The 225415-nt window shown below is 64.5% G+C and carries 213 protein-coding genes, 2 tRNA genes and 5 pseudogenes (1 of these 220 cut by a window edge); 99 read left to right on the plus strand and 121 right to left on the minus strand.

The window, feature by feature from the left end:
- A protein-coding gene (locus EJ073_RS10275) for an FAD-dependent oxidoreductase (protein WP_126055624.1) crosses the window boundary here: on the minus strand, positions 1-590 show its 5' end (the start). Its footprint begins 805 nt before the window's first position; only the first 590 of its 1395 coding nucleotides appear in the window; the start codon lies at positions 588-590; its stop codon lies beyond the left edge, outside the window.
- A 48-nt stretch (positions 591-638) separates the two neighbouring features.
- A complete protein-coding gene (locus EJ073_RS10280; protein WP_126055625.1) occupies positions 639-959 on the minus strand; it encodes a metalloregulator ArsR/SmtB family transcription factor in 321 nt (106 codons plus the stop codon).
- Between the two features lie 180 nt (positions 960-1139).
- Between EJ073_RS10280 and EJ073_RS10285 the strand changes: the two genes are divergently transcribed.
- Positions 1140-1700 carry a DUF2306 domain-containing protein gene (locus tag EJ073_RS10285; protein ID WP_189347699.1) on the plus strand — a complete coding sequence of 187 codons (561 nt, stop codon included), beginning with the start codon at positions 1140-1142 and terminating at the stop codon, positions 1698-1700.
- A gap of 25 nt (positions 1701-1725) precedes the next feature.
- Here the strand turns inward: EJ073_RS10285 and arsC are convergent, their stop codons facing one another.
- The 5 genes from arsC to EJ073_RS10310 form a co-directional block, all read right to left on the minus strand.
- Positions 1726-2148, minus strand: a complete 423-nt coding sequence (gene arsC / locus EJ073_RS10290) for an arsenate reductase (glutaredoxin) (RefSeq protein WP_126055626.1) — start codon at positions 2146-2148, stop codon at positions 1726-1728.
- Positions 2145-2828 (minus strand): MIP/aquaporin family protein, encoded by a 684-nt coding sequence (locus EJ073_RS10295; protein ID WP_126055627.1) that lies wholly within the window; start codon positions 2826-2828, stop codon positions 2145-2147. The genes arsC and EJ073_RS10295 overlap by 4 nt, the downstream gene beginning before the upstream one ends.
- Before the next feature lie 25 nt (positions 2829-2853).
- Complete coding sequence (locus tag EJ073_RS10300; RefSeq protein ID WP_126055628.1) at positions 2854-3186, minus strand: metalloregulator ArsR/SmtB family transcription factor; 333 nt, start codon at positions 3184-3186, stop codon at positions 2854-2856.
- A 10-nt stretch (positions 3187-3196) separates the two neighbouring features.
- The gene (locus EJ073_RS10305; RefSeq protein WP_126055629.1) at positions 3197-3877 is read right to left on the minus strand and encodes an NAD(P)H-dependent oxidoreductase; all 681 of its coding nucleotides are present in this window, start codon (positions 3875-3877) and stop codon (positions 3197-3199) included.
- Positions 3878-3981: 104 nt separating this feature from the next.
- Complete coding sequence (locus tag EJ073_RS10310; protein WP_126055630.1) at positions 3982-4350, minus strand: antibiotic biosynthesis monooxygenase family protein; 369 nt, start codon at positions 4348-4350, stop codon at positions 3982-3984.
- 95 nt (positions 4351-4445) lie between these two features.
- On the opposite strand from EJ073_RS10310, the gene EJ073_RS10315 reads away from it, so the two are divergent.
- Positions 4446-4922, plus strand: a complete 477-nt coding sequence (locus EJ073_RS10315) for a MarR family winged helix-turn-helix transcriptional regulator (RefSeq protein WP_126055631.1) — start codon at positions 4446-4448, stop codon at positions 4920-4922.
- Positions 4923-5123: 201 nt separating this feature from the next.
- Positions 5124-6278, plus strand: a complete 1155-nt coding sequence (locus EJ073_RS10320; protein ID WP_126055632.1) for a hypothetical protein — start codon at positions 5124-5126, stop codon at positions 6276-6278.
- A gap of 45 nt (positions 6279-6323) precedes the next feature.
- On the opposite strand, the gene EJ073_RS10325 is transcribed toward EJ073_RS10320, so the two are convergent.
- The 8 genes from EJ073_RS10325 to EJ073_RS10360 all read right to left on the minus strand — a co-directional run bounded on the left by EJ073_RS10325 (position 6324) and on the right by EJ073_RS10360 (position 14803).
- Positions 6324-7340: a Rieske 2Fe-2S domain-containing protein gene (locus EJ073_RS10325; RefSeq protein ID WP_245455530.1), complete on the minus strand. Its 1017-nt coding sequence runs from the start codon at positions 7338-7340 to the stop codon at positions 6324-6326.
- A complete protein-coding gene (locus EJ073_RS10330; RefSeq protein ID WP_245455531.1) occupies positions 7337-8482 on the minus strand; it encodes a GNAT family N-acetyltransferase in 1146 nt (381 codons plus the stop codon). The genes EJ073_RS10325 and EJ073_RS10330 overlap by 4 nt, the downstream gene beginning before the upstream one ends.
- Positions 8479-9735: a F390 synthetase-related protein gene (locus EJ073_RS10335; RefSeq protein ID WP_126055634.1), complete on the minus strand. Its 1257-nt coding sequence runs from the start codon at positions 9733-9735 to the stop codon at positions 8479-8481. Before EJ073_RS10335 ends, EJ073_RS10330 begins: the two co-directional genes overlap by 4 nt.
- The gene (locus tag EJ073_RS10340; RefSeq protein WP_126055635.1) at positions 9732-10568 is read right to left on the minus strand and encodes an MBL fold metallo-hydrolase; all 837 of its coding nucleotides are present in this window, start codon (positions 10566-10568) and stop codon (positions 9732-9734) included. Before EJ073_RS10340 ends, EJ073_RS10335 begins: the two co-directional genes overlap by 4 nt.
- Positions 10565-11548: an NAD(P)-dependent oxidoreductase gene (locus EJ073_RS10345; RefSeq protein WP_126055636.1), complete on the minus strand. Its 984-nt coding sequence runs from the start codon at positions 11546-11548 to the stop codon at positions 10565-10567. Before EJ073_RS10345 ends, EJ073_RS10340 begins: the two co-directional genes overlap by 4 nt.
- A 2-nt stretch (positions 11549-11550) precedes the next feature.
- Positions 11551-12540, minus strand: a complete 990-nt coding sequence (locus tag EJ073_RS10350; protein ID WP_126055637.1) for a 3-oxoacyl-[acyl-carrier-protein] synthase III C-terminal domain-containing protein — start codon at positions 12538-12540, stop codon at positions 11551-11553.
- 309 nt (positions 12541-12849) lie between these two features.
- Positions 12850-13299: a DNA polymerase III subunit chi gene (locus EJ073_RS10355; RefSeq protein ID WP_126055638.1), complete on the minus strand. Its 450-nt coding sequence runs from the start codon at positions 13297-13299 to the stop codon at positions 12850-12852.
- 19 nt (positions 13300-13318) lie between these two features.
- Positions 13319-14803, minus strand: coding sequence for a leucyl aminopeptidase (locus EJ073_RS10360; protein ID WP_126055639.1), 1485 nt, complete (start codon positions 14801-14803; stop codon positions 13319-13321).
- Between the two features lie 348 nt (positions 14804-15151).
- On the opposite strand from EJ073_RS10360, the gene lptF reads away from it, so the two are divergent.
- From lptF to rsmA, 6 genes are all read left to right on the plus strand, one after another.
- Positions 15152-16348 carry an LPS export ABC transporter permease LptF gene (gene lptF / locus EJ073_RS10365; protein WP_126055640.1) on the plus strand — a complete coding sequence of 399 codons (1197 nt, stop codon included), beginning with the start codon at positions 15152-15154 and terminating at the stop codon, positions 16346-16348.
- Between the two features lie 2 nt (positions 16349-16350).
- A complete protein-coding gene (gene lptG, locus EJ073_RS10370; RefSeq protein WP_126055641.1) occupies positions 16351-17433 on the plus strand; it encodes an LPS export ABC transporter permease LptG in 1083 nt (360 codons plus the stop codon).
- Entirely contained in the window at positions 17433-19859 is a 2427-nt protein-coding gene (locus EJ073_RS10375; RefSeq protein ID WP_189347282.1) for an LPS-assembly protein LptD, read from the plus strand. Before lptG ends, EJ073_RS10375 begins: the two co-directional genes overlap by 1 nt.
- 185 nt (positions 19860-20044) lie before the next feature.
- Entirely contained in the window at positions 20045-20968 is a 924-nt protein-coding gene (locus tag EJ073_RS10380; RefSeq protein WP_126055643.1) for a peptidylprolyl isomerase, read from the plus strand.
- Between the two features lie 89 nt (positions 20969-21057).
- Positions 21058-22086, plus strand: coding sequence for a 4-hydroxythreonine-4-phosphate dehydrogenase PdxA (pdxA, locus tag EJ073_RS10385; RefSeq protein WP_126055644.1), 1029 nt, complete (start codon positions 21058-21060; stop codon positions 22084-22086).
- A gap of 25 nt (positions 22087-22111) precedes the next feature.
- A complete protein-coding gene (gene rsmA, locus EJ073_RS10390; protein WP_126055645.1) occupies positions 22112-22942 on the plus strand; it encodes a 16S rRNA (adenine(1518)-N(6)/adenine(1519)-N(6))-dimethyltransferase RsmA in 831 nt (276 codons plus the stop codon).
- 39 nt (positions 22943-22981) lie between these two features.
- Here the strand turns inward: rsmA and EJ073_RS10395 are convergent, their stop codons facing one another.
- The 10 genes from EJ073_RS10395 to fabD all read right to left on the minus strand — a co-directional run bounded on the left by EJ073_RS10395 (position 22982) and on the right by fabD (position 35003).
- On the minus strand, positions 22982-23356 hold the full coding sequence (locus tag EJ073_RS10395) for a response regulator (protein WP_126055646.1): 375 nt from the start codon (positions 23354-23356) through the stop codon (positions 22982-22984).
- Complete coding sequence (locus tag EJ073_RS10400; protein ID WP_126055647.1) at positions 23353-26961, minus strand: CheR family methyltransferase; 3609 nt, start codon at positions 26959-26961, stop codon at positions 23353-23355. Before EJ073_RS10400 ends, EJ073_RS10395 begins: the two co-directional genes overlap by 4 nt.
- Positions 26915-28015, minus strand: a complete 1101-nt coding sequence (locus tag EJ073_RS10405) for a chemotaxis protein CheB (RefSeq protein WP_126055648.1) — start codon at positions 28013-28015, stop codon at positions 26915-26917. The genes EJ073_RS10400 and EJ073_RS10405 overlap by 47 nt, the downstream gene beginning before the upstream one ends.
- A gap of 252 nt (positions 28016-28267) precedes the next feature.
- A complete protein-coding gene (gmk, locus tag EJ073_RS10410) occupies positions 28268-28942 on the minus strand; it encodes a guanylate kinase (protein WP_245455532.1) in 675 nt (224 codons plus the stop codon).
- Positions 28943-28947: 5 nt separating this feature from the next.
- The gene (locus EJ073_RS10415) at positions 28948-29838 is read right to left on the minus strand and encodes a YicC/YloC family endoribonuclease (protein WP_126055649.1); all 891 of its coding nucleotides are present in this window, start codon (positions 29836-29838) and stop codon (positions 28948-28950) included.
- Positions 29839-30083: 245 nt separating this feature from the next.
- Positions 30084-31319 (minus strand): endolytic transglycosylase MltG, encoded by a 1236-nt coding sequence (gene mltG / locus EJ073_RS10420; protein WP_126055650.1) that lies wholly within the window; start codon positions 31317-31319, stop codon positions 30084-30086.
- A 201-nt stretch (positions 31320-31520) separates the two neighbouring features.
- Positions 31521-32783, minus strand: a complete 1263-nt coding sequence (gene fabF / locus EJ073_RS10425; RefSeq protein ID WP_126055651.1) for a beta-ketoacyl-ACP synthase II — start codon at positions 32781-32783, stop codon at positions 31521-31523.
- A gap of 34 nt (positions 32784-32817) precedes the next feature.
- Positions 32818-33054, minus strand: coding sequence for an acyl carrier protein (locus tag EJ073_RS10430; protein WP_006203723.1), 237 nt, complete (start codon positions 33052-33054; stop codon positions 32818-32820).
- A gap of 212 nt (positions 33055-33266) precedes the next feature.
- Positions 33267-34004 (minus strand): 3-oxoacyl-[acyl-carrier-protein] reductase, encoded by a 738-nt coding sequence (gene fabG / locus EJ073_RS10435; protein ID WP_126055652.1) that lies wholly within the window; start codon positions 34002-34004, stop codon positions 33267-33269.
- A gap of 57 nt (positions 34005-34061) precedes the next feature.
- Positions 34062-35003, minus strand: coding sequence for an ACP S-malonyltransferase (fabD, locus tag EJ073_RS10440; RefSeq protein WP_126055653.1), 942 nt, complete (start codon positions 35001-35003; stop codon positions 34062-34064).
- 269 nt (positions 35004-35272) lie between these two features.
- On the opposite strand from fabD, the gene EJ073_RS10445 reads away from it, so the two are divergent.
- The 14 genes and pseudogenes from EJ073_RS10445 (at position 35273) to EJ073_RS10510 (ending at position 49683) form a co-directional block, all read left to right on the plus strand.
- Positions 35273-37198: an LTA synthase family protein gene (locus tag EJ073_RS10445; protein WP_126055654.1), complete on the plus strand. Its 1926-nt coding sequence runs from the start codon at positions 35273-35275 to the stop codon at positions 37196-37198.
- A 302-nt stretch (positions 37199-37500) separates the two neighbouring features.
- Positions 37501-37992, plus strand: coding sequence for a 30S ribosomal protein S6 (gene rpsF / locus EJ073_RS10450; protein ID WP_126055655.1), 492 nt, complete (start codon positions 37501-37503; stop codon positions 37990-37992).
- Entirely contained in the window at positions 37992-38240 is a 249-nt protein-coding gene (gene rpsR / locus EJ073_RS10455) for a 30S ribosomal protein S18 (protein ID WP_006203718.1), read from the plus strand. The genes rpsF and rpsR overlap by 1 nt, the downstream gene beginning before the upstream one ends.
- 215 nt (positions 38241-38455) lie before the next feature.
- The gene (rplI, locus tag EJ073_RS10460; RefSeq protein ID WP_126055656.1) at positions 38456-39040 is read left to right on the plus strand and encodes a 50S ribosomal protein L9; all 585 of its coding nucleotides are present in this window, start codon (positions 38456-38458) and stop codon (positions 39038-39040) included.
- A gap of 276 nt (positions 39041-39316) precedes the next feature.
- On the plus strand, positions 39317-40606 hold the full coding sequence (locus tag EJ073_RS10465; RefSeq protein ID WP_126055657.1) for a cyclopropane-fatty-acyl-phospholipid synthase family protein: 1290 nt from the start codon (positions 39317-39319) through the stop codon (positions 40604-40606).
- A 91-nt stretch (positions 40607-40697) separates the two neighbouring features.
- Positions 40698-41018 (plus strand): YnfA family protein, encoded by a 321-nt coding sequence (locus EJ073_RS10470; RefSeq protein ID WP_126055658.1) that lies wholly within the window; start codon positions 40698-40700, stop codon positions 41016-41018.
- Positions 41019-41135: 117 nt separating this feature from the next.
- Positions 41136-42104 carry a small ribosomal subunit Rsm22 family protein gene (locus EJ073_RS10475; RefSeq protein WP_126055659.1) on the plus strand — a complete coding sequence of 323 codons (969 nt, stop codon included), beginning with the start codon at positions 41136-41138 and terminating at the stop codon, positions 42102-42104.
- Positions 42105-42323: 219 nt separating this feature from the next.
- On the plus strand, positions 42324-43814 hold the full coding sequence (locus tag EJ073_RS10480) for a replicative DNA helicase (protein WP_126055660.1): 1491 nt from the start codon (positions 42324-42326) through the stop codon (positions 43812-43814).
- 205 nt (positions 43815-44019) lie between these two features.
- Positions 44020-45437, plus strand: a pseudogene (gene radA, locus EJ073_RS10485) (DNA repair protein RadA).
- A 43-nt stretch (positions 45438-45480) separates the two neighbouring features.
- Positions 45481-46161: a CvpA family protein gene (locus EJ073_RS10490; RefSeq protein WP_126055661.1), complete on the plus strand. Its 681-nt coding sequence runs from the start codon at positions 45481-45483 to the stop codon at positions 46159-46161.
- A gap of 148 nt (positions 46162-46309) precedes the next feature.
- Positions 46310-47779 carry an amidophosphoribosyltransferase gene (gene purF / locus EJ073_RS10495; RefSeq protein WP_126055662.1) on the plus strand — a complete coding sequence of 490 codons (1470 nt, stop codon included), beginning with the start codon at positions 46310-46312 and terminating at the stop codon, positions 47777-47779.
- Between the two features lie 27 nt (positions 47780-47806).
- Positions 47807-48562 carry an SDR family NAD(P)-dependent oxidoreductase gene (locus tag EJ073_RS10500; protein ID WP_126055663.1) on the plus strand — a complete coding sequence of 252 codons (756 nt, stop codon included), beginning with the start codon at positions 47807-47809 and terminating at the stop codon, positions 48560-48562.
- A gap of 123 nt (positions 48563-48685) precedes the next feature.
- Positions 48686-49326, plus strand: a pseudogene (locus EJ073_RS10505) (hypothetical protein).
- 135 nt (positions 49327-49461) lie between these two features.
- Entirely contained in the window at positions 49462-49683 is a 222-nt protein-coding gene (locus EJ073_RS10510; RefSeq protein WP_126055664.1) for a hypothetical protein, read from the plus strand.
- A 2-nt stretch (positions 49684-49685) separates the two neighbouring features.
- On the opposite strand, the gene EJ073_RS10515 is transcribed toward EJ073_RS10510, so the two are convergent.
- Positions 49686-50192, minus strand: coding sequence for an OsmC family protein (locus EJ073_RS10515; protein WP_126055665.1), 507 nt, complete (start codon positions 50190-50192; stop codon positions 49686-49688).
- A 255-nt stretch (positions 50193-50447) separates the two neighbouring features.
- Between EJ073_RS10515 and EJ073_RS10520 the strand changes: the two genes are divergently transcribed.
- Entirely contained in the window at positions 50448-51953 is a 1506-nt protein-coding gene (locus tag EJ073_RS10520; protein ID WP_126055666.1) for a peptidase S10, read from the plus strand.
- Positions 51954-52037: 84 nt separating this feature from the next.
- On the opposite strand, the gene EJ073_RS10525 is transcribed toward EJ073_RS10520, so the two are convergent.
- Positions 52038-52463 carry a nuclear transport factor 2 family protein gene (locus EJ073_RS10525; RefSeq protein WP_126055667.1) on the minus strand — a complete coding sequence of 142 codons (426 nt, stop codon included), beginning with the start codon at positions 52461-52463 and terminating at the stop codon, positions 52038-52040.
- A gap of 352 nt (positions 52464-52815) precedes the next feature.
- Between EJ073_RS10525 and EJ073_RS32075 the strand changes: the two genes are divergently transcribed.
- Positions 52816-53073 (plus strand): hypothetical protein, encoded by a 258-nt coding sequence (locus EJ073_RS32075; protein ID WP_245455533.1) that lies wholly within the window; start codon positions 52816-52818, stop codon positions 53071-53073.
- Positions 53048-53968, plus strand: coding sequence for a DMT family transporter (locus tag EJ073_RS10535; protein WP_245455534.1), 921 nt, complete (start codon positions 53048-53050; stop codon positions 53966-53968). The genes EJ073_RS32075 and EJ073_RS10535 overlap by 26 nt, the downstream gene beginning before the upstream one ends.
- Before the next feature lie 139 nt (positions 53969-54107).
- Here the strand turns inward: EJ073_RS10535 and EJ073_RS10540 are convergent, their stop codons facing one another.
- Positions 54108-54971 (minus strand): LysR substrate-binding domain-containing protein, encoded by an 864-nt coding sequence (locus EJ073_RS10540; RefSeq protein ID WP_126055668.1) that lies wholly within the window; start codon positions 54969-54971, stop codon positions 54108-54110.
- Positions 54972-55085: 114 nt separating this feature from the next.
- Here EJ073_RS10540 and EJ073_RS10545 point away from each other — a divergent pair, with 114 nt between their 5' ends.
- On the plus strand, positions 55086-55493 hold the full coding sequence (locus EJ073_RS10545) for a 4-oxalocrotonate tautomerase family protein (protein ID WP_126055669.1): 408 nt from the start codon (positions 55086-55088) through the stop codon (positions 55491-55493).
- Between the two features lie 308 nt (positions 55494-55801).
- The gene (locus tag EJ073_RS10550; RefSeq protein ID WP_126055670.1) at positions 55802-58024 is read left to right on the plus strand and encodes an AMP-binding protein; all 2223 of its coding nucleotides are present in this window, start codon (positions 55802-55804) and stop codon (positions 58022-58024) included.
- A gap of 4 nt (positions 58025-58028) precedes the next feature.
- Here EJ073_RS10550 and EJ073_RS10555 read toward each other — a convergent pair whose 3' ends face one another.
- Both EJ073_RS10555 and EJ073_RS10560 read right to left on the minus strand, forming a co-directional pair.
- The gene (locus tag EJ073_RS10555; RefSeq protein WP_126055671.1) at positions 58029-58847 is read right to left on the minus strand and encodes a phosphatidylcholine/phosphatidylserine synthase; all 819 of its coding nucleotides are present in this window, start codon (positions 58845-58847) and stop codon (positions 58029-58031) included.
- 3 nt (positions 58848-58850) lie between these two features.
- Positions 58851-59549: a phosphatidylserine decarboxylase gene (locus EJ073_RS10560; protein ID WP_126055672.1), complete on the minus strand. Its 699-nt coding sequence runs from the start codon at positions 59547-59549 to the stop codon at positions 58851-58853.
- A 187-nt stretch (positions 59550-59736) separates the two neighbouring features.
- On the opposite strand from EJ073_RS10560, the gene EJ073_RS10565 reads away from it, so the two are divergent.
- On the plus strand, positions 59737-60630 hold the full coding sequence (locus tag EJ073_RS10565; RefSeq protein ID WP_126055673.1) for an SMP-30/gluconolactonase/LRE family protein: 894 nt from the start codon (positions 59737-59739) through the stop codon (positions 60628-60630).
- Here EJ073_RS10565 and EJ073_RS10570 read toward each other — a convergent pair.
- The 4 genes from EJ073_RS10570 to EJ073_RS10585 form a co-directional block, all read right to left on the minus strand.
- The gene (locus EJ073_RS10570; protein ID WP_126055674.1) at positions 60609-60950 is read right to left on the minus strand and encodes an antibiotic biosynthesis monooxygenase; all 342 of its coding nucleotides are present in this window, start codon (positions 60948-60950) and stop codon (positions 60609-60611) included. The two genes, EJ073_RS10565 and EJ073_RS10570, sit on opposite strands and share 22 nt — an antisense overlap.
- Before the next feature lie 229 nt (positions 60951-61179).
- Positions 61180-63060 carry an ABC transporter ATP-binding protein/permease gene (locus EJ073_RS10575; RefSeq protein ID WP_126055675.1) on the minus strand — a complete coding sequence of 627 codons (1881 nt, stop codon included), beginning with the start codon at positions 63058-63060 and terminating at the stop codon, positions 61180-61182.
- A gap of 18 nt (positions 63061-63078) precedes the next feature.
- On the minus strand, positions 63079-63423 hold the full coding sequence (locus tag EJ073_RS10580) for a metalloregulator ArsR/SmtB family transcription factor (protein ID WP_126055676.1): 345 nt from the start codon (positions 63421-63423) through the stop codon (positions 63079-63081).
- A gap of 167 nt (positions 63424-63590) precedes the next feature.
- Positions 63591-65129 carry a LysM peptidoglycan-binding domain-containing protein gene (locus EJ073_RS10585; RefSeq protein ID WP_126055677.1) on the minus strand — a complete coding sequence of 513 codons (1539 nt, stop codon included), beginning with the start codon at positions 65127-65129 and terminating at the stop codon, positions 63591-63593.
- A 131-nt stretch (positions 65130-65260) separates the two neighbouring features.
- Here EJ073_RS10585 and EJ073_RS10590 point away from each other — a divergent pair, with 131 nt between their 5' ends.
- Positions 65261-65872 (plus strand): TIGR00730 family Rossman fold protein, encoded by a 612-nt coding sequence (locus EJ073_RS10590; protein WP_126055678.1) that lies wholly within the window; start codon positions 65261-65263, stop codon positions 65870-65872.
- Positions 65873-65959: 87 nt separating this feature from the next.
- On the opposite strand, the gene EJ073_RS10595 is transcribed toward EJ073_RS10590, so the two are convergent.
- Together EJ073_RS10595 and EJ073_RS10600 are read right to left on the minus strand one after the other, a co-directional pair.
- A complete protein-coding gene (locus EJ073_RS10595) occupies positions 65960-66820 on the minus strand; it encodes a hypothetical protein (RefSeq protein ID WP_126055679.1) in 861 nt (286 codons plus the stop codon).
- 74 nt (positions 66821-66894) lie between these two features.
- Positions 66895-67107: a hypothetical protein gene (locus tag EJ073_RS10600; RefSeq protein ID WP_126055680.1), complete on the minus strand. Its 213-nt coding sequence runs from the start codon at positions 67105-67107 to the stop codon at positions 66895-66897.
- Between the two features lie 351 nt (positions 67108-67458).
- On the opposite strand from EJ073_RS10600, the gene EJ073_RS10605 reads away from it, so the two are divergent.
- Both EJ073_RS10605 and EJ073_RS32735 read left to right on the plus strand, forming a co-directional pair.
- Positions 67459-68457, plus strand: a complete 999-nt coding sequence (locus EJ073_RS10605; RefSeq protein ID WP_126055681.1) for a transporter — start codon at positions 67459-67461, stop codon at positions 68455-68457.
- Between the two features lie 108 nt (positions 68458-68565).
- Entirely contained in the window at positions 68566-69198 is a 633-nt protein-coding gene (locus tag EJ073_RS32735) for a CatB-related O-acetyltransferase (protein ID WP_126055682.1), read from the plus strand.
- On the opposite strand, the gene EJ073_RS10615 is transcribed toward EJ073_RS32735, so the two are convergent.
- The 10 genes from EJ073_RS10615 to cysS form a co-directional block, all read right to left on the minus strand.
- A complete protein-coding gene (locus EJ073_RS10615; RefSeq protein ID WP_126055683.1) occupies positions 69170-69856 on the minus strand; it encodes a glutathione S-transferase family protein in 687 nt (228 codons plus the stop codon). The genes EJ073_RS32735 and EJ073_RS10615 overlap by 29 nt on opposite strands.
- Positions 69857-69922: 66 nt before the next feature.
- Positions 69923-70843 (minus strand): EamA family transporter RarD, encoded by a 921-nt coding sequence (gene rarD, locus EJ073_RS10620; RefSeq protein WP_126055684.1) that lies wholly within the window; start codon positions 70841-70843, stop codon positions 69923-69925.
- Positions 70844-70964: 121 nt separating this feature from the next.
- Positions 70965-71492, minus strand: coding sequence for a hypothetical protein (locus tag EJ073_RS10625; RefSeq protein ID WP_126055685.1), 528 nt, complete (start codon positions 71490-71492; stop codon positions 70965-70967).
- Between the two features lie 4 nt (positions 71493-71496).
- On the minus strand, positions 71497-73113 hold the full coding sequence (cimA, locus tag EJ073_RS10630; protein ID WP_126055686.1) for a citramalate synthase: 1617 nt from the start codon (positions 73111-73113) through the stop codon (positions 71497-71499).
- 185 nt (positions 73114-73298) lie between these two features.
- Complete coding sequence (gene pip / locus EJ073_RS10640) at positions 73299-74258, minus strand: prolyl aminopeptidase (protein ID WP_126055687.1); 960 nt, start codon at positions 74256-74258, stop codon at positions 73299-73301.
- 5 nt (positions 74259-74263) lie between these two features.
- Complete coding sequence (locus EJ073_RS10645) at positions 74264-74740, minus strand: GFA family protein (protein WP_126055688.1); 477 nt, start codon at positions 74738-74740, stop codon at positions 74264-74266.
- Entirely contained in the window at positions 74737-75228 is a 492-nt protein-coding gene (locus tag EJ073_RS10650) for a GFA family protein (RefSeq protein ID WP_126055689.1), read from the minus strand. Before EJ073_RS10650 ends, EJ073_RS10645 begins: the two co-directional genes overlap by 4 nt.
- 6 nt (positions 75229-75234) lie before the next feature.
- Positions 75235-75621 (minus strand): VOC family protein, encoded by a 387-nt coding sequence (locus tag EJ073_RS10655; protein WP_126055690.1) that lies wholly within the window; start codon positions 75619-75621, stop codon positions 75235-75237.
- On the minus strand, positions 75618-76025 hold the full coding sequence (locus EJ073_RS10660; RefSeq protein WP_126055691.1) for a DUF559 domain-containing protein: 408 nt from the start codon (positions 76023-76025) through the stop codon (positions 75618-75620). Before EJ073_RS10660 ends, EJ073_RS10655 begins: the two co-directional genes overlap by 4 nt.
- Before the next feature lie 176 nt (positions 76026-76201).
- Positions 76202-77635 carry a cysteine--tRNA ligase gene (gene cysS, locus EJ073_RS10665; protein ID WP_126055692.1) on the minus strand — a complete coding sequence of 478 codons (1434 nt, stop codon included), beginning with the start codon at positions 77633-77635 and terminating at the stop codon, positions 76202-76204.
- A 391-nt stretch (positions 77636-78026) separates the two neighbouring features.
- Here cysS and EJ073_RS10670 point away from each other — a divergent pair, with 391 nt between their 5' ends.
- Positions 78027-78182, plus strand: coding sequence for a hypothetical protein (locus tag EJ073_RS10670; protein ID WP_126055693.1), 156 nt, complete (start codon positions 78027-78029; stop codon positions 78180-78182).
- 79 nt (positions 78183-78261) lie between these two features.
- Here EJ073_RS10670 and EJ073_RS10675 read toward each other — a convergent pair whose 3' ends face one another.
- Positions 78262-79026 (minus strand): SOS response-associated peptidase, encoded by a 765-nt coding sequence (locus EJ073_RS10675; RefSeq protein WP_126055694.1) that lies wholly within the window; start codon positions 79024-79026, stop codon positions 78262-78264.
- Between the two features lie 115 nt (positions 79027-79141).
- Here EJ073_RS10675 and EJ073_RS10680 point away from each other — a divergent pair, with 115 nt between their 5' ends.
- The 4 genes from EJ073_RS10680 (at position 79142) to EJ073_RS10695 (ending at position 81528) form a co-directional block, all read left to right on the plus strand.
- On the plus strand, positions 79142-79570 hold the full coding sequence (locus tag EJ073_RS10680; RefSeq protein ID WP_126055695.1) for an NUDIX hydrolase: 429 nt from the start codon (positions 79142-79144) through the stop codon (positions 79568-79570).
- A 73-nt stretch (positions 79571-79643) separates the two neighbouring features.
- Entirely contained in the window at positions 79644-80021 is a 378-nt protein-coding gene (locus EJ073_RS10685; protein ID WP_126055696.1) for a TIGR02301 family protein, read from the plus strand.
- Positions 80022-80369: 348 nt separating this feature from the next.
- Entirely contained in the window at positions 80370-80627 is a 258-nt protein-coding gene (locus EJ073_RS10690) for a hypothetical protein (protein WP_126059159.1), read from the plus strand.
- A 103-nt stretch (positions 80628-80730) separates the two neighbouring features.
- The gene (locus EJ073_RS10695; RefSeq protein WP_189347552.1) at positions 80731-81528 is read left to right on the plus strand and encodes a hypothetical protein; all 798 of its coding nucleotides are present in this window, start codon (positions 80731-80733) and stop codon (positions 81526-81528) included.
- Positions 81529-81540: 12 nt separating this feature from the next.
- On the opposite strand, the gene EJ073_RS10700 is transcribed toward EJ073_RS10695, so the two are convergent.
- A complete protein-coding gene (locus tag EJ073_RS10700) occupies positions 81541-82113 on the minus strand; it encodes a hypothetical protein (RefSeq protein WP_126055697.1) in 573 nt (190 codons plus the stop codon).
- Between the two features lie 90 nt (positions 82114-82203).
- Positions 82204-83535 (minus strand): dihydroorotase, encoded by a 1332-nt coding sequence (locus EJ073_RS10705; RefSeq protein ID WP_126055698.1) that lies wholly within the window; start codon positions 83533-83535, stop codon positions 82204-82206.
- 83 nt (positions 83536-83618) lie between these two features.
- Between EJ073_RS10705 and EJ073_RS10710 the strand changes: the two genes are divergently transcribed.
- From EJ073_RS10710 to EJ073_RS10735, 6 genes are all read left to right on the plus strand, one after another.
- The gene (locus EJ073_RS10710) at positions 83619-84479 is read left to right on the plus strand and encodes a folate-binding protein YgfZ (protein ID WP_126055699.1); all 861 of its coding nucleotides are present in this window, start codon (positions 83619-83621) and stop codon (positions 84477-84479) included.
- The gene (locus tag EJ073_RS10715) at positions 84479-85117 is read left to right on the plus strand and encodes an HD family hydrolase (protein ID WP_126055700.1); all 639 of its coding nucleotides are present in this window, start codon (positions 84479-84481) and stop codon (positions 85115-85117) included. The genes EJ073_RS10710 and EJ073_RS10715 overlap by 1 nt, the downstream gene beginning before the upstream one ends.
- A 125-nt stretch (positions 85118-85242) precedes the next feature.
- Complete coding sequence (locus tag EJ073_RS10720; RefSeq protein WP_126055701.1) at positions 85243-86073, plus strand: oxidoreductase; 831 nt, start codon at positions 85243-85245, stop codon at positions 86071-86073.
- A 10-nt stretch (positions 86074-86083) separates the two neighbouring features.
- The gene (locus EJ073_RS10725) at positions 86084-87127 is read left to right on the plus strand and encodes an AraC family transcriptional regulator (RefSeq protein WP_126055702.1); all 1044 of its coding nucleotides are present in this window, start codon (positions 86084-86086) and stop codon (positions 87125-87127) included.
- Positions 87128-87264: 137 nt separating this feature from the next.
- Positions 87265-87873 carry a methyltransferase domain-containing protein gene (locus EJ073_RS10730; RefSeq protein ID WP_126059161.1) on the plus strand — a complete coding sequence of 203 codons (609 nt, stop codon included), beginning with the start codon at positions 87265-87267 and terminating at the stop codon, positions 87871-87873.
- Positions 87874-88027: 154 nt separating this feature from the next.
- Positions 88028-90166 (plus strand): EAL domain-containing protein, encoded by a 2139-nt coding sequence (locus tag EJ073_RS10735; RefSeq protein ID WP_126055703.1) that lies wholly within the window; start codon positions 88028-88030, stop codon positions 90164-90166.
- 10 nt (positions 90167-90176) lie between these two features.
- Here EJ073_RS10735 and EJ073_RS10740 read toward each other — a convergent pair whose 3' ends face one another.
- Entirely contained in the window at positions 90177-91067 is an 891-nt protein-coding gene (locus EJ073_RS10740; protein WP_126059162.1) for a fatty acid desaturase family protein, read from the minus strand.
- A 111-nt stretch (positions 91068-91178) separates the two neighbouring features.
- On the opposite strand from EJ073_RS10740, the gene EJ073_RS10745 reads away from it, so the two are divergent.
- Positions 91179-92117 (plus strand): LysR substrate-binding domain-containing protein, encoded by a 939-nt coding sequence (locus EJ073_RS10745; protein WP_126055704.1) that lies wholly within the window; start codon positions 91179-91181, stop codon positions 92115-92117.
- 5 nt (positions 92118-92122) lie between these two features.
- On the opposite strand, the gene EJ073_RS10750 is transcribed toward EJ073_RS10745, so the two are convergent.
- From EJ073_RS10750 to EJ073_RS10780, 7 genes are all read right to left on the minus strand, one after another.
- Positions 92123-92761 carry a hypothetical protein gene (locus EJ073_RS10750; protein ID WP_126055705.1) on the minus strand — a complete coding sequence of 213 codons (639 nt, stop codon included), beginning with the start codon at positions 92759-92761 and terminating at the stop codon, positions 92123-92125.
- Between the two features lie 99 nt (positions 92762-92860).
- The gene (locus tag EJ073_RS10755) at positions 92861-93199 is read right to left on the minus strand and encodes a DUF3303 family protein (protein WP_245455535.1); all 339 of its coding nucleotides are present in this window, start codon (positions 93197-93199) and stop codon (positions 92861-92863) included.
- Between the two features lie 57 nt (positions 93200-93256).
- A complete protein-coding gene (locus tag EJ073_RS10760) occupies positions 93257-94720 on the minus strand; it encodes a RimK family protein (protein WP_126055706.1) in 1464 nt (487 codons plus the stop codon).
- Between the two features lie 5 nt (positions 94721-94725).
- On the minus strand, positions 94726-95823 hold the full coding sequence (locus EJ073_RS10765; RefSeq protein WP_126055707.1) for a peptidase C39 family protein: 1098 nt from the start codon (positions 95821-95823) through the stop codon (positions 94726-94728).
- 207 nt (positions 95824-96030) lie between these two features.
- On the minus strand, positions 96031-96822 hold the full coding sequence (locus EJ073_RS10770) for an anti-sigma factor (RefSeq protein ID WP_126055708.1): 792 nt from the start codon (positions 96820-96822) through the stop codon (positions 96031-96033).
- Positions 96819-97337 carry a sigma-70 family RNA polymerase sigma factor gene (locus EJ073_RS10775; protein WP_126055709.1) on the minus strand — a complete coding sequence of 173 codons (519 nt, stop codon included), beginning with the start codon at positions 97335-97337 and terminating at the stop codon, positions 96819-96821. Before EJ073_RS10775 ends, EJ073_RS10770 begins: the two co-directional genes overlap by 4 nt.
- A 141-nt stretch (positions 97338-97478) precedes the next feature.
- Entirely contained in the window at positions 97479-100244 is a 2766-nt protein-coding gene (locus EJ073_RS10780) for a DUF2339 domain-containing protein (RefSeq protein ID WP_126055710.1), read from the minus strand.
- A 254-nt stretch (positions 100245-100498) separates the two neighbouring features.
- Here EJ073_RS10780 and EJ073_RS10785 point away from each other — a divergent pair, with 254 nt between their 5' ends.
- Positions 100499-100963, plus strand: a complete 465-nt coding sequence (locus EJ073_RS10785; RefSeq protein ID WP_126055711.1) for an NUDIX domain-containing protein — start codon at positions 100499-100501, stop codon at positions 100961-100963.
- A gap of 9 nt (positions 100964-100972) precedes the next feature.
- On the opposite strand, the gene recO is transcribed toward EJ073_RS10785, so the two are convergent.
- Positions 100973-101722 carry a DNA repair protein RecO gene (gene recO, locus EJ073_RS10790; protein ID WP_126059164.1) on the minus strand — a complete coding sequence of 250 codons (750 nt, stop codon included), beginning with the start codon at positions 101720-101722 and terminating at the stop codon, positions 100973-100975.
- 231 nt (positions 101723-101953) lie between these two features.
- Here recO and EJ073_RS10795 point away from each other — a divergent pair, with 231 nt between their 5' ends.
- Positions 101954-102754: a type II CAAX endopeptidase family protein gene (locus tag EJ073_RS10795; RefSeq protein ID WP_126055712.1), complete on the plus strand. Its 801-nt coding sequence runs from the start codon at positions 101954-101956 to the stop codon at positions 102752-102754.
- A gap of 52 nt (positions 102755-102806) precedes the next feature.
- Here the strand turns inward: EJ073_RS10795 and era are convergent, their stop codons facing one another.
- The 8 genes from era to rpoZ all read right to left on the minus strand — a co-directional run bounded on the left by era (position 102807) and on the right by rpoZ (position 110037).
- The gene (gene era, locus EJ073_RS10800) at positions 102807-103733 is read right to left on the minus strand and encodes a GTPase Era (RefSeq protein WP_126055713.1); all 927 of its coding nucleotides are present in this window, start codon (positions 103731-103733) and stop codon (positions 102807-102809) included.
- Positions 103730-104458: a ribonuclease III gene (gene rnc, locus EJ073_RS10805; protein WP_126055714.1), complete on the minus strand. Its 729-nt coding sequence runs from the start codon at positions 104456-104458 to the stop codon at positions 103730-103732. Before rnc ends, era begins: the two co-directional genes overlap by 4 nt.
- 3 nt (positions 104459-104461) lie before the next feature.
- Complete coding sequence (lepB, locus tag EJ073_RS10810) at positions 104462-105211, minus strand: signal peptidase I (RefSeq protein WP_126055715.1); 750 nt, start codon at positions 105209-105211, stop codon at positions 104462-104464.
- 76 nt (positions 105212-105287) lie between these two features.
- Positions 105288-105701 (minus strand): holo-ACP synthase, encoded by a 414-nt coding sequence (acpS, locus tag EJ073_RS10815; RefSeq protein WP_126055716.1) that lies wholly within the window; start codon positions 105699-105701, stop codon positions 105288-105290.
- Positions 105698-106291, minus strand: a complete 594-nt coding sequence (locus EJ073_RS10820; RefSeq protein ID WP_126055717.1) for a DUF2062 domain-containing protein — start codon at positions 106289-106291, stop codon at positions 105698-105700. The genes acpS and EJ073_RS10820 overlap by 4 nt, the downstream gene beginning before the upstream one ends.
- Positions 106292-106599: 308 nt before the next feature.
- The gene (gene pyrE, locus EJ073_RS10825) at positions 106600-107178 is read right to left on the minus strand and encodes an orotate phosphoribosyltransferase (protein ID WP_126055718.1); all 579 of its coding nucleotides are present in this window, start codon (positions 107176-107178) and stop codon (positions 106600-106602) included.
- Positions 107179-107283: 105 nt separating this feature from the next.
- Entirely contained in the window at positions 107284-109512 is a 2229-nt protein-coding gene (locus EJ073_RS10830; protein ID WP_126055719.1) for a bifunctional (p)ppGpp synthetase/guanosine-3',5'-bis(diphosphate) 3'-pyrophosphohydrolase, read from the minus strand.
- A 123-nt stretch (positions 109513-109635) separates the two neighbouring features.
- A complete protein-coding gene (gene rpoZ / locus EJ073_RS10835; protein WP_126055720.1) occupies positions 109636-110037 on the minus strand; it encodes a DNA-directed RNA polymerase subunit omega in 402 nt (133 codons plus the stop codon).
- A gap of 304 nt (positions 110038-110341) precedes the next feature.
- Here rpoZ and EJ073_RS10840 point away from each other — a divergent pair, with 304 nt between their 5' ends.
- Positions 110342-110923 (plus strand): NYN domain-containing protein, encoded by a 582-nt coding sequence (locus EJ073_RS10840; RefSeq protein WP_126055721.1) that lies wholly within the window; start codon positions 110342-110344, stop codon positions 110921-110923.
- Positions 110920-111591: a uracil-DNA glycosylase gene (locus EJ073_RS10845; RefSeq protein WP_189347311.1), complete on the plus strand. Its 672-nt coding sequence runs from the start codon at positions 110920-110922 to the stop codon at positions 111589-111591. Before EJ073_RS10840 ends, EJ073_RS10845 begins: the two co-directional genes overlap by 4 nt.
- Here EJ073_RS10845 and EJ073_RS10850 read toward each other — a convergent pair.
- The 3 genes from EJ073_RS10850 to dapA form a co-directional block, all read right to left on the minus strand.
- Positions 111560-112306, minus strand: a complete 747-nt coding sequence (locus EJ073_RS10850; protein WP_126055722.1) for a GH25 family lysozyme — start codon at positions 112304-112306, stop codon at positions 111560-111562. The genes EJ073_RS10845 and EJ073_RS10850 overlap by 32 nt on opposite strands.
- Before the next feature lie 81 nt (positions 112307-112387).
- Positions 112388-112867, minus strand: a complete 480-nt coding sequence (smpB, locus tag EJ073_RS10855) for an SsrA-binding protein SmpB (protein WP_126055723.1) — start codon at positions 112865-112867, stop codon at positions 112388-112390.
- Between the two features lie 109 nt (positions 112868-112976).
- The gene (gene dapA / locus EJ073_RS10860; RefSeq protein WP_126055724.1) at positions 112977-113858 is read right to left on the minus strand and encodes a 4-hydroxy-tetrahydrodipicolinate synthase; all 882 of its coding nucleotides are present in this window, start codon (positions 113856-113858) and stop codon (positions 112977-112979) included.
- A 303-nt stretch (positions 113859-114161) separates the two neighbouring features.
- Here dapA and EJ073_RS10865 point away from each other — a divergent pair, with 303 nt between their 5' ends.
- Both EJ073_RS10865 and EJ073_RS10870 read left to right on the plus strand, forming a co-directional pair.
- Positions 114162-116204 (plus strand): lytic transglycosylase domain-containing protein, encoded by a 2043-nt coding sequence (locus EJ073_RS10865; protein WP_126059166.1) that lies wholly within the window; start codon positions 114162-114164, stop codon positions 116202-116204.
- Positions 116205-116319: 115 nt separating this feature from the next.
- Positions 116320-117210, plus strand: coding sequence for an alpha/beta hydrolase (locus EJ073_RS10870; protein WP_126055725.1), 891 nt, complete (start codon positions 116320-116322; stop codon positions 117208-117210).
- 155 nt (positions 117211-117365) lie between these two features.
- On the opposite strand, the gene EJ073_RS10875 is transcribed toward EJ073_RS10870, so the two are convergent.
- The 3 genes from EJ073_RS10875 to EJ073_RS10885 all read right to left on the minus strand — a co-directional run bounded on the left by EJ073_RS10875 (position 117366) and on the right by EJ073_RS10885 (position 120188).
- Positions 117366-118439 (minus strand): site-specific integrase, encoded by a 1074-nt coding sequence (locus EJ073_RS10875; protein ID WP_126055726.1) that lies wholly within the window; start codon positions 118437-118439, stop codon positions 117366-117368.
- Between the two features lie 243 nt (positions 118440-118682).
- Positions 118683-119852: a porin gene (locus EJ073_RS10880; protein ID WP_126055727.1), complete on the minus strand. Its 1170-nt coding sequence runs from the start codon at positions 119850-119852 to the stop codon at positions 118683-118685.
- 245 nt (positions 119853-120097) lie between these two features.
- A tRNA-Ser gene (locus EJ073_RS10885) sits at positions 120098-120188 on the minus strand.
- A gap of 472 nt (positions 120189-120660) precedes the next feature.
- Between EJ073_RS10885 and EJ073_RS10890 the strand changes: the two genes are divergently transcribed.
- Positions 120661-121839, plus strand: coding sequence for a porin (locus EJ073_RS10890; RefSeq protein ID WP_126055728.1), 1179 nt, complete (start codon positions 120661-120663; stop codon positions 121837-121839).
- 211 nt (positions 121840-122050) lie between these two features.
- Here the strand turns inward: EJ073_RS10890 and EJ073_RS31530 are convergent.
- Together EJ073_RS31530 and EJ073_RS10900 are read right to left on the minus strand one after the other, a co-directional pair.
- A pseudogene (locus tag EJ073_RS31530) lies at positions 122051-122311 on the minus strand (GIY-YIG nuclease family protein); the annotation flags it as partial.
- A 38-nt stretch (positions 122312-122349) separates the two neighbouring features.
- On the minus strand, positions 122350-124029 hold the full coding sequence (locus EJ073_RS10900; RefSeq protein ID WP_126055729.1) for a sulfotransferase: 1680 nt from the start codon (positions 124027-124029) through the stop codon (positions 122350-122352).
- 404 nt (positions 124030-124433) lie between these two features.
- Between EJ073_RS10900 and EJ073_RS10905 the strand changes: the two genes are divergently transcribed.
- Complete coding sequence (locus EJ073_RS10905) at positions 124434-125231, plus strand: hypothetical protein (protein WP_126055730.1); 798 nt, start codon at positions 124434-124436, stop codon at positions 125229-125231.
- 206 nt (positions 125232-125437) lie between these two features.
- Here EJ073_RS10905 and EJ073_RS10910 read toward each other — a convergent pair whose 3' ends face one another.
- On the minus strand, positions 125438-126391 hold the full coding sequence (locus EJ073_RS10910) for a formylglycine-generating enzyme family protein (protein ID WP_245455536.1): 954 nt from the start codon (positions 126389-126391) through the stop codon (positions 125438-125440).
- 39 nt (positions 126392-126430) lie between these two features.
- The gene (locus EJ073_RS10915; protein ID WP_126055731.1) at positions 126431-127930 is read right to left on the minus strand and encodes an arylsulfatase; all 1500 of its coding nucleotides are present in this window, start codon (positions 127928-127930) and stop codon (positions 126431-126433) included.
- A gap of 431 nt (positions 127931-128361) precedes the next feature.
- On the opposite strand from EJ073_RS10915, the gene EJ073_RS10920 reads away from it, so the two are divergent.
- The 6 genes from EJ073_RS10920 to EJ073_RS10945 all read left to right on the plus strand — a co-directional run bounded on the left by EJ073_RS10920 (position 128362) and on the right by EJ073_RS10945 (position 133345).
- A complete protein-coding gene (locus tag EJ073_RS10920) occupies positions 128362-129252 on the plus strand; it encodes a helix-turn-helix domain-containing protein (RefSeq protein WP_126055732.1) in 891 nt (296 codons plus the stop codon).
- Between the two features lie 309 nt (positions 129253-129561).
- Positions 129562-129834, plus strand: coding sequence for a hypothetical protein (locus tag EJ073_RS10925; protein ID WP_245455710.1), 273 nt, complete (start codon positions 129562-129564; stop codon positions 129832-129834).
- 95 nt (positions 129835-129929) lie between these two features.
- The gene (locus tag EJ073_RS10930) at positions 129930-131042 is read left to right on the plus strand and encodes a pyridoxal phosphate-dependent aminotransferase (RefSeq protein WP_126055734.1); all 1113 of its coding nucleotides are present in this window, start codon (positions 129930-129932) and stop codon (positions 131040-131042) included.
- Between the two features lie 119 nt (positions 131043-131161).
- Positions 131162-131446, plus strand: coding sequence for an acylphosphatase (locus EJ073_RS10935; protein ID WP_126055735.1), 285 nt, complete (start codon positions 131162-131164; stop codon positions 131444-131446).
- Between the two features lie 53 nt (positions 131447-131499).
- Positions 131500-132129 (plus strand): TetR/AcrR family transcriptional regulator, encoded by a 630-nt coding sequence (locus EJ073_RS10940; RefSeq protein ID WP_126055736.1) that lies wholly within the window; start codon positions 131500-131502, stop codon positions 132127-132129.
- Between the two features lie 52 nt (positions 132130-132181).
- Entirely contained in the window at positions 132182-133345 is a 1164-nt protein-coding gene (locus EJ073_RS10945; RefSeq protein ID WP_126055737.1) for an isovaleryl-CoA dehydrogenase, read from the plus strand.
- A gap of 17 nt (positions 133346-133362) precedes the next feature.
- Here EJ073_RS10945 and EJ073_RS10950 read toward each other — a convergent pair whose 3' ends face one another.
- Entirely contained in the window at positions 133363-133755 is a 393-nt protein-coding gene (locus EJ073_RS10950; RefSeq protein WP_126055738.1) for a hypothetical protein, read from the minus strand.
- Between the two features lie 247 nt (positions 133756-134002).
- Here EJ073_RS10950 and EJ073_RS10955 point away from each other — a divergent pair, with 247 nt between their 5' ends.
- From EJ073_RS10955 to EJ073_RS10970, 4 genes are all read left to right on the plus strand, one after another.
- Positions 134003-135610, plus strand: coding sequence for a carboxyl transferase domain-containing protein (locus EJ073_RS10955; protein ID WP_126055739.1), 1608 nt, complete (start codon positions 134003-134005; stop codon positions 135608-135610).
- Between the two features lies 1 nt (position 135611).
- Positions 135612-136151: an O-acetyl-ADP-ribose deacetylase gene (locus EJ073_RS10960; protein ID WP_126055740.1), complete on the plus strand. Its 540-nt coding sequence runs from the start codon at positions 135612-135614 to the stop codon at positions 136149-136151.
- A gap of 111 nt (positions 136152-136262) precedes the next feature.
- Positions 136263-136640, plus strand: a complete 378-nt coding sequence (locus EJ073_RS10965) for a hypothetical protein (RefSeq protein WP_126059168.1) — start codon at positions 136263-136265, stop codon at positions 136638-136640.
- A 49-nt stretch (positions 136641-136689) separates the two neighbouring features.
- Complete coding sequence (locus EJ073_RS10970) at positions 136690-138666, plus strand: acetyl/propionyl/methylcrotonyl-CoA carboxylase subunit alpha (protein WP_126055741.1); 1977 nt, start codon at positions 136690-136692, stop codon at positions 138664-138666.
- A 46-nt stretch (positions 138667-138712) separates the two neighbouring features.
- Here EJ073_RS10970 and EJ073_RS10975 read toward each other — a convergent pair whose 3' ends face one another.
- Both EJ073_RS10975 and EJ073_RS10980 read right to left on the minus strand, forming a co-directional pair.
- Positions 138713-139834: an ABC transporter substrate-binding protein gene (locus EJ073_RS10975; RefSeq protein ID WP_126055742.1), complete on the minus strand. Its 1122-nt coding sequence runs from the start codon at positions 139832-139834 to the stop codon at positions 138713-138715.
- Positions 139835-140151: 317 nt separating this feature from the next.
- Positions 140152-140418: a sel1 repeat family protein gene (locus EJ073_RS10980; protein WP_126055743.1), complete on the minus strand. Its 267-nt coding sequence runs from the start codon at positions 140416-140418 to the stop codon at positions 140152-140154.
- 432 nt (positions 140419-140850) lie between these two features.
- Between EJ073_RS10980 and EJ073_RS10985 the strand changes: the two genes are divergently transcribed.
- The 5 genes from EJ073_RS10985 (at position 140851) to EJ073_RS11000 (ending at position 144541) form a co-directional block, all read left to right on the plus strand.
- Positions 140851-141192 carry a DUF2147 domain-containing protein gene (locus EJ073_RS10985; protein ID WP_126055744.1) on the plus strand — a complete coding sequence of 114 codons (342 nt, stop codon included), beginning with the start codon at positions 140851-140853 and terminating at the stop codon, positions 141190-141192.
- Positions 141193-141372: 180 nt separating this feature from the next.
- Positions 141373-141525: a hypothetical protein gene (locus EJ073_RS31535; protein WP_189347422.1), complete on the plus strand. Its 153-nt coding sequence runs from the start codon at positions 141373-141375 to the stop codon at positions 141523-141525.
- Positions 141526-141557: 32 nt separating this feature from the next.
- A complete protein-coding gene (locus EJ073_RS10990) occupies positions 141558-141752 on the plus strand; it encodes a hypothetical protein (RefSeq protein ID WP_126055745.1) in 195 nt (64 codons plus the stop codon).
- 180 nt (positions 141753-141932) lie between these two features.
- Positions 141933-143393: an AMP nucleosidase gene (locus EJ073_RS10995; protein ID WP_245455537.1), complete on the plus strand. Its 1461-nt coding sequence runs from the start codon at positions 141933-141935 to the stop codon at positions 143391-143393.
- A gap of 137 nt (positions 143394-143530) precedes the next feature.
- Entirely contained in the window at positions 143531-144541 is a 1011-nt protein-coding gene (locus EJ073_RS11000) for an endonuclease/exonuclease/phosphatase family protein (RefSeq protein WP_126055747.1), read from the plus strand.
- 19 nt (positions 144542-144560) lie between these two features.
- Here the strand turns inward: EJ073_RS11000 and EJ073_RS11005 are convergent, their stop codons facing one another.
- Both EJ073_RS11005 and EJ073_RS11010 read right to left on the minus strand, forming a co-directional pair.
- Positions 144561-145160, minus strand: a complete 600-nt coding sequence (locus tag EJ073_RS11005) for a DUF922 domain-containing protein (RefSeq protein WP_126055748.1) — start codon at positions 145158-145160, stop codon at positions 144561-144563.
- A gap of 140 nt (positions 145161-145300) precedes the next feature.
- The gene (locus EJ073_RS11010) at positions 145301-146980 is read right to left on the minus strand and encodes an electron transfer flavoprotein-ubiquinone oxidoreductase (protein WP_126055749.1); all 1680 of its coding nucleotides are present in this window, start codon (positions 146978-146980) and stop codon (positions 145301-145303) included.
- Positions 146981-147177: 197 nt separating this feature from the next.
- Between EJ073_RS11010 and EJ073_RS11015 the strand changes: the two genes are divergently transcribed.
- The 3 genes from EJ073_RS11015 (at position 147178) to EJ073_RS11025 (ending at position 149684) form a co-directional block, all read left to right on the plus strand.
- Positions 147178-147819, plus strand: coding sequence for a hypothetical protein (locus tag EJ073_RS11015; RefSeq protein ID WP_126055750.1), 642 nt, complete (start codon positions 147178-147180; stop codon positions 147817-147819).
- 49 nt (positions 147820-147868) lie between these two features.
- On the plus strand, positions 147869-148786 hold the full coding sequence (locus tag EJ073_RS11020; RefSeq protein WP_126055751.1) for a uracil-DNA glycosylase: 918 nt from the start codon (positions 147869-147871) through the stop codon (positions 148784-148786).
- 85 nt (positions 148787-148871) lie between these two features.
- Positions 148872-149684 (plus strand): helix-turn-helix transcriptional regulator, encoded by an 813-nt coding sequence (locus EJ073_RS11025; protein ID WP_126055752.1) that lies wholly within the window; start codon positions 148872-148874, stop codon positions 149682-149684.
- On the opposite strand, the gene EJ073_RS11030 is transcribed toward EJ073_RS11025, so the two are convergent.
- A complete protein-coding gene (locus tag EJ073_RS11030; protein ID WP_126055753.1) occupies positions 149685-150662 on the minus strand; it encodes a DMT family transporter in 978 nt (325 codons plus the stop codon).
- Positions 150659-150838: a hypothetical protein gene (locus EJ073_RS11035; protein ID WP_126055754.1), complete on the minus strand. Its 180-nt coding sequence runs from the start codon at positions 150836-150838 to the stop codon at positions 150659-150661. The genes EJ073_RS11030 and EJ073_RS11035 overlap by 4 nt, the downstream gene beginning before the upstream one ends.
- A gap of 154 nt (positions 150839-150992) precedes the next feature.
- Between EJ073_RS11035 and pepN the strand changes: the two genes are divergently transcribed.
- On the plus strand, positions 150993-153638 hold the full coding sequence (pepN, locus tag EJ073_RS11040) for an aminopeptidase N (protein ID WP_126055755.1): 2646 nt from the start codon (positions 150993-150995) through the stop codon (positions 153636-153638).
- A 168-nt stretch (positions 153639-153806) separates the two neighbouring features.
- Positions 153807-156127, plus strand: a pseudogene (locus EJ073_RS11045) (ATP-binding protein).
- A 105-nt stretch (positions 156128-156232) separates the two neighbouring features.
- Here the strand turns inward: EJ073_RS11045 and EJ073_RS11050 are convergent.
- From EJ073_RS11050 to EJ073_RS11110, 13 genes and pseudogenes are all read right to left on the minus strand, one after another.
- The gene (locus EJ073_RS11050) at positions 156233-156703 is read right to left on the minus strand and encodes a hypothetical protein (RefSeq protein WP_126055756.1); all 471 of its coding nucleotides are present in this window, start codon (positions 156701-156703) and stop codon (positions 156233-156235) included.
- Positions 156704-156849: 146 nt separating this feature from the next.
- A pseudogene (locus EJ073_RS11055) lies at positions 156850-159815 on the minus strand (bifunctional [glutamine synthetase] adenylyltransferase/[glutamine synthetase]-adenylyl-L-tyrosine phosphorylase).
- Positions 159815-161290, minus strand: a complete 1476-nt coding sequence (locus EJ073_RS11060) for a HAMP domain-containing sensor histidine kinase (RefSeq protein ID WP_126055757.1) — start codon at positions 161288-161290, stop codon at positions 159815-159817. Before EJ073_RS11060 ends, EJ073_RS11055 begins: the two are co-directional and overlap by 1 nt.
- 8 nt (positions 161291-161298) lie before the next feature.
- Positions 161299-161973, minus strand: coding sequence for a response regulator transcription factor (locus EJ073_RS11065; protein ID WP_126055758.1), 675 nt, complete (start codon positions 161971-161973; stop codon positions 161299-161301).
- Positions 161974-162179: 206 nt separating this feature from the next.
- Entirely contained in the window at positions 162180-163730 is a 1551-nt protein-coding gene (locus tag EJ073_RS11070) for a Do family serine endopeptidase (protein WP_126055759.1), read from the minus strand.
- A gap of 120 nt (positions 163731-163850) precedes the next feature.
- On the minus strand, positions 163851-164309 hold the full coding sequence (locus EJ073_RS11075) for a cytochrome c-type biogenesis protein (RefSeq protein ID WP_126055760.1): 459 nt from the start codon (positions 164307-164309) through the stop codon (positions 163851-163853).
- Positions 164306-166297, minus strand: a complete 1992-nt coding sequence (locus EJ073_RS11080; RefSeq protein WP_126055761.1) for a heme lyase CcmF/NrfE family subunit — start codon at positions 166295-166297, stop codon at positions 164306-164308. The genes EJ073_RS11075 and EJ073_RS11080 overlap by 4 nt, the downstream gene beginning before the upstream one ends.
- Positions 166297-166740, minus strand: a complete 444-nt coding sequence (ccmE, locus tag EJ073_RS11085) for a cytochrome c maturation protein CcmE (protein ID WP_126055762.1) — start codon at positions 166738-166740, stop codon at positions 166297-166299. The genes EJ073_RS11080 and ccmE overlap by 1 nt, the downstream gene beginning before the upstream one ends.
- Before the next feature lie 3 nt (positions 166741-166743).
- On the minus strand, positions 166744-167880 hold the full coding sequence (gene ccmI, locus EJ073_RS11090; RefSeq protein WP_126055763.1) for a c-type cytochrome biogenesis protein CcmI: 1137 nt from the start codon (positions 167878-167880) through the stop codon (positions 166744-166746).
- A 122-nt stretch (positions 167881-168002) separates the two neighbouring features.
- Positions 168003-168440, minus strand: a complete 438-nt coding sequence (locus EJ073_RS11095; RefSeq protein WP_126055764.1) for an RT0821/Lpp0805 family surface protein — start codon at positions 168438-168440, stop codon at positions 168003-168005.
- A 175-nt stretch (positions 168441-168615) separates the two neighbouring features.
- Positions 168616-170052 (minus strand): ATP-binding protein, encoded by a 1437-nt coding sequence (locus EJ073_RS11100; RefSeq protein ID WP_126055765.1) that lies wholly within the window; start codon positions 170050-170052, stop codon positions 168616-168618.
- A complete protein-coding gene (locus EJ073_RS11105; RefSeq protein WP_126055766.1) occupies positions 170036-170701 on the minus strand; it encodes a response regulator transcription factor in 666 nt (221 codons plus the stop codon). The genes EJ073_RS11100 and EJ073_RS11105 overlap by 17 nt, the downstream gene beginning before the upstream one ends.
- A 70-nt stretch (positions 170702-170771) precedes the next feature.
- A complete protein-coding gene (locus tag EJ073_RS11110; protein ID WP_126055767.1) occupies positions 170772-171071 on the minus strand; it encodes a hypothetical protein in 300 nt (99 codons plus the stop codon).
- A gap of 237 nt (positions 171072-171308) precedes the next feature.
- Between EJ073_RS11110 and EJ073_RS11115 the strand changes: the two genes are divergently transcribed.
- A complete protein-coding gene (locus EJ073_RS11115; RefSeq protein ID WP_126055768.1) occupies positions 171309-171695 on the plus strand; it encodes an ester cyclase in 387 nt (128 codons plus the stop codon).
- A gap of 9 nt (positions 171696-171704) precedes the next feature.
- Here the strand turns inward: EJ073_RS11115 and EJ073_RS11120 are convergent, their stop codons facing one another.
- From EJ073_RS11120 to EJ073_RS11130, 3 genes are all read right to left on the minus strand, one after another.
- Complete coding sequence (locus EJ073_RS11120; protein WP_126055769.1) at positions 171705-172112, minus strand: DUF3168 domain-containing protein; 408 nt, start codon at positions 172110-172112, stop codon at positions 171705-171707.
- 222 nt (positions 172113-172334) lie between these two features.
- Entirely contained in the window at positions 172335-173888 is a 1554-nt protein-coding gene (locus EJ073_RS11125; protein WP_126055770.1) for a trimethylamine methyltransferase family protein, read from the minus strand.
- A 118-nt stretch (positions 173889-174006) separates the two neighbouring features.
- The gene (locus tag EJ073_RS11130; RefSeq protein ID WP_245455538.1) at positions 174007-174249 is read right to left on the minus strand and encodes a glycine cleavage T C-terminal barrel domain-containing protein; all 243 of its coding nucleotides are present in this window, start codon (positions 174247-174249) and stop codon (positions 174007-174009) included.
- Between the two features lie 149 nt (positions 174250-174398).
- Between EJ073_RS11130 and EJ073_RS11135 the strand changes: the two genes are divergently transcribed.
- From EJ073_RS11135 to EJ073_RS11150, 4 genes are all read left to right on the plus strand, one after another.
- Positions 174399-175037 carry a TetR/AcrR family transcriptional regulator gene (locus EJ073_RS11135; RefSeq protein ID WP_126055771.1) on the plus strand — a complete coding sequence of 213 codons (639 nt, stop codon included), beginning with the start codon at positions 174399-174401 and terminating at the stop codon, positions 175035-175037.
- Between the two features lie 162 nt (positions 175038-175199).
- Positions 175200-177356 carry a penicillin-binding protein 1A gene (locus tag EJ073_RS11140; protein ID WP_126055772.1) on the plus strand — a complete coding sequence of 719 codons (2157 nt, stop codon included), beginning with the start codon at positions 175200-175202 and terminating at the stop codon, positions 177354-177356.
- A gap of 98 nt (positions 177357-177454) precedes the next feature.
- The gene (locus EJ073_RS11145) at positions 177455-178039 is read left to right on the plus strand and encodes a DUF1214 domain-containing protein (RefSeq protein ID WP_126055773.1); all 585 of its coding nucleotides are present in this window, start codon (positions 177455-177457) and stop codon (positions 178037-178039) included.
- Positions 178032-178580 carry a DUF1254 domain-containing protein gene (locus tag EJ073_RS11150; RefSeq protein WP_126055774.1) on the plus strand — a complete coding sequence of 183 codons (549 nt, stop codon included), beginning with the start codon at positions 178032-178034 and terminating at the stop codon, positions 178578-178580. Before EJ073_RS11145 ends, EJ073_RS11150 begins: the two co-directional genes overlap by 8 nt.
- 128 nt (positions 178581-178708) lie before the next feature.
- Here EJ073_RS11150 and EJ073_RS11155 read toward each other — a convergent pair whose 3' ends face one another.
- Positions 178709-178891, minus strand: a complete 183-nt coding sequence (locus tag EJ073_RS11155; RefSeq protein WP_245455539.1) for a hypothetical protein — start codon at positions 178889-178891, stop codon at positions 178709-178711.
- 188 nt (positions 178892-179079) lie between these two features.
- Here EJ073_RS11155 and EJ073_RS11160 point away from each other — a divergent pair, with 188 nt between their 5' ends.
- Positions 179080-180135 carry a DUF2336 domain-containing protein gene (locus EJ073_RS11160; RefSeq protein WP_126055776.1) on the plus strand — a complete coding sequence of 352 codons (1056 nt, stop codon included), beginning with the start codon at positions 179080-179082 and terminating at the stop codon, positions 180133-180135.
- Here EJ073_RS11160 and EJ073_RS11165 read toward each other — a convergent pair.
- The 3 genes from EJ073_RS11165 to EJ073_RS11175 form a co-directional block, all read right to left on the minus strand.
- Positions 180130-180480: a DUF1491 family protein gene (locus EJ073_RS11165; RefSeq protein ID WP_126055777.1), complete on the minus strand. Its 351-nt coding sequence runs from the start codon at positions 180478-180480 to the stop codon at positions 180130-180132. The genes EJ073_RS11160 and EJ073_RS11165 overlap by 6 nt on opposite strands.
- 72 nt (positions 180481-180552) lie before the next feature.
- Positions 180553-181335, minus strand: a complete 783-nt coding sequence (locus tag EJ073_RS11170; protein ID WP_126055778.1) for a peptidoglycan-binding protein — start codon at positions 181333-181335, stop codon at positions 180553-180555.
- Entirely contained in the window at positions 181310-183049 is a 1740-nt protein-coding gene (locus tag EJ073_RS11175) for a HAMP domain-containing sensor histidine kinase (RefSeq protein WP_126055779.1), read from the minus strand. Before EJ073_RS11175 ends, EJ073_RS11170 begins: the two co-directional genes overlap by 26 nt.
- A gap of 533 nt (positions 183050-183582) precedes the next feature.
- Here EJ073_RS11175 and EJ073_RS11180 point away from each other — a divergent pair.
- Together EJ073_RS11180 and EJ073_RS11185 are read left to right on the plus strand one after the other, a co-directional pair.
- Positions 183583-183960 (plus strand): DUF5330 domain-containing protein, encoded by a 378-nt coding sequence (locus EJ073_RS11180; protein WP_126055780.1) that lies wholly within the window; start codon positions 183583-183585, stop codon positions 183958-183960.
- Between the two features lie 110 nt (positions 183961-184070).
- On the plus strand, positions 184071-184499 hold the full coding sequence (locus EJ073_RS11185) for a SufE family protein (RefSeq protein WP_126059169.1): 429 nt from the start codon (positions 184071-184073) through the stop codon (positions 184497-184499).
- A 120-nt stretch (positions 184500-184619) separates the two neighbouring features.
- Here the strand turns inward: EJ073_RS11185 and EJ073_RS11190 are convergent, their stop codons facing one another.
- Together EJ073_RS11190 and EJ073_RS11195 are read right to left on the minus strand one after the other, a co-directional pair.
- Entirely contained in the window at positions 184620-185045 is a 426-nt protein-coding gene (locus EJ073_RS11190; protein WP_126055781.1) for a MucR family transcriptional regulator, read from the minus strand.
- 417 nt (positions 185046-185462) lie between these two features.
- Positions 185463-185831 carry an SH3 domain-containing protein gene (locus EJ073_RS11195; RefSeq protein ID WP_126055782.1) on the minus strand — a complete coding sequence of 123 codons (369 nt, stop codon included), beginning with the start codon at positions 185829-185831 and terminating at the stop codon, positions 185463-185465.
- Positions 185832-185948: 117 nt separating this feature from the next.
- Between EJ073_RS11195 and EJ073_RS11200 the strand changes: the two genes are divergently transcribed.
- A complete protein-coding gene (locus tag EJ073_RS11200; protein ID WP_126055783.1) occupies positions 185949-188075 on the plus strand; it encodes a S9 family peptidase in 2127 nt (708 codons plus the stop codon).
- Between the two features lie 64 nt (positions 188076-188139).
- Positions 188140-188766: a LysE family translocator gene (locus EJ073_RS11205; RefSeq protein ID WP_126055784.1), complete on the plus strand. Its 627-nt coding sequence runs from the start codon at positions 188140-188142 to the stop codon at positions 188764-188766.
- 18 nt (positions 188767-188784) lie between these two features.
- Here the strand turns inward: EJ073_RS11205 and EJ073_RS11210 are convergent, their stop codons facing one another.
- Complete coding sequence (locus EJ073_RS11210) at positions 188785-189006, minus strand: hypothetical protein (protein WP_126055785.1); 222 nt, start codon at positions 189004-189006, stop codon at positions 188785-188787.
- A gap of 9 nt (positions 189007-189015) precedes the next feature.
- Here EJ073_RS11210 and EJ073_RS11215 point away from each other — a divergent pair, with 9 nt between their 5' ends.
- Entirely contained in the window at positions 189016-189411 is a 396-nt protein-coding gene (locus EJ073_RS11215) for an SET domain-containing protein-lysine N-methyltransferase (protein ID WP_126055786.1), read from the plus strand.
- A gap of 95 nt (positions 189412-189506) precedes the next feature.
- On the opposite strand, the gene EJ073_RS11220 is transcribed toward EJ073_RS11215, so the two are convergent.
- The 5 genes from EJ073_RS11220 to EJ073_RS11240 form a co-directional block, all read right to left on the minus strand.
- A complete protein-coding gene (locus EJ073_RS11220; RefSeq protein ID WP_126055787.1) occupies positions 189507-192104 on the minus strand; it encodes an AMP-binding protein in 2598 nt (865 codons plus the stop codon).
- 80 nt (positions 192105-192184) lie between these two features.
- Complete coding sequence (locus EJ073_RS11225; protein ID WP_126055788.1) at positions 192185-193135, minus strand: cytochrome c; 951 nt, start codon at positions 193133-193135, stop codon at positions 192185-192187.
- Positions 193136-193144: 9 nt separating this feature from the next.
- The gene (locus EJ073_RS11230) at positions 193145-193582 is read right to left on the minus strand and encodes a cytochrome c (RefSeq protein WP_126055789.1); all 438 of its coding nucleotides are present in this window, start codon (positions 193580-193582) and stop codon (positions 193145-193147) included.
- A gap of 147 nt (positions 193583-193729) precedes the next feature.
- Positions 193730-194332 (minus strand): superoxide dismutase, encoded by a 603-nt coding sequence (locus tag EJ073_RS11235; protein WP_126055790.1) that lies wholly within the window; start codon positions 194330-194332, stop codon positions 193730-193732.
- Between the two features lie 173 nt (positions 194333-194505).
- Positions 194506-195384: a branched-chain amino acid aminotransferase gene (locus tag EJ073_RS11240; RefSeq protein ID WP_126055791.1), complete on the minus strand. Its 879-nt coding sequence runs from the start codon at positions 195382-195384 to the stop codon at positions 194506-194508.
- 207 nt (positions 195385-195591) lie between these two features.
- On the opposite strand from EJ073_RS11240, the gene EJ073_RS11245 reads away from it, so the two are divergent.
- The gene (locus EJ073_RS11245) at positions 195592-196254 is read left to right on the plus strand and encodes a haloacid dehalogenase type II (protein ID WP_126059170.1); all 663 of its coding nucleotides are present in this window, start codon (positions 195592-195594) and stop codon (positions 196252-196254) included.
- A gap of 171 nt (positions 196255-196425) precedes the next feature.
- On the plus strand, positions 196426-197247 hold the full coding sequence (locus EJ073_RS11250) for a L,D-transpeptidase (protein WP_126055792.1): 822 nt from the start codon (positions 196426-196428) through the stop codon (positions 197245-197247).
- Between the two features lie 12 nt (positions 197248-197259).
- On the opposite strand, the gene EJ073_RS11255 is transcribed toward EJ073_RS11250, so the two are convergent.
- Complete coding sequence (locus tag EJ073_RS11255; protein ID WP_210211286.1) at positions 197260-198678, minus strand: PLP-dependent aminotransferase family protein; 1419 nt, start codon at positions 198676-198678, stop codon at positions 197260-197262.
- 85 nt (positions 198679-198763) lie between these two features.
- Between EJ073_RS11255 and EJ073_RS11260 the strand changes: the two genes are divergently transcribed.
- The gene (locus tag EJ073_RS11260) at positions 198764-199387 is read left to right on the plus strand and encodes an FMN-binding negative transcriptional regulator (protein WP_126055794.1); all 624 of its coding nucleotides are present in this window, start codon (positions 198764-198766) and stop codon (positions 199385-199387) included.
- A 205-nt stretch (positions 199388-199592) separates the two neighbouring features.
- Here the strand turns inward: EJ073_RS11260 and EJ073_RS11270 are convergent, their stop codons facing one another.
- A complete protein-coding gene (locus EJ073_RS11270) occupies positions 199593-201260 on the minus strand; it encodes a helicase HerA-like C-terminal domain-containing protein (RefSeq protein WP_245455540.1) in 1668 nt (555 codons plus the stop codon).
- A 392-nt stretch (positions 201261-201652) separates the two neighbouring features.
- Here EJ073_RS11270 and EJ073_RS11275 point away from each other — a divergent pair, with 392 nt between their 5' ends.
- From EJ073_RS11275 to EJ073_RS11290, 4 genes are all read left to right on the plus strand, one after another.
- Entirely contained in the window at positions 201653-203095 is a 1443-nt protein-coding gene (locus EJ073_RS11275; protein WP_126055795.1) for a methylmalonyl-CoA mutase subunit beta, read from the plus strand.
- Positions 203092-205215, plus strand: a complete 2124-nt coding sequence (gene scpA, locus EJ073_RS11280) for a methylmalonyl-CoA mutase (RefSeq protein WP_126055796.1) — start codon at positions 203092-203094, stop codon at positions 205213-205215. The genes EJ073_RS11275 and scpA overlap by 4 nt, the downstream gene beginning before the upstream one ends.
- 71 nt (positions 205216-205286) lie before the next feature.
- Positions 205287-205508, plus strand: a complete 222-nt coding sequence (locus tag EJ073_RS11285; protein WP_126055797.1) for an AbrB/MazE/SpoVT family DNA-binding domain-containing protein — start codon at positions 205287-205289, stop codon at positions 205506-205508.
- Positions 205505-205894 (plus strand): type II toxin-antitoxin system death-on-curing family toxin, encoded by a 390-nt coding sequence (locus EJ073_RS11290; protein WP_126055798.1) that lies wholly within the window; start codon positions 205505-205507, stop codon positions 205892-205894. The genes EJ073_RS11285 and EJ073_RS11290 overlap by 4 nt, the downstream gene beginning before the upstream one ends.
- Here EJ073_RS11290 and greA read toward each other — a convergent pair.
- On the minus strand, positions 205891-206373 hold the full coding sequence (greA, locus tag EJ073_RS11295) for a transcription elongation factor GreA (RefSeq protein ID WP_126055799.1): 483 nt from the start codon (positions 206371-206373) through the stop codon (positions 205891-205893). The genes EJ073_RS11290 and greA overlap by 4 nt on opposite strands.
- A gap of 103 nt (positions 206374-206476) precedes the next feature.
- On the opposite strand from greA, the gene EJ073_RS11300 reads away from it, so the two are divergent.
- Positions 206477-207853, plus strand: coding sequence for a TIGR03808 family TAT-translocated repetitive protein (locus EJ073_RS11300; RefSeq protein ID WP_126055800.1), 1377 nt, complete (start codon positions 206477-206479; stop codon positions 207851-207853).
- Positions 207854-207855: 2 nt separating this feature from the next.
- On the opposite strand, the gene EJ073_RS11305 is transcribed toward EJ073_RS11300, so the two are convergent.
- Both EJ073_RS11305 and EJ073_RS11310 read right to left on the minus strand, forming a co-directional pair.
- Entirely contained in the window at positions 207856-208860 is a 1005-nt protein-coding gene (locus EJ073_RS11305; protein WP_126055801.1) for an asparaginase, read from the minus strand.
- A 54-nt stretch (positions 208861-208914) separates the two neighbouring features.
- Positions 208915-210081 carry an acetyl-CoA acetyltransferase gene (locus tag EJ073_RS11310; RefSeq protein WP_126055802.1) on the minus strand — a complete coding sequence of 389 codons (1167 nt, stop codon included), beginning with the start codon at positions 210079-210081 and terminating at the stop codon, positions 208915-208917.
- Between the two features lie 242 nt (positions 210082-210323).
- Here EJ073_RS11310 and betI point away from each other — a divergent pair, with 242 nt between their 5' ends.
- From betI to betB, 5 genes are read left to right on the plus strand one after another with little or no spacing between them, the layout of a single operon-like run.
- Positions 210324-210914: a transcriptional regulator BetI gene (gene betI / locus EJ073_RS11315; RefSeq protein WP_126055803.1), complete on the plus strand. Its 591-nt coding sequence runs from the start codon at positions 210324-210326 to the stop codon at positions 210912-210914.
- Complete coding sequence (gene betC, locus EJ073_RS11320; RefSeq protein ID WP_126055804.1) at positions 210911-212440, plus strand: choline-sulfatase; 1530 nt, start codon at positions 210911-210913, stop codon at positions 212438-212440. The genes betI and betC overlap by 4 nt, the downstream gene beginning before the upstream one ends.
- Positions 212437-213438 carry a threonine/serine dehydratase gene (locus EJ073_RS11325; RefSeq protein ID WP_126055805.1) on the plus strand — a complete coding sequence of 334 codons (1002 nt, stop codon included), beginning with the start codon at positions 212437-212439 and terminating at the stop codon, positions 213436-213438. The genes betC and EJ073_RS11325 overlap by 4 nt, the downstream gene beginning before the upstream one ends.
- Positions 213431-215083, plus strand: a complete 1653-nt coding sequence (gene betA / locus EJ073_RS11330; protein WP_126055806.1) for a choline dehydrogenase — start codon at positions 213431-213433, stop codon at positions 215081-215083. Before EJ073_RS11325 ends, betA begins: the two co-directional genes overlap by 8 nt.
- Before the next feature lie 52 nt (positions 215084-215135).
- Positions 215136-216599, plus strand: a complete 1464-nt coding sequence (gene betB, locus EJ073_RS11335) for a betaine-aldehyde dehydrogenase (protein WP_126055807.1) — start codon at positions 215136-215138, stop codon at positions 216597-216599.
- Between the two features lie 180 nt (positions 216600-216779).
- Here the strand turns inward: betB and EJ073_RS11340 are convergent, their stop codons facing one another.
- Both EJ073_RS11340 and EJ073_RS11345 read right to left on the minus strand, forming a co-directional pair.
- Entirely contained in the window at positions 216780-219020 is a 2241-nt protein-coding gene (locus EJ073_RS11340) for an AGE family epimerase/isomerase (protein WP_126055808.1), read from the minus strand.
- A 45-nt stretch (positions 219021-219065) separates the two neighbouring features.
- Entirely contained in the window at positions 219066-219965 is a 900-nt protein-coding gene (locus tag EJ073_RS11345) for a LysR family transcriptional regulator (protein ID WP_126055809.1), read from the minus strand.
- Between the two features lie 96 nt (positions 219966-220061).
- Here EJ073_RS11345 and EJ073_RS11350 point away from each other — a divergent pair, with 96 nt between their 5' ends.
- The 3 genes from EJ073_RS11350 to EJ073_RS11360 all read left to right on the plus strand — a co-directional run bounded on the left by EJ073_RS11350 (position 220062) and on the right by EJ073_RS11360 (position 221658).
- On the plus strand, positions 220062-220943 hold the full coding sequence (locus EJ073_RS11350) for an NmrA/HSCARG family protein (RefSeq protein ID WP_126055810.1): 882 nt from the start codon (positions 220062-220064) through the stop codon (positions 220941-220943).
- 190 nt (positions 220944-221133) lie between these two features.
- Positions 221134-221210, plus strand: a tRNA-Pro gene (locus tag EJ073_RS11355).
- Between the two features lie 217 nt (positions 221211-221427).
- Positions 221428-221658, plus strand: coding sequence for a hypothetical protein (locus EJ073_RS11360; RefSeq protein ID WP_190233850.1), 231 nt, complete (start codon positions 221428-221430; stop codon positions 221656-221658).
- A 27-nt stretch (positions 221659-221685) separates the two neighbouring features.
- Here the strand turns inward: EJ073_RS11360 and EJ073_RS11365 are convergent, their stop codons facing one another.
- Genes EJ073_RS11365 through EJ073_RS11375 form a run of 3 tightly spaced genes read right to left on the minus strand, consistent with a single transcriptional unit; the run spans position 221686 to position 225344 of the window.
- Positions 221686-223305 (minus strand): ABC transporter ATP-binding protein, encoded by a 1620-nt coding sequence (locus EJ073_RS11365; protein ID WP_126055811.1) that lies wholly within the window; start codon positions 223303-223305, stop codon positions 221686-221688.
- 1 nt (position 223306) lies between these two features.
- Complete coding sequence (locus EJ073_RS11370; RefSeq protein ID WP_126055812.1) at positions 223307-224428, minus strand: ABC transporter permease subunit; 1122 nt, start codon at positions 224426-224428, stop codon at positions 223307-223309.
- Positions 224421-225344 (minus strand): ABC transporter permease subunit, encoded by a 924-nt coding sequence (locus EJ073_RS11375; protein WP_126055813.1) that lies wholly within the window; start codon positions 225342-225344, stop codon positions 224421-224423. Before EJ073_RS11375 ends, EJ073_RS11370 begins: the two co-directional genes overlap by 8 nt.
- Positions 225345-225415: the final 71 nt, after the last annotated feature.

Genomic DNA, 225415 nt, shown 5'->3' on the forward strand with positions numbered 1-225415 from the left:
CCGTAAAGGGCCCGGTCCCGGCCGAGAATGTCGGGAATGCCGTAAGCGATGCGGTCGGCGAATTCCGCCTCTCCCTCCGCCGCGATGCCGCCGGCGCCGAGCGGATTGGGCGTGCGCCAAGTGCCGGAGGCATCGATCACGGCACGGGCGCGGTCGCGCCTGATGCCGCCGGCGGTTTCGACCACCAGCATGAAGGGACGCGCCTCGCGTCCGCCGCCGCGCACTTTGTCGGCGCCCCAGCGGGAGATGCCGGTGACGCGGGCGCCGGTCTCGATCACCGGCGACAGTTCCGGCAATCTCGCCAGCGGCTCGAGGTAGAGCGCGACAAGATCATCGGCCGTGGGAAAGGTCTCCGGATCGGGCATCTTCCAGCCCGTCGCTTCCAGCAGTTCCCTCGCCGCCCGATCGACGCAGTAGCGCCAGGGCGTGAACACCCGCACATGGCCCCAATCCCTGAGATTGGAGGCTACAGCGGTACCGGCCTCGTAGAGCTTCACCGGCACGCCCTGTTCCAACAAATGAACGGCCGCCGCCAAGCCGACAGGGCCGCCGCCGATAACGGCGACCGGGAGATCGTTCTGCTCGCTCATGCTCCCACCTTCCATAATTCCGGGATTATCGAAATATCGGGCAAAAAATCATGCCGCCACCTCTCCCGTGGCGGGGTTGCAGGCGGCGTCGGCGCAGCATTCGTCGGCGAGGAAGCCGATCAGATCGCGCATGATCGGATAGTTGGCGCGGCAGATCAGCGTCGTCGCCTGCCGCTCCTGACTCACCAGCCCGGTCAGGATCAGCCGGTGCAGATGATGCGACAGCGTCGAGGCGGCGATGCCGAGGCTTTCCTGCAGATAGCCGACCGGCCGGCCGGCCTCTCCGGCCCTGACCAGGATGCGATAGAGATTGAGCCGCGTCGGATTGCCGAGCGCTTCCAACTGCTTTGCTGCTTGTTCGAGTTTCATGGAAATATGGCTATGCCAGGTTGGGCGGCGCCGTCAAGGGAATTTCGAACATTATGGAAATATGCAGGTAGCAATCCGCCCAACGCCAACGCGGCTGGCCTGCAGATGATATAGGCTATCATCAATCAAGACGGAGGCATGGTCGCCGATCCTGCGCATGGGCTTCGGCGGCGAGTGAACATGGAAAGCGAAGGCACAACCATCGTCCTGGGCATCCCAATTCCGTCCATCGATCCGGTGTTTCTGGGCGTTGTAGGTGTCCATATTCTGTTTGGGCTTGCCGCCTTGACCACCGGCGCTGCCGCGATGTTCGCCCAAAAGGGGCGCGGCCGGCACTCGAACTTCGGCAGCATTTACTTTTGGTGCCTGTTCGGCGTGTTCGTGACTATGAGCGCCTTGTCGCTCCTGCGCTGGGCGGAAAACTACCATCTGTTCGCGCTGGGATGCATTTCTTTCGCATCTGCCTATTTCGGGCGCACGGCCGCCCGACGACACTGGCGCCAATGGCCCAGGCTGCATCTCACCGGCATGGGGATGTCCTACGTCGTAATGCTTACCGCATTTTACCTCGATAACGGCAAGAACCTGCCCTTATGGAGGGAGCTTCCAACTATTGCATTTTGGGTTCTGCCCAGCGCGATCGGAATGCCGATAATCCTCCATGCCTTGTTTCAGCACCCGGTCGTCCTGGACTTCGATCGCTCGCGAGCGGCAAGCACCAGATCCGCAAACCCAGACTGAGAGGCGAGCGCCTTTCGGTGCTACGTCAGACGACCCGCTTGCCGTCGGCGCCGATCACCACCTCGCCGTCCTCCTTGGTGAACGGGCCGATGTCGGGATTGGACAGGATGTCGAGCACCGCTTCCGACGGCCGCGCCAGTATCGTGCCTTTCGGCGTCACCACGATCGGCCGATTGATCAGGATCGGATGCGCCAGCATGAAATCGAGGATCTCGTCGTCGCTCCATTTGGGATTGCCGAGATTGAGCTCGGCATAGGGCGTGCCCTTCTCGCGCAGCAGCTGGCGCGGCGTCATCGCCATGGCGGCGATCAGCTCGACGAGCTTTTCGCGCGACGGCGGCGTCTGCAGATATTCGATCACCTCGGGCTCCTCGCCCGACTGCCGGATGATCGCCAGCGTGTTGCGCGAGGTGCCGCAGGCAGGGTTGTGATAGATGGTGATGGTCATTCGGCGGCTCTCATCTCAGGTTTCGGTTCAGCAAGCAGCCAGCCGGCCAGCGCCAGCGCAAGCAGCGCGCCTAGCAATTCGGCAACGATGAAGGCGGGGACGTCGAGCGGCCGGATGCCGGAAAAGGTGTTGGAGAAGGCGCGCGCGACGGCCACCGCCGGATTGGAAAAGGAGGTCGAGGCGGTGAACCAGTAGGCTGCGGTGATGTAGAGCCCGACCAGCCAGGGGATGGCATCGCCGCGAAAACGCAGGCCGGCGAGAATGGTGAAGACCAGCCCGAAACTCGCGACCAGTTCGGCGATCCACTGCCCCGCCCCGCTCCGCACCGTCGTCGACAGTTCGACGAGAGGCAGGCCGAACATGGCATGCGCGACGACCGTGCCGGCGAGGCCGCCGAGCAACTGGGCGACGACATAGCAAAGTGCGGCATGCCAGCCGATCTCGCGCCTCAGCCCGAACACCAGCGTCACGGCCGGATTGAAATGGGCGCCGGAGATCGGGCCGAGGACTGTGATCAGCACCACCAGGATAGCGCCGGTCGGCAGCGTGTTGCCGAGCAGGGAAAGCGCGACGTCGTCGGTGAGACGATCGGCCATGATGCCCGAGCCGACGACAGCGGCGACCAGCATGGCGGTGCCGAGCGCCTCGGCGGCGAGACGGCGGGGAAGATCGACAATCATGAGCGGATCCGCATATGTTGCATTGCTAGCATTTGCAGGTCACGGCCCGGAGGACCGGCTGGCAGAGTTCCGGCGCGCCGTTGCAGCAATCCTCCATGAGATAGGCAAGCAGGTCGCGAAAGCCGGTCATGTCGGCGACGTAGCGGATCACGCGCCCTTCTCGCGCCGCGCGGACCAGTCCGGCATGGTCGAGCACCTTCAAATGCGCCGACATGGTGTTCTGGACGATTTCGAGCCGCGCGGCGATTTCGCCCGCCGGCAGGCCGCCCGCCCCGGTCTTCACCAGAAGGCGGAAAACCTCCAGGCGCGTGTTCTGACCAAGCGCCGCCAAGGCGCGAAGGGCCGCTTCCCTGTCCATCCATATATCCTTAAATCCGGATTTGAGGATGCTTAGTAACGCAACATGACAGACAGATGACAGCGGGCGTGACGAGGATCGGTCGGGTGCACCAATGGAACTCAGAACGTATCGAAGCGACGCTCCACGTCGCGCGCGAACATTTCGCGCTTTTCGTCCGATATGCTGTGAACGGAGTATCGCGACAGGTACAGATGCCGCACGCCCGGCCGCACATGGTCTTCAGTCCGCGCAGCAGCACCTTCTTTCCGGGGTTCTGCATATAGAGTTGGGTGTACCACCACGGCGACCCGCATGTGGTGACCACGCCCATGCGGCGGATATTGAGCAGCGCCGGCTTGATCAGGCCGTCATCCGGCGGCACCTCGTAAGCGATGCCTGGGCGCCACACCCGATCGAAATAGCCTTTCAGTATGGCGGGCATGCCCGACCACCAGGTCGGAAAGCAGAAGACGCATGCCTCTGCCCATAACAGCGCATCGACATAGACCTGCAGATCCTTCGGCACCTGGGAGGGATCGTAATGGCCACGCCATTCCTCGGGCAGCATCGCCGGGTTGAACTTCATCTCGTAGAGGTCAAAGTCGATGACCTCGTCGCCTCTTGCCTTGAGCGTCTTGACGACGCGCTGGTGAAGCGATGCCAAATAGCTGTCGGCCGCCGGATGCGCGTAGACTACATTGACCTTCATTGGATGACGCCCTCAAGCCTTCCACCCGAAGCTATTAGTCGAAGCTAATAGGCTTGCCTAGCTGCCGGAGCGCCCCGCATGCGGCGCCCTCCTGCCCGCTTCGACTAGGCCACGCAGATGCCGGGCACCGAGACCTTCTGGAACAGATGCGGCGAAGCCACAGCCGAGGACGGATAGGCCGAGATCTTCGCCCTGAACTGCGGATGGGAGAAAGCGGCGCGGAAGGCGGCGGTCGATTCCCACACGGCATAGTTCAGGTAGGTCGGGCTTTCGCCGATCGCGCGGTGAAGCTGGGTCGAGATGAAACCCGGCTGCTGCTTCATGAAGACAGCGTCGTCCTGCCAGACGTCGAGGAAGGTTTGCTCGTCGGCCTTGTCGAGCGTGAACACGTTCACCAGCACGACGGGGGCGGCGTCGATCGCGACCTGGCGGTCGATCGGGAAAGCAGGGTCGAGGGGGCGCATACGGGTCATGGGAGGCTCCTTCAATTGGTGTTATGATGTCAATCTGTTATGATGCATACATATACATTTGACAACATGATGTCAATATAGATATAAGGTGACAAATGCCCGATACAAAGCGAACACCGACCGGCAAGGCTTTGAGCGATCTCATTCTCGACCTGTTCAGGCTGAACAGCCGCATCAGCGCTGCCGGCGACAGGCTGGTCGCCGATCTCGGCCTGACCAGCGCCCGCTGGCAGGTGCTGGGAGCCATCGTCGCCGCCGAGCGTCCGCAGCCGGTGGCGTGGCTGGCGCGCGATCTCGGCGCCAACCGCCAGAACGTGCAGCGCATCGTCAACGACCTCGAGGGCGAAGGACTGGTCGCCTTCAGGATCAACCCGCATCACCGGCGGGCGCAGCTTGTCGTGCTGACCGACGACGGGCGCGAAGCCTACGACGCGGCCATGCGCCTGCAGGCCCCCTGGATCAACACCCTCGCCGACGGGCTTGCCGTCGAGGACATCAACACCATGCACGGCGTGATCACGGCACTACGCAAAAAACTGGAAGGCAACGATGACGCTGAAGAGCAGGGCTGACCGCTGCGGAACGGTGGCTGTCCCATCCCTTGCTGAGCGCCGCCCTCATCCTGGCGCTGCTCGCTTCCCAGCATCGCCAGCTTTGGACGGCCCGAACCGGCGCACAGTACACCGCGCGGCTGCGTTGCCAAGCGCGGCGATTTCGCGCAACGGTTCCGACAACCGCAATGACCGCAGTAGCCTCACCGATGCCAGTATCCCGTGCCCGATAGCTCAATACTCGTCACCGGAGCGCGCGCGCCGGTGGCGCTGCATCTGACGCGGCTGCTGTATGGCGCCGGACACCGGGTGATCCTCGCCGACACACCTGCCCGCCCGATTGCTGCCGCCAGCGTGGCCTGCGCACGCTACTACCGCCTGCCGCGACCGCGCTTCGAGCCGGCGGCCTACGCCGAGGCGGTCGAGGCGCTGGTGCGCGCCGAAGGGATCGGCCTGGTCATCCCGACCTGCGAGGAGGTTTTCCATCAGGCGCTCGCCTGGCGCGACCGCGCGATCCCGGCGCGCCTGTTCGCGCCCGGCATCGAGTTGCTCGCCGAAGTCCACAACAAACATGCCTTCATCCGGCTGGCCGAACGGCTCGGCCTGGCGGTGCCGGAAACGGTGCTGCTGCAATCGCGCGACGATCTGGGGGCCATGCGCGGCCGCGCGCGCGAATTGGTGTTCAAACCGGTGTGGTCGCGCTTTGCCAGCCAGGTGCTTTTGCGCCCCTCGCCCGGCGCACTCGATGCCGTCAATCCCTCGCCCGCCGCGCCCTGGGTGGCGCAGCGCTTCGTGCCCGGCGAGGAGATCAGCGCCTATGCGGTGGCGCGCGGCGGCAGGCTAAAGGCATTCTCGCTCTACCGATCGCTCTATCGCGCCGGCAAGGGTGCCGGCGTCTTGTTCGAGCCAGCCGAGGACGCGGCCGCGCGGCGGCTGGTCGAGCGCATCGTCGCCGCCACGTCATGGACCGGACAGATCTCCTTCGACCTGATGCGGCAGGCAGACGGAACGGTTCTGCCGCTGGAATGCAACCCGCGCGCCGTCAGCGGGCTGCATTTCTTCCGCGATCCGGCGCGCTTTGCGAACGCGGTGCTGGGAGACGGGCCCGAGGTCAGACCCGATGTCACCGCGCCCCAGACCGCGCGGCTCGCCATGTGGATCTACGGGCTGCCGGCGGCCTTGCGCTGCGGTGGCCTCGGCCGCTTCCGCAAGGCGATGCGTGAGGTCGAGGAACTGCTCGACTGGCCTGATGATCCGGCGCCGGTGAAGGCGCAATGGGCGGCGCTGGGCGAGATCGCAGGCGTTGCGCTTCGAGAGCGCATCAGCCTGCAGGCGGCATCGACGCGCGACATCGAATGGAACGGGCCGGACGAGTGACGTCGGCAGGAGGGCGAAGGAATGCGACGGTCCTTCCGCCTGCCGTCACAGCTCGATCTGATGCACTCTTGGCTCGCTTGCCGCCGGCGGCAGGTTCCCGGCCATAATCGCGGCGATGTCGTGGCGCAGGAAATCCAGCGGACCGATCACCGGCAGCGCCGGCGGGGCGAAACGGGCGTTGTCGCTCGCCGATTTCAGCACGCGGCGATCCTGCTGCAGGGCGACGTTGAACAGCGGCTTGAAGGCAAATGCCTTTATCCTGCCGAGCAAGCCCTGGCGCGGGCCGGTCAACCAGCCGACGCCCTCGACGGTGCGCTCGTCGGCCTGGCGCAGATGGAAGGTGGTGGCGAGGGCCAGCCCATCCTTGCTCCAATATTCCAGTTCGGCGATGCCGGGATGGCGGAAGCGGCCGATTGTTCTCGCGCGCTCACCCTCCAGCAGCCGGCTGATCAGCCCCTGCTGCCGATCCTCGCCGGTGTAGCAGGCCTCGACCCAGCCCTCGCCGCCGGTCACCTCGACGCGCACGAGATGGCGTCGCGAGCTCAGGCCGCGCAGCAGGCCCTTGTGGGTGAAGTGGGTATGGGTGGCATCGAGGATGTTTTCGGCCGCGTCGATCACCGTCGACTGCGTCGAGCTGCGCACCCGCCGCACGACGAGGTCCCGACCCTGCATGCAGTGGAGATAGGGCTCGCCCTGCGGCGTTCCCGACGAGACGAAGACGACGCCGTCGCGCTCGATGACGCCGTAGCGACGCACGCGGTAATGCGGCATCTCGCCGACATGACCGGGAATGGCGGTGCAGCGGCCTTCGCCGTCATAGCGCCAACCGTGATAGGGGCATTCGATTTCGCCGCCGACGACCTTGCCGGTCGAGAGCTCGACCAGCCGGTGCGGGCAGCGGTCGAACAGCGCGGCGATGCCCTGGGCCGAGCGGAACAGGACGACAGGTTGGCCGTCGATCAGGATGCGCCTGGGCTTGCGCCTGATGTCGGCCGACAGCGCCACGGCCTGCCAATGATCTTTCCGATCGTGATCTTCGCTGTGCCTCTGGCGCACGCTCACAGCTCGAACCTCCTGAGCAAGGGAATGCCGACCAGCGCCAGCACGGTTTCCATGACGCGGATCGCCGCACGCCGGCGGCGCGAAAGGTGCCCGGCGTAGACGGCGTTGTATTCGATAGTCGCCACCGCGCCGCGCAGGCGCTTGAAGCCCGCCGCCCCGGCGCTCATGTTGAAGAATAGGCCGTGCGCGGTCGCATGCTGCTGAGCCATCGCCATCACCATGCGATAAAGCCCCTCCTGTATCGGCAGGCCGGTATCGTAGCCGACGATGGGCTGGGTCAGCGTGCGGCCGTTCTCGAACAGGCCGGTGACGGCGACGAGGTCTCCACCCGGCCGGCGCAGGCCGGCAAGGCTGATGATGCCGCGCCGGTGCATCTCGGCGATGTAGCGGGCGGTGTAGTGCGGATTGAGCGGCGTGTACTTTTCCAGATAGAGCATGGTGTAGAGCTCTTCCGCGCGCGCATAGTCGGCTTCGCTGAAATCGGCATCGCCGACGCGCTCGAAGGGCGTGGTGGCGAGCCGCTTGCGGTCGCGCTTCATGTTGATGGTCATGGCCGGTGCCGCGCCGCGGTCGGCGAAGATGTAGATCTGGCGGGCCGCCAGCATGCGGAAACCTTCGGCCTTCAGCGCCGCGATGGTGGCGGGATCGGCGATCTCGTTCAGCGAGCGGATGACGATGGCGCGATCCGGGAAACGCGCCACAAGGTCGGCGCGCAGCTCGGCCACCGCCGTTCGGTCGAGCAGCGGCACCGGATTGGTCGAATAAAGCCAGTTGTTGAGCTGAACCTGACGGTCGAGACCACTCGTCCGCACCAGCGGCGCGCAGGCGCCGATCAACGCCGTGAGCGAGCGCCGCAGCAACGGATGCGCGATGAAATTGCGCGTCTCGTCGATGGCATATTCGAGATAGGCGCTGGATGGGCAGCAGATGTAGCAGTTCGGCGGTTCGCCGGCGTCGTTCAGCGTCAGCGGGAAGGTGCGGCCGGCGACCGCCGCGCTTTCGACCGATGTCGTCAGGTTGGCGACGAGGTCGCGCACCGGGACGTCGTTGAAGAGCCGCACGAAAGCCTCGACCTGGGCTGGATCGTTCTCGACCCGGTCGGCTTGCTGGGGCGCGCCAGCCACGACTGCCGCCCGGTTCACGGCGCCGCTCCCAGCCGGCACTCGACACGGCGCAATTTGCGGCCGGTCTCCAGCGGCAGCGGCACGCGCACCAGATTGACCATCGCCGTTGCCCTGCGCGCCGCCAGCAGTGCGCCCACCGCCTGATGCGCGGCACTGGCCGCCTCATCGGCCAAATCCGGCGTGAGCCGCAACTCGATGGCATCGGGCGCCGTCTGGACCAGCCGGAAATCGTCGATGCGACGGTCGGCCTTGAGCACCGCATTGCGCAGTATGTCGGGCGTGAGCAGGATTTGGCCCTCGGCCGAACCCACCCGGAAGGCATCGTCCATGCGGCCGACGACCTCGTCGACGCAGCGCAGCGGCGAACCGCAGCGGCAGGGTCCTTCGGAGAGCCGCAACAGGTCGTTCATCCGGTATCGCGCCATGATTTGCGTACGACGACGGAAGGCGGTGACCAGTGGCGTGACCAGCCCGTCGCCCGCCGGCTCGAACTCGAAGAACACCGAATCCTCAGCGAGATGCAGGCCGCCCTGCCGGCAGGTCACCGCGAACAGCCCTTCGGTCGCCATGTAGATCTGCTCGAGCGGCAGCCGGAAGGATTTTTCGATAACCGGCCGGTCGACCGGATCGAGCGTCTCGGCGGCCGAGAAGACGCGCCTCGGCGCGAGCCGGAAGCCGGCGACGGCGAAATGGCGGAGCATCTTCGGCGGCGCGATGATCACCGTCGGGTCGAAGTCTTTGAGGTCCACGCGCCAGCTTTCCGGCCCAAGCGTCAGGTCGAAGAAGCCGAGCTTGATCAGCCGGGATTTGCGGGCGCTGTCGTAAAGCCCGGTGTTCTGCGGCAGGATCACGGCGACGCGCATGCCGCGCCAGATGAGGTCGGGTGCCGCCTTGGCGAGGATGGCGCCCAGCCAGCGGTATTTTTCCGCCTCGGAAATGACGAACAGGCCGCGATTGCCCGAGGTGCCCGTGCTCGCACCCACCGTGAGCGCGCCGATGCGTCCGTCGCCGGCCAGAGCCGACCAGGCCGCGCTTGCCGTGACGCCGTGGATGTTGAAGGCCTCGAAACTGTCCATCAGCATCGCCTTGTCGGTGACGGGCAGGTCGGCGAGGCGCGCCCGCGCATGGCGATAGAAGGGCGCGCGCGCCAGGTCGCGCTCGAGGAAGCTACGCAAGGCGGCTGCCTGCCAGCGCTCGAAATCCGGCCGGCTCTTGCGCGAGACCCAGCGCGTCAGGGCGAAGGAGCCGATCGCTTCCGCCAGCCCGTTCATCCGACCCCCGCCAGTTCGTCCGCAGTCAGATCATATTGCGTCATCTCCGGGTCGTGGCAGAGCATCACCTGCCCGCCCGCCGCCTGGAAGCGGCGCAACGTCTCGCAGGTCGGACCGATGGCGGCAACGTCCTCTGCGATGAGGCTGGAGGGAAAGCCTGGGGACAGTTTCGGATCAAGGGCGGCGAGCAGCCATTGCGCGTCGACCCCATAGAGCAGTGGCCGCTCCAGTCCGGCGAACAAAAGGCCGAACTGGCCGTCTGCATGGCCCGGAAGATCGACCGCCACCACGCTGCCGTCGCCGAACAGATCAGCGCCGCCGGGGACGCCGCCCCGGGCCTCGATCCGCCACTTGGTCGACAGGCCATCGAGCCTTGCCTCGAAATCGGCGGGGAAGAGTTCCGTGAAGACGCCATGGCGCAGGTTCTGCCTCGGCGTGCGCGCCTTGACGCGCGCCCAGGCGGCATCGCTGGCGATGAAGCGGGCATGGGGAAACAGCGGCAGGCCGGAAATGTGGTCGGCATGGAAATGGGTGACGACAACCGTGCGCACGTCGCCGGGCGCAAGGCCGAAGCGCTCGAGCACCGGCTGCACCTGTTCGGCCGCGTTGAGCTCGGGCCTAAGCACAGCGCCGTAGAGGCGCAGCATGCGGCCGCGCCCCTGCCCCGTGGTGGCCTCTGGGGTGTAGCCGGTGTCGACCAGCACCGGCCCGGCCTGCGGATGAATGAACAGCCCGTAGCGGACGCGCAGCCTGACGCTATGCCAGCCGCCGCCGCGCAGGATCAGCCGCTCGGCGGCGCTGACCCAGGCGCTGTTGGCGAAGACGATCTTCATGCCAGCCCTCCGCCGGCGAAGGTGCGGTCGAGCCCCTGCTCGAACCCGACCTTCGGCGTCCAGCCGAGCAGGCGACGGGCCTTGGCGAGGTCGAGGCTCTGCGCATAGGCGAACAGGCCAAGCCCGTAGCGCGTCACCGGCGGTTCTGGGGGCCCGGGCAGAGCGAGCGCCATCGCCTCCATGGCGCTGGCGACAAGCATGGCCGGCCACAGCGGCACCCGCCGCCAGCGCGCCGTGATGCCGGCGCAGGCGCAGGCCTCGTCGGCGATGCGGCGCACCGGCAACACCTCGCCGCCGGAGATGTTGAAGACATGGCCCTCAGCCTCCCGGGGTGCTGCGAGCGCCACCATCACCGCATCGACGACGTCGTCGACATGAGTGAGGTCGATGCGCGCCCGGCCGTCGCGGAAGATCGGCAGCGGGCGGTTCTTCGCGGCCTTGATGAGGCGCGGCAAGAGCGCGCGGTCGCCGGCGCCGTAGATGCCGCGCGGCCTGAGCACCACAGGGTGGATGGCGGGCGCCGCCAGCACCAGCCGCTCGGCCTCGCGCTTGGTGCGGGCATAGTGGTTGACCGGGTCCGGCAAGGCCGCGTCCTCGGCAAGATCGAGCTGGTCGCGGAAGGCGAAGCACACGGACGGGCTGGAGATGTGGACGAAGCGGCTGATGCCTTGCCGGGTCGCGAAATCGAGGATGTTTCGCATCGCCGCGACATTGGCTGCCTCGAAATCCGCCAGCCGGCCGAATGGCGCGGAGAGCGCCGCGCAGTGGATGATCCGCTCGACCCTGCGGAGCCGCAGATCGAGCGCCCTGTCGAGCGGCAGCGACAGGTCGTGGCGGATGATCCGGTGGCCGGCGGTTTCCAGCGCCGCACAGCGCGCCGCATCGCGGCCGAGGCCAAGCGCCAGCGTGCCGGACGCGGCCAGCCTTGCCAGCACATGGGAGCCCAGAAAACCGCTGGCGCCGGTGACGAGCACGGCCATCGTCAGGCCTCCAGCGCCATGCCGCCGAAGGACACGCCGGCCGAAGTGCCGAGGAACAGCAGCCTGGCGCCCGGCGCGATCCGGCAGTCACGCCGCGCGACGTCCAGCGCGAAGGGAATGGAAGCGGCGACCTGGTTGCCGTAGCGGGCGGAGATGTCGACGAGTTTCTCCGGCGCGAAGCCGGTCTGGCGCGCCATATGCGCCAGCGCGAACGGGCTTGCCTGATGCGGCACGACGAGGTCGACATCCTCGCGCCGCCAGCCGGCGCGCTGCAATAGCTCGGTGACGAAGCCGCTGAAGTGGCGCGAGGTGACGCGAAACAATTCCTTGCCGTCCATGTGGAACAGGCTGTGGCGGGCAAACTCCTCCGGCTGGCGATTGAAGTCGAAACGCGTGCCGCCCGAGCCGATGCCGCAGGCCTCGTAGGCCGAGGGATAGGTGCGCATCAGACTGGCGACCACCCTGCCCTCACCCGGTCCGCCTTTTTGCAAAATCGCCGCTGCCGCGCCGTCGCCGAATAGCGCCGCGACCTCCGGTTGCTCCTTCCAAGGCAGAGCCCGCGAGGCGATCTCCGAGGAGAACACCAGCGCCGTGCTGAATTGGCCGGCCTCGACCAGGCGCGAAGCGGTTTCGAAGGCGGTGAGGAAGCCGAGGCAGGTGCTGTTGACGTCAAAGGCGGCCGCCGAGCCGTCAGCAAGGCCGAGGCGTTGCATGACCAGCGGCGCGGTCGCGGGCAGCGGCTGGTAAGGCACGCCGCAGCCGCCGATGATCAGGTCCACCGCGCCGGGTTTAACCCCTGCATCGGCGAGTGCAATGCGCGCCGCGGCGCAGGCCAGATCGATCTGCGTTTCGCCCTCGCAGACATAGCGCTCGACGACACCGGTGGCGGCTTCGAGCCGGCCCTCGGCAAGGCCAAGCCTTTCCTCCAGTGCGCGCGAGGTCACGCACCCTGCCGGCACCGCCCCGCCGGTTCCGATGATTTTGATCCGCATCCTCACCCCATCGTGAGCTTGCGTGCATCTAATGCATAAAGCGGTTCAGGTGCGATAGCCATGATGCCGGCCAGAGGTGAAGGCTAGCCGGACAGGAGTCGCTTTCGCGCTGATACCGTCCGTCGGCGCCGCCCCTCATTGCCCTACCGGGCATTTCTCCCCGTTTGACGGCGAGAAAGGCGCCATCACGGCTGGTTTCGCCAACTGCGGGCGTTGCAGGATGAGCCAACGGCGCGGCCATCCTCTTCCCCCTTCACCATACGGGGAGAAGGTGCCGGCAGGCGGATGAGGGGCGGCGCAGTATGGAACCTACGCCTTGCGCTCCCAGCGGCGGTCCGGCGTCTGCTGCCAGTAGGTCACGGTGTGGCCGGCTTCCTTCATCGTCTTCCAGTGGCCGCGTGCGCCTTCCAGTTGCGCGGCGTCATGGCCGTCGAACAGGAACACGGCGCGCTCGTACCCCGACAGGTCGGCGGGCGCCGCGCCGTCGACCAGGAAGCGTATCTGCGCGGCGTTCGGGTTGCCCTCCCCCGTTGTGAGCAGGATCGGCTGCTCGGCCGGATAGGGTTCGCGGTCGGTGGCGTGCGCCAGGAAGGAATCGTCGCGGAAGATCCACAGATGCTGGTCGAGCGCGTCGCGCCGCTCCTCGGTGCCGGTCTGCACCACGGCGCGCCAGCCGCGATCGACGCTGCGCTCGAGCAGCCCCGGCAGCGCCTCCTCCAGCGTCGATTCGGTCAGATGGTAGAACAGGATTTCGGCCATGATCGCGCCTCGAACGGCCTTACCCCTCGTAGTGGTCGCGCACGAGACGGTCGAGCAGCCGCACGCCAAAGCCCGAGCCCCAGGACTGATTGATCTCGCTCGGCGGCGAGCCCATCGCCGTGCCGGCGATGTCGAGATGCGCCCACGGTGTGTCCTTGACGAAGCGCTGCAGGAACTGCGCGGCGATGATGGCGCCGCCGTAGCGGCCGCCGATGTTCTTCATGTCGGCATTCTTGGAATCGATCAGCTTGTCGTATTCGGCGCCCAGCGGCATGCGCCACAGCCGCTCCTGTGTCGCTTGCCCGGCGCCCGCCAGACGGTCCGCCAGTTCGTCATTGTTGGAGAACAGGCCGGCATAGTGCTGGCCGAGCGCGACCATGATGGCGCCGGTCAGCGTCGCCAGGTTGACCATGAATCTCGGCTTGAAGCGGTCATTGGTGTACCAGAGCGCGTCGGCCAGCACGAGGCGGCCTTCGGCATCGGTGTTCAGAACCTCGATGGTCTGGCCCGACATCGAGGTGACAATATCGCCGGGGCGCTGGGCGTGGCCGTCGACGGCATTCTCGACCAGGCCGATGACGCCGATGACATTGGCCTTGGCCTTGCGGGCGGCAAGCGCGTGGACGAGCCCGGTGACGGCCGCGGCACCGCCCATGTCGCCTTTCATCTCCTCCATGCCTGATGCCGGCTTCATCGAATTGCCGCCGGTGTCGAAGGTGACGCCCTTGCCTATGAAGGCGACCGGCGCGTCCTTGGCCTTGCCGCCCTTCCAGTGCATTACGGCCATGCGGGCGCCGCGTGGCGAGCCTTGCGCGACGCCGAGCAGCGAGCCCATGCCGAGCTTCTTCATCTCCTTCTCGGTCAAAATCTCGACCTCGACACCGAGAGCCTCGAGTTCCTTGGCGCGCGCGGCGAACTCCACCGGGCCAAGTGCATTGGCCGGCTCGTTGACGAGATCGCGCGCGAGAAGCACGCCGCCAATCACCGCTGCCTCGTCGGCAAAGGCCTTTTTCGCAGCCGTGGGGTCGGCGCAGTGGATCGTCACCTTGACCGGCTTCTTCGGCTCGTCCTTGTCCTTCTTGGTCTTGTACTTGTCGAAGGAATAGCTGCGCAAAAGAATGCCCGCGGCGACGTTGGCGGCCTGCCTGCCGCCGGCCTCAGTGCCCGGAACATCGAACACGACGGCGACTTCGGTCGCCTTGCGCAGCGAGGCGGCAATGGTGCCGCCGAGCCTCAGCCATGCCTGGTCGTCGAGGGCGGAAGCCTTGCCGGCGCCGACCGCCACCAGGCGGTCGATCGAGGTGCCCTCCGGCGCCAGCACCTCGGCGACGGTGCCGAACTTGCCGGAAAAGTCGGCCACCGGGAACGCTCGAGCGAGCGCGCCGGCCGGGTCGCAAGCCTTGCCGGCTTTGCCTACGGCACCGTCGTCGGCCGCCAGCACGAAGACGCTGCCCCTTTTCGGCGCGGCGAATTTGGCGAAGGCAATAGAGGGTGTCGAATTCATCAGAACCTGCTTTCGGGGGTAGGTGCCGGACAACGGCTTTCAAGAGTGCGCGACATTTGGTCGTTTTCCATCATTTGGCAAGACTTTGGCCGAAATCGCAGCCTATATCGCCGCCGCAACCATCAGTGGATTCGTCGCGGCATGGCCCCGATCTCCTGCCGTAACATATTGTTAACCATCAATGTTTTGCATTTCTTATGCATTGCCCTCGACACTCCGGCCGGCCGGGGCGCGTGATGTGGAACAGGAACCAGGTCGAGGCGCCAATGCAGCCAGTTGTACTGCCGTCGCCGGATGACTACCTTGTCGGCGGGCATGATGCCGTTCGGCAAAATCGAGAAAGCCTTCATGAAGGTCGTTGAACGCTACATCATGCGTCGCGCATCGACGGTGTTCCTCGCTGCGCTGACCTGGACGCTGGCGATCGTGTGGACGACCCAGGTGCTGGCCAAGATCGATCTCGTCACCGACAGCGGCCAGTCGGCGCTGACCTTCTTCGAGGTCGCGGCGCTGATCATCCCGTCGATCATCCCGATCGTGGTGCCGTTCGCGCTGGTGGTGGCGGTGGCGCAGACGCTGAGCGTCATGAACACCGATTCGGAACTTGCCGTGATCAACGCCGCCGGCGCCTCGCGCTGGACGATCGCGCGGCCGATCCTGCTGCTGGCGCTCGCGGCCAGCGTCCTTTCCTTCGCCGTCGACAATGGCGTCGACCCCTATGCCAGGCAGAAGAACCGCCAGCTGGTGGCCTCGTCACGCGCCGACCTTCTTTCGCTGATCATCCAGGAAGGCACGTTTCGCAAGATCGACGACGGCCTGTTCCTGCAGGTCGGCGAACGCCTCCCGGACAACAGGCTCGGCGGCATCTTCGTGGCCGATTCGCGCGAGGAAGGCGCCAACCTGATCTACTACGCCAAGTCTGGCAGCATCATCGAAAAGGGCGACGAGAAGGTGCTGATGATGAATGACGGCGTCATCAACCGCAAATCGCTGACCGGCGACCTGTCGGTGATCCGCTTCACCTCCTACGCCTTCGACCTCTCTGCCTTCATGTCGGCGGCGAACGAGATCACGCTTCTGCCGAAGGACCGCACGACGCAGTATCTGCTCAACCCGGATCCCAACGACAAGATGTTCCAGCGCAAGCCGGCCAGCTACAGTGCCGAGCTCGACCAGCGCTTCTCCGAATGGTCCTACCCGCTGGTGTTCGCGCTGATCGCGCTGGCGGTGGCGGGCGACGCGCGCTCGCACCGGGAAGCGCGCATCCACCCGTTGATCACGGCCATCGCAATCGCCCTCTTCGTGCGCTGGCTTGGCTTCTTCGCCGCCGGCAAAGCCGACAAGGTGCCGCTCTATGCCTATATGGTCTACGGCGTGCCGATCGTGGCCTCGGCTGTCGCCACCTGGTTCATCGTTTCCTCGAGGTCGATGGAGCTGCCGGCAGCCTGGGCGGACTGGATGACCAACCTCGCCGGCCGCGTCGGCGAGACCTGGACCGCCGTCAAGCTGCGTCTTTCCCGGCGCGCCTCCGGCCAGAGGGTATGACGATGGGCTGGACGCTGGGCCGCTACTTCTTCTTCCGCTATGTGTCGATCACCATCTGGTTCTTCCTCGGCCTTCTGGCGCTGGTGTTCCTGATCGACTTCACCGAGCTGTCCGGCCGCACCACCGGCCTGCCCGGCTTCACCTATGGCACCGCCTTCGCCATTTCGGCGCTGAGGATGCCGATGATCATGCTGCAGACCGTGCCGTTCGTCGGCCTGTTCTCAGCGATGGCGACGCTGGTGTCGCTCAACCGCAAGTACGAGCTGGTCATCGCGCGCTCGGCTGGCGTCTCGGCTTGGCAGTTCCTGCTGCCCTGCTGCATCGGCGCGCTCCTGTTCGGCGTGCTGTCGGTCGGCGTGCTCAATCCCATCGCGGCGCACGGCTTCTCCTGGTCCGAGCAGATGGAAAACAAGTTGCGCGCCGGCAATTCCAACGCCGTCCCAGCCGACACGACGCCTTGGATCCGGCAAAAGACCGCTTCCGGTGACACCATCATCGGTGCCCGGGCGATCCTCAACCAGGGCCTGGAGATGGCCGACGCGGTCTTCTTCGTACTGGACCAGCAGGGCAATATCGTCGAGCGCAAGGACGCGGCGCGCGCCTTCCTGCGCGACGGCTATTGGGAACTGCAGGACGTCAAGGTGTTCAAGGACGGCAATATCCGCCCGGCAACATCCGATCGGGTCGAGACCAACCTCAAGCCCGAATTCGTGCAGGAAAGGCTGGCGCGCCCGGAAACCATCCCCTTTTACGACCTGCCCGGCAAGATCGAGGTTGCCCGTTCCTTCGGGCTGAAGGCAAATGCCTTCGCCATGCAGTTTGATTCGCTGGTGGCGCTGCCGTTCCTCCTCGTCGCCATGACGCTGATTGCGGCAACAGTTTCAATGCGATTTGCGCGTATGGGGCAGTCGGCAACGATGATTCTGGGTGGCGTCCTCGCCGGCTTTCTGCTTTATGTCGTTTCGGTATTGGTCAAGGCATTCGGCGTGGCGGGATTCGTCCCTACGGCGGTGGCCGCATGGGTTCCGGTTGTCGTGGCTATGTTCTTCGGGGTGACATTTCTGCTATACAAGGAAGACGGCTAGTGAGGGAGGCGGTTTTGCGCAGCCATAGGCAGGCCGGTTTGGCACGCCTTTATGGGGCGAGCGCCTTGGCATGTCTGTTCGCCTGCGCGGCGCCGATGGCACCGGCGCTGGCGCAGGACGTCACCGACATGGCGACGAAGGTTCCCTCCGGCACGCAGATGCTGCTTGCCGCCGACACGCTCGTCTACAATAACGACAACAACACGGTGACCGCCGTCGGCGGCGTGCAGATCGACTACGGCGGCAACAAGCTCGTCGCCCAGCGGGTGGAATACAACCGCAACACAAAGCGCCTCGTCGCCAGCGGTGCGGTCGAGCTGATCAACAGCGACGGCACCAAGATCAATTCCGACCATATCGACATCACCGACGACTTCGCCGACGGCTTCGTCAACGCGTTGCGCGTCGAGACCGTCAACAAGGCCTATTTCGCCTCCGAAAGCGCGGAGCGCATGGGCGGCGTGCTGACCACCTTCCACAACGGCGTCTACACGGCTTGCGAACCCTGCGAGGACAAGCCGGACAGCGCGCCGACGTGGCGCGTCAAGGCGCGCAAGATCATCTGGAACGGCGAGAAGAAGACGGTCCGCTTCGAGAACGCGAATTTCGAGTTCTTCGGCTTCCCGCTCGCCTATCTGCCGGCCTTCGAGATCGCCGACCCGACGGTGAAGCGCAAGAGCGGCTTCCTGATCCCCGGTATCGTCTACAAGAGCGACCTCGGCATCGGCGTCAAGGTCCCCTACTACTTCGCCCTGTCGCCGACCTACGACCTCACCGTCACCGGCACCGGCTACACCAAGCAAGGTTTCCTCGGCGAGGCCGAGTGGCGCCAGCGCTTCAACAATGGCGAATACAGCCTGAAGATCGCCGGCATCCATCAGCAGGATCCCGACGCCTTCATCGACAGCGGCATCCGCAATGTCGATTCGGGCGCGGCGGGCGATCCGAACAAGTTCCGCGGCATGATGGGCACCAAGGGCCAGTTCGCCATAAATGAGCGCTGGAACTTCGGCTGGGACGTGCTGCTGCAGAGCGACAAGAATTTCTCACGCACCTATGCGATCGACGGCTACAGCGAGACCGTTCACCAGTCGTCGGTCTACCTGACCGGCCTCAACGACCGCAATTATTTCGACATCCGCGCCATGCGCTTCCAGGTGCAGGAAAACACGCTGGCCAGCGACCCGTCGGCGCGCAGTGGCCAGCAGCCCTGGGTTTTGCCGTCGCTCGACTATGCCTATATCCCCGATATGGCCGTGGCCGGCGGGCAATTGTCGATCAATGTCAATGCGCGGGTCATCAGCCGCGACTCTCTCGATGAATCCTTCACCGAGGCCTATAATTCGAGCACGCCCACGCTGCGCGTCCCCGGCATCGCCGGGCAGAATGGTCGCATGACGGCCGAAGCCGAATGGAAGCGCACGTTTACCACCGATGGTGGCCTGCAACTGACGCCGCTCCTGGCGCTGCGAGGCGACGCCAGCTATCTCAACGCCGACTCGGCCTCGCTCGCGGCCATAAACGAGATGGCTGCCAATCCCCTGATAGCCACCACCGCTGACATGAAGTCGTCGCTCGCCCGCTACATGGCGACCTTGGGTCTGGAAATGCGCTGGCCGGTCCTGTTCTCGATGGCGAACTCCAGCCACATCGTCGAGCCGATGGCGCAAGTGTTCGTGCGTCCCAACGAGCAGTATGTCGGCGGCCTCGCCGTTCCCAACGAGGATGCGCAGAGCTTCGTCTTCGACGCCACGACGCTGTTCGAGCGCGACAAGTTCTCCGGCTATGACCGCATGGAAGGTGGTACGCGCGCCAATGTCGGGTTCCGCTATTCCGGCGCCTACGGCAATGGCTGGAGCACCAACGCCATCTTCGGCCAATCCTACCAGCTCGGCGGCGAGAATTCGTTCACCGCACCCGACCTGGTCAATGTCGGCGCTTATTCTGGCCTCGACAAGCCGACCTCCGACTATGTCGGCCTGATCGGCTTCAACAGCCCGAGCGGCTTCTCCGGCTCGCTCAGCGGCCGCTTCGATGAGCAGACCTTCGACGTGAGGCGCGCCGAGGTGAAGGCCGCCTATTCCGGCCTGCCGGTTTCGCTCACCGCCAAATATGCCTTCATCCAGGCGCAGCCGCTCTACGGCTTCGAGACCGATCGCCACGAAGTGACGCTCGGCGCCTCGACGCACCTTGCGGAGAACTGGCGCGTCTTCGGCACCGGCACCTACGACCTGAAGCAGAGCGTTCTGGTCAAGGACGGCGTCGGTTTTGCCTACAATGATTCCTGCTTTACGTATCTGATGACGTTCTCGGAATCGCGCGACCTTGCGACCAAGGAAGTGTCGCAGAATGTCGGCTTCAACCTGTCGTTCCGTACACTTGGCGATTTCGGTTCGTCGACCAGCGCCATCGACACCATCCAGTGACGGCGGGCCAACGACATGGTTTCGCCGCATAGGGCTGGCAGGGGTCTCAGTTACATTGCGCGTGCCCGCGAAATCGAAGCGATTTGCGGAAAGGATCATGCGCCAAATCAGGTACTGCAGTGTCCGTTGCGGGTCCGAGGGGACGCGCGGCGCTGTCGAAGCGGGACAGAATTGGGATAGGTGAGATGAGGAAATTCCTGTTTTCAGCAGGCTTCGCGCTGCTGGTGGCGGCGACCTCGGTTTCGATCATGGCGATGACGCCGCCTGCCTTCGCCAGCACGATCAAATATGTCGTCAACAACATACCGATCACCACAGGCGACATCGCGCACAGGGCCGCGTTCCTGAAGCTGCAGCACAAGAAGGGCGACGCCGGGCAGGAGATGATCGACCAGACGCTGCGCCTGGCCGAAGCCAAGCGGCTCGGAATCCGCATCACCGACGCCCAGGTCGACGCCGCCTATCAGCGCTTTGCCACCACCAACAAGATGCAGCTCAAGCAGCTCGACGGCATCATGGCACAGTCGGGCGTGACCAAGGAGCACTTCAAGGACTTCATCCGCACCCAGATGGCCTGGAACCAGGCGCTGGCGGCCCGCTATCGCTCCGGCGAGGGCGGCGCGGTGACTGAGCAGGACGCAGTGCGGCGCATGCTGGACAAGGGCGGCAGCAAGCCGACCGCCATGGAATATATGCTGCAGCAGGTGATTTTCGTGGTGCCTGCCTCGGAGCGTAGCGCGACGCTCGCCAAGCGCAAGCGCGAGGCCGACGCCATGCGCGCCCGCTTCAATGGCTGCAACACCACGCGTGAATTCGCCAAGGGGCTGATCGACGTAACCGTGCGCGATCTCGGCCGCGTGCTGGCGCCGCAGTTGCCGGCTGACTGGGCCGACCAGATCAAGGCGACCAAGGTCGGCGGCGCCACCGCCACGCGCGAAACCGAGCGCGGCATCGAGTTCATCGGCATCTGCTCGTCGCGCGAAGTGTCCGACGACAAGGCAGCGCAGATGGTGTTCCAGAGCGAGGGCGGCAACGATAAGGACGCCGACGAGCTTTCGAAGAAATATGTCGACGAGCTGCGGAAGAAGGCCAAGATCGTCGAGCGCTAGATTGGCAGGGTTTTGGGCGTGAGTGAACGAGACGACAGAGCCACCTCCTGTCCATACCCGGGCAGAACGCCCCGCAAGACGGCCTAGACATGCGCGAGACCGATGCCCCGCTGGCCGTGAGCGTTGGCGATCCTTCCGGCGTCGGCCCGGAAATCGCCATCGCAGCCTGGCTCGCCGGTGAAAGTGCCGGCGTGCCGCCCTTCTACCTGCTTGCCGATCCGGCCCTGATCTCGGCGCGAGCGCGCCATATCGGCGCCAGCATAGCCATCGTCGAAACGCTGCCTGCGCAGGCCGCGCGGATCTTTTCCCGGGCGTTGCCGATCATCCCGCTCGACGCCGGCCATGTCGACAATCCCGGGCGGCCCGACACGGCCAATGCCGCCGGCACCATCGAGGCCATCGACCGCGCAGTGGCCGACTGCCTTGCCGGGCGCGCCGCGGCGGTGGTCACCTGCCCCATCGCCAAGAAGCCGCTCTACGATGCCGGCTTCCGCTTTCCCGGCCACACCGAATATCTGGCGCATCTGGCGGCACGGCAGACTGGCGTCAAGGTGACGCCGGTGATGCTGCTTGCAGGCCCGGAGTTGCTCACGGTCCCGGTCACCATCCACATCGCGCTCGCCGATGTACCCAAGGCGCTGACCACGGAGCTGATTGTCGCCACCGGACGCATCACCGCCGCCGATCTTGAGAACCGCTTCGGCATCGCCAGGCCGAGGCTCGCGGTCGCCGGCCTCAACCCGCATGCCGGAGAGGGCGGCACGATAGGGCTGGAGGACAATCTGGTCATCCGTCCGGCGATCGAACAACTGAAGGCGGAAGGCATCGATGCGTTCGGGCCGCTGCCGGCCGACACCATGTTCCACCCGCGGGCGCGGGCCGGCTATGACGCGGCGCTCTGCATGTACCACGACCAGGCGCTGATCCCGGCCAAGGCGCTGGCCTTCGACGAGGCAGTCAACGTCACCCTCGGGCTGCCCTTCATCCGCACCTCGCCCGACCACGGCACCGCCTTCGACATTGCCGGGCAGGGAATTGCGCGCGCCGACAGCCTGATCGCGGCACTGAAGCTCGCCCGCCGGCTGGCCGACAGCGGGGCGGAGGCTGCCGCCGCATGAGCCGCATCGCGATGAGCCCGGCCGCATGACGATCGACGGCCTGCCGCCGCTGCGCGAGGTGATCGAGCGCCATGGGCTGCAGGCAAAGAAGGCGCTCGGCCAGAATTTCCTGCTCGACCTCAATCTGACCGGCAAGATCGCACGCGCCGCCGGCGACCTCGCCGACACCACCGTGATCGAGGTCGGACCCGGCCCCGGCGGATTGACGCGGGCGCTGCTGTTCAATGGCGCCAGGCGGGTCGTCGCCATCGAGCGCGACGAGCGCTGCCTGGAGGCGCTGGCGCAGGTCTCCAATCACTATCCCGGCCGGCTGGAGGTCATCCCCGGCGATGCGCTGAAGACGGATTTCGCCGCGCTTGCCGGAGATGCCGGCGGACCGGTGAAGATCGTCGCCAACCTGCCCTACAATATCGGCACGGAACTCCTGATCCGCTGGCTGACGGTTTCCGAATGGCCGCCCTTCTACCAGTCGATGACGCTGATGTTCCAGCGCGAGGTGGCCGAGCGCATCACCGCTGCCCCAGGCAGCGACGCCTATGGGCGGCTCGGCGTGCTGGCCGGCTGGCGCACGCAGGCCAGGATCGCTTTCGACGTGCCGCCGCAGGCCTTCACCCCCCCGCCGAAGGTGACGTCGTCGGTGGTGCACCTGGTGCCGCGCGCAACACCCTTGCCGGTCGAGGCAAGGAAGCTCGGCCGCGTCACCGAGGCGGCTTTTGGTCAGCGCCGGAAAATGCTGCGGCAAAGCGTGAAAAGCCTGGGCGGCGAGGCCTTGCTGGTGCGCGCCGGCATTGATCCGACCCGCCGCGCCGAGACGCTCGATGTCGAGGAATTTGTAAGGCTGACGAACGCGATCTGATGCGCTCTTTCCATCTGCACTTGCGCGAGAAAGGGAGAATCAGCGCCTGCGAAAATGCGCGACCGCTTCGGTCAGCGCCTTGGGATCGACGGGCTTCGACAGTCTGGGCGACTGCCGGAACGCATCGGGAAAGACGCTCGAGCTGTCGTAACCGGTCAGGAACAGGAAAGGGATGCCGCGCGAAGCCAGCAACTCGGCTATCGGAAAGCTCCGTTCGCCGTTCAGATTGACGTCCAGGACGGCGCCGTCCAGCTCGATGCCATCAATCTCCTGCAGGGCCTGTTCCACCGACGCGGCGGGGCCGATCACCTCGCAGCCTGAATCCGTCAACTGATCCGAGAGGTCGAGCGCGACCAGGAACGCATCCTCGACGACGAGAATGTGCAGACCGGAAAGAGACGTTTGCTCATTCATACCTTGCCTGGAGCAGGCAGGGACAAATAGTCGATCATTTCCGACTTGGGCAGTGGAATGCGCAAAAGGCACTCCAACCCGGAGGGTTTGAACTGCAAATCGACATTTCCACCTAGCTCGTACTCCAAACTCTGCTGGATGAAAGTGGTTCCAAAACTTCTTTTCGGCGGCCCCTTCACCTTCGGCCCGCCGCTCTCCTTCCAGTCGATCGACAGGGTTTCCGAGCCTTCGATGCGCCAGGAAACCTCCACGCGGCCCTTTTCAGCGGAAAGCGCGCCATATTTGGCGGCGTTGCTGGCCAGTTCGAAGAACACCAGGCCGAGCGTGGCCGCCGCGCTCGCATTCAGCCGGAACACCGCTCCATGAACGTCGAGGTTCTGGCCGTCCTTGCCGCCGTAGGAAGACAGCGTCGCCCGCACCAGATTTTCGAGGTCGGCGCCTCCCCATTGATAGGAAGCCAGCAATTCGTGCGTGCGGGCCATCGCCTGCAGGCGGGCGTGGAAGGCGCTCGCGAAATCGTCGAGCGAACCCGATGAACGCACCATGCGCGAGGTGAGCGCCGTGACGGTGGCGAGGATGTTTTTCACGCGATGCTGCAATTCGTGCAGCAGCCGCTCCTGGTTGCGCTCGGCATCCTTGTGGCTGGATATGTCGATGACGGCGGCGATCGCGCCGCGCACATTGCCGAATTCGTCGAACAGCGGGTTGGCCGACATCGTCACGTCGACGTTGTCGCCATTGGCGCGCGCGATCCGCGCTTCAAAACCGGGAATGGCCTTGCCTGTCCGCATCACCTTCAGCAAGGGTTGATCGGCGGCGCCCACCGCGCTGCCGTTCATCATCAGCGGCAGGACGGCGGGCATGGAACTGAGCTTGTCGTCTGTGGCGGGCCGGCCTGCGAGCTCCACCGCATGGCGATTGGCGCGGATCTCCTCGCCATTGCCGTCCTCGGCGATGAAAATGCCGACCGGCACGAGATCGAGGAGGGTCTCCAGGCTGTCGACACGATTGCGCAGGTCATGCGAGAGCGCGCCGATCTTCTCCTCCGCCTGCGCTATCTGCGTGACATCGACAAAAGTGACGACCACGCCGGCGATGACATTGTCAACGGTGCGGTAGGGCAGCACACGCATGATGTAGCGCCGACTGCCTTCGGCACCCTCGATCTGACGCTCGATGGTGCCCAATCGCCGCAGAACCTGCTCAATATCGGCCTGCAGGCCGTCGGCGGCAAAGCGTGGACGCACATGCGCAAGCGGCCGGCCTACGTCGCTTTCGACCAGCCTGAACAGATCCCGCGCCGTTGGCGTGAAACTCTTGATGCAGAGGTCGCGGTCGAGGAACACGGTCGCGATCTGCGTGCTCTCCAGAAGATTGGCCATGTCGTTGTTGGCGCGGCTGAGCTCGTCGACGCGGATGTTGAGCTCGGCGTTGACGGTCTGCAGTTCCTCGTTGATCGACTGCAGCTCTTCCTTCGAGGTTTCCAGCTCCTCGTTGGACGACTGCAGCTCCTCATTGATGGAAGACAGCTCCTCGTTGGAGGACTTCAGCTCCTCATTGGAGGATTCAAGCTCCTCCGTCGTGATCTGCAGGCGCTCCTTGGTTTCCCGGAGCTCCTTTTCGAGTTGGCTGACATTGGCGCTTTCGACGTCGTCGGTGGTGTGGACGGGCTCGCTTTCGGGCTCCGGCTTGATGCCACCGACATCGCGGAACACCAGCATGTAGAGCGGGTCCGAGCCGGCCTCGGCCGGCAGCGGCTGCACGACGAGGCTGATCACCTGGCGGCCGCCATTGGTGCCGATGTTGATCTTGTTCTGGATCGCCACCTGGCCGGTGCTGACCGCCTTGTGCAACGCCGCCCTCAAGTCCATCCGCAGCCCGCGCCGCGCCATGGAAAAGACGTTGGAGTCCGGAGCGCCGGCGGCAAGCTCCAGATATTTTCCCGTGCCGCCCGAAATGTGGATGAGTTCGCCGGCAGCGTTGATCACCACGTAGGCGGGCGAATAGCGGTCGAGCAGCAGCCGTTCGGCGCTTTCCTGCAGGGTTCCGGTCGTCGCTCGCTGGCGCACATGCGGGGCCTGCCGGGCCGCGGCGGCGAGCGGGAATTCAGGCAGCCGCTGCGCCGTGATGCCGGCACGCTTCTGGAACAGGCGACTGGGCTTGTCGATTGTCGAAAACAGCCGCCCGTGACGGGTGACGTTCTCGGAGGATCCGAGGAACAGGTAGCCATTGTTGCGCAGGGCGTAGTGGAAGATCGGCACGATCTTCTCCTGCAGCTCCGGACCCATATAGATCAGCAGGTTGCGGCAGGCGATCAGGTCGAGCTTGGAAAAGGGCGGGTCGCGCAGCAGGTTGTGCGACGAAAACAGGCAGACCTCGCGAAGCTCGGACGCGACACGGTAGGTACCGTCCTCGCGTGAGAAGAATTCTTTCAGCCGCTTCGGCGTGATGTCGGTCGCGATGGTTGCCGGATAGCGCCCGGCGCGGGCAACTTCCAGAGCGCGCTCGTCGATATCGGTGGCGAATATCTGTAGGTTGGGCGAAGCGGCACCGCGCGGCGCGTTCTCCCTGAGCAGCATGGCAATCGAATAGGCTTCCTCGCCGGTGGCGCAGCCCGGCACCCAGACCCTGATCGTCTCGTCCGGCTTGCGTCCCTCGAAAAGCCTGGGGATGACAAGGCGCTCCAGCGCATCGAACGCATGCGGGTCGCGAAAGAAGCTGGTCACGCCGATGAGGAGATCCTGGAACAGGAGATCCACCTGCTGCGGCTCCTCGCGCAGCCTTTCGTAGAAGGCAGCCGGATCGTCGATCTGCAGCACCTGCATGCGGCGCTGGATGCGCCGCAGGATCGTGTTGTCCTTGTAGCCGCTGAAATCATGACCGGTGCGCATGCGAAGCAAGGCGGCGATCCGCGAAAGCTGCTCGGCGACGTCGCGCTTGTGGCGGTCGCGCTCGCTGTCGATGCGGCTGGGGTGGCGGAAATAGCTGACCAGCTTCTCGGCCATGTCCTCGGCCGGAACCACCATGTCGACGAGCCCGCTCTGGACGGCGCTGCGCATCATGCCGTCATACTCGGCGCTTTCCTGCGCGAGCGTGAGCCCGCCGCGCTCCTTGATCGCCCGCAGCCCGATCGTGCCGTCGCTGCCCGTCCCGGAAAGGATGATGCCGGCCGCGTTTTCCACCTGCTCCTGCGCAAGCGAGGTGAAGAAGTCGTCGATCGGCGTTCGCCTGGCGCGCGTGGTCGCCATCCTGGCGACGTGGAAACGACGGTTTTCGACTGTCACCGAGACCCCCGGCGGGATCACGTAGATCTTGTCCGGCTCGATCTCTATACCCTCGGCCGCGGTGAGCGTCTCGATCGAGGTGCAACGCTGGATGATGCTTGCCAGCACGCTCTCATGCTCGGCGTCCAGATGCTGGATCACCACATAGGCAAAACCGCTGTCGGCCGGAACTTCCGGAAAGAATTTCTGCAGTGCCCCGATGCCACCCGCCGACGCGCCTATGCCGATGATGGGAAAGGACCCATCGGCAGGCGCTCTCGTGCCATCGTCTTGGCTAGCCCGCTTTTTCCTTCCTGCTGCCTTCTTCGGTGATTGCGCCATCGTCCGTTACCTGCGTTCGCCTGCTTTCCAGGATGCGCTCGATCACCCTGGCGTCCGCCTCGTATTCCTTGGCTCTTTTGTCCCACTGCGTGGCGAACTGTGAGCGACCCTTCGTCTTTTCTCGCTCGGCCATGCGCCGGGTGAATTCGGCACGCTGCTGATGCGAGCGCAGCAGGCTCCACAATATCTCGTCCGCCTCGACCGCCTGGGCCTCCATCATCGCGTCGGCGGTGAAGGCATGCCCGGTATGGCACCGATAGCGCAGCATGTCACCGTCTTCGATCTCCCACAGGGGCCCGTGGCATTCCGGACATGTAAACACCGACAATTCGCCGAGTCGATCTTCTTTCTTCATGGTCGAATGCTCCTGCGCGGCGACCGCCGCCTCCAGCCTGACACTGGACGGGGCGGGCAAGGTTTTGCCAGCCGGCTCGGCTGCCAGCCTTGCCAGCAAGCCACCCAGCTGCGCGGCGGGCAGACAATGGTCGACATCGACATGATGCAGCGCGCTTCGCACCATAGCCGGCACCAGCGTGTCGCTCGGGTGCTGGACGACGGCCAGCCCGCCGACCGCCTTGATGGCCCTGAGGCCCGCCGTGCCATCGGAAAGGGAGCCTGACAACAGCACGCCGATGACACTGGCGCCGTAGCTCAGCGCGGCCGACCGGAAAAGCGGGTCGATGGCCGGCCGAGCCAGATTTTCGCGCGGTCCGCGTCTCAGCATCATGTGGTCGCCATGCAGCAGAAGGTGGAAGCCCGGGGGAGCCACATAGACATTGCCGGTCTTGAAGGTCGCGCCGTTCCTGGCGACCGAGGTCTTCAGCCGGGCGGCGCGATCAAGGATTTCCGCCAGATAGCTGACCTGGCCGACATGCAGCACGACGAACACGGCTGCCGGCAGATCGGCGGGCAGGTCGCTGACGATCAGCTTCAGCGGTTCCACCCCACCGGCGGAGGCGCCGATTACGATGACGAAGCGGTTGAGCGCGGCAGGCGTCGCCCTGCGTGTCTCATCGTCGTCTGCGGCTGCGACTGGTTCTCGCACTTCGGCCATTACACCATACCAGCGTCACGGAACGCGCTCCCCCTCGGCCTCAAATCAACAATGGGCGAAGGGAAACTATGTTCCACGGCAATCCCCTGCCGCCACAAGCAAGGGGGATGGCGGTAAGCACAATTCCAGGAAAAGTGCGTACCGGCTTTCCGTCCGGAATTGCGTAAAAACAAATACTTAGAGCGAGGTCAGCGATTCCATGAAACACTGAGCCGCACTAGCCGCGCGGCCCGGCGAGGCTAAAATGCCGCTCTACTCCGTCTTCTCGTCCAGCAGCCCCGAGACGAAGTCGAACAGGCCGGGGCGGCGATCGCGGCGCAGGCGCTCGGCGGTGACGATGCCGCGCACCTCGGCGAAGGCGCGGTCGAGATCGTCGTTGACGATGACGAAATCGTATTCCTTCCAGTGCTCGATCTCGAGGCGGGCGTTCTTCAGCCTGGTTTCTATCACCTGCTCCTGGTCCTCGGCGCGGCGCTTCAGCCGCGCCTTCAATTCCTTCATAGACGGCGGCAGGATGAAGATCGAGACGATGTCGGCGCGCATCTTCTCCTTGAGCTGCTGGGCGCCCTGCCAGTCGATGTCGAACAGCATGTCGCGTCCCTGCGCCAGCGCCAGTTCCGCCGGCTCGCGCGGCGTGGCGTAGCAGTTGCCGTGCACCTCGGCCCATTCGAGCAGGGCGTCGGAATCGCGCAGCCGCTCGAACTCGCGCATGGTGCGGAAGTGATAGTGTACGCCTTCGATCTCCGAGCCGCGGCGCGGCCTGGTGGTGACGGAAACCGACAGCTCCAGGCTGGTATCTTTTTCCAGGAGGTTGCGCGCGATCGTCGACTTGCCGGCGCCGGATGGCGACGACAGGACCAGCATCAGACCGCGGCGGCGGATGCGGGCCCCCAGATCCCTGGCAACCATCGGCTCCTTGGCAACCATCCGGGTCACTCCAGATTCTGAACCTGTTCACGGAACTGATCGACGACCGCCTTCAGTTCCAGCCCGATGGCGGTGACCGCAGCGGCATTCGACTTCGAGCACAGCGTATTCGATTCGCGGTTGAATTCCTGCGCCAGAAAATCGAGCTTGCGGCCGATGGCGCCGCCATTGGCAAGCAGCACACGCGCGGAAGCGACATGCGTCTTCAGCCGGTCGATCTCCTCGCGAATGTCGGCCTTGGTGGCGAGGAAGGCCGCTTCCTGGTGCAGGCGGCTGGCGTCGAGATTGGCCGATGCGTCCATCAACAGGCGGACCTGCTCGGCGATGCGGTCGCGGATCGCCGCCGGCTCGCGCGACGGATCGGCCTCGGCCTTCAGCGTCAGCGCCTCGATGGCGTCGATGTGGCCGGCAAGCAGCAAACGCAGCGCGGCGCCCTCGCCCTGGCGCGCCATTTCCAGCCCGGTCAGCACCGTTTCGAGCGACGCAAGAATAGCGCCGTCGAGCGCCGCCCGCGCCTCCTCGGTTTCGATGGTCTCGGGAATGTCGAGCACGCCACGTAGCGCAAGCAGCCCGTCGGCGGTGGCGGGAGCAACACCAAACTGTTCCTGCAGGCGCTTGGCAAGCCCGGCCAGATCCTTGAGGAAGGCCTCGTTGACCACCGGCTGCACCTGATGGCCGGCAGAGCGGCCGACCGTCAGCGTCGCCTGGAAATTGCCGCGCGAAAAACGCTTCTGGATCGTCTGCCGAACGGCCGGCTCCAGCCGCTCGAAGCCTTGCGGCAGCCGCAATCTGACCTCGATGCTCTTGCCGTTGACCGACTTCACCTCCCAGGCGATCGAATTGCCGTCATATTCGGCGACCGCCCGTGCAAAACCGGTCATGCTTTGCAGATTCATGATGCCCTTGCGCCCCCTTGCGCGCGGCCGCGGATGACCGCGCAACCCATGCGGTCCAGCGTTTCATGGAATCGCCCAACCGCTCCAACTATTTGTTTCCACGCAATTCCAGACGGAAAACCGTTCCGTGCTTTTCCTGGAATTGCTCCATAAACTCAGCGCTCTCCAATCAGGCGCCGCCGTCAAAATATCAATGCGCCCCTTGCCGCCGAGTGCCAAGGGACAAGTTCAAAAACGGTTTATCGCTATTGGGCGGCGCCCGCATCGCCGCCGGCGTCGCCACCCCCATCCCCATCGGCCGGCGCGTCGGTCTGGCCCTCGACCTTTGCGGCGCCGGCCTTGGCGGCGTCCTCGGCCTGCTTCTTCTGCAGCGCGCGGTAGCGGGCAACGTTCTGGTTATGCTCTTCGAGCGTCGCGGCGAAGACGTGGCCGCCAGTGCCGTCGGCGACGAAATAGAGGTCATCGGTCTTCGACGGGTTGGCGACGGCCTCAAGCGCCGCTCGGCCTGGGTTGGCGATCGGCGTCGGCGGCAGGCCGTTGATCAGATAGGTGTTGTAGGGCGTCTGCTTGTCGATGTCGGACTGGTAGATCGGGCGATCGGTGGGTTTTCCCTTGCCGCCGAACAGGCCGTAGATGATGGTCGGATCGGACTGCAGCCGCATGCCCTTGGCCAGCCGGTTGAGGAAGACGGCGGCCACGCGCGAGCGCTCGTCGCCCCTGCCCGTCTCCTTCTCGACGATCGAAGCCAGCGTAACGAAATCCTCGACATTGGCGATCGGAAGATCCGGCGCGCGCCGCTCCCAGACATCGTCAACCAGCTTCTTCTGGTCGGCGAGAAGCTTGTCGATCATCTGCTGGCGCGTGGCGCCGCGTGTGAAGCGCAGCGTGTCGGTGGCAAGACTGCCTTCCGGCGGCATGGCCGCGGGCATGTCGCCGGTCAGCGCGTCCTGCTCGGCGATGCGCTGCAGCGCCTGCTCGACCGTCAGCCCCTCGGGGATGGTCAGCGAATACATCACCGACTTGCCGCTCTTCAGGAGTTCCATGATGTCGCGCATCGAAGCGCGCGGCTTGATCTCGTATTCACCGGCCCTGAGCGCGGAATCATTGCCGGTCGCGCGCACACCAAGGCGAAAGATGCGAGCGTCGCTGATCAGGCCGCGCCGCTCGAGCTGGTCGGCGATGTCCTGGACGCCGGTGTTCGGCTTGACCAGGAAGGTGTCGCCGTTGGCCGACGGGCCGGGCTCGGTGAACGCCTGCTTGCCGAAATATAGCGCGGCGCCGGCCGCCAGGATCATCAGCATCACCAGCGAGATAACGAAATTCATGAACACGACGACCTGGCTGCGCGAGGCGCGCGAGCGTCTCGGCGGCGGCGTACCGGCCTCGGGACGCAGCGCCTCGGCCGCCGTCTTCGGGACGATCGGACCAGACGCGGCCTGCTGCTTTCCGAATTCTCCGCTGCCGCCCGGATTTGTGTTCATAGCGCCCTACCATCTGATCTCTTGGAGAGGCGAGCGTCCCAGAGGACGCGCGAACCACGCTCCAACATTTCAACCCTGCGCCTCGTGCCTTGCGAAAACCGGCTCCGACTTTCGGTCCGACGCGCGAATCCCCAAGGGCAGAGTAGGGGCGAATATGGCAAAATTGACGACAGGCCGCGCGAGCGGCCGCCGGCTCCACGCTCAGCCATTGTAACGCTGGAAGACGAGCGAGGCGTTGGTGCCGCCGAAGCCGAAGGAGTTGGACAGCGCCACGTCGATCTGGCGGGCGCGCGGCTTGTTCGGCACGAGGTCGATCGCCGTCTCGCGCTCAGGATTGTCGAGGTTGATGGTGGCGGGCGCCGTGTTGTCGCGGATGGCGAGGATCGAGAAGATCGCCTCCGCCGCGCCCGCCGCGCCCAGGAGATGGCCGATCGACGACTTGGTCGACGACATCGAGATCTTCGAGGCGGCATTGCCGACAAGGCGCTCGACCGCGCCGAGCTCGATCGTGTCGGCCATGGTCGAGGTGCCGTGCGCGTTGATGTAATCGATGTCGGCCGGCGAAAGCTTCGCCCGCTTCAGCGCCGCCGTCATGCAACGGAAGGCGCCGTCGCCGTCCTCGGCCGGAGCGGTGATGTGGTAGGCGTCGCCGGTCAGGCCGTAGCCGGTGACCTCGGCGTAGATTTTCGCGCCGCGCGCCTTGGCATGTTCGAGCTCTTCCAGCACGACAACGCCGGCGCCCTCGCCCATGACGAAGCCGTCGCGGTCGCGGTCATAGGGACGGGAAGCCTTTTGCGGCGTTTCGTTGCGCTCGGTCGACAGCGCGCGGCAGGCAGCGAAGCCGGCCAGCGAAAGCCGGGTCACAGGTGCCTCGGCGCCGCCGGCCAGCATCACGTCGGCATCGCCGAAGATGATCAGCCGGGCGGCATCGCCGATGGCGTGCGCGCCGGTCGAGCAAGCGGTGACGACGGCATGGTTGGGGCCTTTCAGCCCGTGCCGGATCGACACCTGCCCCGACACCAGGTTGATGATGTTTCCGGGAATGAAGAACGGGCTGATGCGGCGCGGCCCGCGCTCGTGCAGGATCAGCGCGTTCTCGGCAATGCCCTCGAGCCCGCCGATGCCGGAGCCGATCATGACGCCGGTCGCGCAGCGCTCTTCTTCGGTGCTCGGCCGCCAGCCGGAATCCTTCAGCGCCTCGTCGGCGGCCACGATCCCGTAGAGGATGAAGTCGCCGATCTTACGCAGTTCCTTCGGCTCGAGCACGGCTTCGGGATTGAGCGTGCCGTTGGAGCCGTCACCGCGCGGAATGACGTGGGCGATCTTGCAGGCAAGATCCTCCACTTCGAATTCGGTGACGCGCTTGGCGGCGCTGCGGCCGGTCAGCAGTTCCTTCCAGCTGTGCTCGAAGCCCATGCCGAACGGCGAAACCAGGCCAAGGCCCGTGACGACGACACGCCTCATCGCAGGTCCTCCCCGATCATGCCTGCGAAAAGCCTCAGGCAGAGGCCTTGTCGATGTACTTTACGGCATCGCCGACGGTCAGGATGGTCTCGGCGGCATCGTCCGGAATCTCGACGCCGAACTCTTCTTCGAACGCCATGACGAGTTCGACCGTGTCGAGGCTGTCTGCGCCCAGATCGTCGATGAAGCTCGCCTGCTCCGTCACCTTGTCGGCATCGACGCCCAGGTGCTCGATGACGATCTTCTTGACGCGCTCTGCGGTGTCACTCATTTGGGGCATCCTCGTCTTATGTTGAGTTGTCTTCGTTAGCGGGCGGAATGCCGCTAATCAAGCTGAAATATGGTCTTGCGGGTAACGCAACGCCACAGGACCGGTTTTTGCCCGAACCGCCGGGTTGCGGGCCGCATTACACGAAAAATGCGGGAGGTCCAAGCCGAAATGGCGCTTTTCACAACCGCCGGACCTTGGTCCGTCAACACACCCTAGATCATCGCCATGCCGCCATTCACATGAATGGTCTGGCCGGTGACATAGGCCGCTTCGTTGGAGGCGAGATAGGCAACCGCGGAGGCGACTTCGGCGCTGGTGCCCATGCGCCGGGTCGGGATCGCCGCCATGATCGTCTCCTTCTGCTTGTCGTTGAGCTTGTCGGTCATGGCCGATTCGATGAAGCCCGGGGCGACGCAGTTGACGGTGATGTTGCGGGTGGCGATCTCCTGCGCCAGCGACTTGGAAAAGCCGATCATGCCGGCCTTGGAGGCGCAGTAATTGGTCTGGCCGGGATTGCCGGTGACGCCGACCACCGAGGTGATGTTGATGATGCGGCCATGGCGGCGGCGCATCATCGGATGGGTCAGCTCACGGGTCAGGCGGAAGACGGCGGTGAGGTTGACCTCCAGCACGCTGTCCCAGTCGGCATCCGAAATGCGCACGAACAGGCCGTCCTTGGTGATGCCGGCATTGTTGACGAGGATGTCGACGCCTTCGAGATCGGCCTCCGCCTTCTGGCCGAGCGCCTTGACCTCGTCGCGGTCGGACAGGTTGGCCGGGAACAGCTTCACGCGGTCACCGAGCTCGGCGGCCAACGCTTCGAGCTTCTCGATGCGCGTGCCATGCAGGCCGACGATCGCGCCCTGGCTGTGCAGCACGCGGGCGATCGCCTCGCCGATGCCACCCGATGCGCCGGTGACGAGCGCCTTGCGGCCGGTCAGTTCGAACATTCTTCTCTCCTGATTCCAGAGAACACCCTGCTTATGGGTGGGGTGAAAGTCGCTAAGTTATGCAAACGCCGCAAGCGCCGCCTCGACATCTGCCGCCGTGCCGACGGCACCGGTGGCGACGTCGCGGTTGATGCGCCGCGCCAGGCCAGACAGCACCTTGCCGGCGCCGATTTCGTAGAGCGTAGCGACACCGTTGGCGGCGAACCACTCCACCGTCTCGCGCCAGCGCACGCGGCCCGTCACCTGCGCGACCAGGCGCCGGGCGATCTCGTCGGGATCGCTGGTCGGGGTGACCGTGACGTTGGAGACGACGGGAACCACCGGCGCGCTCTTCGCCACGCCGGCCAGCGCCTCGCGCATGATTTCGGCGGCCGGCGCCATCAGCGCCGAGTGGAAGGGGGCGGAGACCTGCAGCATCAGCGCCCGCTTGGCACCCTTTTCCGTGCACAGCTTCGCCGCGAGCTCGACCGCGGGCTTGGCGCCGGAGATCACCAGCTGGCCGCCGCCATTGTCATTGGCGACCTGGCAGACGGAGCCTTGTGCCGCCTCGGCGCAGGCTGCCTCGACCTCGGCCTGCTCCAGACCGATGATTGCCGCCATGGCGCCCTCGCCCGCCGGCACCGCCGCCTGCATGGCATTGCCGCGCACGCGCAGCAGCCGCGCGGCATCCGCCACGGAAACGAAGCCGGCGGCGGCAAGCGCCGAATATTCGCCCAGCGAGTGCCCGGCGACGCAGGCCACCTTGTCCTTCAGCGAAAAGCCACCCGCCTCCAGCGCGCGGATCGCGGCCAGCGACACTGCCATCAGCGCCGGCTGGGCGTTGGCGGTCAGCGTCAGCGTCTTTTCCGGCCCTTCCCAGATCAGCTTCGACAGTTTCTCGCCAAGCGCGTCGTCGACTTCCTCGAACACTTTGCGTGCCTCGGGGAAGGCGTCCGCCAGGTCCTTGCCCATGCCGACAGCCTGGCTGCCCTGTCCCGGAAAGGTGAATGCGACGGCCATGTCGAGGCTCTCCAATGGCTGATTTTTCCTGCCTGTGGCGCAAGGCGGACGGCCAAGTCAAGCCCGCGGTTGCCCAATGCGACGCCAAATCGCCGCGCGAGTGCCTGTTCCAAAAGACTTTTTTTCGATCACACCTGATGAAAACCGCTCACGAATCGTTTGCTGGCTCTTCTTATTTTCGCCACAGGCCGCTAGCTTTTAGATGACAGTTCCATGACAGAACGGTGACGCGGGTGGAAAAACGCGTTTCGCGGGCCGGGGGAAGTGAAGTGGCAAGGATCAGCAAGGGCGCGGCCAGACCCGCGCCGCAGTTCTTGGAAGACGATCCGTCCACCGGCTACCTGCCGGGGCGGAGATGGCCGATCGTCCGCTACGGTCTCGTCACCCTTCTCGCTTCCGCCATACTGGTGTTCGCGATCGAGTGGATCGTGCGCGGCGATTTTTCCGGCACGGTCGCCTTCTTCCTGCAGCCCTTCAAGCCGGGCTGGACCACCATCATCGTCTTCGCGCTGGTGCTGATCGGGCTCGACGCCGTCATCGGCCGCAGCCACCAAGGCCTGATGATCGTGGCGCCGCTGACGCTGGCGCTGGCCTTTGTCGGTCACCAAAAATCGCACTATCTCGGCGATCCGCTCTACCCGACCGATTTCCTCTATTCCCGCCAGATCATGGCGCTGATGCCGCTTCTGGTGCGCGAACGGCCGTGGACCGCCGCCATGCTGGCGGTGGGGATCATCGCCGGCTTGGCGCTGCTCGCTTATGGCTGGCGCCTGTGGCGCCGCAAGGTGCCGATCCTCAGCCGCAAGGGACGGCTGGCGCGGCTGACGCTGACGGTGCCGCTGCTCGCCTTCTTCGTCTCGATCATGGATTACGCCACCTTCTCGTGGACCCGCGACCGGCTGCAGATCATCCCGATCATGTGGGACCAGAAGGAAAACTACGCCTCCAACGGTTTTGCGCTGGCCTTCGCGCTCAACGTGCCGATGGCGCATGTTTCGGCGCCTTCGGGCTATTCGGACAAGGCGATCGCGGCGATCGAGCGGCCCCAGGTGACGGCCTCGGTGCCCGACGAGAAGCCCGACATCATCGTCGTCATGAGCGAATCCTTCTGGGATCCGACCAAGCTGCCGGGCGTCACCATCACGCCGGACCCGATCCCCAATGTGCGGGCGCTGCGCTCCGGCTACATGTTCTCGCCGGAATTCGGCGGCATGACCGCCAATATCGAGTTCGAGGCGCTGACCGGCTTTTCCAACGCCTTCCTGCCGGCGGGCTCGATTCCCTACCAGCAGTATGTGCGCACGCCGACGCCGTCGCTGGCGACCTTCCTGAAGAGCGAGGGCTACCGGGCGCGCGCCATCCATCCGGGCACCAACTGGTTCTGGAACCGCGGCGCGGTCTATGCCGATTTCGGCTTCAACGACTTCCGCTCCGAGGAGACGCTGCCGCCGATGCAGAAGCGTGGACCGCTTGCCTCGGACGCGGCGATGACCGATGAGATCATGCGCGAGGCGGACGCCAGCGAAGACCCGGTCTTCCTGTTTGCCGTCAGCCTGCAGAACCACGGGCCCTACGAGCCGTACCGCTATTACAATCCGACCCACAAGGTCGCCGCGCCGATCAGTTCCTGGGCGCGGGAATCGCTGCTGAGCTATGCTGAAGGCTCCGCTGACGCCGACCGCGGCCTGCAGCGCCTGGTCGAATGGGCAAAGAAGCGCGAGCGGCCGACGGTGATCGCCTTCTTCGGCGACCACCTGCCGCCGCTCGGGCCGGTCTATGTCGAGACCGGCTTCCTCAAGGACAATGTCGCGCCGCGCAAGGAAGCGCCGGAGGCGGCGCTCGAGCACCACCAGACGCCGCTGATCATCTGGTCGAACCGCACCGGCCCGGCCGAGGACGTGGGCGCGGTGAGCCCCGCCTTCCTGCCCTACCACATCCTGACCACCGCCGGGATCACGCATCCCTACTATACCGGCTTCCTCGGCGCCCTGCGCGAGCGCTACCGCGTCGTCGACCGCAACATTCTGCTGTCGCCGGCCGGCGCGGCGTCGCCCGACTGGGCGCGCCAGAAGAAGATCGACCCTGCGATCAACGATTTCCGCCTGCTGCAATACGACATGATGTTCGGCAAGCGAAACGCCGCGCCCGACTTCTTCCCCGAGACGGTCGACAAGGTCGTCGCCCATACGAGCTGAGTGCTGCGGCTTTTCAGAACTGCGACAGCAAGGACCCCTGCTTGAAACGCACTCTCCCTTGCCTTCCTGGGGAATTCCTGTATAGACGCCCGCAATCTGCCGGTCCTTGCTGGGGGCTGAACGGAGGGCCGAGGGTTTTCTCGAAAACCCGCGTGTGAAGCCAGAAGCGCTTCCGCCTCCCGTGTCTCCGCTCTCGACCGTCTCGTCATGCTCCTTTCTTCCCCGCTTCGCGGGTCAGAGAAGTTGCAGAGGCTTTAGCCGCGAGGAACCGGGAGAGAAACGAAGAAAGGCACCGATACACTATGGCTCTATACGAACATGTGTTCCTTGCCCGGCAGGACCTCTCGCAGCAGCAGGTCGATGCGCTTGTCGAACAGTACAAGGGCGTCATCACCGCGAATGGCGGGTCCGTCGGCCGGGTCGAGAACTGGGGACTGAAGTCCCTCACCTACCGGGTCAACAAGAACCGGAAGGCTTACTACACGCTGATGGACCTGACCTGCCCGCCGGCCGCGCTCAACGAGATGGAGCGCCAGATGGGCCTGTCCGAGGACGTGCTGCGCTTCCTGACCGTCAAGGTCGAGGCGCATGAGGAAGGCCCGTCCGCGATGATGCAGAAGCGCGAAGAGCGCTCCGAGCGCGGCGGCTTCGGCGACCGCGACCGTGGCGACCGCGGCCCGCGTTCGTTCGGCGACCGCGATCGCGGCGACCGTGGCGATCGTCCGCCGCGCAGCTTCGATGGCGAGCGCGGTCCGCGCCGCCCGCGTGAAGGCGTTGAAGGGGGTGCAGAATAATGGTCGACATCAACCAGATCCCGACCCGGCGCCCGTTCCATCGCCGCCGCAAGACCTGCCCGTTCTCCGGCGCCAACGCGCCCAAGATCGACTACAAGGACGTGCGTCTGCTGCAGCGCTACATTTCCGAGCGCGGCAAGATCGTGCCGTCGCGCATCACCGCCGTCAGCCAGAAGAAGCAGCGCGAGCTCGCCAAGGCGATCAAGCGTGCCCGCTTCCTTGGTCTGCTGCCCTACGTGGTCCGCTAAGACTTCCGAAGCGGGCGGCCAGCCGCCCGCTTCTTCCCCACGGCGACGGGCGCCGCAGGGTGGACATCAAATCCCGGGTTGAGGCCGAAAGCCTCTAACTGCCGCGACAGGCAGGACAGCGACACGGCGGCAACGCCCCTTTTGCTTCCTGACCTGTTCCAGATCAATCCGGCGCCGATCCCCGTGATCGACGCTCCAGACGAAGGAACAAAACCATGGAAGTCATTCTTCTCGAGCGCGTTTCCCGCCTCGGCCAGATGGGCGACACCGTCAAGGTCAGGGACGGGTTCGCCCGCAATTTCCTGTTGCCGCAGGGCAAGGCGCTGCGCGCCAACGAAGCCAACAAGAAGAAGTTCGAAGGCCAGCGGGCCCAGCTCGAAGCGCGTAACCTCGAGCGCAAGTCGGAAGCCTCGCAGGTCGCCGAAAAGCTCGACGGCAAGAGCTTCGTGGCCGTGCGTTCGGCCGGCGAGACCGGCCAGCTCTACGGTTCGGTGTCGACCCGCGACATAGCCGACCTGCTGACGGCGGAAGGCTTCTCGGTCAACCGCAACCAGATTCAGCTCAACCATCCGATCAAGACCATCGGCCTCACCAATGTGGCGATCGCGCTGCATCCGGAAGTCGAGGTCACGATCACGCTCAACATCGCCCGCACCGCGGACGAGGCCGAACGTCAGGCCAAGGGCGAGACGCTGACGACGGCCGAAGCCATCTATGGCGACGACATCAACGACAATGCGCGGCCGGAAAACTTCTTCGACCCGAACGCCGAGTTCGAAGGCGGCGAAGACAACGCCTGACCTGGCACGATCGAGCGCCGCGGCGGTGCTCGAAAACGCCTTGTCGCCCTCCGGTTTCGACTGGACCAATGCCCGGGCCTCGCGCCCGGGCATTTTTATACCAAATGGAACTTTCCGAACCCCCATATCTTGATGCAGACTACAGCGTCGCGCGTCCTTTGGACGCACAAAGGACGTCGTAGTCCTTTGACTTGGCGCATGATCCCCGCGCGAAATCGACTGCGATTTCGGGACCCTGCGCCAGGCCATCCTGTCTGACGTTGGGGACATTTGGTCATGAATATTCTGTTGAAGCGCCTTCTCGACCGCCTGGTGCGCACCGGCAATCTCAAGGTGACCGGGCCGAAGGGCTCGACAGTGGTCTTCGGCGACGGCAGCGGCGAGCCAGTGCACATGCACATCAAGACCAAGCACGCCGAACGCGCCATCAGCTTCGATCCGATGCTGGCGGTACCGGAAGCCTATATGGACGGCGAACTCGATATCCTCGAAGGCGGCGTGCTTGGGGTGATGCGCATCGCCTTCCAGAACATGGGCAGCGGCGGCATCGACGCGACATGGTCGAAGGCGATCGAAGGCCTGCGCCACGCCTTCCGCCGGCTGCAGCAGATCAACACCGCGTCGCGCTCACGCCGCAACGTACAGCGCCACTACGATCTCTCCGGCGATCTCTACCGGCTCTTCCTCGACGACGACATGCAGTATTCCTGCGCCTACTTCGAGCAGCCCGACATGACGCTGGACGAGGCGCAGGCGGCCAAGAAGCGGCACATCGCCGCCAAGCTCCGACTGAAGGCCGGCCAGACGGTGCTCGACATCGGTTCCGGCTGGGGCGGGCTCGGCCTCTATCTCGCCAAGGCCTTCGACGTCGATGTGCAAGGCGTCACGCTGTCGACCGAGCAGCACGGCGTCGCCACCGACCGAGCCCATGTGCAAGGGCTGCAGGACAGGGTGCATTTCGACCTCAAGGATTATCGCTCGCTCAACGAGCGCTTCGATCGCATCGTCTCGGTCGGCATGTTCGAACATGTCGGCGTCAACCACTACCGCACCTTCTTCGACAAGTCTGCGACGCTGCTCAAGCCCGATGGCGTGATGCTGCTGCACACGATCGGCCGTTCCGGCGTGCCGTGGGCGACCAGCGCTTTCGTCCGCAAATATATCTTCCCGGGCGGCTACATACCGGCGCTTTCCGAAGTCATGCCGGCGATCGAAAAGTCGGGCCTCGTCGTCACCGACATCGAGATGCTCAGGCTGCATTATGCCGACACGCTGAAGCATTGGGGCCTGCGCTTCGCCGCCAACCGCGACAAGGCCAAGGCGATCTATGACGAACGCTTCTGCCGCATGTGGGAATTCTATCTCGCCGCCTCGGAGGCCGCCTTCCGCTGGCAGGACCTGGTGATCTTCCAGATCCAGCTCGCCAAGAAGAACGACACGCTGCCGGTCACCCGCGACTACATGGCCAAATGCGAAAAGGCGCTGGAAATGCGCGACATGGGCCACCGGCAGGAACCGGCGGTCGCCAAACCCGCCCGCCGCAGGAAGGTGGCGGACGGGGAATAGGGCGCCGGCGGCATCGCGTTCAATTGGCCCATTGTCCTTGCCATAGGCTCCCCAAGCATGAAAAAGGTCTCGTCATCGCGAGACCTTTTTCATGACCTACCTCATCTACATCGCCGCCGCCCTTGCCGAGATCGCCGGCTGCTTCTCGTTCTGGGTCTGGTGGCGGCTGGGAAAGTCGCCTCTATGGCTGGCGCCGGGCCTCGTCTCGCTCGCTTTATTCGGCTTGCTGCTGGCGCTCGTCGACACGTCGGCCGCCGGCCGCGCCTATGCGGCCTATGGCGGCATCTACATTGCGGCATCGCTCGGCTGGCTGTGGCTGGTGGAAGGAGTGCGCCCCGACCGCTGGGACCTTGCCGGTGCGGCGATCTGCATCGCCGGCGCTTCGGTCATCCTGCTCGCGCCGAGAGCATGATGCCGAAAAGTGTGAAACGGTTTTCGGACGACATCATGCTCTATCTCGCTGATTTAGAACTGGATAGTTTCAGGTCGATTCGGCCTGAAACTATCCAGTTCTGAGGGAGCCTGAGCCGTGGAACTCCCCGCACCGCTCCGGCAAGGCGTCGAGCGCCTGCTCGAAAATGTGCCGCTGCCGGCGCTCAAGCAGGCGGCGCGGACGCTGTCCGACCGCTACCGCGCGGAGCTGCGCGACGGCCGCCTACACATGGCCGAGGACATGGCGGTCAAAGCCTATCTGGCGACGCGGCTGCCGGCGACCTATGCCGCCGTTCGCGCCAGCCTCGATGCGCTGGCCGAGGCAAGGCCCGACTTCCAGCCGAGGACCTTGCTCGATATCGGCGCCGGGCCTGGCACGATGCTTTGGGCCACGCTCGACCTGTGGCCCGATCTCGTAGCGGCGGTGATGCTCGAGGCAAGTGCGGCGGTGCGCAAGATCGGCCAATCGCTGGCAGCCGAGGCGATCGCCGCCAGGACGGAATGGCTTGCGGGTGACGCCACCATCGATCTCGCCGATCTTCAACCCGCCGATCTCGTCACCGCCGCTTATGTGCTGGACGAGATCGTGCCGGCCTCGCTGCCCAAACTGGTTGGCCGACTCTGGCAGTTGACCGCCGGCACGCTGCTGATCGTCGAGCCGGGAACGCCGGCCGGCTGGCAGCGCATTCTTGCCGTCCGCCAGCAATTGATCGAGGCAGGCGCGCATGTGCTGGCACCCTGCCCGCACGAGGCGCCCTGCCCGCTCGTCCCGCCCGACTGGTGCCATTTCTCGCGCCGCGTCGCGCGCTCGCGCCTGCATCGCCTCGCCAAGGACGCCGACGTGCCGTGGGAGGACGAGAAATTCATCTACATCGCCGCCGCGCGGCGGCCGGCGCCAGCGCGCCTGGCGCGCGTGATCGCGCCGCCGAAGGCCGGCTCCGGCAAGGTGAGGCTCAAGCTTTGCGTGCCTGACGGCAATGCCGGCGAGACACTGTTCAGCAAGCGCGACGGCGACGCGTTCAGGATCGCGCGACGGCTGGACTGGGGCGACACGCTGGATATTTGAATGACAGTTTGTTCTTTATTTGTTCCACAGCTTCGCGTAGAATCGCGACCTTGCCGAGTCAACCGGAATCGGGGCACGGGAATTCTGTCCTGTGGACGGTTTGCCGTTCCTGTGAACAGCGGGCATCAAGGCTGATTGGCCTTCGGGTGATGCAGAAAGGTCAGCACCGACTCATCTCGTTCTTGCTATCGAGAGGTCGGGATCGAAATCGGGGATATCATGGCTGAGGCAGCACGCAAATTCGGCGTGGCGGAGCAACCGCTCTATCGCGAGGCACCGAACAACATCGAGGCCGAGCAGGCGCTGCTTGGCGCCATCCTCGTCAACAACGACGCCTTCTACCGGGTCTCCGACTTCCTCAAGCCGGCGCATTTCCACGAGCCGCTGCACCGCCGGATATTCGAGGTGGCGGCCGAGCTCATCCGCATGGGCAAGATCGCGACCCCGATCACGCTGAAGACCTTCCTGCCGGCGGACGAAAAGGTCGGCGACATGACGGTGGCGCAGTATGTCGTGCGGCTCGCCGTCGAGGCCGTCACCGTCGTCAACGCCACCGACTATGGCCGCGCCATCTACGACCTCGCCACGCGCCGCGCGCTGATCACCGTCGGCGAGGACATGGTCAACATCGCCTATGACGCCCCGGTCGACATGTCGCCGTCCGACCAGATCGAGGATGCCGAGCGGCGGCTGTTCGAGCTGGCCGAGACCGGCCGCTACGACGGCGGCTTCGAGAGCTTCACCGACGCCGTCAAGACCGCCGTCGACATGGCCAACGCCGCCTATATGCGCGACGGCGGCCTGTCCGGCATCGCCACCGGCCTGCGCGACCTCGACCGCCGCATGGGCGGCCTGCAGCCTTCCGACCTGATCGTGCTTGCCGGCCGCCCAGGCATGGGCAAGACGTCGCTCGCCACCAACATCGCCTTCAACATCGCCGAGGCCTATGTGCCTGCCCAGCAGGCCGACGGCTCGTTCAAGGCCGCCAATGGCGGCGTCGTCGGCTTCTTCTCGCTGGAAATGTCGTCGGAGCAGCTCGCCACCCGCATCATCTCCGAGCAGACCGAGATTTCGTCGTCGAAGATCCGTCGCGGCGAGATCTCCGAGATGGATTTCGAAAAGCTGGTCGCCTGCTCGCAGACCATGCAGAAGATCCCGCTGTTCATCGACCAGACCGGCGGCATCTCGATCGCCCAGCTTTCCGCCCGCGCACGCCGCCTGAAGCGCCAGCGCGGCCTCGACCTCATCGTCATCGACTATATCCAGCTGATGCAGGGCTCCTCCGCCCGCGCCTCGCAGAACCGCGTGCAGGAAATCACCGAGATCACCACCGGCCTGAAGGCGCTGGCCAAGGAGCTCGGCGTGCCGATCATCGCGCTGTCGCAGCTCTCGCGCCAGGTCGAAAGCCGCGACGACAAGCGCCCGCAACTCTCGGACCTGCGCGAATCCGGCTCAATCGAGCAGGACGCCGACGTGGTGCTGTTCGTCTATCGCGAGGAATACTACCTCAAGAACCGCGAGCCGAAACTCGGCACCGAGGAATACGTCAAGTGGGAAAACGAGATGAACGAGATGCGCGGCAAGGCCGAGGTGATCGTGGCCAAGCAGCGCCACGGCCCGACCGGCTCGGTCAGCCTCGCCTTCCACGGCGAATTCACCCGCTTCTCCGACCTGGCGGAAGAGCACCATCTGCCGGATCGGTTTGAGTGAGCTCTTGAGAAAGGCCTCATTCCTTCGCCCCCCCCTCTGGCCTGCCGGCCATCTCCCCTCAGGGGGGAGATCAGCTGTCGCGTCGGCTTTCGCCAATCGCGGAGATTGCAAGATGGGCGCCGGGATCGAAGCTGCTGGGGGAGATGTCCGGCAGGACAGAGGGGGGTGCTGTCCCGCCGACCTGTCCAATATCGGGCCGCATCTAATGGCTAAATCGCGCGTTCAGTTCATCTGCCAGAATTGCGGATCGGTGCACCAGCGCTGGGCCGGCAAGTGCGACGCCTGCGGCGAGTGGAACACGCTGGTCGAGGAAGGCACGGCCGGCGGCATCGGCTCCGGGCCGGCCAACACCCGCAACGCCCGCAAGGGCCGTGCCGTCGTGCTCACCAGCCTGTCCGGCGACATCGAGGACGCGCCGCGCATCGTTTCGGGCATCGGCGAGCTCGACCGCGCCACCGGCGGCGGCTTCGTGCGCGGCTCGGCGCTGCTGGTCGGCGGCGATCCCGGCATCGGCAAGTCGACGCTGCTGACGCAGGCGGCCGCCGCGCTCGCCTCAAGAGGCCACCGCATCGTCTATGTCTCCGGCGAGGAAGCCGTCGCGCAGATCAGGCTGCGCGCGCAGCGCCTCGGTGTCGCCTCGACGCCGGTCGAACTCGCCGCCGAGACCAATGTCGAGGACATCCTCGCAACCATCGCTGACGGCAAGCGGCCGGACCTGGTGATCCTCGATTCGATCCAGACGCTGTGGACCGACCTTGCCGATTCGGCGCCCGGCACCGTCACCCAGGTGCGCGCCGCCGCGCAGGCGATGATCCGCTACGCGAAATCCACAGGAGCGGCGATCGTGCTCGTCGGTCATGTCACCAAGGAAGGCCAGATCGCCGGTCCGCGCGTCGTCGAGCACATGGTCGACGGCGTGCTCTATTTCGAGGGCGAAGGCGGCCACCACTACCGCATCCTGCGCACGGTGAAGAACCGCTTCGGGCCGACCGACGAGATCGGCGTGTTCGAGATGTCGGACAAGGGCCTGCGCGAAGTCGCCAACCCGTCCGAGCTTTTTCTCGGCGAGCGCCACGCGAAGTCGCCAGGAGCGGCCGTTTTCGCCGGCATGGAGGGCACGCGTCCGGTGCTGGTCGAGATCCAGGCGCTGGTGGCGCCCTCCTCGCTCGGCACGCCACGCCGCGCTGTCGTCGGCTGGGACGGCGCGCGGCTGTCGATGGTGCTCGCGGTGCTGGAGGCCCATTGCGGTGTGCGCTTCGGCCAGCATGACGTCTACCTCAACGTTGCCGGCGGCTACCGGATCAGCGAGCCGGCTGCCGATCTGGCGGTCGCCGCCGCGCTGGTTTCGTCGCTCACCGGTCTTGCCCTTCCTGCCGATTGCGTCTATTTCGGCGAAATCAGCCTGTCGGGTGCGGTGAGGCCGGTTGCGCATGCGCAGCAGCGCCTCAAAGAGGCCGAAAAGCTGGGTTTCGGTAGCGCGGTACTGCCCTTGGGCAGCGAGGACCTTGTCGGTGGCAATGGCGCTGGGGGATCGGGGCCGGCGCTTTCCAGCCCACCGAGCTTGCCGACCTCGTCGCGCGCATAGCCGGCTCACGGCGCAGCCGCGTCGAGGAGCAAGAATGACGCGGCTCGTCGAGCGGTAGAGACATGGAGTGGGGCGAAGGACATGCCGATTACGCTGCTTGACGGAATTCTCGTCGGCTTCACCCTGGTCTCGGCGATGCTCGCCATGGTGCGCGGCTTCTCGCGCGAGGTACTCTCCATCGTCTCCTGGGTGGCGGCGGCGGTGGCGGCCTTCTTCTTCTACAAGCCGGTGCTGCCTTACGTTCAGCCCTATGTCGACAACGACAAGATCGCCATGGCGGCGGCCGCCGGCATCGTCTTCGTCATCGCGCTGATCGTCGTCTCGGTCATCACCATGAAGCTCGCCGACTGGATCATCGATTCCCGGATCGGCGCGCTCGACCGCACGCTCGGCTTCCTCTATGGCGCGGCGCGCGGCATCCTGGTGGTCGCGGTGGCGCTGCTGTTCTTCAACTGGCTGGCCGGGGCCAAGGCGCCGGGCTGGGTCGCCAACGCCAAGTCGCGGCCGCTGCTGGAGACGATCGGCGCGAAGCTCGAAAGCCTGCTGCCGGAGAACACGGAAGAGCTCGTCAACAAATACACCCACAAGGGCGAGCCCGCGGCTGAAACTCCGGCGGCGCCCGGCGCGACGACCGACCAGCCGGCGGCCGAACCGCCGGCAAACGGCGATGACGCCGATGCGCCGGTCGATGACAATGAAGGCGAAGCGCCTGCCGACAACGCGCCGGCGCCGGCTCCCGCCACTCCGGCGCCGGCAAACTGATCGCCGCCAAGACGAGCGCCCGCGGCAAGGCGGGCGCTTCCCCGGGGATTGACGTTGGTGTGAACGCCGCAAGGCATGCGTTGCTTTCGACGAGCGATCGCCTTATATGGCGATTTTAGCGGAGCTTGAGCCCCTCATGGCAGTTTCGATGGCAGACGCAGGCGACGTGCTATCCGCCGAGGCCGACGACCATTTCCACGACGAATGCGGCGTGTTCGGCATTTTCGGCCGGCAGGACGCGGCGGCAATCGTCACGCTGGGCCTGCACGCCCTCCAGCATCGCGGCCAGGAAGCCGCCGGCATCGTTTCCTATGACGGCAGCCAGTTCCATGTCGAACGCCATGTCGGCCTGATCGGCGACACCTTCACCAAGCAGCGCGTCATCGACAGCCTGCAAGGCAACCGCGCCATCGGCCATACGCGCTACGCCACCACCGGCGGCGCCGGCCTGCGCAACATCCAACCCTTCTTCGCCGAACTCTCCGAGGGCGGTCTCGCCGTCGCCCACAACGGCAACCTCACCAATGCGCTGACGGTGCAGCGCGCGCTGCAGAAGCAGGGCTCGATCTTTTCCTCGACCTCCGACACCGAAACGCTGCTGCATCTGGTCGCCACCAGCAAGGAGCGCGACCTGAACTCGCGCTTCATCGACGCGGTGCGCCAGGTCGAGGGCGCCTTCTCGCTGGTAGCCATGACGGCCAAGAAGATGATCGGCTGCCGCGATCCGCTGGGCATCCGGCCGCTGGTGCTGGGCGACCTCGACGGCGCCTGGATCCTCGCTTCCGAGACCTGCGCGCTCGACATCATCGGCGCCCGCTTCGTGCGCGACATCAAGCCCGGCGAGATGGTGGTCATCACCTCCAAGGGCATCGAGAGTCTGTTCCCGTTCGAGCCGCAGAAGACCCGCTTCTGCATCTTCGAATATGTCTATTTCGCGCGGCCGGATTCTTCGGTCGAGGGCCGCAACGTCTACGAGGTGCGCAAGCGCATCGGCGCCGAGCTGGCGCAGGAAAACCCGGTCGAGGCCGACATCGTCGTGCCGGTGCCGGATTCCGGCACGCCGGCGGCGATCGGCTTTTCCCAGGCCGCCGGCATTCCCTTCGAGCTCGGCATCATCCGCAACCACTATGTCGGCCGCACCTTCATCCAGCCCGGCGATTCGATCCGCCACATGGGCGTCAAGCTCAAGCACAACGCCAACCGGCGCATGATCGAGGGCAAGCGCGTGGTGCTGGTCGACGATTCGATCGTGCGCGGCACCACCAGCCAGAAGATCGTGCAGATGGTGCGCGACGCCGGCGCCAGGGAGGTGCATATGCGCATCGCCTCGCCGCCGACCAGCGCGTCGTGCTTCTATGGCGTCGACACGCCGGAGAAGTCGAAGCTGCTCGCCTCGCGCATGTCGGTCGAAGAGATGGCCGAATTCATCCGTGTCGATTCGCTCGGCTTCCTGTCAATCGACGGGCTCTACCGCGCCGTCGGCGAGGCGCGCCGCGACAACGACCAGCCGCAATTCTGCGACGCCTGCTTCACCGGCCAATACCCGACCCGCCTGCTCGACTTCGAAGGCCACGACAATGTGCGCACACTGTCGCTGCTGGCGACGAGCGGCGCATAGGCCGGATCACCTCACGGAAGCTCTCGCATGACCCTCGACCTCTCCGGCCGCCTGGCGGTCGTCACCGGCGCCTCGCGCGGCATCGGCTACTTCATGGCCAAGGAATTGGCCGCCGCCGGCGCGCATGTGATCGCGGTGGCCCGCACCGTCGGCGGGCTCGAGGAGCTCGACGACCAGATCAAGGCCGAGCATGACAGGACCGGCAAGGGCGAGGCCACGCTGGTGCCGCTCGACCTTGCCGACATGGCCGGCATCGACCGGCTCGGCGGCGCCATCCACGAGCGCTGGGGCAAACTCGACATACTGGTGGCCAATGCCGCCGTGCTCGGTGTCATCTCGCCGATCGGCCATGTCGAGGCCAAGACCTTCGAAAAGGTGATGACGATCAACGTCACCTCGACCTGGCGGCTGATCCGCTCGGTCGATCCGCTGCTCCGCCTCTCCGATGCCGGCCGCGCCATCATCATGTCCTCCAACGCGGCGCATTCGGCGCGCGCCTTCTGGGCGCCCTACGCAGCTTCCAAGGCGGCGGTCGAGACGATGATGCGCTCCTGGGCGCACGAGACGCAGAGCCTGCCGCTGCGGGTCAACGCCGCCGACCCCGGCGCCACCCGCACCGCCATGCGCGCGCAGGCCGTCCCCGGCGAGGATCCGGAGACGCTGCCGCATCCGTCCGAGATCGCCAGGCGCATCCTGCCGCTGGCAAGTCCGGAGCTGAAGGAAACCGGACTGATCTTCCAGGCCAAGCACGACCGCTTCGTCGCCTACCGGCAACCGGAATAGAGCTTCGGCGCTTATCTGCATGTCGTTTCCCAAACCGCTGCATTTGGGGGACCGGCGTCAGGGATTAAATGCGCCTCCGGCTACGTTCTTCGAATGTAGAACATTCGAAACCGGAGGACCGCCATGCGCAAACTCATTCTCGTTGCCGCCACCGCGACTGCCGCCGCCCTTGCCGTCACGGCGGGCGCCGCCCTTTCGCAAGACGCGAAGATGAGCTTCTTCGTCACCAGTGTCGGTTCCGGCAAGGGCGCCGATCTCGGCGGGCTGAAGGGCGCCGACGCCCATTGCGCCTCTCTGGCCGAAGCCGCCGGCGTCAAGGGCAAGACCTGGCATGCCTATCTGTCGACCGGTGCCGAGGATGCGCGCGACCGCATCGGCAAGGGCCCTGGTTCAACGCCAAGGGTGAGAAGATCGCCGACGATGTCGCCTCGCTGCACGGCGACGCCAACGCCATCTCCAAGCAGACGGCGCTCAACGAGAAGGGCGAGGTGGTCAACGGCCGCGGCGACAAGCCGAACCGGCATGACGTGCTGACCGGCTCGAAGCCCGACGGCACCAAGATCGCCGACCAGACCTGCGGCGACTGGACGATGAGCGGCGCCGACGGCGCAGCCATGATGGGCCACCACGACCGCACCGGGCTCGACGATTCGGCAGCGGCCAAGTCGTGGAATTCCTCGCATGCCTCGCGTGGCGGCTGCAGCCAGGAGGCGCTGCAGGGCACTGGCGGCGACGGCCTGTTCTATTGCTTCGCCGTCGAATGACGCCTGAAGAGCGGGATTGACATCACGCGGCTGTGATGTCGCGCGCAAGCACCGCGCGCCGGGCGAGCTTTCACCGCTCGCCCGGAGTTGCTAGGATCGGCCGACTCTCCCACACCAACACAGTGAGGAATTCCCATGGCTGCTCCCAGCGTAGCATTGGTCTGGTATCTGGTGATCGCCGGCCCGCAGGGCGGCATGGTGGTCCTGCCCAGCACCTTCGACACCCGCGAACAATGCACCAACGCCATCACCGAATACCAGAAGCAGCCGACACCCCAGGGCTGGGCGGTGCAGTGCGTGCCGAGCGCCTCGCCCTTCACCGACGAAGGGGATGCCGAAGAGCCCTCGGCGCAGTAGCTTCAGCGTTTCACGCTGACTGTCAGCTCAGGCTTGGTGCTGATGGTCTGGAACACCACGCAATAGCGTTCGGTGAGCTTGAGCAGCGAATCGATGCGTTCCTGCGGCTCGTCGGTGTCGAGGTCGAAACTGAGCCGGATGGCGCGGAAGCCGACCGGCGCCTCCCTGGCAACGCCCAGCGTGCCGCGAAAATCGAGATCGCCCTCCGCCTGCACCGTGGCAGCGCCGAGCTTGAACTCCAGAGCCGTCGCCACCGCCTTCAGCGTCACGCCGGCGCAGGCCACCAGCGCCTCGAGCAGCATGTCGCCCGAGCAGAGCTCGAGCCCGGTCCCGCCGGTCGCGGGGTGCAGCCCGGCGATGGCCAGCGCCCTGCCCGTCTCCACCTTGCAAGCGATCGACTGGTCGTCGATCGAGCCCCTGGCGCGAAGCGTGATCAGAGCGCTCGAGGCGTCCTCGCGATAGGCTTCCTTCAGAGGCGCCTGCATGGCCTTGAGTGCGGTGGCGTCCATTTGCGCTCCTTTCGATACTTTGGTGGTTGATAGCACATTATTCCGGCTTGGGTTCCTCACCCCCTGAAATGGGGGGAGGTGGCTCGGCGAAGCCGAGACGGAAAGGGGAGCGCCCTACGAAGCCCCCTCTCCGTCCGCTTCGCGGCCACCTCTCCGCCGCCCTTGGCGAGGGCGAGGAACCCAAGTCTTGAGACGCCCCTTTGACTTCGACCCTCTCGACCATACCTATGCGGAAGTCGTTCCCGCGGAGGCATCATGCGGTTCAAGCTGAAACTCGTCCCCCTGCTGGCTCTTGCCGCCTTCGCCCAGCCGGTCCTTGCCGGGACCACCGAGCCGCCGGCGCCAGCGGGCGGCGTGCTGTCGCTCTTGCCGCAGCCGCAGACGACGAACCATTCGATCACCATCGCCGGACGCAAGCTCGACTATCAGGCCAAGGCCGGCACGCTGTCGCTGCTTTCCGGCAGGGGCGATGTCACGGCCGAGATTTTCTACGTCGCCTATACGCTGCCGCCGCCAGCGAATGCGGCGAAGGAACCCCACCGCCCGATCACCTTCGTCTTCAATGGCGGCCCCGGCGCGGCCTCCGCCTATCTGCATCTCGGCGCGCTCGGCCCGCGCATCATCGCCACCGGAGCCGACGGGGAATTCCTGCCCTCGCCGCAAAAACTGATCGACAATCCGGACAGCTGGCTCGACATGAGCGACCTCGTCTTCGTCGATCCAGTCGGCACCGGTTACAGCCGCGAGGCGCCCGGCCAGGACACGCACGATTTCTGGGGCGTCAATCAGGATGCCAGTTCGATCGGCGCCTTCATCCGGCTCTATCTGGCGCAGAACGGCCGCACTGCTTCGCCGCTCTTCCTCGCCGGCGAAAGCTATGGCGGCTTCCGCGCGGCTCTGCTGGCGAGGACGCTGCAGGAAGATGTCGGCATCAGCCCCAGCGGCATCGTGCTGATCTCGCCGGCGCTGGAATTCATGCTGGTGCAGCCAGACGAATTCGAGCCGCTGCACTGGGCGCTGGAACTGCCATCGCTGGCGGCGGTGCGCCTGCGCAGCGAAGGCGTCAGCGGCGATGCGTTGCGGGAAAAGCTCGCCGAGGTCGAACATTATGCCATGGGCGACTACCTGACCGCCTTGGCCGGCGGGCTGGAGCAAGGCGGACGGCTGGCGAGCCAGCGCGTGTCCGACATCACCGGCCTGCCGCTCGACCTCGTCCAGCGGAATTTCGCCCGCATCCCGACATCGCTGTTCGCAAGGGAATTCGCCCGCGCCAAAGGCAAGGTGCTGAGCCCCTATGACGCTACAATCGGCACCGCCGACATCGCGCCCGAGAGCGCCCGCATCGCCGGTCCCGATCCGGTGCTCGACCGCAGCGTGCCGGCGCTCACCTCGGCCTTTGTCGGCTATATCAGCGACGAGCTCAATTTCCACACCGATATCAGCTACCGCCTGCTCAACGGCGACGTCACCCACAATTGGGACTACGGCACCTCGCGGCAAGGTTATGCCGGCGTGATGGACGATCTGCAGCGGGCCCGTTCGCTGAACCCAGCCCTCGGCGTCGTCATCGTCAACGGCTACACCGACCTCGTCACGCCCTATCTCGCCTCACGCTACCTGGTGAACCAGGTCCCACCGCTCGCCGATGCCAGGCCCATCCGCGTCGATGTCGTGGAGGGCGGGCACATGATGTATTTCAGGCCGGACGGCAGGCGCGCGCTGAAGGAGGCGGCGGCGGAGCTCTACCAGGCAACGCAATAGGGTCGTGTCCTGATCGGCGGAGCGAGGCATCATCGCGACAGGCCGGTTTAGCGGCGGAGCGTGCCCTTCGGGGCGGTCGTGAGGTCACGAACTGGTGCCAGCAGCTGGCGGACGGCGCCCGGAGAGGGCTTCGACCGCGTCTTCGATGCCGACAACCTGCCGCTCGACGTCCTCCAGATACAGTCGCCCGGCCGCAATCCGGCCGTCGACGATCTCGAACAGCGTGACCCCGCGCATCTCGAAGGGCTGCCCGTCGCGGCGAGTGCCGGACCAATGCCATTCCGTCCAGGTCGTGTCACCGTCCTGGACCGAGCGCGTGACCGTCGCGTGGAAGTCAGGGATGCCCGCGAACATGGCCTCCCAGTTGGCGCGCATCTGGTCGCGCCCGACAAAGGCTCTGCCCGGATGGGCCGGCTGTACGCTGCGGTAGTTCTCGTGGATGAGTGCGGTGACAGCGTCGAGCTGGTGCGCGTTCATCGCCCTCACCAGTCGATCGATCACATCAGTCATCGGAATTCCCGGACTTATGCAGCGCACGCATTGGCGCACCCTCTCCTTAGTCCGCTGCCCGAGCGAGCCACGCCGATCAATCCGCAAGCCTCAAAATTACCTGATTGGGCTGTGGCCGTCCAGCATTGCAAGGCGCCGGACATGGGCTTGCTCGGCCCCGTCAGGTGGCTTTTGTCCATGCGAGCTGCAGGCCGTCAGCCTGTGCCCCAACGCAAGGCCGGAGCTGGCGTAGCGCCGCGCTGGCCATCGCCCGTATAGGCTGGTCCTGTTGGGCCAGGGGTTGGCTCAGCTCCAAGCAAGCAACGTCCGCAGGCCGGTGCCGCATGGCCGATGTCGCTGGCCGCCATCCTCGGTGCTGGCCGCCATCCTCTTGACGGGCGGCGCCTATTTCCTGTTTTCGGCGCTGGACGCCGCGATCAAGCTGCTGGTCGCCGGCGTCAGCGTCTGGCAGATCATGTTCTTCCGGTCGATCACGATCCTCGCCGCCCGCGCGGCGACCGGCGGGCGGCGGCTGAGCATTTCCGCAAACGGCTTCAGGACAACAACTGACGGAACCATGTCAGCAGGGGAGCGTAGACTGGGGCATGACCGATTCCCTCGACATGACTGACACATTGCCCGATGGCGCGGCCAAGGCCGCCGCCCAACGCACCGTGGGCATCGCTCTAGTGTCGGCCTCCGCCGTCGTATTCGGCCTCACCGGCGTGCTGACAAAATCGATCCATGCCGATCCGCTGACCATCACCTGCTGGCGCGGTTTCGTCGGCTCGATTCTGATCGCGCTCTATGTGCTGTGGCGGCGCAGGCGCTCCGGCGGGCGCGAAAGCCTGCGGCTCGGCTGGCGCGGCTGGCTGCTGGCCATCGAGGGCGCCGCGGCCAGCATCGCCTTCATCGCGGCCTTCAAGTTCACCTATGTCGCCAATGTCGCGGTCATCTACGCGACCTCGCCCTTCATCGCCGCGTTATTCGCCTTCCTGCTGGTGCGCGAAAAGGTCCGGCTGCAGACGATGCTCGCCGCCGCGGTGTCGCTCTGCGGCGTCGGCGTCATGGTGTGGGCGGGCTTCGGCACCGGTCATCTTTTCGGTGATGGGCTGGCGCTGCTGATGACCACCGGCAGCGCACTCTACATGATCATGGTGCGCGCCTTCCGCGACACGCCGGTGGTGTGGGCGGGCGCGGTCTCGGCCTTCCTTCTGTTCGTTTTCGGCTGGTTCGTCACCGATCCGCTGGCGGTTTCTGCACGGGATGCGCTACTGCTTGCCGCCTTCGGCGGATCCTTCGCGCTGGCCTCGATTCTCTGGACGGAGGGTTCGCGGCTGATCCCGGCACCCGAATCCGGCCTGCTCGGCTCCGCCGAAGTGCCGTTCGCGATCCTGTTCGCCTTCCTGTTCCTGGGCGAGATCCCACCGGTAGCCAGTATCATCGGCGGCGCGATCGTGCTTTGCGCGGTGTTCGCCCATGCCGGGCGCGACTGGCTGGCGGCAAGGCGGTCCGCCGCCAACTGAAAAATATTTTGCCGGTCATGGAACCATCATCCGACTGAGGCATTGTTGTTGTGGCGGGTCACCCCCAAGTCCCCCCAAACCCCTCGACCCGCCCTACTTAAAGCCGGCCCATTAGGTCGGCTTTTTCTTTGCGCGACGCTCAGCCCGGGATTGCCGAGGGTGCGAGCCCCTCGCCGAACAGCGCGGCCAGGTCCCGCGCCGGCCGGTCGGCCTCCGGCCGCAGCCGGATGGCGAACTCGGCCGTCGGAACCGGCGGCAAGCCAAGCTCGCGCGGCGCTTCGACAATGCCGGAATGGGCAAAGCGCGCCGTGCGCAGGGTCAGCGCGATGCCGGCATCGACCGCCGTGCGCAGGCCGGCGAGGCTGGCGCTGCCGGCGGCGATGCGATAGCGGCGGCCCGCCGCGTCGAGCGCCGCAAGCGCTGCTTCGCGAAAACCGCAATGCGGATCGAGCAGTGCCAGAGGTAACTCCTCTTCGCGCGCAGCCAGCCCTTTTTGCGAGCAGAGCCAGCGCATCGGCTCGCCGATCACCGCGACCTCGTCCGATGCCGGGGCCTGGCGCATGGTGATCGCGAGATCGAGCTGGCCGGCCTGCAGTGCCTGTGCAAGCTCGGCCGAGCGGCCGACGCGCAATTCGATCCTGACGCGCGGATGGCTGACGGCGAAGGAGCGCAGCAGCTCCGGCAGGCCACGATCGGCAAAATCCTGCGTCGTGCCGATGGCAACGCGGCCGCCGGCACGCGCGCCCTTCAGCGCCAGCCAGGCCTCGGTGTGGACGGCGAGGATGCGTCGGGCATGGCCGACCAGATCCTCGCCGGCGGGCGTCAGGCCGCGCCCGCGGCCTTGGGGAGCAAGCAGCGGCTCGCCGACGATCTCCTCCAGCCGCTGCATCTGCGCCGTCACCGCCGACGGCGAGCGGCCGACGACGGAAGCCGCATTCGCCAGGGAACCGCCATCGACGAAAGCAAGGAAGGTCCTGAGGAGGTCTGGGTCGAGCACTTGCATAATTCGATGATATCGAATCTTTTCTTCGAAACAATTCGATTTTTTTGATTCAATGATCGTGACATGGTTTCTTCCAACGGCGAGGAAGCGCCGCTCACAACGAGGAGAAAGAAAATGCCGATCATCAATGTCAGCGTCACCGGCAAGCCCGACGCCGCTTTGTCCGCCACTATCGCCAAGGAGGTGACCGAGATCACCGCCAAGCAGCTGCGCAAGGACCCGACCATCACCGCGGTCGCCATCAGCTATATCGATCCGCAGCACTGGTTCGCCGGCGGCAAGTCGCTGGCCGAGCATGATTCCAATACTTTCTGGCTCGACATCAAGGTGGTCGACGGCACCAACACCAAGCTCGAGCTCGAAGCCTATCTCCAGGCGATCTTCGCCGCCTTCGGCCGCCTGCTGGGCGGCGTGCATGAGGAGAGCTACGCCTTCGTGCACGAGGTTCCGGCCGCCGCCTATGGCTACGGCGGCAAGACGCAGGAGTTCCGTTTCATCAGCGGCAGGCTGAAGGCGGCGTAGCCCGGCGCCCTCTCCTTCTCCCCTTGTGGGAGAAGGTGGCCGAGCGAAGCTCGGTCGGATGAGGGGTGCTGGACGGATCGCTGCATCGACAAGATAAGCGCCGAAAATCGTTTGATTTTCTAGCGACCGAGTTTCTTCCAGCAGCCCTCATCCGTCTCGGCGCTGCGCGCCGATCCACCTTCTCCCACAAGGGGAGAAGGCCAGAGGGCACTCAGTCCACATTGACGTCGCCCGCGCTTGCGCTACCCTCTGGCTCCGAAGCGGCCGCTCAAGAGCCGCGACGTGGAGGACGTTGGGAGAGCGCGGCAATGATCCTGACCCTGGCGCTGCTTGCAGGCCTCGTCGCGGCGTGGTTGCTGATCGGCATACTCGAAACGATGCGGCTTGGCCTGCGCTTCACGCAGGCGCTGCTCTATGTGCCGTTCAAGCTCGCCTACCGGATCGCCGACGAGCGCATCCGCGTCGCCCGCAATGCCAAGGCGCCGGTCATCTATGTGATCTCGCATCAGTCGCGCTTCGAGCCGGCGCTGATGCTATCGCTGCTGCCGGACGACACGCTGCACATCCTCGACGATGCGTCGGCGCGCTCGCCCTGGCTGGAGCCATGGCGCGAGCTTGGCCGCACCATCGCCTTCAATGCCGAGCATGTCTTCGTCAGTCGCCGGCTGGTCAGGGTGCTGAAGGGCAAGGGCCGGCTTGCCGTCTATCTGCCCGATGCGGTCGAGCCTGACGTCAAATCCTTTCGCCTGTTCCGCGCCATCACCCGCATTGCCATGCAGGCCGACGCCAGCATCGTACCGATCTTCATCGCCGGCGCGCGCGACCTGCCGGTGTCGCTGACCCCGGCGGACCGGGCGCCGCGCCACTGGTTCCCGCGCCTCGCGATAAGCGTGCTGGAGCCTATGACGATCGCCGAGCTGGTGGCGCGCAACCCTGACCAGGCCTCTAACACCAACGCGCTGTTCGACCGCTTCGCGGAAGCCAGGCTCTTCGGCACCAATCTCGACCGCGGCCTGTTCCTCGCCATGCGCGACGCGGCAACCAGAGTCGGCGCCTCGCACCCGATCATCGAGGACGTCATCTCGGGCGCGCTCAGCTATCGCAAGATGTTCATCGGCGCGCGCGTGCTCGGCCGCCGCTTCGAGGCGGTGTCGGCGCCTGGCGAAGCGGTCGGGCTGCTGCTGCCCAACGCCAACGGCGTGGTGCTGTCCTTCGTCGGCCTCATCTCGGCCGGCCGGGTGGCGGCGATGATCAACTACACCGCCGGGTCGGCAAGCGTCACCGCCGCTGTGCGCACCGCCGTCATCCGAACCGTCGTCTCCTCCCGCGCCTTCATCGAGAAGGCCGGGCTCGCCGACATCGCCGAGGCGGTCGAGGCGGGGGGCGCCAAAATGCTCTGGCTGGAGGATGTGCGCCAGAGCGTGACGATGCTGGACAAGCTCGCGGCCGCGCTGCTGTGGCGTTTTCCGCTGCGGCCACAGGATGCGGCAAAGCCAGCGGTGATCCTGTTCACCTCGGGCTCGGAAGGCACGCCCAAGGCGGTGGTGCTGTCGCACAAGAGCCTGCTCGCCAACGCCATGCAGGCGGAGGCGCGCATTACCATCTCGCCCGCCGACACCCTGCTCAACGTGCTGCCGGTGTTCCACTCCTTCGGACTGACCGGCGGCACCATCCTGCCGCTGGTCACCGGCGTGAAACTGTTCCTCTACCCCTCGCCGCTTCACTACAAGATCATCCCCGAGATCGCGCGCAAGGTCGGGCCGACGATCATGTTCGGCACCGACACTTTCCTCGCCAATTATGCGCGCACCGCCAAGGACGGCGACTTCTCCAGCCTGCGCTTCGTCGTCGCCGGCGCCGAGGCGGTCAAGCCGGAGACGCGCCGCGTCTATCGCGAGCGCTTCGACGCATCAATCATCGAGGGTTTTGGGCTGACCGAGGCCGCCCCGGTCGTCGCCGTCAACACCGCCATCCATGGCCGCGACGGCACGGTCGGACGGCTGTTGCCAGCCATCCGCATGAAGCTCGAAGCCGTCGAGGGCATTGACGATGCCGGCCGGCTGTGGCTCGACGGGCCGAACATGATGATGGGCTACATGACCGCCGACCGGCCTGGCGAGTTGCAGCCGCTCAATGGCTGGCACGATACCGGCGACATTGTCTCGGTCGACCGCGACGGCTTCATCACCATTCGCGGCCGCGCCAAGCGCTTCGCCAAGATCGCTGGAGAGATGGTGTCGCTGGGCGCGGTCGAGATGCTGGTGCAGTCGCTGTGGCCGGAAGAACGCCACGCCGCCGTCGCGGTGCCGGACAAAAGACGCGGCGAGCGCATCGTGCTGGTGACCACGGCCGACGATGCCAGTCCGGAGGAACTACGCGCCTTCGGCAAGAAGGCGGGCGCGGCCGAACTGATGGTGCCCAATGACATCATCAAGGTGGAGGAGATCCCGGTGCTGGGTTCGGGCAAGACCGACTACGTCTCGACCCGCAGGCTGGCGATCGACCGACTGGGGCTGAGCGCCGCGGCCTAGCGCCTTAACCGATATCCGAAGGCGGCACCTTCTCGCCTTCGCGCATGGCGCGTTTCGAATAGGCGCGCACGGAAAGCGGCAGGAAGACCAGATAGCCGGCGACCGAAGCGGTCAGCGTGTACCAGGGGTAGGTCATCAAAAGCAGGACGTAGAGCACCACGGCGAGGATCACCGGCAACACCTTGTCGCCCGGCACCTTGATGCTTTTGCCCGAATAGACCGGCAGCCGGCTGACCAGCAGGAAGGCGACGAGCACGGTGAAGCCGGTGGCGACAAAGGCGGCGAGACGGGTCGGCTCAAGTCCCAGCCGCAGGAAATAGAGATAGAGCGGCAGCATCACCAGCACCGCGCCCGCCGGCGCCGGCACGCCGACGAAATATTCGCTTTGCCACAGCGGCCGGTCGGCCTTCTCGTCGTCAAGCACATTGAAGCGGGCGAGCCGCAAGCCGCAGGCGATGGTGAACAGCAGCGCCGCGATCCAGCCGAACGAGCCGGCGCGGTCGAGCAGGAAGGCATAGAGCACCAGCGCCGGCGCGACGCCGAAATTGACGATATCGGCCAGCGAATCCATCTGCGCGCCGAATTTCGATGTCGCCTTCAGCATGCGCGCCAGGCGGCCGTCTATGCCGTCGAGGAAGGCGGCGAGCAGCACCATCACCACCGCCGGCTCGAAGCGGCCCTGGAAGCCGAAGCGGATGCCGGAGAGGCCGGCGCAGATGGCAAGCACAGTGACGAGATTGGGCAGCACCATGCGCATCGGGATCTCGCGGATGCGCGGGCCGCCGCTGGCGTGCGCCTCGAATTTCTTGAAGGGCGCGCCCACGGCTCAGGAAATCCTGACCAGCGGCGTCGCCGCCGCGCCGCCGAATTCGGCAAGTACGGTCTCGCCGCCGACCGCCGTCTGGCCGACGGCGACGCGCGGCACGGCATTCAGCGGCAGGAAGACATCGACACGCGAGCCGAAGCGGATCAGCCCGAAACGCTCGCCGATCGCGATCGAGCCGCCGGCTTCGGCCCAGCAGACAATGCGCCGCGCCACCAGGCCGGCGATCTGCACGGCGGCGACGGTGCCGTTGGGGCTGTCGATGACCAGCCCGTTGCGCTCGTTCTCCGAGCTTGCCTTGTCGAGCTCGGCGTTGAGGAATTTTCCGGGCCGATGCTCGATCTTCGTGATGCGGCCGCGCACCGGAGCGCGGTTCACATGGCAGGAAAAGACGTTCATGAACACGGAAATGCGGGTCATCTCGCCAGAGCCGAGGCCAAGCTCGCGCGGCGGCACGGCCGGCCCGACCGCCGAGATGATGCCATCGGCCGGGCTCACCACCAGCCGGTCGTCGACCGGCGTGACGCGCTCGGGATCACGGAAGAAATAGACGCACCAGGCGGTCAGGATCAGCCCGATCCAAAACAGGATCGAGGAGAAATAGCCGAGGAAGAGCGTGCCTGCGCCAAAAGCGGCGATGAACGGATAGCCCTCGCGATGGATCGGAACGAGCGTATTCTTGATCGTGTCGACGATGCTCATCGGGCTGGGACGGTCCCTGTTTCAGGTCCGGCCTCAATAGCGGAAAGCCCCCCTGCCCGCAACGCAACATTGGGAGAGGTTGGGTGCGACGCCGGCACGGCGCGCAGCCATATTTTTTGCCTATGCTGTCGGAACTCGACCTTTCCGCTCGTCCTTGGCTAGACAACTCGACCAGGGAGCCCGCCAAATGCCATCGCCGAAATCGTCTGCAATTGACGCCAAGGTCATCACTGAGGGCCTCGCCTTCGGCGAGTCGCCGCGCTGGCATGAGGGGCGGCTGTGGGTCTGCAATTGGGGAACCGGCGAGATCATTGCCATCGATGCCGAAGGCAACAGCGAAATCATGCTCAAAATACCGGCCACCCTGCCCTATTCGATCGACTGGCTGCCGGATGGACGATTGCTTGTCATATCCGGCCGGGAAGGCTTGTTGCTGCGGCAGGAAACGGATGGAACGCTCGTCACCCATGCCGATTTCAGGCCGCTGTCGAACAGCCCGTGGAACGAGATCGTGGTCGACGGGCGCGGCAACGTCTACGTCAATGGCGGCGGGCCGGCGCCGGCGGCGGGCCAGCATTTCGGACCGGGCACCATCGTCCTGGTGACGCAGGACGGGGAGGTGCGACAGGTGGCCGAGAACATCGCCTTCGCCAACGGCATGGCCGTGACGCTGGACAACCGGACACTGATCGTCGCCGAATCCCACGCCAACCGACTGACCGCTTTCGATATCGCGGCCGATGGCAACCTTACCAACCGCCGTGTCTGGGCAGATCTCGGCAACGATTATCCCGATGGCATATGCATCGATGCCGAAGGCTGCATCTGGTACGCCGACGTGCCCAACCGGCATTGCGTCAGGGTGCGCGACGGCGGCATAAAGCTCGACAGGGTCGAAGCCGATCGCGGCTGCTTTGCCTGCATGCTCGGCGGGCCTGACGGCAGGACACTCTACATCACGGCTGCCGAATGGCGTGGCTTCGAGCACATGATCAGCGACGCCCGCACCGGCCAGGTGCTGAGCGTCGCCGCACCCGCGCCAGGCGCGGGCTGGCCCTCCTACAGTTCGGGCAGACGCTGATAGTTGGCGATATCCGCCCGGACACCCAGCCGGGCGATCGTCTCCTGCGGATTGAAGGCGATGCGCTCGTGCGCGACCTTGACGATCGGCACTACTTTGTCGACCGCTGCCTGGCTTTCCCATTCGACGATGGTGACGAGGTTGAACTCGCCCGGCCCGGAGAACTGCTCGAGCAGGAAATCCTGCACGAAGCCCTCCTGCCGGCGCAGCAGTTCATGGGTCATCCGGACCTTGCCGATGATCTCCTCGCGGGCTTCAACCGGGACGACGAACTTATCGACCCGGAACACGCTGCCATTGCCTTGATTTTTATTGCTCATTTCGATCTGTCTCCGTTTGGGAAAAGCTCATTTCTCAGGGGCTCGGAGACGGTTTGCAAGCTCAAGATAGGTTGAGGTCAAGGGGAAATTTTGCGCCGACTTCCCCTTCTCCTCCTGTGGGAGAAGGTGGATCGGCGCGCAGCGCCGAGACGGATGAGGGGTGCTGGAAGCACCCCTCATCCGTGGCCTTCGGCGACACCTTCTCCCACAAGGGGAGAAGGAAGAGGCGCTAACTGACCTCCGACGTCCTTCTCCGTACGATGACACCCAGCTCGTCGCTCTCGCGGGCGACGCGCAGCCTCTCCTCGGCCTCGGTCGCCTCGCGCTGGCGGTCCCACATCGAGGCGTAGAGGCCATCCTTGCGCAGGAGCGCGGCATGAGTGCCGCGTTCGGCGATCTGGCCGTCCTTGAGCACGATGATCTCGTCGGCCGAGATCACCGTCGACAGGCGGTGGGCAATGACGATGGTGGTGCGGCCCTTGCTGACCAGGTCGAGGGCTGCCTGGATCTCCTGCTCGGTCTGGGTGTCCAGCGCCGAGGTCGCCTCGTCGAGCATCAGGATCGGCGGGGCCTTCAAAATGGTGCGGGCGATCGCCACGCGCTGCTTCTCGCCGCCGGAGAGCTTCAGCCCGCGCTCGCCGACCATCGAGCGGTAGCCCTCGGGCAGTTTCTGAATGAAGGGGCCGATCTGGGCGAGCTCGGCTGCCTTGCGCACCTCCTCCTCGCTGGCCCCGACGCGGCCATAGCGGATGTTGTAGGCGATGGTGTCGTTGAACAGCACGGTGTCCTGCGGCACCATGCCGAGCACCGCGCGCAGGCTCTCCTGGGTGACGTCCCTGATGTCCTGGCCGTCGATCAGCACCTGTCCGGACTGGACGTCGTAGAAACGAAACAGCAGCCTGGAGACGGTCGACTTGCCGGCCCCGGATGGGCCGACGATGGCGACCGTCTTACCCGCCGGCACCTCGAAGGAGACGCCCTTCAGGATCTTGCGGTTCGGATCGTAGGAGAAATGCACGTCGCGGAATTCGACCTTGCCTGCGCCGACCACCAAAGGCCTGGCGTCCGGCCTGTCGACGATTTCCTGCCGCACGTCGAGCAGGTCGAACATGTGCTCGATGTCGGTCAGCCCCTGGCGGATCTCGCGATAGATGAAGCCGATGAAGTTGAGCGGCACGGAAAGCTGCATCAGCATGGCGTTGATGAAGACGAAGTCGCCGACACTCTGCGTGCCGGCCTGCACTTCCAGCGCCGACATGCACATGACGATGACGGTGCCGAGGCCGAAGATGACGCCCTGGCCGAAGTTCAGCCAGCCGAGCGAGGTCCAGGTGCGGGTGGCGGCGGTCTCATAGCGCGCCATCGAGCGATCGAAGCGCTCGGCCTCCATGGCCTCATTGGTGAAATACTTGACTGTCTCGAAGTTGAGCAGCGAGTCGATCGCCTTGGTGTTGGCGTCAGTGTCGCTGTCGTTCATGTCGCGACGGATCGAGATCCGCCAGTCGCTCGCCTTGACCGTGAACCAGACATAGATCCAGACGGTGACAGCGACAACGGCCACGTATTTCCAGCCGTAGGTGAAGGCGAAGATGCCGGCGGTGAGCGCGAATTCGAGGATGGTCGGCGCCGTGTTCAGCATGATGAAGCGCACGATCGTCTCGATGCCTTTGGTGCCACGCTCGATGATGCGCGACAGGCCGCCGGTGCGGCGCTCGAGATGGAAGCGCAGCGACAGCTGGTGCATGTGGACGAAGGTGCGGAAGGCGAGTTGGCGCACCGCATATTGCCCGACACGGGCAAACAGCGCGTCGCGCAGCTGGTTGAAGCCGAGCTGCACGAGGCGGAGCACATTGTAGGCGACGACCAGCATTACCGGCGCAAGCAGGAAGGACGGCAGCGGCGGCGGCGTCTTCGCGGCGCCAGCCAACGCGTCGGTCGCCCATTTGAAGAAATAGGGGCCGGCCACCAGCGTCACCTTGGCGACAACCAGGAGCAGCGTCGCCCAGGTGACGCGCGCCCTCAGGTCGGCCCGGTCGGTCGGCCACATATAGGGCCACAGATTGCGGAGTGTCGCGAGGGTCGAGGAATCGGAGACGGTTTTTCCGGCCATTCTTTTTGCCTTCTTGTTCTAGCCGACGGAGCAGCAGGATTTGACCAGCGCCGAGAGCGACGCCGAGACATCGGCGAGCGCCGCGTGGTCGACCTCGTAGCGCGAGCGCTGGCGGTCGGGCTCGAAACGGACCAGCCCGGCCTCGACCAGTATCTTCAGATGTTGCGAGACGGTGGACTGGGCGAGGTCGAGATGGTCGACCACCTCGCGGCAGCAGCAGGAACGGCTGGCGGCGAGATGCCTGAGGATCTCGATGCGTGCCGGATGCGAAAGTGCCGCGAACCGCGCCGCGACGGCGCGGCTGTCCGGGGCGCAACCGGGCGGAGCGCCCACCAGGGTGGGTTCAGTCAGGGATTCGGTCATCGTTCATCGGCGATAGACGATGAACGATGCGAGGGCAAGCTAAGCTGGTGGGTAGTATAACGCCTGCGCACTGCAATGGAGGCAATTTCCGGAGTTGGCGCGACAGCGCTCCCTCTGCCCTGCCGGGCATCTCCCCACAAGGGGGAGATTGGCCAATCGCCGAATTCCTACTGCGTCTTCGTCGGCGCCGTCGTCATCTGGTCGCCCATCGCCTTCATGTCGGCGTCCTCGCCTTCCTTCGACTTTTGCGGGACCTTGAACACCTGGCCCGGCCAAATGCGGTCAGGGTTGCTGATCTGGTCCTGGTTGGCGAGATAGATGGTGGAATAGCGCACGCCGTGGCCATAGACGCGGCGCGAGATCCGCCACAGTGTATCGTTGCGCCGGATGATGACGGCGTTATCGGCATGTTCGAGCTTGGGCGCCACCGTCTCGGGGGCGTCGGGCGTCGCGGCAGCCACCTTGGCCGGGGCTTCGGCGCCAGGAGCAGCAGCAGGCGCTTCGGCCGTCGTTGCAGGCGCAGCGGGTTCGGCTGCCGGGGCAGCAGGCGCTTCGCCCGCTGTCGCGGGCGCGGCTGGTTTGGCTTCGGCGGGCTTTGCCTCCGCCGGCTTGACCTCGGCCGGCGCCACGGCGGCGACCGACTCACCCGGCTCGCGCTCGAAGGGCACGGCGGCGCGGGCCACCACCTTCACCCCGTCGGCATCGAGCGCATCGACATGGATGGTGTAGCTGCCGACCGGAATGTCGCGCGCCGCTTCGACCAGGAAATGGCCGTCAGGCGAGGTCTGGGCGTCGCCGAGCAGTATGTCGTTGGCATAGGCACGCACCTTGCGGCCGGGATCGGCCGTGCCGGCGACGAAGATCTTGTTGCCGTCGATCTCGACCGCCTCGACGACGATCTTGGGCTCGCCCGCCGGTGCCGCCGGCGGCGTTGCCGGCGCAGCGGGCGCTGGTGCTGGCGCGGCTTCAACCGCGGCCGGCGCGGCCGGAGCCGTAGCGGCGGGCGCTTCGGCCGCCGGAGCGGCCGCCTGGTCGCCAGTGGCGGGTGCCGCGGGCTTCGTCTCCGGTGCCGGGACGGTAAGCAGTTCGGACGGCTTGCCCGGTTCCTCGACCATGGCAAGCACCTGGCCGGCTGGGCTCTGCGGGATCGAGACGACGGCGGTCTGCACCGAGGCGGTCACCACATCGCCGGTCGTCGAGCGCAGCGTGATGGTGTAGTCGCCGGGCTTCAGCGGATCGTCAAGGACGACGGCGAAGGCGCCGTCCGGACCGGCAACGGTCGAGCCGAGCACGGTCGTGCCGTTCAGGATCTCGACCTTGGAATTGGGCGCCGCATTGCCGGCAACGACTATCGAGCCATTGCTTTCGACGCGCACGACATCGAATGTCGGCGCGACAGGCCCGGCTGCGGCGGGTGTCGTGGCAGGCGCGGCGGGGGCTTCCGCCGGGGCTGCGGGAGCGGATGGCGCCGCGGGTGCCATCGCGTCGGTGGCTGGCGCCGGCGCGGCTGGCAGCCGCCCCTCGGTGCCCTGATCGGCCGCTTTGGTTTCCGCCGGTTTGGTCTCGCCCGGCGCCAGCGCCGCGATCTCGGCCGGCGGCGTGCGATTGAGATAGGGATCGAGCGCGCCCGACACATAGGCAGTTCCCACCGCAGCGATGGCGCCGCCCGCGGTAAACAACAACGCCTTCAATGGATTAATTGCCATTTTTGACTGCCCCTTAGCCACCTAACGCCGGTCTAGCGTGTTTTAGCGAGTCCCACAAGAAAAAGGGCCGGCCAAGAAAAAGCCTGTCCCGGGCTTGACCATGTCTGCCGTCCCTATCACCAATCATCGGCATGAACACGATTCGATCCGTCTGCGTCTATTGCGGTTCGTCTCCAGGCCGCGATGAAACCTACGTCAAGGCCGGCCACCTGCTCGGCCGCTCGCTCGCAAAGTCGGGCCTGAGGCTGATCTACGGCGGCGGCACCAAGGGCATAATGGGCGCCGTCGCCGAGGGCGCGCTCAAGGCCGGCGGCAAGGTGACGGGCATCATTCCCCGCTTCCTCATCAACAGGGAAGCAACCGAGACCGCGCTCGACCGGCTCGACGAGCTCGTGATCACCGACAATATGCACGAGCGCAAGCACAGGATGTTCGAAAAATCCGACGCCTTTGTGGCGCTTCCGGGCGGTATCGGCACGGTCGAAGAGATCGTCGAGATCATGACCTGGGGCCAGCTCGGCCATCATCGCAAGCCGATCGTCTTTGCCAACATCAAGGGGTTCTGGGATCCGATGCTGGCGCTGCTCGACCATATGGGCGGTGAGGGCTTCATCCACACCGCGCACCGGGTGAAACCGCTGGTGGTCGCGGACCCCGAAGCGATTGTCGCCGCCATCATGGTGGCCGGCTCGTCCGTCGACGCGCCGACGGAAGGCGTGCAGTCGGTGATAGACAAGATGTAAGGCAGTAGGGAATAGGCAGTTGGCAATAGGGAAAGACAGCCCCTACTGCCTACTGCCTACGTAAGCGCTGCCTCAAACCGGCAGCGCTTAAGAGCCGCCGCCACCGAAAATGCGACGAAAAAGGCCGCCTCGCCCCACGCCGCCATAGCGCTGGGGAAGAGGGCGTGCGAGCAGGAACTGCTCATGGCCCTCGACAGTCTCGGTGCCGCAATAGCTACACTGCAAAGACCGGGCCAGGGGAACGATCTCCCTTAGCACGGCCAGGAACCCTTCTCCATCGATCGGCACGCTCTTCATCATCCGGAGTTCGCGGGAGAATGTCTCCAGTCCTAGAAAGCGATAGCCGCGCTTCTCCAATTCGGCGCGCAGCCTGGCGAGAGAGGGCTCGGCGCCCCAGAACTCGAAGCGCGTCGGCCGGATGCGGGCATCCGGGGCGATTTTCAGACCGAGGTCGCCAATCGCCTCGGCAGGAAGAATGAGCGGCGCCACGGCGGCAAGTGAATGTTCCTCAAGGTTGAGTGGGAAGGCCAAGGCCTCGGCGGCTGTGCGGGCTACCTCCTCGAAACCGGCGATGTCCTCCGTCGTGAAGTAGAAATCGCGGCGCCCCTCGCCATGCTGTTCAGCGATATAGCAGGCTGGGCAGCCTGCGGCCGCCAGATCCTCGCAGAGCCTTTCGAGGAAGGCGTAGTTCCGACTCGATCCCTTGGGCGTCAAGAGAGCGTCGCGCGGCATCAATTCGTTTGCGCGCGGGGTGAGCTTCAGGAGCAGGATCGGAAGCGACGCTGCAGCACGCAGAAGCGCCATGTTCACCCGCGTGTGAATGAAAAGCTCGCCGCCATCGGGGCGGTAGCGCACCAGGCCACGATGCGGTTCCGCCTCGCGGATGACCTCCTCCGTTTTTTCGTCCGATACCTGTTCGCCGGTGATATCGAATTGAAGCAAAGTCATCGCCTAGCCCTCGCCTCCCGGATCACGTCGCGGTAGGGGCCATCTTGCCAGTTCGCAGCGCCTCAGCCCAGACCTCACGGCCGGGCGTTCTGCATCGCATTTGCGGGACCTTCGGCCGCTATTTCCTCGCCGCCAGCGGCCCGACCGCACGACAGGACGAAGCCGAGTGGCCAGGTGATGAAGATGCCGAGAAGCGGACCGTGGTTGGCTTCGGGCGTGAAGATGACGAGGCCGACGAAGCCGCCAAGAAAGCCGATGATGCCCAGTATCGCGCCCCATTTGAGCATCGGTTCCCCCATCGCCTGCCGATCTACTGCAGCTGATTCCCGTCTCGGAACCAAGCCCTCGAATTGGCGTTGCCTCAGAGAACAGCAACTCAGGAGATCGTCATGCTGCGAGGCGCACTGCACTGGCTCATCGGGATTCCGCTGCCTATCATTCTCATTCTTTGGCTGCTCGGCTATCTGCACTGACGGCCACGCGGGCACGGATGGTGACTCGCCAATCGTGGCAAGCGGCGGTTGCGTGCGCGGCGTGCAACGTCACGGAACCGTCACATGAAACCGGGGCAGCCCGTGCTAGAAACATCGCCGGCCGCAGTTACGCGGCGCTGAAGTCGAAGACCCGGCGAAGCCTCCATGAATATTGCCCTCGCTTCGGAAGAGAACGCCCTGTCGCCCTATCTGCCCGATGAGCAAGGGCTGTTCTTCCTCTATCATTTCACCGCCGACGGCCTGCGCACGAAGGACGCGGCACAAGCGCACTGGACCTGGCGCAGCTACCAGATCTCCGACATGCGCGCGCGCCAGGCGATCGCCAACGAGCAGGCTTTGCCCGCCCCCGTGCGCGAGGCCTTCCTCATCGCCAGCCATGGCTGCCATATCGACCTTGAGGACGACTGGCTCTATGGCGACCTGCCGGACCTGCGCCATGACTATTCGGCCGAAGCGCGTGGGCTCGGCCATTTCCGCTTCGCGCTCAACGACAGGATGCTCATCGGCGCCCGCAAGCAGCCGCTGCAGTCGGTCGACGCGATCCGCAAGGCGGTCGAGAACGGGACGCGGAAATTCCGCTCGCCGGCGGAACTGATCGAGGCCGTCATGGGCCAGTCGCTGGACGGCATGGCGGCCGAGCTCGGCGGCCTATCCGAGACGCTCGACGGCATCGAGGACCGGATCGTGTGCGACGCATGGCACAGCGAGCGGCAAGCGCTGGTCGACGCGCGCCGGCAGCTCGTGGTGATCCACCGGCAGATGGCGACGCTGACCAGCCTGTTTCGGCATCTCGACCATTCGCACCGCAACGACCTGCCCGATCCGGTCAACGACATGGCGGCGCGGCTCTCGCACCGGGCGCACACGCTCTATCACGACGGCGAGCAGTTGCAGGCGCGCACGCGGCTGCTGCAGGACGAGTTGATGGCCAAGCTGACGATGCAGTCCAATCAGCTGCTCTATATCCTGTCCGTTATGACGGCGGTGCTCTTGCCGATGACCATCATCTCGGGCCTGTTCGGAATGAATGTCGGCGGCTTGCCGCTGCTGGACTCGCCGATCGGATTTTGGGTGGTGACGGCGGTGTCGCTGCTCGTCGCTTGCGCCGTCTATCTGTTCGTCAGGCGGCTTGGGCGCGTGTAGGACCGGATCCTTCCGGCCGAGGAGACCATACTCCGGGATTTTGGGTTGTGGTACACAACTCGGAATCGCGGATGCTTCGGCCAGCATCCCGTTTCGATGAGGATGCGCATGGGGTTCGCCAGGAAGCTCAGAACATGGCTCGGGCTCCGCCGAGACAAGACCGCGCTGCCGCCATTTGCGTCCGTTGGCCGTTGGACTTATGGCGTCGAGTCAAAAATGATTTACGGCTGTGGAGCGCACTCCTCGCTCAGGATCGGCGCCTTTTGCTCGATCGCCAATGAAGCGCTTTTCATGTGCAGCGCCAATCACCCGACATCATTCGTTTCCACCTATCCGTTCAAGGTTCGTGTGACGAGGGAGGAGCCGGATGGATCGGACCTGCTCACGAATGGCCCCATCGAGATCGGCAATGACGTGTGGGTCGGGCGCCGCGCCATAGTCATGCCTGGTGTCAGGATAGGAGACGGTGCCGTCGTTGGCGCTGGAGCCATCGTCACCAAGGACGTCGCTCCCTACGCGATCGTGGCCGGCAATCCGGCCAGGCTTATCCGCTACAGGTTCGACGCGCACCAAATCGAAAGCCTGCTTGCGATCCGGTGGTGGGATTGGAGCGACGAGAAAATCCGCGCCGAGCAGCCGGCGTTCTTCGGTTCCATCGACGCCTTCATCGCGGCCCACGCAGCGCCTGAAGCGGCTCGCGCGGGTTTGGGGCCTACGCTGGCGCCCGCAGGTCCTCGATGACAGTGCCGGCGGCGGCGACCTCGGCCTCGTGGGCCGGTTCACGCCAGGTCTCGGCGAGGGCCGCCGCGTACCATTCGCGCATAGCAGGCAGGTCGAGCAGCCGCTTGGGATAGGCGGCCGCGGCGCCTTCGAAAACCAGCCCATAGGACTGCGCCCGAAACGCCACCGGGGCAAAGAAGGCATCGGCGGCGGTGAAGCGCTCGCCAGCGAGGAACGGACCGCCGAAGCGGGCCAGGCCATCGTTCCAGAGGTCGCCGAGACGGAAGAGATCGTGCTTCAGGGCGTCGGACATCGCAAACGGCTCGACGCTGAGGCCGCAGCTCATCGGGCAGAGATTGCGCAGCGCGATGAAGCTCGAATGCATTTCGGCGGCCGCCGATCGCACCCAGGCTCGCGCCTTCGCGTCCGCCGGCCATACGCCCTGATGGCGCTCGGCCAGATATTCGACGATGCTGAGCGAATCCCAGACCGCCCAGCCGTCATCGACCAGGCACGGCACGCGGCCGTTCGGCGAGAACACCCGGTAGAGGGTAAAGCTCGATCCGGTCGGGAACGGGGTCAGCCGCTCCTCGAACGGGATGCCGAGCTCTCGCATCAGCACCCAGGGCCGCAGCGACCATGAGGAATAGTTCTTGTTGGCAATGTGCAAGACGTACACCGGGCATACTCCTTGTTTTGACGCAATTCCGGACGGAAAACCGCTGCGCACTTTTCCTGGAATTGCTTATCTTGCCGCGGGGACCGCCTGGCGCCCCTTGAACATCGACCAGCTGTACATTGCCAGCGCCGCCCAGATCAGGGCGAAGGCGATTGCCTGCGTCCTGCCGAACGGCTCGTCGAAGACGAGCACGGCGATCAGGAACACCATGGTCGGCGCGATATACTGCATGATGCCGATGGTGGAGAGGCGCAGCAGCCTGGCGCCGAAGGCAAACAGCAGCAGCGGCACCGCGGTGATCGGGCCGCAACCGATCAGCAGTGCGGTGTCGGAACCAGTGCTGGAGACGAAATGGTCCTGCCCGGTGGCGATCAAGTAGCCGATATAGCAAAGCGCCGGCACCGAGAGCAGCAGCACTTCGAGCAGAAATCCCTGGCTCGGGCCGATCGGCAGCGTCTTGCGGAAGAAGCCGTAGGCGGCGAAGGAAAATGCCAGCGCCAGCGACACCCAGGGCAGCTTGCCGGCCTCGATGGTGAGCACGGTCACCGCGATGGCGGCCAGCGCAACCGCCGCGATCTGCAGCCGGTCGAGCCGCTCGCCGAGCAGCAGCGCACCGACGACGACTACCACCAGCGGATTTATGTAGTAGCCGAGCGCGGTCTCGACGGTGCGGTCGACCGCGATCGCCCAGACATAGATCCCCCAGTTGACCGAGATCAGCGTCGCCGTCAGCGCCGCCATGGCGATGCTCTTGGGCGAGCGGATCGCGGCCTTGAAATCGGCGGTGCGACCGGCCCAGACCAAAACGCATGCGGCGATCGGCACCGACCAGACGATGCGGTGGCAGATCACCTCGATCAACGGCAGATGCGCCACCGCCTTCATGTAGAAGGGCAGCAGCCCCCACAAGAAATAGGCGCCCAGCGCCAGGAAGAAGCCGCGGCGGGCCTTGGCATCTGCGTCAAGCTGAGCTGTCTCGGTGACCATGGCCCAACGCTATGGCCCAGCCGGCCATGCAAGACCATCACAAAATTATGATGGATCAATGGACTTTTGGTGATGGTTCAAGCGGTTGACTTCGCTCCAGGTGCCGAGACTGAGTGCCAACTCAGTGCTGGGCGGGTTTCTCGACAAGCTCGAAGAAAAGCCGGTCGGGTGCCCCCTCATCGTGCCTGAAGCCGGTCAACTCTGCCGCCAGATCGAGAGGAATGTCGAAGACATAGTCGACATCACCTTCCTTGTCCTGCTGTGAAAACGCTCGCTGCCGCAGGGTTTCAAAGGAGGCTGGAAGATCTCCCGTGGTTTGGAGATCGCTGACCTCCTTGTCGCCGCTGTGCCAAACCCTCCAGATATTCTTACCGGCGCTCCAGAGCTCGGCGCGAGAAAACATCGTGTGTTCCTCGATATGCACGACGACCAGTTCCCTGCCCTGCGAGAACGCCGACAGGTAGCTGTCAGGAGGATTGGGAAAGCTGCAGTAGCCAAGGATGATGATCGCCCAGTTCTTGTCGCTGCGATAAGCATTCACCGGCGAATCGAAATCGTCCGATGAACCGCCGACTTCCCTGCCGAACAAGGCCGCGGCTTCCTTGATCCCGTAGCCCCGGAAGCCAAACCAGCTGATCGAAGAGCCCAAGCGCCTACTCCGCCGCCACCAGCCCCGCCATGTCGCGGTTCTTCATCAGCTTGTAGATGATCGAATCCATCAGCGCCTGGAAGGAGGCGTCGATGATGTTTTCCGACACGCCGACCGTCCACCAGCGGGCGCCGCTGGAATCGTGCGATTCGATCAGCACGCGCGTGATCGCTTCGGTGCCGCCATTGAGGATACGCACCTTGAAGTCGGCAAGCTCGAGGTCGCCGATCTCGTTCTGGTACTTGCCGAGGTCCTTCCTGAGCGCGATGTCGAGCGCATTGACCGGGCCATGGCCCTCGGCGACCGACATCTTCTCCTCGCCATCGACCATCACCTTGACGATCGCCTCCGACACCGTCTTCAACTGGCCGTTGGCGTCGAAGCGACGCTCGACCATGCAGCGGAAGGAGGTGACATTGAAGAACTCCGGCAGGCCGTGCAGCATCTTGCGAGCGAGCAGCTCGAAGGAGGCGTCGGCGCCCTCATAGGCATAGCCCTCCGCCTCGCGCTCCTTGACAACGGCGATCAGCGCATCGAGCCGATGGTCATCCTTCGGCACGTCGATGCCGCGCCGCTTCAGCTCGGCGAGGAAATTGGCCTTGCCGCCCTGGTCGGAGACCATGACGCGGCGGCGGTTGCCGACGGCTTCCGGGGGCACGTGCTCGTAAGTCGCCGGCTCCTTGGCGAGCGCCGAGGCATGAATGCCGGCCTTGGTGGCGAAGGCGGAGGCGCCGACATAGGGCGCCTGCGCTTCCGGGGCGCGGTTGAGCAATTCGTCGAAGGCCCGCGAGAGCCTCGAAATGCCGGTCAGCGCTTCAGTCGAAATGCCGGTCTCGAAACGATCGGCGAAGGCCGGCTTCAGCGCCAGCGTCGGGATGATGGAGATCAGGTTGGCGTTGCCGCAGCGCTCGCCGATGCCGTTCAGCGTGCCCTGGATCTGGCGCACGCCGGCCTCGACGGCGGCCAGCGAATTGGCCACCGCCTGCCCCGTGTCGTCGTGGGCGTGGATGCCGAGATGGTCGCCCGGAATGCCGCCGGCGATCACCGTCTCGACAATGGCGCGCACTTCCGACGGCTGCGTGCCGCCATTGGTGTCGCACAGCACCACCCAGCACGCGCCGGCATCGTAGGCGGTTCTCGCGCAGGCCAGGGCGTAAGACGGATTGGCCTTGAAGCCGTCGAAGAAATGCTCGCAGTCGACCATGGCTTCCTTGCCGGCGGCGACCGCCGTCTCGACCGAGACCTTGATCGAGTCGAGGTTTTCCTCGTTGGTGCAGGCGAGCGCGACGCGCACATGATAGTCCCAGCTCTTGGCGACGAAGCAGATGGCGTCCGACTTCGACTGCACGAGCGCCGCCAGCCCCGGATCGTTGGAGGCCGAGACACCTGCCCGCTTGGTCATGCCGAAAGCGACGAATTTTGCCTTGGCCGTGCGGTTCTCCTGGAAGAAGGCGGTGTCGGTCGGGTTGGCGCCGGGATAGCCGCCCTCGACATAGTCGATGCCGAACTCGTCCAGCAATTTGGCGATGGCGATCTTGTCCTCGACGGAAAAGTCGATACCCGGCGTCTGCTGGCCGTCGCGAAGGGTGGTGTCGAAGAGGTAGAGGCGTTGCTTTGTCATCGTTCTGTGGGCGCTTGAACACCCCCCTCTGCCCTGCCGGGCATCTCCCCTCAAGGGGGAGATCAGCAGTTCGAATGCCGCGCCACAACCTGCAGCGTTGAAAATTTGCGAAAGCCGCGACGAAGGCCAATCTCCCCCCTTGAGGGGGAGATGTCCGGCAGGACAGAGGGGGGTGCTGCGGGCTGTCATTTTTTCCCCGCAAACCCATCTGTCGCCCGGATCAGCCGGTCCAGGATCCCTGGTTCCGAATAGGCATGGCCGGCGCCCTCGATGAGGTGGAAATCCGCCTTCGGCCAGGCCTTGTGCAGCGCCCAGGCGTAGCGCGCCGGGCACGGCATGTCGTAGCGGCCGTGAACGATGGTGCCAGGGATGTCCTTCAGCTTCCAAGCGTCGCGCAGCAACTGCCCCTCCTCGAGCCAGCCGGCATGGACGAAATAGTGATTCTCGATGCGGGCGAAGGCGACGGCAAAGTCGTCCTCGCCGAACTTGCCGCTGGTTTCAGGCTCCGGCAAGAGCGTGATCGTCTCGCCCTCCCACAGGCTCCAGGCGAGGGCTGCCTCGACCTGTGCCTTGCGGTCGCTGCCCACCAGCCGCTTGCGGTAGGCGGCCATCATGTCGTCGCGCTCCGCTTCCGGGATCGGCGCCAGGAAGCGCTCCCACTTGTCGGGGAACATCTCGGAGACGCCGAACTGATAGTACCATTCGAGCTCGGCGCGGGTCAGCGTGTAGATGCCGCGCACGACGAGTTCGCTCACCCGCTCAGGATGCGTTTCGGCATAGGCGAGCGCCAGGGTCGAGCCCCAGGAGCCGCCGAAGACCAGCCATTTGTCGAAGCCCGCCATCTCGCGCAGCCGCTCGATGTCGGCGACCAGATGCCAGGTGGTGTTGGCCTCGAGCGAAGCGTTGGGCGTCGACTTCCCGCAGCCGCGCTGGTCGAACAGGATGACGTCGTAGAGCTTCGGATCGAACAGCCGCCGGTGTTTCGGCGAGATGGTGCCCCCCGGACCGCCGTGCAGGAACACGGCGGGCTTGGCGCCCCTGGTGCCGGAGCGCTCCCAATAGACCCTATGACCGTCGCCGACATCGAGCATACCGGTCTCGAACGGCTCGATCTCGGGATAGAGCGTACGCAAGCCACCACTCATGACTGTCATAGTTTCAAGCCCTGCTGCGGCCAGTTGGCCGTCTCGTGATCGGGATGCTGGAAGGAGATGATCTGCTCCTGCCGTCGATAGAAGTCGGGGTCGTCGAGGACCGGCGCCTCGAATATCTTTTCCACCCAGGGCAAGCGGACGGCGTAGTTGACCTGGATCAGCGGCGCGAGGTCCGAGCGGTCGTCGAAGGCGCCGATGGCGATCTCCAGCGCGCCGGGCTGGCGATAGGTCAGCGGCGTGCCGCAGCGGCGGCAGAAGCCGCGATCGATGTTGACCGAGGACTGGAAATAGCTCGGCTCCTCGTGGGTCCATTCGACGCCGTCCTTCGGCACCGTCACCAGCGCTCCGAAGAAATTGCCGAACTGTTTCTGGCACATGCGGCAATGGCAGATCGACGGGCGCCCTAGCTTGCCGTTGATGCGGAAGCGCACGGCGCCGCATTGGCAGCCGCCGGTTCGAACTTGATCGGTCATGGTCTTTCCTCCGGCGGCCATTGGTCGGTGTCGTGGTCGGGGTGCTGATAGGAGACGAGCTCCGCCAGATAAGGCGCCGAGCCGATGTCGGCCATTGTCTCCTCACCCGGCAATTGCGGGACGGAATCGACGTAAGGCAACTTCGCCTCGGTGCCCCACTGGATGGTGGGCGCGATGCCGGCCGGATCGTCGAAGGTGGCAATCGCCAGCGCCATGCCGTCGGGCGCCTCGAAGGACAGCGGTGTACCGCACTCCGCGCAGAAGCCGCGCCATGCTGCGCTGGAAGAACGAAAGCGCTTGGGCTCGCCGCGCGTCCATTCGACCTTGGCGCCGCGCACCGAGACCAGCGGCAGATAGAAATTGCCGCTCGCCTTCTGGCACATGCGGCAATGGCAGATCGAGGCATCGCCCAGCGCGCCCTCGACGCGGAAGCGCACCGCGCCGCACTGGCAGCCGCCTGTGTAGACTGGCCGGTTGTCGAGGCTCATGGCTGATCACTCCGGATCATGGCAGACCGCCTCTACATTGTTGCCGTCGGGATCGAAGACGAAGGCGCCGTAGTAGTTCGGATGATAATGCGGGCGGAGCCCCGGTCCGCCATTGTCCCTGCCGCCGGCGGCAAGGGCCGCTGCATGGAAGGCATCGACCTCGGCGCGGCTGCGCGCGGTGAAGGCCACATGCTGGTGATCCTTCGGCTTGTCCTTGCCCGAGCTCAGCCAGAACACCGGCCGGTCGCGGCCATAACCGCCGACCTTGGCGCCGCCGGTGTATTCTGTGGGCACCATGTAAAGCAGCGAAGCGCCGAGCGGCGCCATCGCCTTGTCGTAAAAGGCCTTCGAGGCGTCGAAATCGGAAACGGTGATGCCGAGATGGTCGATCATAAAACTGCCTCCCTTGCTGGTTCGCGTGCCGGCCTATCGGCGCCGGCGAGGCCAGCCTCGATCACGATGTGCTGGCAGACATTGTCGATATCGCGGATGACGTCGTCGTTCCAGAAGCGCAGGATGGTCCAGCCGAGCGCTTCAAGCCTGGCTGTTCTTGCTGCGTCAGATGCGGAAACTTCATGTGAAGCGTGTTGGGAGCCATCCAGCTCAACGATCAGCTTTTTGGTTGGACATGCAAAATCGACGATGTAGCCAGCTATCGGCATCTGACGGCGGAACGCCAGCCCCATGAGTCGGTGTACGCGTATTGCATTCCAAAGCTTGAGTTCGGCATCTGTCATCTGCTTGCGCATCTTGCGCGCATTGCCGCGATTGATGGGAGATACGCGATAATGGGTCATCGCGAGGCACCCCCCTCTGTCCTGCCGGACATCTCCCCCTCAAGGGGGAGATCAGATGTCGCCACTGCTTTCGCCAATCACCCACCTCGCAAGACGAACGCCGTCGGCGGAGCTGCCAATCTCCCCCTTGAGGGGGAGATGCCCGGCAGGGCAGAGGGGGGTGCTTGGCGCCACCCTCACCGCTTCACCTCCCAGGTGGTGATACGCTCGCCGGTGACAGGATCCTTGCCGTCTTTCAGCTGCACGCCTTGCGCCAGAAGCTCGTCGCGAATGCGATCGGCCTCAGGCCAGTTCTTCTCGGCGATCAGCGCCAGACGTTTGGCGATGGCCTTGGCGATGGCCGCCTCGTCCACCTCGGCCGTGCCGACATCGAAGCCGAGGAAGGCAAGCGCGGCCTTCAGCGACGCGGCGGCGGCGTTGCCTTCCGCGGCCTCGCTGGCAAGCAGCGTCAACTGCTGGAAGGCGGCATAGGTGGCGAGATCGTCGGACAGCGCCGCAACGACCTCCGTCGGCAATTGCCCGGCCGCCGGCGCGAGATCGGCCGCGCGCTTCCATTTGCGCAAGGTGTTTTCGGCCTCTTCCAGCTTGCGCACGGAGAAGTCGATCGGCTCACGGTAATGCGTCATCAGCATCGCCAGCCGCAGCACTTCGCCCGGCCATTTGCGGCCGCCAAAGGTCTCGGTCTCCAGCAGCTCATGGATCGAGTAGAAATTGCCGAGGCTCTTCGACATCTTCTGGCCCTCGACCTGAAGGAAGCCGTTGTGCATCCACACGTTGGCCATCACCTCGGTGCCGTGGGCGCAGCGCGACTGGGCGATCTCGTTTTCATGGTGCGGGAAGATCAGGTCGAGGCCGCCGCCATGGATGTCGAAGACCTCGCCGAGATAGGCGGCCGACATCGCCGAGCACTCGATGTGCCAGCCGGGCCGGCCCCTGCCCCAGGGGCTTTCCCAGCCGGGCTCTTCCGGCGAGGACAGCTTCCACAAAACGAAATCGCCAGGATTCTTCTTGTGCGCGTCGACGGCGATGCGGGCGCCCGCCTGCTGCTCGTCGAGATTGCGCTTGGACAGTTCTCCGTAGTCGGGCATCGAGGCGGTGTCGAACAGTACCTCGCCCTCGGCTTCATAGGCATGGCCGCGCTCGATGAGTTGCCCGATCAGCGACAGCATGTCGGCTTTGCCGTCGGCACGGGGGGCGACGAACTCGGTGGCGCGTGGCTCGAAGGTCGGCTCGAGGCAGCCAAGGGCAGCGACATCCTTGTGATACTGGTCGGCGGTCTTTTCGGTGACGTGGCGGATCGCCTCGTTGAGCGACAGCTTTCCCGACGCGATCTGGCTGCCGAAATCACGCAGCGCCCGGGCATTTATCTTGTCGTCGACATCCGTGATGTTGCGCACATACGTAACGTGCTCCTCGCCATAGAGTTGGCGCAGCAGACGGAACAGCACGTCGAAGACGATCGCCGGCCGCGCATTGCCGATATGGGCAAAGTCGTAGACCGTCGGGCCGCAGACATACATGCGCACATTCAGCGGATCGATGGGGACGAAATCGTCCCGCGTCCGCGTCAGCGTGTTGTAGAGGCTGAGACCCTTCGATGCGTTGGACATGCGTGCCCTCCCGGTCCGTTACTGTCTTGGATGGAGCCGGCCCGCGCCGAGGCGCAGATCGAGCTCCAGCCTGCTGGCCGGGGCGTTTGTCCAATCTGGGGAAAGATGAGGCGAAAACGTCCGGACCAGCGCGAGGCTAGCCAATAATGCAAATGCCACAAATGGCGAAAAACGTTTTCATGCGCGGCTTTATCGCCCTGGCGAGTGTTGCCGTCAAGTCGCAACTTTGAGCAAACGAGTCGCCGGGTCACAGCTTATGAGACAGTGAAACATTTTATTAAACATGTCGGCACAGTGATGAAACTTTCGCCGGCTAGATCGCCAGGCGTCACGATTTGGTCGGAATCGGCCATCAAACGCGGACACAGAAATGTTACCAGGGAAGAGACCAATGCCACGAAGCAAGCAGGAACCGAGCCGAGCCAAGCAACCGGCGCTCGCCAACCAATACAGGGCTATCGGACCGGCCGCGATTGTCGCCGCCCTTCTTCACACCGCGAAGAAGAAGAAGCCGGCGCAGAAGTTCATCTCGCCGCGCGCTGCCTGAACAGGCACGCAGCCGGCGCTGGGCGCCGGCGATGAGGGCGCGAACAAGCGCCTGGAAATGAAGGCCTCCACAGTCTTCGCTAGAATAGCGTCATCTGACTGTCGTCCGCGCCGGGCTTCTGGCGCCTGACCTTCCCGGGTTGCGGCCCGACAATGCCCCGCTCCTGAATCTCCGGCCCAGTGTTGGTGACCTTGTTGACAAGGTCGGAAACCGGAATTGCCTCGAAGAAATCAGGGTGAGCCGGCCGCAACAGGTCGAGCACATCGCGCGGCTCCTGCGTGCGGCAATCCAGCCAGCGGGCGAAGTCGCGCTCCTCGATCACCACCGGCATGCGGTCGTGGATATGGGCGATGCCCGAACTGGCACGGGCGGTGAGGATGGCGCCGGTGTCCATCTCGGAGCCGCCCGGCTCGGCGTAGGTCTCGATCAGTCCGGCAAAGGCAATGAGCCCACTATGCCTGGGACGGATCCAGTAAGGCTGGCCCGCGGCACCCGCGCCGGCTTGCTGCCATTCATAGAAGCCGGAGGCCGGCACCAAAGCGCGGCGATGGCGCATGGCGGTCTTGAACGAAGCCTTCTCCGCCGCCCCTTCCGAGCGGGCATTGAACAGCAGCGGGAATTCCCGCGTGTCCTTGACCCAAGCCGGGATCAACCCCCAGCGCACCAGCATCGCCTGCCGGTCCGGCAGGTTGGAACCCGGCGCCCTTGGCGGACCCGCAAGCGCCATCAGCACCGGCTGCGTCGGTGCGATGTTGTAGCGGGCCGGAAACGCCTCCAGCTCCGCCAGGCCGAGAAAGGCGGCGGTCTGCTCCGGCGTGGCGGTAAGGGCAAAGCGTCCGCTCATGGCTTTGACTCTTCGATCGGGATCGCCGTGAAAGTGGCGATGGAACCGCAGCACTGTAACCGCTAGAGCTGTCCGGTCCATAACCTCAGCCAGCAACTGACGCGATTCGAAGCGCATGAACGAGGCTCGCAAGATCATACCGGCCGTTTCCGTCGCGATCGTGCGCGGCGACAAGGTACTTCTGGTCAAGCGGGCCCGGCCACCGTCGCAAGGGCTCTATGCCTATCCGGGCGGCAAGGTCGAGCCTGGCGAGTCGCTGGCGCAAGCGGCGGCGCGCGAGCTCGAGGAGGAAACCGGGTTGCGGGCAGATGGCTACCGCCCGCTGCGCGATATCCACATCGATGGCAGCGGTGAGAATCACGCGGTCGACTATCTGCTGACGGTGTTCGGCGCGGCTTACGCCGGCGGCGAGCCGGTGGCCAGCGACGATGCCGAGACCGCGGCGTTCTATACGCTTGCCGAGATGGTAACCATGCCGCTGGCGGGAGACGTTTTCGAGGTGGCGGAGGAATTGCTCGGGTCTCAGAAAAATACAGGAGCGTAGGGCCGCGAAAATCGCCTTGCAGGCGACAAAATGTTTCGCCACAAAGCCTTATCCTCGCCACGACAAGGTCCCGATGACCCGCGCCTCGCCTCTCCTTGCCGCATGCCTTGCCGCCAGCATGGCGCTGACGGCTTGGCCGGCGTTCCCCGCCGAGGCGCCGTTCGAACCAGGGCTGATGCGGTTGGCGGAAGTGCTGGGATCGCTTCATTTCCTGCGCAATCTCTGCGGCGAGAAGGGCGACCAGTGGCGGGTCGAAATGGAAAAGCTGCTGGCATCGGAAAACCCCGACCCTGAGCGGCGGGCCCGCTTCATCGCTTCGTTCAACCGCGGCTACCGTTCCTTCGGCGGCACCTATACGCAATGCACGGCCTCGGCTACGGAAGCCATCAGCCGCTACATGAAGGAAGGCGAGACGCTGTCGCGCGACATCGCCTCGCGCTACGGCAACTGACGGCATCCGGCCTCCCGCCCCCTCGCCACCCACAGGTTTTCAGAACCAGCGCTTGTCTATGCCGCCATCTTGGTGCAATCCTTATGTTGCACTTCTGCAACAGCGTTAACGAAACGTTACGGTGCGGATGTGAAATTAACTCAAACTGAAGGTTTTGGTGCCGCTCGCCGGCCTAATCGGCTAAGTTTGGAAACTATCGAACGCAGGCTTTTGCAACGCGACGGATTTTGTCGGGTATGACCCCAAAAATGTCGTATTTACAAACGGTTACTCAAGCCCGCGTGTGAAAGGGACAGCCCAGGCCCGGTCCGCACAAAGGATCGCCGCATGAACAGGGTGGACATCGCAATGGAACATGCCGTCAACGACATCGACGCGTTGGTCAGGGAGGAGAAGCGCCTGACCGCCGTGGAAAGCCATAGCGAGGCGTGGGCGGAAGGGCTGTCGGCCGGCATCGAGCCGGAAATCATCGCCGAGGCAGCGCTTGAAACCGCGTTTGGCGAGATGCTGCGCGCAAATGGCGAAACCTCGGCTCTTGCCCTGCTCGATCGCATGCGTGAAAAGGTGATCGCCGGCGCCTTCGAACCGGAGCGGCTGAAGCACTGAGCCCGGTTCTTTGACGGCGGCGCGCCGTTTGGGCATCATTGCATCAAAGGCACCCAACCGGCCCGAGCAGCCCGGCGGGCTTGGGCACATGGAGAGGCAGGCGGTGAATTTTTCGACCTCAGGCCAGCCGCGCGGCCTGGTTTTCAGCCTCTGGCTTGCCGCCTTCTGCGCCGCGATTCCGCTGGCGCTCAGCCTCACGATCAGCCCTGCCCATGCCCTGAGCGAGATCAAACGCGAGGACCTGCCCTCGCCGGCGACACCATCGGCCGATGACGACATGGCGCCGCCCGGCAGCGCCGTGCCGATGCCCGATCCGCTCGGCACGACCCCGCCCGCCACCAGCCAGCCGGGCAACGCGCCCGAGGAGAGCCAGCCGGAAGGGCCTGCGAACGACGGCGGTACCGCCAGCCCGAACTCCGACCCGGACGCACCGCCGCCGGAAGTCGTCTACGACCTCGCCAAGCTGCCGGAACCGGTCAAGCGCATGCATGATCTGATCGTCGAGGCCTGCCGGAGCGGCGACATCGAGAAGCTCAGGCCGCTGATCGGCAAGGGCGATTCGATGACACAGCTGTCGCTGGGCGACATCGAGGGCGATCCGATCACCTTCCTCAAGGGGCTTGCCGGCGACTCGGAGGGTCAGGAAATCCTCGCCATCATGGAAGAGGTGCTGAGCGCCGGCTACGTCCATGTCGATGCCGGCACGCCGCAGGAACTCTATGTCTGGCCGTATTTCTTCGCCCTGCCGCTCGACAAGCTCGACGCCAAGCAGCGGGTCGAGCTGTTCAAGATCGTCACCGCCGGCGACTATAACGACATGAAGCAGTTCGGCGCCTACATCTTCTACCGCGTCGGCATTACGCCGGCCGGCCAGTGGATGTTTTTTGTTGCCGGAGATTGACAATCCGCACGTTTAATTTCTTCCGCATTTCACCCTAGCGGCATTGTCCATAACCTCGTCGGCATAGAAGTAGAAGTTCATGAAGTCTTCGGTGATGCCCATGGCTTCGGCGGTCTCAATGCATTCTTGCACGGCTTCTCCAGAGCCTTTAGAGGCAGCCAGGCATGCTCTTACTTTTTTGTCCCCAGGTTGAGCAATCTCCGGTGACGACAAGCGATGCATCAATCGATCATCGCTTCCACGGCTGCCGCGGCCAAAAATCTTCATTTGAAGCATCAATGATACTTTATTGCGATCCATATCATATTTATGCAAATCGTCCAGGACAATTGTCCCGTTCTCTATATATACTTCAAATATTTCTGTAGGACTTACTTCACCAGTCGCCACTCTATGCCAAATAGAATGAAATGCTTCATCGCAGTCACCTGCTATAACCATGTTTTTGAACGCCATTTCGTCGAAATCCGAATAATTCGTTTCGAGATTTCGCGCCAGACTCTGCGTTCCGAAACCATACCAGCCGACCACTGTGGCCAGCGCGGAGACATGCAAGATTTTCAGGAGCGCATATTTGCCGTTCATGGAACGCATCTTCCGTTATCTCCATTGACGGAACTGCAGTACCCCACCGTTCGCCGTGGAAAGAGCGGAAAATCCAATGTGGCGGAATAGCTACCTCGCCAGCGCCTCGGAGAACTCCACCGCCCTGCCCTGTCCAGGCGTAACGATCTCGCCTTCCCACATGACGCGTCTACCGCGCACGATGGTGCCGACCGGCCAGCCGGTGACCTGTTTGCCGTCATAGGGCGTCCAGCCGGCCTTCGAGCCGGCCTGCGCGTTGGTGATGGTCTCGCGGCGCTTGAGATCGATGACCGTGAAGTCGGCGTCGTAGCCGGCGGCGATGCGGCCCTTGCGCGCCATGCCGAAAATGCGCTGCGGACCGTGGCTGGAAAGGTCGACGAAGCGCTGCAGGGTCAGCCTTCCGGCATTGACGTGGTCGAGCATGATCGGCACCAGCGTCTGCACACCGGTCATGCCGGATGGCGAGGCCGGATAGGGCTTTGCCTTCTCGGCGAGCGTGTGCGGAGCGTGGTCCGAGCCCAGAACGTCGACGATGCCTTGCGAGATGCCGTGCCAGACGCCGTCGCGATGGCGCGCGGCGCGCACCGGCGGGTTCATCTGGATCAGCGTGCCCAGCCGGGCGTAATCATCGGCGGCGAGCGTCAGATGGTGCGGCGTCGCCTCGCAGGTCGCGACATCCTTGTGCTGTTCGAGGAAGAGGATCTCTTCCGCGGTCGAGATATGCAGGACGTGGATGCGCGCGCGCGTCTGCCTAGCAATGCGCACCAGCCGCTCGGTGCAGCGCAATGCGGCGATCTCGTCGCGCCAGACGGGATGCGAGGAAGGGTCACCCTCGATCCTTTCGCCCAGCCGCTCCCGCAGCCGGAATTCGTCCTCCGAATGGAAAGCGGAACGGCGGCGTGTGTTGCGCAGGATCGAGGCGACGCCTTCGTCGTCCTCGACCAGCAGGTCGCCGGTAGACGAACCCATGAACACCTTGATGCCGGCCGCGCCCGGAAGCCGTTCGAGTTCGGCGACGTCTTCGGCATTGTCGCGGGTGCCGCCGATCCAGAAAGCGAAATCGCAATGCATGCGGCCCGTGGCGCGCCGCACCTTGTCGGCAAGGGCGGCCTCGCTGGTGGTCAGCGGGTTGGTGTTGGGCATCTCGAAGACAGCGGTGACGCCGCCCAGCACGGCCGCGCGTGAACCGGTCTCCAGATCCTCCTTATGTTCCAATCCCGGCTCGCGGAAATGCACCTGGCTGTCGACGACGCCGGGCAGGATATGCAGGCCCTTGCAGTCGATCGTCTCGCCGGCGGAAGCCTGGCCGAGATCGCCTATCGCGGCGATGCGCCCCGCCCGCACGCCGACGTCGCGAAAACCCTCGCCGTCATGGTTGACCACCGTGCCGCCTGTCAGGATGAGGTCGTAGGTGGTGGCCATGGGCGTTTCGGTCTCTTGCGGGGGAGTGTCAGGGGCTTACGTAAAGGCTGACCGTTTTGCAAGATCAGGCTCAATTTCCATCCATGCCCTTTGCCCTGCTGAAAGACCGCGCCCTCATTTCCGTGTCAGGCCCGGACGCCGAGCATTTCCTGCAGAACATTCTCACCACCGACCTCGACGCGCTCAATCCCGGCGAAGCGAAGCCCGGCGCGCTGTTGACCCCGCAGGGCAAGATCCTGTTCGACTTCCTCATCTCGCGCACCGACGAGAATGGCTTCCTGCTCGAATGCCGAGCCGATGTCGCCGACGATTTCGTGCGCCGGCTGATGCTGTACCGGCTAAGAGCCAAGGCCGAGATTGCCAAGCAGGATCAGGTGCTTGTTACCGTCAAGTGGAACGAAGATTCAACCGCCTCAGATTCCGATTCAACGACGCACGCCGATACCCGCTTCCGTAACGTCGCGGTCCAGCGCAGCTATGGCGCCGCGTCGGATGGTGGCGACGCCGGCGCGTGGCAGGCGCTGCGCATCGCCAACGGCATTGCCGAAAGTGGAACCGACTATCCCCTCGGCGACGCCTTCCCGCATGATGTGCTGCTCGACGAGACCGGCGGCGTCGGCTTCAGGAAGGGCTGCTATGTCGGCCAGGAAGTGGTCTCGCGCATGCAGCATCGCGGCACTGCCAGGCGGCGTGTTCTGATCGCTTCCGCGCAAGTCCCCCTGCCCGGTCCAGGCACGGAACTGACGGTCGCCGGCCGGCCTGTCGGAACGCTTGGCTCGACCGCCGGCGCGACCGGCCTTGCGATTGCCCGCATCGACCGGGTCAAGGCGGCGCTCGACGCCGGTCAGCCGATCATGGCCGACGGAGTCACAGTTTCGCTCGCCATCCCGCCTTTCGCCAAATTCGGCTTTCCGCAGGACGCCGCCGGCGTGGAGGAGGCCTGATGGCCGCCGATCGCGCCGGGGCGCCGCCGCGCGCCTGGCAGCGCATGCTGTCAGGCCGGCGCCTCGACCTGCTCGACCCCTCGCCGCTCGACATCGAAATCGCCGACATCGCGCATGGGCTTGCCCGTGTGGCGCGCTGGAACGGCCAAACCAGCGGCGAGCACGCCTTTTCGGTCGCGCAGCATTCGCTGCTGGTGGAGGCGCTATTTTGCGAACTGGTGCCGGCGGCCTCTGCCGACGCGCGGCTGGCGGCGCTGCTGCACGATGCGCCGGAATACGTCATCGGCGACATGATCTCGCCGTTCAAGTCGGTCATGGGCGGCTCCTACAAGGATTGTGAGTTGCGCCTGCAGCGCGCCATCCATCTGCGTTTTTCGCTGCCGGCGGACCTCGGTGCCGCCTTGCGCAAGGAGATCAAGCGCGCCGACCAGATCGCCGCCTACTACGAAGCGACGCTGCTTGCTGGCTTCTCCACGGCGGAAGCGACCGAGTATTTCGGCCGGCCACGCGGTTTTTCCATCGAGCGCTTGGACTTCACGCCACGTTCGGTGACCTGGGCGCAGACGGCTTTCCTGAAGCGCTTTACGGCGCTCGAAGCGAAGCGTCCGTCTTTCGTCGCTGCGAATTCCACGACGTGAAAGAATGCTGCCGCGCGAGAGGCGCGGCAAGTTTGGCGTAATCTGCTACTGTGCTGGCGCGGCCTGTCAGTGAATGGCACCTCTGCTCGACCCTAGATTGGGCTCAAGCAAGATGAGAGGCAATCATGTTTGACAGACAGAAAAAGACAGCGCTCGTGACCGGCGCATCCTCCGGCATGGGCAAGGAAATCGCCAAGCGCCTGATTCAGGACGGCTTTCAGGTCTATGTGGCCGCGCGCCAGATCGACAGGATGGAAGACCTCGCGGCGCTCGGGGCACGCCCGTTGCGCATGGACATTTCGAAAGGCGCGGAGATCGACGCGGCTGTCGCCAGCGTCCTCGCCGAAGTCGACAGTGTCGACGTGCTCGTGAACAATGCGGGGTTCGGTCTCTACGGGCCGGTCGAGGATATCGGACTCGACGAAGCGCGCTATCAGTTCGAGGTCAACGTCTTTGGTCCGGCCCGGCTGACGCAACTTCTGCTGCCGGCCATGCGCAAGAAGAAGGCCGGCACGATCGTCAACATCACCTCGATGGGCGGCAAGATCTATACCCTGCTCGGCGCCTGGTATCACGCGACGAAGCATGCGCTGGAGGGCTGGTCGGATAGCCTGCGGCTCGAACTCGCACCCTTCGGCATCAAGGTCGTGGTTGTCGAGCCTGGCCTGATCGAAACCGCATTTGGCGATGTCGTCGCGGCCGGACTGCTGAAGCGATCAGGGGCTGGCGCCTATGCGAAGGTGGCCCAGGTTGTGGCGAAGACGACGAAAGCGAGCTACGGCCATGGCCGCGGCAGCGATCCGCGCGTCATCGCCGATGTGGTCTCGACGGCCGTCAGGTCGGCCAGGCCGCGGACGCGGTACGCCGCCGGCAAGTACGCGAAAATGATGATCGGCATCCGGAGATGGTTGGGCGATCGCATGTTCGACCGCCTGATCCTAAGCCAGATGCGGTGAAGGAAAGAGCATGAGCGGAATACCGGCTGACAAATGCAAGGTGCCACGCGCATTCTGGCACGCCGTGGAACGTCTCGGCGTGCCTGCGTCCGGGGTGTTGCGGCAGGCCCGGCTTCCCGCCACCCTTCACCTCAGCGAAAAAGCCTTTGTCACCACCGCTCAATATTTCGCGCTCTGGCGGGCCCTTGAAGAACTGTCCGCGGAACCGACTCTGGGCATAAAGCTGGTCCAGGCCGCCGACACCGCAATCCATCCACCCTCCACGCTGGCCGCCTTTCACGCGCGAGATTACCGTGACGGCATAGCCCGCATCGCGCGCTTCAAGCGGCTCTGCACGCCCGAGCAGCTGAATGTTGCCGAATCGGCCGGCGAATGCACGATAAACTCCGAATGGCTTTACGCCACGGAGCCGGCGCCCGCGATTGCCACCGACGTCGCCTTTGCCATGGTCGTCGAACTCGGCCGACGGGGAACGGGACAGCATCTTACGCCCTGGCGTGTCGAACTCACGCGTCCCGATCCTGAGAGCCACGTACACCGGGACTACTTCGGATGTCCGGTCCGCTATGGCGTCCGGCGCGACCTGCTGGTCCTGCGGTCCAGCGATCTCGATCGCCCTTTTCCCGGCCACAACCCCGAGCTTCTTGATATCCTCACACCGGCGCTCGCTGCAGCGCTGGGCGAGCTTCTGGCAAAAAGCTCCGTGGCCGAGCAGGTGAAGATCGTTCTGAAGAGAAATCTGGCGAGTGGGAGACCAGAGCTTTCCGACATCGCGCGTGAGCTTGGAACGAGCGAACGCACGCTGCAGCGGCGAATCACCGAGGAAGGAACGAGCTTCCGCGAGCTTCTGGTCGAGGCGCGACAGGAACTCGGCAGGCAATTACTATCGGATCCAACGGCCGACATTGACGAGGTCGCCTGCCTGCTCGGTTACCAGGATGCGAGCTCGTTCTATCGCGCATTCCGGGAGTGGGAGGGCACGACCCCCAACCGCTGGCGGGAACTCAACTTCAGCGGCCTGAAACGGGCGGCTTCCGACAGCCTCATGCACTAAACCGGTGCTGCCCCGAGTTCGCCTTTGTCGTTGGCGTTCTCCGCAAATGCATTGGCGCCCTCTGTTACTGTGCCGTGCACAAGCAGCCGCTATCCAGATCCTCGTCGAATTCTCACTGGCTTCTTCCGAGGACGTGGATGCAGAACGATTTCTGGATGTTTTTTCGGTCCTGGCTTGCCGCTCCGCTCCGGGTTGCGGCAATCGCACCGTCCGGCAGCGCGCTTGCCAGGATCATGACGCAGGACATCACTTCCAGAACCGGTCCTGTTATCGAGCTTGGGCCCGGCACCGGCGTCTTCACGGCAAAACTGCTCGAGCGAGGCGTGCGGCCGGAAGACCTCACCCTCGTCGAATACGGCGCAAATTTCGCGCGGCATTTGGAAACCCGTTTTCCGCGGGCGCGCGTGCTTCGCATGGACGCCGCCCGCGTGGGGGATATCAAATTCCGCAATGAGGCATCCGTCGGGGCGGCCATCAGTGGCTTGCCGCTGCTGAGCATGCCCGACCACAAGGTGATAGCAATCCTCGACGGGGCTTTCGCGCATCTGAAGCCTGGCGGGGCATTCTACCAATTCACCTACGGTCCGCGATGCCCGGTCGCGCGACCGATCCTTGAGGGATTAGGCCTCAGCGCAACGCATATAGGACGCACTATGCTGAACGTTCCGCCGGCGGCGGTCTACCGGATTGTGCGCCACCCAGCGAGGGCGCCAAGGGACAGAACCGTTGCAACGGTCACCCCATAGATCGGGCTGAAACGGCCTCCCAGGACGAGCGCTTCACGGCGCTCGAAGCGAGGCGTCAGGCAACGGTTACGCTGCATTCCGCCAGCTGAACAAACGCTAAATTAACCGGAGACTACCACAGTAGCCGGTCAGTTCACGGTCCGCAGGCGCGAATATGCCCGTCGCTCAGGTCAAGGCTGGTTCGCCCGCGCGCAGGCGCCGCGCGGCGGGCATCGGCCCGACAAAGCGTATCGAAGACGAATTGCGCGAGCAGAACGAACGCTTCTCGGCTGCCGTCGAGAACATGTCGCACGGCCTGTGCATGTTCGACGCCGACGAGCGGATGATCATCTGCAACCGCCACTACCTCGACATCTTCTGCCTCGACCCCGCGATCGTGCGGCCCGGCATACGCTTCTTCGACATCCTCCAGCACAGCGTCGAGATCGGCGTCGCCTCGCACAGCGCGGCGGATCTCTACGCCATCCGAAAGCCCTATATCGACGGGGCGAAGCCCTCGACCTATGAGGAAACGCTGTCGGATGGCCGCATCATCGACATCTCGCATCGGCCGCTGGCTTCGGGCGGCTGGGTGTCGATCTACGAGGACATCACCGTGCAGCGGCGCGCCGAGCTGGAGCTGAAAGAGCAGCATCGTCGCTTCGACGCAGCGCTGGCCAACATGTCGCAAGGCCTGCTGATGTATGACGCGGACGGCAAGATGATTGTCCGCAATGAGCGTTTTCTGGAACTCTACAACGTGACCGCCGCGGATTTCCCGCTGGGAACGACCCATCGTGACGCGCTCGAACGGCTGGTGGAGCTCGGCATCTATACGAAGATCGATGTCGATAGCGAAGTCGCCAAGACCGAAGCCTGCCGGAAAGCGGCGAAAATACACTCGACATACCGCCACCTTAGCGATGGCAGGACGCTTTTGGTCACACGACGACCGATGAGCGGCGGCTGGGTGGCAACTTTCGACGACGTCACCGAGCGCCAGCTTGTCGAAGAGCGCATGACCCATCTCGCGCATCATGACACGCTGACCAACCTGCCCAACCGTTCGATGTTCCGCGAGCGCCTCGACAAGGCCTTGAGCGAGGCGACGGTCGCGCCGATGGCGATCTTCTCGCTCGACCTGGACCGCTTCAAGGCGGTCAACGACACCTTTGGGCACCCGGCCGGCGACTGGCTGCTCAAATGCGTGGCCGAACGGCTGCAGCGCTGCCTGCGCAACGAAACGGATGTCGTCGCCCGCTTCGGCGGCGACGAATTCGCCATCATCCAGTTCAACGTCAAGGGCGCCGACGACGCCGAAAGGCTGGCCAAGCGCATTGTCGAAGTCATCGGCAAGCCCTATCGCGACAAGAGCCGCGACATGCATGTCGGCATTAGCCTTGGCATCGCGCTCTACCCCAACGATGGCAAGGATGCCGACACGCTGTTGAAGAATGCCGACATGGCGCTTTATCGCGGCAAGAGCGAGGGCCGCAACGTCTACCGGTTCTTCGAGCCCGGCATGGATGCGATGGTGCGGGCGCGGCAGGTGCTCGAAACCGACCTCGAGGCAGCGCTGCCACGGCACGAGTTCGAGCTGGAGTTCCAGCCGATCATGAACATCCCCTCCGGCGAGGTCGTCGGCGCTGAAGCCCTGATGCGCTGGCATTCGCCGACGCGCGGCCGGGTGTCGCCCGATGATTTCATACCGGCCGCCGAGGAAACCGGGCTGATCGTGCAATTGGGCGACTGGGCGCTGCGGAAGGCCTGCACGGCGGCAGCGGGCTGGCCGCATGCGATGCGCATCGCCGTCAACGTCTCTGCCGTGCAGATCAAGAGCGGCACCTTTGCCCGCAGCGTGATTGCGGCGCTGGCCTTCTCCGGTGTGCCGGCCGACCGGTTGGAGCTCGAAATCACCGAAACGGTGCTGATGGACGAGAGCGACACTGTGCTGAAGACGCTCGGCCAGCTGCGCGATCTCGGCATCCGCATCGCGCTCGACGATTTCGGCACCGGTTACTCCTCGCTGGGCTATCTCCGGCGCTTCCCGGTCGACAAGATAAAGATCGACCGCTCCTTCATCCGCGACATCGATAACCGCGACACCGCGGCGATCGTGCGCGCAGTGATCGGGCTCGGCGCGCAACTCGGCATCACCGTCACCGCCGAAGGCGTCGAGACAGAAGCGCAGCTCGACATGCTGCGCGAGGCCGGCTGCGTCGAGGCGCAAGGCTACCTGATCGGCGTGCCGTCGACGGCGGCGGAGATCAACCGGCTGCTGAGAACGGGGACGGCTCTGCGCCGGTCCGGATGAAGGAGAACGCTCAGCGTAGCGTCTCGATGTACTTTTCGTGGAAGCTGACATAGCCGGGCTCAATCAACTTGAGATGGCGCTCGATCAGCCCGTGGAACTCCGGCAACCGATGGAATGGCACGCCGGGATAGGCGTGATGCTCGGCATGGAAGGGCATGTTCCAGGCAAGCTTGCGCACCAACCAGTTGGTCAGCGTCGTCCTGGTGTTCTCCAGCATGTTGGCGACGAAGGGGCAACGGCCGTGCTCGGCGAGCAGATAGAGCCTGAGGAACGGCTGTCCGAGCAGCGCCGGCAGGATCCAAACGTAAAGCAGCACCGTTGCCTTGAACCAGAGCGCGAGCAACAGCACGGCGGCGTAGACGGCGATCATGGCGCGCGCCTCGGCGCGCACCTTCGGACGCCCCTTCGGGGGCACGTAGCTCTCATGGCCACCACCAGTCGCGTTGGTGTAGAGCGTCTTGAAGTGGCCCCACCATACCGGGAGACCCGAAACATGGACGATGTATTGCCGCAGGGTTTCGGGCTTCGGAAAGGCGAGTTCCGGGTCGTTGTCCGGATCCTGGGTGAAGCGGTGGTGGGCGAAATGGAAATAGCGGAACCAGTCGGCGGGCAGTACGATCGCCAGGCTGCACAGCCGCGCGACGGCATCGTTCAGCCACTGCGTCTCGAAGGCGGTGCGATGCACCGTCTCATGCAGCAGCGTGAACAGGAAGACGATCAATATGCCTTGCGGTAGCATCAGCAACGGCCAGAACGGCACCTTGGCGGCGATCAGGCCTCCGAGCAGCAGGATGGCGTCGAAATGGGCAGCGAGCTGAATGAGCCCCGGGCCGTCCGACTTGCCGGTCAGGCGACTGCGCTCCTCATTGGTAAGCGATGCGATGACGTCGCGATGGTCCATGGTTCGTTCCGGCTGCTCGACTTTGTTCACGCACATTAGCCACAAAGAAACCTTTCTAAAAATGAGGATTTCTGCAATCTAGATAAGTTCAACTTATCTTATGGATTGCCCGTGGCCACGCTACCCTCACTGAAAGGACTGCAAGCCTTCGAGGCGGCGGCGCGCGCCGGGAGCTTTGTCGCGGCTGCGGAAGAGCTGTCGATCTCGGCGGCCGCGGTCAGCCAGCTCATCCGCACCGTCGAGGCGCAGATGGGCCGCAAGCTGTTCCATCGCGTCAACCGGCGCGTCGTGATGACCGAAGCCGGCGTGGAGATGCTGCCCAGGTTGACCATGGCCTTCCAGGAGATCGGCAGCGTCTCGCGCGAGGTCAGCGGCGGCGCATTCCGCCCCCGGCTCGTCGTGTCGGTGCCGCCTTCCATGGCGATGGGCTGGCTTTCCGAGCGTCTCTCCGGCTTTGTCGCCAGCCACGGCGCCGTCGACATCTCGCTCAGGGGCGACGACGATCCGGTGCCGTTCGACCGCGAGCTGATCGACATCAGGCTCTCTTACGGTCCGCATTATCGCGAGCACCCGACCGAGGACATCGTCCGGGACGCCGTCTATCCCGTCTGCGCGCCGGCGCTGACCGGCGCGATGAAGCGTGACGGCCTCGCCGGCCTGCCGCTGATCCATACGGACTGGGGACCGACCGGCGCGTCGTTCCCGTCCTGGCGCAACTGGTTCGAGGCGGCGGGGATCGATCCGGGCCGATCGGCGCGGCGCGGCCTGTCGGCAAACTCGTCACGGGCAGCGCTCGACCTCGCCATTTCAGGGCTAGGCGTGGCGCTCGTCCAGGGAATCTACTGCGCCCAGGCGCTCGAAGACGGCCGGCTGGTTCGGCCGGTCCTCCGCACGGCGGACCTGCGCCAGCCCTATTGCCTGACGATCCCAGAGCGCAGCGCCCGGCGCGACGTTGTGGCGGCATTCCGCGATTGGCTGATCGAGGAATGCGCGCGCGCCGTCAGATCGCCGGCGCTTATGGCTAATTTCGCCGATCAAGCATCCCCGTAGTAAGCCTACGGTCGCATCCTTTGGCCGAATTGACCTGGAATGCGCCGGGCCGGTTCCGCTGCGACGGCCTGCCTCACCGGCTCGGCCCGAGGCCCGTGGGCAAATCCGCCCGGCACGAACCCGAGCAGTATGATCGCGGCGATGAAGCCGTATTGCAGGACCTCGAAGGTAAGCGGCGGAAGGCTTCCCGGAAGAACCGAGACAGCCAGTTTCGGAGCAAGAACGCCGAAACCCACCGTGGCTGGCCAGCCAATGTCACGCACACGCGCCAACACCATCCATATCATCGCAACAATGGTCGCGAAGCCCATCGCCACGAGCATGGAGATGTAGATCGTTCCGATGGCGGAGTTCTTTGCCTCCATGGCGAGCGCCTGAACCACCATGCCCGAGGCATGCTCTCGCACCGACTCCGGCTGTGGATGCATGCCTTGATCGGGAGTCTTCAACCCTTCGACAAAGGACCTCTGGCTCTGGGCGATATTGGCGCCGTTGGATGCGTAGACCTGATCCTGGATGCCCTCTTTTGTTCCAACCAGAAAATGCTCGATCGGGCCCTTGGCAAAATCGAATCCAACAAGGAAAAGCAGCAGGCAGAAATATAGTATCTGGCCGCAACTTCCCGATTGAAACAGCTTCATCATCTATTCAAAATCCCCAAGCAACCCTCAATATCTGCGGGTAGCATGATGGGCTTAAGCTGCGGTTAGACGGTTCGCTCCAAATTAAGCAAATGGCTGCGGTCAGAGATGCCCGGCCAAAGCCGCAACCATGTCCTTGTTGGTGGCGACTGGAATGATCTCGAACTCCACCAGATCATTCCATTCGATGGCCCAACGCTGCAGGAGCGTGACGTCGTCGGCTTCCACCAACAGGAAGCAGCGGCTCATATCTGCCGCGATCCAGCTGTGGTGGACGACAAGCTCATCCGGCTTCAGCCGGCCCCGGTCGCGGAAGCGACGGTAGATCTCCTTGCGGTCGCAGCCGTGAAAATCCTCGATCACGAAAAACAGCATGCTTTTCCCCCAGTTTGAGCGAACAGGAATTGAGGAACTGGAGAATTGAGTGGCTAGCGCAGCCATCCGTCCTAACTTCCTCAGTTCCTCACTTCCCCAGTTCCTCAATTCCGTTCCCGGCCGCTACCGCCCGGGCCGCTCCAGCCGGTCCAGGAACCACTGCGTCAGCCGCACCCAGACCTCGTCCTTCTCGCCCGAATCCTCCCAGCCGTGGTCGAGATTGGGATTGTCGTTGACCTCGATGACGAAGACGCCATCCTTGGTCTCCTTGAGGTCGACGCCATAGAGGCCGTCGCCGATGCAGCGCGCCGCCTTGACCGCCGTCTCGACGACATGATGCGGCGTCTCCTTCAGCGTGAAGGTCTTGATGCCGCCCTGGTCGGGCTTGCCATTGGCCTTGTGGTTGACGATCTGCCAGTGCTTCTTGGCCATCAGGTAGTGCACGGCAAACAGCGGCTGACCGCCGAGCACGCCGACACGCCAGTCATATTCGGTCGGGATGAATTTCTGCGCGATCAGGAGATCGGAATCCTCCAGCCATTCGGTGGCGAGCCGGGTCAGTTCCTCGAGGTTCCCGCATTTCTTGACGCCGCGCGAAAACGAGGAATCCGGGATCTTCAACACCAGCGGGAAGCCCAGCGTCTGCGCTGCCAGCTCCAGATCCGAGGTGCCGGCAATGATGACGGTCGGCGGCACCGGCACCTTGTTGTAGGTCATCAGCTCGTTCAGATAGACCTTGTTGGTGCAGCGGATCATCGACAGCGGATCGTCGATGACGGGCATGCCTTCCTGTTGCGCCCGGCGGGCGAAGCGGTAGGTGTGGTTGGAGATCGAGGTGGTCTCGCGGATGAACAGCGCGTCGTAGTTGGCGAGCTTGGCCAGATCCTTCCTGGTGATCGGCTCGATTTCGACGCCCATCTTCTCGGCGATCCGCGCCCAGTAGCGCAGCGAGGAAATCTCGGACGGCGGCAATTCCTCATGCGGATCGACCAGCGTAGCGAAGGTGTAGCGCGCCGGGGTGCGGCCCTTGGTGTCTCGCCATTCGCGGTTGGTGTAGGTCTCCAGGCACTGCAGGAAGAAGGCTTCCTCATCATCGGTCATGCGGGCCAGCGGCAGGAAGCCGATCTTGCGGATCGAGGCCCATTCGGCGCTGTCCTTGATGTGAACCTCCAGCGCCGGCGCGCGGAACCAGTCGAAGAGCAGCTTGGCGAAACGGTCCCACACCTTGGAGGGGCCGATGCCGAAGAAGATGGCGACCTTGGCAGGGAAAACGCCGCCGAGATCCTTGCGGCATTTGTTGAGCGCAAGCTCCAGTTCGGGCAGCGCATGCTCGTAGAGCTTGCGCTCCGACAGGTCGATCATGGTCTCGACCGTCGGGATCACCTTGTGGCCGCGCGAACCGGCGAGCAACGAGGCATAGTAGCCGCGGCTCTGGTAGCCGTAATTGTTCGACAGGTTGATGACCTTCGGCCGCTGGCCGCGAAACAGCGAAGGATGGGCAAGATAATCACGGTTGGTGATGATCTTGTGCGGCGTCGCCACCTGGTCGAGGTCGTTCTGCCTTCCGGTAAGGATGACCCAGGTCATTGTCTTCAGCGCTTCCCTAGAATGATGGCGGCACGCAATCCGTCACGGCCGAACTGCGCCATGTTCATGAAGATGCCGTAAGGCACGGGAATATTGGCCGCATCAAGGATCGTCTCCTGCCGCTCGTCCTCGACCCAGGGATCGTGGATCAGGATATGGTCGCCGTCGTCGCCGATCGCCAGCACCCAGTGCGGAACCTTCTTGCCGAACATCAGGAAGCCGCTGATCAGCACCAGCACCAGCTTTCCCCCGGCGATGGCGTTGCGAACATCGTCGAGGGCGAATGAACGGTAATTCACCGGAATGCCGTAAAGTTCCGCGCGGCGGCGGAAGTCGACCTGGGCAAGCTCCATCACCCGGCGCTTGTCCTCGCTGCGCACCGATTGCAGGAACAGCGCGCCATGGAAGGAGACGAAGATCTCCGCCGCGAGCCCGCTTTCATAGCCGGCCACCGCCAGTCCGAACGGCTCGCAACCGCCAGGCCCAGACATCATGAAGACAGTGGTCGCCTCGCGCCACAGGCGGATTTCCATCACCGGATCGGGCACGAAACCGTGGTCGAAATTGGCCATCGCCATCATCAGGCAGCATGGTCCGCAGGTGAACTCGCAGGTCTGCGGATAGAACGGCACCATGGTGGCGATCGGCACGTCGCCGCGCAGCGTCTTTTCGTAGCGTAGCGCGGTGGCGCCGTCCTCATAGTAGTCCGGCTCGCGGCCGATCTTGCGGTAGCCGGCCTGCTCGTAGACGCGGATGGCGCGATGATTGTCTTCGCGCACTTCGAGGCGCAGCATCATACGGTCGTGCTCGAAGGCCGCCTCCTCCGCTGCCGCCAGGAGTTGACGGCCGATGCCGAGCTGGCCGAAGAAGGGACCGACGGCGATGGAATAGAGACGGGCGACGCCGCTGCCCTTGCGAAACAGCACCACGGCATAGCCGGCGACGCGGCCATCGCTTTCGGCAACCAGCATTTCGGCGGTCTCGCGCTCGATCAGCTGGCGGAAGGAGCGGCGCGACATGCGGTCGCTTGAAAAGACGGCCTTCTCGATGGCGGCGAGGTCATCGACGTCGGACACGCGGGCCTTGCGGATCTCGGCAGGCATGCGGGCTTCAGAAAACCTCGATTGGATTGTGGAAACGGCCCCGGTCGAAACATCGGTATACCGGCGCAATCACCGGTATTCGTCAAGCGCTTTCGCACCTCGATTAGGGCCGAATTGTGACAGGCTGAATAGTGGTCCAATGCTGAAGGAGCGCTGTACTGGCGCGCTGTTTTCGGAATGGCGCCGATGTCAGAAAAACGCCGGTTTTCAACTGGCAAGGCCGGCCAGAAGCTGGCCGTAGGCACTCTTGGCGACGGCCGCCAGACGCTCGCGCGGCAGCGAGCCGACGACGGCGCAGCCATAGCCCTCGTCCAGCCAGTAGACAGCCTCGGGACCGTCAGCCTCGGCCGCGTAGGTGCCCTTGGACTTTCCGGCCGATTCGGCGGTCACGAACAGCGAGATGCGCTCGCCTTTGGCGTCCTCGTAGAGCAGCATCGCCGCCTTGCCCTGGCCGGCCGGCAGCAACCGGCCGCCAACGAGCTGGAAGCCTTCAGCCACGAGATCGGGAGCGACCAGCTTCAGGCCGACGCGGTTGGAGAGCCAGGTCTGCAGATGGTCCTTGTCGCTCGCCGGCACCTCGACCGCATGGCGGTTCTCGGCGGCATAGATGACGTGGGCGGCGATCGCCTGCTCGGCGAGCAGGTCCTCGCTTTCGCCTCCCCTGCCGATGCCATCAATGCCGGCGACATAGCCGGCGAGCCCGCCGATCACCAGCACCGCTGCTGCGGCGGCCGAAAGCCACCAGCGCGCGCGCCACGCTGTCGTCCTCGCCGGCGCCTCGCCGAACACGGCCTGCTTCAGCCGTGCCGGCACCGGTTCGTCGAGCACGCCGGCAAAGGCGGCGCGAAGGGCCGCCCGGTCGGCGACGAAGCGGGCGGCCCTTGCCTTCATTTCGGGATTGGCCTCGAGCCAGGCCTCATAGGCCATGCGCTCCTCGCCCGGCAGCTCGCCGTCAAGGGCCATGTGGATGTCGCGTTCGGAGAAATCGCGCCGGGTCATTTCTCGACGATCCTTATCGAGCGGCGGCGCGCCGTGTCATCCAGCAGGCCACGCAGTTCCTCGCGCCCGCGCGCGATGCGCGACATCAGCGTGCCGGCAGGCACGCCGAGGATATTGGCCGCCTCGGCATAGGAAAACCCTTCGATCGCCACCATGACCAGGGCTGCGCGGCGATCGGGGCTGATCGCCTGCAAGGCATCCATGATCTCGCGCGAGGCGATGCTCCCAACCTGATCGGCGGGAGCGGCCTGCGCCTCACCGGCCTCTAGCGGCAGCATCGCCGCCTCGCCGCGCCGGTTCACCTTGCGCATCTGGTCGATGAACAGATGATGCATGATCGTAAACAGCCACCTCCTGGGGCTTTCTCCCGTCTGCCAGTTGTCAAGCCTCACCAGCGCCCGCTCGAGGCAGTCCTGGACGAGGTCGTCGGCGGAATCGCGGTCGCGCAGCAGCGAGCGCGCGTAGCGGCGCAAACGCGGAATTTCGCCAAGGATCGCTGCCTTCTTTTCGTCCATGACCGCTGGTTTTCGAGGTCGTTTCCCATCCAGATTGAACGCGCCTTTCCGGCGCGGCGCAAGCAGCCAGCGCGAAGCGGTCCACCGCTCCGGTCACCCAAGCAATGGAATGAACGCTGGTGGGTGCGGATTTATTCCCGGCTAGCCGATCGTTTCTGCTTGTTCCGCCTTCTCATTCGCCGCGCGCGTCAACAGCCGCTGGTAGAAGAGGCCGATGCCGATCAGCACGGCGCCGAGGCCGATAAAGGACAGCGCCCTGAGCACGCCTTCCAGCTCCGACATGTCGAACAGGAAGACCTTCAGCACGGCGATCGCGATCAGCGCTGCGGATGCGACGCGCAGCACCTGCGATTTCAGCCACACTCCGGCGGTCAGTAGCGCGACGCCGATGGCCAGCCAGAGCGCTGAATAGGTGTAGGTCTCCACCTGGCCGAGCCCGCTCCACAACCCGATGAACTCGCCCTTGAACAGCCGCCTGACCGACAGTGTCGCGTAGGCGAAGGCGAGCAGCGAGGCGACCAGCGCCAGCATCTGCGCATACCAGCGGGGGCGCTTGTCGCGGACGTAGAGCGCCAGCGCGCCGGTGGCGACCGCCGGCAGGAGATAGGCGAGGAACAGGAGGTTGAACACCGGGATCGTCCCTGTCGATTCGTCGGTGAACAGCGGGTTCAGCACCACGAAATGCCGGACGGCGACGAAGGCGACGGAGAGCACGCCGACGGCCATCGAGCCGTAGCGCAGCACCGAGCTTGGCGAGCGCCTGTCGATGGCGACCAGGATGGCGCCGGCGCCAATGGCGATCAGCGTGTAGATCGCCTGTTCGGCGAGCGTGACCGTGCCGGTGTCCAGCACACCGCCATGCATGGCGTGGCGCACCAATATGGCGAGCGTGAGCAGCGCGAAGAGCGCTGCCCCCGCTTCCATCGCCAGGCGCGGCCGGCCGTTTGTGGTGCGGGCGAGCTGCCAGGCGGCGAAGCCGAAGGCCAGCGCCGGCACGCCGTAGCCCGGCAGCAGCCAGTTGAAGATAGGCGTCGTCGACAGCGATGCAGCGCCGACGATGGTCGGGTCGTAGGCGACGCGGCCAAGCGTGGCGACGACGGCGCCAACCGAAATCCAGCCGAGCACCGGATAGGACCGCCAGCGGGTCGCCAGCGCCGGTACGACGGCCGCGGCGCCGACAAGCACGGTGGTCCAGCCGGAGCCGAAGGGCATGTGCAGCATCAACAGGGCGGCGATCGCGGCGCCGCCGAGCGCGAAGGAGACGGCGACGTCTCCCTTGAGCGGCGGCTCCTCGGCGCGCGCGATCCATTCACCGCCGGCGGCGAAGGCCACGACCAGAAGAGCCGCGACCGCAGCGTAGAGGAAGTCGCGGTCGAGATTGCCGAATGTGAACCATAGCGCCGTAAGCACGACCAACGGCGCGATCACGCCCCAGGCCGCCCAGGACGCCGACCGGATGCGGGCGGTTGCCACCCATCGACGCGCGGCCCAGAAGCCGGCGGCGATGAACAGCAGGCCGAGCCCGACGCCGATGTTGCGCGTCAACTGATCGGACACCACCACCGGCTGGCCGTCAACGCCGAGGCTGCCGCCGATGAACTCGGAACCGATCGAGGTCGGCGGGATGATGCCGAGATAGATCATCGCCGTCACCAGGCCGGCGGCATGGAGAAGCGGCAGCGCGCGCGGTTGATAGAGTGCCACCGCCAGCATAGCGGCAAGGAGCGCGGCGCCCGCCAGGGCATCGCCGGCAACTATGAAGGCCGGGTCGACCGAAAGCCCGAGCGCCGAAAGCCCGACGAAAATAGCGGGCGCGATCGACGGCCAGTCGAAACCGCCGGAGGATTCGGCTTCGGCACCGCGGGCGCCCAGCCAGACGAACGCGAGCACCGCCAGCGTCGCGGCATTGATGAACAGGATGGCCGACAGGTTCGCAGCGGGCGTGTTGGCCATGTAGAGGATGGTCCAGAGGCCGGTGCCGACGAAGGCCGCCGCGGCGAGCGCCTTCCAGTCGCGCAGGCGGGCAATCGCCGCGGTGGCGGCAAGCACGATCGCCAGATAGACGAACAGCGCCCAGGGATTGGGCGCCTGAGAGGAGACGAGCGCCGGCGTCGCCATGGCGCCGATCAGGCCGATGCCGGCCAGCGCCAGGCCATGGACCAGCGATGCGGAGATAGTGGCGACGCCGATGGCGCCGAGAAGCGTGAAGGCCAGCGCCGGACCGATGAAGCCGTAAATGCCATGCGCGGCATAGATGGTGCCGAACAGGATGAAGGCGCCGGCCGCCGTCAGGATCGCCGGGATATAAGCGCCGGCGGCACCCTGCACTGGCACCTTGAAGCCGGTGCGGCGGATGAATTCGCCACCGCCGACTAGCACCAGGCCGAGAATGCCGGCCATGGTGAGGCGCACGCCGGGGCCGAAAATGCCGGCTTCGATGGTATAGCGGATCAGGAACAGGCCGCCGAGCGCCAGCGCGATGCCGCCGACCCAGACCGCCCAGCGGGTGCCGAGCGCGGTCTCGACGTCGGTCTGCCGCGCGGCCTTCGCCGGTTGTGCGGCCTCGGCGGGGCCTGCCGCAGGTTCCGCCGCTGTCGGCGCCTCGTCCTTGGCCCAGGGTCCGGAAACGACCTCGCCCACTGCAGCGGCGGGCTGCGCCGCCGGCGCTTCGGCGGGCACATCATCCGCCACAGGAGGAGACGCGACTTCGGCCGTGACCGCCTCGGCCGGCTTGCCGTCGGCTTGCGGCTGTTCGGCCAGCCTGGCGGCCGGCGGCACGGCGCCCGACAGCACAAGGCTGCGCAGTGCGCCAAGCTCGCGCTCGATCAGGCCGATGCGGCTCTGCTGGCGCGAGATGATGACGAAAAGGGCGATGATGGCGGCAAGGCCGATCAGGCTTTCAAACATGGCGGTTCCCCCAAACCAGGCCGGTTGTCACTGACAATTGCGGCGGCCAGACGGCCGGTTCCTCCAGGCAAACGCGCCGCCGGATCGGCGACAGCAAAGATCGAGCATGTTTCAGGACCAAATGCCAGCAGGTTGCTGCCTTTATCCAATGCCGCGGTGTCAAGGCGGCCAGGAATAAGCCTGCAAAGCGAGCTTGCGTGGCACGTGCCGCAAGTACTCATGCTAGTGTCGGCCAGACTTGATGAGGATGACCAATGCCGCAACGAAGCGCGGGCCTGCTGATCTACAGGCGCACCGGCGGGGTTTTCGAATTTCTGCTTGTCCATCCCGGCGGACCGTTCTGGGCAAGAAAGGATGAAGGGGCGTGGTCGATCCCGAAGGGGCTGGTCGACGAGAGCGAGGATGAACTCGCAGCCGCGCGACGTGAGGCCGTGGAGGAACTCGGCATCGCGATCGATGGACATTTCGAGCCGGTCGGCAGCTATCGGCAGCCGGGCGGCAAGATCGTGACGGCATGGAGCGTGGAATCGGACGTCGATGCGGACGCCGTCAGAAGCAACAAGTTCACCATGGAGTGGCCGCCGAAGTCGGGCTCCCTGAAAGAATTCCCCGAAGTGGACAAGGCCGGGTGGTTTTCGTTGCCGGAGGCCGGGCTCAAGATCCTGAAAGGCCAGCGCGCCATGCTCGACGATTTCATGCAGCGGCAAAACGCCGGCTAGGCGCAAGCGCTACTCTCCGGCGATCGCCTTGCCGGCCGCATGATGCCGTCTGAGCGCGGTGAGGAAACCGGCGCGGGCGTCGGGCGGATCGAGGCCGCGCGGCTCGTAGACATGGCGGGTGAAGAAGAAGCCGGTCAGCCGGAAGGCGTCCTCCAGCGCCGCCTGGTCGGCGCGGGGGCCCGAGCGCTGCAGGAAGGCCGGCAGCGCCAGCATCTTGTCGTGCCAGGGGGCACCCGCCGCGCGGGAGACGGCGCGGCCGGATTTCGGCGAGACATAGGCGAGGTCCTGCCTGGAGCCGGTCGCCGCGCACTGGCTGAGGTCGAGGCCGAAGCCGAGCTCGTCGAGGATCAGCAGCTCGAAGCGCGCCACCAGCTCGCCCGCCGCGTCGGCATCGTCGAGATGGGCGATCATGACGGCAAGCGTCTCGTAAAGCGCGCCGTGGGCGTCGCGCTCGGGCAGCAGGCGCAGATGCGCCGCCATGGTCTGCAGGCCGTAGACGGCGATGGCGCTGTCCATCAGGCGAGCGGCGTTCATCTCGATCGCCTCGGCCTGGAAGGTGCCGAGATGCTCGTCGAGGCGGGCCCGCCACAGGAGATCGACGCGATTGCCCGGCTGCAGCACCGGCTGCTGCTTGCGCGAGCGGCCGCCGCGCACGAGGCCGAGATGGCGGCCATGGGCGCGCGTCATTACCTCGAGGATGGCGCTGGTTTCGCCATGCCTACGGGTGCCGAGAATGATTCCCTCGTCGCGCCATTCCATGCGGGGGAGCATTTCACCGATCGGCCGACGAAATCAAGGTTGGGCCGGGCGTGGCGCCGGGACTGTTGCCAATCGTAAATATCGGAAATTTCTCAGAAACCGATCGGGATTTTCCCCCGCGCCGGCGCCAAATGCGGGCATGTCGATCGGCGCGGCCGGTCCCAATCCTGTGGTCGACCCATCGGGCAAGCCGACCTCTCATTGCCAATCCGCCCGATGAGAGGACCTGCCGTGACTTCCTTCCCGAGCCTGGTGCGGGGGCATCAGCTGACCGCCTTCTTTTCGCTGGCGCTCGGCCTGACCTGGCTGACGTTCATCCCCTTCTGGCTCTCCGGCGGCGAGAGCATTCCCTGGTTCACCTTCGGCCCGATGGTCGCCGGGTTCATCGTCGCCGCGCTTGCCGGCGGCTGGGCTTCGGTCAAGCCCGTCCTCGCCTCCATGGTGAAGTGGCGGGTTCGCACCTTCTGGTATCTGGTCGCGTTCGGACTGCCGTTTGGCGCGCAGCTCGTCTCGATCCTGATCAATCAGCTGTTCGGCGCCGCAGCCCCTGCCTGGGGCAATATTCCGGCCTTCTCCGAGATGCTGCCGATCATCGGCCTCTATGCGATCTTCAGCGGCCCGCTCGGCGAGGAGCCCGGCTGGCGCGGCGTTGCCACGCCACGTCTGCTCGCCGGCCATTCCGCTCTTGCCGGCAGCCTGATCCTCGGCGTGATCTGGGCCATCTGGCACTTCCCGCTCGGCCTGGTCGGCGACCTCAGCCTCTACGGCACGATCAACGTCGTGCTGGCCGGGATCGTCTTCACCTGGCTTTACCAGAACACCGGCAGCGTGCTTCTCGCCTTCCTGATGCATGTCACGCACCAGAACAGCGTGCGCTTCCTCGGCAAGGTGTTCGTTGATGGCGACTATGTGCAGCAGCAGTGGATCGGCGTGGCGATCTGGGCGGTCATCGCGGTGGCGATCGTCGCCTATTACGGCACCGAAAGCTTCGTGCGCCGACCCCAGGCACAGCTTTCCGTCGCCGCTGCCTGAGGCAGATAAGCAAACAAGCGCGGCGCCCCTCCCCGGGGTGCCGCGTTTTGCTTCAGTGCGGAAACTCCAGTCCCATCTCTCGGTAGCGCTCGGGGTCGTCGCCCCAGTTCTCGCGCACCTTGACGAACAGGAAGAGGTGCACCTTCTGCTCGAGTATGGCTGCGATCTCCATGCGCGCCGCCTGGCCGATGGCGCGGATGGTCTCGCCCTTGTGGCCGAGCACGATCTTCTTCTGGCTGTCGCGCTCGACATAGATGACCTGCTCGATGCGCACCGAGCCGTCCTTCTTCTCCTCCCATTTCTCGGTCTCGATGTGGGAGGAATAGGGCAGTTCCTGGTGCAGTCGCAGGTAAAGCTTCTCGCGGGTGATCTCGGCCGCGAGCTGGCGCATCGGCAGGTCGGAGATCTGGTCTTCCGGATAGTACCAGGGGCCAGCCGGCAAGGTTTCCGCGAGATAGTCCAGCAAGTCCTTGCAGCCGGAGCCGGTCAACGCGGAAACCATGAAAGTTCGCTTGAACGGCACGCGCTCATTCGCCGTCGCCGCAAGTGCCAAAAGCGTCTCCGGCTTGACACGGTCGACCTTGTTGAGGACCAAAAGCATCGGCTGCCGCACGTCCTTCAGCCGGTCGAGGATGGCGTCCGCGTCGCCCCTGATGCCGCGCTCGGCGTCGATCAAAAGCACGACGATATCGGCGTCCTTGGCACCGCCCCAGGCGGTCGTCACCATCGCCGTGTCAAGCCGTCGCTTCGGCTTGAAGATGCCGGGCGTGTCGACGAAGACGATTTGGGCGTTCGCATGCGTGGCGATGCCGCGCACGATGGCGCGGGTGGTCTGCACCTTATGGGTGACGATCGACACCTTGGCGCCGACCAGTTGGTTGACCAGCGTCGACTTGCCGGCATTGGGGGCGCCGATCAGTGCAACGAAGCCGGAGTGCGTCGCGGGGGCCTCGCCCGCCGGGGCCGCGTGTTCGCTCATGCCGCGCTTCCTTCATTCAGCCAGACACCCTCGCGCAGCAGCAGCGCCGCAGCCGCCGCCTGCTCGGCCTCGCGCTTGGAGCGGCCGCTGCCGATGGCCGGAGCGAACTGGCCGACCTTGACGCTGACGGTGAACAGCGGATCGTGGTCCGGCCCCTCGCGGCCGTCGATGCGATAGGCCGGCGCGGCGCCCGCTGCTGCCTGGTGCGCCCATTCCTGCAACTCGGTCTTGGCGTCGCGACGGGCAGCGCCGATGGCCTGCGAGCGCGGCTGCCAGTAGCGGTGGATGAAGGCGCGGGCCGCATCCAGGCCGCCGTCGAGATAGAGCACGGCGATCAGCGATTCCAGCGCGTCGGCGCGCAGGTTGACGCGCTTGCGTCCATCGAGACCGCGCACGTCCGAGCCGGCGCGGATCAGGTCCGGCAGGCCGATCTCCTCGGCGATCTCGGACAGCGCCTCTGCATTGACCAGGGCGTTCAGCCGCAGCGACAGCTCGCCCTCGGCCGCATTCGGGAATGCCGCGAGCAGCATGTCGGCCACGACGAGGCCAAGCACGCGGTCGCCGAGGAATTCGAAGCGCTCATAGTCGACGCCGGCATGGCTCGAACGGGCGCTGGCATGGGTCAGCGCCCGCTGCAGCCGCTGGCGGTCGGCAAAGGCATGGCCGGTGCGCTGCATGAGCGCTTCGGCGAGCGCGTCGGCAGTGAGCCGCTTGGTTGACGCCATCACCTAGCTGACGAAATGGAACATGCGCGCGGCGCGCATCAGCGACGGCCATTTCCAGATCTCTAGCGGGCTGGCGCCGCCGGCGATCGAGAAGAAGACGATGTTGGCTCGGCCAACAAGGTTCTCGGCCGGCACGAAGCCGACGGTGAAGCGGCTGTCGGAGGAATTGTCGCGGTTGTCGCCCATCATGAAATAGTGGCCGGGCGGCACGTCGAACTCGCGCGTGTTGTCGCCGATCGAATTCGGATTGATGTCGAGCGTGTCATAGCTGACCCCGTTGGGCAGGGTCTCGCGATAGACATCGATCGGCTGAGGCTCTTCGGTGATGTCCGGATTGTCGATCTGGCCAGTCTTCACGCGCGGCACGCCGACACCGTTGATGAAGACCTGGCCGTCCTTGACCTGGATCTTGTCGCCGGGCAGGCCGACGACGCGCTTGATGTAGTCGATGGACGGGTCCGGCGGGAACTTGAACACCACCACGTCGCCGCGCTTCGGCTCGGAACTCCAGACGCGGCCGGAAAAGATGTCGGGACCGAAAGGCAGCGAATAGCGCGAATAGCCATAGGACCATTTGGTGACGAAGAGATAGTCGCCTTCGAGCAAGGTCGGGCGCATGGATCCGGATGGGATCGAGAAGGGCTGGAACAGGAAGGTGCGGATGACCAGCGCGAGCAGCAGCGCCTGAATGATGACGCTGACGGTTTCGCCAAGCCCGCCGGATTTCTTCTCGGATTTTTCAGCCACGCTCATGTCGTCCTCGATTGTGCGTTGGTTGGTATAGAGTCTCGGCGCGCGCTGGGCAACGTCAGCCGGAGGTCAGAAGCAATCAATGTGGCGCTTCTTCGGCGGGCAACGCCTCGATGATCACAAAGGCTTGAGCGAGCGGGAAATCGTCGGTGATGGTGAGATGGATCGCCGCCCTATGTCCCTTCGGCAGAATCTTGTCCAACTGCGCCGCCGCCCCGCCGGTCAAGGCCATGGTCGGCTTGCCGCCGGGCAGGTTGACGACGCCCATGTCGCGCCAGAAGACGCCATGCGCCATGCCGGTGCCCAGCGCCTTGGCGCAGGCCTCCTTGGCGGCGAAGCGCTTGGCATAGGAGGCCGCGCGGGCGGCCCGGTTCTCCGACCGGGCTTGCTCGACCTCGGTGTAGATACGCTGGATGAAGCGCTGGCCGTGCCGCTCCAACGACTTCTCGATGCGTCTGATGTCGATCAGGTCGCTGCCGATGCCGATGATCATTCCGCGGGGACTTCCCGTCCGCCATGTCCATGTTGCGTGGCCTTGCGCGCCCTCTCGGCCATGCGCTTCTTGCGTCGCTCGCGAAAGACGGTCATGCCCCATCGGGTGATGCCGTAGAAGAACAGGCCGAAGACGAGGCCGAGCGGTACCGCGCCGATCAGCATCGGCTCCAGCACCGGATGCCACAATTTCGCGAACGAAAGCGTGTGCATCATTTCCCCAAGGTGCTCAGGCGGCCCATGCTTGGGCAGTCGCTCATGCAGGATGAGCTTGCCGGTTTCCCAGGATGCGCCCCAGAGCAGCGGAAAGGTCAAAGGATTGCCGAAGAACACCGCGCCGAGCGCCGCCGCCACCAGATTGCCGGCAATCACCCAGCACAACACCGCTGCGATGACGAAGTGGAAGCCGAGCGGGAAAAACGAGGCGAAAACGCCGGCCGCGACGCCGGCGGCGACGGCATGCGGAGTGGCCTTCAGCCTCAGGATGCGCTTCGAGAAATACTGCACCGAGCGTGAGAACGAGCGGCGCGGCCAAAGATAGGTACGCACCCGCTCGAAAAGGCCGTCAGGCTTGCGGCGTCGAAAAAGCACTCTGTTCCGGTTCCTAGTACCCAACACCAGCTGTTCCGGCGACCTGAGCCGGCAGGCGATAGCCATATCTTGCGCTTCGAGGCCGCCCGAAGGCAACAGCGACTTTGATATAGCGACACGCCGGCCGAAGGACAACGTCCGGGCCAGCGTCTCGCCGCCCGAGCATATTAGAAACACGGCGGATTTGTGGAGACGGCGCCTTTATCCCGCCAACTCAAGCCCTTCAGCGCGGCGCCGCGGTCAGCGGGCGTCGCTGCCGAGGAGATTCAGGCAACGCGCTCAAGCGCTTGTTTTCACGCATGGCGGCATCAGATGTTGCGGCTGCCGGGCTTGACGGCCGGGATGGCGGCCAGTTCGGGCGGCAAGCGATCGGCCGGATAGGCCGGAACCTCGTATTCGGCGAGCGCGACCAGTGGCACGCCGACATCGGTCTTGCCGGCCGAACGGTCGATGATGCAGGCGGCCGCCGCCACCTCGGCGCCGAGCTCGCGCAGGCACTCGATGGTCTCGCGGATGGAGAGACCGGTGGTCACGATGTCCTCGACGATGACGACACGCGAGCCCTTGGCGATCTCGAAGCGGCGCAGCCTGAACTCGCCCCCTTCCCGTTCGACCCAGATCGCCGGGGCGCCGAGATGACGCGAGGTTTCGTAAGCCGGGATCAGGCCACCGATCGCCGGGCCGACGACATAGTCGATCCGGCCGGGCACCGCCTTGCGGATCTTCTCGGCCAGCGCCTTGCACAACCGCTCGGTCTTGTCGGCATGCATGAAGACCCTCGCCTTCTGCAGGAAGACCGGACTGCGCAAGCCCGACGTCAGGATGAAATGGCCCTCCAGAACTGCGCCGGCCTCGCGGAAGATGCCCAGCACTTCGTCGGTGTTCATAGTTGCTCCATGCCGATGGTGGGTGGTGAATGGTCAGTAGTGAGTAGTTGGTAGTGAGAGCCCCTTCTATTCACTATTCACTATTCACTATTCACTATTCACTATTCATCCATTCACGCGCCTTGCATCGCTGACGCTCGAATTGTCCTTGAGCTGCGAGAGCAGCCGGTTCAGGTGCTTGAGATCCCAGACCTCAAGATCGATCAGCATTTCGGTGAAGTCGGGCGCGGTGCGCACCATCGACAGTGTATGGATGTTGGCATCGTTCGAGGCAACGACCTGGGCGATGTCGGCAAGCGAGCCCGGCGCATTGATGGCCGTGACCGAAATGCGCGCCGGGAAACGCTCCTTGGTGCGCTCGTCAATATCCCAGCGCACATCGATCCAGCGCTCGGGCTGGTCGTCAAAGGCCTGCAGCGCCGGCGACTGGATCGGGTAAATGGTGATGCCGGTGCCGGGCTGGATGATGCCGACGATGCGGTCGCCAGGCACGGCACCCTCCGGCGCGAAGCGAACCGGCAAATCGCCGCGCACGCCGCGGATCGGAACCGCGCCATCGCGCGGCTGGTCCTTGTCCTTGCGCGCGGCGCGGCCGGGCATCTGGAACAGCATTCCGGCGGCGTTGCGGATCTTCGACCAGCCCTCCTCCCTCTGCTTGGGGGCGCCGACCGTGACGCGCTCGTCCTTATAGTCGGGGAACACCGCCTTCATGACGTCGGTCGAGGCCAGTTCGCCGCGGCCGACGGAGGCGAGCACGTCGTCAATGTCCTTGCGCGCCAGCCGGTGCAGCACCGGCTTCAGGCTCTCCTTGGTGAAATTCTTGCCGGCGCGCTCAAAGGCGCGCTCCAAAATGCGGGCGCCGAGGCCGGAATATTGCTTGCGGATGGCATTCTTGGTGGCGCGGCGGATGGCGGCGCGCGCCTTGCCGGTGACGACCACCGATTCCCAGGCCGCCGGCGGCACCTGCGCCTTGGAGCGGATGATCTCGACCTCGTCGCCATTCTTCAACTCCGTCATCAGCGGCATGATGCGGCCATTGACCTTGGCGCCAACGCACGTGTCGCCGACATCGGTGTGGACGGCATAGGCGAAGTCGATGGGGGTCGCGCCACGCGGCAGCGCGATCAGCATGCCCTTTGGCGTGAAGCAGAACACCTGGTCCTGGAAGAGCTCCAGCTTGGTGTTCTCGAGGAAGTCCTCCGGGTTGTCGCCTTCCGCCAGTTGCTCGATGGTGCGCCGCAGCCAGGCATAGGCGTTGGTCTCCTTCGAGATGGCATGGCCGGCGCCATTCGTCTTGCCGCCAGTATCCTTGTAGATCGAATGCGCGGCGACGCCGTATTCGGCGATCTTGTTCATCTCGCGGGTGCGGATCTGCAATTCGACGCGCTGGCGCGACGGGCCGACGATGGTGGTGTGGATCGAGCGGTAGTCGTTCTGCTTGGGAGTCGAGATGTAGTCCTTAAAGCGGCCGGGCACCATCGACCATGTCGTGTGGATGGCGCCGAGCGCCCGGTAGCAATCCTCGACGGTGTCGACGACGACGCGGAAGCCGAAGATGTCGGAAAGCTGCTCGAAGGAGAGCGCCTTGGCCTCCATCTTGCGGAACACCGACCACGGCTTCTTCTGACGGCTTTTGACGCTGGCCCTGATCGCATGCTTTTCGAACAGACCGGACAGCGCCTTTTCGATCTCGGTCAGAACGCCCTTATTGCGCTCGAATATCTCGGCGAGCCTCGCGGTGACGGCGCGGTAGGCTTCCGGATTGATGTAGCGGAAGGCGATCTCCTCCAGCTCCTCGCGCATGCCCTGCATGCCCATGCGACCGGCGAGCGGCGCATAGATGTCCATCGTCTCCTCGGCGATGCGCAGGCGCTTGGCTTCGGGAACATGGTCGAGCGTGCGCATGTTGTGCAGGCGGTCGGCGAGCTTGACGAGCAGCACGCGCACGTCCTCGGAGATCGCCAGCAGGAGCTTGCGCAGGTTCTCCGCCTGCTCGGCCTTCTTGGAGACGAGGTCGAGCTTCTTGAGCTTGGTCAGGCCCTCGACCAGCTTGCCCATTTCCGGCCCGAACAATTCGTCGATCTCGGCCCTGGTCGCGGTGGTGTCCTCGATCGTGTCATGCAGCAGGGCAACCGCAATGGTCGCTTCGTCCATATGCATATCGGTGAGGATGGCGGCGACTTCGAGCGGATGCGAGAAATAGGGATCGCCGGAAGCGCGCTTCTGGTGGCCATGCTTCTGCATGGCGTAGACGTAGGCCTTGTTCAACAGCGCCTCGTTGACGTCAGGCTTGTAGCGCTGGACGCGCTCGACAAGCTCATACTGACGCATCATGGGCGGGATCTCTCGGTGCTGAAATGAATCATGCGCCGCACTGGTGTGCGGCGCATGTCATAGATAGCCACGAAACTGCCGATACGGAAGTGCCGGATGCTTGATCCAGGCAATTCCAAGAGCTTAGTAGTCGTCGCTCTTTTCCGGCGGCACCAAGCCTTCGATGCCGGCCAGAAGGTCTTCCTCGGTCATGCGGTCGAAAGCGATGTTGTCCTCGGCATCGTCGGCATCGGCCGTCGCGACGGCAGCACCGGTCTGGTCCGCGATCACCTCCCCGTCAGCTTCCGGCTCGTCGACCTCGACGTGCTTCTGCAGCGAGTGGATCAGGTCTTCCTTGAGATCGTCGGGCGACAGCGTCTCGTCGGCGATCTCGCGCAGCGCGATCACCGGGTTCTTGTCGTTATCGCGCGGCACGGTGATCTGCGCGCCCTGGCTGATCTGACGGGCGCGGTGGCCGGCCAGAAGCACGAGCTCGAAGCGGTTGTCGACCTTGTCGATGCAATCTTCAACGGTTACGCGGGCCATGAATTGCCCCTTTCATGCGATGGATTTGATGGAAAACAGGCGCGGTCCATAACCTGAACGCCGCTAAAATACAAGCTTCTTGGCAAGGTGGTGCGGCTTCAGGGGTTATCCAGGCTCAGTGCGGGAAAAGACCCGCGACGATGGCACCGCCGATCACAATTGCTTGCGAGGCACCGACACTGCTTGGATTGCCGCAAAACTGGCGCTATCTCGGATGATAAGGCCGTATGGTCCATCATGGGGCCGCGGGCATGGTCGCCGATGCATTTAGACGACCGCCCATTTTGAAAAAGGACATTTTTCCATGTTCGACCCTCGTGAGAAAATCGCTCTTTTCATCGACGGCGCAAATCTCTATGCCACCTCGCGGGCGCTCGGCTTCGACATCGACTACCGCAAGCTTCTGTCGAGCTTCCAGAAGCGCGGCTATCTGTTGCGTGCCTACTACTACACGGCGCTGGTTGAGGATCAGGAATATTCCTCAATCCGGCCGCTGATCGACTGGCTCGACTATAACGGCTTCAAGGTGGTGACCAAGCCGGCCAAGGAATTCACCGACTCGACCGGCCGCCGCAAGATCAAGGGCAATATGGACATCGAACTCACCGTCGATGCGCTCGAGCTCGCCGACGTCGTCGACCACTATGTCATCTTCTCCGGCGACGGCGATTTCCGCACGCTGGTGGAGGCGCTGCAGCGGCGCGGCCGCAAGGTTTCGATCGTCTCGACGATGGCCTCGCAGCCGCCGATGATATCGGACGACCTGCGTCGCCAGGCCGACCATTTCATCGACCTGATGAGCCTGAAGAACGAAGTCGGCCGCGATCCGTCCGAGCGGCCGGTGCGGCGGCCCGAACCGGCCGAGGTCGACGAGGACGAGTATTGACGACGGCGGCCCTGGTGGCCGCGACCTCCCCCGAACCCGGCCGCGACTGCCCGCTCTGCCCGCGGCTGCATGATTTCATCGCCGACTGGCGGCAGCGCGAGCCGACCTGGTTCAACGCACCGGTGCCGACCTTCCTGCCGCTGGAGGGCGAGGACGCGGTGCGGCTGCTCATCGTCGGGCTGGCGCCCGGCCTGCGCGGGGCTAACCGCACTGGACGGCCGTTCACCGGCGACTATGCCGGCGACCTGCTCTACGGCACTCTGATCGCGCAAGGCCTGGCGCGCGGCGAATTCAAGGCAAGGCCCGATGACGGGCTGCAGCTGGTGCAGACCGCCATCACCAACGCGGTGCGCTGCGTGCCGCCGGAGAACAAGCCGGTAGGCGGCGAGATCGCCACCTGCCGGAGTTTCCTGGTGCCGACGATCGGGCGCTTTCCCAATTTGCGCGCGGTGCTGGCGCTGGGCTCGATCGCACACCAGTCGACGGTGCGGGCACTGGGCGAGCGCGTTGCCGCCTATCCGTTCCGGCACGGCGGACGTCAGGAAGCCGGAAGCATCACGCTGTTCTCCAGCTACCACTGCTCGCGCTACAACACCAACACCGGCGTGCTGACGGAAGCGATGTTCGTCAATGTGTTCAAGGAGATCGCGGCGCTTCTACAGGAATAGAATCGACCGGTGCCGAGGCAAACAGCGCGGCCAGCCTGTCCGCCCCACCCTGCAGCACGTTCAGGTCGACATCGCCCACGATGCCGTCGACGCGGCCCCGGTTGTGGTACTGCCAGTAGATCCAGTCGTCCTCGCCCGGCCGCATGGCCAGCGAGCGCAGCCAGCGCGGGCGAACGGCGATATGCGCCGAGTAGGCCTGAGCCGCCTCGTCGGTGAGATAGACGATCGCCGGCTTGCCGAAGGCCGCCTCGACCGGGCCGAGGAACGCCTGGAGTTCGGTATTCAATTGCTCGGCCGACGGCCGCTGCGGGCAATTGCCGCCGAATTCGATGTCGACCACCGGCGGCAGCAGTGGCTCGCCGCGCGGCACCACCGAGATGAAATTCCTCGCCTGGTCACCGCCCGGCCGGCAGAAGGTGAAGAAGTGATAGGCGCCGACCGCCAGCCCCGCCTCGCGCGCCTCGCGCAGGTTGGTGGCGAAGGCATCGTCGACATGATCGCCGCCTTCGGTCGCCTTGATGACGGCAAAGGCGACGTCGTCGGCGGCAACGCGTCGCCAGTCGATCCGGCCCTGGTGGTGGGAGACGTCGATGCCCCTGACCGGGAATCGGTCGCGATCAGGAGAGAAAGTGTGGAAATAAAACAGCCCGCCCACTGCGGCGATGCACGCCAGAACAAGGCCGGCCAGGACCCAGAGGACGATCCGCTTCTTCAAGACTATCCCCTGCTGTCGGCTCCACATCTCCGCAAGCTGAAGGCGAACTGTTGGCTTTTTTCAGGCTGCTGCTGAGATTTTTCAACCGCGTTGCTTGAGCAGGCGACCCTTCTCGCGCGACCAGTCGCGCTGCTTCTCGGTCTCGCGCTTGTCGTGCAGCTTCTTGCCGCGGGCGACTGCAAGCAAAAGCTTGGCGCGACCGCGATCGTTGAAATAGATCTTGAGCGGCACCAGCGTCATGCCTTCGCGATCGACGCTCTGCGACAGCTTCGCCATCTCGCGCTTGGAGAGCAGAAGCTTGCGGCGCCGGCGCGGCTCGTGGTTGAAGCGATTTGCCTGAAGATATTCCGGCAGGTAGGAATTGATCAGCCAGATCTCGCCACCCTCGGCCGAGGCGTAGGATTCCTGGATGTTGGCCTGGCCCTGGCGCAGCGACTTGACCTCGGTGCCGGTCAGCACCAGGCCGGCCTCGATCGTGTCGAGGACTTCGTAGGAGAACCGCGCCTTGCGGTTCTCCGCAACGGTCCTGTTGTTGGGATCGGCTTTCTTGACTTGATTCATAATGCGGAGAGGTGGCACCTCATCTAGAGCGATTCACCGTTTCATGGAAACGTCGAACCGCTCTATCTAATCATTTTGACGCAATTCCGGACTTTTTCCTGGAATTGCTCTAGTTTATCAAGCCGGCGTGCTTCATCGCCTGGTCGATCTTCTCGGCCGTCGAAGCCTCGATCGTGACCAGCGGCGAGCGCACGACGTTCTCGACCTTGCCCAGCTTCGAGAGCGCGTATTTGGCGCCGCACAGGCCAGGCTCGGTGAAGATCGCCTTGTGCAGCGGCAGCAGGCGATCCTGCAAGTCGAGCGCCGTGGCGCTGTCGCCGGACAGCGTCGCTTCCTGGAACTCCGAGCAGAGGCGGGGCGCGACGTTCGACGTCACCGAGATGCAGCCGACGCCGCCATGCGCGTTGAAGCCCAGCGCCGAGGCATCCTCGCCGGAAAGCTGGATGAAGTCCTTGCCGCAGGTGGCGCGCTGCTCGGAGACGCGCTCGACTTTGCCGGTGGCATCCTTGACGCCGACGATGTTCTTGAAGTCGTGCGCCAACCGACCCATCGTCTCGGGCGTCATGTCGATGACCGAGCGCGGCGGGATATTGTAGATGATGATCGGCAGCTTGGTCGCGCGGGCGACAGCGGCGAAGTGCTCGTAGAGGCCGCGCTGCGTCGGCTTGTTATAATAGGGCGTGACGACGAGCGCGGCATCGGCACCCGCCTGCTCGGCAAACTGCACCAGGCCCACCGCCTCTTCGGTGTTGTTGGAGCCGGCGCCGGCGACGACCGGAGCGCGGCCCTTGGCGACCTCGATGCAGACCTTGACCACCTGGCGGTGCTCGTCATGCGACAGCGTCGGCGACTCGCCTGTGGTGCCCACCGGAACCAGCCCCTTGGTGCCCTCGGCGAGCTGCCACTCGATGAAGGCGCGAAAGGCTTTCTCGTCGAAACGCCCGCTCTTGTCGAACGGTGTAACGAGCGCGGTCAGCGAGCCTCTCAGCATATCATCCAAACTCCTTGGGACTTCGTTGGTTTATGCATCTCGTTGCCCCAAAACCGGTGTCCACTTTTGGGCGACATGCATTCGTGTTTTATCGGTCGGTCTATCGTGCGCGCCTTCTAGCCGAAAGCGAAGCCGCGCACCATAGTCTCGACATTGTTCAGCGGCAAGCATTGCCGTGGTGCCAGTGTCGGCAATTCGAACGACCTCGATAACCTTTTGTTTACGGGCTCTTCACGACCTGAGTTTAGCTTCAAGCCGTCTTGGGCTGCTGGTAATGTGCTCGAACAGGAAATGACGAACCACATGTCAGGCCGGCGGCCCCGTCTTTTCGCGCTTCTGGGCGCGACGCTTGCGCTGATGCCGGTCGCGGCGATCGGCGGGGGCGTCGACGTGCAGACGACGTCGGCTGTCCCGATACCGCCTCTGGCCTATCAGGGCCGGCCGGATGCCCCCGCCTCTCTTTCGACAGATGTCGCGCTTTTGAAGGGCGGCCTCGACAAGCTGGCAGCCAACGACATTGCCGGCGCGCGCCAGGTGCGCGAGGTGCTGCCCGCCAATTCGCTCGACCGCCATATATTGGCCTGGGCGATCGCGCTCTATGGTGGCGACCAGGTGCCGAGCGGCGATATCGCCGATGCCGCACAGATGCTGCCGAACTGGCCGGGCACGATCGCGCTGCGCAAGAACAGCGAGCGCGCGCTCTATCGCGAGAACCCCTCGCCGCAGGTCGTGGTGCAGGCGTTCAAGGGCAGCCAGCCGCTGACCCCGGAAGGGGTGATCATCCTTGCCCGCTCCTATGTCGCCATTGGCAACGCCAAGGCGGCGCGCTCAGTGCTGTCGCCGTTCTGGCGAACGGAAAGACTGGAAGCCAAGGACGAGGCGACCATCATCAAGGAGTTCGGCACGCTCATTCCCGCCGCCGACCACCGCTTCCGCATGGAACGCATGTTCTATGCCGATCGGCCTTCCTCGGCGCTGCGCGTGGCAGCGCTCGCAGGCGCCCAGCCGCTGGCCGATGCCTGGACGGCGGCCAGCCGTGGCGACAAGAACGCGGCCAAGCTGCTCAAGTCCGTGCCCGCGGCGCAGCGTCAGGCCGGCTATTTCTTTGCCGAGGCCGAATATCTGCGCAAGCAGCAGAAATTCGCCGACGCCGCCACAGTCGTGATGAAAGCGCCGACCGATCGCGAGGCACTGGTCGATCCCGACGCCTGGTGGGTGGAACGCCGGGTGCTGTCGCGCGAGCTGGTCGACCAGGGCGACATGAAGACGGCCTACAAAATCGTCTCCATGCACGCGGCCGAAAGCCCAGCCAGCGCCGCAGAGGCCGAGTTCCACGCCGGTTGGTATGCGCTGCGCGGCCTCAACGACCCGGCTACCGCGGCTACCCACTTCGCACGCATCGCCGACCTCGCGCAGGGGCCGGTGTCGCTGTCGCGCGCCTATTACTGGCTCGGCCGCGCGGCCGAAGTGGGCGGGCCCGGCGACGCGAAGGCGTATTTCACCCGCGCGGCTGCCTATGGCACCACTTTCTACGGCCAGCTCGCCGGCGAGCGCGTGGGCTTGCGGACTCTCAACATCGCCTATCCGCAGCCAAGTGCCGCCGACCGGCAGAATTTTGCCGGCCGCGAGGCGGTCAGCGCCATCAAGCGGCTGCAGGAGGCGGGCTATGACCGCTATGCCGAGACGCTCTATCGCGACCTTGCCGGGCAGTTGACCAGCCCCGGCGAGCTGGCGCTGCTTGCCGTGCTCGCCGAAAAGCAGGGCAACCATTTCATGGCGCTGAAGGTCGGCAAGATCGCCGCCGCGCGCGGCATCGATGTCGGCGCGCTGTCGCACCCGCTTGGCGTCATCCCCGACACCGCCGACATTTCCGGGTCCGGCAAGGCGCTGGCCTATGCGATCGCGCGCCAGGAAAGCGAGTTCAATGTCGGCGCGATCTCCAGCGCCGGCGCGCGCGGGCTGCTGCAATTGATGCCGGGCACGGCCAGGCAATTGGCGAAGAAGGCCGGGCTGACGTTCTCGCAGACGCGGCTGACCAGCGACGCCGGCTATAATGCGACGCTGGGCGCCGCTTTCCTCGGCGAGCAACTCGACCGCTTCAGCGGCTCCTACGTGCTGACTTTTGCCGGCTACAATGCGGGTCCCAACCGCGCCGCCCAATGGGTGGCCAAATACGGCGACCCGCGCGGCAAGGACACGGATGCCGTCGTCGACTGGATTGAGCGGATTCCCTACACGGAAACAAGAAGCTACGTGCAGCGCGTGATGGAGAATTACGAGGTCTACAAGATGCGTATTTCCGGGAAGTACGACATCGTCGGAGATCTGGTGAATGGGCGGAGTTGAGTCGCTCCCTTCTCCCACAAGAGAAGAGGGGAACAGCCTCGCTGGATTTGACCGCCCCCCGCCCCCGCCTGTAGCACTCGCGGACGATCCGACAATGGCGAGGAATCGCGTCCGCATGCCAAACGAAGGTTTCTCCGACTTCTTCTATGATGCGCCGGATGGGCTCAGGCTTCACGCGCGACTCTATGGCGGGACCGATTCCCCACATTGGCCTGTCGTCTGCCTGCCCGGCCTCACCCGCAACGCGCGCGACTTCCACGAATTGGCACTGCGCCTGTCGAGCCAAACCGAGCGCAGGGTTGTCGCCTTCGACTATCGCGGGCGCGGGCAATCGGCCTATGACCCTGATATCAGCCATTACACTGTCGGCGTCGAGGCCGGCGATGTCCTGGCCGGGCTGGCGGCACTGGACATCGAGGACGCCGGTTTCATCGGCACCTCGCGCGGCGGGCTGATCATCCATGTCCTCGGCGCGATCGCGCCGGCGGTGCTGAAGGCCGTCGTTCTGAATGACATCGGCCCGGTGATCGAGGCGCCCGGCCTCGCCCATATACGCTCCTATCTCGACGGCGCACCGAAGCCGAGGACGTTTACCGAGGCACTCAGTGCCCAGCGCGGCGTGCATGGCGCAGACTTTCCGGCACTGACCGAAGCGGATTGGGAGCGAATGGTGTCGGCGCTCTATCGCGAGACCGACGCCGGGCTGATGTCGGATTTCGACCCAAGGCTGGTCGATACGCTGGCCGGTCTCGACTTCAGCAAGCCGCTGCCCGATCTGTGGCCGCAATTCGAGGCGCTCACGGCGTTGCCGCTGCTTGCCATACGTGGCGCAAACTCCAAGCTGCTGTCAGCAGCAACGCTTGCGGAGATGCAAAAGCGCCATCCCGGCATGGAAGCAATCACGGTCGAGGGCCAGGGTCATGCGCCGTTCCTCGAAACGGGCACCTTGCCTGTCGCCATCGCCGCGGTCCTGGATCGGGCGGAGCGGAAAATCCAAAAGAAGTAATCCAAAGTTCAAAATCGGCCGATGAGCTATTGCAACAGTATAGAAACACTTAGAAAGGCAATCGCTTCCGGAATTACGGCAACCGGTTCTGAACGTCGGCGCCGCCCTCATCCCCTTCGGCACCTTCTCCCAGTGAACGGGGAGAAGGAAACGAGCTAGTTGGCCCTGGAACTTTTCCCGGCTGCTTTCACCGCAGCCGCTTCGCGCTTCGGCTTACGCGCCGGCTTTGAGGATGTGGGCGTGGTCAAGGGCGAGGAAAACATGGAATTTTCCGCGCCCTTCGCCGCCCCGTCGTTGCGCGGCGTTTCCAGCACGAAGACGCAGCCGTCAAGGTCGTTGGTGGCGAGATGCGCGTAGCGCATGGTCATCGACAGCGTCTGGTGGCCGAGCCACATCTGCACGCGCCTGATGTCGATGCCGCCCTGGACGAGTCGCGAGGCGCAGGTGTGGCGCAGTATGTGCGGCACCACCTGTTCGTCGGCGGCAAGGCCAACCTCGCCCTTCGCCTCATTCCAGATGGCGCGGAATTGCGCCTGGCTGAACGTGGTGAAGGGGCCCTTGGGACGGCGTCCCTCGGTGACTGGCAGCTTGATGACTTCCTTGACGCGAGCGGTCATCGGAATGGTCCGGCTGCGACCGGACTTGGTGATCCAGAAGGAGACGCGGTGCTCCTGGATGTCGTTCCAGATCAGGCCGAGCGCCTCGCCGAGGCGGCAGCCGGTGTCGACAAGGAAGACGGCGAGCCGGTAAGCGTCCTCGCTGCGGCTCCTGATCGCCGCAAACAGCCTCGCCTCTTCGTCCTTTTCCAAGAAACGAATCCGTCCCGCCCGCTCCTTCTGGCGGCGGAACTCGGGCAGGCTGTGGATATCCCCCATCTTGTGAGCCTTGCGCAGCAGTTTGCTGAGAGCGGCCATCTTACGATTGATGGTCGCGTTGCTGTTGCCGCGCTGGCGCAGGGTTCCGATAAGGTTGTCCAGGGTGCTCTGGTCAAAGGCGCTGAAACGCTCCCCGAGGAGGATCTCATCGATTTCGCCGATGAAAGAGCTGACATTGTATTTATGTCGCCCATCATCCCAGAGTATATCCCGATATGCTGAAAACAGCTCTCCGACCCGATACGACTTTACTTCTCTTATCTTGTTGTAGCTGTATTTTATTTTTGCAGTCTGAGAAGAAAAGATCGCGAAATGGTCAGAGGGCACCCCCTCTTGAATCGCTTCGTTCGTCATTTTTTGGCCACACCCCCACGTGGATAGGCGACACCTATCCGCTCGGAAGCGTCCTTTCAAGAGTTTAAGTCAGACAAAACGATCTCATCCGCCAGGAGGGCGGATCCCACGAAATCGCTTGAGCAGACTTCAATTCAGCTACCGAACCCCCTTTTCCTTCTGTTGCCCAGCCCAGTCACGAAAACAAAACAGCCCGGGCGTTTGGAGCGCCCGGGCTGGATTTCACCTGTGGACAACCAGTCCTTAGAACGAGCGCTGGAAGCGGACCATGCCGCCGATGGCGTCGTCGTCCTGAGCGTTGGTCCAATCGGAGACGGTATCTTCGCCGACGTTGATGTAGTCGACTTCGGCCGTGATCGTCAGGCCGGGGACGATGTCGTAGGCAATGTTTGCGGCAGCGCCGAAGTTCTTGCCTTCGTCATAAGACAGCTGGGTGTTGAACGAGGTCTTCTCGTTGAACTTGTAGGTGGCGCCGCCCCAGATTGCCCAGTTGCCGCTCCACTGCTTGTAGAAGCCGCGACCGCCAGCGTCGATCGCATTGCCAGCGTCATCCAACAGATTGTCGTCGGTGCCGTAGCCGGCCATGACGAACAGCGAGATCGCGTCGGTGGCGTTGACGTCCAGGCGAACCTTGCCGGCGACTTCCTCGTAGTTGGCGTCATAGGCGACGACGCCGGTGATGGCGCCCCAGCCCTGCGTGTACTTCAAGCCGCCGACGACATGCGGAACGTAGCTGTCGATCGTGCCGACGACGCCCGAGCCTTCTTCGAGCGAGAGGACGGCGGAGAAACCGTTGCCGGCGTCGAAGTAGTACTGGATGACGTTGGTGTCGAAGTCACCGTACGGAACCAGCGTATCCTGGATGACGTTGCCGGCGTAGCCGATGAACGTATTGAAGGCCGATTCGTCCTTACCGACGCGGAGGCCACCGAGCTGGATCCAGGCGAAGTTCAGCGAAACGCCCTTGTTGCCGGCCGGGTTGGAGAAGGTCTCATCCGCCAGCGTCGCCGGATTGTCCTCGATGCCGTAGGTGTTGCGGTTGCCGAAGTTGAAGCGGGTCTCGGTGAAGGTCTTCAAGGTGCCGAGCTCGGTCTCCTGGCCGGTCCAGGTCTTCAGCGTGAAGCGGGCCTGCTTGTACCAGGTGTCCTGCTCGTCGCCATCCTGGTGGTCGACTGACGACGCACCGTCGAACGAGCCGACGTCGCCAAAGCCGATGTCGTAACGGACATAGCCGCCGATGCGCAGGCAGGTTTCGGTGCCGGGGATGTAGAAGTAGCCCGAGCCGTACACGTCGCAGATCTTGACGTATTCAGCCGGTTCCGGCTCGGCGACGACAACGGCGTCGGCGGCGCGCGCACCGGAAACTGCGATCAGGGCCGCAGCTGAGCCGAGAAGAAGGCTCTTGATGTTCATTTTCTGACCTCCAGTCAGAATCGAACGAAATGTCGGAGCCGAAGGTTGGTGTTCCGACAGTAACAAATTGATATTTCTAATTTTTTTCGGAAAACTAGGGATTCCGCGTCGACCATCAGGGGATCGACTCCACCTGTTTCGTGGACATTGGCAGGCGAAAGTGCGTCGCGACGCGCGCCGCCGATTCTGCTTTTGCAAGGGATTCGCGGGATTCGTTCTGCTGCAGCTGCGCGGCGCGAGCAGGGTGGCGGAGAGGATGGGATTCGAACCCACGAGAAGCTTTTGACCTCTACTCCCTTAGCAGGGGAGCGCCTTCGACCACTCGGCCACCTCTCCGTTGCGCCGCTGGATAAAGAAAAGCGTCGGCACAATCAACAAGCCGGCGTCATTATCGCGGAAAAATCGGCGCTTCGCCGCAGTGCCGCTTCGCCATGCGGCGATTCTGGGGCAATTCCCTGGCCGCCGACTCGGCCCGCGCGCCGCAATTCTGACGGTCCAGCGCCGGATTCGGGCCGTCCGGCAAAGGATTCGCGCCGATTGCAACGGGTGCGAGCGCCTCGATAGTTAACGAGAGCTTTCTGAGTGAGGCCAAATCGTGTCATTTGTGCAACAACGCTCGGGGATAGCGCCCGGACAGCCCGTCCGCCGGTACGATCGTGGTTGAACGCCGCCGCCTCATGGGTAATGTCGGGTTTGAAGGAGCGGCGCGGTGCGCATCTTTTTCGGTAGTGGGGATGGGGCAGGGAACGCTGTCCTTCAGCAAAGAATACCCAGACCCGTTTTTTAACTTTTGACTGGAGGTCAGAAAATGAACATCAAGAGCCTTCTTCTCGGCTCAGCTGCGGCCCTGATCGCAGTTTCCGGTGCGCGCGCCGCCGACGCCGTTGTCGTCGCCGAGCCGGAACCGGCTGAATACGTCAAGATCTGCGACGTGTACGGCTCGGGCTACTTCTACATCCCCGGCACCGAAACCTGCCTGCGCATCGGCGGCTATGTCCGTTACGACATCGGCCTCGGCGACGTCGGCTCGTTCGACGGTGCGTCGTCAGTCGACCACGAGGACGGCGACGAGCAGGACACCTGGTACAAGAACGCCCGCTTCACGCTGAAGACCTGGACCGGCCAGGAAACCGAGCTCGGCACCTTGAAGACCTATACCGAGACCCGCTTCAACTTCGGCAACCGCAACACCTACGGCATCCCGGACGATCCGGCGACGACGGCGACGGATGAGACCTTCTCCAACCCGGCCGGCAACAAGGGCGTTTCGCTGAACTTCGCCTGGATCCAGCTCGGTGGCCTCCGCGTCGGTAAGGACGAATCGGCCTTCAATACGTTCATCGGCTACGCCGGCAACGTCATCCAGGATACGCTGGTTCCGTACGGTGACTTCGATACCAACGTCATCCAGTACTACTTCGACGCCGGCAACGGTTTCTCCGCCGTCCTTTCGCTCGAAGAAGGCTCGGGCGTCGTCGGCACGATCGACAGCTACGTTCCGCATGTCGTCGGCGGCTTGAAGTACACGCAGGGCTGGGGCGCCATCACTGGCGTCGTCGCCTATGACGCCAACTACGAGGAAGTCGCCGGCAAGGTTCGCCTGGACGTCAACGCCACCGACGCGATCTCGCTGTTCATCATGGCGGGCTACGGCACCGACGACAACCTCACGGACGGCACCTGGGCAATCCCGGCTGGCGGTCGCGGCTTCTTCAAGCAGTGGGGCGGCAACTGGGCGGTCTGGGGTGGCGGCACCTACAAGTTCAACGAGAAGACCTCGTTCAACACCCAGATCTCGTATGACGATTGGGAGAACCTCGGCATCGCAGCGAACATCGCCTACGACATCGTGCCCGGCTTCACCGTCACGGCCGAAGTCGACTACCTGCACGCAGGTCAGTTCGATGACGCCGGCTTCTCCAACTGGACCAACGCCGACAGCAAGAACAGCGTTGGCGGTCTCCTCCGCTTCCAGCGCTCGTTCTAACAGGCCCTGGCTGACCGAAATCGAACCCGGCGGGCAACCGCCGGGTTTTTTCGTACAACGGCGACGCGATTATCAAAGTCGCGCGATGCGCCGGAAAGTCCCCGGCTTCGTCACCCTCGGGCGGGGCGGGAGCGAAGCGACCGCGCAGACCTGAGTATCCATGCCGTAACCTCGCGGCAGCGCTCCGACGTCTCAGAACCGAACGGTACTGCCCGGTTCCGCGAAAGAGGTCGAACTGGGTTGGTTTTCTCGATCAGCTCGACCTTCCACCAGCGGCCAGCGTTTAGCGACTCTCGCGCTGAACGGCGTCACGGACGTCGAAATACGCCTCGTACCAGCCACCGCAGCGGCTGGTGAAGCACGGACCCTGACCGGACTTGTGCTGCGGTATGCGGCGACCGAGGTCGTTTGTGGCGCCGATGTAGATCGCGCCCCACTTCCGGATTGCGGTCATGTGGACGTAGCCGGTCATGAGCAACGGCTATCCAGCAATCGGTCGGCAAATGATTCTTAAAGTTCCGCCAGATCGCCCAAGGCATCAATCAATGGCTGGATTCTGCCCTGATAGTTTTTCCAGCGCTTGACCGACGACGTGTAGATCGGTTGGCGAACTTGCCAGCGACTGATTGTTCTGACCGACCCAACCTTGTCGAAAAAGCGAAGACAGGCATCATCCCAGGTCAAGCCAAGGTGATCTATAAGACGACGCGATTGCCCTTCTTGATCAAAGATCATGTCTTCGTAGCGATTCTCAAAAATTCGCCCTGGGAATATCGTGTGCCAATGCCGCATAAGCCGATCATACTCACGATAGACCAGCCCAAGAGTCTCAAGATCGTAACTGTACTTATGGCCTTCTTGAAGATTTGAAAAGAAACAAGAAAGACAATTGTCAATAGCATCACGCCCGCAGTGAATAATCCGAGCGTTTGGGAAAAGAATTCCAATAAGGCCAACAAGCTCGAAATTATGAGGTATTTTGTCGATAATGCGTGGCGCGGTAGGCGAATAAAGACGCAAGTACGACAGATATTCCTCAGCCAGCGCATGCCATTGCTGGATCGTCATCGACCTTACCGCCTCTCCAAAAGATCGTCCCGGCTCCAGCTTTAAACCGATTGACGCCGCCATTCGCCCCAGTTTCGTAAGCTCTCCGGCCCCGTGAACTTCCGGATGACTCGAGCAGATTTGCTCGGTCAGGGTTGTACCCGAGCGTGGCATCCCGAGGACAAACACGGGCATTTCGGATGGGTTACCATACCCCGCTTTGGATGCTACCAGGCCTGCATCGAATAACCCGATCAGGGAATCGATCCGCCTACGATAGGAATGAACATCAAAATCTCGGGTCTTAAATGTCTTGGCCTTTAGAAAATGGTCCATCGCCTCGTCATAGCGGCCAAGGTCGTTCAGAACCTTGCCTGCCGCCAGATGAAGCCCATACTGCTCGCCGGCGGAAATTGCAGGTTTGCCAAGTTCGTCCAAGATGGACTTGAGTTCGGGCGGTTCGGTGGAAAATTTTCGAGTGTTAACAAGAGCGCGGTAGGCTCCAGGTACGTCCAGACGCCGGGCGATGGTTTCTTTCAGACACGTTGCTGCCTCGTCCATCTGTCCGAGGTTGATGAGTGTATCCGCCAAGCCCAACCGGGCTTGCAGATGATCACGATTGGTCTCTAGTGCCCTCTGGTAGATCGGCAGGGCCATTTCGGCCTTGTCAAACCCGGCATAAGCCCGCCCCAGCCCGCACAATGCCTCGACCAGATCGGGCTTCAGTTCGCAGGCGCGCTGCAAATGCCTGATCGCCGCCGGGTGGTCTCCAACTTTCAAGCAAGCCTCGCCCAGACTGAGCTGATAGTATGGGTTGCTGGGCTCCTGGGCGGCAGCCCTAGCGAAAAATTTGATGGCCAACTCGTTGTCGACGTTAAGCCCCAGCGTGCCCAGTATGTACAGTGCGAGGGCATGGTTGGGCGTTCTTGCCAGGACGCGGTGACACAGTTCCTCCGCCTCCGGCAGCCGCTCGGCCTTCTGCAGTTCGAGCGCCTGCCGCAGCAGCATGTCGTCGGCCTGGGCGCGCGTCGGCACTACCTGCGGCGGCCTCGGCTGCAGCGGCTTTGCTTGCGGCTGTTTGGCTGGCGACGCGGATCGGCTCTTGAGATGCTTGGACCACGCGGGCGGCAATCGGTTGCTCATCTTGTCTCGCTAGCAAAACGAGCAGGGAGAATCCAGCCTTTGACGAATCAAGCCGCCAGGGAAGAGTCCACAAACCTGCCGTGAAGGCGCCCGCCCAGCCGCCAGGCCATGTCGCCCGACAGAAACGCAAAGTTTGTTGCCGGGCCTGAATGACAGAGCGAACAGGGAACTCTGAAGGAAGACCCTGAGCGAACACCCGCCGCGCTTGCGCCTTCCCGCCAGCAGGCTGGCCGATCGACTGAACGGGCGGGCCGGTTGACCCGTCGGCCGCGACCGCATAATTTTAGATGATACTAATACACAATACCATGCGACGGACGCGATCTTGACCGATTCACTGCAGGGCGAATCCTGCTAATAATCCTGCTATTATTGCTACGAAATTTGATAAGAGGGGAATGACAATGCGTTTTGACCGGAATCTGCTGCTTGTAGGGCTGGTCCTGCTTGGCTCTGCACGTGCCTTCGCTGCTGACCTGCCGAGCCCGAACGCTCAGACGGTTGAGGAAGCCGCGCCGGCGGGCCAGCCATACTGGTCCTTCACCGCGGGCACATATCTGTGGGCGGCCGGCATGAGTGGCGACGTCGGACAGTTCGGGCTGCCTCCGGTTTCGGTGGAAAACTCGTTCTCCGACATCCTGAAGCATCTGGACTTCGGCGCGATGCTCGTCGCCGAACTCCGCTACGGCGACTTCGGTCTGTTCAACGACTTCATGTACATCAAGCTTTCGGGCGAAAACGCCACGCCCAACGGCATCGTCGCCGACAGCGTCAGCGTCGACTCCGAGAGCGTGACCTACACCGCGGCTGGCGAATATCGCCTGATCGACGACGCCTCGGGCAGCCTCGATCTCCTGGCGGGTGCCCGGATCTGGTCGGTCGATACCGACATATCCTTCAGCGGCGGAGCCTTCGACGGGCTGACCTTCAGCGAAGGCGATACCTGGGTTGACGCGCTGGCTGGATTCAAAGGGCGCTATAACATCAATTCCGAGTGGTATCTGAGCGGCTGGGCCATGGCCGGCGGCGGCTCGTCGGACTACATGTGGGATCTGTGGGGCGGCGTCGGTTATCAGGTCAACGACAAGTTCTCCGCCCTGATCGGCTATCGTGCCTCCGGGGTCAATTACGACAACGGCGACGGCTTCGTCTTCGACGTCGTCCAGCAGGGACCGGTAATCGGGGCGATCTACCGCTTCTGATCCGGCGGCACCCGGCAGAGACTACTGATGCGCTCGCCTATGAAGGCTTGCGGCTGCTCGCCATCAACATTGTCACATCCCGCCTGCGCATGCCGTCAGGGACGGATATATACTTGCCGTAACCGCTTACGCTTTGAACCACTACTTTACTTGAACCGAATCCCCCTGCTTTACGCCGGCCGAGTCCGAGCAAAATGTCTTCGCATTCAACGCGTGATGCAACGGAAGCCGAGGTGGCATGTGGATGTGTCTACAGGCTGCGCCATGCGCGCGGCCGGGCGGTAACGGCGGCAGTAGCTGGGAGCGCACAGGAAGGATCCGCCCTTGGTTACCCTGCGTGGAATCCTGATGTCGGGCGTCAGCGGATCGTAGCTCGCCTCGCGTTCGCCGCCGCGCGGGTTGGCAATCGTGCAACAAGGGCTCTCGATCCGGCGGTGCTCCTGGTACCAGTCAGTCGTCCACTGCCAGACATTGCCAGCCATGTCGGAGAGCCCGTAGCCGTTTGCCGGAAAAGAGCCGACCGGCGCTGTCCATTCGTAGCCGTCCTCGCAATCGTTGCGGAATGGGAACTCGCCCTGGTACGTGTTGGCCATGTGCTGCCCGCCCGGGGTTAGCTCGTCGCCCCATGTGAACTCAGCGCCATCCAGCCCGCCCCTGGCGGCGAACTCCCATTCGGCCTCTGTCGGAAGCGCCTTACCCGCCCAGTTCGCATACGCTTCCGCGTCCTGGTACGCGATGTGCACAACAGGATGATTTTCGAGGCCCCTGAGTCCGCTGGCAGGCCCGCGAGGATGCCGCCAGTTCGCACCGCGCACATAGGCCCACCAGTTGTAGTGATTGCCGCGATCAATGCTGCGTGAAGGCCTCACGAACAAGGCCGAAGCCGGTATCAACGATTCAGCGCTGGCCCCGGGATAGTCCGCCGCATTTGCCGGACGCTCGGCCACCGTGACGTAGCCGCTGGCCTCGACAAAGCGCTTGAACTCACCATTCGTGACAGTCGTGCGATCCATCCAGAAGCCACCGACGACAACGCGATGCGCCGGCGCCTCTTCGGGATAGTGATGGTCGGACCCCATCAGGAACTCGCCGCCAGGGATCCAGACCATAGCGCCGTGCGACGAGGCCGCTGGCTCTGTGGCAAGCCGTGCCTCAGTCATCGGGCGGCCTCGTCTGGACGGCGGTAACTCATCCGCCTTTCAATCCCCCGCAGCGAACATTTCTTGCGGGCTTGGTGTCACCAGCGGTGTGAAGTACGTCAACCGCAGAGCTTCCATAAGCAACAGTGGAGGCTTCATCTGGCTCGCAAGCTCGGTAATTCTTGCCTGCAGCTCCTTGACCTTATCAGGGTTCTTGTCAGCCAGATTGGTGGCTTCTGATTTGTCCTGGGCCAAATTAAAAAGCTCGACCTTCTGCGGTAACGTAGCTGACCATACCAGTTTCCAATCGCCCTCGCGCACGGCGCCGGACATCGGATCAACGTTGTAGACAATCTCGGTGCGCGGCGCAGGTTTCCCATCGCTGATGGCCGGCCACATATCCATGCCGTCCAGCGGCTTGTTCTTGTCGAGCTTGGCACCAGCCAACCCGGCCAGGGTTGGCAACATGTCGACGACGTGCATCAGGCCATTGAAGACACCAGGCTTGATCTTGCCGGGCCAGTTCATGAAGGCAACCGAGCGAGTGCCCCCCTCATAGAGGGTGCCCTTGCCTTCGCGATATGGCCCATTATTGGCGGGAAGTTTGCCCTCCACCTTCGAGTCACCCGTAAACATCGAGTTGATGACGCCGCCATTGTCGCTCATGAAAACGATAAGGGTGTTGTCGCGAATCCCCTTCTTCTCAAGGGCGGCCACGACATTTCCCACCTCGTCATCGATCACCGTGATCATGGCGGCATAGGCTCTACGGTTCTCGTCGGTGATGTTGCTAAACCGGTCGAGATATTCCTTCGGGGCCTGGAAGGGCGTGTGAGGCGCGGTGAAGGCGAGGTAGAGAAAGAGGGGCTTTTTCGGGTCGTGGGCGTTGATGACCCGGACAGCCTCCCGACCGAACAGGATGTTGTCGAAGCCCTTCTCCTTGATCGGCTTGTTGTTTCGGTACCAGTCGGGGATACCGTGCGAAGCATGTTTGAAATGGTCGATCTCGCCGACGGTTGCCCCGTAGAATGAATCGAATCCACGTTGTTTCGGCCAGTAATCCGTCTTGGCATGGCCAAGGTGCCATTTGCCGCTCATCGCCGTTTGATAACCGGCGCCTTTGAGGACCTGCGGAAGAAGGGTTTCGTCCAGCGGAAGACCATAGGTTCCCGCAGCGGGGACAACGCCAACCTGCATGCCATAGCGTAGCGGATAGCGGCCGGTCATGAGGGCGCAACGCGTTGGCGTGCACATCGGCTGCACGTAATATTCCTCGAGCTTCGCCCCCTCCGCGGCAAGCTTGTCGATGTTGGGCGTCTTGATGTCTGAGCCATGGTAGCCGACGTCCAGCCAGCCCTGATCGTCCGAAACGATGTAGACGATGTTGGGCTGCGCTGGCTCGGCCGCCGCCGACTGAACGCCCGCAAGTCCGGCAAATACCCCCGAAAGGCCGACGGGTGCGGCAAATCGCGAAACGGCAGCCGCCGTGCCGGCCATCAATGCGTCGCGCCGCGTGATTTTGTTGCCGGCTTCAGCCGGGAAGTCACGATCGTTGCTCATGTTGTGCCCCTGCTCTGCTAAACTGATTCATGCATTCGAACCCTGGCCCGCGCGAACCGAGCAGACAGGATCTTGCGCCGCCTTCCGCGGCTAGGACGCTTGACACCATCGCCGAACTGGCCGTCACGGCCACGCCCAGGAAGCCGGCAGCTCCACAACGCATGATTGCTCGGGCGGGCGCACCCGATGTTCTCGGCGCAGCCCACTGAAACTGGTCTTTTCTGCTCATAGTCCCCGCCCGCCTTTTGTAGGCGATATTCCCGCGCCAATTTGATTTCGCGCAATTTGCTTATAAGATATACCTAATACAACCGTCCTGCTATCCACTTTGCGCAAAGGACGTTTTTTTGACTGCTTGGCCTTCATCGCCTTCGTACAGGGATGTGCTGCTTGGCCCTGACGACCTAACCAGCGCCGCCTCTGGCCTGCCCGTGGAAGTCGACAGGCTTTCGGCAGGCCGGCTTCCCTCGCGCATCCGGCAAATCCAGTCCCCCGGCAAGTGGGCGCTCGACCTGCCAGAATTCAATTGCGCCTTCCGCGCCAGGGGTGGTTTCGATCCAGGCTCCGTGGCGTTGGTGGCTATCGAGCGGGCCTGTGGGTCGACGATATGCGGCATTGCGCTCGAAGATGACTTGATCCTGGCAATCCCTGCCGGCACGAGCGTGACGGCGACGGTCCGGCCCGGTCTCACTTATGCTGTCGCCATTGTTCCGACCGCGACCTGGATGGAAATCCAGTCGATTGCGGCGGGGATGGTTCTCGAACGGATTAACGATCGCCCCGCGGCAGTTCGGCTCGCCACCGACGAAGCGCAAAGACTCAGAAGCCAGATGAAGTCGATAGCAGACCACCTCGGGACAATTGCAAGCGATCCAATTCTGCTTGAGCAGCCTCCAGGTGCAGTCGTGGAATATCTGGGGCTGGTGGCTGACGCCTTCGCGGAGGGAGACAGTCGTGAGACCGGGACAGCCAGTTCCGCGAGTCGTCATTTCACACAAGCGTCGGCGGCCGAGGATTTCATTCGCACTCATATCCGGGAAGACATTCCCATTGTTCGACTGTGCAAGGAAATCGGTGTCAGCCGTCGACAGCTCGAGTACGCCTTCCGCACCACATTTGCAGTGACCCCGCTCGAATTCATCAGAGCGCTCCGCCTCAACGAAGCCAGACGGCTCCTTACCACGGCGCGTGCAAACGGCTTGAGCGTTACAACGATTGCTATGGATTTGGGGGTCACCCATCTGGGCCGCTTCGCCGCGAACTACCGCCTCTTCTTCGGCGAGTCTCCGAAGGAAACACTTCAGCGTGCCGGGAGATCGTGACCCAGGGCGTAACGTGCGCCGAGAAAATTGCGCCGCGTTGTCATTGCAACGAGTTCGATGGAATTGCGCAATCCGGATAGAAGTCGCACTCGTGAATTAGTATATTCTAAAATGCTAACAATAAGCTGCCTCTGATACGCAGGGTCTGCGAGCGGGCACAGCCTGATTTGGGTTTGGCGCAGGCTTGCGTCGGGCGGGTGGTTATATCGGCCGCGAATCTAAGTGCACGGAGTGATGAGCTTCTGGGAGGATGCAAAAATGGCAAGACCTAGCTTGAGATTGACCGGCGCTGCCGGGATCGCCGTCGTCATGATGTTTGCCGATATGGTCGACGCGGTTGCCCCGTTCTCCTCCTTCGTGGGCGACGCACAGGCGAAAGTTGGCCGTCCGCTCACGCCTGGCAGCGTCGCAGGGGTCGCAAGGCGTACCACACGCAGAACAATCCGCCGTACGACCATCTACGTGACCAGGCTCCCCGCAGCGTGCGTGAAGACCACGATCGACGGCACAGTGCTGTGGCACTGTGGCAGCAGGTACTATCAGCCCTACGGCGGACGCTACGTCGTCGTCCACATAAATTGAGCGGAAGTGACGTCAGGTCCTGAAGAGGCGGTGGAACTTGCACCTGCCACTCGCTCACGCTAGCAAGAGGTCCCTTTCTCAACGAGCCTCTTGCCATGCGCCTGCGCCCTCCCCTTACGCCGATCATCGCCGCGCTTCCCTCGACGGTGCCGTTTGTCGGTCCGGAGGCGCAGGAGCGCGACCGCGGGCACGCCTTCCGCGCGCGCATCGGCGCCAACGAGAGCAGCTTCGGGCCCTCGCCGCGTGTCATTGCCCGCATGACTGCCATCGCCGGCGACATGTGGATGTATTGCGACCCCGACAATTTTGACCTCAAGCAGGCCGCGGCCGCGCATCTCGGCGTCGGCGCCGACAATGTGGTGGTCGGCGAAGGCATAGACGGGCTGCTCAGCCTGGTGGCGCGTATGTTTGTGGCGCCGGGCGACGCGGTGGTGACCTCGCTCGGCGCCTACCCGACCTTCAACTTCCATGTGGCCGGCGTCGGCGGAAGGCTGGTCGCGGTGCCTTACGAGAATGACCGGGAAAGCCTGGACGCCCTGCTCGCGGCGGTGGTCAGGGAAAAGGCGCCGCTGGTCTACCTTTCCAACCCCGACAATCCGATGGGCAGTTGGTGGGAGGCTGCAGAGATCATTCGCTTCATCGAGGCGCTGCCCGAGACCACCATGCTTGTGCTCGACGAGGCCTATGGCGAGCTTGGGCCAGCCTCGGCGCTGCCGCCGATCGACGTGTCCCGCCCGAACGTCATCCGCATGCGCACCTTCTCAAAGGCCTATGGGCTGGCCGGCATACGTTGCGGCTACGCGGTGGCCGAGCCGCAGGTGATCCGCGATTTCGAGAAGATCCGCAATCATTACGGCGTCAGCCGCATGGCGCAGATCGCCGGTGTCGAAGCGCTGGCCGACCAGGCCTTCCTGGAAAGCGTGGTGGCGCGCGTCGCCGCCGGCCGGCGGCGCATTGCCGCAATTGCCGAGACCAACGGGCTGAGGCCCCTGCCCTCGGCGACCAACTTCGTCACCATAGACTGTGGCAGTGACGGCGCCTTCGCGATGAAGGTGCTGCAAGGACTTTTGTCGCGCGACGTGTTCATCCGCAAACCGATGGCGCCGAAGCTCGACCGCTGCATAAGGGTCAGCGTCGGACTTGATCACGAGCTCGACATCTTCGCCGAAGAACTGCCCGGCGCGCTGGCCGCGGCGCGGGGGAACTGACAGCGGCGCGGCGCCGCTGGTCCAGGCACCGAGCCGAGCTCCAACATCGATAGCAATACCCCCTCAAGCCGGTTGCTTTCGCTCGATTCCGCGCCAGACTCTGTGCAGGGAGCGAAGTCATGGCCAACCAGCAAAGGGCAGTGCGGGCCAGCGTTCATGGCAGGGTGCAAGGCGTCAGCTACAGGGTCTGGACGCGGAGCGAAGCCGTGCGGCTCGGGCTCACCGGCTGGGTGCGCAACGAGAGCGACGGCACGGTGACGGCCATGCTCGCGGGAACCGACGCTGCCGTTTCGACAATGATCGACCGTTTGTGGCAAGGGCCAAGGGGTGCCGTGGTCTTGACGGTCGAGATCGAGCAAATGGAACCGCACAGCCCACCCGTTGACTTCCGGATAATCGCCTAGTCGCCCCTTGAATTAATTGAACGTTTGTTTTATTAATAGAGTAAGGAGCGACCATGGCGCGGACGACGGGTTCCGACGGGGAAAAGACCGAAGCGGCCGTCCGCGAGGCGGCGGCGAGCCTAATCGCGCGCCTCGGCTACGAGGCGATGTCGATGCGTCTGCTGGCGGCGGAAGTCGGCGTGCAGGCCGCCGCGCTCTATCGCTATTTCCCAACCAAGGAAGACCTGCTGTTCACGCTGATGCGCGAGCATATGGAAGGGCTGCTGCAGGCCTGGGAAGCGGCGCGTCCGGCCGGCGCCGATCCGGTGGCGCGGCTCGCCGCCTATGTCGAAAACCATATCGCCTTTCATATCGAGCGCCGCCACGCCACGCATGTCTCGAACATGGAGCTGCGCAGCCTTTCGCACGACCGGCTGACGCTGATCCTCAAGCAGCGCTCGGCCTATGAGAAGGAACTTCGCGCCATCCTGCGCGACGGCGCGGAGGACGGCGTCTTTGCGATCGACGACATCGGGCTCACCGCCATGGCGCTGATCCAGATGATGACCGGCGTCATCGTCTGGTTCCGGCCGGGCGAGCGGCTGTCGATCGGCGAAGTCACCACGTCATATCTTTCGATGACAATGCGCCTGGTCGGCGCGACAATCCGCCAAGGGCGCGCCAGGGACGTCGTGGCGCTCTGAGTTTCGCGCATGATCCCCCGCGAAGATCGGGGCATACGCAGGGAGGAACGGCATGTACACGAACACGCTGAGCTTCGGGCTCGATCCGGACATCGAGGCGCTGCGCGACCTTGTGCGGCGTTTCGCGCAGGAGAAGATCGCGCCGATCGCGGCCGAGATCGACCGCGCCAACGAATTCCCGGCGCATCTGTGGGCGGAGCTCGGCGCGCTCGGCCTGCTTGGCATCACCGCTGATCCGGAATTCGGGGGCAGCGGTATGGGCTATCTCGCCCATGTCGTGGCGGTAGAGGAGATCTCGCGCGCCTCGGCCTCGGTCGGCTTGTCCTACGGGGCGCACTCCAATCTCTGCGTCAACCAGATCAACCGCTGGGCAACGTCGTCGCAGAAGGAGAAATACCTCCCTGCCCTCTGCTCTGGCGAGAAGGTCGGCGCGCTGGCGATGTCGGAATCGGGCGCCGGCTCCGATGTGGTGTCGCTGCGACTGCGCGCCGAGAAACGCAACGACCGCTATGTGCTCAACGGTTCCAAGATGTGGATCACCAACGGTCCCGACGCCGGGACGCTGGTGGTCTATGCCAAGACCGACCCGGATCGCCATTCGCGCGGCATCACCGCCTTCATCATCGAGAAGGATTTCGCCGGCTTCTCGGTGGCGCAGAAGCTAGACAAGCTCGGCATGCGCGGCTCCAACACCGGGGAACTGGTGTTCGAGAATGTCGAGGTGCCGTTCGAGAACGTGCTGCACGAGGAAGGGCGTGGTGTCGAGGTCTTGATGTCGGGTCTCGACTATGAGCGCGCGGTGCTGGCCGGCGGTCCGATCGGGCTGATGGCGGCGTGCCTCGACGTGGCGATCCCCTATGTGCATGAGCGCAAGCAGTTCGGCCAGCCGATCGGCACGTTCCAGCTGGTGCAGGGCAAGCTCGCCGACATGTACGCGACGATGAATGCCGCGCGCGCCTATGTCTACGCGGTCGCCGCCGCCTGCGATCGTGGCGAGACCACGCGCAAGGACGCCGCCGGCTGCGTGCTGTTCGCGGCCGAGAAGGCAACGCAGATGGCGCTCGACGCTATCCAGCTGCTCGGCGGCAATGGCTACATCAACGACTATCCGACCGGCCGGCTTCTACGAGACGCCAAGCTCTACGAGATCGGCGCTGGCACCAGCGAGATCCGCCGCTGGCTGATCGGGCGCGAGATCATGGCGGAGGGAGTTTGATGTCCCCCTCCGCCAACTCAGCCGAACGCCTTGGGCAGGTCGTCGGTTGGCTTGGCGACGATCTGGTGCGCGTCGCGCCACAGAACCTCGCACTGGCGCGCCGACGTTATCGACCGCACCGGCAAGCCGCCCTCCTCGATCAGCCAGGCACAATAGCGCGCGCGGTTGATCGCCTCCCTGGCATCCGGGTGAAACCAGCAGACGCCCCAGATCGAGTTCCGGCGCTTGAAATGCCGGCCAACCCGGCCAGGAATGGGCAGATGCCGATTGAACCAGTCGAACTGATCCTCCAGTTCGTCATGGATCCAGTCCGGGCAGCCGTTCCGGTACAGATACCAGGACGCATGGAAAAAGCCGGTCTCCACCCGGCTCTTCGGATGGATCAGCGGCGTTACAAACCGCAAATACATTGTGACACCCACAGCGCTTGCAGGCGCCGTGTTCCTCTTGCTCAAAATCGGGACGTGGAAAGCCGCCCTTCGGCGGCGTCAGGCCATGGCCGAAGGGAGACATCTGGTGAAACGCATATCGATGCCTTTCATCGTCGCCTCCTGAGGGTGTCACTAGTAAAAAGGATGCCATGCCTGGCGCGCGGCATCCGGGCGCGGGCTGTTACACTGGTTCCGTCGCGGCATCAAGAGGGGTGAGAGGAACAACGTGGCCACATTGCAATCCCAAATCTCCCCAGCCTCCGACACGTTCCGCGCCAACGCCGAGCGCATGCGCGCCCTCGTCGCCGACATTTCCGAGAAGGCTGCAAGCATCGAACGCGGCGGCTCTGACGAAGCGCGCGAGCGCCATGTCGGGCGCGGCAAGCTCCTGCCTCGCGAGCGCCTTGCGCAGTTGCTAGACATCGGCTCGCCCTTCCTCGAGATCGGCCAGTTCGCGGCATGGTCGATGTATGGCGAGGACATTCCCGCCGCTGGCATCATCATCGGCATCGGCCGCGTCGAGGGCACGGAGGTGATGGTCGTCGTCAACGACGCCACTGTGAAGGGCGGCACCTACTATCCGCTGACGGTGAAGAAGCACCTGCGCGCGCAGGAGATCGCGCTGCAGAACAACCTGCCTTGCGTTTATCTGGTCGATAGCGGCGGCGCCAATCTGCCCAACCAGGACGAGGTGTTTCCCGACCGCGAGCATTTTGGCCGCATCTTCTACAACCAGGCCAACATGTCAGCGGCCGGCATCCCGCAGATCGCCTGCGTCATGGGTTCCTGCACGGCTGGCGGCGCCTATGTGCCGGCAATGTCGGACGAAACCATCATGGTCCGCAACCAGGCGACCATCTTCCTCGGCGGCCCGCCGCTGGTGAAAGCCGCGACCGGCGAGGATGTCAGCGCCGAGGAACTCGGCGGCGCCGACGTGCACACCAGGCTTTCGGGTGTCGCCGACCACTATGCGATGGATGACGAACATGCGCTGGCCATATGCCGGCGCATCATCAGGAATCTCAATCGGAACAAGGCGGTAAGTCTGAACTTACAGAAACCGAATCCGCCGCTTCATGACCCGCATGAACTCTACGGCATCGTGCCGACGGACCTGCGCCAGCCCTATGACGTGCGCGAGGTGATCGCGCGCATCGTCGACGGCTCGGAGTTCGACGAGTTCAAGCAGAATTACGGCACCACCTTGGTGACCGGCTTTGCCCATCTGCACGGCATGCCGGTCGGCATCCTCGGCAACAACGGCGTGCTGTTCTCGGAAAGCGCGCTGAAGGGCGCGCATTTCATCGAGCTCTGCTGCCAGCGCGGCATTCCGCTGGTCTTCCTGCAGAACATCACCGGCTTCATGGTGGGCAAGAAGTACGAAGCCGGCGGCATCGCCAAGGATGGCGCCAAGCTGGTGATGGCGGTCGCCACCGCCAAGGTGCCGAAGGTGACGATGATCATCGGCGGTTCGTTCGGCGCCGGCAATTACGGCATGTGCGGGCGGGCCTATTCGCCCCGCTTCCTGTGGATGTGGCCGAATGCGCGCATTTCGGTGATGGGCGGCGAGCAGGCGGCAACGGTGCTGGCGATGGTCAAGCGTGAGGGTATCGAACGCAAGGGCGGTGAATGGAGCGCCGAGGAGGAAGCCAAATTCAGGAAGCCGATCCTGATGAAATACGAGCATGAGGGCCACCCGCTCTATTCCTCGGCGAGGCTGTGGGACGACGGCATCATCGATCCGGCGAAGGCGCGCGAGGTGCTGGCGCTCAGCCTTTCCGCCGCGCTCAATGCCGGGATCGAGGAGACGCGCTTCGGCGTGTTCAGGATGTGAGATGAACGAAACCGGACAAAGGATCCGCATTCATACCGGCGACATCACGAAGCTGGCGGTTGATGCCATCGTCAACGCCGCCAACTCGTCGTTGCTCGGCGGCGGCGGCGTCGACGGCGCCATCCATCGCGCGGCCGGGCCCGAACTCCTGGCGGAATGCCGGACCCTCAACGGCTGCAAGACCGGCGATGCCAAGCTGACCAAGGGCTACCGGCTGCCGACGCGCTACGTCATCCACACGGTCGGGCCGGTCTGGCAGGGCGGCGGCAAGGGCGAGGCCGACCTGCTCGCCTCCTGCTACCGGCGTTCGCTCGAAATTGCCGCCGGGAGGCAATGCCGCACGATTGCGTTTCCGGCGATCTCGACTGGCATCTATGGCTACCCGAAGGATGAAGCGACCGAGATTGCTGTCGGCACCGTAGATGCCTTCCTGAGCCAGACCGCGGTACCGGAAACCGTCACTTTTTGCTGCTTTGATGAGCAAATGGCGGAACTATACCGAGAGACCGTTGCTGCTCTTGGCGGAGACAGAACTTTATGAGCGGCAGGGACGATTTACAGTTTCAAATAGGACTTTTCGATTTCGGACTAGCCGCACCGAAAAATAGACGCTACTGCTCACCCTGCATTTTGCTATGGGCATGGGGTGAAAATGAAGCCGAATTATCTTCGACGGACGACTGTTTCGATACTTGCGGGATTGCTTATATGCGCTGCGGCCGGAGCCGGCGCGGCGCAATCGCTGGCCGGGAAGGTCGGCGACAAACGATTCACTCCGTATTTGCCGGGCAGCGCGAAGGACGAATGCACCAGGGCCTACAAGGACTATGTGGCTGCAAGTGGCCATTCGGCCTATGCAACGACCTTCTATTCGCGCGTCGTCGACCTCTACATCATCTGCGGCTCGGGACTGAACGCTCCGTCGCAAAAGGCCGCGGAAGAGCGGGCGCTACGATCCTGCCAGGCGGGCTTGAAGAGGTGGAGGGTCAAGACCGCGAGCGGGGGCTGCGAAATCGCAGCTTCGAAGTAGGCCGACGCTCGCCCGACTGGCGCCGACCGAGGCAAAACCGGGGAGCTCCATGTTCGGCAAGATCCTGATCGCCAATCGCGGCGAGATCGCCTGTCGCGTCATCCGCACGGCACGAAGGTTGGGCCTGCGCACCGTCGCCGTCTATTCGGATGCGGATGCGAAGGCCCTGCATGTCGGGATGGCCGACGAGGCGGTCCATATCGGACCCTCGCCGGTCGGCGAAAGCTATCTGCGCGGCGACAGGATCGTCGCGGCAGCACTCGCCACCGGTGCCGAGGCCATCCATCCCGGCTACGGCTTTCTCTCGGAGAATCCCGAGTTCGTCGATCAGGTGACGGCGGCGGGGCTCGTCTTCATCGGCCCGTCGGCGGCTTCGATCCGCGCCATGGGGCTGAAGGACGCGGCCAAGCGCCTGATGGAGAAGGCCGGCGTGCCGGTTGTGCCTGGCTATCACGGCGAAGCGCAGGAGATCGTGCTCCTGGCCTCCAAAGCGCGCGAGATCGGCTATCCCGTGCTGATCAAGGCGCGCGCCGGCGGCGGCGGCAAGGGCATGCGCCGCGTCGACCACCCGGACGATTTCTCCGAGGCGCTGTCCGGTGCGCGGCGTGAGGCAAAGGCGGCGTTCGGTGACGACCGCGTGCTGGTGGAAAAATACGTCGACAAGCCGCGCCACATCGAAGTGCAGGTGTTCGGCGACAATTTCGGCAATGCCGTGCATCTCTTCGAGCGTGACTGCTCGGCGCAGCGCCGCCACCAGAAAGTGATCGAGGAAGCGCCTGCCCCAGGCATGACGCCGGTGCTGCGCAAGGCGATGACCGAGGCCGCGGTGAAGGCCGCCAAGGCGATCAGCTATTCAGGCGCCGGCACGATCGAATTCATCGTCGACGCCTCGCAGGGGCTGAAGGCCGACCGCTTCTGGTTCATGGAGATGAACACGCGCCTGCAGGTCGAACATCCGGTTACCGAAATGGTGACCGGCATCGATCTGGTCGAATGGCAGCTGCGGGTCGCGGCCGGCGAGAAACTGCCGAAGACGCAAGGCGAACTCCAGCTCGCTGGCCATGCCTTCGAGGCGCGCATCTATGCCGAGGACGCCACCAGAGGATTCCTGCCGGCGACGGGCACGCTGCACCACCTGAAATTCCCGCAAACCGCGCCAGAGCATGCCGCCATGCGGATCGAGACCGGCGTGCGCGCGGGTGATCAGATCTCGCCCTTCTACGATCCGATGATCGCCAAGCTGGTGGTGCACGGCAAGGACCGGGCCGCAGCGCTTGCGGCGCTGCGCAAGGCGCTGGCTGAGACCGAAGTGGCCGGCTCGACGGTCAACACCGCCTTTCTCGCCGCGCTCGCGGCTGATGCCGATTTCGCGGCCGGCGACGTCGACACCGGGCTGATCGGCCGGCACCAGGATGAGCTGGTCGCCCTGCCCCCGCCAAGCGACGAGACCATCGCCGCCGCCGCGCTCGCGGCGACCGGCGCAGGCGCCCCCGCCACCGGCGGCGACCCGTGGGCGTCGCTTGCCGGCTATGCACACTTCCACACGGTAGCGCGACGTATCAGGCTTCGTCACGGCGAGGAAGATATCCTGGCGCGGGTCTCGGCACGGCCGGACGGCCGCTTCCAGGTGGCGCTGGAAGCGCCGCATGACGCGATCAATTCGCATGATCTGCGGGCCATTCCGCGCACCGCCCGATGGCCGGGACACGTCACCGTGTTCGAAGGCGCGGTCGGCTATTCCTTCGCGGTGCCTGATCCGCTGGCCAAGGCCGATGATGCGGCCGCGGCATCCGGCAGCCTGCGCGCGCCGATGCCCGGGCTGGTCAAGCTGGTGCGCGCCGGGGTGGGCGATGCCGTGATCAAGGGCCAGCCGCTCTTGATCCTGGAGGCGATGAAGATGGAGCACACAATCGCAGCCCCGCATGACGGGGTGATCGCCGAGGTTGCGGCCGAGGGCGCGCAGGTGAGCGACGGCACAGTGCTGGTGCGCTTCGTAGATGAGGCGCAAGGTAGCCACTCCAAATGAAAATGGCCGGGATGAGCCCGGCCATCTCAATCCGGATGCAGAACGACTACGGCTGGATCGGCGCGTATTTGCCATCGTGCCACTGGTTGATGTCGTAGCTGGCGTTCTTCAGGTCGCCCTTCTCGTCGAAGACGACGTCGCCGACCACGGTGCTGATCGGCTGGCCGTTCTTCAGCGCTTCGGCGACCTTGGCCGGATCGTCGCTGCCGGCGCGCTTGATGCCCTCGGCGAAGGCCTGGACCACGGCATAGGAGAACAGTGTGAAGCCTTCCGGTGCGAAGCCGCCGGCCTTGATCTTGGCGACGGCATCCTTGGCCTGGGGCTTCGCCTGCGGATCCGACGGGAAGACGAACATCGTGCCTTCGCCGGCCGGGCCGGAAACCTGCCAGAATTCCGGTGTGGCGATCGAGTCCGGCATGATCAGCTGGAACTTGACGTTCTGCTCGGCCGCCTGGCGCAGGATGAGGCCGGCTTCCGGATGGTAGCCGCCAAAATAGACGACGTCGGCCTTCAGCTCCTTCAGCTTGGTGACAAGGGCGGAATAGTCCTTCTCGCCGGCATTGATGCCTTCGTAATCCACTTCCTTGAGGCCGCCGGCATTCATCGTCGCCTTGACGGCGTCGGCCACGCCCTGGCCGTAGGCGCTCTTGTCATGCAGGATGACGACGTTCTTGCCGGCATATTTCTTGGCGATCCACGGACCGATGAAGGCGCCCTGCGCATCGTCGCGCGTATAGAGGCGCATGATCGTCGGCCAGCCGGCCTTGGCCGCGGCATCGGTCAGCTCCGGATTTGAGGAGGCCGGGCTCATCATCAGCGTGCCGGCCTCGGCATAGACGGCGGAGGCGGGAATGCTGGAACCCGAGCAGGCATGGCCGTCGACGAATTTGGTGCCGTCGGCGACGATGCGATTGGCGACCGAAACCGCCTGCTTCGGATCGCATTGGTCGTCCTGAACGTCGAGCTTGATCTGGTTGCCGTTGACACCGCCGGAGGCGTTGATGGCGTCGGCGGCGGCCTGGGCGCCCTGCTTGAACTGGTCGCCGATGGTGGCGAGCTGGCCGGTCATCGGACCAACCACGGAAATGGTGATGTCATCGGCGAAGGCCAAGGGCGCGCTCATCATCAGGCCCAATGCGGCCGCGCTCAAAATACCCAATTTTTTCATAGCGATAGAACTCCTCCACTGGCGCGCGGCCGTTTCGGCCGCGCTTCTTTCAGAGAGGCCGGACAATTTCATCCTTCGCCCGGCATGTCTTGGCGCATTGCCGGCACTCGATTGGGCCTGCAATGTATCGCGAACCGCCTAAAACGGCAAAAGCCGCGCCGGCCTTGTCCCGGCCGGTCGCAGCTTTTGCCAATCGAGCTTCCCCGAACACTCCCGCGCCCGGTCGCATCCCTGTCTTCCTGTTCGTCCGACCGTCTTGCCGCGGCCTTGTCCCTGGCGCCGGCCGTCTGCGCGGCCTTGGCCCCCTCGGATATCCCTCAGTGCATCGTCATCCATTCGCGCGCTTCGCGCAGCGCCCTGGCGATCTCGGCCTTCGACATTGCCGCTGACAGTTCGGAGCGCAGCTCAGCGGCGCGGACCGAACCCTTGATCGCGGCGATGTTGAACCATTTGTGGGCGGCAACGACGTCGGTCTCGCAGTCGCGGCCGGTCGCATACATCATGCCCAGTTCGAAAAGAATGTCGGCCTGGGCGGTTGCTCCCATGGCGCCGAAGCCGCCTTCAAGCATTTCAAAACGTGCCATTTCAATCCCCTGTCTGGCTCCCGAGAGCTGCCTCCTTCTGTCCCTTGGTATCCCTCGGGGGCCGCTCTTTCGATGCTTTCGAGGATGAAGCCGAGCCTTGAATCCGTCGTTAAATGGCGTGCTTAATTTGAGGAAAACAAAGCTAAAACAAGAGGTAAACGCTTAAATTCGTTAAGCATACAAAGCCCGCAGTTGAGCCTGTTTGCGGCAAATTTGACGAAAACTTCTAACGACCGGATCAAGACTCCGCTAACCACGGGAACCAAAGACCACGAAGCGGCCCGTTCATTTCCGCGTTGAAGAGGGCGGCAAAATCCTGCAACCTTCCCCGGCGGCACCGCTTTTGTTTTGCCGGAAGCTGGACTAGCTTACGTTTGCGTAAGGGGTAGGAAGGCGGGACGGGGCCCACCTGAACCTATAGGGAGGACAGACATGTTGCGAAAAGTGAGCCTGGCCGTGGCGGCCACCTTGATCATGGCCGGCGCGGCCTTTGCCGATCCGATCGAGGGCAATTGGAAGACGCAATCCGGCGAGACGGCGGCGATCGGCGGCGGCGGCGCGTTTTCCATCACGCTGAAGACCGGCAAGTTCGCCGGCAAGACGATCGGCTCGCTGAAGGCGGCCGGCGACAACAAATATGCCGGCAGCATAACCGACCCGGAAACAGACAAGACCTATGCCGGCAAGGCGACGCTTTCGGGCACCTCGCTCAAGATGAGCGGCTGCGTGCTCGGCGGCCTGCTCTGCAAGAGCCAGACCTGGCACAAGCTCTGATCGGCGCCTTCGCCGCCATCACCTGAAAACGGGGCCTTCGCGGCCCCGTTTTCTTTTTCGGCGGCAGGCGCGCCACCAAATTTTCAGCAACGAACTTGAACCGCAGATGAATACCGGCATCAGAGCCGGTTCAGCGGCGCTCGGGCATTCTCCTCGGCATTGAAGGAGAGGACCAACGCAATGCTCGCCCGCCGCTTCACCATCGTCTGCCTGCTGATGAGCCTATTCGGCATGCTCTTCGCCATCCTGGTGGCCGAGGCCGGACGCCCGGCCCGCGCCTGGGATGGCGCCAATGCCTGCCGGCCGGGCTGCATGAACCATTTCATCCGCTGAACCGACCAACCCTCAAACGAGAAGCAACGACCATGAACCGCATCACCACCAGCGCCCTGAACATCCTCCGGCTCCTGCCGCGGGCGGCGCTCATCCTGATGCTGCTTGCCGCCCCGGTGCTGGCGGTGCCGATGATGCGGGCCGATAACGGCTCGACGATCGAGGCCCCCTCGCCGCGGAAGTCGGGCGTCGGCTTCGTGTTGCTGGTCTCCCTGCAGCGCGGCTGAAACACGTCGATACTCAGGCGAGGCCGAGGCTGATCTGATCTCACTTCCATCTCAAGACGCGGACAAAAATCGGCACTTTGGCCGCCTTCGCGCCCGCCTCCCCCTCCCAACCGCTCTTCCAACTCTCTATATTGAGCCATGGAAAAGCGAATCTACCCCCAAGCCATCGAATCGGTCGTCATGCCTGAGCCTTTCGGCAGGCAGAGTTTCAACGACGCCAAGAAGGCGGTCGCGGCCTTGCAGGTGCTTTACGACCGCAACACCAAGTTCCTGCGCGATTCCTTCGCGGCACTGGCCGCCGGCGGCGACAGCAACAAGCGCTACCGGGCCTTCTATCCCGAGATCGGCGTCACCACGACCTCCTTCAGCCAGGTCGACTCGCGACAGGCCTATGGCCACATGCCGACGCCCGGACATTTCTCGACCACCATCACCCAGCCGGCGCTGTTCGAAAACTACCTTGTCGAGCAGCTTCGGCTGATCATGCGCAACCATGGCGTCCAGGTAACGGTGTCGGAATCGACCACGCCTATTCCGCTGCATTTCGCCTTCCTGGAGGGCACCTATGTCGACGGCAGCGCCGCCGAGCGTATCCAGCGGCCGATCCGCGACCTGTTCGACGTGCCGGACCTCGACGGCACTGACGACCAGATCGCCAACGGCACGTTCGAAGTGGCGTTCGGCGAGCCGCGGCCGCTGGCGCCGTTCACGGCGCAGCGCATCGACTATTCGCTGCACCGCATGACGCATTACACCGCGACCAGCCCGCAGCATTTCCAGAACTTCGTGCTGTTCACCAACTACCAGTTCTACATCGACGAATTTGTCGCCCGCGCACGCGATCTGATGGAGAATGGCGGCGGCGGATATGCCGAATTCATCGAACCCGGCAACGTGATCACCCATGCCGGGTCGAGCGTGCCCGCCGAAGGCACGCCGCCGCAACGCCTGCCGCAGATGCCGGCCTATCATCTGAAGAAGCCCGGCCATGGCGGCATCACCATGGTCAATATCGGCGTCGGTCCCTCCAACGCCAAGACGATCACCGACCATATCGCGGTGCTGAGGCCGCACGCCTGGTTGATGCTCGGCCACTGCGCCGGCCTGCGCAACACGCAGGCGCTTGGCGACTATGTGCTGGCGCATGCCTATGTGCGCGAGGACCATGTGCTGGACGACGACCTGCCGGTCTGGGTGCCGATCCCCCCGCTAGCCGAGATCCAGGTGGCACTGCAGGAAGCGGTCGCCGAGGTCACCGGGCTTTCCGGCTACGACCTCAAACGCATCATGCGCACCGGCACCGTCGCCACCATCGACAACCGCAACTGGGAGCTACGCGACCAGCGCGGACCGGTGCAGCGGCTGTCGCAGTCGCGCGCCATCGCGCTCGACATGGAATCGGCGACCATCGCCGCCAACGGCTTCCGCTTCCGCGTGCCCTACGGCACGCTGCTGTGCGTCTCCGACAAGCCGCTGCATGGCGAGCTGAAGCTGCCGGGCATGGCGACCGAGTTCTACAAAAGGCAAGTGGCGCAGCATCTCACGATTGGCATCAAGGCGATGGAGAAGCTGGCCGGAATGCCTATGGAGCGGCTGCATTCGCGCAAACTCAGGAGCTTTTCCGAGACTGCCTTCCAATAGGCGGTCACCAGCTGCAAAAACCGGCTAGGCAACTCGTCGTCTTGATCGGGCCGCAATTTGACGGATAAGCAAGCCGGACAGGTTGCCAGCGGCATTGAGTAGTCAGGCAGATGAGATCAGGTGGATCGCGCTCTAACATGACAGCCGGGGTGACATTCCTGGCGATGATGGCGTTCGCGGCCGCCCTGATTGCCGGGTTTTTCGGCACGCTGCATCCGGCCTTCGATTCCTTCTCGCATTTCCGCGTTCATCTGGCCGTGCTGATCGCGCTCCTGGCGCTGCCCTTGCTTGCAACCCCGTTTCGCCTGCAGGCGGCCGCGGCACTGCTGTTCGCCATCGCCAGCTTCGCCACGACGCTGAGCGCGCTACCCAGGCTGTGGCCGGTGCAGGCGGACGCCAAACCGGCCGACCAGATCGTCTACAGCCTGCTGCAGATGAACCTGCGCTACGACAATCCGACGCCGAAGAAAGTGCTGTCGCTGATAGGGCGGACCAATCCCGACGTGATCACCCTCGACGAGGTGTCGGAGATGTGGACGACCGAGCTTGGCTATATCACCAGCGCCTATCCCTACCGGATCCTTTGTCCCTATCCGAACGGCGTGTTCGGCGTTGCGCTGCTCTCCAGGCGTCCGTTCGTCGCGGGGACCGGGCCGCATTGCGAGCGGCGCGGGGCGATGGCGATCGCGAGCGTCGACTTCGGCGGTGTCAGCGCCGATGTCGCCGCGATCCATCTCAGCTGGCCATGGCCGCGCGAGCAGTCCTGGCAGATCGGTGAACTGTCGGAGCAGCTCGCCTCGCTTGGCGAGACGGCGATCATGGCCGGCGACTGCAACGCCGTGCCGTGGAGCGCGGCGGTGCGGCGTGTCGCGGCGCTCGGCAAGCTCACCGTCATGCCGTCGGCCGGACCGACCTGGATGTACATCAAGCTGCCGGATGTCCTGCGGCGCTTCGCCGGCCTGCCGATCGACCAGGTGTTCAGCAAGGGCGGGGTGATCATCCATTCGGCGACGCGGCTCGAAGAAACCGGCTCCGATCATCTTCCCGTGCTGGTGGAGTTTTCGCTGCGTCCGCAAGAGAACAAGCCGGACGACGAGCATGAGACGGCGCTGGCGGCCGTCAAACAACCGGGCAAGACGCTGCGCTAGCGCTGCGTTCCTTCGATCCTCAAGGCTTGATCAAGGCATCCACCAGATGCTCGACATGGCCGCCATTGCGGTGCTCGCGGGCGTCGAAGGCCCTTTGCTTCGCCTCGTATTCGGCGTAGACGGCGTTGATACGCCGTCTCGCCTCCTGGCGGGTGCCGGTGCAAAACCAGTTGTCGGCAAGCTTGAGCCGACGGACCGACTTCGCGGTGGCCTGCATCATGCGCCTGGCGATGCGGCCATGCGTCTCCTCATGCGCACGGACGCCGGCGAAGAACCGCTTCCAGCGGCGTTCGAGCGCGGCACTGGCCGGCTGCGCCAGACGCGGATAGGTGTAGGTGAGGTCGAGCACGCCGTCGGCCTGCCGCAGGTGGCAGACTCCATCGGTGCGGCTGATGGCGAGGTCCCAATTCACCGTATAGGCGGTGTCGGCGATGGCGCGGGTCATGAAGCCATGCTTGGGGCCGTTGCGGTCCATCGCCGCGACCAGGGCCACGCCTGTTGTACCTGATATCTCGTAGGTGCGCGTCTTGACCAGCAGCTTGGTGCCGGCCGATGCTATGGGGCTGAAACTGCACAGGACGCCAATCGCCGCAAGGCATGCCAGAACCGAAACGCGCATGGCCTTCCTCCACTCGTCAGGGAAGGGAAACACAAGCGCGCCGCGGTTTCAACAGGCCCGTTACATGCCCCGATAGACTGGCCCTCGCCGGCTTTTGTTTGAGCGGCGGTCGAGACGGCCGGGTCAGGCGTCTGCCTGTCTCACATGCCCTGATAGACCGGGCCTTCGCCGCCTTGTGGCGGCACCCAGTTGATGTTCTGGTTGGGGTCCTTGATGTCGCAGGTCTTGCAGTGGACGCAGTTCTGCGCGTTGATGACGAAGCGCACGTCCTTGGCCGACGGATCGGCAGCGGCGTTGCCGTCCTTGTCGACCCATTCGTAGACGCCGGCCGGGCAGTAACGCGTCGAGGGTCCGGCAAAGACATCGTGCTCGGAGCGCTGCTGCAGTGCCGCGTCGCCGACGATGAGGTGGACCGGCTCATTTTCCTCGTGATTGGTGTTGGACAGGAACACCGAGGAGAGCCGATCGAAGGTCAGTACGCCATCCGGCTTCGGATAGGCGATCTTTTCATATTTTGCAGCCGGCTCCAGCGTCGCGTAGTCCGCCTTGCCGTGCTTCAGCGTGCCGAAGGGCGAGAGGCCGAACAGCGTGTTCAGCCACATGTCGAGGCCACCGAGGCCGACGCCGATGATGGTGCCGAAGCGCGACCACAGCGGCTTGACGTTGCGCACCTTCTTCAAATCCTTGCCGATGTCGGTCGCCCGCCACGCAGCCTCGTAGGAGGAAAGCTCGTCATTGGCGCGGCCGTCGGCGATCGCTTGCGCGACATGCTCGGCCGCCAGCATTCCCGATAGCACCGCATTGTGCGAACCCTTGATGCGCGGCACGTTGACGAAGCCGGCAGCACAGCCCATCAGCACGCCGCCAGGGAAGGACAGCTTCGGCACCGACTGCCAGCCGCCTTCGGTGATGGCGCGTGCGCCATAGCCGATCCGCTTGGCGCCCTCGAAGGTCCCCTTGATCGCCGGGTGCGTCTTGAAGCGCTGGAACTCCTCGAAGGGCGACAAATACGGGTTTTTGTAGTTCAGGTGGACGACGAAGCCGACCGCCACCTGGTTGTCCTCGAGGTGGTAGAGGAAGGAGCCGCCGCCGGTCTTCATGTCGAGCGGCCAGCCAAAGGAATGTTGCACCAGGCCAGGCTTGTGGTTCTCCGGCTTGACCTGCCAGAGTTCCTTCAGGCCGATGCCGAACTTGGCCGGCTCACGGCCGTCGGCGAGCTTGTATTTGGCGATCAGCTGCTTGGCGAGCGAGCCGCGCGCGCCCTCGCCGATCAGCACATATTTGCCCATCAGCGCCATGCCGGGCGCGAAGGACGGACCATGCGTGCCGTCCTTCTCGACGCCCATGTCGCCGGTCACCACGCCGGTGACGGCGCCGGCATCGTTGTAGAGCAGGCCGGCGGCGGCAAAGCCCGGATAGATCTCGACGCCGAGCGCCTCGGCCTTGGTCGCCAGCCAGCGGCAGACATTGCCGAGCGAGACGATGTAGTTGCCGTGATTGTTCATCAGCGGCGGCATCAGGATATTGGGCAGGCGGAAGGAGCCGGCCGGACCGAGCACCAGGAAATGATCATCGGTCACCGGCGTCTTGAACGGGTGGCCTTCCTCCTCGCGCCAGCCCGGCAGCAGCCGGTCGATGCCGATCGGGTCGACGACGGCACCGGACAGGATGTGGGCGCCGACCTCGCCGCCCTTCTCCAGCACGACGACGGAAAGCTCGGGATTGACCTGCTTCAGACGGATCGCCGCGGCAAGGCCAGCCGGACCAGCGCCGACGATGACCACGTCGAATTCCATGCTCTCGCGTTCGATATCGCTCATCGACCCCTCACTGGCTTGCCGCGCTTTCCCGCATTGTGCTGGCTCATGCGCTGCATAGCGCATCAATTCGCGACGGGAAACCGGCGCTTAACGGACAAAGCCGATTTCGACAAAAAGTCGCGCCCGGCCGGGAAGAACCATTTCTCCCGGCGTTTTTCAATTGTTCGACGGCTTGCTTATCGGCAATACTTCGCGCCATGCGCACGCCTGAGCCATCCGGCTTCTCATTGACGCGCTTTTTCTCGACGCCCGGCCGGCTTTGCCGGGCGGTTCTTCCGCTCCTTCCATTGCTGGCCCCGGCTGCCCATGCCGATCCGCAAAAGGTCTGGGCAACCGGCGCCTATTCCTTTTCCGACGAACTCGGCGGCTTTCACATCACTGGCGCCTCTGGCATCGGCACCAAGGAGGATCCGATCGTCATCACCGAAGAGCTGAATTCGGCGACACCGGTGACGCTGACCATCCGCACCACCAAGCCGATCGAGGCATTCGGCAAGGCCGGCGAGGTCGCCAACGGCATCATTTACATGCGCATCGAGACGCTCAACAACAGCGGCCAGGCCTGGGTGGAGTTCCAGTTCGAGCTACAGGAGATCCTCGACCAGCCGAGCGTATTCGGCGATGGCCTGTCCTTCGACCAGCGCAATAAGTCGCCCGACAACATCGTGGCGAGCAACTTCGCCGAGTTCGACCGCGATTTCGAACCCTATGACCGGCTTTTGTTCAAGAACGGCAAGATCGACCCGCTGATGACGGGCAGCTTCGAATTCCTGATCACCGACTACACGCCGCGCTGGACGTTCTATCTGGTGCAGGATCCGCGGATACCGACGGGCTGACAAACTCACCGAGGTTGCAAATCGCCGCCGCGCGGACGATGGTGGCAGCATGATCGCCGCCTTCCCCAACACCCCTGCCGAAATCGCCGAGCTGCTCGCCTTCTATGCCAGCGCCGGCGTCGATGAGGCGCTGGAGGACGCGCCCATCAACCGCTTCGCCGACGTCCAGCCGAAGCAAGCCGAGCGCGCTCAGGCACCGGCCGCGCGCGAAAGCCGGTCCCAGGAACGGCCGGCACCGGAGCCAGGCCGCGACGCAACCAGAGCGCCAGAGCGACCAACGGCAGCGCCCGGGCTGGACGCAAGCAAGGTGCCGGATGCGCCGGCGCGCACCGCGCCCGCCGTCGCGGCAGTACCCGACGAGGCGCAGGCGCTGCTCGCGCGGCAGATGGCTGCCAGCGCCTCCACGCTCGACGAGCTGCGTCAGCACATGGCGGCCTTCGACGGCTGCAATCTCAAATTCACCGCTAAAAACCTGGTCTTCGCGGACGGCAATCCCAATGCCGAGCTGATGCTGGTTGGCGAAGCGCCGGGCCGCGATGAGGACCTCGAAGGCCTGCCCTTCGTCGGCCGCTCCGGGCGCCTGCTCGACCGCATGCTGGCGGCAATCGGCCTCGACCGCACGTCGGCCTATATCGCCAATGTCATCCCCTGGCGGCCGCCGGGAAATCGCACGCCGACGCCGCACGAGACCGAGATCTGCCGGCCGTTCATCGAAAGGCAGATCGAGTTGGTCAATCCGAAGCTGCTGGTCAGTCTCGGCGGCCCCTCGGCCAAGACCTTGCTCAACACCACCGAGGGTATTCTTCGATTGCGCGGCAACTGGCGCACGCATACGACCGCGTCCGGCACCATCATTCCCGCCATGCCGACGCTGCATCCGGCCTATCTGTTGCGGACGCCGGCGCACAAGAAGCTGGCCTGGCGGGATTTTCTGGAGGTGAAGGCGAAGCTGAAGGCGTTGGAGTGAAACACCCCTTCCCCCCTTGGGGGAGATGGCACCATAACCTCCGGGGTAATTGAATTACTCCCCTGGCCGCCTTAGTCCTTCCCACATGACAACATCCGAAACCTCCGCCGGGAGCCTCATCCGCGAATGGCGCACGCGCCGGCGCATGAGCCAGCTCGATCTTGCCATGGAGGCCGAGATCTCGCAGCGGCATCTCTCCTTCGTCGAGAGCGGCCGGGCCCAGCCCTCGCGCGAGATGGTGCTGCACTTGGCCGAGCAGCTTTCAATCCCGCTGCGGCAGCGCAACCAGCTGCTGCTCGCTGCGGGTTTCGCGCCGAGTTTCAGCGAGAAGCCGCTCTCCGATGCGTCGCTGGCACCGGCGATGGCGGCGGTGGAAACCGTGCTCCGGGGCCACGAGCCCTTTCCGGCGCTGGCCGTGGACCGGCACTGGAACCTTATCTCGGCCAATGCGGCGATCGGCCCATTCCTGGCCGATGTTTCCGAACCATCGCTGCTTGCGCCACCGGTCAATGTGCTGCGGCTCAGCCTGCATCCCGGCGGCGTTGCGCCGCGCATCGTCAACCTAGCCGAATGGCGCGCGCATCTGCTCGAACGGCTGAGGCATCAGAACGACGCCATTGGCGACCCCGTGCTGATCGAGCTGGAACAGGAGTTGCGCGCCTATCCTTCCGGGCTGAAGAGCGGACGGCCGGCCCAGATCGAGCCGAGCGGCATCGTGCACCCCCTCCGGCTCGCGCATGGCGATCAGGTGCTCTCCTTCATCAGCACGATCACCGTCTTCGGCACACCGCTCGATGTCACATTGTCGGAACTGGCGATCGAATCCTTTTTCCCGGCCGACGAGCAGACGCGGTCGACGTTGGTGCGGCTGGCGAAGGAGCGTGCCGAGCGGTCTTGATCACCCCTGCGGCGGCGTCGCCCTCCTCGTTCGCGTGCGTTCAAGCCCAAGTTGCCGTTCGCGCCATATGATGAAGATGCCGGCCGCCACCACGATCAGACCGCCGGCCAGCGTGTTGAGCGACGCGACATCGCCGAACACCAGATAGCCGACCACGACGCCGAGGATCATCGAGCTGTATTCGAACGGCGCCACGACGGAGGCCTCGGCGTGGCGGTAGGCCGCCGTCATCAGGATTTGGCCGAGCCCGCCGCAAAAGCCGGCGACAACCAGGAGGGCTGCCTGCACCGGCGTCAGCGGCTGCCAGCCGAAGGGCAATGTCAGCAGGGAGAGCACGCTCGCCGTCGACGAGAACCAGAGCACGATGGTCGCCGTCTTCTCGGTCTGGACGAGGTTGCGGACCAAGAGCATGGCGATGGCCGAGATCGCCGCCGCGGCGAAGGCGGCGATGACCCCCAATACCTCCTGGTCACCGAGCGCCGCGCCAGAGCGCAGCAGCGTCAGCTTCGGCCAGGAGATGAGAAGCACACCGACAAGACCGATGGCGACAGCGCTCCAGCGGTAGACACGGATCGCTTCGCCAAGGAAGATCGACGAGAACACCACCACCAGCAGGGGCTGGGCATAGTTCAGCGTGATCGCCTCGGGAAGCGGCAGCCTGGTCAGCGCGAAGAAACCGAGCCCCATGGCGCCGACGCCGACGATACCGCGCGCGACGTGGTTGAACGGCCGTTTCGTGGCGAATGCGGTGGCCAGCTGTCGCTTGGATGCCAGGAAGGCGATGATCGGGAAGATGGCAAAGAAGGAGCGAAAGAAGACGATCTGGCCGGCGGGCACGTCGCCGGCCGCCTTGATGCAAGTCTGCATGCCGACGAAGACCGCCACCGATACGATCTTTAGCACAATGCCCCGCAGCGTGCTGTGGTGGCCGGCGTGTCCGCCGTCGCCTTGCGGCTCAGCTCTCGCCTCGGCGCTCACCTTGGCGCGGCGTCCCGGATCGCCGCGCAGATGCGCGCCGGCGTGGCCGGCATCCCGGTGTGGCTGATGCCGTGCCCGCGGCGGAGCGCGCCGCGGCCTTCGCGCTTGAGGAAGGCCTGGTCCTCGCGACGCAACACGGAAGCGCCCATGGCGAGTTTCGGTGTGACCACGCCCATGAATGCCTCGCGATGACGGTGGGGGAATGGATGCCCGAATAGGCATTGGCGCAGTTTTGTCGAGTGACCGTTTCGTGTAAAGAGCGCGGACTTCGTTTTTTTGGACCAGCGGGGCGTGTTTGCCGCGCCGGCAAGGACAGGAAAACCCTTCCGAATGCGCACCGATACCGGCCAGGTCTTCAAGCTCGAAGACTATCGCCCCAGTGACTATCTCATCCCGGAGACCAGCCTCGTTTTCCGCCTTTCGCCAGGGGCAACCCGCGTCACCGCCACGCTCACAGTCGAGCGCCGCGGTGGCGTCGCGGCGTCAGCGCCGCTGGTGCTCGACGGCGACGGGCTGACGCTGATCGGCATCGCCATTGACGGCCGCGAGCTTCAGCCGGCGGACTACGCGGCAACGCCCGACGAACTCGCCATCCTGAAGCCGCCGGCCGCTTCCCGCTTCGAGCTTGTCCTGGAAACCGAGATCGTGCCCGCGCGCAACGAGGCGCTGATGGGACTCTATCGCTCCAGCAACGTCTATTGCACGCAATGCGAGGCCGAGGGCTTCCGGCGCATCACTTATTTCCTCGACCGGCCGGACATCCTGTCGGTCTATACAGTGCGCATCGAGGCGCGGCGCGAAGAAGCGCCGCTGCTACTCTCCAACGGCAACCCGGTGGAAACCGGCGCGGTTGCCGATGGCTGGCACTATGCGGTCTGGCACGATCCCTTCCCCAAGCCGTCCTACCTGTTCGCGCTGGTGGCGGGCAATCTCGGCAAGGTGGCCGACAGCTTCACCACCCTATCCGGCCGCAAGGTTGAGCTCGGCATCTATGTCGAGCCCGGCAAGGAGCGGCTGGCGGGCTATGCGATGGATGCGCTGAAGCGCTCGATGAAATGGGACGAGGACGCCTTCGGCCGCGAATACGATCTCGACGTGTTCAACATCGTCGCCGTCTCCGACTTCAACATGGGCGCGATGGAGAACAAGGGCCTCAACATCTTCAACGACAAATATGTGCTGGCCGACGAGGAGACCGCGACCGATGCCGATTTCGCCAATATCGAGGCGATCATCGCGCATGAGTATTTCCACAATTGGACAGGCAACAGAATCACTTGCCGCGACTGGTTCCAGCTCTGCCTGAAGGAAGGGCTCACCGTTTACCGCGACCATGAATTCTCCGCCGACCAGCGCTCGCGGGCGGTTAAGCGCATCGCCGAGGTGCGCACGCTGCGCGCCCACCAGTTCCCCGAGGATCAGGGCCCGCTGGCACATCCGGTCAGGCCGCGCCGCTACCGCGAGATCAACAATTTCTACACGGCGACCGTCTACGAGAAGGGTTCGGAAGTGGTGCGCATGATCCGCACCATCCTCGGCGCCGGCGCGTTCCGCGCCGGCATGAACCTCTATTTCGAGCGCCACGACGGAGAGGCCGCGACGATCGAGGACTTTCTCAAGGCGTTCGAGGATGCGTCGGGACGCGACCTGTCGCAATTCGCCCTGTGGTATCATCAGGCGGGAACGCCGAACCTGACCGTGAGCTCCTCGCACAATGCGGGGACAAAGGAATTCACGCTGGAGATCGAGCAGTCCGTGCCGCCGACACCGTCGGAGAGCCGCAAGCGGCTGATGCACATTCCGCTGGCCTTCGGCCTGGTCGGCGCCGGCGGCAAGCCGGTCGCCTATGACGCCGTCGAGGGTGCGACGGTCGAGGATGGCGTCATCCATATCCGCAAGCGCCGCCATCTGGTGCGCTTCACCGGCGTCGCCGAGCGCCCGGCGGTGTCGCTCAACCGCGGCTTCTCGGCACCAATCACGCTCTCGGTCGAACAGAGAGCCGACGACCAGTTCTTCCTTGCCGGCCACGACAGCGACAGCTTCGCGCGCTGGCAGGCCTTCAACACGCTACTGACCGACGCGCTGATAGCGACCTTCCGCCAGGTGCTCGGCGGCACGGAGCCGGTGTTCACGGCGCGACTCGCCGAGCTTGCCGGCAAGATCGCCGTCGACGAGACGCTGGAGCCGGCCTATCGGGCTCTGGCGTTGTCGCTCCCCAGCGAGGCCGACATCGCCCGCGACATCGGCAAGGGCATCGACCCCGACGCCATCTTCGCAGCACGCGAGGCGCTGGCCCTGGCGATCGCCAAGCCGAACCGCGATAGCTTCTCCGACCTCTATGAACGGCTTGCCGACAAGGGGCCGTTCAGCCCCAATGCCTCGAGCGCCGGACGCCGCGCGATGCGCAACATCCTGCTCGACTATCTGGCGCTGCTGCCGGAAGGCGCCGCGCTCGCCGCCAGTCACTTCCGCTCCGCCAGCAACATGACCGATCGCGCCGCCGCACTGACCGTGCTCGCGCATCGGCATGCCGGCTCGCGTCAAGCGGTCGAGGCGCTGGCCGCTTTCGAAGCGAAGTACGGCGGCGATGCGCTGGTCATGGACAAATGGTTTCAGATCCAGGCCGGCGTGCCCGGCCCGCGGACCGTCGAGGCGGTGCGCGCGCTGACCGGTCACCCTGCCTTCTCGATGGCCAATCCCAACCGGGTGCGCGCCCTGGTCGGCACCTTCTCCAGCGCCAACCAGACCGGCTTCCACCGCGCCGACGGCGAGGGCTACCGCTTCTTTACCGAGACCGTGCTCGAGGTCGAGAAGCGCAACCCCCAACTGGCGGCAAGGCTGGCGACGGCGCTGCGCTCCTGGCGCTCGCTGGAACCGAAGCGCCAGGCCAAGGCCAGGGAGGCGCTGCTTGCGATGGCCGCCGCGGATAAGCTGTCGGCCGATCTCAGGGATATCGTCGAGCGGACTTTGGCGTAAGGGCTTTCCCTTTCTTCCTGTGGGAGGAAAGGACGAATTTCAATCAACTTTTAATCTTTTTTGGCCGCGCCTCTGGACAAGGCGAATCACCTTTGATTCTTTAATGACGATTCGGGCGTGCGGCGTAACCGGACCATCAAGCATACGGAATTCGGGGAGTAGCCATTTATGGCCAAGGCGGACGCGTGGGGCGCGCCCGGAGGGAAGGCTTTTGAGCGTCGCAGGGCGCGGGCCGACGGGCTTGCCGGCAACACCCGGCTGATCGCCGAACCCGCCTATAGGCGGCTGCTGGCGGCCGAGCCGTGGCTTCGGCGCTCGATCCCTGCCCTCATCATCATCTTCCTGATCGTCATCGCGGCGCTGCGCGTGCTGTCGCTGATGAACGAGCGCGACGAGGTCGAACGCGACGCCAAGGCGATCCTTTCGCTGGCGGCCGCTCAGATGGCGAGCGCGATCAGCGCCGATCCAAACGCCGCTTCAGTGACCGCGCCTGACCTGATGGAGAGTGCCGGTCGCCAGGGGCCATGGGCCGCAGCCACGTGCTTGCCATCACCGACGGCAACTTCAAGATCATCGCCGTGTCGCCGCTGTCGAGCGGCTGGCAGGGACGCGCGCTGGACAGCCTGGTCCAGGGCGGCCAGCCGCTGTTCATGTTCGGCGAGCGGGCCGGCGTCATGGATATCAGCATCGACGGAAAAGACTGGTATGGGGCGGTGAGCCTGACCAGCGACCGCAAGAACGCCGCCGCCGCGCTGGTGCCTCGGGATGCGGTCTTCGACAACTGGCGCAAGACCGTCTCGCTCAACGTCACACTGTTTGTGCTGACGGCCGGGGTGCTGATCATCATCCTCTACGCCTATTTCGGCCAGGCAGCGCGCGCCCAGGCCGCCGACCGCATCTACCTCGAGGCGCATCAGCGCATCGACATGGCGCTGGTGCGCGGCCGCTGCGGCCTGTGGGACTGGGACATGGTGCGCGGCAAGATGTACTGGTCGCGCTCGATGTACGACATGCTGGGCTACGAACCCTGCGACAGCATGCTGTCCTTCGGCGAGGTCGACGAGATCATCCACCCGGAGGACGGCGACCTGTTCGAACTCGCCAATCGCATTGTCGAGCGCGAGATCGACCACATCGACCAGGTGTTCCGCATGCGGCACGCCGACGGGCAATGGGTGTGGATGCGCGCGAGAGCGCAGGTGATCGACCCGGAGGCGCCGGAAATCCAGCTGATCGGGATCGCCGTCGACGTCACCGAGCAGAGGCACCTGGCGCTGCGCTCGGAGGCGGCGGACCTGCGCTTGCGGACCGCGATCGAGAACATCAACGAATCCTTCGTGCTTTGGGACGCCGCCGAGCGGCTGATCATGTGCAATTCAAAGTTCCAGAAGGACAACGGCCTGTCGGACCGCGACGTGATGCCGGGCGCGACGCGCGCCGTGCTCGAGGAACGCATGCTGGCCTTCGCCTCGGAGCGCAGGCTGGCCAACGCCAATGGCCCACAGGGCGGCTCGACCTTCGAGCGGCAGCTTGCCGACGGCCGCTGGCTGCAGGTCAACGAACTGAGGACAAGGGACGGCGGCACCGTCTCGGTCGGCTCCGACATCACCCAGATCAAGCTGCATCAGGAAAAGCTGGTCGATAGCGAGCGGCGGTTAATGGCGACCATCCACGACCTCAGCCTGGCCCGCCGGGCGGAAGAAGAACGCGCCAGGGAGCTGGTCGAGCTTAACCGCAAATACATGAAGGAGACCGAGCGCGCCGAGGCGGCCAACCGCGCGAAGTCCGAATTCCTGGCCAACATGTCGCACGAACTGCGCACGCCGCTCAACGCCATCATTGGCTTCTCCGAGCTGATGGAACAAGGCCTGTTCGGGCCGCTCGGCTCGCCGCGCTACGAAGAATATGCCACCGACATCAACGGCAGCGGCAAATACCTGCTCGGCGTCATCAACGACATACTCGACATGTCGAAGATCGAGGCCGGCCAGTTCTCGATGGACCGCGAGGAGATCGACCTCTGCCCGCTGATCAAGGAGACGGTGCGCGTCATCTCGCTGCAGGCGGCGGAGAAATCGATCACGGTGGAGACCCGCATCGCCGATTCGATGCGGCTCTTCGCCGATCGCCGCGCGATCAAGCAGATCGCCATAAACCTTCTGTCCAACGCCGTGAAGTTCACCGGCCAGGGCGGCCACATCTCTGTCCGGGCGCGCAGCGCTTCAGGAGCCTTGGTGCTGACCATCGAGGACAATGGCTGCGGCATCCCCAAAGCGGCGCTGAGCAAGCTTGGCCGGCCCTTCGAGCAGGTGCAGAACCAGTTCTCAAAGAACCATGCAGGCTCGGGCCTCGGCCTGGCCATCTCGCGCTCGCTGGCCGAGCTGCAGGGCGGCGCGCTGAAGATCCGCTCGACCGAAGGCGTCGGCACGATCGTGTCGGTGCGAATCCCGCTCAAGAAGGCGCCGCCTTCGGTGAAGGCGGCGGCTTGATTGATTTCCGTAGGAATCCTCGGCAACGCTAGCGGGACAGCGCGAAGTAACGAGGCCTTTTCGAGAATCCGGCAGCATAGCCCACCGGATCCGGATCATTCAGCTTCACTGCACGCCGTCACCGCCATTCCACTGCCGATGACGTCCGAAGCGGCCGCCCTTCGGCAGCTCGCCCTTTTCGATCTTGCCGTCATTGTTCTTGTCCAGCAAGGCGAACAGCTTCTTCTCGCGGCCAGTGATGTCGTCGGCGGTCAGCGTGCCGTCGCCCCTGGTGTCGTAGCGCTCGATGATGCGCCTAGCCATGCGCTCGAAGCGCGCCTTCTCCAGCGCGTCGGCGAGTTCGGCAACGGTGAGCCTGCCGCCATTTTGAGCAACCATCTTTTTCAGGCGCGAGTCCATGGCGTCAGAGAACTGGTCGAAGGTGATGGGGCCGTCAGAGTCCTTCATCGCCTTGCCGAGGCGTAACATCAAGTTGTCACGCATATTGGCGCTGGCGTTATTTTCGGCATAGGCCGTCGTGCCGACGGCGCCGGCAAGGGCTGCGAAAGCAAGGGCAAGCTTGGTTGACTTTCTCATTGGTCTTCTCCTGTTGCATCGTCACCCCCGATGCCAGGACGGCAACCTCCTCAATCAGATTCAGGCCGCCATCCTATCTCCTTGTTTAAGCATCGGATTTTCTCCGCATCGGCTCCAACGCTCCCGCCTTGAGGTTCATCCGCCCATCATGATTTTTTCGCACGCAGCAAAAGGTCGAAATCCTGTCTGACCTTTGGCGACGTCTCCTTGAGATGTGCTTCAAGAACAGCGAAATCCGGCACGTCAGTCACCGCCAGAAGCAGATCTGAAAGCCCCGGTGGCACGTCGTCGCGCTGGATCTCACCGGTGAGGCAAAGCCTGATCATCTGGGTCAGCGCCAGATAGAGCGCGTAGGCATCGCACAGCTGCTGCCTGACATCGGCGCCGGCGAAGTCGGGCGCCAGCCTTGCCAGGATGTCGGCCGTCGCCGTCACCCTGCGGCCGGCCGCGACATGGCCGGTGAGCACCGCAACCTGAGCGATGAACTCGAGGTCGATCAGGCCGCCGGGGATCAGCTTGATGTCCCAGGGATCGCGCGGCGGCTTTTCCTTCTCGATCATGGCGCGCATCTCGGATGCATCGGCCATCACCTTGGCGGCATCGCGCGGCAGGGCCAAGATCGCGGCCACCTCTGTTTCCACCTCGGCGCACAGTGCCGCGTCGCCGCCGATGGTGCGGGCCCTCGCCAGCGCCATGTGCTCCCAGGTCCAGGCATCGTGGCGCTGGTACTTCTTGAAAGCATCGACATGAGTGGCGACCGGCCCCTTGTTGCCGGAGGGGCGCAGGCGAAGGTCGAGCTCGTAGAGCACTCCCTCCGCCGTCGGCGCCGAAACGGCGGCAATCAGGCGCTGCGTCATGCGGGTATAGTAGTGAGAAGGCGCCAGCGGCTTTTCGCCGTCGGATTCCTCGGCATCCGCGTCGTGGTCGTATAGCAGGATGAGGTCGACGTCGGAGCCGGCGGTGAGTTCGCGGCTGCCGAGCTTGCCCATGCCGAGCAACGCCACCCTCCCCCTGCGATCCGGCCGTGGCGCATTGCGAACTCGGCGCTGACCGCCTGCAATGCCGCCTCGATTGTGAGATCGGCGAGATCGGAAAAGGCGCGGCCGGCACGGGTCGGATCGATCGAGCCGGCGAGCAACCGCACACCGATCAGGAATTTCTGCTCCGAGGCAAAGATGCGCAAGCGGTCGAGCACGTCCTCATAGGCGCGGTCGCCTTCGATGAAGGCGGCCAGCCGCGCCGACAGGTAGGCGCGGTCGGGCAGTTCACTGAGCAGCGCCGGATCGAGCAGGCCGTCGAAGACATGCGGCCGGCGCGTGATGATGGCGGAGAGCCTGGGAGCGGCGCCCATGATGGTCGCCATCAACTGCAGCAAGGCGGGGTTGGATTGGAGCAGCGAGAAGAGCTGGATGCCGGCGGGCAGGCCGGCGAGGAACTCGTCGAAACGCATCACCGCCTCGTCGGCGCGGCGCGTCTGGCCGAAGGCCTTGAGCAGCGCCGGCGTCAATTCCGTCAGCCGCTCGCGCGCTTCGGCCGACTGGGTGACGCGGTAGCGGCCGAAATGCCAGCCGCGAATGACGCGGCAAATGTCGCTCGGCCGATGGAAGCCGAGACGGTGCAAAGTCTGCAGCGTGTCGGGATCGTCGACGTCTCCGGTGAAGACCAGGTTGCCGACGCCGGCCGAAAGCTCCGGCGCGGTCTCGAACAGCGCCGCGTAGTGACGCTCGACCTGCTGCAGCGAGGCCCGGAAGGCCTCGGCGAACTCCGCCTCTCCGGCAAAGCCGAGCATCAGGGCGATACGCAGCAGCCCCTCGTCGCTATCGGGCAGGACATGCGTCTGCTCGTCCGCGACCATCTGGATGGCGTGCTCGACGCTGCGCAGGAACCAGTATTGCCGGGCGAGCGCATCACGCGCGTCGGCGGTGATCCAGCCGCGCGCGGCAAGCTGGCCGAGCATCGGCACCGTCTCACGGCCACGCAGTTCCGGGAAGCGGCCGCCGGCGATCAGTTGCTGGGTCTGAACGAAGAACTCGATCTCGCGGATGCCGCCACGGCCGAGCTTGACGTTGTGGCCCTTGACCGCGATCTCGCCATGGCCCTTGTGGGCATGGATCTGGCGCTTGATCGAATGGACGTCGGCGATCGCCGCATAGTCCATGTATTTGCGCCAGACATAGGGCTGCAATTCCTTGAGGAAGGCGGCGCCTGCGGCAAGATCGCCGGCCACGGGGCGCCCCTTGATCATGGCGGCGCGTTCCCAGTTCTGGCCACGCCCCTCGTAATAGTGAAGCGCCGCCTCGACTGGTATCGCCAGCGGCGTCGAGCCGGGATCTGGCCGCAGCCTCAGATCGGTACGAAAGACATAGCCGTGCTCGGTGCGGTCCTGCAGGATCCGCACCAGCCGGCGGGTGAGGCGCGCGAACAGTTCCGTCGCGTCCAGCGGATCGACAATCGCCGGCGCGGCCGGATCAAAGAAGACGACGAGGTCGATGTCGGAGGAAAAATTCAGCTCATGCGCGCCGAGCTTGCCCATGCCGAGCAGTACCCAGCCCGACTGGCGCGCCGGATCTTCGGGATCCGGCAGCCTGAGCTTGCCCTGCTCGTGCGCGTCGCGCAGCAGGAAATCGACGGCGGCGCGGGTACAGGCATCGGCCAGGTCGCTGAGGCGGCGCACCGTCAGCGACGTCTCGGCCTCGCCTGCGAGATCGGCGAGCGCGATCAGGAAATGCGCCTCGGCCTTCAACAGCCTGAGATCCATCATCAGGCCATTTTCGGTGACCGCCTCGGCGCGTGCCGAAAGGGCGATCGCATCGCCTATGTCGCTGAGCCTAGCCTCGACGGTCTGGTCGAACAGCGCGTCAAGAATGGCCGGCCGCCGGCGCGCCGTATCGCGCAGGAATGGCGACAGGTCGGAGATGGCGGCGAGCAGGTCCTGCTGCTGCCCCTTGCCAGAGAGAAATTCGACCAGCCGCGGCAGATCTTCTTCCCCGGCCGCGGCAGCGATCTCCGACAACTCCCGCCTGGCACGCCCCTTGTCCAGGGGCAGAAGCGCCATCGCCGGCCGCAACTGCAATTCGGTTTCCGCTGCCTTCTTGGCCATCTTCTCCGCCATCAGTGGTCCTCCCGTGCGGGAAAACTCATGATAACGGACAATCCGGGATCGGCGGGCAGAAGATCAAGCTTGCCCTTGTGGAAAGTCATGATCGCCTTGGCGAGGCTGAGACCCAGGCCCGACCCCGGCTGCGACCGGCTCTTCTCCAGCCTAACGAAGCGCTCGGTCACCCTGGCGCGGTCGGCATCATCGGGGATGCCCTGGCCATTGTCGGAAACGGTGAGCCGGATTTCGTGGCCGACACGCTCCAGCGCCACGCGCACTGTGGGCTGACCGGTCGAGTCGGCCGAATATTTGATCGCGTTGTCGACGATGTTGGACAGCGCCTGGCCGATCAATTCGCGATTGCCGTCGACGGCAAAAGCCTGCGGCGCGGAGGTCTCGAGGATGACGCCGGCCTCTTCGGCCACCGGCTCGTAGAGCTCGACGACATCGCGGACCGCTGCCGCGAGATCGACCCGGCTGGTGGTCTCCGAGGAATAGCCGGCCTCCAGCCTGGAGATCATCAGGATGGCGTTGAAGGTCTTTATCAGCTGGTCGGACTCAGCGATCGTGCTTTCCAGCGCCTGCCGGTAGTCGGGGGTCTTCTGCCGGCCGGCCAGCGTCGCCTCGGCGCGGTTGCGCAGCCTGGTCAGCGGCGTCTTCAGATCATGCGCGATATTGTCGGAAACCTGCTTCAGGCCCTCGTTCAGCTTGGCGATCCGGGCCAGCATCGTATTGAGGTTCTCGGACAGGCGGTCGAACTCGTCACCGGCTCCGGTGACCGGGAGGCGGCCGGACAGGTCGCCGCCCATGATGCGGCGGCTGGCCTCCGAGACGCTGTCGATGCGCTTCAGCGCCGCGCGCCCGACAAAGAACCAGATCAGGAGCCCGCCAAGCCCCATCATGCCCAGCGCGAGCATCAAGGCGCGGCGTATGACGGCGCGGAAGCGCTCGGGCTCGCCGAGGTCGCGGCCGACCAGCATGATCATCTGGTTGGGCAGCCGCAGCACCAGCGCGATCGCGTTGTGGCCCTTCTCGCCCTCGGCCTGCGCTTCGGGCTCGCCGGACGGCGGCGTGGCCTGGTCGGGTGCCCCGCTGCGCAGCCGGTCGAGTTCGCCCTCGCCGAAACGCTGATAGGAAAATGGCTCTGTCGTCCAGCCCTCCGTTTCGATGACCCCCGGCTCCAGGCTTTGCACATTGCCGGTCAAGATCTGCCCGTTGGCGTCGGCGATGAGGTAGAGGTTGGCCCCGGGCTGGCGGGAACGTGCTTCGACGACGCGGACCAGGACCGGCAGGCCGCCGCGCCGATAGGCACGATCGAGACCAGCCACTTCATCGTTGATCGTATCCTGCGTCTGCGCGGTCAGCATGCGCGCCGACAGCGAGGTCATGTAGAAGACGAGCAGCACGGCGCACAGCGCGAAAAGCAGGAAATAGAGCGCCGAGAGCCGCGCTGCCGTCGTCCTCATGATGGCCGGCAGGGAAAGAGCCATGATCGGCCTTACCCACCCTTTAGCATGTAGCCGGCGCCGCGGACCGTATGCAGGATCGGCTTGTCGAAGCCCTTCTCGATCTTGCCACGCAGCCGCGAGACATGGACGTCGATGACATTGGTCTGCGGGTCGAAGTGGTAGTCCCAGACATTCTCGAGCAGCATGGTGCGCGTCACCACCTGACCGGCATGGCGCATCAGATATTCGAGCAGGCGGAACTCGCGCGGCTGCAGCGTGATCTCGCGCGCGGCGCGCTTGACCGAGTGCGAAAGCCGGTCGAGCTCGAGATCGCCGACGCGGTAGACGGTCTCGGCTTCCCTGGCGCTGGCGCGGCGGTTGAGCACCTCGACGCGGGCGAGCAATTCGGAGAATGCGTAGGGCTTGGTCAGGTAATCGTCGCCGCCGGCGCGCAGGCCGGTGACGCGGTCGTCGACCTCGCCCAGCGCCGACAGGATCAGCACTGGCGTCGTGTTGCCCCTGGAGCGCAGGCCGGCGATGACCGACAGGCCGTCGCGGCGCGGCATCATGCGGTCGACGACCATGACGTCATAATCGCCGGCGTCGGCAAGCGCGAAGCCGGTCTCGCCGTCGCCGGCGACATGGGCGGTATGGCCGGCTTCGGCAAAGGCCTTCTGCAGGTAATCGGCGGCCTCGCGATCGTCTTCTATGACGAGAATCTTCATAGAGCCGTTATACGCGATTTCGCCCTGAGAATGAGGAGCCGGCATGCACGGAATGGCCTTTGATGGTTGGGAGCGGCAGCGGGCGATGGGAAGCCCGCTGCCGCCGGGGTCGGAACACGGTGACTGACTAACGTATTCGGGCCCCGTGCTTTCCCCCGCGGCGGCTCGGGGGTGTTGAAACCGCCGCTTCGGGAAAGTTACGAACGTCAGCCCTTGGCGACGGGCAGCGCAACGAAGCGGTTCGAGTCGTCGCGGGTGATCTGCATTAGCACCGCCTTGCGGCCCGCCTTCACGGCATCGGCCATCGCCTTGTCGACATCCGCCGTGCCGCTCACCTCCATCGAGTTGACCGAGGTGATGACATCGCCGGGCTGGATGCCGCGGTCGGCCGCATCGCTGTCGGGATCGACATCGGTCACGACCAGCCCCTTGCCGTTTTCCGACTTGGTGACGGTCAGGCCGAGATCGGCAAGCGTGTCGGCCTTTGGCGCCGCCGGCTGCTTGCTGTCATCGTTCGACGCCTGCTTGTCGCTGGCGGGCAGCTTGCCGAGGTCGACCTTGATCGTCTCGCTCTTGCCGTCGCGCCACACGGTGACATCGACGGACTTGCCCGGCGCAAAGGCGCCGATCAGGCGGGCGAGTTCCTTCGGCGAGGCGACATCCTTGCCGTCGACCTGGGTGATGACGTCGCCAGCGGTGATGCCGGCCTTCTTGCCGGGACCGTCGTCCTGCGCGCTCGACACCAGCGCGCCCTTCTCGGACCTCAGCCCGAGCGATTCCGCGATGTCGGAGGTGACCGGCTGAATCTCGACGCCCAGCCAGCCGCGCTGGACGGAGCCGCTCTTCATCAGGTCCTGCACCACTTCCTTGGCGGTCGAGGCCGGGATGTCGAAGGCGATGCCGACGCTGCCGCCCGAGGGCGAGAAGATCGCGGTGTTGATGCCGACGACCTGGCCATTGAGGTTGAAGGTCGGGCCACCAGAATTGCCGCGATTGACCGAGGCGTCGATCTGCAGGAAGTCGTCATACGGGCCGGCGCCGATGTCGCGGCCGCGGGCCGAGACGATGCCGGCTGTGACGGTGCCACCGAGGCCGAACGGATTGCCGACGGCCACCACCCAGTCGCCGACGCGAACCTTGGAATCGTCGGCGAAGTCGACATAGGTGAACTTGCCGTCGCCTTCGACCTTGAGCACGGCGAGGTCGGTGCGCGGATCGGTGCCGATCAGCTTGGCGTCGAGCTCCTTGCCGTCGTTCATCACCACGGTGAAAGCGGAACCCTCTTCGACGACATGGTTGTTGGTGACGAGGTAGCCGTCATCGGAGATGAAGAAGCCTGAGCCCTGCGCGACCGGGCGCGGCTGGCCGTCATTGTGGCCACGGTGGTTGAAACGGCGCATGCCGAACTGGCCGCCCTGATCGCCAAAACCGCGGAATTCCCTGAAGAAGCGGCGCAGCTGCGGATTGTCGGGCAAGTTGTTCATACCGTCCTGATCGTCGGACTGGTCGGATCCGTCATCGGCCGCCGGCTCGATCTTGGCCTTGACCTTGACGCTGACCACAGCCGGCGTGACGCGCTCCACGACATCGGCGAAGCTCGGCACCTGCGGCGCCTCGACACGCACTGCGTCGGCCAGAACGGGGGCGGTTCCAGTGGCCAGCGCGCCGACGCCAACCGCGCCGATGACAGCCAGCGAAGCGACCGTCGCGGTCAGGCGCTTGCGGGTGCCAAAATATGAATTGGGGGCAATATTCATGGGTCTCGTATCCTCTTTCACAAGGGATGCACTCAGGCGGAGCATCCTCGGGCAAGAGGAATAGAGAGGCGCACATTACGGCGCCATTTCCGGTACATGAAAGTTTTGTAATGTTGGCGCTCAGTCGCGCAGTATCTTGTCCAGCGCGGCCTGCTCCTCGGCGGTGAGCGTGCTCGCGGGGGCCGCTCGGCGCGAGCGGGCACTGAGCACGATGAACAGCCCGCCGGCAACGAGCAGGACGACGGGCGTGCCCCACAACAGCGCGTTGCGCAGGCTGAAGCGCGGCTTCAAGAGCACAAACTCGCCATAGCGGGAGACGATATAGTCCATCACCTGCTGGTCGCTGTCGCCGGCAACCAGGCGCTGGCGCACCAGGATGCGCAGGTCGCGCGCAAGGTCGGCGTCGGATTCGTCGATCGATTGGTTCTGGCAGACCATGCAGCGCAGGCCTTCCGAGAGCGCGCGCGCCCTCGCCTCCAGCGCCGGATCGGCGAGCACCTCGTCGGGCTTCACCGCGAAGGCGCTGCCGGCAAACAGCAAGCCCAGCAGCGCCAGCGAGGCACGCGAAACCCTCGTCATGGCGCGCTCGCGGCAGGCGCGGCGTCGGCCGGCTTGCGGCGGCGCGACGGCGCACCGACGCGCAGGCGGCGGTCGAGCAGCGACATCGCCGCGCCCGCCATCATCACCAGGGCGCCACCCCAGATCAGCGTCACCAGCGGCTTCCACCACAGCCGAACGACGACGGAGCCGTCATTGCCCTCGTCGCCAAGCGACAGATAGAGCTGGCTGAACCAAACAGTCCTGATGCCGGATTCGGTGGTCGTCATCTGGCGCACAGGATAGAAGCGCTTGGCCGAGCTGATCTCGCCCTTGGCGTTGCCGTCGGCGCCGATGAACAGGAAGCGGCCGCGATCCTCGCTGTAGTTCGGTCCTTGCGCCGGGTAGAGACCCTCGAAGCGGAGCCTATGGCCGGAGAGCTCCACCGTATCGCCGGCGCGCATGGTCAGGATCTTCTCGGTGCCGAAACTCATGGTCCCGACGATGCCTAGCAGGGTCAGGCCGAGGCCGAGATGGGCGAGCGCGGTGCCGAACACCGAGCGCGGCAGGCCGGCGAAGCGGCTGAGCGCAACCGCCGGCGCAACATTGCCGATACCCGATTTGACGGCGAGATCGGTGAGCGCGCCGCAGACCAGCCAGACGGCGAGACCGACGCCAAGCGCGGCGAACACCGACGCGCCGTCGATGAACAGCGCCGTCACCAGCACGGCGGCGAGCGCTGCCGCGAAGGCGGCCATCAGCCGTTGGGCGGCGGCAAGGACGTCGCCGCGCTTCCAGGCAAGCAGCGGCCCGAACGGCACGATTGCCAAGAGCGGCAGCATCAACGGGCCGAAGGTCAGGTCGAAGAACGGCGCGCCGACCGAGATCTTGCCGCCGGTGACGGCTTCCAGCGCCAGCGGATAGAGCGTGCCCACCAGCACCGTGGCCGTGGCGGTGGTGAGGAACAGATTGTTGAGGACCAGCGCGCCCTCGCGCGAGATCGGATGGAACAGGCCGCCGGCGGTCAGCCTCGAGGCGCGCAGCGCGAACAGCGCCAGCGAACCACCGATGAACAGCGTCAGGATGCAGAGGATGAAGACGCCGCGCGCCGGGTCGGTGGCGAAGGCATGCACCGAGGTAAGCACGCCGGAGCGCACCAGGAAGGTGCCGAGCAGCGACAGCGAGAAGGTGAGGATGGCGAGCAGCAGCGTCCAGATCTTCAGCGCCGAGCGCTTCTCCATGACGATCGCCGAATGGAGCAGCGCCGTACCTGCCAGCCAGGGCATGAAGGACGCGTTCTCGACCGGATCCCAGAACCAGAAACCGCCCCAGCCGAGTTCGTAATAAGCCCAGTAGGAGCCCATGGCGATGCCGCCGGTGAGGAACATCCAGGCGACCAGCGTCCATGGCCGCACCCAGCGCGCCCAGGAGGCGTCGATGCGGCCCTCGATGAGGGCGGCGACCGAGAAGGAAAAGCAAATCGAGAAGCCGACATAGCCGAGATAGAGCAGCGGCGGATGGATGGCGAGGCCGAGGTCCTGCAGGATAGGGTTGAGGTCGCGGCCCTCGATCGGCGCCGGGTTCAGCCGGATGAAGGGATTGGACGTCGCCAGGATGAACAGGAAGAAGGCGCAGCCGATCGCCCCTTGCACGGCGAGCACATTGGCCCTGAGCGTCGCCGGCAGGTTTGAACCGAACACGGCGACGAGCGTGCCGAAGAAGGTCAGGATCAGCACCCAGAGCAGCATCGAGCCCTCGTGGTTGCCCCAGGTACCGGTGATCTTGTAGATCAGCGGCTGCAGCGAGTGCGAGTTCTCCCAGACGCTCGCCACCGAGAAGTCGGACCCGGCATAGGCGCTGGCCAGCGCGGCGAAGGACAGCGCGGTGAGCGCGAAGCCGGTGACCGTCACAGGACCGCCAACCGCCATCATTTTCTGGTTGCCGACGCGCGCGCCATAGAGCGGCACCAGCATCTGCACCAATGACAGCGCAAAGGCCAGGACGAGCGCGAAATGTCCGGTTTCGACCATTATTCGCTCTTGCTCTCCTGCCAGACGCCCTTGGCTTTCAGCCCATCGGCGACTTCCTTGGGCATATAGCGCTCGTCATGCTTGGCGAGCACGCTGTCGGCGACGAAGATACCGTCCGGCCCGAAGCTGCCTTCGGTGATGACGCCTTGCTCCTCGCGGAACAGGTCGGGCAGGATACCGGTATAGCTGATCTTGACCGATTTCTGCTTGTCGGTCACCGAGAAGGCGACCGTCGCGCCCTGCCCGCGCACGATCGTGCCCTTTTCGACCAGCCCGCCCAGCCGGATACGCTGGCCGGGCTGAACAGTCGCCGTGGCGAGATCGCCGGGCATGTAGAAATAGGAGGCTTTCTGGCCAAGCGCGTAGAAGGTGAGACCGGTGGCGGCGGCGAGGAACGCCAGCCCGGCCACGATCACCGACAGCCGCTTCTGCTTGCGTGTCATCGTCTACTCCGTCGCCATCAGGCCGAGCGTGGCGGCAAAGGCGGTGAACTTCTTCGCTTCCTCGCTGCCAGCGCCAAAGGCGTTAATGGCGCGACCGAGCGCATCGCGCGCCTGGTCGGTCTTGCCCAGCACCGCATAGGAACGAATGAGCCGTATCCATCCTTCCACGTCGCGCGGGTTTTGCTTCAGCTTTTCGTCGAGGCCGGCGACCATGGTCTCGATCATCGCCTGCCTGTCCAGCGGCGACATCTGCTGCACTGCCTCCACGGCTTGAGCGTCCGGGCCGTTGACAGGCTCGCCCGCCGCAGCGGATTTGCTTGCCGTGTCGGCCAGCGCCTGCTCGACCGCGCCGCGCCACGGAGAGTCCGGCGGCAGCGCGGCCAGCATCTTTTGCCAGGCAGCCGTCGCCTCGCCGGCACGGCCTTCCTGAGCGAGACCCATCGCCAGGTAGAAGCTCGCCTTCGCATTGGCGGGGTCCTGCTTCAGCGCCGCCTCGAAGGCAACTTGAGCCTCGGCCGAGACGATGCCGCCGGCGGCGTTGGCGATCGCCTCGCCCAGACCTACCTGGCGCGTGGCGCTATCGCCGTCGAGGCGGATGGCGTTGCGGTAGGCTCGCGCCGCGTCGGAATAGCGCTGCAGCCGCAGATAGACCGGCGCCAGCACGTCCCAGCCCCTGCCGTCGGACGGGTTGGCGGCAAGATGCGCCTCGGCGCGCGCTACCAGCTCGTCGACCGAGGAATCGGCGGGATTCTTGGCGAGCCTCTCGGCCAACGGCTGCGCGGGGAGATCGGGCGAGCCGAGCTTGATATAGAGACCCCAGCTGACCAGCGGCACCGCCAGCACGGCGACCGTCGCGACCAGCCTGATCGCGACCAAAGGCCGCCGCGCGACCGCGCCTGACGGAACCGCGGCACCCAGGCGCAGGATGCGACGGCCGATTTCGGCGCGCGCCTCCTCGGCCTCGGCCGGCTGGATCAGGCCGCGCGCCACGTCGCGGTCGAGCTCGGACAGCTGGTCGCGATAGACTTCAAGATCGTTATCACCGGCGCCGGACTCATCCTTGCCGGCGCCGGCCAAAGGCAGCAGCACTGCCAGGCTGGCGCCCAGCGTGAGGATGGCGGCTATGACCCAGAACAGCATGGTTCTTCCAATAACGGCAGAGCCCTGCCCTGCCAACTCAGGCACACTGCGACGCTTTGGCGGCCAATGCGCCGCCCGTCCTTGATCGACGTCAACCGGACAGATTCTAACCGGGCAAAATGTCAGGTCAGCGGCGTCCAGCTGCCGTCGCCGTTGCGGCAGGCGGTGCCGCGCGCCGTGGCGCTGGCAGCGCCGGTGAACACGGTGTGGGTGTATTGCCGGCAGTCCTGCGAGCCTACCCGGTAAGGCTGGGCGGCGACGACTTCGCCGGAATGGCCGGTGCTCTCGCTCTTCCAGGTCACCTTCTGGCCGCTCGCCGTATATTCGAGCGCCTTGTATTCGGCTTCCAGCGCCTTGCGCTTGTCGGTGTCGTCAAGGCTGGAGCCGATCGATCCGCCGACAAGGCCGCCGTTCATGGCCGAAATGATGGTGGTGGCCACCTTGCCGCCGGCCGGGGGCGCGGCAGCCAGCGACGGCTTCGCGTCAGGGCCGCTGCGACCCAGCGTCGTGCAGCCGGAAACGGCCAGCAGTACGGAAACGAGCGCGACGCGAATCTTCATGCCAACAACCGGTTTTCTCGAGAAGGATGAGCTGGGGGCGGCGCCATCGGGAAAATAGGCGTGGCCATAGTGTTGATATTTGTCGGAAATTTGGCCGCGGCCGGCGACCTACGAAGCAATCGAAACGGCGCATACCATGCGCCGCCCATCGATGTCGACCGGGCCCGGCAAGGTATCACTGAAGGCTCCGCAATCGCACCACCGCCTTCAGCCCACCCATGGCGGAACGCTCCAGCGCAAGTGCGCCGCCATATTCGTTGACGAGGTCGGCCACAATGGCGAGCCCCAGCCCGGTGCCGGGCTTGGTCTCGTCGAGCCGGCGGCCGCGCTTCAGCGCCTCGCGCGCGCTGTCCTCGGGAATGCCCGGACCGTCATCCTCGATAGCGATCTCGAACAGGTTTGCGCCGACGCCGTCCTTGCCCGAAACCGGCGCCACCGATACGGCGACGGCGCGCTTCGCCCATTTCATAGCGTTGTCGAGGAGGTTGCCCAGCAGCTCCTCCAGATCCTCGCGCTCGCCGCCAAAGATGATCTCGGTAGCCGGCAGCGACAGCGTGAGACTGGTTTCGGGCTTGAGCTTCTGCAGCACGCGGACCATGCGCTGCACCAGCGGCGCCACCGGCGTGCGGTAGACGACGCTGTCGCGCTGTGCGGCGACGCGCGCCCGCTGCAGATAGTGGTCGACCTGCTTCTGCATCGAGGCGGCCTGCTCGGCGATGAGCTGCCCCTTGGCGCCGCCCAGCGCTCGGCCCTCGTTGAGGAGCACCGCGAGCGGCGTCTTCAGCGAATGGGCAAGGTTGCCGACCTGCGTGCGCGAGCGCTCGACGATGCGCTTGTTGTTCTCGATCAGCGCGTTGGTCTCGTTGGCGAGCGGCTCGATCTCGGCCGGGAAGCGGCCATCGAGCCGCTGCGCAGTGCCTTCGCGCACCATGGCCAGCGCGTTGCGCACCCGGCGCAAGGGCTGCAGGCCGATCAGGATGGCGATGGCGTTGATGGCGATCATGCCGACGCCGAACAGCGACAGATAGGTGAGCAGCCGGCGCTGGAAGCTGGCGATCTCCTGCTCCAGTTCGGTATGGTTGCCCATAACGCGGAAGCGCGCGGCGCGGTTCTTGGCGTCGAGGACGAACTCGCTCTCGAACACTTCGAGCTCCTCGCCCTTGATGCCTTCGGTCGAGTAGCTGCGCTGGAAGTTCGCGTTGAACGGAACCTCGGCGACGGAAGGCGACAGGACGGACGTCGTCATTGAGGAGGAATGGATCTCGCCATGGACGCCCTCGGAGGCCGGCTCCACCGACCAGTACCAGCCGGAATTCGGCTCGGAAAAGCGCAGGTCGCCAAGATCCGGCGCGCCGGTGAGCGCCCCATTTTCGGAAATGCCGACCGAGCCGATCAGATTGAACAGATGCGCCGACAAGAGGCTGTCGAAACCGCGCTCGCTCGCCTGGCGGTAAAGCGTGGTGATGAGGGTGAAGATGACGACCAGGGTCAGGATCGCCCAGATGGTCGAGAAAGCAATGACGCGGAAAGCCAGCGAGCGCGGCCATAGCCGAGCCGAAAAAGGTTTCCTTGCGATTGTAGCGAGCGGTTCCGCCTTACGCCTCCGGCTCACGCATGCGGTAGCCCATGCCGCGCACGGTTTCGATCATGTCGATGCCCATTTTCTTGCGCAACCGGCCGACGAAGACCTCGATGGTGTTGGAATCGCGGTCGAAATCCTGGTCGTAAAGGTGTTCGACCAGCTCGGTGCGCGACACCACCTCGCCCATGTGGTGCATCAGGTAGGCAAGCAGGCGAAATTCGTGCGAGGTCAGCTTCAACGGCACGCCGTCGACATCGGCCTTCGAGGCCTTGGTGTCGAGGCGCAGCGGCCCGCAGGTCAGTTCCGACGAGGCATGGCCGGCGGCGCGCCGGATCAGCGCCCTGACCCGCGCCAGCACTTCCTCAATGTGGAAGGGCTTGGTGACATAGTCGTCGGCACCGGCGTCGATGCCGGCCACCTTGTCGCTCCAGCGGTCGCGCGCGGTGAGGATCAGCACCGGCATCTTGCGGCCGCCGCGGCGCCAGCGCTCGACCACGCTGATACCGTCCATTTGCGGCAGGCCGATATCGAGGACGACGGCGTCGTAGGGCTCGGTGTCGCCGAGGAAATGCCCTTCCTCGCCATCGAAGGCGCGGTCAACGACATAGCCGGCATCGATCAGCGCATCCGACACCTGTCGGTTGAGATCCTTGTCATCTTCGACGACGAGCACACGCATGCCGGAGTTCAAACCTCTTGACGTTCAGGGCAGATATACTGCGATTCCAACAGCTTGGGAAACTTCGATATCAATTCAGCGGAACGACGATCTCGGTGCGGCGCGGGCGCTGCCCATCCTTGCCGGGCACCAGCACAACGATGACGCAGACCGCCTGGCCGCCACGCGTCGCCTGCGAGGCCTTGGCCAGCGTGCCGCCATTCTGCGCCGCCACCTGCTGGCCGATCGCATAGCAGTCCGACGCCGCGACCACGAAGGGCTGCGTGTCGTCAGGCGCGATGGCCGGAGCCGACATCGCCTGCGACGCGAGCAGACCGGCTGCTGCGAGCGCCAGCATCGCGGTTCGGAGATGGGTGCGAAGCGTTTTCATGACAGGCGTTGTAACGCATCGGTGCTGAACGTGAAATGAACGGTAACCGCCTGAAAAACCATGCCTGCAAACACCCCCTGAGCCGCAAAGCCGAGCATTGCGATCTGCCGTTCCCCCCTCAGGCCCGGTGCCGGGCTCATAACCGGAAAACCGCCGTCACGGCTATTGTTTTCGGATGCGGAACTTCCGCCTTTCCCTAGCTAGGATACGAAGGCCCGACGACCAGAGGAGCACGCTATGCGACGTGAACAACTTGCCGAACTTTACCGAGGCTACATCGCGTGTCTCAACGCCCAGGACTGGGCCAATCTAGGCCGGTTCGTCGGCGAGGCGGTGCAGTACAATGGCGAAACGGTGGGACTGTCGGGCTATCGCCGCATGCTCGAAGGCGATTTCCAGGCCATTCCCGATCTCCGTTTCAGCATCGAACTCCTGGTTTGCGAGCCGCCGCGCGTGGCTGCCCGCCTGCATTTCGACTGCACCCCCAAAGGCAGGTTGTTCGGATTGCCCGTGAACGGCAAGCGGGTCAGCTTCGCCGAGAACGTGTTCTACGAATTTCGCGATGCGCACATATGCGAGGTCTGGTCGGTCATCGACAAGGCCGAGATCGCGGCTCAGCTTTAATGCGATCCGTCAGGCGTCTTCCCGCGTGACGGCGCGGAAGCGCAGCAATCCATGATGGACCGCAAGGTCCTCGTCGTAGCGAGCCTCGGCGAACTCCAGCGACAGGCGTGTTTGCCCGCGCGGACCGATGGACAGCGCCGCTCCCGCAAGGCGCGCCTCGATGCGGTTCATGATGAGGCGCGTTTCAGCCTCGCCTTGGGCCTTCGACCAGACATGCAGCGTGACAAGCTGATCGGCGTCGTTGTCGGCGCCGGTGTCCTGGTTGAAGGCGCTGGTGTGGCCGCATGTCACATAGGGGAAGGCAGCGTTCTCGGTTGCCCGCTCGAGCAGGCCGGCGCCGCCCAGCAGCGCCGTCAGCTTCGCGTCACTCTTCAATCTCTGGAACAAGGCCTGCAGCAAATCGTCGGGCGCCGTCATCGTCGTCTCCGCTCGCCAGTCACGCCTTGGACAATCTACTCTTCAATCTCTGGAACAAGGCCTGCAGCAAATCGTCGGGCGCCGTCATCGTCGTCTCCGCTCGCCAGTCACGCCTTGGACAATCCCTTGCGCCGCCAACAGTCTTCACATGCAGCGTAGCCGCGTCGCAAGACCCGCGCCAGACTGCATGATACTTCCTGTCCGGATGATGAATGATCTCCGTCAAGACACCGGCGCAGCGCCGCCCTCCTCGGTGCGTCGGGCGATGAACTCGTCGAGCACGCTGGCCGTGGCGGCGGCCGAAGCCGGCGGCTGGAAGTCGGCGAGCAGCCGCTTCCAGATGCCGGTAGCGCGCTCGGTGGCGCTCTTCGAACCGGCCTGCGTCCAGTTGCCGAAGTTCGACCAGTCGGCGACCAGCGGCTCGTAGAAGGCGGTGCGGTAGCGCGCCATGGTGTGACCGGCGGAGAAGAAATGGCCGCCCGGTTGCACCTCCGCGATGGCCTCGAAGCCGATGGAATCCTCGTCGCCGGGTGTCCTCGCGCAAAGCTCGGCGACTGTCTGCAGCGCCTCGATGTCGGTGATCAGCTTCTCGTAGGAGACGCTCAGCCCCCCTTCCAGCCAGCCGGCGGCGTGGATGCAGACCGTGGCGCCGGCCAGCACCGAGCCCCACAGCGCGAATTGCGTCTCGTGCGCGGCCTGCGCGTCGGAAATATTGGCGGCGCTGCCGCCGCCGGAGCGCCAGGGCAGGCCGGTGAAGCGGGCGAGCTGGCCGGCGCCGAGCGTCGCCTTGACGTGCTCGGGCGTGCCGAAGGCCGGCGCGCCCGACTTCATGTCGACATTGGAGGAGAAGGAGCCGTAGACGACCGGCGCCCCGGGTCGCACGATCTGCGCCAGCGTCAGCCCGGCCAGCGCCTCGGCATGCTGCAGCGTCAGCGCGCCGGCGACCGTGATCGGCGCCATGGCGCCAGCCAGGCAGAAGGGCGTGATGATCGAGACCTGGCCGGCCCTGGCGAAATCGATGATGCCTTGCGCCATCGGGATGTCGAGCTGGCGTGGCGAATTGGTGTTGATGACGGTGTAGCAATGAGCGCCGGCGCGGAACTCGTCCTCGGAGAGGCCGCGCGCCAGGCGGACCATCTCGAAACTGTCGTCGACCTGCGGAGTGCCGCGCGCGAAGACGAACGGGAACTTGTCGGAAAGCGTCAGCTGCGCCCGGTTGACGGCATAGTGACGGAAGCGGTTGTCGACATCCTGCGGCTCGATCGAGGGACAAAGCATGTGCAGCACGTCGAAATGCTGGATGAGCTTGGTCAGTTCCTCGTAGGCGGCCAACGTGCCCGGCCGCCGGCCGCGTTCGAGATCGGTGACGTTGGGCGCGCCGGCCCCGGCGAGGAAGGTCATCGAGCCCAGTTCAAGCATCAGATCGCGATCGCGCGCGCCGCCATGGGCCCGGATCGAGCGCGGCGCCGAGGCCAGTGCCGCCTCGACCATATCGCGGCCGATGCGCACCATCTGGCTGTCTTCGTCGACCAGCGCGCCAGCGCCGGCCAAGACATGCCGCGCCTCCGGCAGCAGCACCTTGATGCCGAGTTCCTCCAGCACGCGCAGCGCCGTGTCGTGGATCGCCGCGACCTGGTCTTCGGAGAAGATCGGCTGCGGCAGGAACGGGTTCTTGAGCGACCGGTAGTTTGGCCGGCGGCTTGACTCGCTGCCCGCCTCGCTGGTGCGTCCACGCCGGCGTTCGCGCCTCAGATCGCGGGCGACATCTTCAACCATGCCAGATCCTCCTTGGAACAGGATGACTTTTCTTCGAAGCGTCATCCCGTTCCATCTTATCCTCTTGTTTGAGCATGATCTTTTCCGAAAACCGGTTCCCACTTTTCGGGATCATCCTCTATTGCCGCATCGCTTTGCCGTCGGGGTCGTGGGGTGAGGCGGGGATGACGCGCGCCGGCCGTTCGACGCCGACAATGTGCACCGAAAGCTCCGTCCCCTCCCCGGCGAAATCGTCGTCCACCAACGCCAGCGCGACGCTCTTGCCAACCGTGTAGCCATAGCCGCCGGAGGTGACGAAGCCGACGCGCCGACCCTTGTGCCAGACCGGCTCGAAGCTGAAGCACCGAGGCGCCGACGACATCTCCTCCAATGACAACCGCGCGATAATGCGACTTCACGAGCCTCTCCCCTCTCGTTGGAAGCCGTTACCATATATCTACTGTACATATGTGTCTAGACACTTATGTCCAGAGCTTGCGCGCGGTGATCCGGCGTGCCACTTGTGTGTCCATGATCATGATTTCGCCGCAAGACGAGCCGGCGCCCGGCAACATCAAGGTAACGCGCTCGGACTGGATCAACCTCGCGCTGCAGACGCTCATCTCCGACGGCATCGAGAGCGTGCGCGTGCTGCCGCTCGGCCAGAAGCTCGGCGTGTCGCGGTCGAGCTTCTACTGGTATTTCGAAAGCCGCCAGGATCTGCTCGACCAGTTGCTGAAGCATTGGCATGAGACCAATACCAAGGCGATCGTCGAGCGCGCCCAGCGCCCTGCCGCAACCATCATCATGGGCGTGCTCAACGTGTTCGAATGCTGGGCCGACGAGCGCATGTTCGACCCGAGGCTCGACTTTGCCGTACGTGAATGGGCCAGGCGCTCGGACGATGTGCGGCGCATGATCGACCAGGCCGACGACGATCGCCTCACCGCTATCCGCGACATGTACCAAAGACACGGCTTTGACGCGGAGAATGCCTTCATCCGGGCGCGCGTGCTTTACTATATGCAGATCGGCTACTACGTCCTCGACCTCAAGGAACCGGTCGAGGCCAGGGTCAGCCATCTCGCGGCCTATCTTCGCGCCTTCACCGGCCAGGAGCCGAGCGACGCCGATGTGGCGCATTTCATGCGCTTCATCGCGGCGCGGTGATATCGCTCGAGCACCCGGAATCAACCTTAGCGATCAACAAAGCTTGTGTGTGGCTTCGCTACCCTTGTGAGCGGTGATAAAATGGTCGAATAGTCAGGCAGGGAGCCACCCTCGAAACTGCCCATGCCGTTTTGGGGAAGTTGGCTGGGGCGGAATTCTGGAATGGCAAGTCCTTTGAGACCACGCAAGAGAAGAGGCCGCATTGCCTCGGCGTTGCTTGCCGTCGACGCGTGGCTCGATTCCTCGCTCTACGAAATCGGCTTCAAGGCAGGCCAGTTCTGGGAAGCGGCGACCATCTTTTTCCGACGCTTCCGCGTCAAGGGCTGGCGGCGCGGCATCATCGAGGTGCTCAGCGAAGGCTTCACTATGGGCGCTGGCGGCATCGTCGTGCTGCTTGCGCTGGCGATGCCTGCCTTCGAGATCACAGCGGGCGACTGGCGCGCGCAGGGCGACTTCGCCGTCACATTCCTCGACCGCTACGGCAACGAGATCGGCCAGCGCGGCATCATCCAGCGCGACTCGGTACCGGTCGACGAAATGCCCGACCATGTCATCAAGGCGGTGCTGGCGACCGAGGACCGGCGCTTCTTCGACCATTACGGTATCGACGTGCTCGGCCTGTCGCGCGCCATCTTCGAGAACGTCCGCGCCAACTCGGTCGTGCAGGGCGGCTCCAGCATCACCCAACAGCTGGCCAAGAACCTGTTCCTGACCAATGAGCGCACCTTCGAGCGCAAGATCAAGGAAGCTTTTCTCTCGTTGTGGCTGGAAGCCAACCTATCGAAGAAGGAGATCCTGCAGCTTTATCTCGACCGCGCCTATATGGGCGGCGGCACATTCGGCATCGAGGCGGCGGCGGATTTCTATTTCGGCAAAAGCGTCAAGGACCTGAACCTCGCCGAGGCGGCAATGCTGGCCGGCCTGTTCAAGGCGCCGACCAAATACGCCCCGCACATCAACCTGCCGGCCGCCCGCGCGCGCGCCAATGTGGTGCTGTCCAACCTCGTCGATTCCGGCTTCATGACCGAAGGCCAGGTGCTGCAGGCGAGGCTGCATCCGGCCGACGTCGTCGACCGCGGCGAGCAGAAGAGCCCGGACTACTTCCTCGACTGGGCCTTCGACGAGGTCAAGAAGATCGCCAAGCCCGGCCAGCACTCACTGGTCGCCCACACCACTTTCGATGCCAACATCCAGAAGGCGGCTGAGGAGTCCGTCGAATTCCACCTGCGCCAGTTCGGCAAGGAATACAACGTCACCGAAGGCGCGGTGGTGGTGATCGAGACCAACGGAGCGGTGCGCGCCATCGTCGGCGGCCGCGACTACGGCGCCAGCCAGTTCAACCGCGCCACCAGGGCGCTGCGCCAGACCGGCTCCTCGTTCAAGCCCTACGTCTACGCCACAGCCATGGAGCACGGCTTCACGCCTGACTCGGTGGTTTCCGGCGGCCCCGTTAGCTGGGGCAACTGGTCGCCGCACAACTACAGCGGCGGATCGGCCGGCAATGTCACCCTGATCACGGCCATCGCCAAGTCGATCAACACTGTGCCGGTGCGGCTCGCCAAGGACCATCTCGGCATCGGTCCGATCAAGGCGATGGCCGAGGCGATGGGCGTCGAGTCGCCGCTGGAAGGGCACAAGACCATGGTGCTCGGCACCTCGCTCATGACGGTGATGGACCAGGCGACGGGCTACAGCGTGTTCGCGCAGAACGGCTTCGTCGGCTCGCGGCACGGAATCACCCAGCTCGTCACCCGCACCGGCGATGTGGTCTACGACTGGGCCAAGGACGCGTCGCCGCCGCGTCGGGTGCTGTCGGAGCAGGCGCTGAAATACATGAACACCATGCTGGCGGCGGTGCCGGTGATAGGGACGGCGCGGCGCGCCCAGCTTCCCAACATCGTCGTCGCCGGCAAGACGGGCACGACGCAATCCTACCGCGACGCCTGGTTCGTCGGCTTCACCGGCAATTACACGGCCGCCGTCTGGCTGGGCAATGACGACTTCACGCCCACCAACAAGATGACCGGCGGTTCGCTGCCGGCGATGGTCTGGCAGCGGCTGATGGTCTACGCGCACCAGAATATCGACCTGAAGCCGATCCCCGGCCTCGATCACCCGTTCGTCGATCCGGAAGTCGCGGCCAAGGCCGAGGAGGCCGCCCAGAAGAATGCCGAGGAGGCCGCAGCGCAGGCCCAGGCCGAGCGGCCGCCGGTGCTCTCCGGCCAGACCACACAGACGCTGCGCGAGATGACCAAGGCGTTCCAGACAGCCCCTGTGCTCGACGCGCCCAAGGCGCCGGAGACGCTGTCGGCGCTCTGAGCGTCCCATTCAGCGTCCGCCTATCCACCGGCGCGACTTGCCACGAGGCCCCTGCCCGCGATATCCCCGAGCGGCAAGTTCTCCTGTTTTGGCTGTTCATGCTCAAGACCGCCTTCCTGACGCTACTTTCGCTTGCCATTGCCGTCGGCGTCGGCGGCGGCAGCGTCTGGTATGCGCTGCAGGCGCAGGACGGCGTCGGCGCGATCAGGATCGGCCAGTGGACGGCCTTTCCCGAGATCGGCACACAAGGCGCCGACCCTTATTCGAAAGCGCGCGTGGCGCGCGAGGGCGTGCTGGCGCTCGGCAAGGCCGAGGGGCTGTCCTTCATCGCCGAGCGCGACGCCGGCGGCGAACCCCTGAAGCGCGAATGCGCCTATACGATCGAAGGCGGATTCCCCACCGCCCGCTTCTGGACGCTTTATGCCGCCGATCGGTCGCTCGGCGTGGTCGACACAGGCAAGGCGAGGCTGGCCGCGCTCCAGTCCTACCAGGTGCTGCGCCAGCCTGATAATTCGGTGGCCATCGCCGTCGGCAACCGCCCCGCTCCCGGCAACTGGCTGCTGACCGACGGCTTCGGCAAGATGTATTTCGTGCTCACCTTCTACGACACCCCGATCGCCAGCAGCACCGGCCTTTCCGACGTGACGCTGCCCGGCATCGTGAAAGTGGGCTGCAATGCGTAGGCTCTTCCACGCCATGCTGCTCGGCCTGATCGGCGCCGGGATCGTCCACATCATCGTTTTGATGCTGGTGCCGGAATTTTCCGAGCGCGATGCCTGGTCGCGGCTGGCGATGGCCTCGGACCTCTACAGGATGACCAGGCTCGACGCCGAGGCCGGCGGCGCGCCGGTGGTGAAATCGGTCGATCCGCTATTCTACGCGGCGGCATGCCGCTTCGACCTCGCCGAAGGCATGGTGCGCATCAAGGCACCGGGCCACGTGCCGTTCTGGTCGGTGTCGGTCTATGACCGCAACGGCCACAATTTCTATTCCTTCAACGACCACACCGCGACCGGCGGCGTGCTCGACACAGTGGTGCTGACGCCGGCGCAGATGATTGATGTGCGCCGGGAACTTCCGGAGGAACTGCAGGGTGCGATCTTCGTTGAGGCGCCGATCGAGGAAGGCATCTTCGTCATCCGTGCCTTCGTGCCGGACGACAGCTGGAAACCGATCGTGTCACGGTTCCTGGAGCAGAGTTCCTGCGAGTTGCAGGATTACTGACCAGGCAGCGCACGCGGATTCTAACTTTTGGAAGGTCCTTGGCGCGCCCGAACGGACGCGCGGCGCTCTATCTTTTTGTTGGCACAATTCGGAACGGAAAACCGTTTCACACTTTTCCTGGAATTGTTCTAGTGATGCGGAACAGGCGTCCGCGGCGGCTCGTCCGGATCGGCCGGACGCGACTGGCCGGTCAGCGGCGGCTGCTCATAGCGGACGCCGGGGAAGATGATCACCGCCGCCGGTGTGCCGGTGTCCCGAACTGCTCGATTTACGGGTGCCGGTCGCGGCACGAAAGACAGTACCATGCCCATGGTTCGCGTATTCCTCTCGGTTGCCCCGGAGCACAACGCAACGCCTCCAAATATGATTAAGGCGGGCAGAGGGTTAACGGAGCGCTAACGGATCGCCGCTAATTTGAACTTTGTTTCTGATGCACGCGAAACCGGCACGGTTCGGTCGAGCGTCGCCAGGGTTGTGTCGAGTGTCGGGCGTATCTTCCGTGTCATCTTCGGATTTCAGGCAAATCGCTGTTCGGACAGAGGCGGGAAAGGCCGAAAGGCTGTTCCGCGCCTCGGTGTCTGCCTTCTGCTCGCTCACCCGTCCCTCGCGCCGCGAGATCAGCCAGCTCGAGGACCTGACGCTGCCGCTGTTCGACGAGGTGTCGGTCGAATCGCGTCGCTACGTCGCCGCCGCGCTGTCCGAATGCGAATACGCGCCCCCCGCCCTGGTGCGGCGGCTGGCGGAAGAGCCGGTCGACATCGCGGCGCCGCTGCTCACCCGCTCGCGGGCGCTTAGCGACATCGACCTTATCGCGCTGATCGGCCGCCACGGCCTGCCGCATGCTCGCGCCATCGCCCGCCGCAAAGCTTTGAACCCGACCATCGCGGACCTGATCAAGGCGCTGGAAAAGCCGACGCTGGTCAGGCTGCGGCCGCCGCAGCCCATCGTCCAGGCATTGCCCGCGAAGGCCGACCCGGCACCCGTCGGGGCAGAAGCACCGATAGTCAAGGACGAACCCGCCCTTCCCGCTAGCGCGGACATGCGTGAGACGCCCGGCATTGCCGCCGCAAATGCCAGGCGCCGGCTGCGCGCGATGATGCGCCCCGAAGCGGGAACCGAGAGCGTCAATCCGTTTATCGCCCCGTCGACCTACACCAAGTTGCGTGAGACGGCGCTGACCGGCAACGCCGCCTTCTTCCAGACCGCGCTGGCGGACGCGCTCGATATCGATTTCCAGACGGCGCGGGCGCTGACCGAACAGGCAGGCTATGCTGCGTTGCTTGCCGCGTTGCGCTCGCTCGACCTCAACGAGGACCGGGCCTTCCTGATCGCCGTCGCCGTCTATCCCAGAGAGTTTCCGCACCCGCAGGCGATCCGCCTGTTCCTCGACCGCTACCGCCTGCTGCACCGCGACGCCGCACTCGACAAGGTGCGCGCCTGGAAGGTTGAGACCCTGTCGCGGGCGATCCGCGGCAATGCGGGCGAGGTGGCGAATGCCGAGGAACACCGAGCCTCGAACAGCGACGACTCCGCCGCAAACCTCAAGGCGTCATGAGTCCGTCTTGACGGACAAAAGGTCCTCGACCGGAACGGCGCCGGCCTCGATCTCGACCACCCAGATGTCGGGATCGAATTTCTTCTCGCGCTCCAGCCTGGCATCGAACGGTGCGGCATCGTCGCCGGTACCAAGCAGGCTGAAGAAGCGCTCGTCAGGCTTGGCCGAATCGTAGCTGGTCTGCGGCGCCGGCCCGAACAGAGCGACCTCGCCCAGCCGGCCGCGCGACAGCACGAAGACCGCGCCCGCCTCGGCCGCGCCGCGCTTCGCCACCGCGGCAAAACCGCCGGCGGCGAACACTCGGCGCAACAGGGCCGACACCCACAGATCGGTGGTCACGCGCATGGCAAGGCTCCGGACGGCATGCGCGGCTCCTTACAGCATCGGCCCGTGATTGCGCCAGCTGTCGCCCGACGCTCAGTTGGTGAGGCCGATCTCGCGCATCTTGACGTACACGATCTCATCGGGCTCGCCGGTTTCAGGCAAGCCGAACAACGACTGGAACTCCTTGATCGCCGCCTTGGTGCGGGCGCCGACGACGCCGTCGAGCTGCATGTCGTTATTGCCGAAGGCCTTCAACCCGGCCTGGATCTTAACGATGCGGGCGTCGGGCGCCTCGGCGGACACGTTGGCCGGCGCCGAGACTGGAATCGGTGCCGCCAAAGGCGCCGCTGCCGGAGTTGTGGCCCTGTCCACGGGCCTCGGCACGGGATGCGGAATGGCCGCCGTCGTCTGCTTGGCGCCGAGCTGGTCGAGCAGCATGGCGTCGATCTCGCCGGTGGCCGGCAGGCCGACCTTCTGCTGATAGGCCTGGATGGCCTTGCGGGTGTTGGGGCCGGAAATGCCGTCGACTGTCCCGGAATAGAAATCGAGATCTTTCAAAATGCCTTGGACCTGTTCGACGGTCGGATCGCTCTTGACCGGCGCAGGCCGCACGATGTTGATGGTGGTCTCGGGCTCTTCCGCACCAGCACGCGGAAAATCCTCGATGCTCCTGGTGGCGAAGAACGCGCCGGCGTGCGGGAAAGGCTGGTACCAGAGCGCGTTGGCCGAGACATAAAATAGCGTCACCAGGAAGGCGGTCGAACCGCCGACCAGCACCGGATTGCGCGAGATCATGCCGCCGAGTGCAATCGCGCCCTCCTCGAAGGCGCTGCTCTGGCGCTTGACCGCCCTAGGCTGTTTTGCGGAGCGAGCCATTCCTGTCCCCTTTCGCATGCCCCTTGGTCTTCAGCGCGGGTATCGCCAACACCCCATCGCTCTTGTCCGAACGACCTCTCGGTCCGTTCACCGGCAGGCTGATCGTCACCGTGGTGCCCTCACCCGGCATGCTCTCGATCGACATGGTGCCGTCATGCAGTGCCACAAGGCCCTTGACCAGCGACAGGCCGAGCCCGGTTCCCTCGAAGCGGCGCGTATAGTCGTTCTGGATCTGCATGAAGGGCTTGCCGAGATTGACGAAATCCTCCTCGGCGATGCCGATGCCGGTATCGCTGACCCAGAAATGCAGCCGCGAGCCGACCCGCTTGGCGCCCACCACGACCTTGCCGCCATCAGGTGTGAACTTGATGGCGTTGGAGACGAGGTTGATCAGTATCTGCTGAACGGCGCGGCGGTCGGCGTTGATCTCGCCCGCATCCGGCGCGATTTGCGCGGCAAGCCTGATATTCTTGGCCTCGGCCTGCAGCCGCATCATCGACTGGCACATATCGACCGCTTCAGCGAAGCGGAACGGCTCGGGCTCGGTCGCGTAGGCGCCGGCCTCGATCCGGGAAACGTCGAGGATCGAGGTGACGACGTTGAGGAGATGCTGGCCGGAGTCCCTCACCAGGCCGACATATTCCTTCTGGCGCGGATCGCCGAAGGGACCGAACATCTCATGCAGCAGCATGTCGGAGAAGCCGATGATGGCGTTGAGTGGCGTGCGAAGCTCGTGGCTGACCACGGCCAGGAAACGTCCTTTCGTCACCTCGGCCGCGGCCGCGGTCTCGTTAGCGGCGGCGAGCTTTTCGCGCAGGGCCGCGACATCGTCGTTTTCGCTGAGCAGGAGCATAAAGGTGTCCCGCTGCTCGCCCCGCATTAGCTGAAGACGAAACGGCCGGAAATTGTCGGCGGCGCCTGACCCATCGCGCGGCAGCCGGATGCGCAGGTCGACCCGGCGCATTGCGGCACCGTCGCGCATATCGGCGAGCGCGGAGAGATAGTCGACACGATCGGCGAGGTGGACGCGCTCGAACAGGCCGGTACCGAGAAGAAGCTCCGGCTGAAGTTTCAGGATGGCGCGCGCCTTGGCTGAAGCGTCCAGTACCTCGCCCTGCCGGCCCAACTGCAGCACGACGGCATCGATGATGTCCTCAAGCCGGTCGCGGGCGAGCGACACCGGCTGGGTGTTGCCAGGATCACGGAGCGAATTCAGACGCGGGACCAGGGTCAACGCCCAGGCCAGCGGCAACAGCCAGTGCCAGGCGGCGATCCCGGCCGAGCCGAGCGGCAACAGCGGGCCGGCGAAAAGCTGCAGCAGGACGGCGCCGAGCGCGGACAGCGCGCCCCACAGGGCGGCGCGTCGCGAGCCGCCGATCCACCAGGCTTCGAACGGGAGCGTAAGCGCAAGCAGCGCGACCGGCGAGGCAAGACCGCCGGCGGCGAAGATCGCGCCTGCAAGAGCAAGGCCGCCGAACAAGAGCGCCGCACGGCCGACGAGCGCCATCCGGCCGGATGCCGCAACCAGCAGCGCGGCGAACCAGCAAAGGCCGAAGGCGGCGAAGATCGCGGTCACCGTCACGGCGGCGCCAAGGCTCGAGGTGACCAGCGTCACCGCGGCGCCGGCGGCAAGGAAGGGGGCTGCCAGCATGACGCCGATGAAGCGGCGCTGGCGCAGGCGCTCGCCCACGCCCATTATGGTCGGATGGACCATACGTTCGCAGCCGGCAGCCATCGCGCCAGGCAATTCAGCGTATCTGGCCGTAATCGAACTCAACGCACTCGCACCCGGTCGTGAACTGCCCTGCTTTTCGCAGGTCGCTTTTGCTTGCCCTGAGACTCGCATCCAGCGTTTAAGGAATGGATAAGGCTGACCCGGTCGACGCCCGGCCCACGGCAAATATTGAGACGCCGGCGCGGGAAAGCCCGGCGATCTCGCGCCATGGTAAACGGAGGGTTAGCCCCTGCAGGGGGAGGCGAGGTGCGCCAAACTTGACGACGACCGCATTTGATTTTCAAATCACCATTAAAAAACAAATAGTTATATGGTTATTGTAAAGTTAATGCAATCGATGAGATTTAAATGAAATCGATTGCAAAACCAATCCTTTCGAATTCGTTTAAAATTTGAGGTAAATTCCCTGCTTCCACGCAAGCCGTCCTTTGTGCGTGTGTGCCACGATCCAGCCCATAAAAGAGGTCATGCCGAAAGATGCATGATCCGGTCACGGACGAGAGGGCGTTGAGATGGGCTTTCTTATTAGAATGGCTTTCTGGTTTTCGCTGGTTCTTCTGGCGCTGCCGCTGAATGTCGGCACCGACGAGGCCGGACATGAGACCGTTGGGCCGATCCAGGCGCTGTTTGCGGCGCGCGAGGCGGTCGGCGACATAGCCGGCATCTGCGAGCGCAAGCCCGACGTGTGCGAGACCGGTAAATCCGCCATGCACACGATCGGCGCCCGCGCCAGGGAGACCGCCAAGATCGCCGCCGCCATGATGGAGGACGGCCAGGCCGGCGATAAGGCCAGCGACGGAGGGCTCGAAACGTCCGTGGCCACAGGCAGCGTGGACGTCGTTCTGCCGGCGACCGTCAACATTCCGGCGAAGGCGCCGACTAAGAATTGAGTTTTAGCCGCTGATTGGCGACACCGCAGGCCCGTCCGACCTCTCGACGCCTGCGGTGTTTTCTTTCTTTTTTCGTGACGCGGGGATGCCGGATGACTATATCCGGCACAATGACGACCACGATCCAGACGATCCGCGACGACTTTTCCCTGCTCGACGAGTGGGAGGACCGCTATCGCTACGTGATCGAACTCGGCGAAGCGCTGCCGCCGTTCCCCGACGCCGCGCGGACTCCCGCCAACAAGGTGCCGGGCTGCGTCAGCCAGGTGTGGCTCACCACCGACCAGGGACAAGGGACCGATCCGGTCATCACCTTCCAGGGCGATTCGGATGCCCATATCGTGCGTGGCCTGGTCGCTATCATGCTGGCGCTGTTTTCCGGGCGCCCGGCGAGCGAGATCCAGAAAACAGACGCCGAGGCGACACTCAAGGGGCTCGGCCTCGACGAGCACCTTTCGCCGCAGCGCGCCAACGGCCTGCGCTCGATGGTCAAGCGCATCAAGCACGACGCCGATACGGCGCTGAAGCAGATCGCCTGATCTGACAAATCGTATTTTGAGCGATTGGCCGGCTGGGCAATGGACTGGCATGCCCGCACGCTCAAAGCAAAAACGGCGCCCGAAGGCGCCGTCCGGCATCGAAATGGAAAAGATGCTGCTTCAGCGACCCTTGCGCTTGCGCCCAAGGCCCATCTTCTTGGCAAGCTGCGAGCGGGCGGCCGCATAGTTGGGCGCGACCATCGGGTAGCTTGCGTCGAGGCCCCACTTCTCACGATATTCATCGGGCGTGAGATTGTAGTGGGTCATCAGGTGGCGCTTCAGCGATTTGAACTTCTTGCCGTCCTCGAGACAGACGATGTAATCGTCATGGACAGAGCGCTTCGGGTTGACCGCAGGCTTCTGCTTGTCGGCGGGCGGCGCCTCGGCGGTGCCACCCACGCGGCCCAGGGCGGCATGGACATCGGCGATCAGGTTCGGCAGCTCGCCGACGGGTACGGGATTGTTGCTGACGTAAGCGGCGACCACATCGGCAGTCAGCTCAATCAGCGCGTCGCTATTTCGGGAAGGTGTTTCGGCGATATCCATTGTGTTCAGGCCCCAACGAGAGTTGTTTCTAACTGCGCCCTTTTTTCGGCTGGGCATCGCGCGAATTTCATGCAGGAAAGTGCCTCTGCGATTCGCGTCGAATTATCTTAATGATCCTACCAGTCAAGTAAGTCAATTCGCATATTGCGCTATATTCAACGATATATATCAAATATTCCCCGTTCAGCTTCAAACTTTCGTGCATCGCGTAACTTAGCGAGATTTTTCTGGTCTGACCAGCACGGGTGACGCCACGTCGAACCGCCGTTACATCGGCGAAAGCAGCTAAAATCGGCTCGATGCTTCGGCTATGCTTGACCTTCGACAGATCGCAAGGTTTCCCGATCCTAATGAAATCACGGGTTGCAAGACATTACTGGTGCCCGCGACTTGGCCGGAGCGGCGAAAACCGACAGCTCAATAGGGCGCGATGTATTTGCCATAAACCCAGCCGGCGACGAAATGACCGTTGCGCGACGGGTCGTGCCAAATCTCGCACCAACGGTAGCGGATCGTCTGCTGCTGCTTCCAGCGCGGCTGGCCCGCAATGTCGAGCAGGTTTATCCCGCCGGTGCAGCGTCCGGTCAATTGCAGCACGGTGCCGTTCGGGTAGGCGGCCTGCTTCTGCGAACTGCCCGAAGGATATTTGCGCGCATTAAGCGTGTCGCCGAAGGGCAGGTCCGACACTTGCCAAGCGGCAAAGGCGGTTGCATGAGACTGGCCGACAAAGGCCAGAACGGTTGAAGCGACGGCAAGAGCCGCAGCGGTGCGAACATAGAAACTCATTATCTCTCTCCTCTCCAGCCCAGTATCGGAGCGGCCATCACGCCATAAGCCGGGCCTTGAACCGGCGCTGATCGGCGTGTTCATTTGCCATTCAAGCAATTTCTACAGCGAGACGTAATGACCAGATCCCCTGCCTTTTCGACCGCCAGCCCGCCGCAGACCGAGAAGCGACCTGTCTTCGACACCCACCACGGCTTCACCCGCACCGACGACTATGCCTGGCTGCGGGCCGACAATTGGCAGGCGATGTTCAGGGACCCTTCCCTGCTCGACGGCCGGATCCGCGCCCATCTCGAAGCCGAGAATGCCTACCAGGCGGAGCTGATGGCCGATACGGCTGCGCTTCGGAAGCAGCTCTTCGCCGAGATGAAGGGGCGCATCAAGGAGGACGACTCCACCGTGCCGATGAAGGACGGGCCCTACGCCTATGGTTCGTCCTACAGGCTGGGGGGCGAGCAGCCACGCTATTTCCGCACGCAGCGCGAAGGCGGCGAGGAGAAGATCCTGCTCGACGGTGACGTGGAAGCGGGCGGCAAGCCCTATTTCCGGCTCGGCGGCGTCGACCATTCAGCCGACCACGGGAAGCTTTTGTGGGCATTCGACGACAAGGGATCAGAATTCTTCACGCTGCGCGTGCGCGACCTCGGCAACGGCCAGGAACTGGCGGACCAGATCCCCGACACCGGAGGCGGGGGCGTCTGGAATGCCGGCGATGACGGATTCTTCTACACACGCCTCGACGACAATCACCGTCCCTCCAAGGTGCTGTTCCACGCGCTCGGCGACAACGCCGAAAACGATCGGCTGATCTATGAGGAAACCGATCCGGGCTTCTTCATGGATGTCGGCGGCACGCGCTCCAAAGAATGGATCATGATCGGCATCAACGATCACGAGACCTCGGAATACCGGCTGTTGCGCGCCGACGACCCGCGTGCCGAGCCGAAGCTGGTCGCCGCGCGCGAAACCGGCCTGCAATATGATCTGGAGGAAGGCGGAGACATCTTCTTCATCCTCACCAACGCCGACGGCGCCAAGGATTTCAAGGTCATGACGGCGCCGGCCAATGCTCCGGCACGCGCCAACTGGCGCGAGCTGGTTCCGCACGAGCCCGGACGGCTGATCCTCTCGGTCCTGGGCTTCAACAATTACATGGTCCGCCTGGAGCGCAAGGAAGGCCTGCCGCGCATCGTCGTGCGCGACCGCGAAAGCGGCGAGGAGCACCTCATCTTCTTCGACGAGGAAGCGTTCTCGCTCGGCCTGTCGGGTTCCTACGAATACGACACCGAGACCATGCGCTTCACCTATTCCTCGATGACGACGCCAGCGCAGGTCTTCGACTACAACATGCGCACCCGCGAACGCGTGCTCCTCAAGACCCAGGAAGTGCCTTCGGGTCATGAGCCCGACCACTATGTGACGCGGCGGCTGATGGCGCCCGCGGCCGACGGCGAGCTGGTGCCGATCTCGCTCATCCATCACCGCGACACGCCGCTCGACGGCTCGGCGCCTTGCCTGCTCTACGGCTACGGTTCCTACGGCATCACCGTGCCGGCGTCCTTCAACACCAATTGCCTGTCGCTGGTCGACCGCGGCTTCGTCTACGCCATCGCCCATGTCCGCGGCGGCAAGGACAAGGGCTACGGCTGGTACGACGACGGCAAGCGGGCGCAGAAGATCAATACGTTCACCGACTTCATCGCCTGCGCGCGCCATCTGGTGGCCGAGCGCTACACGGGGCATGACCGCATCGTCGCGCAAGGCGGCTCGGCCGGCGGCATGCTGATGGGGGCGATCGCCAATCTGGCGCCGGAGTGTTTTGGCGGCATCGTCGCCGAGGTGCCGTTCGTCGACGTGCTGACCACCATGCTCGACGCCACCTTGCCGCTGACGCCGCCCGAATGGCCGGAATGGGGCAATCCGATCGCCTCGGCCGAAGACTACCGAACGATCGCGGCCTATTCGCCCTATGACAATGTGGCCGCGCTCGACTATCCGCCGATCCTGGCGCAGGCAGGGCTCACCGATCCGCGCGTGACTTACTGGGAGCCGGCCAAATGGGTGGCGCGGCTGCGCGAGCGCAAGCGCGGCGACAATCCGGTGCTGTTCAAGATCAACATGGAGTCCGGCCATGCTGGCGCTTCCGGCCGATTCTCGAGGCTGGAAGAGATCGCCTACACCTACGCCTTCGCGCTGAAGGTGGCGGGCAAGGCCGATTCAGTCTCGGCGGCGGCGAGCGTGTGAGAAGGCCATTGCGTCGCGAGCCACGGCGTGGCTTTGATTTGGTGAAGTCGCGGAGGACCCTGGAATGATCGACCTGGCCACATTGGCGACCTATGTTGCGGTCGTGCTCGGCTTTGTGTTCATTCCCGGCCCCGCCACGCTGCTGACCGTCGCGCGGGCGACGAGTTCGGGAACGAAAGTGGGCATCGCCACCGGCGCCGGGATCGCGGCCGGCGATATATTCCACACCGTCATGGCGATGGTCGGCATCTCGGCGATCATCGCCACATCGGCGATGCTGTTCAGCATCGTCAAATATGTCGGCGCGGCCTATCTCGTTTATCTTGGCATACGTGCGATCATCGAGAAGACATCGACCGATCCAGCCGCCGGTGCGCTTGCGATCCGGGCGGGCAAGGCTTTCCGCCAGGCGGTGCTAACCGAGATGCTCAACCCCAAGACCGCGCTGTTCTTCCTCGCCTTCCTGCCGCAATTCGTGCGGCCGGAAAACGGATCGGTGATGCTTCAGCTGGCGGCATTGGGAATCATCTTCGTCCTGCTAGGCCTGTTCAGCACGGTCGTCTTCGCGGTGAGCGCGGGTGGGCTGGGCGCCTTCCTGCGCCGGAATCCCGCGGTGCTGAAATGGCAAGGCAAGGTCGTCGGCGCGATCTACTGTGCGCTCGGTGTGCGCCTTGCGCTGCAACAGCGCTGAGCGGTGCGCACCTGCTGTTCAGAGCAGCTCAAAACGGCCGTCCAGCGGCCGATTGCGGGACCTGCCGGCATCGCTCCCAAACTGATGCGTCCGGTCATAAATTTTTGATTTGCGCATGACGTTTTCAGAGGCTTCATTTCGCGCTGATGCGCGGCGATTTTGTGCTCGCAATTGCCGCTGTCGCGCGCTACCCAATGCCCGGCTTTTTTCGAGCCGCGCCTGCCAGTCACCGTCTTGCAAGGGTCCGCCATGCTGCTCGTCGACGTCTATCTCGACAAATCGCCCATCCAGGGCATCGGCGTCTTCGCCAAGAACCACATCCCCCAAGGCACGCTGATCTGGAAGCTCGACCCCAGATTCGACCGGGTGATCGAGGTCGACACCTATGAGAACGAGACCGGCCCGGTGAAATCCTATCTCGACCGCTATTCCTATCCCGACCGCCGCGATCCGGCCTACATCGTCTTCGAGGCCGATGACGCCCGCTACATGAACCATGACGACGACCCGAATTGCGACGTCTCCTCGCCGGAGGAGACGTATGCCTTGCGCGATATCGCGCCGGGCGAGGAACTGACCTGCGACTACAATCACTTCTTCGAAAGCGGCTTCGACTTCCTCGGCGACCGCCACCCCGTAAGCTAACGCATGGCAGCCAAGGCGCGCGGCGGTTCTGCGGTAACGACACGCTCAAGAACACAGCCGAAGCGCGTTGTAGGGTGCCTTTCAGACGCGGCGCATTAGACCGGGCGCAATTCTGGCTGGCGTCTCATCGCAAATCTGCCAAGCTGGTTACGAAGGCCTGTCATGGCCTTGCCGGCGAATATGCCGATGCCAACACCGCCCGCGATCGCCAGCAGGTGAAAGATCGGAGCCGGTAACGCAGGTGACGCCGGCGCCATCAATAGCTCCGGGACGAAGCGGTGAAACAGATATATGGGAAAGGCGGAGGCAGCGACCTGCGTCATCACGCGGCCGGCCCGTGCCGGCAAGCGGATACGCGGCACGTAAAGGAGAGCCAGAAGCGCGGCGAAGATCATCAAATACTTGACGGCTGTCCCGATCCAAACTGCCTCCCAGAAGGCTAGATAGCCCAGCACCGGGGCGGCGAACGCCATCAAGATGAGCCTTCTTGCCGGATTGTCGGCAAAACCGGCACACCAACCGAAGACGGCGAGGTGGAACACCCAGTAGATCGCAAAGATCTGGCGGTTGCCGATGTCGACCAATGGCGGGATGGAAAAGCGAGCGGCGACGGCAACCCCCAACAGGCCAAGCGAGAAGGCGAAGGGTCGCAACCGTGCGAGCTTGCGCGCAGCCGGCACAGTGAAGATGAGGGAGAAGATGAGGAGCGTCTGCGCATAGGCCTCGATGAACCAGTAAAGATAGGGGATCATCTCGTGGCGCTCCGGCTCGGCATAACCAAGATTGCCGGTAAGCGTCACCGAGGCCAGGGGAATCGCTCGCCAGGCAAACGCGTAGGCGGCAACGATGAGGAAATAAGGGATCAGGACGCCGATCGCAGGCCTCAACGCCTGTCGGATCCGGCCGGCAAGGAGGTGGGTCGCCTGGAACCGCGCCAGGCCGAAACCGACGAGCAGCATCATCACGCCGGAGCCGCCGGGAATTGGCCACAGCGTCTCGTGATGGATCACCACCAGCAGGATCGCCATCACCCTCAGCACAAGGTCGATCGGCAATCCGCTGGTCTCCTTGCACTTGAAAGTCGGCATCGCCCCATGGCGGTTGGCAAACTCGGCGACCCTCAGGTGTTCCCAACCATGCGGCAGGTCCATGCCAAGGCGTTCAAGTTCCATAGCCAACTGCAGGTAGCGAAGGGAATCCCCGCCGCGCGAGACGAAACTGTCGTTGCGGCCAACGGCGAGTGGATAGAATACCCGGCTGTAGGCCCCGAGCAGGCCGCCCGTCCCGCAGCGGATCTCCGTCCGCCTTTCCAGCCTGTCCTGTTCAAGGCATGCATAGTCGGTCTTGCCCGAAGTAAGCCTGGGGAAGTTGTCCACCGCGGTAACGGAAACCAGGTTGGCCGGAAGACGGCTGGTCTCGGCGAGGATGCACTGCGCCCTTGCGATCGTACCCGCATCGGTCACGTAGGCGTGCAGCCCTCCATCGTCACCCAGCACCGCGGCCGCGATGCCGGCCCGCTTCAGTGCCTGCTCCATGCTATCGAAGCCGATCCTGAGGCCTGCAATCTTGGCGAAGCGGCTCTTGCGTCCGACAATACGGAAGTAACCCTGCTCGTCGCGCACGGCCACGTCGCCGGTATTTAGGGCCTCGAGTTCGGCCCCGCGCGCCAGGTCGCAGCGCTGCTCGGCATACCCCATCATCACGTTTGGGCCGCGATAGATGAGGTCTCCGGGGGTGCCAGATTGCCTGATCGGGTTTCCCTGGGCATCGATGAGGCTAAGGCTGCCGCCGGGAATAGCCATGCCGATACGCTCCTCCCTATCGGAAAGGCATTCCGGCGGGACGAAGGCGATGCGGGCCGTCGCCTCCGTCTGGCCATACATGACGAAGAAGCCGCCCTCCCTGGCGCGCATGTGGTCCCGGTAGAGGCGGATGAGGTCGGGGGCGAGCTGTCCGCCTGCCACCGTCATCATGCGCAGCGTCTTCACCTCGGCGGAACGGAACTGCGCCCTTTCCAGTAGTTCGTAGGAATACGGGACGCCGGAAAGATTTGTACAGCCGCCGTCAGCGATTACCCTCGGGAAATCGCCATGCATGACTGAGATGCCAGGAAAGAGGATGCTGCCGCCGGCAATCAGATGGGAATTAAGCACTGACAGTCCGTAGGAATAATGGAGCGGCAGGACCAGCGCAGCCCGGTCGGCGCACGAGAGTTCGAGATAGGTTGCGATCGAGCGCGCATTGGCATCGAGATTGGCATGGGAAAGCCGCACCGCCTTGGCCGCACCCGAACTGCCGGAGGTCATAAGCAGCAGCGCGAGATCAGGGTGGACCGGCTGAGCCTCCCTTTCGGACCGAACCTCCTTGATGAGGCGCCAGCGGCCATCGGCCGGCCGGAACGTGAAGTCCGGCTGGAAGACCGCTAGAAAATCATCCCACAGCTTCTCGTCGCAAGGCGGCAACATGGCCACCGCGTGGCCCGCCCGCAGGGCTCCAAGATAGGCGACGACCACATGTTCCGAGGTTTCCGCCGAGATGGCCACGAGCTCCTTTTCGCCTTGTCCAAGCCGCGTGGCGAAGCGCAGCGTGAGGCTGTCGAGTTCCGCATAGGAGAGCGTCCGCCCATCAGGAAAAAGAAGTGCTGTGCGCTGCCCACCACGGGCGATTTCGGACACAAGGTCGACAGAGGGCATGGGCGAGCTTCGAATTGCCGGAAAACTGGTCGAAGCGCCGCCTATAATACATGAGTATTCAAGTCAACTAATAGCGGGAATCATCCCGAAGGTTTTTTACGCGCCGGATAGCCGTTGGCGTGTGGCGGCACGGCCTTGAGATAGGCGGCGATCGCGGCGCGGTCGTCGGCTGTCAATTGCGCCATGTTCCTTTGCACGTCGACCATTGCGCCGCCGACGGAATCGAAGTCCGGTGTGAAGCCGGTTTCGAGATAGTTGGCGATGTCGGCTTCCGACCACTCGCCGATGCCGCCCTCACCCGCTGTGATGTTGGGCACGATACCCTTGCCTTCGGCGGCCGTGGCGCCGGCCAGCCACTCGGCCTTCTTCACGCCGCCGGCAAAGTCGCGCGGCGTGTGGCATTCGCCACAGTGGCCCGGCCCCTCGACCAGATAGCGGCCGGCCACGACCTTGTCCGCCGCGCCGTCGGCAAGGGCAATCACTGGCTCGGGGCTGAGATAAAGCCGCTTCCACAGGCCGATGCCGCGGCGGATGTTGAAGGGGAAGGCGAGCTTGTGATCAGGCGCCTTGCCGGCGACCGCCGGCAGCGTCTTCATGAACGCGTAGAGGTCGGCGATGTCGGACGGCTTCATGCGCGCATAAGAGGCGTAGGGAAAGGCCGGGTAGAAATGCTCGCCGGAAGGCGAGACGCCCTTCAGCATGGCATCGGCGAAGTCTTGCTCGCTCCAGGCGCCGATGCCGTCCTTGGCGTCCTGCGAGATGTTGGGCGGCACGAAGGTGCCGAACGGCGTCTTCAGTTCGAGGCCGCCCGTGAGTGCTAGTCGGGCATCGCCCTGCGAACCGGGCTTGGCATGGCAGGAGGTACAGCCGCCGGCATAGAAGATGCGCTTGCCCCTGGCGGCATCGCCGGGGCCGAGCTGCGCGACGGTCGCGGCATCAAGTCTGACCGGCGCCGACAGCAACCATGCGGCAACCGCGCCAGCGCCACCCAGAACGAGGGCCGCGCCGACGAGTTTTTTCAGCCAGGCCATTGGCCGGGATCAGCCCTTCTTGATCCTGTAGCTCTGATGGCAGGTACCGCAATCGCCGCCGATGGTGTTCAGCTGCGCTTTCAAGGCATCGACATCAGCCGGCGGCGCTGCGGTCGCGGCCTTGACGTCGGTCAGCAACTTGTCCTCGGCCGCGTTGAAGCCCGCCATGTCTTCCCAGATCTTCGGCGCGGCCGTGGTGTCGCCCTTATCACTGCCGGCCGGGAAAAGTTTCTCGGTATCCCACTTCTCGGCGTTAGCCTGCAGCGCCTGCAACGCCGCCAGCACGGCGGCTGCGTCGAAAGCTTCCTCGCCCTTGACGACCTTCGACAATTGGCCGGCAAGTTTGCCGCGTTCCTTCATCAGGGCCTGGCGATCCTTGATCGGATCAGCGAAGGCGGCCGAACCCGCTACAGCGAGCATAGAGATGGCGAGAACAAGCTTTCTCATTCAATGGCTCCTTGGTGAAGAGAGTGCGCGACTGGACATTAACGGACGGCGCGGCGGAAATATTCCGTCCGCACAGCAACGACTTTCACTTTCCGCTGCAGGCAGAAAAGAAAAGCCCCGGTCGTGCCGGGGCTTTTCGTCAACCAATCAACCTTTCGCCTTTTCGTAAAGCTCGAGGACATAGTCCCAGTTGATGAGACTGTCGACGAAGGCTTCGAGATATTTCGGCCGTGCGTTGCGATAGTCGATGTAGTAGGAGTGCTCCCAGACATCGACGCCGAGGATCGGCGAGGCGCCATGGACCAGCGGGTTCTCGCCGTTCGGGGTCTTCGAGATCGCGAGCTTGCCATCCTTGACCGAAAGCCAGGCCCAGCCGGAACCGAACTGGGTGGTGCCGGCGGCGATGAAATCCGCCTTGAACTTGTCATAGCCGCCGAGGTCGCTGTCGACCGCCGTCTGCAGCGCGCCCGGCAGCTTGGAGCCGCCACCGCCCTTCTTCATCCACTTCCAAAAATGGATGTGATTGTAGTGCTGGGCGGCGTTGTTGAAGAGCCCGGCGTTCTTGCCGAAGGACTGCTTGACGACTTCCTCGACCGAAAGGTCACCCAAGCCGGCTTCCGCGGCGAGCTTGTTGCCGTTGTCGACATAGGCCTTGTGGTGCTTGTCGTGATGATACTCCAGCGTCTCCTTGGACATATAAGGCTGAAGCGCCTCGTAGTCGTAGGGCAAAGCAGGCAGCTCAAAAGCCATGGATGGTACTCCCTCATGGAAAATCCGGTGTCACTACCGGACTAAGATAGGTCTGGAATGATTTGGGACAACTCCGGAATGAAGTGCCGGTTCCCTTTCTAGAGAGGTTCCGGAAACCTGTCACACGGTTTTGCGGCAGGCGGCTGCGTCAAAAGAGAAAGCCTGCCCACGGATCAGGCGGCGGATGTGGAATGCGCCCAGTCCCAATAGAGCTCGCGCGCCTTTTTGGCGACGGGGCCAGGCTGGAGATTGCGCTCTTCGATGCGGGTGATCGGCACGACCTTGGAATGGTTGCCGGTCGAGAATATCTCGTCCGCTTCAAGGAAATCGCGCACCGACAGCGTCTTTTCGGTGGTCTTGAAGCCGTAGTCGCCGAGCAAGCCTATGGTGCGCGAACGAGTGATGCCGGACAGGAAGGTGCCGTTCGCCGCCGGCGTGAGCACATGGCCGTCCTTGACCAGGAAGATGTTCGAGGTTCCGGTCTCGGCGACATTGCCCAGCATGTCGAGCACCAGCGCATTGTCGAAGCCGCGCATCTTGGCTTCGAGGATGGCGCGGCCATTGTTGGGGTAAAGGCAGCCGGCCTTGGCGTTGGTCGGCATGGTCTCGATGGTCGGCCGCCGGAAAGGTGAGACGGTGACCGAAAAGCCTGCTGGCGAGATCATCGGCGATTCGTAAAGGCAGAGGCAGAAGCGGGTCGAGGCCGGATCGGCCGGCACGCCCATATAGCCGCCATGCTCGGCCCAGTACATCGGCCTGATATAGACCGCCGTCTTGCCGTCGAACTTCTTCAGCCCGTCCCAGGTCAGCCCGACGATCTTCTCGGTGGTCATGGTAGGTTTCAGGCCGAGCGCGATGGCCGAGGCGTTCACCCGCGCTGCATGACGCTCGAGGTCGGGCGCCACGCCCTCGAACCAGCGGGCGCCGTCGAAGACGCTGGTGCCCAGCCACATGGCGTGGCTGCGGGGCCCGAGAATGGCGACGTTGCCCTCGTACCAGTCACCATCGACGAAGGTCCATGTCGCGGATTGCGCCGCTGCCGCCAGTGTCATTGCTCGGGTCCGTCCAAGTGTTCTTGCGAAGCGGGCATAGGAAAATGCTTTGGTGGCCGCCGTCAACCGGCATCGTGGAGTTTTGTTGGGGCCAGCCGGCCTCCGCCAACCGATGTCGGCCTGGTTTGGCCGCGATCCGCAACATCGATCGGTGCTGGCTGCAATCAACGCTTGCGCTTCGCTTCCCCTCGCCTCACTACTGTCGCCATGCATCACGCGGCCTATGTTTTCGACGCCTACGGCACGTTGTTCGACGTGCATGCCGCCGTGCGCCGCCATGCCGGCGAGATCGGGCCGGACGGCCAGTTGCTCTCCGAGATATGGCGCGCCAAACAGCTCGAATATTCCTGGGTCAGGACGCTGATGGGCGCCTATGCCGATTTCTGGCAATTGACCGAGCAGGCGCTCGATTTCGCCTTGCGCAAGGTACCCTCCGCCGACAGGGGCTTGCGAGCCAAGCTGCTGGAGGCTTATTGGCACCTCGACTGCTATCCGGAGGTGCCGGCAGTGCTCAAGGCGCTCAAGGCATCGGGCGCGAGGCTCGCGATCCTCTCCAACGGTTCGCCCGAGATGCTGGAGGCGGCGGTGAAGTCTGCCGCGCTCGACCAGGTGCTGGACGATGTATTTTCGGTCGATGCGGTGCGACGCTTCAAGGCCGACCCGTCGGTCTACGACATGGTGACCACCGGCTGGCGCCTCTATCCGGGTGCGGTGTCTTTCCAGTCCTCCAACCGCTGGGACGTCGCCGGCGCCACCAAGTTCGGTTTCCGCACGGTGTGGATCAACCGTGCCAACCAGCCCGATGAATACCGAGACTTTCCGCCAGGGCTGATCCTGCCTTCGCTCGAAGGCCTTCTTGGGGGTGCATGACGGCGCTGTTGCTGCAGCGCAACAGCGGCAATGCGGTCACAGCTTCGCCTTTGTTTGTCCACCCTTAGGCCAGATTTGGAACCGCCTATCGCCGCCGACTGTTATTGGAGCGCCGGCAGCCAGCCTGCGGATTCATGCTTTCTTGCGAATTAAGACCTAGAAAAGGCAACCATGTCAGACGCTTCCTTCCGCATCAGCCGTCGTGGCTTTCTCAACTTCACAGCCCTTGGCGCTGCCTCGGTCGCGGCTTCCGCCTGCACGACCACCGGTCCGGCTCCAGAGCCTGCGCAACCGCCACCGCCCGCCTATGTCGATCCGCCGCTCGGCGACTACGAGACGATGTATGGGGCGACGTCCGACAACGGATTCGACCTGCCGGCCATTCCGGTCAACAAGATCGATCATCAATTCCTGCGCCAGATCGTTCCCGACCCGACCGGCCAGCGGCCGGGCACCATCGTCGTCGATACGACCAACCACTTCCTCTACCTCGTGCGTGAGGGCGGCCAGGCGATCCGCTACGGCGTCGGCCTCGGCCGCGCCGGCTTCGAGTGGTCGGGCGATGCTGTGGTGCAGTGGAAGCAGAAATGGCCGAAGTGGACGCCGCCGGATGAGATGGTCGCCCGCCAGCCGGAACTGACCCAATACAGCGCCAAGAACGGTGGCATGCCCGGCGGCTTGAAGAACCCCCTCGGCGCCCGCGCGCTATACCTCTTCCAGGGCGATCAGGACACGCTCTACCGGCTGCACGGCTCGCCGGAATGGTGGTCGATCGGTAAGTCCGTGTCGTCGGGCTGCGTGCGCCTGATCAACCAGGATATTGTCGACCTCTATGATCGCGTGCCCAGCAAAACCCCGGTCATCGTGACCGCCGATATCGGCGCGCCGGTGGCCGACATGCCGGATCGCAGAGCCATCCCGATCGATGCCGGCGTACCGACCGGCTCGATCCTGCTCGGTCCGGTGAAGCGGCTCACGAACGAGATCTTCTGAGCTTTGGGTTCGTCAGCGGTGTTCGGCCAGTATCCTCGCCAGCACCGCAACGCCGCGCCGCACCGCTTCCGCGTCAAGCCCGGCGTACCCCATGATGAAGCCAGCCGTTTCCGGCCGAGGCCCGCTCGGGTCGTAGAGCGGCGATACCGGGTAGAGACCGATCCCGGCAGCGCGCGCGGCCGCGATGATTGCGGTCTCGCGCCCGGCGGCGATGCCGTGCATCCAGGCCACGACATGAAGGCCCGTGTCGGCTCCCGCAACGGTGACCCTCGGGCCCAGACGGTCGGCCAATGCCTGCAGCAGCACCTGCCTGCGCTCAGCATTCTTTCTGCGGATACTGCGGACGTGACGCTCGTAGGCGCCGCTCGTCAGCAAGTCACCCAACACGTCTTGCTCCAACATGGGCGCATGCCGGTCGGTCAGGCGCTTCGCCTCGCTGAACGCCCGGCACAGGCCGGTTGGGATGACGAGATAGCCAAGCCTCAAAGTGGGCGAGAGCGTCTTGGAGAACGTCCCCACATAGATGACTGACTCCGCGCCGAGGGTCTGCAGGGGTGGGATGGGAACGATGTCGTGGCGGTACTCGCCGTCATAGTCATCTTCAACGATGTAGGCGCCTGTCGCCGTGGCCCATGCCAGGAGGGAACGCCGCCGCGTCGCCGAAAGCACGCTTCCGAGCGGGAACTGGTGCGACGGCGTCACGCAGGCGAGGCGGGCTGGCGGCAGCGCATCCGTCCTCAACCCGTCCGCGTCGACGGCAACGGGAACCGCGACGCCGCCTGCCGCGGCAAAGGCATGGCGAGCCAGCGGATATCCCGGGTTTTCGATCACGAAGGGGTTGCCGGGGTCGAGCAACAGCCGTCCGCAGAGGTCGAGCCCCTGCTGCGAGCCGTTCACGATGACGATCTGGTCCGGCACGCAGTTGATGCCGCGAGCGCGCCAGAGATAGCCCTGAAGCGCGACGCGGAGAGCCGAAGACCCTTGCGGATCGCCGTAGCGCAGCCGCGCGCCGCGTCGCAGGATGGCTTTGTTGGACGCCCGTCGCCAGGCCAGCACCGGAAAGTCTGCCCCGGACAGATCGCCATAGCGGAAATCCGCGACCTTGCCCGGCTGCTGCTCCGGTGGCGGAGGCAAAGCCAGCAGCCGGCGCGCGAATGCCGAAAGGTTCCGAGGCGGGGCGGTCGAGACGGGCGCCTCCCCCGTCGCCCTCTCCAACCCTGCGGCAACGACGGCACGCGCCCCATGGCGGATGATCAGATAGCCTTCGGCGTTAAGCTGATTATAGGCCGCCGTCACCGTAGTTCGTGACGCGCCCCATTCGGCGGCGAAGGCCCGCGTCGAGGGTAGGCGGTCGCCGGGCTGGTAGGCGCCGCTGTGGATCTGTTCCTTGATTGCCGCGATGATCCGGCGCGCGACACGATCCTGCTCCAACTGGACCACCGAAAAACCTCAAAACTGGATATTCCAGGCAAGCCAGACATCAGGCATCTTCAGCTGCGACGCAAGGAGTTTCATCATGTACATACCGCCTGCCTTCCGGGATGACGACAAGGAGAGCCTGAGAGCGACGATCCGCGCGGCGCGGTTGGGGACCCTGGTCACCGCCACCGCGGAAGGACTGCTGGCGACGCCATTGCCGCTTTTCCTCGACGAGAGCGAGGGCGAGCACGGCACAATCTACGGCCATGTCGCGAAGGCAAATCCGCAGTGGCGCGCACCCGTGCTGGGTGATGGCCTGGCGATCTTCATGGGGCCGGACGCCTACGTGACGCCGGCGTGGTATCAAACCAAACAGGAAACCGGCAAGGTCGTGCCGACCTGGAACTATGTCGCCATCCACTCCTATGGGCCGGTCGAATTCTTCGACGACGCCGACAGGCTGCTCGAGGTGGTGACGCGTCTCACCAATCTGCATGAAGGCGGGCGCGCCACACCGTGGTCCGTGTCGGATGCTCCGCCGGAGTTCATTCAGTCGCAGCTTAGGGGGATCGTCGGCCTGCGCATGCCGGTCGCGAGGCTGGAAGGCAAGCGCAAGATGAGCCAGAACCGCAACGCGGCCGATCGCGCCGGTGTCATGTCCGGCCTTGCGGCAAGTGACCGGCTTTCGGACCGCGAGGTCGCACCTCTCATCCCGTCGTGAGTCCGTCATGCCGGATCTGAGCCGGTTTGCCTGGTTCTTTCGCCGCGGCTTTTCCTGCTCGCCATCACGTCGGAAGGATTGATCACGGCAGCTCTCTGTCATCCGCTCGAGGCGACCTCCGCCCTTCTCGTGCAGACCATGATCGATGTCATTGGACCGCAGGCACCTATCGCTGCCCTTCAGCGGTCCATCCCCTTCGAGATCGTCACGCCGGAGAATATCTGAGGCAGCGCCCTGCTGCCTTCGCGCCGCCACGGTCACAGCAGTTCCAGCAGTTGCGGCAAAAGACAGCGTTGGTGTCGAGCTTGATAGCCGCCACCCGAACCATCCTACCGCCCCTGGCCAGGCTGCCCAGAATCCCGCGTACGATCGCGCGCCCAACGGACGATCCGACCGAGCGCACCACCGACTTGATCGCCGCCTCGGCTACCGTCTGGCGGTTGGAGGGACGCGGCGCCGGCGCGCGGCGGCCGCCGGACTGCGGGGCAGGATCGTCACCGAACCCAGGGATGGTCCAGCGCGAGCGGCCGCTATCGGCCTGTTGCGCCTGCTGCTCGGCCTCCTGCGCCTCCCTGGCCTTCTTCTGCAGCATCTCGAAGGCCGATTCGCGGTCGATGGTCTGGTCGTATTGCCCCGTAACCGGGCTCTCGGCGATCAGCTGGCGGCGCTCGTCCGGCGTGATCGGGCCAAGTCGAGACGATGGCGGCCGGATCAACGTGCGCTGAACCATGGACGGCACGCCCTTGGTCTCCAGGGTCGAGACCAGCGCCTCGCCGGTGCCGAGCTGCGTGATGGCCGTGGCGCAGTCGAAATCGGGATTCGGCCGGAAGGTGTCGGCGGCCGTCCGCACCGCCTGCTGCTCGCGTGGCGTATAGGCGCGCAGCGCATGCTGGACGCGGTTGCCGAGCTGGGCCAGGACCTTTTCGGGAATATCCAGCGGGTTCTGGGTGACGAAATAGACGCCGACGCCCTTGGAGCGGATCAGCCGCACCACCTGCTCGACGCGATCGATCAGCACCTTCGGCGCGTCCTCGAACAAGAGATGCGCCTCGTCGAAGAAGAAGACCAGCTTCGGCCTTTCAGGATCGCCGACCTCGGGAAGTTCCTCGAACAATTCCGACATCAGCCAGAGCAGGAAGGTGGCGTAGAGGCGCGGGTTCATCATCAGCTTGTCGGCGGCAAGCACGCTGATCGCGCCACGGCCGTCGCGGGTGGTGCGCATGATGTCGGCGATGCGCAGCGCCGGCTCTCCGAAGAAGTTCGCCGCGCCCTGCTGTTCCAGCACCAGGAGGGTGCGCTGGATGGCGCCGACGGATGGCTTCGTCACATTGCCGTAGCGGGCGCTGAGCTCGTCGGCACGCTCGGCGATGTTGGCGAGCAGCGCCTGCAGATCCTTGAGGTCGAGCAGCAGCAGGCCTTCCTCGTCGGCAATGCGGAAGGCGATGTTCATGATGCCCTCCTGCGCCTCGGTGAGGTTCATCAGGCGCGAGAGCAGCAGCGGACCCATCTCCGAGATGGTGGCGCGGATCGGATGGCCCTGTTCGCCGAACAGATCCCAGAAGATGACCGGGAATTGCTGGAAGTCGTACGGCTCAAGCTTCACCTGCTCGGCGCGCTTGACCAGGAAATCCTTGGCTTCGCCCATCATGGCGATGCCGGAAAGATCGCCCTTGATGTCGGCACAGAAAACCGGCACGCCGGCGTTGGAAAAACCTTCGGCGAGGATCTGCAGGCTGACCGTCTTGCCGGTGCCGGTGGCGCCGGTGATCAGGCCGTGGCGGTTGCCATATTGCAGCAGAAGCTGTTCGGGGCGCTGGTAGCTGTCGTCGGGCTTGCGGCTGGCGCCGATGAAAATACTCTTGTCGTCAGCCATATGTCGGTCTCCGCGAACCTGATGAAGTCAAAGCAAAAGGCCACGCCTGAGGTATAGTGACGCGACGCGGCAGCGACAATGCTCCTATCGCAATTTGGGCCCCTATCGCAATTTGGGCGTCCAATCGCGATCGGAATTGGAACCCAGCCCAAAGCTGGGTCTTGACGGGCTTGTGGCAAGTTGTGGATTTTGGGCATGTTTGGCAATCGATTGGTGGTTCACCCGGCCGCATGGGCAGCGCATTGTGATATCGGGCATGGAACCTTAGACTAACGGTTCGATTGATGCGGCAGACGGCGCATGACCGCGAAAGGATCATGCGCTGAATCAAAGGTGCTACGGCGTCCGCGACGTGTCCAGGAGATGCGCGGCGCTGTAAGGGAGGAGAGCGGATGGGCGCCGGCGCCTTGACCAGGGAAGTCGACCTTCAGAACGCTGACCGCCAGCGCTGGCTGGCGCTCGCCGAAAAGGCGCTTGCCGGAGGCTCCTTCGAGGAGAGGCTCGTTTCGCACAGCGACGACGGCATCCGCATCGAGCCGCTCTATGAGCGTGCGGTCACCATGGAACCGCTGGTCAGGGCAAATCCCGCAGCGGCGTGGATCGTCAGCCAGCGCGTCGACGATCCGGATGTCGCCCGCGCCAGGGCGCAGGCGCTGGAGGATGTCGCGCAGGGCGCCACCGGCCTGTCGCTGGTTTTCGAAGGGGCGCCGAACGCTTTCGGCTATGGCCTGCCGCGGACGGCCGAGGCGCTGGAGACCGTGCTCGACGGCGTGCCGCTCAACCGCGTCCAGGTCCGCATCGATGCGCATCCCTGGAGCCGCGCGGTGGCCGACTGGCTGATAGCGTTCCTCGGCAAGCGCCGCTCCGATCCGACTAAGCTCAACCTCTCCTTCGGCATCGATCCGGCGGCGATCTTCGCCGGCACCGGCCGGCTGCGCATGTCGATCGAGGCGCTGCAGGAATCTATGCCGCAATCGATGGCGCATTTCTTCTCCATGGGGGTGCCCGGCGTGCTGCTCGAGGCAGACGGGCGCGTCTTCCACAATGCCGGCGCCACCGAGGCGCAGGAGCTCGGCACCATGCTCGCCTCCGCGGTCTCCTATCTCAGGATGTTCGAGAAGGCGCGCCAGCCGCTGGTCTATGCAGCGCCCCATATCGGCTTCGCGCTCAGCGTCGACCAGGACCAGTTGCTGTCGATGGCCAAGGTGCGAGCGCTGCGCCGGCTGTGGGCCCGCATCCAGGAAGTCTGCTCGATCCCGGCCTCGACGGCCAGCATCCATGCCGAGACGTCGTATCGCATGATGACGACGGCGGATCCGGAAACCAACATATTGCGCACGGCGATCGCCTGTTTCGCGGCCGCCGCCGGCGGGGCCGATTCGATCTCCATCCTGCCGCACACAATAGCGCATGGGCTGCCGGCCGGCTTTGCCCGCCGCGTCGCCCGCAACGCGCAGTTGATCATGGCCGAGGAAAGCCATGTCGACCATGTCGCCGACCCTGCTGGCGGATCGGGCGCCGTCGAGGCGCTGACCAATGATCTCTGCGCGGCCGCCTGGCAAGAATTCCAGCGCATCGAGGCCGAAGGCGGTGTGCTGACGAGCCTGCAGCAAGGCTATGTCCAGAACCGCGTCCAGACCGCCGCGGCAAAGCGCAATGCCGAATACCGGACCGGCTCGCGCGCGATCATCGGCACCACGCTGTTCCGTGCCGGCAGCGAACGCCCGGTCGAGACGTTGCCGGCCGAGCGGAGACCGGCGTTGACGGAAGGTGTCGCGACCTGCGAGCCGCTGTTTCCGGTGCGCATCGACCAATCGATCGGAGCCGGCGCATGATCCCAGATTTCAGCCAAATCGGCTGGTCCGCGCCAGGACGCGCGCCGGTCGAGATCAAGGGGCTGCGGATGACGCCGGAGGGCATCGCCGTGAAGCATCTCTACACGCAGGGCGATCTCAGGGGCCTGTCGCATCTCGACACCTATCCGGGCCTGCAGCCCTTCGTGCGCGGCCCCTACCCGACGATGTATGTCCAGCAGCCTTGGACGATCCGGCAATATGCGGGGTTCTCGACGGCGGAAGAATCAAACGCCTTCTACCGGCGCAACCTCGCCGCCGGGCAGAAGGGCCTGTCGGTCGCCTTCGACCTCGCCACCCATCGCGGCTATGACAGCGACCATCCGCGCGTCGCAGGCGATGTCGGCATGGCGGGAGTCGCCATCGATTCCATCCTCGACATGCGCCAGCTGTTCGACGGCATTCCGCTCGGCGAAATGACGGTGTCGATGACCATGAACGGCGCGGTGCTGCCGGTCATGGCGCTCTACATCGTGGCAGCGGAGGAACAGGGGGTTGCGCAGAAGGATCTCGCCGGAACCATTCAGAACGACATTCTGAAGGAGTTCATGGTCCGCAACACCTACATTTATCCGCCAAAACCCTCGATGCGGATCGTGTCGGACATCTTCGCCTACACCTCGCGAAACATGCCGAAGTTCAACTCGATCTCGATCTCGGGCTACCACATGCAGGAAGCCGGTGCGACGGCGGACCTCGAGCTCGCCTACACCATCGCCGACGGCATTGAATATGCCCGCGCCGGTGTCGCCGCCGGCCTCGACATCGACCGCTTTGCGCCGCGGCTTTCCTTCTTCTGGGCCGTCGGCATGGACTTCTTCATGGAGGTCGCCAAGCTCAGGGCCGCGCGCCTGCTTTGGTCGAGCCTGATGAAGAAGAACTTTTCGCCGAAGGACGAGCGCTCACTGTCGCTGCGCACCCATTGCCAGACCTCGGGATGGTCGCTGACGGCGCAGGACCCTTACAACAACATCACCCGCACCATGATCGAGGCGATGGCGGCGACACAAGGCCATACGCAGTCGCTGCACACCAATTCCTTCGACGAGGCGATGGCGCTGCCGACCGACCATTCGGCCCGCGTCGCCCGCAACACGCAGCTCATCCTGCAGAAGGAATCCGGCACCACGCGCGTCGTCGACCCGTGGGGCGGCTCGGCCTTCGTCGAGCGGCTGACGCATGACCTGGCGGCGCGCGCCCTCGCCCACATCGAGGAGGTCGAGAGCCTTGGCGGCATGGCCGCGGCGATCGAGAAAGGCATTCCCAAGCTGCGCATCGAGGAAGCCGCCGCCCGCACCCAGGCGCGCATCGATTCCGGCGAGCAGACGCTGGTCGGCGTCAACGCGCATCGGCCTCAAACCGACATCGAGGTCGACGTGCTGAAGGTCGACAATGCCGAGGTCAAGGCCAGGCAGCTGGCGAAGCTGCAGCGGCTCAAAGGCACGCGCGATGTCGGCGCGGTCGACAGTGCGCTCGAAGCACTGACCCGCGCGGCGGAGAGCGGCGAGAACCTCTTGGAGTTCGCCATCCGCGCGGCGCGCGCCAACGCGACCGTCGGCGAGATATCGCTGGCGCTGGAGAAGGTTTTTGGGCGTCATGTCGCCTCGGTGCAGACGATCTCCGGCGTCTACCGCGATGCGCTCGGCGACAATCCGGCGGTCGACAGACTGCGGGACAAGATCGCGGCGTTCGAGAAGAAGTCCGGCAGCAAGCCGCGCATCCTGGTGGCCAAGATGGGCCAGGACGGCCACGACCGCGGCCAGAAGGTTATCGCCACTGCCTTTGCAGATCTCGGCTTCGACGTCACCGTCGGTCCGATGTTCCAGACGCCGGAGGAGATCGCCAAACTGGCGGTCCAGCACGACGTCGACATCATCGGCGCCTCCTCGCTCGCGGCCGGACACCTGACGCTGATCCCCCAGCTCAAGGAAGCCTTGAAGAAGCTCGGCCATGGCGACATGCTGATCGTCGCCGGCGGCGTCATCCCGCCGCAGGATTATGACGCCGTGCTAAGGGCGGGTGCGGCGGAAATCTTCCCGCCGGGCACGGTCATTCCCGAAGCGGCGGACAGGCTGATGGATCGGCTGCTGGCGGAAGGCTGAGCGCTGTTATAATTTCTGTTGTAACGCGGAGAAAATGGCGTTATAATTCACGTTACAACAAGGCATCTGTCATGAACACCACCATTCGCAAGATCGGCAATTCCGAAGGCGTTATCCTGCCGAAGGAACTCCTCGACCGCCTGAACATGAAGGCGGGCGATCAGCTCCAGATCGTTGAAACGGACAAGGGCATTGTCCTTGAACCAGTGGACGACAGCTTCGAGCGGCAGATGGAAGCCGCCCGCAAGGTCATGGACAAGTACAAGGTCGCGCTTCAGAAGCTCGCCGAATGAGCTGGGAGTTTCTGTCGCGTCGCGCCGTCGAAGCGATGCACGCCGAGCAGTCGCGCCGAAATGGCGGCGCGCAGGGTTTGAGAGACGAGAATGCGCTCGAATCCGCGCTCGCCCGTGCCGAGAACAAGGCCAACTATGGTGATCCGTCGATCGAGGAACTGGCGGCGGCCTACATCTTCGGCATTGCCGGGAACCACGCGTTTGTCGATGGCAACAAGCGCACTGCCATGGTGGCGGCCGGCGCGTTCCTAATCATCAATGGCTACGGCCTTACAGCCGACGACGGTACGATCTACGAATTCGTGATGGGGGTTGCGGCGGGCGAGATCAACGAGGAAGGCGCCGCGGCATTCTTCCGCGACCATGTGGTCAAGCTCGAGGACTAGCTTTCGGCCTTGTCCGAGAGCTTCGTGATCTCCCACTCCTTGCCGTTGACGCTCGCGACATCGCCAAGCTTCTTGCCGAACAGCGCGATGGCCATCGGCGAGACATGGGAAATGCTGCCCTTTGACGGGTCGGCCTCGTCCTCACCGACGATCTTCCAATGCACCTTCTTGCCGTCATCGCCTTCCAGCGTCACACCCATGCCGAAGCGCACCACTTCGCTACCCGGCTCCGGCACGGAAAGCTCGGCGCTCTCGCGCCTGGCGGTCCAGTAGCGCAGGTCGCGCGACACGACCGCAATGCGCTCGCGGTCCGCTCGTCTCTCGGCCTTGCCCAATTCGTCGCGCAGACCTTCGAGTTCCTGATCGATCATGGCCAGGCCGCGCTCCGTCACCAGGTTGCGATGCGGGCTGATCGGACGCTCGCCGATGCCGGCGATGGCGTTTTCGCTGTCTTCTTCGCGGGTAAAAGCTCTGCTCATCCAATGAACTTAGGCCCGGTGCCGCCTCTGTACAAGCCGTAGTCCGATGGCAGACCTGGCACGATTCCTGCGACAGGGATGGCAAACGCCAGGACCTGTGCCGATGTTGAACAGACGAACGCTGCTCGCCCAGACCGCCGGCTTTGCCATCGCAGGCCTTTGTGCTGGCAAAGCCTCGGCCAAGGTCCTGCCCGGCATCGAGAAGGCCTCGATGCGCGGTTCGATCAACGCCACCGAACTCGGCGTGCAGCCGGGCGCGCTTGACGACCAGAGCAAGGCCTTCACCAAGCTCCTCAATGACGCCAGCGAGCGCGATGCGCCGGTGTTTTTGCCGCAGGGCTCCTATGTCGTGTCCAACCTCAGGCTGCCAGCGCGCCTACGCCTTAGCGGCGTGCCGGGCGCCACGCGCATCGTCTATGGCGGCAACGGGCATCTGATGATGGCCGAGCAGGCCGAGCATATCGAACTCAGCGGGCTGGTGTTCGACGGCTCGAACCGCTGGCTGGCTGACTATGCGCAGGGTCTGCTTGATCTCCGCCGCGTCGGCCATCTCGTCATCGACAATTGCCAGGTTACCGGCAGCGGCAAGAACGGGCTGGCGCTGGAACATGTTTCGGGCCGCGTTGAGCGTTCCGATATTTCCGGCGCGGCGGACGCCGGCATCTATTCGGTCGAGGCCGGCGGGCTTGAGATCTCCGGCAACACCGTGTCCGACTGCGCCAATGGCGGCATCCTGGTGCACCGCTGGCAGCAAGCGGAAGACGGCACCACCGTCAGCGGCAACCGTGTCGAGCGCATAAGGGCCCGCAATGGCGGCACCGGCCAGAACGGCAACGGCATCAATGCCTTCCGCGCCGGCAATGTCGTCATCTCGGGCAACATCGTCTCGGACTGTGCCTTCTCGGCGATCCGCGCCAACAGTTCCAGCAATCTGCAGGTCATCGGCAACACCTGTTCGCGCTCGGGTGAGACGGCGCTCTATTCCGAATTCTCCTTCGAGGGCGCCATCATCGGCAACAACATCATCGACGGTGCGGCCAATGGCATTTCGATCGTCAATTTCAATGAAGGCGGCCGCATGGGTGTGTGCTCGAACAACATCGTGCGCAATCTGTCGACGGTTGGCCCCTACCCCGCCGACGCGCCCGGCTTCGGCGTCGGCATCAGCGTCGAGGCCGACACCACGGTGTCGGGCAATGTCGTCGAGAACGCGCCGCTTTACGGCATGCAGATCGGCTGGGGTCCGTATCTGCGCAATGTCGTGGCGACCGGCAACATCATTCGCAAGGTCGGCACCGGCATTGCCGTCTCGGTGGTCGAGGGCGCAGGAACGGCGATCATCTCGGACAATGTCATCGACGACGCGCTGAACGGCGCGATCATCGGCCAGCGCTGGGCCGATCCGGCAACCGCCGACCTTGCCCAGTCAGGCAATGCCGGCTACGCGCATCTGACCGTCGAGCGCAACCACGTTTCCTAGCGTTAGCCAAGCGCAGCGGTCGGCCTTAGCGACCCGACCTTGGCGCCGATCCGGCTTTCGACCGGCGGATTGGCCTGTTCGACGAGCCTGGCGGCAACCGCCTCGTCATCGTGCAACAGCCTGGCCAGCACGGCGGCGATCATCACCTCGGCTCCTCTGCCGGCACCGTCATCGCATTTCAGCGCGATGCCGAGGCCGAGTTCGGGAATGGCGGCGCAATAGACGCCCTCGGCGCCGGTTTTGACGAAGATGCGGCCGGGCGCTGCCTGCATCAGCGCGACATCGGCCTTACCGGTGCCAGCGACGAGGAACGGCTCGGCCGTGCACGCCGACAAAAGCCGCTTCGCCGCTTTGGCGCGCTGCGGCGAAAAGCCGGTGCCTGTCGCCATGCGGGCAAAACCCAGCGCGAAGCTTTTCAGCGGCACGGCATAGGTCGGGATCGAGCAGCCGTCGGTGGCGCAATGGTCGACGTCATGGGCAGCCTCCGTCACCGACTGCATGGCATCGCGCACCATCTCCTGCTGCGCATGGCCGGCTTTGACGTAGCCCCTGTGGGCAATCCCGGAATGCACGCAGGTACAGAGGAAGCCGGCATGCTTGCCGGAGCAGTTGTTGTGTAGCGCATTCGGCACGCTGCCGGTGCGGGCGAGAGCAATGGTGGTGTCATGGTTCGACGGCCAATGCGCGCCGCATTCGAGCGCGCTTCCGTCCAGACCGGCTTTCGCCAGCATCGCTTGCGCCAGTTCGACATGCGCCGGCTCGCCGGAATGCGAGGCGCAGGCCAGCGCCAGTTCTCGGTCGCCGAAGCCATAGGCGTCGGCCGTACCGCTTTCGACTAGCGGCAGCGCCTGGATCGCCTTCACAGCCGAGCGCGGAAACACCGGACGCGCCGTGTCGCCGATCTCCAGCAACGGCTTGCCGTCGGCGTCGAAGACAGCGACCGCGCCGCGATGGGCACTCTCGACCACCGCGCCGCGCAGAACCTCGACCAGAACCGGATTTGCCATGCTGCCTCCCGCACGCGCGCGCCCAGAGCGCGCCGCTTTAAATGCGGGCCGCTTCTACCTGATCCGGTCGAGAATGGAAACGTAGTTGGCAACGGCAGCGCCGCCCATGTTGAAGATGCCGCCGAGCTTGGCGCCCGGCACCTGGATGCCGCCGGCCTCGCCGGTGAGCTGCATGGCGGTCAGCACATGCATCGACACGCCGGTGGCACCGATCGGGTGGCCCTTGGCCTTCAGGCCGCCGGAGGGGTTGACCGGCAGGCGGCCGTCCCTAGCTGTCGTGCCGTCAAGCGCCAGCTTCGCGCCCTCGCCGGGTCTGGCTAGGCCCATAGCCTCATACTCGATCAGTTCGGCGATGGTGAAGCAGTCATGCGTCTCGACGAAGGAGAGGTCGTCCAATGTCACGCCGGCCTTCTTCAGCGCCTGGTTCCAGGCTTGCTCGCAGCCCTCGAAGGCGAGGATGTCGCGCTTCGACATCGGCAGGAAGTCCTGGACGTGCTCGTTGGCGCGGAAGGTCACGGCGCGGCGCATCCTCAGTGCCGTCGCGGTGTCGGTGAGCACGAGCGCCGCGGCACCATCGGAGACCAGCGAGCAATCGGTGCGCTTCAGCGGGCCGGCGACGAATGGGTTCTTCTCGCTCTCTTGGCGGCAGAACTCGTAGCCGAAATCCTTGCGCATCTGCGCATAGGGATTGTCGACGCCGTTCTTATGGTTCTTGGCGGCGATCATGGCGAGCGCATCCGACTGGTCGCCATAGCGCTGGAAATAGGCCTGCGCGATCTTGCCGAAGACCCCGGCAAAGCCGGCCGGCGTGTCGCCGTCCTCCGGCAGATAGGAGGCCTTGAGCAGGTTCTTGCCGATCTCGGGGCCGGGCGTGGTCGTCATCTGCTCGGCGCCGACCACCAGTACGATGCGGGCGGCATTGGCGTCGATGGCGCGGATGCCTTGCCTGACAGCGGCGGAGCCGGTGGCGCAGGCGTTCTCGACCCGCGTCGCCGGCTTGAAGCGCAGCCGGTCGTCGGCCTGCAGGACCAGGCTCGCGGTGAAATCCTGCGGCGAGAAGCCGGCATTGAAATGGCCGAGCACGATCTCGTCGACATCGTCCGGGCCGATGCCGGCATGGTCGAGCGCCTCCACGGCAACCTTGGTGATCAGACCCTCGAGCGTCTCGCCCTCGAGCTTGCCGAAGCGCGAATGCGCCCAGCCGACGATGCATGCGGTCATAACAGCCTCCATTTGCCGCGCAGCCTGGCGTGTGTGGATCTTCAGGTAATGCCGGCCTGACCTGAACCTCCACCCACGCTAGCACGTCCTGTCGCGACATGAGATTCAATATTGTTCAACTGTGAACTTTTTTCCAGCCAATGGGATGGGCCAGAGCCGCACGATCGGTTGATCCCGGCATCGATTTTTTGTTGATTGATCCGTCAATAAAAAATAATCTCGCTTTGAGCCCGGATCCCAGAATGCCGAAAATCGGAATGGAACCCTTGCGCCGCAAGGCGCTCATCGACGCGACGATCTCTGCGATCGGCGAGCGCGGCTCGCTGGACGTGACGATGTCGGAGATCGCTGGCCGCGCCGGCGTGTCGTCGGCGTTGGCGCACCACTATTTCGGCGCCAAGGACGAGCTTTTGTTCGCGACGATGCGGCACATACTGGCGGAGCTCAACACCGATACAAGGCGCGCACTTCGCGCCACCGGCACGGCGCGCCAGCGCGTCTCGGCCGTGGTCGCCGTCAGCTTCTCCGACGACCAGTTCCAGCCCGAGACCATCGCCGCATGGCTTGCCTTCTATGTCGAGGCGCAGAAGTCATCGGCTTTGCGGCGCCTGCTCAAGGTCTATGCAAGGCGGCTGCACTCGAACCTGATGAGCGGGCTGACCGGCATCCTGTCCAGACGCCAGGCGGATCGCGTCGCCGAAGCCACGGCGGCGATGATCGACGGGCTCTATATCCGGCGCGCGCTGAAGGACGGCGTGCCGGACGCGGCGACGGCCATCGCGCTCGTCGAAGATTATCTCGAAACCAAGCTCAGCGGACGGAGCCTGCCTTGACGACCGGACGGCCCAATTTCCTGATCGTCATGGTCGATCAGCTCAACGGAACGCTGTTCCCCGACGGGCCGGCGGAGTTCCTGGATGTGCCGCATCTGAAGGCGCTCGCCCAGCGCTCGGCGCGCTTCGCCAACAATTACACTGCCTCGCCGCTCTGCGCGCCCGGCCGCGCCTCGTTCATGAGCGGGCAGCTGCCGTCGCGCACCGGGGTCTACGACAATGCGGCGGAATTCGCCTCTTCGATCCCGACCTTCGCCCATCATCTGCGCGCCGCCGGCTACTATACCTGCCTGTCGGGCAAGATGCATTTCGTCGGACCGGACCAGTTGCACGGCTTCGAGGAAAGGTTGACCACCGACATCTATCCCGCCGATTTCGGCTGGACGCCGGACTACCGCAAGCCCGGCGAGCGCATCGACTGGTGGTACCATAATCTGGGCTCGGTCACCGGCGCCGGCATCGCCGAGACCACCAACCAGATGGAGTATGATGACGAGGTCGTCTTCCTGGCCACGCAAAAGCTCTATCAGTTGTCGCGGGAGCAGGACGATGCGGACCGCCGGCCGTGGTGCCTGACCGTTTCGCTGTCGCACCCGCACGACCCCTACGTCGCGCGCAAGCAGTATTGGGATCTCTACGAGAATTGCCAGGCGCTGGATCCCGAAACCGGGTTCATCGCGCATGACGAGCAGGACCCGCATTCGCAGCGGCTCTACCGCGCCAGCGACTATTCCGCTTTCGAGATCACTGCTGAGCAGGTGCGCCGTTCGCGGCGCGGCTATTTCGCCAACATTTCCTATGTCGACGACAAGCTCGGCGAGCTGCTGGACGTTCTCAAGCGGACACGGATGCTGGACGACACCACCATCCTGTTCTGCTCGGATCACGGCGACATGCTGGGCGAGCGCGGCCTGTGGTTCAAGATGAGCTTCTTCGAGGGCTCGGCGCGGGTGCCGCTGATGATTGCCGGCAAGGGCGTGCCGGCCGGGCTGATCGAGGCGCCGGTCTCCAACCTCGACGTGACGCCGACACTGTGCGACCTCGCCGGCATCGATATGAGCGCGATCGCGCCATGGACCGACGGCCAGTCGCTGCTGCCGCTTGCCAATGGCGGGCAGCGCGCCGCGCCGGCATTGATCGAGTACGCGGCCGAGGGCTCCTACGCGCCGCTGGTGGCGATCCGCGACGGCAAATACAAGTTCGTCCATTGCGAGCTCGACCCGCCACAGCTGTTCGATCTCGGAGCCGATCCGCTCGAGCGCGACAACCTCGCCGACGACCCCGCCAACGCGGGCCTGGTGGCCGCGTTCATGGACAAGGTCCGGGCGCGCTGGGACATGGCCGCCTTCGACGCCGCCGTGCGTGAAAGCCAGGCGCGCCGCTGGGTCGTCTATCCGGCGCTGCGCAACGGCGCCTACTACCCGTGGGATTTCCAGCCGCTGCAGAAGGCGTCGGAGCGCTATATGCGCAACCACATGAACCTCGACAATCTCGAAGAGAACAAGCGGTACCCGCGAGGCGAATGATGACAACACTCGTCCCCTCACTCGATCATCTCAAGAAGGCCTATGCCGTCACCTCGACGGCAACGCAGGTGACGCCGCTGCTGGAGTCGGCAGCACTCGCGATGGAGACGGGGGCCGCACGCGTTTTCGTCAAGCCGGAGTCGCTGCAATGGGCCGGCTCTTTCAAGGTGCGCGGCGCCTATTGGCGGCTGAAACAGCTTTCGTCGGATGCGGCAAAGAAAGGCGTCGTCGCCTGTTCGTCCGGCAATTTCGCGCAGGGGCTGGCGGCGGCCGGCCAGGCGCTCGGCATTCCCGTCACCATCGTTATGCCGATCGATGCGCCGGTCGCCAAGCGTGACGCCACCGCCGGCTACGCCGCGCGCGTCGTGCTCACCGACCATGGCGATCGCGCCCGTGAGGAAGTGGCGGCCGCCAAGGCGCGCGAGATTGCCGAGACCGAGGGACTCACGCTGCTGCATCCCTTCGACGACCCCGAGATCGTCGCCGGCCAGGCCGGCGCCGGGCTGGAGGCGCTCGACCAGTTGGCGGCGAAGGACGCGCATGCCGACCTGGTGTTCTGCTCGGTTGGCGGCGGTGGGCTGATCGGCGGCGTGTCGCTCGCCTTCCATTACCAGTCGCCGAAGACCGAGGTCATCGCGGTCGAGCCGGAAGGCTTCAACGGCATGGGTTCCTCACTGGCCCATGGCGCCATCGAGACGATGCCGATCGGGCCGAAATCGATCTGCGACGGGCTCATGGCGAGGAAGCCAGGCGAAGCACCCTTCGCGGCGGTGAGCGCGGCCGGCGTGCGTGGCGTCACCGTCGACGACACCTCGGTGCGGCGAGCGATGAAGATCGCGTTCGAGCGGATGAAGCTGGTGCTGGAACCGTCGGGCGCGGCGTCGCTGGCGGCGCTGCTTGGGGGCAAGGTGAACGTGGCGGGAAAGACCGTCCTTGTTGTGGCTACCGGCGGCAATGTCTCGCTCGCCGATTTCATGGCGCATATGAACAATGCTTGAAGCGGATTTCGTCATCATCGGCTCCGGCTCCGCCGGCTCGGCCATGGCCTACAGGCTGTCGGAAGACGGCAAGCACTCGGTGATCGTCATCGAGTTCGGCGGCACAGACATCGGGCCGCTGATCCAGATGCCGTCGGCGCTGTCGATCCCGCTCAACATGAGCCTCTACGACTGGGGTTTCGCCAGCGAGCCGGAACCGCATCTCGGCGGCCGCGTGCTCGCCACCCCGCGCGGCAAGGTGATCGGCGGCTCGTCCTCGATCAACGGCATGGTCTATGTGCGCGGCCATGCGCGCGACTTCGACCACTGGGCCGAACAGGGCGCGACCGGCTGGGGCTTCGCCGACGTGCTTCCCTACTTCAAGCGCATGGAGGATGCCGACGGCGGCGAGGATGGCTGGCGCGGCAAAAGCGGCCCGCTGTATGTGCAGCGCGGCACGCGCAAGAATCCGCTCTACGGCGCCTTCGTCGAGGCCGGCCGCCAGGCCGGCTTCGAACTGACCGACGACTACAACGGATCGAAGCAGGAAGGCTTCGGCCCGATGGAGCAGACGATTTTGGGCGGCCGCCGCTGGTCGGCGGCGAATGCCTATCTGAAGCCGGCTCTGAAACGCAAAAACGTCACTTTGGTCAAAGGCTTCGCCCGCCGCGTGGTCATCGAGAATCAACGCGCCACCGGGGTCGAGATCGAAGCTAACAAACAGATTCAGGTTGTTAAGGCGCGACGTGAGGTGATCGTTGCGGCCTCGTCGATCAATTCGCCGAAGATCCTGATGCTGTCCGGCATCGGCCCGGGCGCGCATCTGCAGGAAAACGGCATAGCCGTGGTGGCCGACAGGCCCGGCGTCGGCCGTAATCTGCAGGACCATATGGAGCTCTACATCCAGCAGGAATCGACCAAGCCGATCACGCTGAATTCGGTGCTCAACCCGTTCTCCAAGGCGTTGATCGGGGCGCAGTGGCTGTTCTTCAGGACCGGCCTCGGCGCCACCAACCATTTCGAGGCGGCGGCCTTCGTGCGCTCGCAGGCCGGTGTCGACTACCCTGATATACAGTACCACTTCATCCCGGCGGCGGTGCGCTATGACGGCAAAGCGGCGGCGAAGTCGCACGGATTCCAGGCGCATGTCGGACCGATGCGTTCGAAGTCGCGCGGCTCGGTGACGCTGCGCTCGCCCGATGCGAAAGCGAAGCCGGTGATCCGCTTCAACTACATGTCGCATCCGGACGACTGGACGGAGTTCCGCCACTGCATCCGGCTGACGCGCGAGATTTTTGGCCAGAAGGCATTCGACAGCTTTCGCGGCAAGGAGATATCGCCCGGCAGCCATGTGCAGTCGGACGAAGACCTCGACGCCTTCATCAGGGATCACGCCGAGAGCGCCTACCACCCTTGCGGCACCTGCAAGATGGGCCGCGCCGACGACCTCATGAGCGTCGTCGATCCGGAATGCCGGGTGATCGGGGTCGAGGGCCTGCGCGTCGCCGATTCCTCGGTCTTCCCGCGGGTGACCAATGGCAACCTCAATGCGCCGTCGATCATGACCGGCGAGAAGGCCTCCGATCACATCCTCGGCCGCACGCCTTTGGCGCCGTCCAACCAGGAACCCTGGATCAATCCGCGCTGGCAGGTGGCGGATCGATAGGGCATTGTCAGGCTGGCGCCCTCCCGCCCAGCGACCATCAATGGAGAACACCATGCGCGCCCAGCCCACGGCATCGCACTATGTCAACGGCCGCTACATCGAGGACGAGGGCGGCGCGCCGCTGCCGGTGATCTATCCGGCGACGGGCGAGACCATCGCCACGCTGCATTCGGCGACGCCGAACGTGCTGGAGCTGGCCATCGAGGCCGCGCGCGCCGCGCAGCCGGCCTGGGCGCGGCTGAAACCGGTCGAGCGCGGGCGCATCCTGCGCCGCGCAGCCGACATTCTTCGCACACGCACTGCGGATCTCGCGCGCATCGAGACGCTCGATACCGGCAAGGCGATCCAGGAGACGCTGGTGGCGGACGCGCCCTCGGCCGCCGACTGCCTGGAATATTTCGGCGGCGCGGTCGCCGCCTTCAACGGCGAGGCGGTCGATCTCGGCGGACCGTTTGCCTACACAAGGCGCGAGGCGCTCGGCGTGTGCGTCGGCATCGGCGCCTGGAACTATCCGATCCAGATCGCCGGCTGGAAGTCGGCGCCGGCGCTCGCCATGGGCAACGCCATGGTGTTCAAACCGTCGGAGAACACGCCGCTGTCGGCGCTGGCGCTGGCCGAGATCTACTCAGAGGCCGGTCTGCCCGACGGGCTGTTCAACGTCGTGCAGGGCTATGGCGATGTCGGCGCAGGTCTCGTCGGCCATGATGTCGTCGCCAAAGTTTCGGTGACCGGATCGGTGCCGACCGGGCGCAAGGTGCTCTCGCTCGCCGGCTCGAAGATGAAGCACGCGACGATGGAACTCGGCGGCAAGTCGCCGCTGATCGTCTTCGACGACGCCGATCTCGAAAACGCCATCGGCGGCGCCATGCTCGGCAACTTTTACTCGACCGGTCAGATCTGCTCCAACGGCACGCGCGTGTTCGTGCAGAAGGGCATCCATGACCGCTTCGTCGACCGGCTGGTCGAGCGCACCAAGAAGATCCGCATCGGCGATCCACTGGATCCCGAAACCCAGATGGGACCGCTGGTCAACAAGGCGCAGCAGGAGAAGGTCGTCTCCTACATCGCGGCCGGCAGGCAGGAGGGCGCTGCCCTCGCCTGCGGCGGCAACGTGCCGTCTTTGCAGGGTTTTCAGGGCGGCTATTTCGTCGAGCCGACGGTGTTCACCGGCGTCACCGATACGATGCGCATCGCCCGCGAAGAGATATTCGGGCCGGTGATGAGCGTATTGAAGTTCGACGGCGAGGACGAGGTCATCGAGCGCGCCAACGACACCGAATTCGGCCTCGCCGCCGGCGTCTTCACCCGCGACCTGCCGCGCGCCCACCGCGTCATCGCCGAACTGCAGGCCGGCACCTGCTGGATCAACGCCTACAATCTGACGCCGGTGGAAATCCCCTTCGGCGGCGTCAAGCAGTCGGGCATCGGGCGCGAGAACTCGCTTGCCGCGCTGGCCCTCTACTCGCAGTTGAAGGCGGTTTATGTCGAGACGGGGGACGTGGCGAGCCCATATTGAGGGGCTGGCGCGAGGCACGCCTAATCTCCCCCTTGAGGGGAGATGTCGCCGAAGGCGACAGAGGGGGTCGCCGCGCGTGGGGCGCTAGCCTTATCCTGTCGCAAAGGAAGGTCGCGTCCAGTCGAACCGACCCCCTCTGGCCTGCCGGCCATCTCCCCCTCGAGGGGGAGATTGGCGGCTTCAGCCTCCCTCCCCGGCCGTTCCATCCAGATACTGCGTCAGCGCGCAGACGAGGTGATAGAATATGCTGGCCGGCACGTCGGTCGCCAGCGAGCGGCCGCGCTCGTCGATGCGGTCGATCCACAAGCCCAGCGGCGCCGGATCGATGTGCCAGCGGAACAGCCTGCCGACACGCGCCTCGATCTCGGGCTTGAGGTCCGGCCCGCCGGTGCCATCCAGCGCGATCGCCGCCTTGACAGCTTCGGCCTGCGGCCAACTGCGCGACACCAGGTCGAGCGGCAGGCCCTGCCTGGAGACGGCGCCGTAGGAAAGGCCGGTGGCGCGATTGAGGCCGTTGGCGACAGCGGAGGCGTAGAGCTTGCGGGCGAAGGCGGTGAGCTCGGTCTGGCCGCTGCGGCCGGCGAAATCGACGAGCAGCGAGGCCCATTCGAAATGATGGCCGGGCTCGGTCCAGCTGCCCTTCTCGCCGGCCACCGGTTTCCAGCCGTCGTCGAAATATTCGCCGAGCGTCCAGCTTTCAGAGTCGAAGAAGTGGCTGCGGAAGAGATCGATGATCTGCGCCGCGCGCCGCAGATAGGCGCGCTCGCCGGTCGCCTGGTGCCAGGCGAGGAAGGCTTCGAGCAGGTGCATATGCGGGTTGGTGCGCCGCTCGCCCGCGCCATCGGATGTTTCGAGGAAGCCGGTCATGCGGCTGTCCTCGAGATGGGCGTCGAGGAAGGCGAAAGTCTCCTCGCCGAGCCGCAAGGCATCGGGATGGCCCGATATATGGGCGTGCGCCAGCGCCAGCAGCACGCAGGAATGGTCGTAGGCGTCCTCGGCCGGGTCGGCGACCGAGCCGTCGATGTTGAGCGTGCGCACCCAGCCGCCCCTTGCGGTGCGGCCCTTGCCGGCCATGAAATCGATGCCATGGGCGATCAGCCGGTCGGCCGGGCCGGTCCAGCCGCGCTCCCTGGCCACCGCGAAGGCATAGACCTGGCGGGCCTGGGTGCGCATGCGCTTCGGCTTCATCAGCGGCGAGCCGTCGAAGCCGAGCGCCTCATGGAAGCCACCATGACGCTCGTCGACGCCCGACGTCGACCACAGCGGCAGCGTCTCGTCGAACAGCCAGTGATGCACGCGCTGTCGCCAGGCGCCACTTTCGATGACGCGATCATGCGCCGGCGTGAACCTCGTTTCCAGCCGGCCCGACTTCTCCAGCTGCTCGACGATCTTCTTGACGTGCTGGCTGTGGCTGACGGGTGCCACGAAGGTAGCGTCGGCGGTCGAGACGATGGCGACGTCCCTCATGCCGATGGCCGAAAGCAACCGGCCCTCGCCGCGGATGTAGGAGTTTTCGCAATCGATGGCGACGACATCGCCGACGATCACATTGCCGTCCTTGTCTGAAGGGCCGACGTCGAGCAGCGACTGCCAGGAGCCGAGGTCGTTCCAGCGGAAACCCGCCGGCACCATGGCGATGCCCTTGGCCCGCTCCATGATGGCGTAGTCGATCGAGGTCGAGGGAATGGCGGAATAGAGATCGAGCGGCATATAGAGGCCGGAAAGATCCGATGTCGCCGCATTGTAGGCGGCTTCGGTGGCCTGCCAGATGCCGGGCTGGAACGCCGCGAAGGCGTCACGCATGGCGCCAGCGCGGAACAGGAAGATGCCGGTATTCCAGTAGAAGGTTCCGGCTTCGACATAGGCTTGCGCGGTGGCGAGGTCGGGCTTCTCGACGAAGCGCGAGACATCGAAGATGCCGTCGGTGTCAGCGGCGACTTCGATATAGCCATAGCCGGTCTCGGGCTGGGTCGGCTTGATGCCGAACACCACTAGACGACCGGCGCTCGCCGCCTCCGCTCCGGCTTCGACGCTGCGCCAGAACTGCTTGGCGGTTGAAATCTGGTGATCGGACGGCACTACCAGCATCAGGCTGTCGCCAAATTCGGCGAGCGTGCGCAATGTGGCGAGTGCGACAGCGGCCGCGGTGTTGCGGCCGGCCGGCTCGAAAAGCGGGCCGCCGCCGGCGAGGTCGAGCCCGGCGAGGTCGACATGGACGCGCTCGGCATGGCGCTCGGAGGCGATCAGGAAGATCGGTGTTTCGCCGGTGGGCCTCGCCGCCAGCCGGCGCAAGGTCTTGGCCAGCATCGAGCCGTCGCCGGAAAAATCGTGGAACTGCTTGGGATTGTCCTCGCGCGACAGCGGCCAGAGCCGCGAGCCGACGCCGCCGCTCATGACGAAACTGACGATGCGCTGGCTCATTTATGTCTCACACTCATAAGTTGTTTTGTCGAGCAACGTACAGCTTTAAGCACTGTTTACCCGATTCGAAATCCGCTCGGTCGCCAGATCGACGAAGGCCTTGACCAGAGGCGAAAGGTGGCGGCTGCTGGGATAGAGGACATAGAGGCCGCCGGCCGGGGTGGTATGCTCCTTCAGCACCCGGCGCAACCGGCCCTCGCCGATCAGTGCTTCCGCTATTCCATAGGGCAGTTGGGCGATGCCATAGCCGGCGATCGCGGCGGCGACGACCGCCTGCATCTCGTTGGCGGCGAAGCGCCCGGAGACCGTGACCGTCTCCTGGCCCTGCGGTCCGTCCAGCACCCAGTGGGCGCCGGCCGCCGAGGGGCCCGCAATGACGCATTGATGGTGCGCCAAGTCCGCCGACGCTTCCGGCGCTCCATGGCGCGCGAGATAGTCCGGGCTGGCGCAGAGCTGCCTGTGCGTCGAGCCGAGCTTGCGGGCGATCAGTGTCGAATCCTGAAGCACCCCGGTGCGGAAGGCGAGATCGATCCCGTCCTCGACCAGGTTGAGCTTGTCGTCGGTCAGGCGGAGCTCGACCTTGGTCTTCGGATAGATCTCGAGAAAGTCGACCACGGCACGGTTGAGGAAATAGGCGCCGAAGCCGACGGGCGCCGAGATGCGGATCGTGCCCGATGGCTCCGCGCTCGCTTCGGCAAGGCGCAGATTGGCCTGCTCGATCGCCCGCAGCGCCTGGCTGCTCTGCTCGTAATAGAGACGCCCCGCATCTGTCATGTTGAGGCTGCGCGTCGTGCGCTGCAGCAGGCGGACGCCGACCTCCCGCTCAAGCGCGGCAATGCGGCGGCTGACCGTGGTTTTGGGCATGGCGAGCAGGCGCGCGGCGGCGGTGAAGCTGCCGGCTTCCACAACGCGGGCAAAGACCACAATGTCGTTGAGGTCGATCATTGTATCCTAGAATGGGACAAAATTTTCCATTTATAGGCAATTATGCATCAATGATGCAAACTCTAACTTTGCTCTATGGAAACAAGGAGCAAACAGATGACCACCAAAAGAGACATTCTGGTGACCGGTGCCACCGGCCAGCAAGGCGGCGCCGTCGCACGCGCCCTTCTTGCCAAGGGCCACAGCGTCAAGGCATTGACGCGCTCGCCGGACGGCAAGGCCGCACGGCAGCTGGCGGCGGCCGGGGCCGAAATCGTGGCCGGCGATCTCTTCGATGCTGCGTCCATCATCGAGGCCGCTCGCGGCGTCGACACGATGTTCCTGATGGGCACCATGACCGAGGCCGGCATGGAGGAAGAGACCCGCCAGGGGATCCTTGCCGCCGATGCGGCCAAGTCTGCCGGCGTCGGGCATCTCGTCTATTCGTCCGTCGCCGACGCCAACAAGAAGACCGGCATCCCGCATTTCGAAAGCAAATATCTGGTCGAGCAGCACATCGAGCGGCTCGGCATCCCCTATACGATCAGCGCCCCGGTCGCCTTCATGGAGAATTTCGCGGCACCCTGGTCGCTCGGCGCGCTGGCCCAGGGCGCGCATGCCTCTGCGGTGCCCGCCAAGCGCCCGCTGCAGCTGGTCGCGCTGGCTGATATCGGCGCCTTCGTCGCTGCGCTCGCCGAGCGGCGCGAGCGGGTGTTCGGCAAGCGCTTCGATTTCGCTGGCGACGAACTCTCCGGCGAAGAGCAGGCGAAAGTGCTGTCGCAGGCGATAGGCCGCCCGATCTGCTACCAAGAGATCCCGATCGCCATCGCCCGTCAGCAAAGTGAGGATGCGGCCCTTATGTTCGAATGGTTCGACCGGGTCGGCTACGATGTCGACATCGCTGCCCTGCACAAGGATTTCCGGGAGGTCCGCTGGCACAGCTTTGCCGATTGGGCGCGTGCGCTCGACTGGAGCGTGCTCGATCCATCGTCGGCCTGAAACACCGGGCTTCGGCAAGCGGATCAGCGAATCCTTAGCGCGGGTCCGCTTGTCCATCTGGTGCCGTAAACCGCTGAGCCAACCTGAAGATTTCAACAGCCCGCGGCGAATGTGACGAAATGCGACAGAGGTGCTGCCATTGGCGCTTGCAGTATCGAAAAGCGGCGGCTATAAGCCCGCGGTCTGGTCACGGAGTGTAGCGCAGTCTGGTAGCGCACATCGTTCGGGACGATGGGGTCGCAGGTTCAAATCCTGCCACTCCGACCAGAAAAACAAACACTTAGATGTTTGTTGCCTCCTGCTCCCGAATCACCCATCCGCGCCTCAAATCGAGCGGAACGGCTTCTGGCCTTCCATTGTGCTCGACAACAGGCTCTCGCTTTGACCTAATGGCGCCCTACCCAAGTTCGACAGGCGTGCGGCTGGCGGACGGCTGACTCGCTCCTCGACCGTTGCTTCGATCAATCCGGGCAAATACGACCGCATGAGCTGCCCGGAACTCAACGTCGCGCTCGGCGACACCGCCACCGAGATCTCGCAAACCGCCATCGCACGCGGCAAGGTCGCCAATACCAGCGTGCCGAACTGGCTGCTGGGCGGCGAGCGTGTGAAAACGGTCGTGGCCAATCGCGAAACGGCCAAAATCGAACGACTGCAGCAACAGCAGCAGGCGATAGTCACGGCGCGAAAGCGTCAGTGCGCGTCCACGCAATGATTTGCCTCTGACAGGTGACGTTTCAGATCACGCGCTCATCCGGAAGCGCGCCGTATCGATCGCGGCGTTCATCAGTGTCTGGGTGTAGCCGGCCTGCGGATTGCTGAAGATCGCCTCCGTCGGCCCTTCCTCGACGATCTTGCCCTGCTTCATGACGATGATGTAGTCGGCCATGGCGCGGACCACGGCGAGGTCGTGGCTGATGAACAGGTAGGACAGTTCGTGGTCGGCCTGCAGCTTGCGCAGCAGCTCCACGATCTGCTTCTGCACCGAGCGGTCGAGCGCCGAGGTCGGCTCGTCAAGCACCACCAGCTTCGGCTTCAGGATCATGGCACGGGCGATGGCGATGCGCTGGCGCTGGCCGCCGGAGAATTCGTGCGGATAGCGGTTGCGCGAATTGGGGTCGAGCCCGACTTCGCGCAGCGCCTCGATGGCGCGCTGGTCGCGCTGCTTGCCGGTGAGCGACGGTTCGTGCACCAAAAGCCCTTCGGTGATCACCTGGCCGACGGTCATGCGCGGCGACAGCGAGCCGAACGGGTCCTGGAAGACGAGTTGCATCGCGCGCCGCAACGGCCGCATCGCCTGGCGATCGGCGTCGGAGATGTCGCGGTCGCCAAAACGTATGAGACCGTCGCTGGGCAGCAGCCTGAGCAGCGCGCGGCCGAGGGTCGACTTGCCGGAACCGGATTCGCCGACGATGCCGATCGTCTGGTTGCGCTTCAGGCGGATCGAGATGTTGTCGACGGCGCGCAGCATCAGCGGCTCGCCGGCGAGGAAGCCGCCGCCGATCCTGAACACCACTTCGACATTGCGGCCCTCGAGCATCACTGGGGCACCGGCTGGCGGCGGCGCCTTGGAGCCGGTCGGCTCGGCGGCCAGCAGCATCTTGGTGTAGGCGTGCTGCGGGTTGGCGAAGAGCGTCTCCGCCTCGCCCTCCTCCACCACCTCGCCCTGGCGCATGACATAGACGCGGTCGGCGAAGCGCCTGACGATGCCGAGATCGTGGGTGATGAAGACGATGGCCATGCCGAGCTTGCGCTGCAATTCGGCGAGCAGCATCAGGATCTGCGCCTGGATGGTGACGTCGAGCGCCGTCGTCGGCTCGTCGGCGATCAAAATGTCGGGATCATTGGCGAGCGCCATGGCAATCATGACGCGCTGGCGCTGGCCGCCCGACATTTCGTGCGGATAGGATTTCATCCGCCGCTCGGGATCGGGAATGTGCACCAGTCGCAGCAGCTTCAACGCCTCTTCGCGGGCCTCCGCGACACCCAGCCCGCGATGCCTGCGGATTGGCTCGATCAGCTGGTTGCCGATCGAATAGAGCGGATCGAGCGAAGTCATCGGCTCCTGGAAGATCATGCTGATCTTGCGGCCGCGCACCTTGTTGAGTTCGCTCTTGCTCATCGTCAAAAGGTTGCGGCCGCGATAGTCGACGGCGCCGGTCGCCTCGCCGTTGGAGGCGAGCAGGCTCATCGCCGCCATCATCGTCTGGCTCTTGCCTGAACCGGATTCGCCGACCACCGCGACGGTCTCGCCGGCCTTGACGTTGATGTTGATGCCCTTCACCGCCTCAACGGCACCGTCGAGGGTGCGGAAGCGGACGCGAAGGTCCTTGACGTCGAGGATCGTTTCGGCAGCGGCCATCTCAGCGGTCCTTGGGGTCGAGCGCGTCGCGCAGGCCGTCGCCAACGAAATTCAGCGCGAACAATGTCGAGACGAGGAAGAAGGCCGGGAACAGAAGCAGCCAATTGGCGCTACCGATGTTCTTGGCGCCTACCGAGATCAGCACACCCCAGCTGGTCATCGGCTCCTGCACGCCCAGACCGAGGAAGGACAGGAAGCTTTCCAGGATGATGACCTGCGGCACCAGCAGCGTCATGTAGATCACCACGGGGCCGAGCAGGTTGGGGATGACGTGGCGCATCAGGATGCCGCGCTGGCCGACACCCATGGCTTCGGCCGCCTGAACATATTCCTGCCGCCGGATCGACAGCGCCTGGCCGCGCACGATGCGCGCCATGTCAAGCCACAGCACGGCGCCCACGGCCAGGAACATCAGCACGAAGTTGCGGCCGAAGAACACCACCAGCATGATGACGAAGAAGATGAAGGGCAGCGAATAGAGCACGTCGACGATGCGCATCATCACCTCGTCGACCCTGCCGCCGGCAAAGCCGGCCGCAGCGCCATAGAGCACGCCGATCACCACCGCCACGACGCCGGCAAGCAGGCCGATGGCCAGCGATATGCGCCCGGCCATCAGCGTGCGCGACAGCAGATCGCGCCCGGTGTTGTCGGTGCCAAACAGGAAATACTGCTGCTTGATCGACGCGCTCATCGTCGCTTCGAGACCATCCGGCGACTTGCTCTCGATCTTGGTGCCGTCGAAAGCGTCTGAGCGGTCGAGATAGCGGATGTTGCGGTCGTCGATCGGCTTGGTCGAGGTGACGGTGACGATGACGCGGCTGCCGTCCTGGTGCCATTCCTTGATGTCGACGCGCATCCGCTTGATGGCGTCGGTAAGCGCGGTCTGGATCATGTCGGGCTTCGGATAGGCCGAAAGGCTCGGCGGCGTGCGCACATAGTCGCCATAGATCGTGGTGTATTCGTGCGGCACCAGGGATGGGCCAAACACGCTGATCAGCGCAATGAAGGCAAGATAATAGAGGCTGAACATGGCGGCGCGGTTGGCCTTGAGGCGCGCCCAGGCATCGCCCCAGAGCGAGCGGCCAACGACGGCCGGGGCCGGGGCTGCGATATCAGTCATAGCGCACCCTTGGGTCGACGACCGCGTACATGACATCGACGATCAGGTTGAAGACGATGGTGAAGATGGCGATCACCACCACCGTTCCCATGACCAGCGTGTAGTCGCGGTTCAGAGCGGCATCGACGAAGTAGCGGCCGACGCCCGGAATGGAAAAGATGGTCTCGACGATGACGGAGCCGGTGAGCAGCGCCGCCGCCGCCGGGCCGGTGAAGGAGACGATCGGCAGGATCGCGCCGCGAAGCGCATGCTTGACCACCACCGACCAGTCGGACAGGCCGAGCGCGCGGGCGGTGCGGATGTGATGGGACCGCAAGCTCTCGATCATCGAGCCGCGCATCAGCCGGGCGACGATCGCGATCTGCGGCAGCGCCAGTGTCAGCACCGGGCCGACCTTGTTGATCAGGGCGCCGTCGCCCCAGCCGCCGATCGGCAAGAGCTTCCAGGTCAGGCCGAACAGGAGCTGGATCACCGGCGCGATGACGAAAGTTGGAATCGTGCTGCCGGCCGTCGCCAGCGCGATCACGGCATAGTCGCCAAGCTTGTTCTGGTTGAGCGCGGCGACGGTGCCGAGCACGCTGCCGAGCAGCAAGGCCAGCAGCAGCGCCGAGGAACCGAGCTGGACCGAGATAGGCAGCCCCTTGGCGAACAGTTCGGTGACGGTGAAATCCGGCATATTGTAGCTCGGGCCGAAATTGCCGCGCAAAAGATTACCGAGATAGTGGACATATTGCAGCCAGAGCGGATCGCCCAGGCCGAACTGCGCTTCCAGATTGGCCCTTATTTCCGGACTCAGGCCCCGCTCCTGGTTGAACGGGCCGCCCGGCGCGACACGGATCAGGAAGAACGCCACCGTCACGATGACGAATAGCGTCGGGATGGCGGTCAACAACCGCCGGAAGACATAACGCAGCATCGGCGCCCCGCTTCAGCCAGGGTGACAGCTCTCCAAACGAAGACCCATAACGCTGGCGTATCTGATCTTCG

The organism is Mesorhizobium sp. M4B.F.Ca.ET.058.02.1.1 (assembly GCF_003952505.1).
GTDB lineage: Bacteria > Pseudomonadota > Alphaproteobacteria > Rhizobiales > Rhizobiaceae > Mesorhizobium.

What these genes read in the sequence shown, in the direction of transcription:
- EJ073_RS10355 (WP_126055638.1), bottom strand. Translation starts at nt 13,299, where the DNA reads ATGGCCGAAATCCTGTTCTACCATCTGACCGAATCGACGCTGGAGGAG.
- EJ073_RS10350 (WP_126055637.1), bottom strand. Translation starts at nt 12,540, where the DNA reads ATGCGGATCAAAATCATCGGAACCGGCGGGGCGGTGCCGGCAGGGTGC.
- fabD (WP_126055653.1), bottom strand. Translation starts at nt 35,003, where the DNA reads ATGGCCGTCGCATTCACCTTTCCGGGACAGGGCAGCCAGGCTGTCGGC.
- EJ073_RS10905 (WP_126055730.1), top strand. Translation starts at nt 124,434, where the DNA reads ATGCGTTTTGACCGGAATCTGCTGCTTGTAGGGCTGGTCCTGCTTGGC.
- EJ073_RS10470 (WP_126055658.1), top strand. Translation starts at nt 40,698, where the DNA reads ATGACCTACCTCATCTACATCGCCGCCGCCCTTGCCGAGATCGCCGGC.
- EJ073_RS10570 (WP_126055674.1), bottom strand. Translation starts at nt 60,950, where the DNA reads ATGAGCAATAAAAATCAAGGCAATGGCAGCGTGTTCCGGGTCGATAAG.
- pip (WP_126055687.1), bottom strand. Translation starts at nt 74,258, where the DNA reads ATGAGTGGTGGCTTGCGTACGCTCTATCCCGAGATCGAGCCGTTCGAG.
- smpB (WP_126055723.1), bottom strand. Translation starts at nt 112,867, where the DNA reads ATGAATCAAGTCAAGAAAGCCGATCCCAACAACAGGACCGTTGCGGAG.
- EJ073_RS10765 (WP_126055707.1), bottom strand. Translation starts at nt 95,823, where the DNA reads ATGCCTGCCGAGATCCGCAAGGCCCGCGTGTCCGACGTCGATGACCTC.
- EJ073_RS11105 (WP_126055766.1), bottom strand. Translation starts at nt 170,701, where the DNA reads ATGCGTGTGCTCGTCGTCGAAGATGACAAGGATCTCAACCGACAGGTG.
- EJ073_RS11175 (WP_126055779.1), bottom strand. Translation starts at nt 183,049, where the DNA reads ATGGTCCATCCGACCATAATGGGCGTGGGCGAGCGCCTGCGCCAGCGC.
- EJ073_RS11150 (WP_126055774.1), top strand. Translation starts at nt 178,032, where the DNA reads ATGCGTAGGCTCTTCCACGCCATGCTGCTCGGCCTGATCGGCGCCGGG.
- scpA (WP_126055796.1), top strand. Translation starts at nt 203,092, where the DNA reads ATGATCCCAGATTTCAGCCAAATCGGCTGGTCCGCGCCAGGACGCGCG.
- EJ073_RS11065 (WP_126055758.1), bottom strand. Translation starts at nt 161,973, where the DNA reads ATGAAGATTCTCGTCATAGAAGACGATCGCGAGGCCGCCGATTACCTG.
- EJ073_RS10780 (WP_126055710.1), bottom strand. Translation starts at nt 100,244, where the DNA reads ATGTTTGAAAGCCTGATCGGCCTTGCCGCCATCATCGCCCTTTTCGTC.
- EJ073_RS10990 (WP_126055745.1), top strand. Translation starts at nt 141,558, where the DNA reads ATGAACCGCATCACCACCAGCGCCCTGAACATCCTCCGGCTCCTGCCG.
- EJ073_RS11245 (WP_126059170.1), top strand. Translation starts at nt 195,592, where the DNA reads ATGCATCACGCGGCCTATGTTTTCGACGCCTACGGCACGTTGTTCGAC.
- rpoZ (WP_126055720.1), bottom strand. Translation starts at nt 110,037, where the DNA reads ATGGCCCGCGTAACCGTTGAAGATTGCATCGACAAGGTCGACAACCGC.
- EJ073_RS10985 (WP_126055744.1), top strand. Translation starts at nt 140,851, where the DNA reads ATGTTGCGAAAAGTGAGCCTGGCCGTGGCGGCCACCTTGATCATGGCC.
- EJ073_RS11095 (WP_126055764.1), bottom strand. Translation starts at nt 168,440, where the DNA reads ATGAAGATTCGCGTCGCGCTCGTTTCCGTACTGCTGGCCGTTTCCGGC.
- EJ073_RS11345 (WP_126055809.1), bottom strand. Translation starts at nt 219,965, where the DNA reads ATGATCGACCTCAACGACATTGTGGTCTTTGCCCGCGTTGTGGAAGCC.
- EJ073_RS10770 (WP_126055708.1), bottom strand. Translation starts at nt 96,822, where the DNA reads ATGACCCGGCGCGATTTCTCCGAACGCGACATCCACATGGCCCTTGAC.
- EJ073_RS10880 (WP_126055727.1), bottom strand. Translation starts at nt 119,852, where the DNA reads ATGAACATCAAGAGCCTTCTTCTCGGCTCAGCTGCGGCCCTGATCGCA.
- EJ073_RS10650 (WP_126055689.1), bottom strand. Translation starts at nt 75,228, where the DNA reads ATGAGCCTCGACAACCGGCCAGTCTACACAGGCGGCTGCCAGTGCGGC.
- EJ073_RS11000 (WP_126055747.1), top strand. Translation starts at nt 143,531, where the DNA reads ATGACAGCCGGGGTGACATTCCTGGCGATGATGGCGTTCGCGGCCGCC.
- EJ073_RS11075 (WP_126055760.1), bottom strand. Translation starts at nt 164,309, where the DNA reads ATGACGAGGGTTTCGCGTGCCTCGCTGGCGCTGCTGGGCTTGCTGTTT.
- rsmA (WP_126055645.1), top strand. Translation starts at nt 22,112, where the DNA reads ATGACGATCGACGGCCTGCCGCCGCTGCGCGAGGTGATCGAGCGCCAT.
- EJ073_RS11290 (WP_126055798.1), top strand. Translation starts at nt 205,505, where the DNA reads ATGAGCTGGGAGTTTCTGTCGCGTCGCGCCGTCGAAGCGATGCACGCC.
- EJ073_RS10605 (WP_126055681.1), top strand. Translation starts at nt 67,459, where the DNA reads ATGAATATTGCCCTCGCTTCGGAAGAGAACGCCCTGTCGCCCTATCTG.
- EJ073_RS11115 (WP_126055768.1), top strand. Translation starts at nt 171,309, where the DNA reads ATGCGACGTGAACAACTTGCCGAACTTTACCGAGGCTACATCGCGTGT.
- EJ073_RS10755 (WP_245455535.1), bottom strand. Translation starts at nt 93,199, where the DNA reads ATGGCTGCGCTAGCCACTCAATTCTCCAGTTCCTCAATTCCTGTTCGC.
- mltG (WP_126055650.1), bottom strand. Translation starts at nt 31,319, where the DNA reads ATGAACACAAATCCGGGCGGCAGCGGAGAATTCGGAAAGCAGCAGGCC.
- betI (WP_126055803.1), top strand. Translation starts at nt 210,324, where the DNA reads ATGCCGAAAATCGGAATGGAACCCTTGCGCCGCAAGGCGCTCATCGAC.
- EJ073_RS11235 (WP_126055790.1), bottom strand. Translation starts at nt 194,332, where the DNA reads ATGGCTTTTGAGCTGCCTGCTTTGCCCTACGACTACGAGGCGCTTCAG.
- ccmE (WP_126055762.1), bottom strand. Translation starts at nt 166,740, where the DNA reads ATGACACGCAAGCAGAAGCGGCTGTCGGTGATCGTGGCCGGGCTGGCG.
- EJ073_RS10465 (WP_126055657.1), top strand. Translation starts at nt 39,317, where the DNA reads ATGAATATTCTGTTGAAGCGCCTTCTCGACCGCCTGGTGCGCACCGGC.
- EJ073_RS10310 (WP_126055630.1), bottom strand. Translation starts at nt 4,350, where the DNA reads ATGACCCGTATGCGCCCCCTCGACCCTGCTTTCCCGATCGACCGCCAG.
- EJ073_RS10280 (WP_126055625.1), bottom strand. Translation starts at nt 959, where the DNA reads ATGAAACTCGAACAAGCAGCAAAGCAGTTGGAAGCGCTCGGCAATCCG.
- EJ073_RS10660 (WP_126055691.1), bottom strand. Translation starts at nt 76,025, where the DNA reads ATGACCCATTATCGCGTATCTCCCATCAATCGCGGCAATGCGCGCAAG.
- EJ073_RS11010 (WP_126055749.1), bottom strand. Translation starts at nt 146,980, where the DNA reads ATGAGCGATATCGAACGCGAGAGCATGGAATTCGACGTGGTCATCGTC.
- EJ073_RS11135 (WP_126055771.1), top strand. Translation starts at nt 174,399, where the DNA reads ATGATCATGATTTCGCCGCAAGACGAGCCGGCGCCCGGCAACATCAAG.
- EJ073_RS10600 (WP_126055680.1), bottom strand. Translation starts at nt 67,107, where the DNA reads ATGCTCAAATGGGGCGCGATACTGGGCATCATCGGCTTTCTTGGCGGC.
- EJ073_RS10360 (WP_126055639.1), bottom strand. Translation starts at nt 14,803, where the DNA reads ATGAATTCGACACCCTCTATTGCCTTCGCCAAATTCGCCGCGCCGAAA.
- EJ073_RS10730 (WP_126059161.1), top strand. Translation starts at nt 87,265, where the DNA reads ATGCAGAACGATTTCTGGATGTTTTTTCGGTCCTGGCTTGCCGCTCCG.
- EJ073_RS10785 (WP_126055711.1), top strand. Translation starts at nt 100,499, where the DNA reads ATGCCGCAACGAAGCGCGGGCCTGCTGATCTACAGGCGCACCGGCGGG.
- pepN (WP_126055755.1), top strand. Translation starts at nt 150,993, where the DNA reads ATGCGCACCGATACCGGCCAGGTCTTCAAGCTCGAAGACTATCGCCCC.
- EJ073_RS32735 (WP_126055682.1), top strand. Translation starts at nt 68,566, where the DNA reads ATGGGGTTCGCCAGGAAGCTCAGAACATGGCTCGGGCTCCGCCGAGAC.
- EJ073_RS10715 (WP_126055700.1), top strand. Translation starts at nt 84,479, where the DNA reads ATGGCCGCCGATCGCGCCGGGGCGCCGCCGCGCGCCTGGCAGCGCATG.
- EJ073_RS10560 (WP_126055672.1), bottom strand. Translation starts at nt 59,549, where the DNA reads ATGAGCATCGTCGACACGATCAAGAATACGCTCGTTCCGATCCATCGC.
- EJ073_RS11220 (WP_126055787.1), bottom strand. Translation starts at nt 192,104, where the DNA reads ATGCCCTCTGTCGACCTTGTGTCCGAAATCGCCCGTGGTGGGCAGCGC.
- EJ073_RS10340 (WP_126055635.1), bottom strand. Translation starts at nt 10,568, where the DNA reads ATGAAGATCGTCTTCGCCAACAGCGCCTGGGTCAGCGCCGCCGAGCGG.
- gmk (WP_245455532.1), bottom strand. Translation starts at nt 28,942, where the DNA reads ATGGTTGCCAAGGAGCCGATGGTTGCCAGGGATCTGGGGGCCCGCATC.
- EJ073_RS11070 (WP_126055759.1), bottom strand. Translation starts at nt 163,730, where the DNA reads ATGAATATTGCCCCCAATTCATATTTTGGCACCCGCAAGCGCCTGACC.
- EJ073_RS10405 (WP_126055648.1), bottom strand. Translation starts at nt 28,015, where the DNA reads ATGGCCGAAGTGCGAGAACCAGTCGCAGCCGCAGACGACGATGAGACA.
- EJ073_RS10670 (WP_126055693.1), top strand. Translation starts at nt 78,027, where the DNA reads ATGCCACGAAGCAAGCAGGAACCGAGCCGAGCCAAGCAACCGGCGCTC.
- EJ073_RS10720 (WP_126055701.1), top strand. Translation starts at nt 85,243, where the DNA reads ATGTTTGACAGACAGAAAAAGACAGCGCTCGTGACCGGCGCATCCTCC.
- EJ073_RS10315 (WP_126055631.1), top strand. Translation starts at nt 4,446, where the DNA reads ATGCCCGATACAAAGCGAACACCGACCGGCAAGGCTTTGAGCGATCTC.
- EJ073_RS10690 (WP_126059159.1), top strand. Translation starts at nt 80,370, where the DNA reads ATGGAACATGCCGTCAACGACATCGACGCGTTGGTCAGGGAGGAGAAG.
- EJ073_RS31535 (WP_189347422.1), top strand. Translation starts at nt 141,373, where the DNA reads ATGCTCGCCCGCCGCTTCACCATCGTCTGCCTGCTGATGAGCCTATTC.
- EJ073_RS10525 (WP_126055667.1), bottom strand. Translation starts at nt 52,463, where the DNA reads ATGACTGATGTGATCGATCGACTGGTGAGGGCGATGAACGCGCACCAG.
- EJ073_RS10285 (WP_189347699.1), top strand. Translation starts at nt 1,140, where the DNA reads ATGGAAAGCGAAGGCACAACCATCGTCCTGGGCATCCCAATTCCGTCC.
- betA (WP_126055806.1), top strand. Translation starts at nt 213,431, where the DNA reads ATGCTTGAAGCGGATTTCGTCATCATCGGCTCCGGCTCCGCCGGCTCG.
- EJ073_RS10725 (WP_126055702.1), top strand. Translation starts at nt 86,084, where the DNA reads ATGAGCGGAATACCGGCTGACAAATGCAAGGTGCCACGCGCATTCTGG.
- EJ073_RS10760 (WP_126055706.1), bottom strand. Translation starts at nt 94,720, where the DNA reads ATGACCTGGGTCATCCTTACCGGAAGGCAGAACGACCTCGACCAGGTG.
- EJ073_RS11140 (WP_126055772.1), top strand. Translation starts at nt 175,200, where the DNA reads ATGGCAAGTCCTTTGAGACCACGCAAGAGAAGAGGCCGCATTGCCTCG.
- arsC (WP_126055626.1), bottom strand. Translation starts at nt 2,148, where the DNA reads ATGACCATCACCATCTATCACAACCCTGCCTGCGGCACCTCGCGCAAC.
- EJ073_RS10500 (WP_126055663.1), top strand. Translation starts at nt 47,807, where the DNA reads ATGACCCTCGACCTCTCCGGCCGCCTGGCGGTCGTCACCGGCGCCTCG.
- EJ073_RS10875 (WP_126055726.1), bottom strand. Translation starts at nt 118,439, where the DNA reads ATGACGAACGAAGCGATTCAAGAGGGGGTGCCCTCTGACCATTTCGCG.
- EJ073_RS11120 (WP_126055769.1), bottom strand. Translation starts at nt 172,112, where the DNA reads ATGACGGCGCCCGACGATTTGCTGCAGGCCTTGTTCCAGAGATTGAAG.
- EJ073_RS11145 (WP_126055773.1), top strand. Translation starts at nt 177,455, where the DNA reads ATGCTCAAGACCGCCTTCCTGACGCTACTTTCGCTTGCCATTGCCGTC.
- EJ073_RS10710 (WP_126055699.1), top strand. Translation starts at nt 83,619, where the DNA reads ATGCCCTTTGCCCTGCTGAAAGACCGCGCCCTCATTTCCGTGTCAGGC.
- EJ073_RS10645 (WP_126055688.1), bottom strand. Translation starts at nt 74,740, where the DNA reads ATGACCGATCAAGTTCGAACCGGCGGCTGCCAATGCGGCGCCGTGCGC.
- fabF (WP_126055651.1), bottom strand. Translation starts at nt 32,783, where the DNA reads ATGAGGCGTGTCGTCGTCACGGGCCTTGGCCTGGTTTCGCCGTTCGGC.
- EJ073_RS11375 (WP_126055813.1), bottom strand. Translation starts at nt 225,344, where the DNA reads ATGCTGCGTTATGTCTTCCGGCGGTTGTTGACCGCCATCCCGACGCTA.
- EJ073_RS11275 (WP_126055795.1), top strand. Translation starts at nt 201,653, where the DNA reads ATGGGCGCCGGCGCCTTGACCAGGGAAGTCGACCTTCAGAACGCTGAC.
- EJ073_RS11200 (WP_126055783.1), top strand. Translation starts at nt 185,949, where the DNA reads ATGACCAGATCCCCTGCCTTTTCGACCGCCAGCCCGCCGCAGACCGAG.
- EJ073_RS11350 (WP_126055810.1), top strand. Translation starts at nt 220,062, where the DNA reads ATGACCACCAAAAGAGACATTCTGGTGACCGGTGCCACCGGCCAGCAA.
- EJ073_RS10595 (WP_126055679.1), bottom strand. Translation starts at nt 66,820, where the DNA reads ATGACTTTGCTTCAATTCGATATCACCGGCGAACAGGTATCGGACGAA.
- EJ073_RS11250 (WP_126055792.1), top strand. Translation starts at nt 196,426, where the DNA reads ATGTCAGACGCTTCCTTCCGCATCAGCCGTCGTGGCTTTCTCAACTTC.
- EJ073_RS10415 (WP_126055649.1), bottom strand. Translation starts at nt 29,838, where the DNA reads ATGAATCTGCAAAGCATGACCGGTTTTGCACGGGCGGTCGCCGAATAT.
- EJ073_RS10970 (WP_126055741.1), top strand. Translation starts at nt 136,690, where the DNA reads ATGTTCGGCAAGATCCTGATCGCCAATCGCGGCGAGATCGCCTGTCGC.
- EJ073_RS10950 (WP_126055738.1), bottom strand. Translation starts at nt 133,755, where the DNA reads ATGTATTTGCGGTTTGTAACGCCGCTGATCCATCCGAAGAGCCGGGTG.
- EJ073_RS10740 (WP_126059162.1), bottom strand. Translation starts at nt 91,067, where the DNA reads ATGGACCATCGCGACGTCATCGCATCGCTTACCAATGAGGAGCGCAGT.
- EJ073_RS10685 (WP_126055696.1), top strand. Translation starts at nt 79,644, where the DNA reads ATGACCCGCGCCTCGCCTCTCCTTGCCGCATGCCTTGCCGCCAGCATG.
- EJ073_RS10335 (WP_126055634.1), bottom strand. Translation starts at nt 9,735, where the DNA reads ATGAACGGGCTGGCGGAAGCGATCGGCTCCTTCGCCCTGACGCGCTGG.
- EJ073_RS10535 (WP_245455534.1), top strand. Translation starts at nt 53,048, where the DNA reads ATGACCGATTCCCTCGACATGACTGACACATTGCCCGATGGCGCGGCC.
- EJ073_RS11195 (WP_126055782.1), bottom strand. Translation starts at nt 185,831, where the DNA reads ATGAGTTTCTATGTTCGCACCGCTGCGGCTCTTGCCGTCGCTTCAACC.
- EJ073_RS10515 (WP_126055665.1), bottom strand. Translation starts at nt 50,192, where the DNA reads ATGGACGCCACCGCACTCAAGGCCATGCAGGCGCCTCTGAAGGAAGCC.
- EJ073_RS11230 (WP_126055789.1), bottom strand. Translation starts at nt 193,582, where the DNA reads ATGAGAAAGCTTGTTCTCGCCATCTCTATGCTCGCTGTAGCGGGTTCG.
- EJ073_RS10975 (WP_126055742.1), bottom strand. Translation starts at nt 139,834, where the DNA reads ATGAAAAAATTGGGTATTTTGAGCGCGGCCGCATTGGGCCTGATGATG.
- EJ073_RS11270 (WP_245455540.1), bottom strand. Translation starts at nt 201,260, where the DNA reads ATGGCTGACGACAAGAGTATTTTCATCGGCGCCAGCCGCAAGCCCGAC.
- EJ073_RS10675 (WP_126055694.1), bottom strand. Translation starts at nt 79,026, where the DNA reads ATGAGCGGACGCTTTGCCCTTACCGCCACGCCGGAGCAGACCGCCGCC.
- EJ073_RS10930 (WP_126055734.1), top strand. Translation starts at nt 129,930, where the DNA reads ATGCGCCTGCGCCCTCCCCTTACGCCGATCATCGCCGCGCTTCCCTCG.
- EJ073_RS10395 (WP_126055646.1), bottom strand. Translation starts at nt 23,356, where the DNA reads ATGAATGAGCAAACGTCTCTTTCCGGTCTGCACATTCTCGTCGTCGAG.
- EJ073_RS10830 (WP_126055719.1), bottom strand. Translation starts at nt 109,512, where the DNA reads ATGATGCGTCAGTATGAGCTTGTCGAGCGCGTCCAGCGCTACAAGCCT.
- EJ073_RS11080 (WP_126055761.1), bottom strand. Translation starts at nt 166,297, where the DNA reads ATGGTCGAAACCGGACATTTCGCGCTCGTCCTGGCCTTTGCGCTGTCA.
- acpS (WP_126055716.1), bottom strand. Translation starts at nt 105,701, where the DNA reads ATGATCATCGGCATCGGCAGCGACCTGATCGACATCAGACGCATCGAG.
- rpsR (WP_006203718.1), top strand. Translation starts at nt 37,992, where the DNA reads ATGGTCGACATCAACCAGATCCCGACCCGGCGCCCGTTCCATCGCCGC.
- EJ073_RS11155 (WP_245455539.1), bottom strand. Translation starts at nt 178,891, where the DNA reads ATGGGCATGGTACTGTCTTTCGTGCCGCGACCGGCACCCGTAAATCGA.
- EJ073_RS10705 (WP_126055698.1), bottom strand. Translation starts at nt 83,535, where the DNA reads ATGGCCACCACCTACGACCTCATCCTGACAGGCGGCACGGTGGTCAAC.
- EJ073_RS11190 (WP_126055781.1), bottom strand. Translation starts at nt 185,045, where the DNA reads ATGGATATCGCCGAAACACCTTCCCGAAATAGCGACGCGCTGATTGAG.
- EJ073_RS11325 (WP_126055805.1), top strand. Translation starts at nt 212,437, where the DNA reads ATGATGACAACACTCGTCCCCTCACTCGATCATCTCAAGAAGGCCTAT.
- EJ073_RS10590 (WP_126055678.1), top strand. Translation starts at nt 65,261, where the DNA reads ATGAACACGATTCGATCCGTCTGCGTCTATTGCGGTTCGTCTCCAGGC.
- cysS (WP_126055692.1), bottom strand. Translation starts at nt 77,635, where the DNA reads ATGTCCAACGCATCGAAGGGTCTCAGCCTCTACAACACGCTGACGCGG.
- rarD (WP_126055684.1), bottom strand. Translation starts at nt 70,843, where the DNA reads ATGGTCACCGAGACAGCTCAGCTTGACGCAGATGCCAAGGCCCGCCGC.
- EJ073_RS10345 (WP_126055636.1), bottom strand. Translation starts at nt 11,548, where the DNA reads ATGGCCGTGCTCGTCACCGGCGCCAGCGGTTTTCTGGGCTCCCATGTG.
- EJ073_RS10925 (WP_245455710.1), top strand. Translation starts at nt 129,562, where the DNA reads ATGATGTTTGCCGATATGGTCGACGCGGTTGCCCCGTTCTCCTCCTTC.
- EJ073_RS11215 (WP_126055786.1), top strand. Translation starts at nt 189,016, where the DNA reads ATGCTGCTCGTCGACGTCTATCTCGACAAATCGCCCATCCAGGGCATC.
- EJ073_RS10545 (WP_126055669.1), top strand. Translation starts at nt 55,086, where the DNA reads ATGCCGATCATCAATGTCAGCGTCACCGGCAAGCCCGACGCCGCTTTG.
- EJ073_RS11060 (WP_126055757.1), bottom strand. Translation starts at nt 161,290, where the DNA reads ATGGCTCTTTCCCTGCCGGCCATCATGAGGACGACGGCAGCGCGGCTC.
- EJ073_RS11005 (WP_126055748.1), bottom strand. Translation starts at nt 145,160, where the DNA reads ATGCGCGTTTCGGTTCTGGCATGCCTTGCGGCGATTGGCGTCCTGTGC.
- EJ073_RS10935 (WP_126055735.1), top strand. Translation starts at nt 131,162, where the DNA reads ATGGCCAACCAGCAAAGGGCAGTGCGGGCCAGCGTTCATGGCAGGGTG.
- EJ073_RS10520 (WP_126055666.1), top strand. Translation starts at nt 50,448, where the DNA reads ATGCGGTTCAAGCTGAAACTCGTCCCCCTGCTGGCTCTTGCCGCCTTC.
- EJ073_RS11025 (WP_126055752.1), top strand. Translation starts at nt 148,872, where the DNA reads ATGACAACATCCGAAACCTCCGCCGGGAGCCTCATCCGCGAATGGCGC.
- EJ073_RS11365 (WP_126055811.1), bottom strand. Translation starts at nt 223,305, where the DNA reads ATGGCCGCTGCCGAAACGATCCTCGACGTCAAGGACCTTCGCGTCCGC.
- EJ073_RS11260 (WP_126055794.1), top strand. Translation starts at nt 198,764, where the DNA reads ATGTACATACCGCCTGCCTTCCGGGATGACGACAAGGAGAGCCTGAGA.
- EJ073_RS11310 (WP_126055802.1), bottom strand. Translation starts at nt 210,081, where the DNA reads ATGACCGCATGCATCGTCGGCTGGGCGCATTCGCGCTTCGGCAAGCTC.
- EJ073_RS10400 (WP_126055647.1), bottom strand. Translation starts at nt 26,961, where the DNA reads ATGGCGCAATCACCGAAGAAGGCAGCAGGAAGGAAAAAGCGGGCTAGC.
- fabG (WP_126055652.1), bottom strand. Translation starts at nt 34,004, where the DNA reads ATGTTCGAACTGACCGGCCGCAAGGCGCTCGTCACCGGCGCATCGGGT.
- EJ073_RS10700 (WP_126055697.1), bottom strand. Translation starts at nt 82,113, where the DNA reads ATGAACGGCAAATATGCGCTCCTGAAAATCTTGCATGTCTCCGCGCTG.
- EJ073_RS11225 (WP_126055788.1), bottom strand. Translation starts at nt 193,135, where the DNA reads ATGGCCTGGCTGAAAAAACTCGTCGGCGCGGCCCTCGTTCTGGGTGGC.
- EJ073_RS10565 (WP_126055673.1), top strand. Translation starts at nt 59,737, where the DNA reads ATGCCATCGCCGAAATCGTCTGCAATTGACGCCAAGGTCATCACTGAG.
- EJ073_RS10655 (WP_126055690.1), bottom strand. Translation starts at nt 75,621, where the DNA reads ATGATCGACCATCTCGGCATCACCGTTTCCGATTTCGACGCCTCGAAG.
- pyrE (WP_126055718.1), bottom strand. Translation starts at nt 107,178, where the DNA reads ATGAACACCGACGAAGTGCTGGGCATCTTCCGCGAGGCCGGCGCAGTT.
- rplI (WP_126055656.1), top strand. Translation starts at nt 38,456, where the DNA reads ATGGAAGTCATTCTTCTCGAGCGCGTTTCCCGCCTCGGCCAGATGGGC.
- EJ073_RS11285 (WP_126055797.1), top strand. Translation starts at nt 205,287, where the DNA reads ATGAACACCACCATTCGCAAGATCGGCAATTCCGAAGGCGTTATCCTG.
- EJ073_RS11170 (WP_126055778.1), bottom strand. Translation starts at nt 181,335, where the DNA reads ATGGCTCGCTCCGCAAAACAGCCTAGGGCGGTCAAGCGCCAGAGCAGC.
- lepB (WP_126055715.1), bottom strand. Translation starts at nt 105,211, where the DNA reads ATGAGCGTGGCTGAAAAATCCGAGAAGAAATCCGGCGGGCTTGGCGAA.
- EJ073_RS10995 (WP_245455537.1), top strand. Translation starts at nt 141,933, where the DNA reads ATGCCTGAGCCTTTCGGCAGGCAGAGTTTCAACGACGCCAAGAAGGCG.
- EJ073_RS10550 (WP_126055670.1), top strand. Translation starts at nt 55,802, where the DNA reads ATGATCCTGACCCTGGCGCTGCTTGCAGGCCTCGTCGCGGCGTGGTTG.
- lptG (WP_126055641.1), top strand. Translation starts at nt 16,351, where the DNA reads ATGGGCTGGACGCTGGGCCGCTACTTCTTCTTCCGCTATGTGTCGATC.
- EJ073_RS10380 (WP_126055643.1), top strand. Translation starts at nt 20,045, where the DNA reads ATGAGGAAATTCCTGTTTTCAGCAGGCTTCGCGCTGCTGGTGGCGGCG.
- cimA (WP_126055686.1), bottom strand. Translation starts at nt 73,113, where the DNA reads ATGACAAAGCAACGCCTCTACCTCTTCGACACCACCCTTCGCGACGGC.
- rnc (WP_126055714.1), bottom strand. Translation starts at nt 104,458, where the DNA reads ATGGCGTCAACCAAGCGGCTCACTGCCGACGCGCTCGCCGAAGCGCTC.
- EJ073_RS11205 (WP_126055784.1), top strand. Translation starts at nt 188,140, where the DNA reads ATGATCGACCTGGCCACATTGGCGACCTATGTTGCGGTCGTGCTCGGC.
- ccmI (WP_126055763.1), bottom strand. Translation starts at nt 167,880, where the DNA reads ATGCTGTTCTGGGTCATAGCCGCCATCCTCACGCTGGGCGCCAGCCTG.
- EJ073_RS11180 (WP_126055780.1), top strand. Translation starts at nt 183,583, where the DNA reads ATGGGCTTTCTTATTAGAATGGCTTTCTGGTTTTCGCTGGTTCTTCTG.
- EJ073_RS11035 (WP_126055754.1), bottom strand. Translation starts at nt 150,838, where the DNA reads ATGGGCGTGGTCACACCGAAACTCGCCATGGGCGCTTCCGTGTTGCGT.
- EJ073_RS10910 (WP_245455536.1), bottom strand. Translation starts at nt 126,391, where the DNA reads ATGACTGAGGCACGGCTTGCCACAGAGCCAGCGGCCTCGTCGCACGGC.
- EJ073_RS11185 (WP_126059169.1), top strand. Translation starts at nt 184,071, where the DNA reads ATGACGACCACGATCCAGACGATCCGCGACGACTTTTCCCTGCTCGAC.
- EJ073_RS10305 (WP_126055629.1), bottom strand. Translation starts at nt 3,877, where the DNA reads ATGAAGGTCAATGTAGTCTACGCGCATCCGGCGGCCGACAGCTATTTG.
- EJ073_RS10580 (WP_126055676.1), bottom strand. Translation starts at nt 63,423, where the DNA reads ATGACCGAATCCCTGACTGAACCCACCCTGGTGGGCGCTCCGCCCGGT.
- lptF (WP_126055640.1), top strand. Translation starts at nt 15,152, where the DNA reads ATGAAGGTCGTTGAACGCTACATCATGCGTCGCGCATCGACGGTGTTC.
- EJ073_RS10680 (WP_126055695.1), top strand. Translation starts at nt 79,142, where the DNA reads ATGAACGAGGCTCGCAAGATCATACCGGCCGTTTCCGTCGCGATCGTG.
- EJ073_RS11125 (WP_126055770.1), bottom strand. Translation starts at nt 173,888, where the DNA reads ATGGTTGAAGATGTCGCCCGCGATCTGAGGCGCGAACGCCGGCGTGGA.
- EJ073_RS11340 (WP_126055808.1), bottom strand. Translation starts at nt 219,020, where the DNA reads ATGAGCCAGCGCATCGTCAGTTTCGTCATGAGCGGCGGCGTCGGCTCG.
- EJ073_RS11110 (WP_126055767.1), bottom strand. Translation starts at nt 171,071, where the DNA reads ATGAAAACGCTTCGCACCCATCTCCGAACCGCGATGCTGGCGCTCGCA.
- EJ073_RS10890 (WP_126055728.1), top strand. Translation starts at nt 120,661, where the DNA reads ATGAACATCAAGAGCCTTCTTCTCGGCTCAGCTGCGGCCCTGATCGCA.
- EJ073_RS10865 (WP_126059166.1), top strand. Translation starts at nt 114,162, where the DNA reads ATGTCAGGCCGGCGGCCCCGTCTTTTCGCGCTTCTGGGCGCGACGCTT.
- recO (WP_126059164.1), bottom strand. Translation starts at nt 101,722, where the DNA reads ATGGAATGGCGCGACGAGGGAATCATTCTCGGCACCCGTAGGCATGGC.
- EJ073_RS10915 (WP_126055731.1), bottom strand. Translation starts at nt 127,930, where the DNA reads ATGAGCAACGATCGTGACTTCCCGGCTGAAGCCGGCAACAAAATCACG.
- EJ073_RS10430 (WP_006203723.1), bottom strand. Translation starts at nt 33,054, where the DNA reads ATGAGTGACACCGCAGAGCGCGTCAAGAAGATCGTCATCGAGCACCTG.
- rpsF (WP_126055655.1), top strand. Translation starts at nt 37,501, where the DNA reads ATGGCTCTATACGAACATGTGTTCCTTGCCCGGCAGGACCTCTCGCAG.
- EJ073_RS11240 (WP_126055791.1), bottom strand. Translation starts at nt 195,384, where the DNA reads ATGACACTGGCGGCAGCGGCGCAATCCGCGACATGGACCTTCGTCGAT.
- EJ073_RS11130 (WP_245455538.1), bottom strand. Translation starts at nt 174,249, where the DNA reads ATGTCGTCGGCGCCTCGGTGCTTCAGCTTCGAGCCGGTCTGGCACAAG.
- EJ073_RS10510 (WP_126055664.1), top strand. Translation starts at nt 49,462, where the DNA reads ATGGCTGCTCCCAGCGTAGCATTGGTCTGGTATCTGGTGATCGCCGGC.
- EJ073_RS11360 (WP_190233850.1), top strand. Translation starts at nt 221,428, where the DNA reads ATGAGCTGCCCGGAACTCAACGTCGCGCTCGGCGACACCGCCACCGAG.
- EJ073_RS10940 (WP_126055736.1), top strand. Translation starts at nt 131,500, where the DNA reads ATGGCGCGGACGACGGGTTCCGACGGGGAAAAGACCGAAGCGGCCGTC.
- EJ073_RS11020 (WP_126055751.1), top strand. Translation starts at nt 147,869, where the DNA reads ATGATCGCCGCCTTCCCCAACACCCCTGCCGAAATCGCCGAGCTGCTC.
- EJ073_RS10980 (WP_126055743.1), bottom strand. Translation starts at nt 140,418, where the DNA reads ATGGCACGTTTTGAAATGCTTGAAGGCGGCTTCGGCGCCATGGGAGCA.
- EJ073_RS10575 (WP_126055675.1), bottom strand. Translation starts at nt 63,060, where the DNA reads ATGGCCGGAAAAACCGTCTCCGATTCCTCGACCCTCGCGACACTCCGC.
- EJ073_RS10295 (WP_126055627.1), bottom strand. Translation starts at nt 2,828, where the DNA reads ATGATTGTCGATCTTCCCCGCCGTCTCGCCGCCGAGGCGCTCGGCACC.
- greA (WP_126055799.1), bottom strand. Translation starts at nt 206,373, where the DNA reads ATGAGCAGAGCTTTTACCCGCGAAGAAGACAGCGAAAACGCCATCGCC.
- EJ073_RS10300 (WP_126055628.1), bottom strand. Translation starts at nt 3,186, where the DNA reads ATGGACAGGGAAGCGGCCCTTCGCGCCTTGGCGGCGCTTGGTCAGAAC.
- EJ073_RS11015 (WP_126055750.1), top strand. Translation starts at nt 147,178, where the DNA reads ATGCGCACGCCTGAGCCATCCGGCTTCTCATTGACGCGCTTTTTCTCG.
- dapA (WP_126055724.1), bottom strand. Translation starts at nt 113,858, where the DNA reads ATGCTGAGAGGCTCGCTGACCGCGCTCGTTACACCGTTCGACAAGAGC.
- era (WP_126055713.1), bottom strand. Translation starts at nt 103,733, where the DNA reads ATGAGCGAACACGCGGCCCCGGCGGGCGAGGCCCCCGCGACGCACTCC.
- EJ073_RS11305 (WP_126055801.1), bottom strand. Translation starts at nt 208,860, where the DNA reads ATGGCAAATCCGGTTCTGGTCGAGGTTCTGCGCGGCGCGGTGGTCGAG.
- EJ073_RS10490 (WP_126055661.1), top strand. Translation starts at nt 45,481, where the DNA reads ATGCCGATTACGCTGCTTGACGGAATTCTCGTCGGCTTCACCCTGGTC.
- EJ073_RS10735 (WP_126055703.1), top strand. Translation starts at nt 88,028, where the DNA reads ATGCCCGTCGCTCAGGTCAAGGCTGGTTCGCCCGCGCGCAGGCGCCGC.
- EJ073_RS10480 (WP_126055660.1), top strand. Translation starts at nt 42,324, where the DNA reads ATGGCTGAGGCAGCACGCAAATTCGGCGTGGCGGAGCAACCGCTCTAT.
- EJ073_RS11370 (WP_126055812.1), bottom strand. Translation starts at nt 224,428, where the DNA reads ATGACTGATATCGCAGCCCCGGCCCCGGCCGTCGTTGGCCGCTCGCTC.
- EJ073_RS10750 (WP_126055705.1), bottom strand. Translation starts at nt 92,761, where the DNA reads ATGATGAAGCTGTTTCAATCGGGAAGTTGCGGCCAGATACTATATTTC.
- EJ073_RS10870 (WP_126055725.1), top strand. Translation starts at nt 116,320, where the DNA reads ATGCCAAACGAAGGTTTCTCCGACTTCTTCTATGATGCGCCGGATGGG.
- EJ073_RS10775 (WP_126055709.1), bottom strand. Translation starts at nt 97,337, where the DNA reads ATGGACGAAAAGAAGGCAGCGATCCTTGGCGAAATTCCGCGTTTGCGC.
- EJ073_RS10840 (WP_126055721.1), top strand. Translation starts at nt 110,342, where the DNA reads ATGTTCGACCCTCGTGAGAAAATCGCTCTTTTCATCGACGGCGCAAAT.
- EJ073_RS11050 (WP_126055756.1), bottom strand. Translation starts at nt 156,703, where the DNA reads ATGAGAAAGTCAACCAAGCTTGCCCTTGCTTTCGCAGCCCTTGCCGGC.
- EJ073_RS10960 (WP_126055740.1), top strand. Translation starts at nt 135,612, where the DNA reads ATGAACGAAACCGGACAAAGGATCCGCATTCATACCGGCGACATCACG.
- EJ073_RS10540 (WP_126055668.1), bottom strand. Translation starts at nt 54,971, where the DNA reads ATGCAAGTGCTCGACCCAGACCTCCTCAGGACCTTCCTTGCTTTCGTC.
- EJ073_RS10900 (WP_126055729.1), bottom strand. Translation starts at nt 124,029, where the DNA reads ATGAGCAACCGATTGCCGCCCGCGTGGTCCAAGCATCTCAAGAGCCGA.
- purF (WP_126055662.1), top strand. Translation starts at nt 46,310, where the DNA reads ATGGCAGACGCAGGCGACGTGCTATCCGCCGAGGCCGACGACCATTTC.
- betB (WP_126055807.1), top strand. Translation starts at nt 215,136, where the DNA reads ATGCGCGCCCAGCCCACGGCATCGCACTATGTCAACGGCCGCTACATC.
- EJ073_RS11300 (WP_126055800.1), top strand. Translation starts at nt 206,477, where the DNA reads ATGTTGAACAGACGAACGCTGCTCGCCCAGACCGCCGGCTTTGCCATC.
- EJ073_RS10945 (WP_126055737.1), top strand. Translation starts at nt 132,182, where the DNA reads ATGTACACGAACACGCTGAGCTTCGGGCTCGATCCGGACATCGAGGCG.
- EJ073_RS10965 (WP_126059168.1), top strand. Translation starts at nt 136,263, where the DNA reads ATGAAGCCGAATTATCTTCGACGGACGACTGTTTCGATACTTGCGGGA.
- pdxA (WP_126055644.1), top strand. Translation starts at nt 21,058, where the DNA reads ATGCGCGAGACCGATGCCCCGCTGGCCGTGAGCGTTGGCGATCCTTCC.
- EJ073_RS11165 (WP_126055777.1), bottom strand. Translation starts at nt 180,480, where the DNA reads ATGCGCGTGACCACCGATCTGTGGGTGTCGGCCCTGTTGCGCCGAGTG.
- EJ073_RS10585 (WP_126055677.1), bottom strand. Translation starts at nt 65,129, where the DNA reads ATGGCAATTAATCCATTGAAGGCGTTGTTGTTTACCGCGGGCGGCGCC.